The 230,686-nt window shown below is 47.7% G+C and carries 180 protein-coding genes and 2 pseudogenes (1 of these 182 running past the window's edge); 92 read left to right on the top strand and 90 right to left on the bottom strand.

The window, feature by feature from the left end:
- Nucleotides 1-158 carry the 5' portion of a type IV conjugative transfer system protein TraL gene (gene traL, locus ACOJUN_RS16980; protein WP_422133101.1) on the bottom strand. Its footprint begins 124 nt before the window's first position, so only the first 158 of its 282 coding nucleotides appear in the window; it begins with the start codon at nucleotides 156-158; the stop codon falls past the left edge of the window.
- A 61-nt stretch (nucleotides 159-219) separates the two neighbouring features.
- Between traL (ACOJUN_RS16980) and ACOJUN_RS16985 the strand changes: the two genes are divergently transcribed.
- Nucleotides 220-462 (top strand): type II toxin-antitoxin system ParD family antitoxin, encoded by a 243-nt coding sequence (locus ACOJUN_RS16985; protein WP_422133102.1) that lies wholly within the window; start codon nucleotides 220-222, stop codon nucleotides 460-462.
- A gap of 5 nt (nucleotides 463-467) precedes the next feature.
- Nucleotides 468-770: a type II toxin-antitoxin system RelE/ParE family toxin gene (locus tag ACOJUN_RS16990; protein WP_422133103.1), complete on the top strand. Its 303-nt coding sequence runs from the start codon at nucleotides 468-470 to the stop codon at nucleotides 768-770.
- Nucleotides 771-787: 17 nt separating this feature from the next.
- Here the strand turns inward: ACOJUN_RS16990 and traN (ACOJUN_RS16995) are convergent, their stop codons facing one another.
- From traN (ACOJUN_RS16995) to ACOJUN_RS17045, 11 genes and pseudogenes are all read right to left on the bottom strand, one after another.
- Nucleotides 788-1,486, bottom strand: a complete 699-nt coding sequence (traN, locus tag ACOJUN_RS16995) for a conjugal transfer protein TraN (protein ID WP_422133104.1) — start codon at nucleotides 1,484-1,486, stop codon at nucleotides 788-790.
- A gap of 426 nt (nucleotides 1,487-1,912) precedes the next feature.
- A complete protein-coding gene (locus ACOJUN_RS17000) occupies nucleotides 1,913-2,125 on the bottom strand; it encodes a TraU family protein (RefSeq protein ID WP_422133105.1) in 213 nt (70 codons plus the stop codon).
- Nucleotides 2,122-2,523: a type IV conjugative transfer system protein TraL gene (gene traL / locus ACOJUN_RS17005; protein ID WP_422133106.1), complete on the bottom strand. Its 402-nt coding sequence runs from the start codon at nucleotides 2,521-2,523 to the stop codon at nucleotides 2,122-2,124. The genes ACOJUN_RS17000 and traL (ACOJUN_RS17005) overlap by 4 nt, the downstream gene beginning before the upstream one ends.
- A gap of 36 nt (nucleotides 2,524-2,559) precedes the next feature.
- Complete coding sequence (locus ACOJUN_RS17010; RefSeq protein WP_422133107.1) at nucleotides 2,560-3,165, bottom strand: hypothetical protein; 606 nt, start codon at nucleotides 3,163-3,165, stop codon at nucleotides 2,560-2,562.
- A gap of 15 nt (nucleotides 3,166-3,180) precedes the next feature.
- Nucleotides 3,181-3,480 (bottom strand): winged helix-turn-helix domain-containing protein, encoded by a 300-nt coding sequence (locus ACOJUN_RS17015; RefSeq protein ID WP_422133108.1) that lies wholly within the window; start codon nucleotides 3,478-3,480, stop codon nucleotides 3,181-3,183.
- Nucleotides 3,481-3,606: 126 nt separating this feature from the next.
- The gene (locus ACOJUN_RS17020; protein ID WP_422133109.1) at nucleotides 3,607-3,864 is read right to left on the bottom strand and encodes a hypothetical protein; all 258 of its coding nucleotides are present in this window, start codon (nucleotides 3,862-3,864) and stop codon (nucleotides 3,607-3,609) included.
- An 87-nt stretch (nucleotides 3,865-3,951) separates the two neighbouring features.
- Nucleotides 3,952-4,341, bottom strand: coding sequence for a conjugal transfer protein TraN (gene traN, locus ACOJUN_RS17025; RefSeq protein ID WP_422133110.1), 390 nt, complete (start codon nucleotides 4,339-4,341; stop codon nucleotides 3,952-3,954).
- Nucleotides 4,290-4,726 (bottom strand): annotated as a pseudogene (locus tag ACOJUN_RS17030) (IS1634 family transposase); the annotation flags it as partial. The pseudogene ACOJUN_RS17030 and the gene traN (ACOJUN_RS17025), both read right to left, overlap by 52 nt.
- A 99-nt stretch (nucleotides 4,727-4,825) precedes the next feature.
- A complete protein-coding gene (locus tag ACOJUN_RS17035; RefSeq protein ID WP_422133111.1) occupies nucleotides 4,826-4,924 on the bottom strand; it encodes a DUF4277 domain-containing protein in 99 nt (32 codons plus the stop codon).
- Nucleotides 4,925-4,933: 9 nt separating this feature from the next.
- Nucleotides 4,934-4,993, bottom strand: coding sequence for a hypothetical protein (locus ACOJUN_RS17040; protein ID WP_422137085.1), 60 nt, complete (start codon nucleotides 4,991-4,993; stop codon nucleotides 4,934-4,936).
- 103 nt (nucleotides 4,994-5,096) lie between these two features.
- Entirely contained in the window at nucleotides 5,097-5,384 is a 288-nt protein-coding gene (locus tag ACOJUN_RS17045; protein ID WP_422133112.1) for a hypothetical protein, read from the bottom strand.
- A 155-nt stretch (nucleotides 5,385-5,539) separates the two neighbouring features.
- Between ACOJUN_RS17045 and ACOJUN_RS17050 the strand changes: the two genes are divergently transcribed.
- From ACOJUN_RS17050 to ACOJUN_RS17075, 6 genes are all read left to right on the top strand, one after another.
- Complete coding sequence (locus ACOJUN_RS17050; protein ID WP_422133113.1) at nucleotides 5,540-5,719, top strand: hypothetical protein; 180 nt, start codon at nucleotides 5,540-5,542, stop codon at nucleotides 5,717-5,719.
- Between the two features lie 63 nt (nucleotides 5,720-5,782).
- Nucleotides 5,783-8,764, top strand: a complete 2,982-nt coding sequence (locus tag ACOJUN_RS17055) for an RING finger domain-containing protein (RefSeq protein ID WP_422133114.1) — start codon at nucleotides 5,783-5,785, stop codon at nucleotides 8,762-8,764.
- Between the two features lie 64 nt (nucleotides 8,765-8,828).
- Nucleotides 8,829-11,810, top strand: a complete 2,982-nt coding sequence (locus tag ACOJUN_RS17060; RefSeq protein ID WP_422133115.1) for an RING finger domain-containing protein — start codon at nucleotides 8,829-8,831, stop codon at nucleotides 11,808-11,810.
- Nucleotides 11,811-11,874: 64 nt separating this feature from the next.
- Nucleotides 11,875-12,225: a hypothetical protein gene (locus ACOJUN_RS17065; protein WP_422133116.1), complete on the top strand. Its 351-nt coding sequence runs from the start codon at nucleotides 11,875-11,877 to the stop codon at nucleotides 12,223-12,225.
- Between the two features lie 29 nt (nucleotides 12,226-12,254).
- Nucleotides 12,255-14,861, top strand: coding sequence for an RING finger domain-containing protein (locus ACOJUN_RS17070; protein ID WP_422133117.1), 2,607 nt, complete (start codon nucleotides 12,255-12,257; stop codon nucleotides 14,859-14,861).
- Between the two features lie 7 nt (nucleotides 14,862-14,868).
- Nucleotides 14,869-15,171, top strand: coding sequence for a hypothetical protein (locus ACOJUN_RS17075; protein WP_422133118.1), 303 nt, complete (start codon nucleotides 14,869-14,871; stop codon nucleotides 15,169-15,171).
- 206 nt (nucleotides 15,172-15,377) lie between these two features.
- Here the strand turns inward: ACOJUN_RS17075 and ACOJUN_RS17080 are convergent, their stop codons facing one another.
- The 5 genes from ACOJUN_RS17080 to ACOJUN_RS17100 all read right to left on the bottom strand — a co-directional run bounded on the left by ACOJUN_RS17080 (nucleotide 15,378) and on the right by ACOJUN_RS17100 (nucleotide 23,568).
- On the bottom strand, nucleotides 15,378-16,364 hold the full coding sequence (locus ACOJUN_RS17080) for a transposase (protein WP_422133119.1): 987 nt from the start codon (nucleotides 16,362-16,364) through the stop codon (nucleotides 15,378-15,380).
- A 303-nt stretch (nucleotides 16,365-16,667) separates the two neighbouring features.
- Nucleotides 16,668-17,393, bottom strand: coding sequence for a hypothetical protein (locus ACOJUN_RS17085; RefSeq protein WP_422133120.1), 726 nt, complete (start codon nucleotides 17,391-17,393; stop codon nucleotides 16,668-16,670).
- A 364-nt stretch (nucleotides 17,394-17,757) separates the two neighbouring features.
- The gene (locus tag ACOJUN_RS17090; RefSeq protein WP_422133121.1) at nucleotides 17,758-19,011 is read right to left on the bottom strand and encodes a valine--pyruvate transaminase; all 1,254 of its coding nucleotides are present in this window, start codon (nucleotides 19,009-19,011) and stop codon (nucleotides 17,758-17,760) included.
- Between the two features lie 329 nt (nucleotides 19,012-19,340).
- Nucleotides 19,341-21,617: a hypothetical protein gene (locus ACOJUN_RS17095; protein WP_422133122.1), complete on the bottom strand. Its 2,277-nt coding sequence runs from the start codon at nucleotides 21,615-21,617 to the stop codon at nucleotides 19,341-19,343.
- A gap of 298 nt (nucleotides 21,618-21,915) precedes the next feature.
- Entirely contained in the window at nucleotides 21,916-23,568 is a 1,653-nt protein-coding gene (locus ACOJUN_RS17100; protein ID WP_422133123.1) for a hypothetical protein, read from the bottom strand.
- A gap of 269 nt (nucleotides 23,569-23,837) precedes the next feature.
- Between ACOJUN_RS17100 and ACOJUN_RS17105 the strand changes: the two genes are divergently transcribed.
- Nucleotides 23,838-25,211 (top strand): hypothetical protein, encoded by a 1,374-nt coding sequence (locus ACOJUN_RS17105; protein WP_422133124.1) that lies wholly within the window; start codon nucleotides 23,838-23,840, stop codon nucleotides 25,209-25,211.
- Nucleotides 25,212-25,228: 17 nt separating this feature from the next.
- On the opposite strand, the gene ACOJUN_RS17110 is transcribed toward ACOJUN_RS17105, so the two are convergent.
- The 3 genes from ACOJUN_RS17110 to ACOJUN_RS17120 all read right to left on the bottom strand — a co-directional run bounded on the left by ACOJUN_RS17110 (nucleotide 25,229) and on the right by ACOJUN_RS17120 (nucleotide 26,660).
- Complete coding sequence (locus ACOJUN_RS17110; RefSeq protein ID WP_422133125.1) at nucleotides 25,229-25,627, bottom strand: hypothetical protein; 399 nt, start codon at nucleotides 25,625-25,627, stop codon at nucleotides 25,229-25,231.
- 92 nt (nucleotides 25,628-25,719) lie between these two features.
- A complete protein-coding gene (locus tag ACOJUN_RS17115; RefSeq protein ID WP_422133126.1) occupies nucleotides 25,720-26,073 on the bottom strand; it encodes a phage holin family protein in 354 nt (117 codons plus the stop codon).
- A gap of 251 nt (nucleotides 26,074-26,324) precedes the next feature.
- A complete protein-coding gene (locus ACOJUN_RS17120; RefSeq protein WP_422133127.1) occupies nucleotides 26,325-26,660 on the bottom strand; it encodes a hypothetical protein in 336 nt (111 codons plus the stop codon).
- 295 nt (nucleotides 26,661-26,955) lie between these two features.
- Here ACOJUN_RS17120 and ACOJUN_RS17125 point away from each other — a divergent pair, with 295 nt between their 5' ends.
- From ACOJUN_RS17125 to ACOJUN_RS17135, 3 genes are read left to right on the top strand one after another with little or no spacing between them, the layout of a single operon-like run.
- Nucleotides 26,956-27,765, top strand: a complete 810-nt coding sequence (locus ACOJUN_RS17125) for a transporter substrate-binding domain-containing protein (RefSeq protein WP_422133128.1) — start codon at nucleotides 26,956-26,958, stop codon at nucleotides 27,763-27,765.
- A gap of 18 nt (nucleotides 27,766-27,783) precedes the next feature.
- Nucleotides 27,784-28,755, top strand: coding sequence for an amino acid ABC transporter permease (locus tag ACOJUN_RS17130; protein ID WP_422133129.1), 972 nt, complete (start codon nucleotides 27,784-27,786; stop codon nucleotides 28,753-28,755).
- A 4-nt stretch (nucleotides 28,756-28,759) separates the two neighbouring features.
- Nucleotides 28,760-29,482: an amino acid ABC transporter ATP-binding protein gene (locus ACOJUN_RS17135; protein WP_422137086.1), complete on the top strand. Its 723-nt coding sequence runs from the start codon at nucleotides 28,760-28,762 to the stop codon at nucleotides 29,480-29,482.
- A 71-nt stretch (nucleotides 29,483-29,553) separates the two neighbouring features.
- Here the strand turns inward: ACOJUN_RS17135 and ACOJUN_RS17140 are convergent, their stop codons facing one another.
- Nucleotides 29,554-31,320, bottom strand: a complete 1,767-nt coding sequence (locus tag ACOJUN_RS17140) for a hypothetical protein (protein ID WP_422133130.1) — start codon at nucleotides 31,318-31,320, stop codon at nucleotides 29,554-29,556.
- Between the two features lie 303 nt (nucleotides 31,321-31,623).
- Between ACOJUN_RS17140 and ACOJUN_RS17145 the strand changes: the two genes are divergently transcribed.
- Nucleotides 31,624-31,875 (top strand): YkgJ family cysteine cluster protein, encoded by a 252-nt coding sequence (locus ACOJUN_RS17145; RefSeq protein WP_422133131.1) that lies wholly within the window; start codon nucleotides 31,624-31,626, stop codon nucleotides 31,873-31,875.
- Nucleotides 31,876-31,911: 36 nt separating this feature from the next.
- Here the strand turns inward: ACOJUN_RS17145 and ACOJUN_RS17150 are convergent, their stop codons facing one another.
- Together ACOJUN_RS17150 and ACOJUN_RS17155 are read right to left on the bottom strand one after the other, a co-directional pair.
- Nucleotides 31,912-32,394, bottom strand: a complete 483-nt coding sequence (locus tag ACOJUN_RS17150) for a MaoC family dehydratase (RefSeq protein ID WP_422133132.1) — start codon at nucleotides 32,392-32,394, stop codon at nucleotides 31,912-31,914.
- Nucleotides 32,395-32,488: 94 nt separating this feature from the next.
- Nucleotides 32,489-33,460, bottom strand: a complete 972-nt coding sequence (locus ACOJUN_RS17155) for an alpha/beta hydrolase (RefSeq protein WP_422133133.1) — start codon at nucleotides 33,458-33,460, stop codon at nucleotides 32,489-32,491.
- Nucleotides 33,461-33,804: 344 nt separating this feature from the next.
- Between ACOJUN_RS17155 and hrpA the strand changes: the two genes are divergently transcribed.
- Complete coding sequence (gene hrpA, locus ACOJUN_RS17160) at nucleotides 33,805-37,824, top strand: ATP-dependent RNA helicase HrpA (RefSeq protein ID WP_422133134.1); 4,020 nt, start codon at nucleotides 33,805-33,807, stop codon at nucleotides 37,822-37,824.
- A 60-nt stretch (nucleotides 37,825-37,884) separates the two neighbouring features.
- Nucleotides 37,885-38,193 (top strand): hypothetical protein, encoded by a 309-nt coding sequence (locus ACOJUN_RS17165; RefSeq protein WP_422133135.1) that lies wholly within the window; start codon nucleotides 37,885-37,887, stop codon nucleotides 38,191-38,193.
- Nucleotides 38,194-38,230: 37 nt separating this feature from the next.
- On the opposite strand, the gene ACOJUN_RS17170 is transcribed toward ACOJUN_RS17165, so the two are convergent.
- Together ACOJUN_RS17170 and ACOJUN_RS17175 are read right to left on the bottom strand one after the other, a co-directional pair.
- Nucleotides 38,231-39,370 carry a hypothetical protein gene (locus ACOJUN_RS17170; RefSeq protein WP_422133136.1) on the bottom strand — a complete coding sequence of 380 codons (1,140 nt, stop codon included), beginning with the start codon at nucleotides 39,368-39,370 and terminating at the stop codon, nucleotides 38,231-38,233.
- A 158-nt stretch (nucleotides 39,371-39,528) separates the two neighbouring features.
- Complete coding sequence (locus tag ACOJUN_RS17175) at nucleotides 39,529-40,698, bottom strand: hypothetical protein (RefSeq protein WP_422133137.1); 1,170 nt, start codon at nucleotides 40,696-40,698, stop codon at nucleotides 39,529-39,531.
- 614 nt (nucleotides 40,699-41,312) lie between these two features.
- Here ACOJUN_RS17175 and ACOJUN_RS17180 point away from each other — a divergent pair.
- Complete coding sequence (locus tag ACOJUN_RS17180; protein WP_422133138.1) at nucleotides 41,313-42,077, top strand: hypothetical protein; 765 nt, start codon at nucleotides 41,313-41,315, stop codon at nucleotides 42,075-42,077.
- 287 nt (nucleotides 42,078-42,364) lie between these two features.
- The gene (locus tag ACOJUN_RS17185) at nucleotides 42,365-43,567 is read left to right on the top strand and encodes an OprO/OprP family phosphate-selective porin (protein WP_422133139.1); all 1,203 of its coding nucleotides are present in this window, start codon (nucleotides 42,365-42,367) and stop codon (nucleotides 43,565-43,567) included.
- Nucleotides 43,568-43,740: 173 nt separating this feature from the next.
- Here ACOJUN_RS17185 and ACOJUN_RS17190 read toward each other — a convergent pair whose 3' ends face one another.
- Nucleotides 43,741-44,838, bottom strand: a complete 1,098-nt coding sequence (locus ACOJUN_RS17190; protein WP_422133140.1) for a helix-turn-helix domain-containing protein — start codon at nucleotides 44,836-44,838, stop codon at nucleotides 43,741-43,743.
- A 365-nt stretch (nucleotides 44,839-45,203) separates the two neighbouring features.
- Between ACOJUN_RS17190 and ACOJUN_RS17195 the strand changes: the two genes are divergently transcribed.
- Nucleotides 45,204-46,661, top strand: coding sequence for a sigma-54 dependent transcriptional regulator (locus tag ACOJUN_RS17195; RefSeq protein ID WP_422133141.1), 1,458 nt, complete (start codon nucleotides 45,204-45,206; stop codon nucleotides 46,659-46,661).
- Here ACOJUN_RS17195 and ACOJUN_RS17200 read toward each other — a convergent pair whose 3' ends face one another.
- Complete coding sequence (locus tag ACOJUN_RS17200; protein ID WP_422133142.1) at nucleotides 46,662-46,928, bottom strand: hypothetical protein; 267 nt, start codon at nucleotides 46,926-46,928, stop codon at nucleotides 46,662-46,664.
- Between the two features lie 448 nt (nucleotides 46,929-47,376).
- Between ACOJUN_RS17200 and ACOJUN_RS17205 the strand changes: the two genes are divergently transcribed.
- The 3 genes from ACOJUN_RS17205 (at nucleotide 47,377) to ACOJUN_RS17215 (ending at nucleotide 49,721) form a co-directional block, all read left to right on the top strand.
- A complete protein-coding gene (locus ACOJUN_RS17205; protein ID WP_422133143.1) occupies nucleotides 47,377-48,186 on the top strand; it encodes a MinD/ParA family ATP-binding protein in 810 nt (269 codons plus the stop codon).
- A gap of 2 nt (nucleotides 48,187-48,188) precedes the next feature.
- On the top strand, nucleotides 48,189-48,935 hold the full coding sequence (locus tag ACOJUN_RS17210) for an RNA polymerase sigma factor FliA (protein WP_422133144.1): 747 nt from the start codon (nucleotides 48,189-48,191) through the stop codon (nucleotides 48,933-48,935).
- A 273-nt stretch (nucleotides 48,936-49,208) separates the two neighbouring features.
- Nucleotides 49,209-49,721: a rhodanese-like domain-containing protein gene (locus ACOJUN_RS17215; protein WP_422133145.1), complete on the top strand. Its 513-nt coding sequence runs from the start codon at nucleotides 49,209-49,211 to the stop codon at nucleotides 49,719-49,721.
- Between the two features lie 85 nt (nucleotides 49,722-49,806).
- Here the strand turns inward: ACOJUN_RS17215 and ACOJUN_RS17220 are convergent, their stop codons facing one another.
- The 4 genes and pseudogenes from ACOJUN_RS17220 to napA all read right to left on the bottom strand — a co-directional run bounded on the left by ACOJUN_RS17220 (nucleotide 49,807) and on the right by napA (nucleotide 55,779).
- The gene (locus tag ACOJUN_RS17220) at nucleotides 49,807-51,804 is read right to left on the bottom strand and encodes a hypothetical protein (RefSeq protein ID WP_422133146.1); all 1,998 of its coding nucleotides are present in this window, start codon (nucleotides 51,802-51,804) and stop codon (nucleotides 49,807-49,809) included.
- 267 nt (nucleotides 51,805-52,071) lie between these two features.
- Nucleotides 52,072-52,419 (bottom strand): NapC/NirT family cytochrome c, encoded by a 348-nt coding sequence (locus ACOJUN_RS17225; RefSeq protein WP_422137087.1) that lies wholly within the window; start codon nucleotides 52,417-52,419, stop codon nucleotides 52,072-52,074.
- A gap of 21 nt (nucleotides 52,420-52,440) precedes the next feature.
- Nucleotides 52,441-53,331, bottom strand: a complete 891-nt coding sequence (locus ACOJUN_RS17230; RefSeq protein WP_422133147.1) for a hypothetical protein — start codon at nucleotides 53,329-53,331, stop codon at nucleotides 52,441-52,443.
- 303 nt (nucleotides 53,332-53,634) lie between these two features.
- Nucleotides 53,635-55,779, bottom strand: a pseudogene (napA, locus tag ACOJUN_RS17235) (nitrate reductase catalytic subunit NapA).
- A 308-nt stretch (nucleotides 55,780-56,087) separates the two neighbouring features.
- On the opposite strand from napA, the gene ACOJUN_RS17240 reads away from it, so the two are divergent.
- The 14 genes from ACOJUN_RS17240 to ccmI all read left to right on the top strand — a co-directional run bounded on the left by ACOJUN_RS17240 (nucleotide 56,088) and on the right by ccmI (nucleotide 66,994).
- Nucleotides 56,088-56,516: a hypothetical protein gene (locus ACOJUN_RS17240; RefSeq protein ID WP_422133148.1), complete on the top strand. Its 429-nt coding sequence runs from the start codon at nucleotides 56,088-56,090 to the stop codon at nucleotides 56,514-56,516.
- A gap of 209 nt (nucleotides 56,517-56,725) precedes the next feature.
- Nucleotides 56,726-57,121: a hypothetical protein gene (locus tag ACOJUN_RS17245; RefSeq protein ID WP_422133149.1), complete on the top strand. Its 396-nt coding sequence runs from the start codon at nucleotides 56,726-56,728 to the stop codon at nucleotides 57,119-57,121.
- Nucleotides 57,122-57,270: 149 nt separating this feature from the next.
- Nucleotides 57,271-57,681, top strand: coding sequence for a hypothetical protein (locus ACOJUN_RS17250; RefSeq protein WP_422133150.1), 411 nt, complete (start codon nucleotides 57,271-57,273; stop codon nucleotides 57,679-57,681).
- Nucleotides 57,682-57,882: 201 nt separating this feature from the next.
- Nucleotides 57,883-59,310: a histidine kinase gene (locus tag ACOJUN_RS17255; RefSeq protein WP_422133151.1), complete on the top strand. Its 1,428-nt coding sequence runs from the start codon at nucleotides 57,883-57,885 to the stop codon at nucleotides 59,308-59,310.
- Nucleotides 59,217-59,492, top strand: coding sequence for a LuxR C-terminal-related transcriptional regulator (locus ACOJUN_RS17260; protein ID WP_422133152.1), 276 nt, complete (start codon nucleotides 59,217-59,219; stop codon nucleotides 59,490-59,492). The genes ACOJUN_RS17255 and ACOJUN_RS17260 overlap by 94 nt, the downstream gene beginning before the upstream one ends.
- 258 nt (nucleotides 59,493-59,750) lie before the next feature.
- Nucleotides 59,751-60,419, top strand: coding sequence for a cytochrome c biogenesis heme-transporting ATPase CcmA (gene ccmA, locus ACOJUN_RS17265; protein WP_422133153.1), 669 nt, complete (start codon nucleotides 59,751-59,753; stop codon nucleotides 60,417-60,419).
- Nucleotides 60,416-61,123 carry a heme exporter protein CcmB gene (gene ccmB / locus ACOJUN_RS17270; RefSeq protein WP_422133154.1) on the top strand — a complete coding sequence of 236 codons (708 nt, stop codon included), beginning with the start codon at nucleotides 60,416-60,418 and terminating at the stop codon, nucleotides 61,121-61,123. Before ccmA ends, ccmB begins: the two co-directional genes overlap by 4 nt.
- Before the next feature lie 30 nt (nucleotides 61,124-61,153).
- Nucleotides 61,154-61,903: a heme ABC transporter permease gene (locus tag ACOJUN_RS17275; protein ID WP_422133155.1), complete on the top strand. Its 750-nt coding sequence runs from the start codon at nucleotides 61,154-61,156 to the stop codon at nucleotides 61,901-61,903.
- Between the two features lie 5 nt (nucleotides 61,904-61,908).
- On the top strand, nucleotides 61,909-62,214 hold the full coding sequence (ccmD, locus tag ACOJUN_RS17280) for a heme exporter protein CcmD (RefSeq protein ID WP_422133156.1): 306 nt from the start codon (nucleotides 61,909-61,911) through the stop codon (nucleotides 62,212-62,214).
- Nucleotides 62,211-62,744, top strand: a complete 534-nt coding sequence (gene ccmE / locus ACOJUN_RS17285; protein ID WP_422133157.1) for a cytochrome c maturation protein CcmE — start codon at nucleotides 62,211-62,213, stop codon at nucleotides 62,742-62,744. Before ccmD ends, ccmE begins: the two co-directional genes overlap by 4 nt.
- Nucleotides 62,744-64,762: a heme lyase CcmF/NrfE family subunit gene (locus ACOJUN_RS17290; RefSeq protein ID WP_422133158.1), complete on the top strand. Its 2,019-nt coding sequence runs from the start codon at nucleotides 62,744-62,746 to the stop codon at nucleotides 64,760-64,762. Before ccmE ends, ACOJUN_RS17290 begins: the two co-directional genes overlap by 1 nt.
- A complete protein-coding gene (locus ACOJUN_RS17295) occupies nucleotides 64,759-65,301 on the top strand; it encodes a DsbE family thiol:disulfide interchange protein (protein WP_422133159.1) in 543 nt (180 codons plus the stop codon). Before ACOJUN_RS17290 ends, ACOJUN_RS17295 begins: the two co-directional genes overlap by 4 nt.
- Nucleotides 65,298-65,828, top strand: a complete 531-nt coding sequence (locus ACOJUN_RS17300) for a cytochrome c-type biogenesis protein (RefSeq protein ID WP_422133160.1) — start codon at nucleotides 65,298-65,300, stop codon at nucleotides 65,826-65,828. Before ACOJUN_RS17295 ends, ACOJUN_RS17300 begins: the two co-directional genes overlap by 4 nt.
- Nucleotides 65,825-66,994: a c-type cytochrome biogenesis protein CcmI gene (gene ccmI / locus ACOJUN_RS17305; RefSeq protein WP_422133161.1), complete on the top strand. Its 1,170-nt coding sequence runs from the start codon at nucleotides 65,825-65,827 to the stop codon at nucleotides 66,992-66,994. Before ACOJUN_RS17300 ends, ccmI begins: the two co-directional genes overlap by 4 nt.
- Before the next feature lie 118 nt (nucleotides 66,995-67,112).
- Here the strand turns inward: ccmI and ACOJUN_RS17310 are convergent, their stop codons facing one another.
- The gene (locus ACOJUN_RS17310; RefSeq protein WP_422133162.1) at nucleotides 67,113-67,400 is read right to left on the bottom strand and encodes a hypothetical protein; all 288 of its coding nucleotides are present in this window, start codon (nucleotides 67,398-67,400) and stop codon (nucleotides 67,113-67,115) included.
- A gap of 407 nt (nucleotides 67,401-67,807) precedes the next feature.
- Nucleotides 67,808-68,791, bottom strand: coding sequence for a transposase (locus tag ACOJUN_RS17315; protein ID WP_422133163.1), 984 nt, complete (start codon nucleotides 68,789-68,791; stop codon nucleotides 67,808-67,810).
- Nucleotides 68,792-69,179: 388 nt separating this feature from the next.
- Between ACOJUN_RS17315 and ACOJUN_RS17320 the strand changes: the two genes are divergently transcribed.
- The 3 genes from ACOJUN_RS17320 to ACOJUN_RS17330 all read left to right on the top strand — a co-directional run bounded on the left by ACOJUN_RS17320 (nucleotide 69,180) and on the right by ACOJUN_RS17330 (nucleotide 75,157).
- A complete protein-coding gene (locus ACOJUN_RS17320) occupies nucleotides 69,180-71,369 on the top strand; it encodes a hypothetical protein (RefSeq protein ID WP_422133164.1) in 2,190 nt (729 codons plus the stop codon).
- 320 nt (nucleotides 71,370-71,689) lie between these two features.
- The gene (locus ACOJUN_RS17325) at nucleotides 71,690-73,282 is read left to right on the top strand and encodes a hypothetical protein (protein ID WP_422133165.1); all 1,593 of its coding nucleotides are present in this window, start codon (nucleotides 71,690-71,692) and stop codon (nucleotides 73,280-73,282) included.
- 534 nt (nucleotides 73,283-73,816) lie between these two features.
- On the top strand, nucleotides 73,817-75,157 hold the full coding sequence (locus ACOJUN_RS17330) for a hypothetical protein (protein WP_422133166.1): 1,341 nt from the start codon (nucleotides 73,817-73,819) through the stop codon (nucleotides 75,155-75,157).
- A 468-nt stretch (nucleotides 75,158-75,625) separates the two neighbouring features.
- On the opposite strand, the gene ACOJUN_RS17335 is transcribed toward ACOJUN_RS17330, so the two are convergent.
- Nucleotides 75,626-76,609 (bottom strand): transposase, encoded by a 984-nt coding sequence (locus ACOJUN_RS17335; RefSeq protein WP_422133167.1) that lies wholly within the window; start codon nucleotides 76,607-76,609, stop codon nucleotides 75,626-75,628.
- Between the two features lie 68 nt (nucleotides 76,610-76,677).
- Nucleotides 76,678-76,845, bottom strand: coding sequence for a hypothetical protein (locus tag ACOJUN_RS17340; protein ID WP_422133168.1), 168 nt, complete (start codon nucleotides 76,843-76,845; stop codon nucleotides 76,678-76,680).
- A 116-nt stretch (nucleotides 76,846-76,961) separates the two neighbouring features.
- Here ACOJUN_RS17340 and smc point away from each other — a divergent pair, with 116 nt between their 5' ends.
- The 5 genes from smc (at nucleotide 76,962) to ACOJUN_RS17365 (ending at nucleotide 84,872) form a co-directional block, all read left to right on the top strand.
- Nucleotides 76,962-80,471 carry a chromosome segregation protein SMC gene (gene smc, locus ACOJUN_RS17345; RefSeq protein WP_422133169.1) on the top strand — a complete coding sequence of 1,170 codons (3,510 nt, stop codon included), beginning with the start codon at nucleotides 76,962-76,964 and terminating at the stop codon, nucleotides 80,469-80,471.
- A gap of 92 nt (nucleotides 80,472-80,563) precedes the next feature.
- Nucleotides 80,564-80,746 carry a hypothetical protein gene (locus ACOJUN_RS17350; protein ID WP_422133170.1) on the top strand — a complete coding sequence of 61 codons (183 nt, stop codon included), beginning with the start codon at nucleotides 80,564-80,566 and terminating at the stop codon, nucleotides 80,744-80,746.
- Between the two features lie 217 nt (nucleotides 80,747-80,963).
- Nucleotides 80,964-82,046, top strand: a complete 1,083-nt coding sequence (gene zipA / locus ACOJUN_RS17355; protein ID WP_422133171.1) for a cell division protein ZipA — start codon at nucleotides 80,964-80,966, stop codon at nucleotides 82,044-82,046.
- Between the two features lie 195 nt (nucleotides 82,047-82,241).
- The gene (ligA, locus tag ACOJUN_RS17360; RefSeq protein ID WP_422133172.1) at nucleotides 82,242-84,284 is read left to right on the top strand and encodes an NAD-dependent DNA ligase LigA; all 2,043 of its coding nucleotides are present in this window, start codon (nucleotides 82,242-82,244) and stop codon (nucleotides 84,282-84,284) included.
- 3 nt (nucleotides 84,285-84,287) lie between these two features.
- Nucleotides 84,288-84,872 carry a hypothetical protein gene (locus ACOJUN_RS17365; RefSeq protein WP_422133173.1) on the top strand — a complete coding sequence of 195 codons (585 nt, stop codon included), beginning with the start codon at nucleotides 84,288-84,290 and terminating at the stop codon, nucleotides 84,870-84,872.
- Between the two features lie 120 nt (nucleotides 84,873-84,992).
- On the opposite strand, the gene ACOJUN_RS17370 is transcribed toward ACOJUN_RS17365, so the two are convergent.
- Nucleotides 84,993-85,601: a flavin reductase family protein gene (locus ACOJUN_RS17370; RefSeq protein WP_422133174.1), complete on the bottom strand. Its 609-nt coding sequence runs from the start codon at nucleotides 85,599-85,601 to the stop codon at nucleotides 84,993-84,995.
- A gap of 438 nt (nucleotides 85,602-86,039) precedes the next feature.
- Nucleotides 86,040-87,506: a hypothetical protein gene (locus ACOJUN_RS17375; RefSeq protein WP_422133175.1), complete on the bottom strand. Its 1,467-nt coding sequence runs from the start codon at nucleotides 87,504-87,506 to the stop codon at nucleotides 86,040-86,042.
- 477 nt (nucleotides 87,507-87,983) lie between these two features.
- Here ACOJUN_RS17375 and ACOJUN_RS17380 point away from each other — a divergent pair, with 477 nt between their 5' ends.
- From ACOJUN_RS17380 to ACOJUN_RS17410, 7 genes are all read left to right on the top strand, one after another.
- Nucleotides 87,984-88,247 carry a hypothetical protein gene (locus ACOJUN_RS17380; RefSeq protein ID WP_422133176.1) on the top strand — a complete coding sequence of 88 codons (264 nt, stop codon included), beginning with the start codon at nucleotides 87,984-87,986 and terminating at the stop codon, nucleotides 88,245-88,247.
- A 12-nt stretch (nucleotides 88,248-88,259) separates the two neighbouring features.
- Nucleotides 88,260-88,493 (top strand): hypothetical protein, encoded by a 234-nt coding sequence (locus tag ACOJUN_RS17385; protein WP_422133177.1) that lies wholly within the window; start codon nucleotides 88,260-88,262, stop codon nucleotides 88,491-88,493.
- Nucleotides 88,494-88,829: 336 nt separating this feature from the next.
- Nucleotides 88,830-90,542: a hypothetical protein gene (locus tag ACOJUN_RS17390; protein ID WP_422133178.1), complete on the top strand. Its 1,713-nt coding sequence runs from the start codon at nucleotides 88,830-88,832 to the stop codon at nucleotides 90,540-90,542.
- Nucleotides 90,543-91,138: 596 nt separating this feature from the next.
- On the top strand, nucleotides 91,139-92,923 hold the full coding sequence (locus ACOJUN_RS17395; protein WP_422133179.1) for a hypothetical protein: 1,785 nt from the start codon (nucleotides 91,139-91,141) through the stop codon (nucleotides 92,921-92,923).
- A gap of 393 nt (nucleotides 92,924-93,316) precedes the next feature.
- A complete protein-coding gene (locus ACOJUN_RS17400; RefSeq protein WP_422133180.1) occupies nucleotides 93,317-94,870 on the top strand; it encodes a hypothetical protein in 1,554 nt (517 codons plus the stop codon).
- A gap of 356 nt (nucleotides 94,871-95,226) precedes the next feature.
- The gene (locus ACOJUN_RS17405) at nucleotides 95,227-96,912 is read left to right on the top strand and encodes a hypothetical protein (protein WP_422133181.1); all 1,686 of its coding nucleotides are present in this window, start codon (nucleotides 95,227-95,229) and stop codon (nucleotides 96,910-96,912) included.
- 476 nt (nucleotides 96,913-97,388) lie between these two features.
- Nucleotides 97,389-98,699, top strand: a complete 1,311-nt coding sequence (locus tag ACOJUN_RS17410; protein ID WP_422133182.1) for a hypothetical protein — start codon at nucleotides 97,389-97,391, stop codon at nucleotides 98,697-98,699.
- Nucleotides 98,700-98,763: 64 nt separating this feature from the next.
- Here the strand turns inward: ACOJUN_RS17410 and ACOJUN_RS17415 are convergent, their stop codons facing one another.
- The 4 genes from ACOJUN_RS17415 to ACOJUN_RS17430 form a co-directional block, all read right to left on the bottom strand.
- Nucleotides 98,764-99,003 carry a YheU family protein gene (locus ACOJUN_RS17415; protein ID WP_422133183.1) on the bottom strand — a complete coding sequence of 80 codons (240 nt, stop codon included), beginning with the start codon at nucleotides 99,001-99,003 and terminating at the stop codon, nucleotides 98,764-98,766.
- Between the two features lie 28 nt (nucleotides 99,004-99,031).
- Nucleotides 99,032-99,739, bottom strand: a complete 708-nt coding sequence (gene tsaA, locus ACOJUN_RS17420; protein ID WP_422133184.1) for a tRNA (N6-threonylcarbamoyladenosine(37)-N6)-methyltransferase TrmO — start codon at nucleotides 99,737-99,739, stop codon at nucleotides 99,032-99,034.
- Nucleotides 99,740-99,909: 170 nt separating this feature from the next.
- Nucleotides 99,910-102,051, bottom strand: a complete 2,142-nt coding sequence (gene ovoA / locus ACOJUN_RS17425; protein WP_422133185.1) for a 5-histidylcysteine sulfoxide synthase — start codon at nucleotides 102,049-102,051, stop codon at nucleotides 99,910-99,912.
- A gap of 258 nt (nucleotides 102,052-102,309) precedes the next feature.
- Nucleotides 102,310-103,464, bottom strand: coding sequence for a MalY/PatB family protein (locus ACOJUN_RS17430; protein ID WP_422133186.1), 1,155 nt, complete (start codon nucleotides 103,462-103,464; stop codon nucleotides 102,310-102,312).
- 177 nt (nucleotides 103,465-103,641) lie between these two features.
- On the opposite strand from ACOJUN_RS17430, the gene ACOJUN_RS17435 reads away from it, so the two are divergent.
- Nucleotides 103,642-104,625, top strand: a complete 984-nt coding sequence (locus ACOJUN_RS17435; RefSeq protein ID WP_422133187.1) for a hypothetical protein — start codon at nucleotides 103,642-103,644, stop codon at nucleotides 104,623-104,625.
- Here ACOJUN_RS17435 and mnmH read toward each other — a convergent pair.
- The 3 genes from mnmH to ACOJUN_RS17450 form a co-directional block, all read right to left on the bottom strand.
- Nucleotides 104,601-105,710: a tRNA 2-selenouridine(34) synthase MnmH gene (mnmH, locus tag ACOJUN_RS17440; RefSeq protein ID WP_422133188.1), complete on the bottom strand. Its 1,110-nt coding sequence runs from the start codon at nucleotides 105,708-105,710 to the stop codon at nucleotides 104,601-104,603. The genes ACOJUN_RS17435 and mnmH overlap by 25 nt on opposite strands.
- A 291-nt stretch (nucleotides 105,711-106,001) precedes the next feature.
- Nucleotides 106,002-106,922: a hypothetical protein gene (locus ACOJUN_RS17445; RefSeq protein ID WP_422133189.1), complete on the bottom strand. Its 921-nt coding sequence runs from the start codon at nucleotides 106,920-106,922 to the stop codon at nucleotides 106,002-106,004.
- Between the two features lie 469 nt (nucleotides 106,923-107,391).
- Entirely contained in the window at nucleotides 107,392-108,627 is a 1,236-nt protein-coding gene (locus tag ACOJUN_RS17450) for a hypothetical protein (RefSeq protein WP_422133190.1), read from the bottom strand.
- Between the two features lie 570 nt (nucleotides 108,628-109,197).
- On the opposite strand from ACOJUN_RS17450, the gene thrS reads away from it, so the two are divergent.
- The 4 genes from thrS to rplT all read left to right on the top strand — a co-directional run bounded on the left by thrS (nucleotide 109,198) and on the right by rplT (nucleotide 112,531).
- Nucleotides 109,198-111,120 (top strand): threonine--tRNA ligase, encoded by a 1,923-nt coding sequence (gene thrS / locus ACOJUN_RS17455; protein ID WP_422133191.1) that lies wholly within the window; start codon nucleotides 109,198-109,200, stop codon nucleotides 111,118-111,120.
- Nucleotides 111,121-111,203: 83 nt separating this feature from the next.
- The gene (infC, locus tag ACOJUN_RS17460; protein WP_252180580.1) at nucleotides 111,204-111,746 is read left to right on the top strand and encodes a translation initiation factor IF-3; all 543 of its coding nucleotides are present in this window, start codon (nucleotides 111,204-111,206) and stop codon (nucleotides 111,744-111,746) included.
- Between the two features lie 200 nt (nucleotides 111,747-111,946).
- A complete protein-coding gene (gene rpmI / locus ACOJUN_RS17465) occupies nucleotides 111,947-112,138 on the top strand; it encodes a 50S ribosomal protein L35 (RefSeq protein WP_034837404.1) in 192 nt (63 codons plus the stop codon).
- Nucleotides 112,139-112,174: 36 nt separating this feature from the next.
- Entirely contained in the window at nucleotides 112,175-112,531 is a 357-nt protein-coding gene (gene rplT, locus ACOJUN_RS17470; RefSeq protein WP_257254376.1) for a 50S ribosomal protein L20, read from the top strand.
- A 69-nt stretch (nucleotides 112,532-112,600) separates the two neighbouring features.
- Here the strand turns inward: rplT and smrA are convergent, their stop codons facing one another.
- From smrA to thiS, 6 genes are all read right to left on the bottom strand, one after another.
- Nucleotides 112,601-113,179 carry a DNA endonuclease SmrA gene (gene smrA, locus ACOJUN_RS17475; RefSeq protein ID WP_422133192.1) on the bottom strand — a complete coding sequence of 193 codons (579 nt, stop codon included), beginning with the start codon at nucleotides 113,177-113,179 and terminating at the stop codon, nucleotides 112,601-112,603.
- A 149-nt stretch (nucleotides 113,180-113,328) separates the two neighbouring features.
- Nucleotides 113,329-114,291 (bottom strand): hypothetical protein, encoded by a 963-nt coding sequence (locus ACOJUN_RS17480; RefSeq protein WP_422133193.1) that lies wholly within the window; start codon nucleotides 114,289-114,291, stop codon nucleotides 113,329-113,331.
- Nucleotides 114,288-114,746 carry a type III secretion system chaperone gene (locus ACOJUN_RS17485; RefSeq protein WP_422133194.1) on the bottom strand — a complete coding sequence of 153 codons (459 nt, stop codon included), beginning with the start codon at nucleotides 114,744-114,746 and terminating at the stop codon, nucleotides 114,288-114,290. Before ACOJUN_RS17485 ends, ACOJUN_RS17480 begins: the two co-directional genes overlap by 4 nt.
- 148 nt (nucleotides 114,747-114,894) lie before the next feature.
- Nucleotides 114,895-116,010 carry a 2-iminoacetate synthase ThiH gene (gene thiH, locus ACOJUN_RS17490; protein ID WP_422133195.1) on the bottom strand — a complete coding sequence of 372 codons (1,116 nt, stop codon included), beginning with the start codon at nucleotides 116,008-116,010 and terminating at the stop codon, nucleotides 114,895-114,897.
- Nucleotides 116,010-116,777 carry a thiazole synthase gene (locus tag ACOJUN_RS17495; protein WP_422137088.1) on the bottom strand — a complete coding sequence of 256 codons (768 nt, stop codon included), beginning with the start codon at nucleotides 116,775-116,777 and terminating at the stop codon, nucleotides 116,010-116,012. The genes thiH and ACOJUN_RS17495 overlap by 1 nt, the downstream gene beginning before the upstream one ends.
- A 57-nt stretch (nucleotides 116,778-116,834) precedes the next feature.
- On the bottom strand, nucleotides 116,835-117,035 hold the full coding sequence (gene thiS / locus ACOJUN_RS17500) for a sulfur carrier protein ThiS (protein WP_422133196.1): 201 nt from the start codon (nucleotides 117,033-117,035) through the stop codon (nucleotides 116,835-116,837).
- A gap of 240 nt (nucleotides 117,036-117,275) precedes the next feature.
- Between thiS and ACOJUN_RS17505 the strand changes: the two genes are divergently transcribed.
- The 6 genes from ACOJUN_RS17505 (at nucleotide 117,276) to ACOJUN_RS17530 (ending at nucleotide 125,154) form a co-directional block, all read left to right on the top strand.
- Nucleotides 117,276-117,854 carry a hypothetical protein gene (locus ACOJUN_RS17505; RefSeq protein WP_422133197.1) on the top strand — a complete coding sequence of 193 codons (579 nt, stop codon included), beginning with the start codon at nucleotides 117,276-117,278 and terminating at the stop codon, nucleotides 117,852-117,854.
- Between the two features lie 375 nt (nucleotides 117,855-118,229).
- Entirely contained in the window at nucleotides 118,230-120,734 is a 2,505-nt protein-coding gene (locus ACOJUN_RS17510) for an ATP-binding protein (protein ID WP_422133198.1), read from the top strand.
- 227 nt (nucleotides 120,735-120,961) lie between these two features.
- Nucleotides 120,962-121,990 carry a phenylalanine--tRNA ligase subunit alpha gene (pheS, locus tag ACOJUN_RS17515; RefSeq protein WP_422133199.1) on the top strand — a complete coding sequence of 343 codons (1,029 nt, stop codon included), beginning with the start codon at nucleotides 120,962-120,964 and terminating at the stop codon, nucleotides 121,988-121,990.
- 44 nt (nucleotides 121,991-122,034) lie between these two features.
- The gene (pheT, locus tag ACOJUN_RS17520; protein ID WP_422133200.1) at nucleotides 122,035-124,413 is read left to right on the top strand and encodes a phenylalanine--tRNA ligase subunit beta; all 2,379 of its coding nucleotides are present in this window, start codon (nucleotides 122,035-122,037) and stop codon (nucleotides 124,411-124,413) included.
- A gap of 89 nt (nucleotides 124,414-124,502) precedes the next feature.
- On the top strand, nucleotides 124,503-124,814 hold the full coding sequence (gene ihfA / locus ACOJUN_RS17525) for an integration host factor subunit alpha (RefSeq protein WP_317145884.1): 312 nt from the start codon (nucleotides 124,503-124,505) through the stop codon (nucleotides 124,812-124,814).
- Complete coding sequence (locus tag ACOJUN_RS17530) at nucleotides 124,786-125,154, top strand: MerR family transcriptional regulator (protein ID WP_317145885.1); 369 nt, start codon at nucleotides 124,786-124,788, stop codon at nucleotides 125,152-125,154. Before ihfA ends, ACOJUN_RS17530 begins: the two co-directional genes overlap by 29 nt.
- A 41-nt stretch (nucleotides 125,155-125,195) precedes the next feature.
- Here the strand turns inward: ACOJUN_RS17530 and ACOJUN_RS17535 are convergent, their stop codons facing one another.
- Nucleotides 125,196-127,427 (bottom strand): tyrosine-protein phosphatase, encoded by a 2,232-nt coding sequence (locus tag ACOJUN_RS17535; RefSeq protein WP_422133201.1) that lies wholly within the window; start codon nucleotides 127,425-127,427, stop codon nucleotides 125,196-125,198.
- A 177-nt stretch (nucleotides 127,428-127,604) separates the two neighbouring features.
- Between ACOJUN_RS17535 and ACOJUN_RS17540 the strand changes: the two genes are divergently transcribed.
- Entirely contained in the window at nucleotides 127,605-128,966 is a 1,362-nt protein-coding gene (locus ACOJUN_RS17540) for a substrate-binding domain-containing protein (RefSeq protein WP_422133202.1), read from the top strand.
- A gap of 78 nt (nucleotides 128,967-129,044) precedes the next feature.
- Here the strand turns inward: ACOJUN_RS17540 and ACOJUN_RS17545 are convergent, their stop codons facing one another.
- Nucleotides 129,045-129,650, bottom strand: a complete 606-nt coding sequence (locus ACOJUN_RS17545; RefSeq protein WP_422133203.1) for a YecA family protein — start codon at nucleotides 129,648-129,650, stop codon at nucleotides 129,045-129,047.
- 156 nt (nucleotides 129,651-129,806) lie between these two features.
- Here ACOJUN_RS17545 and recQ point away from each other — a divergent pair, with 156 nt between their 5' ends.
- Both recQ and ACOJUN_RS17555 read left to right on the top strand, forming a co-directional pair.
- Nucleotides 129,807-131,636: a DNA helicase RecQ gene (gene recQ / locus ACOJUN_RS17550; RefSeq protein ID WP_422133204.1), complete on the top strand. Its 1,830-nt coding sequence runs from the start codon at nucleotides 129,807-129,809 to the stop codon at nucleotides 131,634-131,636.
- A 127-nt stretch (nucleotides 131,637-131,763) separates the two neighbouring features.
- A complete protein-coding gene (locus ACOJUN_RS17555; RefSeq protein WP_422133205.1) occupies nucleotides 131,764-133,461 on the top strand; it encodes a glycoside hydrolase family 36 protein in 1,698 nt (565 codons plus the stop codon).
- A 139-nt stretch (nucleotides 133,462-133,600) separates the two neighbouring features.
- Here ACOJUN_RS17555 and ACOJUN_RS17560 read toward each other — a convergent pair whose 3' ends face one another.
- The 3 genes from ACOJUN_RS17560 to ACOJUN_RS17570 form a co-directional block, all read right to left on the bottom strand.
- Nucleotides 133,601-135,253, bottom strand: a complete 1,653-nt coding sequence (locus ACOJUN_RS17560) for an AMP-binding protein (RefSeq protein ID WP_422133206.1) — start codon at nucleotides 135,251-135,253, stop codon at nucleotides 133,601-133,603.
- 351 nt (nucleotides 135,254-135,604) lie between these two features.
- Nucleotides 135,605-136,117 (bottom strand): SprT family zinc-dependent metalloprotease, encoded by a 513-nt coding sequence (locus tag ACOJUN_RS17565; RefSeq protein ID WP_422133207.1) that lies wholly within the window; start codon nucleotides 136,115-136,117, stop codon nucleotides 135,605-135,607.
- A 143-nt stretch (nucleotides 136,118-136,260) separates the two neighbouring features.
- Nucleotides 136,261-136,872, bottom strand: a complete 612-nt coding sequence (locus ACOJUN_RS17570) for a Yip1 family protein (RefSeq protein WP_422133208.1) — start codon at nucleotides 136,870-136,872, stop codon at nucleotides 136,261-136,263.
- 433 nt (nucleotides 136,873-137,305) lie between these two features.
- Here ACOJUN_RS17570 and ACOJUN_RS17575 point away from each other — a divergent pair, with 433 nt between their 5' ends.
- Nucleotides 137,306-138,139, top strand: coding sequence for a glucosaminidase domain-containing protein (locus ACOJUN_RS17575; protein ID WP_422133209.1), 834 nt, complete (start codon nucleotides 137,306-137,308; stop codon nucleotides 138,137-138,139).
- Between the two features lie 187 nt (nucleotides 138,140-138,326).
- Here ACOJUN_RS17575 and ttcA read toward each other — a convergent pair whose 3' ends face one another.
- Nucleotides 138,327-139,247: a tRNA 2-thiocytidine(32) synthetase TtcA gene (gene ttcA / locus ACOJUN_RS17580; protein ID WP_422133210.1), complete on the bottom strand. Its 921-nt coding sequence runs from the start codon at nucleotides 139,245-139,247 to the stop codon at nucleotides 138,327-138,329.
- A 356-nt stretch (nucleotides 139,248-139,603) separates the two neighbouring features.
- On the opposite strand from ttcA, the gene ACOJUN_RS17585 reads away from it, so the two are divergent.
- Nucleotides 139,604-139,939, top strand: a complete 336-nt coding sequence (locus ACOJUN_RS17585) for a TraR/DksA family transcriptional regulator (RefSeq protein ID WP_317145896.1) — start codon at nucleotides 139,604-139,606, stop codon at nucleotides 139,937-139,939.
- A gap of 5 nt (nucleotides 139,940-139,944) precedes the next feature.
- On the opposite strand, the gene ACOJUN_RS17590 is transcribed toward ACOJUN_RS17585, so the two are convergent.
- The 3 genes from ACOJUN_RS17590 to fnr all read right to left on the bottom strand — a co-directional run bounded on the left by ACOJUN_RS17590 (nucleotide 139,945) and on the right by fnr (nucleotide 142,008).
- On the bottom strand, nucleotides 139,945-140,466 hold the full coding sequence (locus ACOJUN_RS17590; protein WP_422133211.1) for a hypothetical protein: 522 nt from the start codon (nucleotides 140,464-140,466) through the stop codon (nucleotides 139,945-139,947).
- 209 nt (nucleotides 140,467-140,675) lie between these two features.
- On the bottom strand, nucleotides 140,676-141,215 hold the full coding sequence (locus tag ACOJUN_RS17595) for an adenine phosphoribosyltransferase (RefSeq protein ID WP_422137089.1): 540 nt from the start codon (nucleotides 141,213-141,215) through the stop codon (nucleotides 140,676-140,678).
- A gap of 34 nt (nucleotides 141,216-141,249) precedes the next feature.
- Nucleotides 141,250-142,008 carry a fumarate/nitrate reduction transcriptional regulator Fnr gene (gene fnr, locus ACOJUN_RS17600; protein ID WP_422133212.1) on the bottom strand — a complete coding sequence of 253 codons (759 nt, stop codon included), beginning with the start codon at nucleotides 142,006-142,008 and terminating at the stop codon, nucleotides 141,250-141,252.
- Between the two features lie 318 nt (nucleotides 142,009-142,326).
- On the opposite strand from fnr, the gene ACOJUN_RS17605 reads away from it, so the two are divergent.
- Entirely contained in the window at nucleotides 142,327-146,562 is a 4,236-nt protein-coding gene (locus ACOJUN_RS17605) for a hypothetical protein (RefSeq protein ID WP_422133213.1), read from the top strand.
- A 110-nt stretch (nucleotides 146,563-146,672) separates the two neighbouring features.
- Complete coding sequence (locus ACOJUN_RS17610; protein WP_422133214.1) at nucleotides 146,673-148,247, top strand: autotransporter outer membrane beta-barrel domain-containing protein; 1,575 nt, start codon at nucleotides 146,673-146,675, stop codon at nucleotides 148,245-148,247.
- A gap of 99 nt (nucleotides 148,248-148,346) precedes the next feature.
- Here the strand turns inward: ACOJUN_RS17610 and hemN are convergent, their stop codons facing one another.
- The gene (hemN, locus tag ACOJUN_RS17615; protein ID WP_422133215.1) at nucleotides 148,347-149,738 is read right to left on the bottom strand and encodes an oxygen-independent coproporphyrinogen III oxidase; all 1,392 of its coding nucleotides are present in this window, start codon (nucleotides 149,736-149,738) and stop codon (nucleotides 148,347-148,349) included.
- 405 nt (nucleotides 149,739-150,143) lie between these two features.
- On the opposite strand from hemN, the gene ACOJUN_RS17620 reads away from it, so the two are divergent.
- The 4 genes from ACOJUN_RS17620 (at nucleotide 150,144) to ACOJUN_RS17635 (ending at nucleotide 152,944) form a co-directional block, all read left to right on the top strand.
- Nucleotides 150,144-151,139, top strand: coding sequence for a hypothetical protein (locus ACOJUN_RS17620; RefSeq protein WP_422133216.1), 996 nt, complete (start codon nucleotides 150,144-150,146; stop codon nucleotides 151,137-151,139).
- 209 nt (nucleotides 151,140-151,348) lie between these two features.
- On the top strand, nucleotides 151,349-151,942 hold the full coding sequence (locus tag ACOJUN_RS17625; protein ID WP_422133217.1) for a hypothetical protein: 594 nt from the start codon (nucleotides 151,349-151,351) through the stop codon (nucleotides 151,940-151,942).
- 108 nt (nucleotides 151,943-152,050) lie between these two features.
- Nucleotides 152,051-152,263, top strand: coding sequence for a hypothetical protein (locus ACOJUN_RS17630; protein WP_422133218.1), 213 nt, complete (start codon nucleotides 152,051-152,053; stop codon nucleotides 152,261-152,263).
- A 150-nt stretch (nucleotides 152,264-152,413) separates the two neighbouring features.
- Nucleotides 152,414-152,944, top strand: coding sequence for a DUF3605 domain-containing protein (locus tag ACOJUN_RS17635; protein ID WP_422133219.1), 531 nt, complete (start codon nucleotides 152,414-152,416; stop codon nucleotides 152,942-152,944).
- Between the two features lie 19 nt (nucleotides 152,945-152,963).
- Here the strand turns inward: ACOJUN_RS17635 and ACOJUN_RS17640 are convergent, their stop codons facing one another.
- The 10 genes from ACOJUN_RS17640 to ACOJUN_RS17685 all read right to left on the bottom strand — a co-directional run bounded on the left by ACOJUN_RS17640 (nucleotide 152,964) and on the right by ACOJUN_RS17685 (nucleotide 163,143).
- Complete coding sequence (locus ACOJUN_RS17640) at nucleotides 152,964-153,677, bottom strand: sulfite exporter TauE/SafE family protein (protein ID WP_422133220.1); 714 nt, start codon at nucleotides 153,675-153,677, stop codon at nucleotides 152,964-152,966.
- A gap of 66 nt (nucleotides 153,678-153,743) precedes the next feature.
- Entirely contained in the window at nucleotides 153,744-153,917 is a 174-nt protein-coding gene (gene ccoS / locus ACOJUN_RS17645; RefSeq protein ID WP_422133221.1) for a cbb3-type cytochrome oxidase assembly protein CcoS, read from the bottom strand.
- A 6-nt stretch (nucleotides 153,918-153,923) separates the two neighbouring features.
- Nucleotides 153,924-156,422, bottom strand: a complete 2,499-nt coding sequence (locus ACOJUN_RS17650) for a heavy metal translocating P-type ATPase (protein ID WP_422133222.1) — start codon at nucleotides 156,420-156,422, stop codon at nucleotides 153,924-153,926.
- A 19-nt stretch (nucleotides 156,423-156,441) separates the two neighbouring features.
- Nucleotides 156,442-157,020, bottom strand: coding sequence for a FixH family protein (locus ACOJUN_RS17655; RefSeq protein ID WP_422133223.1), 579 nt, complete (start codon nucleotides 157,018-157,020; stop codon nucleotides 156,442-156,444).
- Between the two features lie 18 nt (nucleotides 157,021-157,038).
- Complete coding sequence (gene ccoG / locus ACOJUN_RS17660; RefSeq protein ID WP_422133224.1) at nucleotides 157,039-158,439, bottom strand: cytochrome c oxidase accessory protein CcoG; 1,401 nt, start codon at nucleotides 158,437-158,439, stop codon at nucleotides 157,039-157,041.
- Nucleotides 158,440-158,802: 363 nt separating this feature from the next.
- Entirely contained in the window at nucleotides 158,803-159,723 is a 921-nt protein-coding gene (ccoP, locus tag ACOJUN_RS17665; protein ID WP_422133225.1) for a cytochrome-c oxidase, cbb3-type subunit III, read from the bottom strand.
- Nucleotides 159,723-159,935, bottom strand: a complete 213-nt coding sequence (locus ACOJUN_RS17670; protein WP_422133226.1) for a cbb3-type cytochrome oxidase subunit 3 — start codon at nucleotides 159,933-159,935, stop codon at nucleotides 159,723-159,725. The genes ccoP and ACOJUN_RS17670 overlap by 1 nt, the downstream gene beginning before the upstream one ends.
- Before the next feature lie 5 nt (nucleotides 159,936-159,940).
- Nucleotides 159,941-160,552: a cytochrome-c oxidase, cbb3-type subunit II gene (gene ccoO / locus ACOJUN_RS17675; protein ID WP_422133227.1), complete on the bottom strand. Its 612-nt coding sequence runs from the start codon at nucleotides 160,550-160,552 to the stop codon at nucleotides 159,941-159,943.
- A gap of 15 nt (nucleotides 160,553-160,567) precedes the next feature.
- The gene (gene ccoN, locus ACOJUN_RS17680; RefSeq protein ID WP_422133228.1) at nucleotides 160,568-162,010 is read right to left on the bottom strand and encodes a cytochrome-c oxidase, cbb3-type subunit I; all 1,443 of its coding nucleotides are present in this window, start codon (nucleotides 162,008-162,010) and stop codon (nucleotides 160,568-160,570) included.
- A 722-nt stretch (nucleotides 162,011-162,732) separates the two neighbouring features.
- Nucleotides 162,733-163,143, bottom strand: a complete 411-nt coding sequence (locus ACOJUN_RS17685) for a hypothetical protein (RefSeq protein WP_422133229.1) — start codon at nucleotides 163,141-163,143, stop codon at nucleotides 162,733-162,735.
- Nucleotides 163,144-163,653: 510 nt separating this feature from the next.
- Between ACOJUN_RS17685 and ACOJUN_RS17690 the strand changes: the two genes are divergently transcribed.
- From ACOJUN_RS17690 to ACOJUN_RS17700, 3 genes are all read left to right on the top strand, one after another.
- The gene (locus tag ACOJUN_RS17690) at nucleotides 163,654-163,878 is read left to right on the top strand and encodes a hypothetical protein (RefSeq protein ID WP_422133230.1); all 225 of its coding nucleotides are present in this window, start codon (nucleotides 163,654-163,656) and stop codon (nucleotides 163,876-163,878) included.
- 79 nt (nucleotides 163,879-163,957) lie between these two features.
- Nucleotides 163,958-164,245 (top strand): helix-turn-helix domain-containing protein, encoded by a 288-nt coding sequence (locus ACOJUN_RS17695; RefSeq protein ID WP_422133231.1) that lies wholly within the window; start codon nucleotides 163,958-163,960, stop codon nucleotides 164,243-164,245.
- Nucleotides 164,246-164,341: 96 nt separating this feature from the next.
- Nucleotides 164,342-165,325 carry a transposase gene (locus tag ACOJUN_RS17700; RefSeq protein WP_422133232.1) on the top strand — a complete coding sequence of 328 codons (984 nt, stop codon included), beginning with the start codon at nucleotides 164,342-164,344 and terminating at the stop codon, nucleotides 165,323-165,325.
- 193 nt (nucleotides 165,326-165,518) lie between these two features.
- On the opposite strand, the gene ACOJUN_RS17705 is transcribed toward ACOJUN_RS17700, so the two are convergent.
- Nucleotides 165,519-165,905: a hypothetical protein gene (locus tag ACOJUN_RS17705; RefSeq protein WP_422133233.1), complete on the bottom strand. Its 387-nt coding sequence runs from the start codon at nucleotides 165,903-165,905 to the stop codon at nucleotides 165,519-165,521.
- Between the two features lie 568 nt (nucleotides 165,906-166,473).
- Here ACOJUN_RS17705 and ACOJUN_RS17710 point away from each other — a divergent pair.
- On the top strand, nucleotides 166,474-168,171 hold the full coding sequence (locus ACOJUN_RS17710; protein ID WP_422133234.1) for a hypothetical protein: 1,698 nt from the start codon (nucleotides 166,474-166,476) through the stop codon (nucleotides 168,169-168,171).
- Nucleotides 168,172-168,475: 304 nt separating this feature from the next.
- Nucleotides 168,476-169,075 (top strand): hypothetical protein, encoded by a 600-nt coding sequence (locus ACOJUN_RS17715; protein ID WP_422133235.1) that lies wholly within the window; start codon nucleotides 168,476-168,478, stop codon nucleotides 169,073-169,075.
- 158 nt (nucleotides 169,076-169,233) lie between these two features.
- Here the strand turns inward: ACOJUN_RS17715 and ACOJUN_RS17720 are convergent, their stop codons facing one another.
- The 5 genes from ACOJUN_RS17720 to ACOJUN_RS17740 all read right to left on the bottom strand — a co-directional run bounded on the left by ACOJUN_RS17720 (nucleotide 169,234) and on the right by ACOJUN_RS17740 (nucleotide 173,164).
- The gene (locus tag ACOJUN_RS17720) at nucleotides 169,234-169,767 is read right to left on the bottom strand and encodes an ABC transporter permease (RefSeq protein ID WP_422133236.1); all 534 of its coding nucleotides are present in this window, start codon (nucleotides 169,765-169,767) and stop codon (nucleotides 169,234-169,236) included.
- A complete protein-coding gene (locus ACOJUN_RS17725; RefSeq protein ID WP_422133237.1) occupies nucleotides 169,730-170,161 on the bottom strand; it encodes a hypothetical protein in 432 nt (143 codons plus the stop codon). Before ACOJUN_RS17725 ends, ACOJUN_RS17720 begins: the two co-directional genes overlap by 38 nt.
- A complete protein-coding gene (locus ACOJUN_RS17730; RefSeq protein ID WP_422137090.1) occupies nucleotides 170,149-170,421 on the bottom strand; it encodes a biotin/lipoyl-binding protein in 273 nt (90 codons plus the stop codon). Before ACOJUN_RS17730 ends, ACOJUN_RS17725 begins: the two co-directional genes overlap by 13 nt.
- Before the next feature lie 236 nt (nucleotides 170,422-170,657).
- Nucleotides 170,658-171,581: a Dyp-type peroxidase gene (locus ACOJUN_RS17735; protein WP_422133238.1), complete on the bottom strand. Its 924-nt coding sequence runs from the start codon at nucleotides 171,579-171,581 to the stop codon at nucleotides 170,658-170,660.
- Nucleotides 171,582-171,682: 101 nt separating this feature from the next.
- Nucleotides 171,683-173,164 (bottom strand): MATE family efflux transporter, encoded by a 1,482-nt coding sequence (locus ACOJUN_RS17740; protein WP_422133239.1) that lies wholly within the window; start codon nucleotides 173,162-173,164, stop codon nucleotides 171,683-171,685.
- Between the two features lie 198 nt (nucleotides 173,165-173,362).
- On the opposite strand from ACOJUN_RS17740, the gene ACOJUN_RS17745 reads away from it, so the two are divergent.
- The 6 genes from ACOJUN_RS17745 to ACOJUN_RS17770 all read left to right on the top strand — a co-directional run bounded on the left by ACOJUN_RS17745 (nucleotide 173,363) and on the right by ACOJUN_RS17770 (nucleotide 181,398).
- Nucleotides 173,363-174,013 (top strand): alpha/beta family hydrolase, encoded by a 651-nt coding sequence (locus ACOJUN_RS17745; RefSeq protein ID WP_422133240.1) that lies wholly within the window; start codon nucleotides 173,363-173,365, stop codon nucleotides 174,011-174,013.
- 46 nt (nucleotides 174,014-174,059) lie between these two features.
- Nucleotides 174,060-175,385 carry an MATE family efflux transporter gene (locus ACOJUN_RS17750; protein WP_422133241.1) on the top strand — a complete coding sequence of 442 codons (1,326 nt, stop codon included), beginning with the start codon at nucleotides 174,060-174,062 and terminating at the stop codon, nucleotides 175,383-175,385.
- A gap of 11 nt (nucleotides 175,386-175,396) precedes the next feature.
- Complete coding sequence (gene tusA, locus ACOJUN_RS17755) at nucleotides 175,397-175,642, top strand: sulfurtransferase TusA (RefSeq protein WP_422133242.1); 246 nt, start codon at nucleotides 175,397-175,399, stop codon at nucleotides 175,640-175,642.
- Nucleotides 175,643-175,931: 289 nt separating this feature from the next.
- Nucleotides 175,932-176,699, top strand: a complete 768-nt coding sequence (locus tag ACOJUN_RS17760; protein WP_422133243.1) for a hypothetical protein — start codon at nucleotides 175,932-175,934, stop codon at nucleotides 176,697-176,699.
- A 603-nt stretch (nucleotides 176,700-177,302) separates the two neighbouring features.
- Entirely contained in the window at nucleotides 177,303-180,350 is a 3,048-nt protein-coding gene (locus ACOJUN_RS17765) for a death domain-containing protein (RefSeq protein WP_422133244.1), read from the top strand.
- A gap of 262 nt (nucleotides 180,351-180,612) precedes the next feature.
- Entirely contained in the window at nucleotides 180,613-181,398 is a 786-nt protein-coding gene (locus ACOJUN_RS17770) for a hypothetical protein (protein ID WP_422133245.1), read from the top strand.
- 274 nt (nucleotides 181,399-181,672) lie between these two features.
- Here the strand turns inward: ACOJUN_RS17770 and ACOJUN_RS17775 are convergent, their stop codons facing one another.
- The 3 genes from ACOJUN_RS17775 to ACOJUN_RS17785 all read right to left on the bottom strand — a co-directional run bounded on the left by ACOJUN_RS17775 (nucleotide 181,673) and on the right by ACOJUN_RS17785 (nucleotide 184,625).
- Entirely contained in the window at nucleotides 181,673-182,155 is a 483-nt protein-coding gene (locus tag ACOJUN_RS17775; protein WP_422133246.1) for a hypothetical protein, read from the bottom strand.
- A 179-nt stretch (nucleotides 182,156-182,334) separates the two neighbouring features.
- Nucleotides 182,335-183,738, bottom strand: a complete 1,404-nt coding sequence (locus ACOJUN_RS17780) for a hypothetical protein (RefSeq protein ID WP_422133247.1) — start codon at nucleotides 183,736-183,738, stop codon at nucleotides 182,335-182,337.
- Entirely contained in the window at nucleotides 183,738-184,625 is an 888-nt protein-coding gene (locus ACOJUN_RS17785) for a protein kinase domain-containing protein (RefSeq protein ID WP_422133248.1), read from the bottom strand. The genes ACOJUN_RS17780 and ACOJUN_RS17785 overlap by 1 nt, the downstream gene beginning before the upstream one ends.
- 602 nt (nucleotides 184,626-185,227) lie before the next feature.
- On the opposite strand from ACOJUN_RS17785, the gene ACOJUN_RS17790 reads away from it, so the two are divergent.
- The 4 genes from ACOJUN_RS17790 to ACOJUN_RS17805 all read left to right on the top strand — a co-directional run bounded on the left by ACOJUN_RS17790 (nucleotide 185,228) and on the right by ACOJUN_RS17805 (nucleotide 187,386).
- On the top strand, nucleotides 185,228-185,632 hold the full coding sequence (locus tag ACOJUN_RS17790; protein WP_422133249.1) for a hypothetical protein: 405 nt from the start codon (nucleotides 185,228-185,230) through the stop codon (nucleotides 185,630-185,632).
- Between the two features lie 238 nt (nucleotides 185,633-185,870).
- On the top strand, nucleotides 185,871-186,218 hold the full coding sequence (locus ACOJUN_RS17795) for a hypothetical protein (RefSeq protein ID WP_422133250.1): 348 nt from the start codon (nucleotides 185,871-185,873) through the stop codon (nucleotides 186,216-186,218).
- A 190-nt stretch (nucleotides 186,219-186,408) separates the two neighbouring features.
- The gene (locus ACOJUN_RS17800; protein WP_422133251.1) at nucleotides 186,409-186,756 is read left to right on the top strand and encodes a hypothetical protein; all 348 of its coding nucleotides are present in this window, start codon (nucleotides 186,409-186,411) and stop codon (nucleotides 186,754-186,756) included.
- Between the two features lie 216 nt (nucleotides 186,757-186,972).
- Nucleotides 186,973-187,386: a hypothetical protein gene (locus ACOJUN_RS17805; RefSeq protein ID WP_422133252.1), complete on the top strand. Its 414-nt coding sequence runs from the start codon at nucleotides 186,973-186,975 to the stop codon at nucleotides 187,384-187,386.
- 105 nt (nucleotides 187,387-187,491) lie between these two features.
- On the opposite strand, the gene ACOJUN_RS17810 is transcribed toward ACOJUN_RS17805, so the two are convergent.
- Nucleotides 187,492-188,181 carry a hypothetical protein gene (locus ACOJUN_RS17810; RefSeq protein ID WP_422133253.1) on the bottom strand — a complete coding sequence of 230 codons (690 nt, stop codon included), beginning with the start codon at nucleotides 188,179-188,181 and terminating at the stop codon, nucleotides 187,492-187,494.
- Between the two features lie 81 nt (nucleotides 188,182-188,262).
- Complete coding sequence (locus ACOJUN_RS17815) at nucleotides 188,263-189,327, bottom strand: DUF3080 family protein (RefSeq protein WP_422133254.1); 1,065 nt, start codon at nucleotides 189,325-189,327, stop codon at nucleotides 188,263-188,265.
- 142 nt (nucleotides 189,328-189,469) lie between these two features.
- Between ACOJUN_RS17815 and pdxB the strand changes: the two genes are divergently transcribed.
- The 5 genes from pdxB (at nucleotide 189,470) to ACOJUN_RS17840 (ending at nucleotide 193,363) form a co-directional block, all read left to right on the top strand.
- Nucleotides 189,470-190,621: a 4-phosphoerythronate dehydrogenase PdxB gene (pdxB, locus tag ACOJUN_RS17820; protein ID WP_422133255.1), complete on the top strand. Its 1,152-nt coding sequence runs from the start codon at nucleotides 189,470-189,472 to the stop codon at nucleotides 190,619-190,621.
- 109 nt (nucleotides 190,622-190,730) lie between these two features.
- Entirely contained in the window at nucleotides 190,731-191,108 is a 378-nt protein-coding gene (locus tag ACOJUN_RS17825) for a disulfide bond formation protein B (RefSeq protein WP_422133256.1), read from the top strand.
- Nucleotides 191,109-191,319: 211 nt separating this feature from the next.
- Nucleotides 191,320-192,177, top strand: a complete 858-nt coding sequence (locus ACOJUN_RS17830) for a hypothetical protein (RefSeq protein WP_422133257.1) — start codon at nucleotides 191,320-191,322, stop codon at nucleotides 192,175-192,177.
- A 161-nt stretch (nucleotides 192,178-192,338) separates the two neighbouring features.
- The gene (locus tag ACOJUN_RS17835; RefSeq protein ID WP_422133258.1) at nucleotides 192,339-192,980 is read left to right on the top strand and encodes a hypothetical protein; all 642 of its coding nucleotides are present in this window, start codon (nucleotides 192,339-192,341) and stop codon (nucleotides 192,978-192,980) included.
- 188 nt (nucleotides 192,981-193,168) lie between these two features.
- Complete coding sequence (locus tag ACOJUN_RS17840) at nucleotides 193,169-193,363, top strand: DUF3955 domain-containing protein (protein WP_422133259.1); 195 nt, start codon at nucleotides 193,169-193,171, stop codon at nucleotides 193,361-193,363.
- Between the two features lie 98 nt (nucleotides 193,364-193,461).
- Here the strand turns inward: ACOJUN_RS17840 and ACOJUN_RS17845 are convergent, their stop codons facing one another.
- From ACOJUN_RS17845 to ACOJUN_RS17885, 9 genes are all read right to left on the bottom strand, one after another.
- Entirely contained in the window at nucleotides 193,462-194,391 is a 930-nt protein-coding gene (locus tag ACOJUN_RS17845) for a hypothetical protein (protein ID WP_422133260.1), read from the bottom strand.
- 489 nt (nucleotides 194,392-194,880) lie between these two features.
- Nucleotides 194,881-195,951, bottom strand: coding sequence for a hypothetical protein (locus tag ACOJUN_RS17850; protein ID WP_422133261.1), 1,071 nt, complete (start codon nucleotides 195,949-195,951; stop codon nucleotides 194,881-194,883).
- Between the two features lie 290 nt (nucleotides 195,952-196,241).
- Nucleotides 196,242-197,963 (bottom strand): protein kinase domain-containing protein, encoded by a 1,722-nt coding sequence (locus ACOJUN_RS17855; RefSeq protein ID WP_422133262.1) that lies wholly within the window; start codon nucleotides 197,961-197,963, stop codon nucleotides 196,242-196,244.
- Between the two features lie 100 nt (nucleotides 197,964-198,063).
- Nucleotides 198,064-199,473: an HlyD family type I secretion periplasmic adaptor subunit gene (locus tag ACOJUN_RS17860; RefSeq protein WP_422133263.1), complete on the bottom strand. Its 1,410-nt coding sequence runs from the start codon at nucleotides 199,471-199,473 to the stop codon at nucleotides 198,064-198,066.
- Entirely contained in the window at nucleotides 199,466-201,595 is a 2,130-nt protein-coding gene (locus tag ACOJUN_RS17865; RefSeq protein WP_422133264.1) for a type I secretion system permease/ATPase, read from the bottom strand. The genes ACOJUN_RS17860 and ACOJUN_RS17865 overlap by 8 nt, the downstream gene beginning before the upstream one ends.
- Nucleotides 201,596-201,962: 367 nt before the next feature.
- Nucleotides 201,963-210,851 (bottom strand): hypothetical protein, encoded by an 8,889-nt coding sequence (locus ACOJUN_RS17870; RefSeq protein ID WP_422133265.1) that lies wholly within the window; start codon nucleotides 210,849-210,851, stop codon nucleotides 201,963-201,965.
- Nucleotides 210,852-211,636: 785 nt separating this feature from the next.
- Nucleotides 211,637-212,248, bottom strand: coding sequence for a hypothetical protein (locus ACOJUN_RS17875; protein WP_422133266.1), 612 nt, complete (start codon nucleotides 212,246-212,248; stop codon nucleotides 211,637-211,639).
- Nucleotides 212,206-221,406: a hypothetical protein gene (locus tag ACOJUN_RS17880; RefSeq protein WP_422133267.1), complete on the bottom strand. Its 9,201-nt coding sequence runs from the start codon at nucleotides 221,404-221,406 to the stop codon at nucleotides 212,206-212,208. Before ACOJUN_RS17880 ends, ACOJUN_RS17875 begins: the two co-directional genes overlap by 43 nt.
- Nucleotides 221,407-221,596: 190 nt before the next feature.
- The gene (locus tag ACOJUN_RS17885; protein WP_422133268.1) at nucleotides 221,597-230,266 is read right to left on the bottom strand and encodes a hypothetical protein; all 8,670 of its coding nucleotides are present in this window, start codon (nucleotides 230,264-230,266) and stop codon (nucleotides 221,597-221,599) included.
- Nucleotides 230,267-230,686 lie beyond the last annotated feature (420 nt).

Here is a 230,686-nt window from a genome sequence, read left to right on the forward strand (position 1 = left end):
CGTCGATAGACACGGATCGCCATCCAGCCCAGAAACATGCCCAGTAGCAGCTGGTCAAACCAGATACCCCAGATCAGGCCCACGGCTATGGGGTAGATTTCATCCAGAGACCAGAACAGGAACTGGATGGGGTCGTTGATGGTGCGGGGGATTTCCATGATGCTTTCGACTCATTTACCGCCTATACTCTGTAAGACATATTCTTACAGGAGGTGCAATATGGCTCGAACATTAACCATCAGCCTTGGAGATGAACTTCAGGGCTATGCTCAACAGCTGGTCGATTCCGGTGCGTACTCATCCGTCAGTGAAGTGGTGCGTGAGGCGTTAAGAAACCTGAGAGAACAGAAAGCTTCCTCAAGCCTGGAGCAATTGAGGGCAATGATTGACGAAGGTGACAACAGTGGTGAACCGGTTGATCTTGAAGTTGAAAAGTTCCTTTCCCAAATGAAAAAACGGTAACCCTTATGCCCCCATACAAGCAGTACTTGTTCAAGCCCCGTGCACGACAGGATTTGGAGGGCATATATGACTATACCGTGAGTGAGTTTGGAGAAGAGCAGGCTGATCTGTATATCCGAAATCTTTTTGATACCTTTCAACGACTGGCTGAAACACCGGGCTTTGCTCGATGCCGGGATGACCTCAGAAAAGGGCTCAAATCATACCCTGTGAAGGCTCATATCGTTTTCTTCAGAGAAACGGTGAATGGCGTATTAATTATCAGAGTGCTTCACCAATCGATGGATTTTCAATCACAAAAGTACTGATCGATCCTGGGAAATGCTCACTGTTGTCGAAGATTTATAGTTTTGGTGTTTTGATAGTGGTTGAGTTCTGATGGGGTAATACTGTCGTATCGGGCTTCCAATCGTTTTCGACTGTCCTCCTGGTGCTGGTCGAAATCCAGCCTTGACCCTTTGCCCGTCAGAGTTTCCAGATTCAACTGTTTCAATGTATCAGCATTCAACTCTGGCAGTTTGTTTTGCAATTTTAACAATGCCAGCCACTCGCTAAGATCAATCTGGTTCCAGTCCACTGAATGCAGAGTTTCAGGCGTTATACCCGAGCAATCGGGATGTTTGGCAGAGCCCCATCCAGTGTTCAGCTGCTTTCTGATCTGTACTTGCATGATGCGGGAAAGGGGTGAACTGAAACAGCAATAGCTGTTGTACTCCATGCTGCTCAATCCCAGGAACTTGCTTTCCCTGTAAATGCCGACTTTATGGCAGGTTTTCATCTCACTTTTAATGGCCAATTCAAATTCTTCGGTTTCACATTTATTGGTGATCTGAATAATCAGTTTGGTCATGGTGTAAGCTGTGTAGATTATGGTGACGACGCTGATCGCTGAGGTGATGGCCGGGTTCATAATCAGGGTTTGTTGGCTCAGCTGACCGTCCTGAGAAGCCGGGTTGTCACCAACCGTTCGGAACAGTAGATTGATGGCATCCTCGCCCAGAATTTTATAGACGACTTCCGTCATTTTTTTGCATCAGTTGTTGCTGCATATTTCCGAGCATCGTGTCCTGAGATAAAGAGCGCGCTTCCTGTGACAGCTCACCGGTGATGGGTCTGGTAGTGGCAGTCTGAGTGTGAACTTCAGCCGGTGTCGACCATAGCTTTTCTGTGAGCTTGTCCCAGCTTTTGCCTAAATCGGAGCATCTGAAGGTTTTTCCATCATCAGATTTGGTAGCTGGTTGGTAACAGATTGAGGGTTTCGTGTTATAGCATCATATTGCTGGTCGATCTGATGGAGCCAGGTTGAGCGGGTATGTTGCTCAAATATGCGAATGGCTTCCTGAGTTGGTTTCTGCCATTGCAGTGTGAAAGCAGAAAGCTAACAATCGACCCAGCAGCTTGTAGCAGGCACGTATTGTCATTGGCTGACGGTCTGGCAACAATCCCGATACTACCAAAGCAGATACATAGCGTCGTCTTTAGCCAATGGGTGACGATGCATTCCCCATGCTGCGGCTGAAGCTCCGATCCAGTGTGCTTTCTGCTTTTCCGGCTCAGGCCAGAACATGCTCATTTTATACTCGCTTTTGAGGAACCAGGGAATGATAAGGCTGTGGCACTGGACCTCTTCTCCTATGGTTTTTCTGCCAAGACCAGTCTTCAACAGCCGGTTTGCGACTCAGGCAGTCGATCAGCAGCAGTGCATTCGTCAGCACCAGTACCAGCAGCATCAGCCTGTCCACACAGAGCTGCTGACGCTATTGCTTCAAACGACGCAGAGAGTCTTGAATGGTCATTTTCGGGAAGGGTAAAGACCCGAACATAAGGGTTGGGCAAGGTTCTGGCTTCTACAAAATAAAAGCCCAGCCAGTAAAGTCGATGGCTCAGGTGACCGTCAGGGTGACGATCCCGAAACCGTCGATAAACACGAATCGCCATCCAGCCCAGAAGCAGCTGGTCAAACCAGATACCCCAAATCAGGCCCATGGCTACGGGGTAGATTTCATCCAGAGACCAGAACAGGAACTGGATGGGGTCGTTGATGGTGGAGGGGATTTCCATCTGGTTCTTCCTGTCAGGATTGGGAAAGGTCTTGTGCTACAGGTGCTTCAGGAATTCCTCTTGCACCAGAGATTCCAGTTCCAGCATGGAGCTTAATTGTTGCTTTTTGGCAGTTTCATGAAGCTGGACAATAACTTCATATTGATCCGGCTCACCTTCTGCGTCACAGAAAACTTTGAGTTCATCCGGAATAATTTCATAGTTAATCATAATGGCCAGTGCCTGTACCAGAGAGGGGCGGTCTTGCCAGTGAAAATAAGCCAGAAGTCGATCTTTAATTACATCGGAGGCATGCAAAATGGGTATGTCGCCTTGTTTTGAATGAGCGACAGTGGTTTCTTCAATAATCTGGTTTCCAATAGCGAGAGGTGCAGAAGGAAACTCAACACAAATCTGCGTTGACTCATTGACAAACACGCGGCCTTGTTTAAAAAATCCTAATTCAGCCATTGCGGTTTTCAGCGATTCTGAGGCGTCGTAGCTGGTGTTAACCATATCAATATCTTTGGTCAGGTATAGGTTTTCACTGTAAATTTCAACGGCTAAACCACCCACCAAAACCACCCGAATGCCATGCTGCTTAAGATGATTGGCGACAATGGCTGCCAGTTCAACAATGGGCGTGCTACTAAAATCTGTCATGATTTAATTCTGAAATTAATGATCCCTTGGTCGGATAGCAATAGTTGGTTTGCCTGCTGCTCTGGGACGGGTTCTGGTCATGGTGAGGTTCTGGATCATGGAGTCCGGATAGGCCGACAGGGCCGACTTAAGCAGTTCTTTCAATGGCGACAGGAAAGGATATCGGGGGTTAAACTGATATTCTCTGAGCTTGCCAATCAGGTAGCTCACCAAAACACCATCTTCTTCGAGCCGGGCAAGCTGCTTTTGCACGGAGTTTGAGGAAATTCCGTAAAATTCGGCAATGGCCTTGCCATAACCGGAGCTGCGAAGCATTAGATATATCAGGATTTTTTCCTGACTTTCCGCTCGTAGAATGCCTTTCAAAATGAACATGATGTAATATATTATGTTACCAATATGTGGTAAATATATACCATTTCATGATATTTATAAATCAATCTATGGTTTTGAGTGGCGGTTAGAGCTGGTTTTTTGTTCTTGATACAAGTTGAGTTGTTCAGGTCGAAACCCATGAAATCGGGTTTCCAATCGTTTTCGACTGTCCTCCCGCTGCTGGTCGAAATCCAGCCTTGACCCTTTGCCCGTCAGAGTTTCCAGATTCAACTGTTTCAATGTATCAGCATTCAACTCTGGCAGTTTGTTTTGCAATTTTAACAATGCCAGCCACTCGCTAAGGTCAATCTGGTTCCAGTTCACAGCTTGCAGAGTTTCAGGCGTTATACCCTGGCAATCGGAGTGTTCGGCAGAGCCACATCCAGTGTTCGGCAGCTTCCTGGTCTGTACTTACAAGATGCGGGAGAGGGGTAAACTGAAACAGCAATAGCTGTTGTACTCCATGCTGCTCAATCCCAAAAACTTGCTTTTCCTGTAACTGCCGACTTGATGGCAGGTTTTCATCTCCCGTTTGGCGGCCAATTCAAATTCTTCGGCTTCACATTTGTTGGTGATCTGGATAATTAGTTTGGTCATGGTGTATGCCGTATAGATCGTGGTGACGACGCTGATCGCTGAGGTGATGGCCAGGTTCATAATCAGGGTTTGTTGGCTCAGCTGACCGCCCTGAGAAGCCAGGTTGTCACCAACTGTTCTGAACAGTAGATTGGTGGCGCCTTTCACCACCGTCAGGAATACATAAACTCGTAAAAAATGCCCAAAATTTGAATGATCGTCCACTGCCTTTCCTTCAAGCTAACCACATGTTTCTCCTGATTATTGACCGTTAATACACTAATCCTCTGGAAACAGAAGAATACCTGTCTCGCTGTTGGATTCTGGCAGGGCTTTTTTTCTGCTCTGGTAATACACGACTCTGCTTTTTCAGTTCCTGCCTTACTCTGTGCTGGATAGCAGTGTAGACCATCAGGCACAGAGTCATCACCATTAACAGGGATTCAAGTTCCGCTTTCTTCAGATAGAGTGAAGTGACCAGAAAGTCCGGGCTCTTCAGGAACCGAAAGCTACCTTCAACCTGTTGTTGTGACTTATAGGTAGACAGCAGCCCAGTGGCATTCAAACTATCTTGATCCAGTTCATTGGTGCTAAGGATAAAACAACCCAATATGAATACAGTTCAAGTCGTCTGGATTGTCATGACTTTCATAGACTCCATCCACATGAAAGCTCGTGCCATCCAGATTTAATGCCTTGCAAGGAAGTTTCAGATAATGACGACCTTGACGGCCAGATTGCGATACAAGTCATTAAAACCAGCGTCGTGCAGACTATCGAGAGTCCGACCAAGTACCTTGTCGTTCAAGTGGTCGGCTTATATAACTTTCCTGATAAGGCGGTCAGTCGGCTTACCATCAAAAAACTCAGGGTACATGTACAGTGTCTGTCCCTTAAAGCCCAAGTCACCATTTCTTTGACAACAGATTTTAGGTAAATATCAACCGGGGTGGTGGAAGGCGGTTAATCATCTTGAGATTTTAGAAAGTTTCTGGGGGGCTGGTTGCGCTACTCTCGGTCGGCTTTCTATACCACCAAGACCACCAGAGTAAGTGGATTTCTAAAAACAGCTCTGGGTGACCTTGCAGGTTGCGGATATCTTTCGCTGTAGTGAATAAAAGTGGGTGTTGGTAGGCTTCAGGAATTTTATAGATTTTCAGGATTTTTTTATGGCTTTGCTGAAGCTCATCTTTTAGTTTCTTTTCACAGTCTAGCGCTTCAGGGGTGCCCACCTCAATTGGCGCTTCTCGTTGAAGTCTTTTTTTCAATGGTTCGCCAAACTGGTTGCGAACAAAGAAAATCCGCTCCGATGGATGATTCCGCCTTAACAGAGCCTGCAATACCTCTGAATCAAGCTCGTTAAACCCATACTCCCCCATAACCAGCAAACCAGCTCTTTTGAGCCTATGGTGTCCCTGTGTTTATGGCTCCTGCCAGTGGTAATGTAAACGACAAAACCTGTTTTCAGGAAATTATCAAAAATCATTTGTCATGTTTTAAGGCCGCTTTGAATAGCCGCTATGTGGTGACCACCGGTTTAGTGTCACTTGATAGAGGTACCGAAAACATTGCAAAAATCATTGAGCTATGGAAGGAAGAGTAACCCCACCAGGTTCAGGAAATTCTGGGCTATTCTCTGATGCACCACCAATAATGAGATTCACCTATGTCGTTCCTTTATTTTTCCAGAACAGACATTCAACACGGATTGTCTTGTTATTTTCTGGCAAACAAGAAGGGCGTGATGGGTATTTTGGTTCTTTCCCTGCTGGCTATGCTAGTTGTGCCGTTATGCTATTCCTCAACCCTTATTGACCGTCATCATCCCGATGGGCGCAAGTTTCGGATTGAAATCAACGATGGGAAAACACGCAATAGCACACTGACAGTGACAGGAGGCCAGCGTGCTGGCAATGCCGATTTTCCCGGTGTCGCCAGCGGAGTTTTTTTTTATTCGCCTCCTCCTCCTCCCTGGGGAGGTGGAGGCGGCAGGCCATCGGGATTATTCGAAATTGACCTGACTATTCTGCAACCCGTCATCAACTGGCTGATGTCCATAGGCAAGGATTCTGGTGCCGCCACGACTTGCCCGGAGGATGGTCAACCCTCTGGCAACAAACTCAACGCGGGATCAAATGACGCAACTAACCAACACCATCAACAGGAAAAAAGAGAAGCACCTGAAAATCGGGAGAACAAATCACCGGGAGAAGGTAATGGTAGCAGCGGCGATGGCAATAACAGAAAAGACGACAATGGAGAGGAGGGTAAAAATAATGCTTCGACTCAGGACCTTGAGCTACTTGCCAACCAGCTTTTAGCCATCATTGAAAGCGACGAACCCAACGCCGCTTTTAAATTCAGGGAAATGTTAGAGAAGCTGGACATGCCTCAGCGTTTGCAGGTTCTGGAAACAAAAGGCACAAACATCAGCGGCAATACCGTTACTCCTCTAGAGGCGATATTGGCACTGCCGCGTTCTTCCCATGAACACTCAACACGCAACCGATTTATCGGGCAGCTGATAGAAGCCGCTGGCAACAAACGCCAGATGATTTTGTCTGATATTGTTTTGGACATAATCCACAAGGTCAATCAATCTCACCAACAACCACAGATAGGGGATTTTGAAAAAGGTTGCTTTACTGAGTACTTTATTCAATTGTTCCTGCTTCATTCAAACCCGGTTGAGCGTATTCGCAATCTATTAGAAGAAATATCAGATTTAGCCATAAGGAATGAGATTATAAATAATGCACAATCATTAACACTCCCCACCTCTTTTCTGGATACCTTGAAACAATTTAACCAGCACTCATCGTTCCATGAATTAATGCGCTTGTCAAATGAACTGCGTATGCAAAATGATTACATAGCGATCACTACTTCGGTCAATAATGGACTGCGTGTAGATAAACATGAATCCAGACAAATTATTGGTGCAGAGTGCGCGATATGTAAGGAGCAGTTTGAACGCTCATCAAATATAGTGAAAACGCCCTGTAATCACCTTTATCACGTCGATTGTTTAAATCAGTGGCTCAAAAAAAGGAAGCAGGATCGTGCAATTCAAGATTGCCCTACATGTCGTACACAATTATATGGCTTAAGAAAAAAACTTAACGACTTTAACAAACTATTGAGAAAATACGACGGTTGTCATTCTTTAGCTACTGCAAAAAGAGCATTTAAGGAATTGAATATAGCAGAAACAAGTTTTGCAACCTTTTATCATTTTCTCCAATATTGCCGACATAGCAGCCAGACATCTGATGATTCAAAGTTTAAAAATATCTTGCGAAGCTTCATTCGTCCCGTGATAAAAGCCGAGATCCACCATGACGGTAAAGTCAACTCAGCCACCTTCAGCGCCAATAACCACCGTGTGGTGACCGCCAGTGACGATGGCACTGCGAAAATCTATGTCTTTCAGTCCGATGGATCCTGGAAGGAAGAATTCACTATTCGTCACGATGGTCTGGTCAAATTGGCCAGCTTCAGCGCCGATAGTAACCGTGTGTTGACCGCCAGTGAAGACGGGACAGCAAAAATCCATGTTCTGAAGGAGGGTGGATCATGGCAAGAAGAACTCACTATCCAACACCCTGGGCCCATTAATTCAGCCAGCTGCAGCGCCGATGGTAGCCGTGTGTTGACCGCCAGTGACGATGGGGCAGCAAAAATTTATGTTCTGAAGGAGAGTGGATCATGGGAAGAAGAAGGAACCACCCACCATGATGGTTCGATCCATTTAGCCAGCTTCAGTCCTGATGGTAGCCATGTGTTAACTGTCGGCAAAGATAACCTGGTAAAAATCACAGGCAAATCAGCTAATGGATCATGGCAAGTAAAATTTATCTTTCTCCATAGGGACCATGTCAACTCAGCCATCTTTAGCCCCAATAACCGCTATGTGGTGACCGCCAGTAACGATGGCACGGCAAAAATCATTGGCCAGAAAGGCGATCAGTCTTGGGAAGAAGAATTCACCATTAGCCACATTGGTACCAATGGTTCGATCCTATCAGCCGCCTTCAGCCCCAATAGCCGACATGTGCTGACTGTTGGCAAGGATAATCTGGTTAAAATCATTGGCAAACAGGCCGATGGATCATGGCTGGAAAAAGCCATCATTTCCCATAGTGATCATATCAACTCAGCCACTTTCAGTCCCAATAGCCACCATGTGATAACCGCCAGTTTCGACAAACAGGCAAAAATCTACAGCAAAAAGACCGATGTATTATGGGAAGAAGAAATCACTAACCACCACAATCATAGGGTCTCCTCAGCTACCTTCAGTCCCAATAGCCTAAGAGCAGTAAGCACCAGTCTGGATGGAACGGCAAAAACCCGTAGCCGTAAGAATGGGGAAGAAGGATTCACTATCCTTCATCATGGTGGTTTCACTTCGGCCACCTTCAGTGCCGATAACTGCCTTTTGATGACCTTTGGTGAAGATCCTACGGCGAAAATCAATATCCTGGGCAATTCACGGAAAAAAGAACTCCTTATCCACAACTCTGGTCCGATATCCTCAGCCACCTTCAGCGCCAATAGCCGCTTTGTGGTGACCACCGGTTTAGTGTCACTTGATAGAGGTACCGAAAACATTGCGAAAATCATTGAACTATGGAAGGAAGAGTAACCCCACCAGCGTTCTGGAAATTCTGGGCTATTCTCTGATGCACCACCAATAATGAGATTCACCTATGTCGTTCCTTTATTTTTCCAGAACAGACATTCAACACGGATTGTCTTGTTATTTTCTGGCAAACAAGAAGGGCGTGATTGATATTTTGGTTCTTTCCCTGCTGGCTATGATGGTTGTGCCGTTATGCTATTCCTCAACGCTTATTGATCGTCATTATCCCGATGGGCGCAAGGTTCGGATTGAGATCAATGATTGGAGAACACGTAATAACACACTGACATTGACAGGAGGCCAGCCCGCTGGCAACGCCGGCTTTCCCGGTGTCGGGAGCGGAGGCTTCTTTTATTTGCCTCCTCCTCCCTGGGGAGGTGGAAGACCATCGGGATTATTCGAAATTGACCTGACTATTCTGCAACCCGTCATCAACTGGCTGATGTCCATAGGTAAGGATTCTGGTGCCGCCACGACTTGCCCGGAGGATGGCCAACCCTCTGGCAACAAACCCAATGTGGGATCAAATGACGCAACTAACCAACACCATCAACAGGAAAAAAGAGAAGCACCTGAAAATCGGGAGAACACATCACCGGGAGAAGCTAATGGTAGCAGCGGCGATGGCAATAACAGAAAAGACGACAATGGAGAGGAGGGTAAAAATAATGCTTCGCCTCAGGACCTTGAGCTACTTGCCAGCCAGCTTTTAGCCATCATTGAAAGCGACGAACCCAATGCCGCTTTTAAATTCAGGGAAATGTTAGAGAAGCTGGACATGCCTCAGCGTTTGCAGGTTCTGGAAACAAAAGGCACAAACATCAGCGGCAATACCGTTACTCCTCTAGAGGCGATATTGGCACTGCCGCGTTCTTCCCATGAACACTCAACACGCAACCGATTTATCGGGCAGCTGATAGAAGCCGCTGGCAACAACCGCCAGATAATTTTGTCTGAGATTGTTCTGGACATAATCCACAAGCTCAACCAATCCGACCAACAACCACAGATAGGGGATTTTGAAAAATGTTGCTTTACTGATTACTTTATTCAATTGTTCCTGCTTCATTCAAACCCGGTTGAGCGTATTCGCAATCTGTTAGAAAAAATATCAGATTTAGCCATAAGGAATGAGATTATAAATAATGCGCAATCATTGACATTCCCCACCTCTTTTCTGGATACCTTGAAACAATTTAACCAGCACTCATCGTTCCATGAATTAATGTGCTTATCAAATGAATTGCGTATGCAAAATGATTACATAGCGATCACTGCTTCGGGCAATAATGTACTGTTTCTGGATAAACATGAATCCAGTCAAATTATTGGTGCAGAGTGCGCGGTATGTAAGGAGCAGTTTGAACGCTCGTCAAATATAGTGAAAACGCCCTGTAATCACCTTTATCACGTTGATTGTTTAAGTCAGTGGCTCCAAAATAGGTATCAGAGTCGTGCAATTCAAGATTGTCCTACATGTCGAACACGAATAATTGGCTTAACAACAAAACTTTACCACTTTAACAAACTATTGAGAAAATACGACGGTTATCATTCTTTAGCTACTGCAAGAAGGGCAGCGAATGAATTAAATACAGAAGAAACAAATTTTGCAACCTTTTACCATTTTATCCAATATTGCCGACATAGCAGCCAGGCATCTGATGATTCAAAGTTTCTAACTATCTTGCGAAGTTTCATTCGTCCCGAGGTAAAAGTCGAGATCCGCCATGACGGTAAAGTCAACTCAGCCACCTTCAGCGCCAATAACCAACGTGTGGTGACTGCCAGTGACGGTGGCACTGCCAAAATCTATGTCTTTCAGTCCGATGGATCCTGGAAGGAAGAATTCACTATTCGTCACGATGGTCCGGTCAAATCAGCCAGCTTCAGCGCCGATAGTCGCCGTGTGTTGACTGCCAGTGACGATGGGACAGCAAAAATCCATGTGTGGAAGGAGGATGGATCATGGCAAGAAGAAATCACTATCCGCCACCGTGGGTCCATTCATTCAGCCAGCTTCAGCGCCGATAATTGCCGTGTTTTGACCGCCAGTGACGGTGCAGCAAAAATTTATGTTCTGAAGGAGAGTGGATCATGGGAAGAAGAAGGGAGCATCAACCATGATGATCCGATCCATTTAGCCAGCTTCAGTCCTGATGGTAGCCATGTGGTGACTGTTGGCAAAGATAACGTGGTGAAAATCAAGGGCAAATCCGCCGATGGATCATGGCAAGTAAAATTTATCGTTCTCCACAGGAACCATGTTAACTCAGCCATCTTTAGCCCCAATAACTGCTATGTGGTGACCGCCAGTAACGATGGCACGGCAAAAATCATTGGCCGGAAAGACGACGAATCATGGGAAGAAGAATTCACCATTAACCACATGAGTACCGGTGGTTCGATCCTATCAGCCACCTTCAGCCCCGATAGCCGACATGTGCTGACTATCGGCAAGGATAACCTGGTTAAAATCATTGGCGAACAGGCCGATGGATCATGGCTGGAAAAAGTCATCATTTCCCATAGTGATCTTATCAGCACAGCCACTTTCAGTCCCAATAGCCGCCATGTGGTGACCGCCAGTTTCGACAAACAGGCAAAAATCTACGGCGAAAAAACCGATGTATTATGGGAAGAAGAAATCACGATCCACCACAATCATAGGGTCTCCTCAGCCATCTTCAGTGCCAATAGCCGACGTGTAGTAACCACCAGTCTGGATGGAACGGCAAAAACCCATAGCCACCAGAATGATGGATCATGGAAAGAAGGAATCACTGTCCTTCATCATGGTGGTGGTTTCACTTTAGCCACCTTAAGTGCCGATAACTTCTATTTGATGACCTTTGGTGAATATCTTACGGCGAAAATCAATATCCTGGACAATGCACGGAAAAAAGAACTCTTTATCTTCAACTCTGGTCCGATATCCTCAGCCACCTTCAGCGCCAATAGCCGCTTTGTGGTGACCACCGGTTTAGTGTCACTTGATAGAGGTACCGAAAACATTGCGAAAATCATTGAACTATGGAAAGAAGAGTAACTCCAGTAGCACCCCGGAAATTCTTGGCTATTCTCTGATGCACTACCAATAATGAGATTCACCCATGGCGTTCCTTTATTTTTCCAAAACAAACATCCAACACGGATTGTTCTGGCATTTTCTGACAAACAAGAAGGGCGAGATGGGTATTTTTGTTTTTTCCCTGCTGGCTATGCTAGTTGTGCCGTTATGCTATTCCTCAACCCTTATTGACCGTCATCATCCCGATGGGCGCAAGTTTCGGATTGAAATCAACGATGGGAAAACACGCAATAGCACACTGACAGTGACAGGAGGCCAGCGCGCTGGCAATGCCGATTTTCCCGGTGTCGCCAGCGGATTTTTTTTTATTCGCCTCCTCCTCCCTGGGGAGGTGGAGGCGGCAGGCCATCGGGATTATTCGAAATTGACCTGACTATTCTGCAACCCGTCATCAACTGGCTGATGTCCATAGGTAAGGATTCTGGTGCCGCCACGACTTGCCCGGAGGATGGTCAACCCTCTGGCAACAAACCCAACGCGGGATCAAATGACGCAACTAACCAACACCATCAACAGGAAAAAAGAGAAGCACCTGAAAATCGGGAGAACAAATCACCGGGAGAAGGTAATGGTAGCAGCGGCGATGGCAATAACAGAAAAGACGACAATGGAGAGCAGAGTAAAAATAATGCTTCGACTCAGGACCTTGAGCTACTTGCCAACCAGCTTTTAGCCATCATTGAAAGCGACGAACCCAACGCCGCTTTTAAATTCAGGGAAATGTTAGAGAAGCTGGACATGCCTCAGCGTTTGCAGGTTCTGGAAACAAAAGGCACAAACATCAGCGGCAATACCGTTACTCCTCTAGAGGCGATATTGGCACTGCCGCGTTCTTCCCATGAACACTCAACACGCAACCGATTTATCGGGCAGCTGATAGAAGCCGCTGGCAACAACCGCCAGATAATTTTGTCTGAGATTGTTCTGGACATAATCCACAAGCTCAACCAATCCGACCAACAACCACAGATAGGGGATTTTGAAAAATGTTGCTTTACTGATTACTTTATTCAATTGTTCCTGCTTCATTCAAACCCGGTTGAGCGTATTCGCAATCTGTTAGAAAAAATATCGGATTTAGCCATAAAGAATGAGATTATAAATAATGCACAATCATTAACACTCCCCACCTCTTTTCTGGATACCTTGAAACAATTTAACCAGCACTCATCGTTCCATGAATTAATGTGCTTATCAAATGAACTGCGTATACAAAATAATTACATCGCTGTCAATTCTTTCGACGATAATGCACTGCGTGTGGATAAAGAAGAACCTGCAGACATTATTGATGCAGAGTGCACGGTATGTCAGGAGCAGTTTGTACGATCATCAAATATGGTTATAGTAAAAACGCCCTGCAATCATCTTTATCACGCAGGTTGTTTAAATCAGTGGCTGAAAAAAAGGAAGCACGATTGTTCAATTAGAAATTGTCCTTCATGTCGGACAGAATTAAATGCCTTAACTAAAAACCTTTCCGAATTTAACGAACTATTAAGAAAATACGACGGCTGTCATTCTTTAGCTATTGCAGAAAGAGCAGTTGAGGAATGGAATAAAGCAAAAACAAGTTATGAAACCCTATACCATTTTGTCCAGTTTTGCCGACATAGCAGCAGGGCATCTGATGATTCACAGTTTGTAAAACTCTTGCGACGCATCCTTCATCCCGTGACAAAAGCCAAGATTTACCATAAAGGTGAGGCCAACTCAGCCACCTTCAGCGCCAATAACCACCGTGTGGTGACCGCCAGTGACGATGGCACTGCGAAAATCTATGTTTATCAGTCCGATGGATCATGGAAGGAAGAACTCACTGTCCGCCACGATGGTCCGGTCAAATTAGCCAGCTTCAGCGCCGATAGTCGCCGTGTGTTGACCGGCAGTGACGATGGGACAGCAAAAATCTATGTTCAGAAGGAGGATGGATCATGGCAAGAAGAAATCACTATCCGCCACGACGGGCCCATTAATTCAGCCAGCTTCAGCACCGATAGCAGCCGCGCGTTGACCGCCAGTGACGATGGGACAGCAAAAATCCATGTTCAAAAGGAGGGAGGATCATGGGAAGAAGAAGTGACCATCAACCATGATGGTCTGATCCACTTAGCCAGCTTCAGTGCTGATGGTAGCCATGTGGTAACTGCCGACAAAGATAACCTGGTAAAAATCACAGGCAAATCCGCCAATGGATCATGGCAAGTAAAACTTATCGTTCACCATGAGGGCTCTGTCAACTCAGCCATCTTTAGCCCCGATAACCGCTATGTGTTGACCGCCAGTAACGATGGCATGGCAAAAATCATTGGCCAGAAAGACGACAAGTTATGGGAAGAAGAATTTACCATGGGTCACATTAGCACCGATGGCCCGATCGCATCAGCCGCCTTCAGCCCCGATAGCCGACATGTGCTGACTGTCGGCAAGGATAACCTTGTTAAAATCGTTGGCAAGTGGGCCGATGGATCATGGCTGGAAAAAGCCATCATTTCCCATAGTGATGGCATCAACACAGCCACCTTCAGTCCCGATAGCCGCCATGTGGTGACCGCCAGTTACGACAAAGAGGCAAAAATCTACGGCGAAAAGACCGATGTATTATGGGAAGAAGAAATCACTATCCACCACAATCATTGGGTCAGCTCAGCCACCTTCAGTCCCGATAGCCAACATGCAGTAACCAGCAGTTATGATGGAACGGCAAAAATCCATAGCCACAAGAATGATGGATCATGGGAAGAAGGGCGCACTATCCGTCATACGGGTTGGGTTGCTTCAGCCATCTTTAGTGCCGATGGCCGCTTTGTGATGACCTTTGGTGTTGATGGTACCGCGAAAATCAATTACCTGAAGGGCGCTATCCAATTCACTATCCGCCACCCCTTTGCAATCCCCTCAGCCAGCTTCAGTGCCGATAGCCGCTTTGTGCTGACCCAAAGTTTGTTGCCAGTATCTGATGGTCCCGCCAGCATTGTGAAGATTACTGAACTATGGAAGAATGATTGAGAAGGGCATGGTTGGTATTTTTGTTCTTTCAATGCTGGCTATGATGGTTGTGCCCTTATGCTATTCCTCAACCCTTATTGATCGTCATCATCCCGATGGTCACAGGGTTCGGATTGAAATCAATGATGGGAGAACACGCAATAGCACCCTGACATTGACGAGAGGCAAGCCCGCTGGCAACGCCGATTTTCCCGATGTCGGCAACGGAGGCTTCTTTTATTCGCCTCCTCATCCCTGGGGAGAAAAAGAAAAGAAAGAAAGAAAAAAGAAAGAAAAAAAAAGAAAAGGACATCCATATAAATCCATATAAATCCATATAAAATATAAACTAATAAATACGGTTCAAAAACCGAGAGCCCAGAAGTCCATTAAGCCCTGACAGCCACTCAAAAGAGGATATTAATCGTTTATCATAACAAACAACAAGCGAATCACTCAAAAGGGGGGGGGGAAGTCAGAAATAGCAGAGCTCCCCAGATGACAGGAGAAGCAAATAACAACGGGAAAATTAGGCAATCAACTTATGCAACGAAATAAACGACTACAGGTAAACAATCCCTTTACCCATTGCTGCCCCATTTCCCGAGCAAAAGTTTTCATGGCTTCCAGCCTGCCCAATGCCCGATAGAAGCGATTATTCCATCTCATGGTTTTGAGCCATTCATTTGAATCAATTTCCAATCGGGTCAGAATGGGCGGGATATCTGAAGGGATTGAACCTTTCTTATCAGATCGGACTGCACGGCCACTCCAGTCAAGCAGCTCAAGATAATCGTGAAGAATATAAGGTAATGCCTTATCCGGATTTTGCCCCCGTGATCGAAAAGGCATGAGGGTGATTGGCTGCTTTCGGGTATCAGAACCTTCCAAATTTTCTATTCGTTCTTGTATCGACGTGTAGTCTGATCCTTCTGGAGTTTCCGCCATTTCAGCACGGAGCGGATTCAGGTCAACATAGGCCATGCAGGTCAACAACGCTGCCTCATCCAACAACGCCTGACTTTTAAACCGCCCTTCCCAGAAGCGACCTTTACAGCCATCTTCCTGGTTAGCCTCACGGGCAAGATATTCGTTCAGGCAACGCATGAACCAGCTGATGTTCGTTAAACGATTTCGATACTCTTCAACAAATTCGTCCACGCGAGCCAGTTCCGAATGACTCAGCTGGTTAGCAGCAAGATACCTCTGAACCAGAAGCGGCCCTGTGAAAAGCCTTGTCCATCGACTCAAAATTTCGTCTCTTGTCCACTCTCTGGCAGGTTTTTGATTAATATGCAAAACCACATGATAGTGATTCGACATGACAGCATAGGCGCAGACTTCTATAGAAAAGATTGAAACCAGTTCTCTGAGTTTATCTACAATCCACTGCCGACGGTGCTCGTAGTTTTTGCCTGTTAAATAATCCTCTCCACACAAATACGCTCTGCGTACGCATCGAGCTATGCAGTGATAATAAGGCGTGGAACCTGGGTCGATCAAAGAACTTCGTGCACGGGTCATAACCTCTCCTGCAGGAACTAAAACTCAGCAACGGAAAAGATAGACGAACTGATTTTTTTGTCAAATATAAGGGTGTCCTATTATTTTTTCTATTATTTCATTTGCTTTTCAGGGTGTCCTATTATTTCACTATTATTTCAATTATTTTTGCTTCCTATTATTTTTGCTGGCTGCATACCGCTGGCAGGGAGAGTCCATCCTGAACAACAGCCACTTTGTTTGGGTTGATCGGGATCAGTAGCAGAAATTATTGTGATTACAATAAGTCAGAAGCCGGTAACACCAGGCTTTCAATAGAGACGATTACAGCGGCGATGGGTAGAGGCGGTCTTCAATGATATCTCCGGTAGAGGCATTTACGACCAATCTTTTCTTATAGCGGCTTTCGTCCAGATAATAAATTTCCCGGACTGGCTGTTTTTTCCAGCGAGCCAGACGGGTTTTCAGGATCACCATGCTCTTGTGAGTATCCCTGGCCTTTGTTATGACCTGATTCAGGGACAGCAGTTTACCCTGAGGTTTCATTGTGTAGTTGTATTCGTCAATGATCATGCCAGTATAGGCATCAAGCGTCGTAGACCAGCGCTTGTGTTTCTTGTCTATAAAGTCAACGATTTGAACCAGCTGGCCATTTTGCATGTCGGTCCTTGTTTTCAGTATGGCTACAACAGAATGTTTACTTTTGACTTTGGCTATGATTTTTTCCAGCGGCATGGGCGACTGTAATTGAGCAACTTCAATGATCCTGCCTGATCGGGCATCAACCACTGCACGCTGGTTTCTGTTCATACTGTCAGTGAAGTCTATGACCCTGACCTTACGTTTGTCTTCTTCAGTCATTCGTACACTCTGAATGATGACCTCACCGTACTTCTTTCGAATCTGAATGATGATCTGTTCCAATGGCCACAGGCGGTTAGCTTCCACAGGTGTTGGCGATTCGGCCTTGCCGTCAGTCACTAATAATAACGACATGATCAGTGACAGGATCAAGGCTCGAGAGAAACAGGACAGGAATTGTCTGTACATAACACAGTACCTGCGTTTTATATTGCAGATGCGAAGCCGCAGAAGAGGTCTTATGCAAACTGGAACATAAAACCGAATTATGAATTTACATCTTTCCGACAGGCTTCCGGCTGAATGGTTTTGTTTTCAGTCAAACTCATTGAAGCCATATACTAGCTGTTAATGTAGATTTGAATGGTTGGAATGCAAGCCTGAGTCTTCTCCAATATTAACTGACCATCGCCCGATAAAGGCTGTCCAAAACTCTAACAACTCGTCCCTTCGCTCCGCGTGAGAGCGCATAAGGGCCGGGAACCGGACTTTGATAACAAAGACAGCTTATGGGAGTCCGTGTTTTGCGACAGCCTTGACAGGGCGAGCAGAGTCAATCTTGATAAGCTTTGCGGACTTCTTCGGCAATAACATGGATACCACGCTCTACCGTTTCATTATCGCGTGAGTAAGTCATCCTCAGACATTCATGCTTGTGTTGCCAGTCATCATCCATGCCCGGGAAGAAATAGTGGCCGGAGACGACCAGAACGTTACGTTTTTTCAGTCGCTCGTAAAGTTCCTGACTGCTGATGGGCAGTCCTTCAAACCAGAGCCACAGGAACATGGCACCTTCCGGTTTGTGTATTTTCCAGTTCACGCCATTGAGATACTTATGTAATAGAGAAACGGCAAATCTGACCTTGTCTTCATAGTAAGGACGAATCACATTTTTACTAAGATCTATGATGCTGTCATCACGGATCATATCCAGCACAATCAGGCTACCAAAGCTGTTGGGAGCCAGATTCATGATGGCGTTAATACCAGACAATGCTTTGATAACCTGTTCGTTGGCAATGACGATGCCGGTTCTGGCAGCGGGCAGCCCAAGCTTGGAAAGGCTAAGACAGAGAATGGTGTTCTCATTCCATTCCGGGTTGGCATTACTGAAGATCAGATTCGGGAACGGGGTGCCGTAGGCGCCGTCAATGATCAGAGGAATGTTATGGGCTCTGGCTATTTCGTCCAGCCGACTGACTTCCGAGTCGGTCAGGACATTGCCGGTTGGGTTGGTCGGGCGGGAAGCGCAGAGTGCACCGGTCCGTTCATCGACTTTCAGGCTGCTGAAATCAACATGGTATTTGAACATGTATTTATCAATGATCCTGATTTCAGGCTTGTTAGCGATGAAGAAATTTTCACTCAGACCTGCATCACCGTAGCCAATATATTCAGGCGCCAGTGGTAACTGAATACAACGATGACTGCCATCATCATAATCACCAGCAAACATATTGAAGAGCATGAAAAATGCCGCCTGACTGCCGTTGCTCAGAGCAATGTTTTCCGGCCCCAGCTGCCAGCCAAACTGACGGTTCAGAAAGCGAGCCGTCTCATGAATAAATTCTTTTTCTCCCTGGGGGGGGTCATAGGTCCCGATCAGACGGGTGAACTCAGATTGACTATCCAGAATTTTCCGAAGTCGCTGACGAAAAGCCTCTTCCACTTCAGGAATATGGGCCGGATTGCCTCCACCCATCATGATCATATCCTGGCCGCCGGCCAGTGCATTTCCCAGGTCATCCATAAGTTGGAGAATGCCCGAATGACTGGTAAATTTCGTGCCAAATGTGGAAAGCTTCATGCTTGTCTCAGGTCAACATAAAATCGAAAGGCTTTTGCTCATTCGCAGTAAAGCCCGGAAAGGGTTATCCTGCTGAAGGCTGTATTGAGTGAAGATTGCCGTCAGGGTGCAAGACTGTCGCAAAAGTGCTTCGCTTTGCCCGCTACTTGTGCGCTAGTCCCGGTGCTTGCGGACACTCGAGTCGTTTGAATCGCAGCGCTCTTATACCAGGAAATAACTGGGCAGTTTAACTGAGATTGTGCTTTTGTGCATAAGATATTTTATGCAGCCCCGCCGCCGCCCTGCTCATCGTTTGCAGCGGGGCGGGGTTCCGGCGAACTCTTTGCAAGCTACTCGGGTATAGGATCTTCTGCAATAGCATTCATTTTGATAAGAGGCTCCCTTTGGAGAGAACGTTTACTTTTGTACCTCATGTAGCTGATTACAATGCCCGCACCAACAAGGGCAACTACGCCAGTGGTTATCAGAACGGTTTGCCAGTCGTGCATACCTGACGAGTCGAGTCTTTTCCTGTCGTCCGAAAACTCAAGACCTGCCGGAGTTGAATTGTTGTTGGTTGGCTGTATTTGTGTCACGAGGCTTTGTGAATGGGTGGGCAGGCTGCTGGCTGGTGATGAATCTGGATGTTCTCTGGTGCTGTTACCCCTGGTATTTATATGTTCGGAAATTTTATCCTTGCTACTGTTGCTGCGTTTATCGGTAGACTTTAGTGGGGTTGGCGAAGCCGGCGGTGATGTGCCATTGAAATTTTTGTGTGAACTTGCCGTTATCGACTCTAAATCAGATTTACTTCTGAGGGATAAGCCAGAGGTCACTGGTTTCTCTGCCCGGGAGCTCAGATCGGGTGTTGTGACAGAATGCGTTGCAGACTCTCTGAAACTGCTCTCATAGCTTGTTTCTGTTGGCTTTTCTGAAAAGCGACGGCTGTCTGAAGAGGGTGTTCCAGGAAAGTGATTCCTGCGCTTGTCGGAGTCTGACAGCTCAGACGGGGGGAGTCCTGTTGTTGGAATGACAAACCCTCCCGGGCAGGAAGTCGTCCCGTCAGAAAATACAAAGCCACCGATGATGGTAGTATGTTCAAGCTGGTGGCAGGGATCATTACCTAAGGTATTAAACTGGTTGTTTCTGTCGCCTGAGAGTGTGACAGGCAGTGTCAGATCGCTCCGACGTTCTATGGACACCCGCTTGCCAAGAAGCTGGTTTGATTTCAACACCAGTTTTTGATAACCGGTCAAAGACAGTGCTGCCTGATAACCCTGGATAAGATTGCCCGTCATATCCACAGTCAACGGGGCTTGCCATTCTACGCTGCTCTGGTTCGGGCCATCAATGCTGATGCCTCTTGTATCCCCGTCATCCACTTCTGTTGTCACAAACTCATTGTTGGCAATGCTGACTTTAACGTGTTCGGGAAGAGCCAGGCTCATAGCCTTTGGCGCATTCCCCAGGATGTAATTATCCTTGAATTCCAGAGCCTGAATAAATTCAGGTTTGGGTGTGGCATCCCGGTAGGTAAGGTCAATATCCACAGCCGTTTCAACGGGATTTCCCTTGTCGTAGCAGGAATAGACCTTATTGTTCGAAAAGCTAATCAGGGTTCTGTTCCTGAAAAGTGCTGAATAGACGTTTTCCGATTCATCGGCAAGAGAAAGGCTGATAGCCGGTTTGAGGATCTGAAAGAACTCATTCCTGAAAATATTGGCCATGTAGCCATTGTCCGGGACTTCCACGGACTTCAGGTTCAACTCTCCTTTCAGCATCTCAGCTTGCGCTTCGTGGCTGGGAGCAGTGACGATCTTCGAACTAGTTCCGCAGAATTTGCCACCATCATCCTTAAAGCCCTCTAGTGCAGGTAACGTGGTCAAACCCGTAATCAGGATGCCGGCACCGTCAAAGTGAATCAGCTCAACTAAAGGACTTATTTTAGGATCTATTTTGCTGCTTTTGTGGGAGCGATAGTAATATCCATCGCATGTATGTTCGAACTTAACTTTTCTCTTCAGGGCAGCAAAATAGTCGTCTGCCAATGAACCATCACGGCTGTCCAGCGGCACCCCGATGAGCATCTGCCCTGCTTTTAAATTGATGGTTTTTCTGACCTGAAAGTGTTCAAGCCAGTTACCGGGCAGGACCGAAGGCAGATCGTCGTGTTTACCGGCAATGACCGGCCGTTTCGAAGCGCAGTCTTCACCAGCGGAAACAGCTTCTGACTTCATGCCGACACCCACCAGAATAAACGCGGTGTTGGTGGTCTCTTCCCATGGTTTGTCACTATTGAACTCATCAATGTCTTCGTCGAGATAGCTGCTTCTGGTCGGGGTATTGATAACACATCGGTCAATGGATTGTCTGGTCCTGGCAGAGACTTGCCTGAGTGCTTTTACAGTTGCCTGTTTCATGGCTTCTGAGGTGAGCAGGTCGAGGTTCACGACTCTCCCTGAGCACAACTCGGAAAGTTCCAGTCTGCCTGTTGCGACAGTGGTTTGAGGTTGGCTGGCACTGTAAGTGGGGCTCGCGGTTGTTGCAGTGGTGGGGAAAGCTGGGGAAGATTCAGCCAATAAGGCCGTTATAAAAATAATAATGCAGAGAGACAGTAAGTATTTCATGGCGTCCTCATTACACAATAAGTGTCGTAAAACAAAAACGGTTAGTACAGGCAATCATTCATGCCGAAAAATGGCTGCTCAATATCAAGCAGGTACTGTTGTTTTTGTTAGATAATGTTTTTATTTGCTAAGGGAGTATAGACGGTGTTATCCATTGGTAGGTTTTTTTGAGAATTGATCGAAATACTGGCGCAAAAACGTTTTCTTCAGGGGTGAGTGATTTACAGCGAAACCTCGCCTGTATCCTGCCTCATGATTTGACTGGAGGCAGGGTATTCCGGTGACCTGTTTGCATTGCTCAGAACTTGGATTTTGGTCCTGATAGTGCCATTTCAGAACCAAATCTCGCCAAGTAATAGTTTCTTATTTTGTACTTAAGGTATCCGCCAATAACACCCAGGGTCGCAATCGAAACTCCGCCAATGACCATTGCTGTGAGTGGCCAGGCGTTGGAGTCTTCCGGGTTGTTACTTTCTGTATAAGCAGAGAACTGAAAATAAGTGCTCTCTGTTGCATCGCTGAATGCTGCCTGTATTTCAGTCACGGCGCTGAGTAAAGCGGGGGTTGATTTACTGCTGGATGATGGATCAGGATACAACCCCCGCTTTTGATGACCTGCCAGAGACAATGCAGCCTGATAACCTTTTATAAGTTTTCCGGTTACATTAAGGGTTAATGAGGCTTGCCAGTTCTTGCTGCTCTGGTCCGGGCCATTGATACTGATACCTTTTGTATCCTTGTCACTGACTTTTGTCGTCACAAAAAGATTGTTGATAATGCTGGCTTTAACCTGTTCCGGAAGCACAAGGTTTATGGCTTGCGCTGCATTTCCCAGGATGTGATTGTCATTAAATTCCAGAGCCTGAATGACCCCGGACTCTGGTGAGGCATTCTGATAGGCAATGTTAATATTCACGGCCGTTTCAACCTGCCCCGGGTAGCAGGAATAGACCTGATTGTTCGAAAAATCAATCAGGGTTCTGTTGTTAAATAACCTTGAATCTACGTCTCGGGATTCATCCGCCAGAGAAATGCTAACGGCGGGCTGAAGGATTTGAAAGAACTCATTCCCGAAAATATTGACTATGTCGCCTTCATCCGGAACTTCCAGCGATTTCAGGTCCAGCTCTCCTTTCAGTATTTCAGTGTGCATTTCGTGGCCTGGAGCGGCTCTAAGTGTATTAAGCCAATCCCGATCGCAAAGAGTTTTTGTTTGGAGGTCAGCCTGATAAGTACCAGTGAATGATGGTAACGTGGTTAAACCAGTAATCAGGATGTTTGTACCACTAAAATGAATCATCTCCCCTTTGTAAAAAAGACTTCTGAGGTTGTATAAGTGTTTGGAGCAGTTATTTGCCGGGTCAATTTTTCTCTTTAGACCTGCAAAATAACCCTTTGCAAATGCACCGTTGCTGCTGTCCAGTGGCACCCCGATCAGCATCTGTCCCGGTTTTAAATAAATGGTTTTTCTGAGCTGAAACTGTTCAAGCCAGTCCCTGGGTAAAACCGAAGGCTGCCCCTTCTGTTTTCCGGCAATGACCGGTTTCGTCGAAGCGCAGTCCTCTGCTGCTCTGACAGGTTCTGATTTTATGCCGACACCTACCAGCAGGAAAGCGGTATTGGCGGTGTCTTCTCTTGATTTGTTGGTATTGAATCCATTGATGCTTTCATCAAGATAGTTTCCCTTGGTCGGGGTCTCGATAACACAACGGTCGATGGGCTGTGTAGACCTGGCCAGGACCTGTTCCAGAGCCTTTACCGTTGCCCTTTTCATGGCCACAGTGCTGAGCAGTTCCTGATTCTCGATATTTCCTGAGCAGAGCTCGTAAAGCCTAAGTTCACTTGTTGCGGCAGTGGTTTGACTTGTTGGTATTGTCGGCAAAGCCGGACAAGATTCAGCAGACAGGACCGCTATAAGAGCGAGAATGCCAAGAGACAGTAAAAGCTTCATCGTTTCCTCGTTAGACAACATTGCTCGTAGAGTAAAAGCGTTTTCTACAGACAATCATTCATGCCCTGTCAGGACTACTGGTTTAATCTCAACCAGGTAATATCGTTTTTACTGGACAGCGCTTTTTATTCAACAGAGGAGTATAGGTAGCAGGCAGAAATAAGGCTGATAAAAATCATTATTTTGCAAAAGGTTTTATTGGCCGACTGAAACTGACTGTCCTATTAAAACCATTCACCTTTTTGATGGCACGAAGAGTCTTGAAGATATTGATATTTCTGCCGCTGGTTTTTCTGGTCTGGTGGGGCCCTGCTCAAGCTTCAGGGGAAGGACAGCCGGGAGTGGCTTTTTGTCATGAAGCCTTGTTGCTGATTTTTCTGACTCCCTTGTTTAGCGCCCATATTCCTGTTTATAACGGCCTGATGCCAAATACGATCCGGGCGATAGGCGGCAGCTCTCAGGATAGGGTTTTTGAGGCGGCCAGTAATCTGAACTCTTTTTATGGTGCCTTGAACGGAATTCTGCAGTTCGGCGCCGATGTGAGCCGGTGCAGTGATAAGAGCTCAACTGATGAGAATAGCGGGGGGGGTAACAGAAAAGGCACAGGTACGAAAGAGGCGTCGTCTGAGCCAGATAGGCTTGTTGCGGCCGGGGGGGAGGATCACAAGGAGGATAATAGCGATGGACGAAGCTCGGGACCTGGAGATAAAAAGATTTCTCATCTGTGCTGGTATTGCCAGAAAAAGGCGATTCGCTGGAAATACTCCTGTTGTGGCAAATGTCTTTGTGAAGACTGCTATCGGTTCTTTGGAGCCTCACCTGCCAGGTGTCCATGCTGTGGCAAGAGCAGAAGGCCCAGGGTTCACTGTAATCTTTGCCCTCCTGAGCATAGAACTATTGTACTTGATCAGGGGGGGGGCAGGGCTCATTTTTTTTCGGAGCATTTGCAACAGTGGTCCAGAGGAAGAGTCCATGCAATGTGTCGGCATTGTAGCGAGAACCTGGAATTAAATCTTCCCCGGCAACAGCTCATGAATGCTTTGCTGCAACACTGTTTTACCGCCTGTATTTTTCCCCGATGTGAGAGTGTTTTAACAGCAGAAACAGACAACACTGCTCATTTTGAGTCCTCACATCAGGGGCAGGCGGAATGTCCGGTATCAGGCTGCACTCTTAATCAGTTCGGGCGCATTCACCAGCCTTCCGCTTTCCACATGAATAGCCATTTGCAATACAGCTGTTGTTTTTGTGCTGTAACTTTCAACAACCAGCAAGTCCTGCAAGCTCATCTGCCCCGTCATATCGAGTCATACCGTTGTGGTTCATGCCAGGGTGATGAGGGGGCTGAGTCCCTGCTTCGAGTGCTTCTGATGGGAGGTCATCTGCAACAGTTCGACAATGCGGATTATACGGTTGATCTGCCACTGATGTCAGAAATGGCAGTGGTTAATCACTGGGCGTTTTTCCATTGTCAGATCAGTTGTCCGATATGCTCTCGGGCACTGCAGGGTTGTGATAGTGTGGTCGTCCAGGAGCATATTGATAATACCTGTTCAAGAGTTGAGCGTCTCTCCGGGTCAGATCAGAATCGGGGAGGCTTAAATACTGATTACGAGTTTGAGGATGGGGATAGTCCAGAGTAATATTCAGTCACTGTTGTCTATTTCACCATTCCAATAAACTGGAGCACAGCTCCATTGGGGTGATGGATATATTGAAGCCCGGTAAATCCCTGTGTCTGAAAAGTATTCTTCAGACGATTCAACATTGGGTAGCGCATCTTGGCCAGTAACTTGCCGGAAAGTTTGTCGAAGAAGAGGATGTCCAGCCCCCGTATACCCTGCTGAACAGACACTTTGAAAGCTGGGAATTCATTGATTTCCATGGGCTGATCTCTGGAAGTAGGACTCAGCATCAGTGGCAGCGTGACAGCGTACCCCCTGGTGCCCGGATCTTTTTGAAAATAAAAGTTCAGGGCCGCTTCCTGGGCGCTGGCCTGGGTCATTGGCGAAATAAGCAGGACGCAGAGGCTGGCCAGTACCAGAGTGATCCTTTTCATCAGTGTTCCTTTCGTCAGAGTCTCTGCAAATATGTCTCGACTGTAAGGTTTAAAACTTGACATCCTCTCCAATTTGAACAGTCGGCATGATGCTAAGGAATCATTACGCCGGGTATCACTAGGAACAGCGCTGAATTGATGATAGAAAGTACAATACTCATGATCAGTGCCCAGCCAAAATTTTTCACATGAAAACTGTCCATAAAGTAATTAACGATCATCAACATCAAGGCATTGAGTATCAGGATAAATAAACCCAGAGTCAGGATGGTGATGGGCAGGGTCAGGAAAAACAGAATCGGTTTGACAAAGGTATTCACCACAGCCAGCAGGATAGATACTAATATCGCACTTCCGTAGTTTTCAATCTCTACGCCTTTAAGGATTCTGGCGGTGATAAAAACAGCCAGACCATTGATCAGGAAGTATAAAATCAGGCTCAGCATGGCAAATGTTCTCCAGATGGCATCAATGGCTTGTGCACTTTACACCATCCTGAAGTCAAAGACAGAAAAACAGGTGGTAAGTACCTAACCAGTTGGTTTCGCATATTCTGGACGGCGGCTTTTTCCATCCTTCTGCGTTCCAACTCTGGTTGCGTAGCTATGGCTACGCGCCCGTCGTTGCGCCTTGAAGGATGAAAAAATCCACTCGCCAGAATATGCGAAACCAACTGGCCAGGTACTTAGTCCTGAATTTATCGTTCCCACGCTGAAGGAGGGTGTCGCAAAACTCCAACAGCTCGTTCCCATGCTCTTAGGTCGTCATTCCCGCGAAGGCGGGAATCCAGCGCCAACGGTGGATCTCTGCCTTCTCGGGGATGACAAGGCCAGGGGGGCGCCGGGCAGTATGGTTCTGGTGGTGAGTCAGTGTGGATTCCCGCCTTCGCGGGAATGACGAGAATGAAGCCGGGAATGACGAGAATGAAGCCGGGAATGACGAGAATGAAGCCGGGAATGACGAGAATGAAGCCGGGAATGACGAGAATGAAGCCGGGAATGACGAGAATGAAGCCGGGAATGACGGGAGTCAAATCGTTCCGACGCTGGAGAGAGTTTTGCGACACCCTCTGAAGATGTGAACCAGAGTTTTGCGACATCCTCTTTAGCGAAATGCTTTGGTTCAGTATTGAATAGTACTAAAGTACTGTTCAAATCGACATGTCTATGTAGAATACCCTGGTCTTGTGCGCATTTGACCTTCTGTTGAAGGCCAAACAAAACGACAAATAAGCGAGATACTGTGCTGTCTCTGACAGCATATTTCACATTATAAAAAACTGGTAGTGACTGAGTTCCGGCCAAACCGGGACCCTGGAGTGAAACATAATGCAAAAAATAATGGTATTTCTGACGTTTATGCTGGCCTTTAGCACCAGCCTTTTTGCTTCTGACACAGAGCTTTGGCAAGAGTCTACCCTGAATGAAATCATTGAGCGCAAAACCCTCCGTGTTGGCATGGAAGCGGGCTACATGCCTTTTGAAATGACCAATAAACGCGGTGATATTGTCGGCTTTGATGTAGACATTGCACGTCAGATGGCCAAAGCCATGGGTGTTGAGCTGGAACTGGTCAACACTGCTTGGGATGGAATCATTCCTGCCCTGCTGACCGGCAAGTTTGATATTATTATGTCCGGCATGACCCTGACTCCTCAGCGTAACCTGCAGATCAACTTTGCCCAGCCTTACATTGTCGTCGGTCAAAGTATCCTGCTGCGCAAGGGGCTGGAAGGTGAAATCAAGAGCTACAAGGATCTGAATAACAAGAAGTACACTGTTGCTACCAAATTGGGTACTACCGGTGAACAGGCGACCAAACGTTACCTGAGTAAAGCCAATATTCGCCTGTTTGAAACAGAAGCCGATGGTGCTCTGGAAGTTGCTAACGGCAAGGCAGATGCTTTCGTTTATGACTTTCCTTTCAATGCGATTTACTCCAGCCAGAACGAAGGAAAGCTGACTCATCTGGACACCGCCTTCACTCATGAGCCTCTGGCCTGGGGTATTCGTAAAGGTGATCCTGATTTTGAAAACTGGCTGAATAACTTTATGAGTCAGATCAAGGCCGATGGCACCTACGATAAGATTTATGCCAAGTGGTTCCAAAGCTCCGAATGGCAGAAGACTCTGAACTAAGTGCTGAGCAGTAAACCCTTGACCGGCCGTCCGCTGCAAATGGAAAAACAACCGAACCAGGTTTTGTGGAACCTGGTTTTCGGTGCGTTATTGCTGCTGATGGGCGTGGGTATCTATAAGTCAAGCCAATCGATTGAGTATATCTGGCGCTGGGAGCGCATTCCTCAGTACGTTTTCTTCAAGGCAGAAAATCCACTCAGGGCTGAATACGACGGCACTGTTAAAACCAACGACAGTGGACAACTTGTTCTGGTGAATGACTTTGATGACTCAGAGCAGACGGTCATTAAAGGCTTTGCCGACGTTCAGGTTTATGACGGTGATCTGGTCTTTGAAGGGGATTTGCTGGCTGTCAATTATGAATGGAAGGCCGGACCCATAGCCAATGGTTTGGTGATGACCATAAAGCTGTCGCTGGTCTCTATTGTCTTTGCCATTCTCCTGGGAGTGATTTCAGGGTTGGCGAGAATTTCTCCCAATCCGGCGTTGAGAAATCTCTCGATACTCTATATCGAGGTGATTCGTGGCACCCCGTTGCTGGTGCAGATTTTCATTGTTTATTTCTTTATTGGTACGGTTCTTCATCTGGATCGCTTTACAGCCGGTGTTGCAGCACTGTCGATCTTCACCGGCGCCTACATTGCAGAGATTATTCGAGCCGGTATTGAGTCGATTCACAAAGGTCAGATGGAGGCTGGGCGCAGTCTTGGAATGAGTCGTGGTGCAACCCTGCGCTATATCATTCTGCCCCAGGCTTTTAAACGTGTTCTGCCACCGCTGGCTGGTCAGTTTATTAACCTGATCAAGGACTCTTCACTGGTTTCGGTGATTTCCCTGACCGATCTGACCAAAGCCGGTCGGGAAACGGTGAGCAGTACCTTCAGTCCCTTTGAAGTCTGGTTCACGGTTGCGGTACTTTACCTGGTACTGACCGGTATCCTGTCGTTTGTCGTCAGAAGAATGGAGATGAAGTATGCTGCAAGAAACTGACGCTATCATTTCCGTGACGAGCATTCACAAGGTCTACCCCAATGGGGTTCATGCCCTGAAAAATGTCAGTCAGACCATCAGGGAAGGAGAGGTGGTGGTTGTGGTTGGGCCCAGTGGCTCGGGCAAATCGACTTTTCTGCGTACCCTGAATCAGCTGGAAACTATCAATGCCGGTGAAATTGTCGTGGACGGAATCTCCCTGACCACGCCCGGTGATGTCAATAAGTTGAGGGAAGAAGTGGGCATGGTGTTCCAGTCCTTCAACCTGTTTCCTCACCTGAGCGTACTGGACAACATCTGTCTTGCACCGATGAAAGTGCGTGGTATCTCCAGAAGCGACGCTGAAGACAGGGCCTTAGCATTGTTGGCCAAAGTCGGTTTGTCTGACAAAGCCAGGAGTTTTCCACCTCAATTATCGGGTGGTCAGCAGCAGCGTGTAGCCATAGCCCGGGCACTGGCCATGCAGCCGAAGATCATGTTGTTTGATGAGCCGACTTCAGCACTGGACCCGGAAATGGTCGGTGAGGTTCTGGAGGTGATGAAACAACTGGCTCGCTCAGGTATGACGATGGTTGTGGTCACTCACGAAATGGGCTTTGCCCGTGAAGTGGCCGACCGGGTTCTGTTTATGGAGTCCGGTGAGCTGTTGGAAGACAGTGTTCCTGATAGCTTTTTTGGGAGTCCTGACAGTGAACGCCTGCAGGCTTTTCTGAGTCAGGTCATCTGAGTCATCACCGGGTTCTGGAAGATATGGCTTTGTGGATCAGGGCCATGCCTTCCAGTGCAGCATGACTCCCTTTAGCGGTAATACAGGGCCAGTAATGGCAAAATGCCCAGTGGCAGCCAGGCAGCAGCGACCCGATTGGATTCGGAGGACAGTCTTAATTCAGGGGGTATGCATTTGCAGGTACTCTGTCCGTCAATCCAGCTGACTTTTGCATCCCGCCATGTGCCACCCTGTGCCTTGCAAACGGGAAGCTTACTGTTCTTGTGTGAATCGCCTCCCGGACAAGCAAGAAAGTAATACCTGGCACACCCTTGAAAATTATCATAATTGTTCGATTCTTCCAGATGCACTTGCCAGACAGTCTTGCCATTTTCATCGGTGTCGGGAGCACATTGCTGACCCCAGGGTGAATCAGATACACAGTCATCGCGGCTCGGACACAGAGGTTCAACAACATTCAGTGTGTGCCAGGTAGCGTCAACAAACCAGAGGCGTCCGGTTTTTTGATCGACCTCAAGACCTGCAATCTGGCCTGCGGGCGTTTGAATGCAGCCTATGTAGGTATGGTTTCCTGTAGTGTCGAGACTTATGGCGTGGATCTTTCCGGTCTCAGAATCGCTGACAAACAGCCTCTTGTTAGAAATAACCAGACCGCTGGGGCTTTTTAGTTCAAGTCCGGCGACACTGAGTTCGGTGAAGCTGGCACCTACTATTCTGGTATAGGCGGCATATTTTTCACGCCATTCATTTTCGGGCTTTACATCCCCCTCTTCGGTTCCGCTTTCAGTATCAAGAACGTTAATTACGCCTTTTGCTGGATTGGCTACAAACAAATACTTCTCGTACCTGGCCATTTGTCCGGGGACAATATTGCTTCCGGGCTTTAAGTTCATGGTTGTATTGGCGTACCGATACAGAAAGGCATGGGTATGTTCATGTCCACCATAGCCATGGGAGCGGGTAATATTGCTGTACACAATACTTCCATATTTAGAGTCGGGGCCTGCGTCCCACGACCAGTAACCCGCTTGCCTGCCTTCCCAGGTGATACCCATTGCGTAGGGTTCCTGATGAAGCATGTCGATATGGGAACCAAAAGGTTTTGTGGCGAGATCATCCGGAAAAAAATCATTGTTTTTAATCGCAAAGGTTTTAAGGTTGTTTTCCCAAAGAGTCGGTCCCATAAAGTCCGAGCAGGTTCGCTGAGTGAAATCGTATCCCATAAAGGCAGATGCCGTGTAATCGTTACAGCTACCACCCGTGGTAGCAAATGTTCCGGTCTGGCTTATATTATGAACCTCCTGCCCTTCGAATTGCGGGACATCACCCAGGGTGGGTGAGCCACCAAAGGCGATATCAGTGGGTCGGTGCATGAAATGACAGGAAGCCAGGTCACGACGATGTTCCGGTTTGTATGAAGAAGCGGACTTTACACCGGGACAGTAAAAAATACTTATGCTGTCATCGCCGCTGTTCAGCACAAAGAACTGACCTCTTGCATTGGGGTTCTCTGCCACTGCTACAGGCTTGTTCAGGCCTCCGATTCTGGAACTACCCCATTGACGAATTGATGGGCCGAAATGGCCATTTTTTAGTCTGGGTCCAAACTCCGGTATACAATCCTTTTCATCATCAGAAGGTTTGCAGCGTTTATCGACAGGACATCGACCATATCCTGCCGATGCTCCGCCGGGTTTAACAATGAGAGAACAATCAGCAGACTGAGACCTGGCCGGTGTTGCATTCATCGACAATGGCAGAATCGCCAGGGTGAGAAAAAACAACTGTCGTCGCGTCACTGAGTCTGGTTTGAAGAAGTTACAATTTTTGAAATTCATAGAGCACACTTCTCTAAAAAGGTTTAGTTTCTGAGGTGCTCATTCAAAGTAGCTTGCTTCGGGGCAGTTTCCAGTAAATCCATAAAACCCCGGGGGATCCAGCCCTGGTACTCATCCGGCGAGTCCACGTTGTCCTTGAAAGGCATTTCCAGAGTTGTAGACAGACAGTCGAAGCGTTCAGCCAGGGCTGCCCGGCATTTCCCTGTTTCTATCAAGCCATCGAAGTATTAGAATCCCGCCGCCTTTCAGTTTTGATCATTGCTTTGGGGTTTTTAATTGTTTTTCAGATTGCAGGGGGAGTAAATGGAATGTCGTCTGGGTTGTGGTGCCTGTTGTATAGCACCTTCGATTTCTTCTGCCATACCAGGTATGCCTGAGGGAAAGCCTGCCGGGGTTCGCTGTATTCAGCTTGATGACAATAATCTTTGCAAAATTTTTGGTCAGTCAGGTCGTCCGGAAGTCTGTTCCGGTTTCAAGGCTGACCGCGCTGTATGCGGGCAGGAAAATTCTGTCGCTTTAAGTAATTTGATCGTGCTGGAGACACTGACCCGTTAAAGAAAAGCCGGATACTGTAGCCCGGCTCCAGGATAATCAGGCTCTGTTGATCAGCTCCACATCGGGTAATGGATATTCATCCACCACCACTTTGTCGACAGCGGGCATGACTTCCGCTTTGCCTTTGACCACCGTTTTGCCGTTCTGGTTCACTACGTTCGTGGAGATAGTGGCGCGTTTGCGACGTTCATTAATCTCAATCACTTCCAATTCAACGGTTACCGTGTCACCGATTTTGACAGGACGCATGAATTTCACTTCCTGTGACAGGTAAATGCCGCCGGGACCGGGCAGTCGGGTGGCGAGGGCACAGGAGATCAGGGATGACGTCCACATTCCATGAGCAATACGACCCTCAAACTGAGTCTTGGCGGCATAATCCTTGTCCAGATGCACAGGATTGGTATCGCCGGAAACCTTGGCGAACAGCAGCAGGTCCTGCTCGGTCAGTGTCCGGGTCAGAGTATCTTTATCCCCGATTTTTAGCTCATCAAACGGGGTGTTTTCCAGTTTACGCATTATCATTGGCCCTTAAAGGCAACACAACAAGAAAGGGCGGCAGTAAACACTACCGGCTGACAAATCCATTAATGCCCCGAAAAGCTTTTTACGATCAGGACTCTGTGAGCTCCGGGGCGGAATTATTCACTGAGCAATATTCCTGACTCATGACTGTTTGATTGATCCATTGTAACAAGCGTTTTATCACTTGCTGAGAATTCGTTTCGTTCAACATTTCGTGACGGCCTTCAGGGTACAGGCTCAGTGTGACATTTCTTAAACCGGCTTTCCGTAATGCTTTGGTAAGTTTCTGTTGCCCCAAAGGAGCGCTGACTGGATCTTTTTCACCGCCCATGACCAGAAAAGGCAGCTTCGATTCGATTTGTTTAAGATGGTGGGTGGCCCCGATATGAAGTAAACCCTGGAAAAGGTCGTGCCACAATTGATTGCTGCAGGAGAAACCACAGAGCTCATCGGAGATATAATCATCCACCGCTTGTGGGTCTCTGCTGAGCCAGTCAAACTCAGTACGGTTTGGCTTGAATCGGCGGTTATAACTGGAGAAGGTTAGTTGTTTGATCAGGGGGCTTATGCCTTTCTTGCCCTGTCTCAGGCATTCCAGTTTGGCGACCAGCAGGCCGACTTCCAGTAACAGCCTGGGGGCATAATTTGAGCCAGAGAGAATAGCTCCAGCCAGCCTGGGAGTGTGATGGATCAGGTAGCTCTGCAAGATATAGCTCCCCATACTGTGACCCATGAGAACCAGCGGGGCGTTGGGAAACTTTTTCTGAATAAACTCAACAACGGTTGCCAGATCATCCACTACTTTATGCCAGCCTCGTTGCCCGGCGAAATAGCCTGCACCCTCTTGCTCAATACAAGCGCCATGCCCTCTATGATCATGGGCGAAGACAAGGTAGCCTGCCTGATTCAGTTCTGAGGCAAAAGAGCGGTAACGCTGTCCATATTCCGCCATGCCATGGCTGATGTGAACAATGCCTTTGCGGTCCACACATTCAGGCAGGTTATTCCAGCAATAGAGAGGAATGCTGTGGTCGTCGCTTTTCAGTGTGTAGATTTTCATGCCGTGGAGCTGCTCTCGTTATTGTTGAATTTTTGCTCTTTAGCCATGACTACAGGTTAGTACCTCTATAAGACAGGCGAGACAGGGCGGCTCAAGACTTATAAAGTCAGAGGACACTTTATGGCAAAAATGAAACAATTAGTAAATGGTTTAACGATTTTTTCTACCGGCTCACTACCGGGAAAACAGAAAAAATGATCATCTTCGACACCCCGTCGCTTCTGGCGAATGACTCTCAGAAGCCGCTTCATTCCCTGCAAGCGTATGAAAGAAAATCGGATATCAGAGCCCGGACCGAGTATAATTGGGCGTTTTGATTGAAATGCATTTTCCGGGAGATATGAGTGTCCGGCCGAAACAGCCCTGAGCCTATCCAGAGCCCTGAGCCCACCCAGCGTCAAGAAAGGTCATCGCCCAGCGAACATTCCCCAGAGCGCGACCCTGCAAAGGGCGGCCAGCTAAACAAGAAAGCATTATACGACGCTCTGGAGCAGTGCATGCTCAGGGATCGTTTTCCTGTTCGCAGGCAGATTCAGAGACTGAAAACCGGCGACCAGACAGCGATGGATAAGCTGCAGGAAAGAATCAATCGATCCACTTGCAGAGTTCAGGAAAGGCGACAGGCTGTGCCTGACATTGAATACGATGAGGCGCTGCCCGTCGTAGCCCGTCGTGATGAGATCCGTAAGGCGATTGAAAAACATCAGGTGGTTGTTATTGCTGGCGAAACAGGTTCCGGTAAAACCACTCAGATTCCGAAAATCTGTCTGGAAGCTGGCCGGGGTATTGTTGGCCAGATAGGTCACACCCAGCCGAGAAGACTGGCCGCGCGATCAGTCGCCAGCCGGATAGCGCAGGAGCTGAAAGTGCCTGTGGGAGAGCAGGTAGGTTATCAGGTTCGATTCAGCGATCACGGTAATGAGAACACCCTGATTAAACTGATGACCGACGGTATTCTGCTGGCAGAGATTCAGAATGATCGTTTTCTGAACCGCTACGATACCCTCATTATTGATGAAGCCCATGAGCGCAGTCTGAATATTGATTTCCTGCTGGGTTATCTGAAAATTCTGTTACCCAAACGACCTGACCTGAAGTTGATTATTACTTCGGCCACCATTGATGTTGAGCGTTTCTCCAAACATTTTGATAATGCGCCTGTTATTGAGGTTTCTGGCCGAACCTATCCCGTGGAAGTCAATTATCGCCCCATGGAAGATCTGGAGCTGGAAGGTCGGGATGCCGACCTGAGAGTTCAACAGGGTATATTATCCTGTCTGCGGGAGATTGAGCATCTGGAACGTTCCGGCAAAGGCGGACGTCTGGGGAATGTGCTGGTCTTTCTCAGCGGTGAACGGGAAATCCGGGAAACCAATAAATTCCTCAAGGATGCGCGGCTGGCTCATACCGAGATTCTTCCCCTTTATGCCCGCCTGTCTGCAGCAGAACAGAACCGCATCTTTCAGCCTCATGGTGGCGGTCGAAGAGTGATCCTGTCTACCAATGTAGCGGAAACCTCCCTGACCGTGCCGGGTATTCGCTACGTTATAGACCCGGGTACGGCAAGAATCAGCCGTTACAGTGTCCGTTCAAAAGTTCAGCGGCTACCTGTTGAACCGATATCCCAGGCTTCTGCCAATCAGCGAAAAGGGCGATGTGGTCGTGTAGCAGAGGGTGTTTGCTACCGACTTTATTCTGAAGAAGACTTTCTGGGGCGTCCTGAATTTACCGATGCCGAAATTGTCAGAACCAATCTGGCGGCGGTTATTTTGCAGATGCTGCGGTTGGGTCTGGGTGATATTGCGGCCTTTCCTTTTGTTGATGCACCTGATGCCAGGGCGATCAACGACGGTTTCAAGCTGTTGCAGGAGCTGGGTGCCGTCAGTGATAAACGACGTATGACTCGAATCGGACAGCAGATCTCCAGATTGCCGGTAGATCCCCGAATGGCTCGAATGCTGGTGGAAGCGGATAAAAACCGTGCTCTTGGCGAATTGCTCGTCATCACCAGTGCCCTGGCCATTCAGGACCCAAGAGAGCGTCCGGCAGAGAAAAAGCAGGCTGCCGATCAGCGACACCGTGAACATTATCACGACGACTCCGACTTTATGAGCCTGGTACAGCTCTGGAATACCTATGAAGAACAGCGTCAGACGCTGTCCCAGAACCAGTTGCGTAAATATTGCAAACAACAGTTCCTGTCGTTTATGAGAATGCGAGAGTGGCGGGACCTGCATCGACAATTAGCGCTGGCCTGCAAAGAAGTCGGTCTGAAAACCAATGAAGACGAGGCCAGTTACGCTGATATTCATAAATCCCTGCTGGCGGGTTTGCTGTCTCACCTGGGTAGCAAAGATGACGACGCAGATTATATGGGAGCACGTAACCGTCGTTTTTATGTGTTCCCGTCTTCAACGCTTTATAAGCGCAAGCCCAAGTGGTTGATGACGGCAGAGCTGGTGGAAACCTCCAGACTCTATGCCCGCACTAATGCCAAAGTGGAGCCCCAGTGGATTGAGCCGCTGGCGGGTCATCTGATCAAAAGAAATTATTTTGAGCCCCACTGGGAGAAGAAAAGAGCCCAGGTGGTGGCTTTTGAGCAGGTGACTTTATACGGCCTGATTATTGTCGGTCGTCGTCGGGTCGGTTATGGCGCCATTGATCCCGTGGTATCCCGTGAGATTTTTATCCGGGAAGCTCTGGTAGAGGGTCATTATCATTCACAGGGCAAGTTTCAGTCTCACAACCTGTCGTTGATTCAGGAAGTGGATGAACTGGAAGCCAAGTCTCGACGCAGAGATATTCTGGTCGACCCGGAAACTCTTTATCAATTCTACGATGAGAAGCTGCCAGCCAATCTCCACAACGGAGCGGGTTTTGAAAAGTGGCGAAAAGAGGCTGAGAAACAGGATGCTCAGCTGTTGTACCTCACCAAAGAGTATCTGATGAGGCATGATGCTGATGAGGTGACCGAGAACAAGTACCCCGACCTTTTCCGCTGGGAAGGGTTGGAATTGCCGCTGTCGTATCATTTTGAGCCAGGTGCTCTGGATGATGGGGTGACGCTGACATTACCGGTACAGGCCCTGAGACTATTGCCTAAACACCGGCTGGAATGGCTGGTGCCGGGTATGCTTTACGACAAGTGTGTGGCCCTGGTACGAGCCTTGCCCAAGGCGGTGCGCAAAAACTTTGTCCCGGTACCGGATTATGTTCGGGGCGCTATGGAGTCTATGTCTATCTGCGATGAGCCACTGACCGATATTCTGGGTCATCATCTGCATCGTATGTCCGGCATGCGCATTCTGGATGAGCACTGGGACACTGATGATCTGCCCGATCATTTGCAGATGAACTTTCGGCTGATGGATGAAAGCGGGAAGGTGCTGGGGCAGGGCCGTGATCTGATCAAGCTCAAAGAAAAGTTTGGTCGCGAGTCTGAAGACAGTATGCGCAGACTCACGGACAGTTCATTACAGCAGGAAGGTTTGAAAGATTGGAGCTGTGGTGAACTGCCGGAAGAGATAACCCGCAAAGTGGGGGGGCTGGTGCTAAAAAGCTATCCGGCTCTGGTGGATCAGAACAGCTCTGTGGCCGTTAAACTGTTTGAAGACAAAGCTATGGCTGAAGCGACTCACCGTATGGGGGTGACTCGTCTGCTTCAGTTCAGGCTGTCCAAACAGCTGAAGTTTGCCTTGTCGAAAATGAACCATCTGAAACAGGTGAAACTGCTGACCACGGGCATCGTGCAGGCCAGAGCACTGGAGGAAGACCTTCAGGCGTTTGTGATTTCGGAGGTGTTTGTTCGAGATCCTGCCCTGTTATCCGGGAATAATGGGCCGAGGGATGAAGCGGCTTTCAATGCTCTGATTGAAGATCGAAAAGGTCACCTGGTGCCTTTTGCCGAAGAGGTCGATGGCCTGTTGTTTGAGATTTTCCAGAAGACTCACAACATCAGCAAGCAGCTGAAGGGCAAAATATCCTTTGATCGGGCATTTTCACTTTCCGATATCAAACAGCATCTGGGGCGGCTGATCTGTCCCGGTTTTCTCTGTGATGCAGGCATTGAGTGGCTCAGGCACTATCCAAGGTTCCTCGAAGGCATTGAGGTAAGACTGGAGAAACTGCCTGCCCAGGTCAATAAAGACCGGGCCTGGTCAGAGGAGCTGGCTACCCTTTTCAAAGCCTGGGAAAAGCGTAGAGCCATTCATGAGAAGCATAAAATTGTTGATGAAAACCTGATGCTTTATCGCTGGATGCTAGAAGAGTACCGCGTCTCGTTATTTGCCCAGAAACTGGGAACCCGTTTCCCGGTATCCGACAAACGCCTCAGGAAACTCTGGCTGGAGGTTCAGGAAGTCTGAAAAAAGTCGTTAACCTTCAGAGAAAGTCGTTAAACACAGTTTGGCAGGGAGGCCACACCCATGAAAAAGCTTTTGAAGGGGGCTATTCTGATCCTGGCTGCTTTGGGGCTTGGTTTTACCGTTGCCAATGAGATGGATCTTTTTGAAGAGCAAAATGATACTGACTCCGGGCAGCACGGCTATGACGCAGAAGATCTGTATCACAATGAAACGACTCAGTATCCGGACCCGTACTTTGACTCAGAAGGTGAGGATGAGGCTGATGAAGAAAGGTTCGATGAAGAAAGGTACGATGAAGACAAGTACGATGATGACGAATACAGTGATGATTCTGATCATGATCAAAGCGTCGCAGAGCAGGACTATTAATACCTTCTGCAGTCAATATTCTGCAAGGGCATAGTTTTCACCATGCGCTTGCAGTCAAAAGATAAACTGAAATCAGAAAAGCGAATGCTGGCTTGCCAGTAGAGGGTATGGCGTCACTTACAAGATACTCAAGGTTACCCTCACTTGCTATATTCACGGTCAGGATCGATTTCAATACCTGCACGCTTCCTTGCTCAGGAAATGCTTCAAAGACATAAACATCACCGTTATTATATTTTGGTTTTAAAATAACTAAATGATGAACTCCACTCTGACATGGCCAGCTATTGACGACTTCACCTTCGTCACCCAATCGGGTAATGACACTGTTGGCTTCGCAAAATGCAACGATTGGAAAATCTGATTCCTTGTAAATATAGAGATTCTGACTCTCGTTATAGCGAACATTCCAAACGAGTTCAAAAGGTTGTTTAATTGAATGGCTATGCGTCGTTGGAACGGTTGTTGGATAAGTTTTTACCACGGGGTAAGTCGTTGCTTCAGAATAGTTCCCTGTCTCAGTGTGGTTTGTTGTTTCAGTGTAATTGCTTGTCTCAGAATAAGTCGTTGGTTCAGGGTAAGTGGTTATTACAGGATGAGTGGTTGTTTCAGTTTTTTCGTTAATGCATTCGGGGCCATAGGTTTTGCAGATATACACAGCAAGGCGCATGTTATGAGATCTGCAATGACCGCCTTCAAGGCTATTGAGTGAAGATTCAGACCCATTTGCTGTGGATATATAATAGTAGATATGACCTGGTAAATAGACAGGTTTACCGGTACCGTATTCCCTGAAAACTTCCCTGTGTGAACTGAAATGAAGGGGTTTTCGACATGTCTTCAAGGGCCAGCTTGTGGGCTTGCTGGCATCCACTTTACATTGCTCATAATCGGCTTTATCAACTAGCCACAGGTTATCATATAGGTCGTTATCTGTTTTAAAACCCGTTGTCCGCTTCAGAAAGAGATGAGTATTGTCACAAATAAAATAGACTATTGATTCAGATCTTACGAATAGGGTTTTATTCTCATTCTTTGAGAAATTACTGGCCATCCAAAATATTGAAGGGTTGAAAGTAGATGCTTGAGCTTTAAACAGAAGTAGCAGCAAGGCGAGTCCAAACAAGTTCACTACAATGCAATTGCTCCATGAAATGTGGAAATACTGACGGATCATAACAGGTACCTGACCTTTTTTGAAAACACCGCACTGTATAGCACTACATTGGCTTGTGCGCCATGACCGTCTTACCCATAATATGCGAATCAGGATTCTTGTTCATCCTGAGCGGAGTCGAAGGATGTGGACTCAGTATCCTGCAAGTGCATGGTGTTTTACCATGCGCTTGCCGTTAAAACATACAATGAAATCAGAAAAGCAAATGCTGGCTTACCGGGAGACGGGGTTGCTTCACTTGCAAGATATTTGACGTTATCTGCACTTCCTATATTCACGGTCAGGGATGATTTCCGTACCTGCAAGCTCCGTTGTTCGGGTAGGGCTTCAAAGATATAAACGTCACCATTATTATATTCTGGTTGTAAAATAACTAAATGCTGGTCCCCATTCTGACATGGCCAGCTCTTGATGTATTCGCCTTCATCGCCCAACCGGTAAATGACACTGTTAGTTTCGCACAGTGCAACGATTGGAAACTCTGATGTGCTGTGAATATACAGATTCTGATTCTCGTTATAGCGAACACTCCAAATGATTTCGAAAGGTTGTTTAATTGAATGACTGTACGTCGTTGGAATGGTTGTTGGGTAAGTTGTTGTCACGGGGTAAGTCGTTGCTTCAGAATAGTTTCCTGTCTGAGTGACATTCGCTGTCTCAGTGTGGTTTGTTGTTTCAGTGTAGTTTGTTGTTTCAGTGTAATTGCTTGTCTCAGAATAAGGGTAAGTGGTTATTACAGGATGAGTCGTTGTTTCAGTTTTTTTATCAGTGCATTTGGGGTCATCATGGGTTTCACAGACATATACGGCAAGGCGCATGTTATGAGATCTGCAGTGACCGCCTTCAAGGTCACCGAGTGAAGATTCAGCCCCATTTGCTGTGGATATATAATAGTAGAATTGACCCGGTAAATAGACTGGGAGATTGCCAGCACCGTATTCTCTAAAAATTACTCTGTATGTATTTAATTCAAAAGGTTTTCGACACAGCTCCAAACGCCTGCTTGTGGGCTTGCTGACATTCACTTTGCATTGCTCATAGTCGGCTTTATCAACTAGCCACAGGTTATCATACAGTTCGTTTTTGCTTTTAGGATGCACTGCTGGCTTCAGAAAGATATGAGTATTGTCACAAATAAAATAGACTATTGCTTCAGGTATTACGAATAGAGTTTTATTCTCATTCTTTGAAAAATCACTGGCCATCCAAAATATTGAAGGGTAGTGATCAGTCGCCTGAGCCTTAAACAGAAGTAGCAGTAAGGCGACTCCAAACAAATTTGCTGCAATGCAATTCCTCCATGAAATGCGGAAATACTGACGGATCATAACAGGCACCTGACCTTTTTTGAAAACACCGGACTCTATAGCACTACATTGGCTTGTACGCCATGATAAATAACCAAACCTCCGTAAGAGCAGGCTCTTCAGGGCATCAAAGACTCGGTGAACTCGTAAACGTTTAGCGAAAAGATAAAAGACATGGGTATGCAAGAATTTCTGCTATTTTTGTCCTTGAGCTGTATTGAGGAAAAAACATGAAGCTTGTTTTATTTGGGTTCGTACTGTTATTTAACCTGTTGCCGGTGTGTTATGCGATAGATGAATACGAAAGCATTTTTTTTTATAAGGATTTATTTTCGCACGAGGTGAATACGACTCTATACGTATCTTTAAACTCAAAGATAAGGTTTATTTGCCCAAACTCTTACATTGCTGTAAGGAAAAGTATTAAAAGTCGACAAAGCTCTAATCTGTTCGAAAATATATGGTTGGTAGAGAACAAAACGAGCTACGATAACTGTCGGGTTGATAAAAAGTATGATCCTAAGGCAGAGCTTTTTTTATGTAATAAACCTCATTCTTTGACTTATTTGACACTGCTTTTTCTTGAAAAATATTTCGATTCTACAGGGGTATTTGAAGGGGGCAAAGATTACTATTTGATATCCACATCCAATGGTCTTGAGTCTTCAATCAATAGCCGTGAAGGTGGAAACTGTCTTAGACATAATATGCGCATCAGGATTCATGTCTGTAAATCATTTGCTGATCCTGATCCCAACTGCGGTGGACCCTATGATCCCAAGTCAAATATTTGTCCTGCAACCAATCCTGTTGCTGATCCTGTTGCTGATCCTGTTGCTGATCCTGGTCGCGTGACGACTCTTGCTCCGTTGACGACTCCTGTTCCTACCACTATTTCCGAGACCTATGATGACACTGTCGCTGATACCACAACAGTGACTCAAGCGACCACTGCCGGGGCTGCTGAGTCCACTTCAGCCGGATATCATCATCCACCGGCACGATCCATTGAGTTAGTGTGGCTGATCGGCTACAACCAGACTCAAACCGAACATATTTCAGATGCAGCAAATCACCCGCTGGTGGCACTTTGTGAAGCGCCCAACAGCAAGGTCCGCCTGCTGAACGATAAAGGAACCATAGTTGATAGCTGGTTATGTCAGTATGCAGGCGAGCGCCTGGTTATTCTCAAGCCCGAATACCAAAATGGTGACGTTTATCAGTTTGAGGCATTAGCCGAGTATGGCAGCGTCAGGCCATGGAAATCGACCCTGACAGTTAATGTAGGCAATGCAGGTAACTTCAGGCAACGCCTTATCAGTGAAGCAAACTCCCTCTATCACCTGCCGGGATTTGCCTTTTTGGTCTCAATGTATCTTATTGCTGCAAGAGCATTCTGACATGCTTAGGAATAGTCCCAGGCTCTTGAATAGTGATGCCTGCTTTTTATGGGAGGTGAACAGTACTGTCATAAAACCTTCTTTTTGCTGTCACCTCCAAGAAATATTTCCAGCCCAATATACTCACCCGCAGTTAACAAAAAAACAGCCATGAGAGTCTTGCAGCCGTGCTCCGGAATCTGGGGAGGCGGTAGGGCTTATCAGGCTGCGAATAACAAAAAATGCCAACACATCGCTCTTTAGAGCCAAGTAATAAATACAAAAGCACGATATAAATGGAGTTTTGAATGAAACTTAAACCTGTTTCTTTGGCAGTAGCCGCTGTTGCTGCAGGTCTGACCCTGTCTTCTGCCCACGCTGGTGTTGTTAAGACGGAAGGCGAAGATATTATCGTCAGCACCAAGAACGGTGGTCTTCAGCTGAAAACAGATGACGGCGCCTTTTCCTTTAAGGTAAGCGGCAAGCTGCAGTGGGACTACGCAAGCCTTGATGATCTCTATGTCGCAGACACTGGTAATGACGCTGAAGCCCGTAAAGGCTATATTCGCCGTGCCGAGATTGGTTTCAGTGGTAAGGCTTACACCGACTGGAAATACAAGCTCAAGCTGAAAACCAAAAGCGACGACTCAATCGAACTGGATGATGCCAAGATCACTTATGTTGGCTTCAAACCTGTAGAAGTGACTCTGGGTCGCTGGGGTCGTGATTATGGACTGGAAAATACCGTGAGTTCTTCCTGGATCATGGCGATCGAGCGTCCAATGATCTACGACTTACTGCAGGGCGATGAAGGTAATGACTACGGTATTCAGGTAGCGACCGGTGGTGATAACTATACCGCAGTGTTTGGCATTCACCATGATGGACAGGCTGAAGAAGATAAGCCGGAAGTAGAACGGACTGCCAGCTATATCGTGCGTGCTACCTATGCTCCCATCATGAATGATGACATGCTGCTTCATCTGGGTCTGAACTATTACAACAAGAATCCGGATGGTGGTTCTAATGTTGATTTAGAGTCCTCCTTAGGCGTTAAAAAAGGTGCAGACCGTGCTGTAACAGTCACAAACGTTGATAAAGATTCTGAATATGTTTTGGAGTTGGCGGGTCAGTTCCAATCATTCCAGCTTCAGGGTGAGTATGCGGTTAGAGACTTGAAGTCTAAAGACGCTAACAGCGACGCAAAAGTCTCAGGCTACTACGGACAGGTTTCTTACCTGCTGGACGGTGGCAAGCGTTCTTATAAAGAAGGTGCTTTTGGTAAGCCAACCGGTGGTCAGTGGGAAGTGTTCGCACGTTATACTCAGGCGACTATCGACCAGGATAGTGCGAGTGATGATCTTGAACTGAAAACCACTACTCTGGGCGTAAACTACTTTGCGACCAGGAATATCCGCGCCAGCCTGAACTATGTTCAAGGCAAAACCAACGAAAACATAGAAAATGATAAGGGAAGCGCTATCGTATCCCGCCTGCAATACGTGTTCTGATCCCCATTCAGTTCCTTAGTGTGTGAGCCTGGCCCTGCTTTTGCGGGGCCTTTTTGGCTAAGCCAAAATGTTCTGCAGCCGGTTCTCCGGGGGGATATCTTATCCGCATATATGGTCATAATTGAGATTCTGGAACCAGCCCGGACAGAGCTGTTCCAATTGATCTTCTGTGATCATTTGTACTCCTTATCGATCACTGACCCAACGGTAATATACGCCTGTTGAGGGTGGTTGAGCCTGGTGGGGTACATCAGCCTGAGTTTGTGCTCTTTGATCAATGGTTGCAGGTATTTTTTGCGCAGAGATTCTCCACTTCGATTCAGCAGTTTTTCCAGTTCTTCCAGTTGTAATGTTCGCAGCGCACACAAGTTAAGGATGGCTTGGCGCACCTCTTCGCTGGGGGCTCGCTTTTTTGTAGCGACAGGCTCTGCCAGAGTCGAAAGCTGGTTCTCTAAAGGTCCGGACCTTTCGGGCCAAGCTCCGGACCTTTCGCCTTCAGACCAGGATCTTTCCATCTCCATACCTTCGAAAATCCGTTCTAGCATCGTATCTTCTGCCATAGCCTGGGCGGTGAAATAAATTGTTCCACGACCACTACCATCTTGATATAGAAGCTTTTTGTCAACAAGAGAGGCAAGCAGGGCCGAGAGGTCTCGAGGGTGAATATCCAGAATAGACATCATTCTGGCATGATCCACTGTCTTTTCAATATGAGCAGTAATCAGGATAAGCTGCTCTTGCTTGCCTAATTTATCAAAAACTACTTCCCCCAGGGTTTCGGCATCCCGGCTCTCCTCAACCTGCTCAGCCATCATCCGGCGAACCATCTCTTCACTCACCTGCATATCACCACTGTTAAAGCGACGATAGGTGCCGATCATGGGGTTACCTTTGATGTAGACTGGCTTTTGCTTACGATTGGCGGGAGGGACATGAATTTGGATGAGAGATTTCCCCTCAATCTCCAGAACCTTGACCCAACGATCTCGAATAATACAAGTGCTGACTTTCTGTGGATTGTTCAGGGTATCCCAAAACTCTTTCAGAACTTTCGGGGTGTCGGTAATACCTTCCAGAACAAATCGGTGACCCGATTTTTCTTCAAGGCCCAGAAAAATATCGCCGCCCTGGGTATTGGCAAAAGCACTGTAGGTTTCCCACATGTCTTTCGGGATAGCACCTTTGCCATCCCGCCCCTGTGCCAGTTTACACTCCACGTCCACACTTTCCCGCATGGCGGCAATATCTCCAAGCGTTTCGATAATCAGCATTCAAATTCCTGATGGCTGCCCATACCCGACAGTGGTTATGTTACCGTTTATGCAGCTTCTTGTAACAGGTAAACCATGATTTCATTATTTTCTTCTGAAAGCTCATTAATACCAACTCGATCAGTGGAGAATGAGACTATCTGTTTTACGGAGAGAACGCTCCGTTTATTCCAGCAAATGATCGATGAACAGGGCTATTTCACGTCATTTTTTATAAAAAAGTCAAAAAATGAATTAAAGTGGCCGAGAAATTTGACGAAATAGAATTTTAGACCTTAAATGAATGAATAAGAGTTTGCTTATTGCAATTCATATTATTCAGAGCTGTTTGTTACATTGCGTTGATGACAAGGAAAGTCGTTACAATGGATGCAGCAGATCAGGTATTGATCATAGAAGACGCTCAACAGCGGCGACATGATCTAAGTACCGTTATCGAATTTATGGGGTATCGTACTAGGGCCGTCAGTTCCGCCTACTGGGAAGATGCTATCAGCGAGTCCAACAAAGAAGGATTCTGTGCGCTTTTTCTTGGCGATTTTCTCCAGGCAGAAAGCTCAATGCAGGGCATGATCGCCCGTATACAGAACTGGAGTGGCGGGGTTCCCGTCATTCGCATAGCCGAACCCCTTCCGGAAAACCTCCAATCTTCACTCCGCAGGCAGGTCATTGCCCGTATCGACTGGCCTTGCAATCGTTCACAGTTGCTCTCTTGCCTGCATTATGGTCAGGTGTATCGCGAACAATGGCGTCAACTTCACCAGACAGGTATGAATCAGCAAGTAGAGCTGTTCCGTGGGCTGGTGGGTAAAAGTGACAAAGTTCGCAAAGTTCGCGCTTCCATGGCACAGGTGGCTGACCGTGACGTCAATGTTATGGTGACCGGTGAGTCAGGAACAGGCAAAGAGCTGGTGGCCAGGAATCTGCACGACCACTCCCATCGTCGGGATATGCCTTTTGTGCCGGTAAACTGTGGTGCTATTCCTAATGAATTGCTGGAAAGTGAGCTGTTTGGCCATGAGAAAGGTTCTTTTACCGGTGCGGTCAGCTCAAGAAAAGGGCGGTTTGAACTGGCACAGGGTGGCACACTGTTTCTTGATGAAATTGGTGATATGCCGCTGCACATGCAGGTTAAGTTGCTCAGGGTTTTGCAGGAGCGCACTATTGAAAGGGTGGGGGGATCCGAGCAGATTCCCGTAGACGTCAGAATTATAGCGGCTACTCATAAAAACCTTTCTGAAATGATTGAGTCCGGTGAGTTCAGGGAAGACTTGTACTACCGGCTGAATGTATTCCCCATTGAAATGCCTGCTCTCAGGGATCGTCCGGAAGATATTCCGCTGATTCTCAACGAGCTGGTCAGTGCAATGGAAAAACAGAGTCGCGGCTCCATTCGTCTGAGTTCTGCTGCGATTATGTCGCTATGCCGTCATGACTGGCCGGGTAATGTCAGGGAAATGTCCAATTTGCTGGAAAGACTGGCGATTATGTATCCCTACGGTGTCGTAGGTGTTCAGGATCTGCCACAGAATTTCCGTCATATGGAAGCTATTACTGATGATGACGGTGTTGCCGAGCTGTTCCCGGATAGTATTCAACCTGCAGGAACCGGAAAAGTCGATGATTTGGCGATTCTTCCTGTGGGCGGCCTGAATCTGAAGGAATTTTTGACACGGCTGGAAAAAAGCCTGATCCAGCAAGCTCTGAGTGACTGCAACAGCGTTGTGGCCAGAGCGGCTGACAAACTTCAGATTCGCCGGACGACACTGGTTGAGAAAATGAGAAAGTATGGCCTTCATCGTTATGAAGAGACCATGCGTTAATCAGATCGGTTCAAAAAAATGGCTATCAGCGTGAGCTGATAGCCATTTTTTTTGTCTTAACTTACCAGGTTCGATTTTATGACGGCCTCGTCTGCTTTTGAAAAAAAGTAGACGAGGCCGTTTTTGTATTTTTAGAATCCCGAAAATTTTTACCTGGTAGCTGTCTTTTTTATCTAAAAGTAAGTCGGTTTTATCAATTATCAAACAAGTAGGAAGATAAAATTTTTGACGTTTTTTATCTCTGGATAAAGTGTTTTTATCCAACATTGGAAATTAACTTTATTTTGTCGTTTTTTAAATCTCTCAGTTTCGGAATTTATTTTGTCAATTAAGTAACACTTTATATCCCTCTGGAAAATATTATGCGACAGTAATTCGTCACTATAAAATGACACTGTCAAATAACTTTCTTTTTATTTTTCAATGAAACGACGTTTGATGTCTTCTTTTTAGATCGATTTTGACTCTGTCAAAAAAGTAACATGACGGAAATTCGACCGGTAAAAATAAATCTCAATAAAAACAGTAGGTTATGATCTTTAGGCTGGAACTGGTCAAAATGATGTCACGTCAGCTATGTGACCATGAGTGAAAAACAGGCGTTTTAAAAAATTGGCACGGCTCTTGTTATTAATAAAGTACAGGCAGTAAAAAAAGAAAAAACGTTTTTGATTCCAGATTTTATGCAGTAATCACTGAAAAGAAGCTGAAAGCCATGAACTCATCAACAAAACAGATTATTGCAGTTGCGGGGTGTAAGGGTGGAGTAGGTAAAACATTAGTTGCAGTCAATCTCGCACTGGCTCTCACAAACAACGGAAGACGTGTGGTTTTAATGGATGGAAACCTGGCTGTCCCCGATGTTGGAATAAGCCTTGGGCTCGAGAAGAAGCTGGATGTGGCCCACTTCGATGCCAACGACTCTTTTTCCAGTTTTATTCAGGATGGGCCCTCGGGTCTGAAGGTGCTGTCGCCAAAAGGGGAACCTATCTGGAGGGAGACCGTAGAAACCGGTCATGCTGTCCGAATGATAGAAAGTCTGGAGTCACTGGCTCCAACTCTTGATACCCTGGTCATTGATACCGCACCTGGATTAGCTCCGGACAATGTAGCTCTTATTCAGGCTGCGGGAGAAATTCTCATCGTCATCAATCAGGAAGTTGTGTCACTGCTCGATGCTGTGAGAATGATCCGTGTGCTTTACCGAATATACGGTGTCCGTCGTTTTGGAGTGATTGTCAACGCCGTTAATAACCGTCGGTATGGATCGAACCAGTTTGAAAGGTTGCAATCCTATCTGAATGATGAAGTAGAAATTATTCTCCGTTATCTGGGGGCGATTCCATTCGACAAGGCTGTCGCAGAATCACTCACCCGTCAGCAGGCACTTCTGCAGGTAAATCCGGATTGCCGGGCTTCGAAAGCCATTTTGCGTATTGCACATCAGATGATGGCGATACCAGTAACACCGCCAAGAGGTCGTATCGAATTCTTCTTGCCAACAAGAATAAAAGAGAGGGTATAAGCATGGATGCTACAGCACAGGGAGTGCAGGCAACTCAAGCCAATCAGGAAAAGAGTCAGAAACTGATTCAGACCGAAATGGTTGAAACTCATAAGGCTCTGGTAAAAAGAATTGCGAATCATCTGGCCGCGAGGATGCCGGCCAGCGTTCAGATCGATGACCTGGTTCAATCAGGTATGATCGGTCTGCTGGAAGCGGCCTCAAAGTACGATGCCAGTAAAGGTGCCAGTTTCGAAACATTTGCGGGCATTCGTATCCGTGGTGCCATGCTGGATGAAATCCGGAAAGGTGACTGGGGGCCAAGATCCGTTTACAGAAACAGTCGCAGAGTGACTGAGGCGATTCAGAAGGTTGAAGCCCGCCTTGGAAGAGATGCCAGAGACTTCGAAGTGGCTAAGGAGCTGGAAGTCAATCTGGATGAGTTCTACACCATTCTCAGTGACCTTCGTGGTTGCCGACTGTTCAGTTTTGAAGAACTGTTCGACAGCGAAGAGTCCAGAATGCAGGCTCGCTCTGGAGATAGAGGTCCATCAGCCGATATTCAGGAAGAGAAGTTCAAGTATGCCCTGGTAGAAGCTTTAGAGAAGTTACCCGAGCGGGAAAAGCTGGTTCTGATGCTTTATTACGATGAGGAGATGAATCTCAAGGAAATTGGTAAGGTTCTGGGCGTCAGTGAGTCCAGGGTCAGCCAGATTCACTCTCAGGCAGCCGTCAGATTAAGAGCCAAGCTCCATAACTGGTTAGGTTAAACCACCAGTGTACCCGGGGGGACTCGTGGGTATAGGGTCCCCAAGCTCTAAAGCAAGCATTTTTTGTTTCTATCCAGGGTCATTGCTTCTCCAAACCCTGTGGCTGGAATGAATGATTTGTAGAGTAAACGGTATTTTTTCACTCTATATGCTCTCTGGCAGTGAGCAGCAAGCTTTTAGCTTCCTATTATTCCAAGTACGCAGGTCCTTACTCCATATACTTTTTTATAAAGTAGTTTTTATTAAGTAGTCTTATAACGGACCTGTATTAATATGAAATGGAATTCTTATCTCGCAGGGTGCTTTCTGGCCCTTACCTCCTGCTTCCTGTCTGCACAAGAAGCGCCAGTGAATATCAAGAACGTTGTTACCATTAACACTCATCAGGCCAAGCGCCTTCATGAATTGGGGGCTTTATTTATAGATGTGAGACCTTATCAACAGTGGGAGTGGGGGCATATTGACCGGTCTCAAAGTCTGGATTTAAGGGCGGGCTTCAGACAGCTGTTCAAGCCTGGCACTTTGGATAAAAAGACGCCTATTGTCATCTACGGAAACAGCACGTATCACATGAGGGGAGCGATAGCGAGTTACCTTGCCGCACTCTGGGGTTACGAGAGAGTGTTCTTTTTCAGGGACGGCTACTTTTCCTGGTTGGCACTTGATTATCCGGTAACACTTTATTCAGAACTGGAAACAGAAGAAGTCATCAGTTGGAAGCCAGGAAAGCAAAAGATAGATGATATGAGTGATTCGCAGACATTCTCGTCCATGTTGATGAAATAAGTTATTTCAAGTTATAAAAAAGGCGTCATGTGGCGTTTTTTTTATAACTTGCAGAAACCCATGGTATACAAGAGCCAGTTGATGCCTATAATTTTTTATTCAATATTGTGTCGAATATAACCAGTGGAGCGACACCCGCATGTCTCCCTTCTTCATTTGCCTGAATCGTTAAGCCGTAAACCCGTTCATTTCCAGCCACTTTAAACTCCCATAATGGCTCGCTCTTATATTTAAAGCATTTGTAGCCTGTAGCGCCTTCTTCATGGGCTGCATACCGGCCTGTTTCGTGAATGCTTTGCATTTTTTTAAGGGCATTATCGGATATTGTGCTTTTGATTGCATCTGATGAAGCGTCAAAATAGGCATAGGCAACAATGTTTTTTTTACCCGTATCTTTACTTGACGGGGTAAAGCCTCTTCTGTAAATAGGTCTGATGTATTGGTTGTCTATCGGTATATCCTCTTTCCACGGCCTCGCAGGCAACTGGTCCTTCGGCATAATGATATCCTTGAGTTTCCTGGCTATTGCCCCAATACTTCGACTTTTTTTAGGGCGTTTTTTTTTCTTGATCTGTGTTAAGTCATGATAGAAGGGTAAATACGGCTGCTTCCAGTCGTCGGGGTAATTGACGTTGGTTTTGGTTGAAAACGCTAAGTCTTGAGCGTTGTCGCACTTATCCATAGATTTTTTGATGTCCACTGGCATCTTCTTTTTCTCGGTTCTGATTATTTTTTCTAACAAACGACTAGTGTCTATTTTCTTTCTGTAGGCGAAGTAACGGGTTATTTTTTTCGGTAAAGGAACCAATGCAAGTGTAGAACCTAACATGCACAGAAGGTAAAATGTATAGGAAGCTACAGACGCTAAATTAAAGAGCTTCATAGTAAAGCTGTTGTTGTTTGCTTCTCTCCTGGCTCTTACTCTTTCAGCAAGCTCCCTGGCTTCAGTCCGCTTGTGTTCGTTGAGGCATGCTTGACGATCCTTTATGCATTGTTGGAACATTTTTTTTATTTCTACAGGGCTAAGAATGGCTGCAGATTTTCTAATCTGGGAATTAATGTATTTTCTGTGCTGCAGGATATTCTCTTTTTTGTGATCACTATTAACTTTTAATGCAGTTGATGTCTGTCTTTCTAAATCATCAAGTTTGCTTTTTAATGATTGTAACAAGCTCACAAATACAGTATTGCGTCCTTTTATTAAGTGGTCCAGTTCTCTAGCATAGGCTTTGTAATCTCCGGATTCTTTCTGATACATGAAAATTTGTTTTAATGCCGTATCGTAGCTATCGAGTTCATCGAGCAGATTTTTCATACAGGGGCTTAGAGGGAAGTACTCATATTTCTTAAGAACAGTGAGTTGCTTCTCATCAAAAACAAGCATTCCGAAATCATTGTTGTGTATATGGATGTAGTTGTTAGTCTGTTCCAGAATCTTTTTTAACTGTAATGTCTTGGACTCCAAACGGACAAGGTCTTTATATTTTTTCATTACAGGAACCGATTCAGGGTTCTGAATACCAAGCACTATGCCGGTCTCATCTGATTTTTTATAAACCCCGGTCATTCTATTCTCAGGACCGATCTGCTCCATCAGGCTTGGTTGGTGACAGGACTGAGACTGAACTTCTCTTTTAGGCGCTGTTCTTTTTTTGTGAATTATTTCTGTGGGGGCTGAGCACTTATCTGCCAGGCACACTGCCTTCGCATCATCTTTTCCGCCTGTTTTCTCTAACTTTGTGACCCAGTCTGTAAGGCCAGTTTTTGGGCAAGTGTTGAGTTCAGCTTTTGCCAGGGAAGCCATGCTACAAACGTTACTTCTTCCATTGCTTAGTGCATGCACTGACTGCAAGCCTGAAAAAAGACCAAGAGCAAAAACGAAGCGCTCTGTTATCGACATATCAGAAAAATGTTTACCACGGACTGCAGCCGTTTGTTTCTTTGTGGTTTCTTTGGGAAGGGTGTTTTTTCTTACTTTCCGGCGACCCCATTGTTTTTTCTTGTCTGATTTTGTGGATTGTTCTGGTGCATAGCCAAATCTTCCGTGGATTAAGGTGCTGTGACCGGAAACAGGGAGTGACATCGTAATTCTCCTTAATATGTGTATGTCGGGTCAGGCCAAACAAGAGAGTTTTGACTAATGAAGATATAGACTGGCTGATTTCAGAAAAGTTCCTTTGTTTGATTCTTTTTTAATGAATGATCCTGAACGTCAGTTCATAAAAAAACAGAGACTGTCAGCCTGCACCGATAATCAAACGATTACCTGCTCATTGTTTTCATGTGGACAGGCTCCGGTATTTCCCTGACGGAACTCCGAAGCCTGTGTGAGGGCAGTACCAGTGGGTAGCTACTCCCAACCTGGCACACCGGTCATGTCAGGTAGCTTATGGGCAATACCCTTGTGACACTGAATGCAGGTTTCACCGTTTTTCTCTGCAGCGGTATGGTTTTTAACCGCCAAAAGTGATTGTTCAGACAGTTCCATAGATTCCTGGGTATGGCAGTTACGGCACTCCTGAGAATCATTGGCTTCCATGCGAGCCCATTCCCGCTCAGCCATTGCCTTTCGATGGGCTTCAAACTTCACCGGGGTGTCTACCTTGCCTGTTTGGATGCCTCTGGCTACCGACGAAAAGAAAACCGGGATGGGCCTTTCTTCCTGGGTCGAATCAAGAAGAAAGACCTGCCCCTGAATGCCTTTCGGCTCATCATCCTGTCAGTCAGGAGCTATTTTAAATATTGCACTTGCGTTTAATGAAATTGAATGGGTGCGATTTACTGGATCCAAAGGTGGCAGAAATGCTGCTGTATATGTTTTTACACATTGATCAATGTCAGGGTTTACTATTTTTTCCTGAATTCTGGTTTTTAAACCAAATATATAATAAGGCCCAGCATTAAATACCGTTCGTTTAACCGGCCATGCACTCACTACATGTTCAGGTGGTATGCGTGTCGTGATTACTTCTTCAGCAGATTTGATAGAAGTAGTGCGTAGCCCAGGTCCCTTCAGATCTGCAGCTGTTTTGCACATGTCGATACCGGTATTGACATAACACTGATAAACATAGGTGCTGTCTTCCTCTCCAGGCTCAGGAATGTAAAGCACAGGCGAGTCAGGCTGATTCTGCGATAAAAACATTGGGAACCAGGTTGCAACTGCGATGTTGCGGCTAGTGCAGATGATCTTGTTTGCTGAGTCATTCACCAATTGGTAGTTACTAAAGATTGGTTGATACGCTAGTTTATGGCCACTTAATTTTGTACTGAGCAGAGCTTCAAGGAAATCATTATCGTTAATAGAGTCCGAATCATCTGATTTTCGATTAAATCCCGTTTTGAAAATGGTTTCCGGAGGCCTCGAATCGCCCCTATATACCACTCCAATATGGGATGGTGTTTTCAGAGTAGGAGTAAACCTGAATTGACCCTTATGTTGCCAGAATGGATTATGACTGAAGGATCCATTTTTAGATTCTGGCAGGTAGGTTTTTCCTGGATATGCAGCAACTTCCCGGGCAAAGGCTTTGACTGTTTCAGTTGTTGCAGTTTGCCAGTCTGCAGGAGAGCTGGGTGGGTTGGTCTTAATTGTGTTACTGATGTGCATGGTTACACCTCCATTGGTCAATGAATATTGGCAGAACTGGATTTCCTGATTGCTCTTTCATCAGATGGAGTGTGAGCTAGCATAGCTTGCAAAATTCCAGAGGTTAATTGCATGTGCCTCCGAGTCTGATAATAGAGTTAAGTTTATTACTTGTTTGATCGTTCAACTATAAATAAGTTCCATTAATTTTCTTTTCAGAGCCGGATAACTCTCCTCCATGAGTATTTTGCTTTCAAACCTGCGGTAAGGCATCAGACTTCTGGCCGAATTTACTGTTCTTGTCGAACATGCTGTCTTTCACTCTCAGCAGCGTTGTTTCAAAACACGACCGGTGGACAACCAAAGGTCGAACTCTTCGTCCGAAGCGTCATGGGGTGGTTCGTAGGGCAGGGCAAAAATCCAGGCTTTGCCATCGGGCTTGCCATAGAAGTCGAAGTCACTGCCCGCTTTGGCATAAGGGTCAGAGCCTTCCTTGAAACGCCAGAGGGTTTCCTGATCATCCACTACAGGCCAGCGCAAGCCTCGCTCCTGGTGATAACGCTCAAAGTCCGCCAGATCGTGAGCTTTGCCACGACCGAAGGTGGCGTATTCTTCAAACAGACCCTTCTGGGCATAAAAACCCAAAGCTCGGGCGTCGTCGTTCAATCGGTCTTCAGGAATCTCATCCAGTTTGAACCGGTCAACCTGTCCGTTGGCATACAGAACATCAAACAGGGTCTTGCCACGATATTGTGGGTGCTTTGCCAACAGGGCGTCTGACCAGACTTCCTCAACCTTGAAACGCCTGGAGAATTCCATCAGCTGCCACAGGTCGGATTTGGCTTCGGCAGGAGCTTTTACCTGCTGATACCAGAACTGGGTACGACGTTCTGCGTTTCCGTAAGCACCTTCTTTCTCGACCCACATGGCGGTTGGCAGAATCAGATCGGCAATTTGTCCGGTCAGGGTTGGGTAAGGGTCAGAAACCACGATGAAATTGTCAGGATTTCTGTAGCCGGGCAGTGTTTCATGGTTCAGGTTCGGAGCTGTCTGGGCGTTGTTGTTGCACATGACCCAATAAGCATTGAGTTTGCCGTCTTTGAGCATCCGGTTTTGCAATACGGCGTGGAAACCCGGTTTGGCAGGAAGGGTGCCTTCAGGCAGTTTCCAGATTTTCTCGGCTTAGTCTCTATGGGCTTTGTTAACTACGACCATGTCCGCAGGCAGACGATGAGCAAAAGTACCGACTTCTCTGGCGGTACCGCAGGCAGATGGCTGGCCGGTCAGAGAGAATGGACTGTTACCCGGCTGGGAAATCTTTCCGGTCAGCAGGTGCAGGTTGTAGATGATGTTGTTCATCCAGACACCACGGGTATGCTGGTTTACGCCCATGGTCCAGAGGGACATCACCCTGGTGTCGGGGTCAGCATAGAGTTTCGCCAGCTCTTCCAGCTGTGTTTCGGAGACGCCAGACAGTTTTGAGACTTTTTCAGCCGTGTATTCGCTGACAAACTCTGCAAAGCCATCAAAGTCGAGAGGTGTTGTGCCGCCATTTCCCGGGTTTTTGGCTTTCTTTTCCAGCTCGTGATCCGGGCGCAGGCCATAGCCAATATCCGTTACACCTTTGCGGAAAACGGTATGCTTCTTAACAAAGTCCTGGTTGACCTTGCCGTTCTGGATGATGTAGTTGGCGATGTAGTTACAAATAGCCAGGTCAGACTGAGGGTTGAAGATGATGGGCTGGTCGGCCAGTTCAAAGGAGCGGTGCTTAAAAGTGGACATTACCGCTACTTTGACATGGGGGTTGGATAGACGACGGTCAACCAGCCTTGACCAGAGTACCGGGTGCATCTCGGCCATGTTGGAGCCCCAGAGTACAAACGCATCGGCATGTTCAAAGTCGTCATAACAACCCATGGGCTCATCAATACCAAAGGTACGCATAAAGCCTACCACCGCAGAAGCCATGCAGTGTCGTGCATTAGGATCGATGTGGTTGGAACGGAAACCGGCTTTCATTAGCTTGGAGGCTGCGTAACCTTCCCAGACAGTCCATTGACCAGAGCCGAACATGCCCACGGGGGGCATCTCATCGGAATTACGGGTTTTGGCTATGGCCGCCTTCCATTTTTCCGCCATGATATCGAACGCCTGATCCCAGGAGATCGGAGTGAAGTCACCATTTTTGTCGAATTTGCCGTTTTTCATTCTCAGCAGCGGTGTTTCAAGACGATCCTTGCCGTACATGATTTTCGACAGGAAGTAACCTTTGATGCAGTTCAGGCCTTTGTTCACAGGTGCCTGAGGGTCCGCCTGAGTGGCTACTACACGACCATGCTGTGTGCCCACCAGTACCGAGCAGCCAGTACCACAGAACCTGCAGGGGGGGCGGGCAGGCGGCTCAATGGGTGCTGAAACCGTTTTTCCAGTCAAGAATCCACGGCGATCAAGATCTAATTTTTGACTCACGATGCTGTGACTCTAGTGTTGTACGACTTTTCTGGCATGGAATCCGGGTTGAAGTTTCAAGCTTTACGGAAGCGTATTTTAATAAGGATGGACGTACAAAAAAGCCCTTTTAGATGTTGTGTAAGCAAGACGTAAATCTGGCATACCCCTTAGGAGGTAGTGGTTCTGCGAAGGCTTGATAAAGCGTTGGCTTAGCAATGCGGTACGGATTTTTGTAACCTCTGTTTTCAGCAGCAAGCGGTTATTTAGGGGTACTCAATGTCAGTGCTACCCGACCACAGGGCAGGAGGATAGGGCCATACTTAGCGATGGCTGAAGCAGACAAAGTGGTGTTAATGATGAGTAAGTGTCAGCTGTTTTTTTTGATTTGTCTCGGTTTTGTTAATGTTGGTTATGCGGGCTCACAATTAAACGAAGGTGATTGCGTAAGTCTATATACTCCTTCGGGTACATTTTGGGACTATACCTCCGGCAGTGATCCAAGCAGTGCTCTCGGGGCTCAATGTACTCTTCTGTATACGTGGGGTGACCAGGGCTGTCCTGCTGGTAAGCATTATCGGTGTTGTCTCACCATAGCTGGAGCGAACAAAACTTCAGATACAGATTATCTCGGTGGTGTGAATACCTATAAAGCAGGCTGGTTAGTTTATAAACAGTATTCAACCAAAGCTGAGCTCTTCCATGACGTTAATAGTGGTGAGCTCAAGAGAGTCTATCAAAAATGTTTAACTGAATAATTTCTCTGGCAGGGTATTCGCATACATTGTCGTATATGAGTCATTATTTGAGTATGAAAAATCACTAAATCGACATACTGAGCAATCCCTTACTCCATAGGAATAAAGGGATTGGAAGGTTTTGTGGCCTTCCGGAATTTGTGACTGAGAGACAGCTGAACGGGTAGGGCTATACTTGGTACCCGGCAGAAAAGGAAATGGTGGAAACGATGAAGAAGTACGAGCTGCTTTTTTTGTTTTGCATTGGCTTTATCAATGTAAGCTACGCTGGTTCACAAATCACCAATGGTGACTGTCAGTCTCTATACACTCCATCAGATACATATTGGAGTTTTACTCCTGAAAATCAATATACTGACTCAGGGGCTCAATGCACTCTTTTACAAGCGTACGATGTGTCTTGTCCTATTGGGAAGCATAATTCTTGTTGCCTGATTATTGCCGGAGACAATAACACGCCAGATACAGCTTATTACGGCGGTGTTAGTATTCTTCTTAGCGGAAGATGGCTAGTGTATAAAGATTACCTGACCAAAGCTGAACTCTTCCAGAGCGTCAGCAAAGGCGAGCTTAGAAAAGCCTACGAAAAATGTATGAGTCAATAATAGACCTGAGAGGCTGTCCGGTATGTATTGTTGTAGCCTCTGTTTTTATTGTTAGCCTGTTTTAAGATTAATCAAGGGTTTACAGCAACCACCTTCTCCAGAGTTCTATACTCTGCTTGAGCTGACGTACATGAAATGGTGGTAACACTATGAGGAAATATCAACTACTGCTGCTTGTTGTCGTTTATCTTGGTTTTATGAGTACCAGTTATGCCGTCGGTCGACAACTGGAAGAACGTGATTGTCACTATCTATACACTCCTCATAAGGATAAATGGTACGCTTGGTATTTTGCACCCGACAGTGATCCAACGGCTGCCACCGGGAATCAATGTAATCTTTTCGATGTCAATGGCTATTGTCCTACTGGCAAGCGTTATCACTGTTGCATGGGTGTTGGTGGACTGAGTAAAGCTCAGGATACAAATTATTTCGCTGGTGTCAGCATACTTAGCAAAGACTGGCTGCTGTATAAAGTTTACTCAACATTAGGCGATGTCTTTCAGGGCGTTGGTGGTGAGATTAGAGAAGCCTTTGAAAAATGCATGAATCTTGAATAATTAATGGCTATGAGAGGGTATCTGATAAGCACTTGTCTCAATTCCCAAATTTTTCCCCGCTCCTGCGGCAGTGGCGTCTGCGGCACTGGTTCTGATAAAGTCGTGACGACTTTGTGTCATGGCTCTCTTCCCGGGTCTAAATCTTTTCTCAGAGCTGTCTGACAGCTCTGAGTGTCGAGTCTTTATTTAAGGTGCATGTTGTTGAAGCCCATTCGGTTCAAGGCGCTGGCCGCTATTATTACCATCTGTTTTTTGGGCTTGCTCAGTGTCAGTGGTTCGTTGTGGTTTGCAGCGACCACAGAGAGTGATGCCGCCGCTATCAACCTTGCCGGATCATTGAGAATGCAGGCATGGCGTCTGGTAGACCGGGTCAACTCTGAGGAGACCAGCGACAACGGATTGAGCCAGTTAATCAAGATCTATGACAGCAGCCTTGACAGTCCTACTTTGAGGCATTTGGCTGACAGAACCGATATTGTTGGCCGTCGTTATCAGGCTCTGGTCAGTGAATGGCACAGTGAGATGCGACCTTTATTGCGAGATAAAGTCGGATGGCGAGAGTTTGCGGATAAGGTTCCCGGTTTTGTTGATCGTCTGAACGATCTGGTGACCTCATTACAGTTGCATACCGAGCGAAAACTGCAGTGGCTGATGATACTGGCGATTTTTTCACTTTGTTCCATTCTGGCCATTGGGGCTTTGACGATACGTTACATCCAATTGAACCTGATCAAGCCGGTTGAACAGCTCAGTTATGCGGCAAAGAAGGTCCGTCTTGGTAAGTTTAACCACCTGCGTCTCAATTATAAGAATGCCAATGAAATGGGGCAGCTCACAGAGACTTTCTCTGCCATGGCCGACAGCCTCTCGCTTCTTTACAGTGATCTCGAGGCCCAGGTATCAGGGAAGACTCGATCACTGGAACATTCAAACACGGCTTTGCAACTATTCTATGAAACGTCCCGGACGTTGGGCATGACCCCCTACGACGAAGATCAACTGGCGTTGTTGCTGGAACGCTGGAAGCGGCTGCTCGGACTTAAAAGTGCCTGCGTCTGTTTGACTGGCAATGCCGGGAGCATGAAATTACAGCGGATTTTTCCGCAAAGCGAGGCTTTTAATGATGTCTGCAACACGGGTCGGTGTGAAGGCTGTATTCGAGAACCCTCATCGGATGTCCAGTTTTCACTGAGCCAGAATGATGAGGGTTATGGTTATCTGCAAATCTCTCTGCAAGAAGGGCAGTCATTGACCGAAGAGAGCAGGCAGTGGTTGAGAACGTTTGGCGATATTGTTTCTGCCTCACTGTATCGCAGTGGCTACCAGACTCAGGAGAAGCAATTGCTTTTGATGGAAGAGCGAGCCGTCATAGCCAGGGAGTTACATGATTCTCTGGCTCAGGCATTGTCTTACCAGAAAATTCAGGTCACTCGATTGAGGAAGGTTCTAAAGCGGATGGGAGCGGAAGAATCCGTCGACTCAATTGTCGAAGAAATTCGTGAAGGCATTAACAGTGCCTATCGCCAGCTGCGGCCATGGGAAAACTGGCAGTGGATGCCCGGCTGGCAGAAGTGCTGGCTTCTGTTCTCAGGCCTGATAGCAGCGAGACCAGCAAGATTGATCTGCTGACACCTAAAGAGAGGGAGGTTCTCCAGTTTATTGCGGAAGGGGATGCCAATAAGGTGATTGCCCGGAAAATGGACATCAGTGAAGGCACTGTCAAGGTTCACGTCAAACGTATGCTTCGAAAACTGAACTTTCGTTCGCGGGTTGAGGCTGCGGTCTGGTGGGTGAACAGCCGTGACCGTTGATGCCCCTTGTGAACGAGAGTGTTGGGCTGAATCGAGTCAGGTCAATGTCAGCGAATTTACCCAATCTAGATAGTTAATTACTTCGGAACGAACGTCTTTTTCGATATAATCCTGCCCGAGTTTATGGCTGTTAGAGTGTTTTTTGAACAGCTACCAGGCGTCAATCGTAAACTGCTATGAAATTTCAGCCGTATAAGGGGGTAGAGGCTTCAGGTCTCTGAATCACTCAATTGACTGACAGACTGTAGGGAAAACGACTTGCTCGAAGTGGCTAAGCTGGGGTGTGAACGAGACGATCGTGTTCTTTTTTCAAACCTCTCCATTCAACTGTTTCCCGGTGAACTGCTACAGATAGAAGGCTGTAACGGAGCGGGTAAAACCACGCTTTTGAGAGTGCTGGCAGGCCTCTGTGGTGATTATCGTGGCCAGGTGATCTGGCAAGGGCAGAAGCTTTCCAGCGTTTATGCAGACTTTCGGCTGTCAACCTTTTATTTTGGTCACAAACCTGCCGTTAAAACCGAACTCACTCCAATAGAAAATATTCTCTGGCGCTCAAACCTTCGTAACGAACGTTACCCGGAGCCTTGGGTTGTTTCTGCGCTGGAGCAAGTGAACCTTGCTGGCTATGAAGAAGTTCCCTGCGGGCAACTTTCTGCAGGGCAGCACAGACGGGTGGCTCTGGCAGACCTTTCACTTTCAACCGTGCCGCTCTGGATTCTCGATGAGCCCTTTACGGCTATTGATGTCGATGGCGTGGCCTGGCTTGAGCAATTGCTGGCCCGGCACATTGAAAAAAATGGCGCTGTGGTGATGACCAGCCACCAGAGCCTGTCAAAGCTGTCTGACCGGGTCAGAAAGCTTCGTCTGGAGGCCTATGCAACTTCCGATGAAGAGACCGGTCATGAAGAGTCGGGGGCCTGGTTATGAGTGACACTTCATTGCAGGGCAGCAGCTCATTACAGGGCGGTCGGGCGTTTCTGGGGTTGGTTAAACGAGATCTGATCCTGGCCTTTCGGACACCGGGACAGACCCTGAATCCTGTGGCATTTTATCTGATGGTCGCCAGTCTTTTTCCTCTGGGTATCGCCCCTGAAAAAGAACTTTTGTCTCAGTTAGCCGGTGGCATCGTCTGGATAGGCGCTCTGCTGGCGGTTCTTCTCTCCCTGGATTCCCTGTTCAGAAGTGACCAGGAAGACGGCTCACTGGATCAGCTATTGTTATCGCCGCACCCATTGCCTTTACTGGTGTTGGCTAAAATCTTTGCGCACTGGCTGACGACCGGCGTAGCACTGATAGTGATGGCCCCCTTACTGGCCTTGATGCTGCATTTACCGTCACAGGCTTTTCCTGCATTAATACTGAGTCTGCTGGTGGGTACACCCCTGATGAGTCTCGCTGGAGGTATTGGTGCAGCGTTGACAGTGCGTGTTCAGAGGGGAGGAATACTACTGACATTGCTGTCTTTACCTTTATATATTCCTGTTCTGATATTCGGGACAGGGGCTGTTCAGACGGCAGTTGAGGGTATGTCCTATTCAGGGCACTTGTTGTGGATGGCAGCATTGCTGATGTTTGGATTGTGTCTGGCGCCACTGGCGATAGCCGCATCACTGAGAATAGTTGCAGACTGAGCAACAGGAACCAGTCACGGTAGAGTAATAATGAACTGGACTTTTTTTCACAAACTGGGATCACCCAAATGGTTTTACGAGATCAGTGGCAAGTGGTTGCCCTGGTTGGCCATTCTGGCAGCCCTGTTGATGGCCACCGGCTTGATCTGGGGTCTGATGTTTGCGCCACCGGACTATCTGCAAGGCAATAGTTACCGGATCATATTTATCCACGTTCCTACCGCCTTTCTGGCTTCTGCTATCTACGTGATGATGGCCTGTGCTGGTGTTGTCACTCTGGTATGGAAAATGAAGCTGGCTGACATGGTACTGAAGTGCTGTGCACCCATCGGAGCTTCATTCTGCCTGATGGCTCTGGTAACCGGTGCTATCTGGGGTAAACCGACCTGGGGTACCTGGTGGGTTTGGGACGCCAGGCTGACCTCTATGTTGATTCTGCTGTTCCTCTACATGGGTGTCATCGCTCTTCGTGGTGCTATGAGGAACACCAATACTGCGGCAAAGGCCTGTGCCATTCTGACTCTGGTTGGGGTGATCAATATCCCGGTCATCAAATTTTCTGTCCAGTGGTGGAATACCCTTCATCAGGGCGCCACGCTCAAGTTGACTGAAAAGCCGTCCATGGCACCTGAGATGCTTTGGCCTCTGCTGATCAGTATTGCGGCTTTTTATCTGTTTTTTACCGTTGTCCTTATTCTCCGTTTGCGAACCGAAATACTGGACCGTGAGCGCCGAACCAAATGGGTTCACAAGACCGTATTGGCCAAACTGGAGAACTGAAAACTATGTATTTTGAAAGTCTGGCCAGTTTGATACGCATGGATGGTCACGGTGTCTTTGTTTGGGCGGCCTACGGCATTGGTCTGGTGATCATTGCCTACAACATAATTTCTCCGTTGCGGGCCAGAAAGCGGATCCTTTCCCAGGTTCTGCGTCAGGTGCGCAGCAGCCGGTCCAGAGACCGGAGCTTAACAGCGAACAGGCGCCAAAGCTTGACAGCTGACAGAAAGCAAAAAATGACAATAACCCGTCAGCGGGAAGACAGAGTCAATATTAAAGATCAGGGTGTCCGGGAGGGAGAAGTGGAATGAATCCAGTTCGCAAACAACGCTTATTATTAGTGCTTTTATTGGTGGCCGGCGTCGGTATTGCTGTGGCCCTTGCTCTGTTTGCCCTGAAGGAAAACATCAACCATTACTTTTCTCCAGCCCAGATGGCCAGAGGCGAAGCGCCCGTCGGTCAGAGGATCCGTGGTGGCGGTATCGTCGTTCCGGGTTCGGTCATACGTGATCCGAACAGCCTGAAAGCCAGATTCCGAATCAGTGATGGCGATGGCGAAGTGGAAGTGGAATATACCGGAATCCTGCCAGACCTTTTCAAAGAAGGTCAGGGCATTGTCGGAACCGGCAAACTGGATGAAAACCGTCGTTTTGTAGCCGAGGAGCTGTTAGCCAAGCATGATGAAAACTATATGCCTCCGGAAGTACAGAAGGCCATCGACAAAGCTCATGGTTCGAAGTCAGGCAATCCGTCAGATAAGCCTGATGGCGCCCCGTCATACCCACAGGAGAGTCAACAGCCCCTTGAGAGCCTTCACTCTCAGGCATCGGAGAGCAAGTAATGAATCCTGAACTGGGGCTGTTTGCCCTGATACTGGCAACCTGTCTGGCTCTGCTGCAAAGTATTATCCCACTGGCAGGTAGCTACAATGGCCGACTGAACTGGATGGCTACCGGTAAAACGCTGGCAACAGGTCAGTTTGTTTTTGTCCTGTTGTCGTTCATGTGTCTGGTAGTTGCTTTTCTTTCGGATGACTTTTCGGTTCAGTACGTAGCCAGCAACTCCAACTCCCTGTTGCCTGTTTACTACAAGGTCACTGCCGTCTGGGGTGGCCATGAAGGTTCTCTGTTGCTCTGGGTTCTGACCCTGACCGGTTGGGGACAGGCGGTTGCTCTGCGCAGTAATAAACTGCCTCCGGAACTGTCTGCAAGAGTGTTATCGGTCATGGGTATGATCAGCGTTGGCTTTATGCTGTTTATCCTGCTGACCTCAAACCCGTTCGCCCGTATTCTGCCATTTCCTCCTGCCGACGGTTCTGATCTGAACCCGCTGCTGCAGGATCTGGGTATGATTGTGCATCCGCCCATGTTGTATATGGGCTATGTTGGTTTTGCGGTCGCTTTTGCCTTTGCTATTGCGGCATTGCTCGGTGGCCAGCTGGACAGCGCCTGGGCACGCTGGGCTCGCCCCTGGACAACTGTGGCATGGTGTTTCCTGACAGCAGGTATTTCCCTCGGTAGCTGGTGGGCCTATTACGAGCTGGGCTGGGGTGGCTGGTGGTTCTGGGACCCTGTGGAAAATGCTTCCCTGATGCCCTGGCTGACGGGTACGGCACTGATTCACTCTTTGGCAGTGACTGAAAAACGCGGGCTGTTCAAGAGCTGGACACTGCTGCTGGCGATCACCACATTTTCCCTGAGTCTGTTCGGTACTTTCCTGGTTCGTTCCGGTGTGCTGACCTCGGTTCACGCCTTTGCCAACGATCCTGAGCGTGGTCTCTTTATTCTGGGCTATCTGCTGGTGGTGGTGGGTGCTTCCCTGACCCTATTTGCATTCAGGGCACCGGAAGTGAGAAGTAAAATCAGTTTCTCCCTGCTTTCCCGTGAAACCCTGCTGTTGCTGAATAACATTATTCTGGTGACCAGCTGCGCCACGGTACTGCTGGGTACTATGTTCCCACTGCTGCTGGATGCCTTGGATCTGGGCATGATTTCTGTAGGCCCTCCCTACTTTAATCTGCTGTTTGTTCCTCTCGCCATGCTGCTGGCTGCCTGTCTGGGTATCGGTATTCTGCTGAACTGGAAAAAAGGCTCCGTCAGCTGGCTGAAACAGCAGGTGCGCTGGATTCTTATTGTCTCTGTGATCGGCGGTGTCGCATTCAGCTTCCTGTACGGAGATCGCTTCCGGGTGAGTGAAGCGCTGGCGATTGGGCTTGTCCTCTGGATGGTACTCACCATTGGCAAGGATATACGTAATAAAACCCGTAATACCGGTCTGCTGAGAGGGCTGACAAAGCTCAAGCCAGCCTACTATGGCATGCAACTGGCACACCTGGGTCTGGCGGTTACCTTTATTGGTGTGGCACTGACGTCTGGTTACAGTGTTCAAAAAGATCTGCGAATGAGCCCGGGTGACTCTGCCCAGGTTGGCGAATACGTCTTTCGGTTTGATGGTGTGAGTCAGCGTCAGGGGCCTAACTATGTAGCGGACTACGGCACTATAAGCGTCTTTGAGGATGAGAGGAAAATAGCCGTCCTCGAACCGGAAAAGCGTGTTTATACCGTGCAGAACATGCCAATGACTGATGCAGATATTGATCCGGGCTTAACCCGTGATCTCTATGTTGCCCTGGGTGAGCCGCTTGGCGGCGATAGTTGGGCAGTCCGTCTCCACGTTAAGCCTTATGTTCGTTTCATCTGGCTGGGTTCCATCTTTATGGCTCTGGGTGGTTTGCTGGCGATTTCTGACAAGCGATATCGTGTCCGTCTCAAGAACAGGAAAGAGGCTTTACTGGGTAACAAAAAGCCCGCCGGGGATTCAGATAAGGATGCAGCCATCACGACAGGAGGTCAGGCGTGAAGCGCTGGAAACTATTTCTCCCATTAGGTTTCTTTCTGACGTTCAGTGTGCTGCTTTATATCGGTTTGTTCATGGAAGATAAAAGTGAACTGCCTTCTATGCTGCTGGATAAACCTGTTCCGGAATTCAGCCTCGAAAAACTGAAGCAGCCTGAAGAGAGCGTTACCGAAGCAGCCTTGAAAGGCAAGGTTCTGCTACTCAATGTCTGGGGTTCGTGGTGTCCGGCCTGTAAGGTTGAGCACCCTTACCTGATAAAGCTTGCCCGGGAAGGCATCAATATTGTAGGCCTCAACTACAAAGATGAGCGTCAGGATGCTCTGGAGTGGCTGGATCGCCTCGAAGATCCTTACCTTTTTAACATTGTTGATAAGGATGGCAGGCTGGGTCTGGACCTGGGTGTTTATGGCGCACCGGAAACCTTTCTGATCGACAAAAAGGGTGTGATTCGTCACAAACACATCGGGATCATTGATGACCGGGTCTGGAAGGAAGATCTCAAGCCTCGTTACGACGCTCTGCAGAAGGAGTTAGTACAATGACTCTCGACTATTTGTTCAGGCACTCATCGCTGCTGAAATCTGCGAGTGTTGTTCTTTCTTTCAGGCTCATACTGGCGCTGTCTGTCGCAGTGGTGGTCAGCACGGGCGCCTATGCCGGGGTTATTGATAACTATCAGTTTGATTCTCTCCGGCAGCAGGAGCAGTTTTTCCGTCTGAACGAAGAACTGCGCTGCCCTCAATGTCAGAATCAGTCTATTGCCGATTCCAATGCGCCTATTGCTCAGGATCTGCGTCGTGAAGTTCACCGTATGATTGTTGAAGAGAAGGCCGATGATGACACCGTTATCCAGTTTATGCTGGATCGGTACGGTGACTTTGTACTCTACAAGCCCCGAATGGATGCCCGCACCATCGCCCTCTGGTTTGGTCCTCTGATTCTGCTGTTGCTGGGCATTTTCATACTGTTCAGAATCCTGAAACAGCATCGTCCCGGGATCGAAGATGAAACGCTGGACGAGCAGGACAAAGCCGTGCTGGAAAAGATACTGGGTGGTAAAGATAAATGACGCAGTTCTGGATAATCGCTTCCATTTTAACTCTCATGGGTATGGCTCTCGTCGTTACGCCACTGTGGTTCCGCAGTCGACCTGGTGCGGATCAGGGTGTTTCCGACAAGGCTTCCAATATTGCTTATTTCAAAGAGCAGGAAGCCGAACTGAAAAAGCAGCTGGATCAGGGTTTGCTGACACCGGAAGATGCTGAACAGATTCGCACTGAGCTGGAAAAGAAGCTGCTGGAGGATGTGGCTGATAAGAAAGAGAAGCTCAGTTACACCGGCAGTAGTAACAAAAGCCTGGCTCTGTTTCTGGCCTTCCTGATTCCAGCCATGGCTGTGCCCGTTTACCTTTACCTCGGTTCACAGACAGAACTGTCTGTCGTTGAGATGATGAACCGGGATGTGTCCCATGAAGAGATGATCTCTACCCTGGAAGCCTGGAGTGACAAACGACCTGATAATGCTCAGGCCTGGTATATGCTGGCAGGTCGTTACATGGCCAGGGGTGAGGTTAATAAGGCGATTGACGCTTATAAGAAGCTGTACACCGTCACCGAAGGCAGTCCTCAGGCGTCGGCCCAACTGGCTCAGGTGCTGTTCCTGGCGAACCGCAACCAGATCAATGGCGAGGTGCGTGGCCTCTATCAGGATGCACTCAGCAAGGATGAAAGCAACACCACGGCATTAGGGCTCAAGGGTATTGATGCTTTTGAGCAGGAAGACTACCAGCAGGCAGTTCAGGCCTGGACCAAAGCCCTCTCTTTTGAAGATGATATGGCTGCCCGACAGTCCTTGTCTGCCGGTATTACCAAAGCACGCAAACTAATGGGTGAAACGGTTGCAGAATTGCGGATCAATGTCGAATTGGCTCCTGAGCTTAGTAATCTTCCGGGTAAAGCCAGAGTCATTGTTTTTGCCCGTGAGAGCGGTGCCAAAAAGCCCCCTATTGCTGCTATTCCTCTGCAGGTCAGTGACCTTCCCAAAGAGGTAATACTGGATGATAATGCCGCCATGATGATGGGCTCAGTCAGCCTGTCGGATACAGAAAGTCTGGATGTGGTGGCTCGTGTTACACTTTCAGGCGATGTGGCTCAGGCTGATTATCAGGCTGAGGTCCGTGATGTAAAAATCAAGGATAACGGCGTTATTCAGCTGCGAATCGCACCTGCCAGCTGATCTTGCTGCCCTTCTAAATTCTTTAAATTTGCTGCCTCGTTGACTGACCGGGCAGCGTTATTTTTTCTTCCTGTACACCTCGTTCCATTTCCGCCTCTTCATGCCTGTTTACTGTGATTCAGTCTACGATGACCGGCTCAATGTTGGGAAAGGTCATTTTCCAGGAGGGCATGGTCTGCGGTCCGGGAGAGGGCTGATACTCCATCCGTCGGTCATGTTTCATCCTGTATTGGTTGTGATTAATTCGGTTCTGGCGGCTGATGCCAGATTCTTCCTCAGTCAATACCGGAGCGGGGCGCTGGTCGTTATGGAAGCTATCATCCTGAACCATTGGCTCGGTGACGCAGCCTGATAAAAGGCTGCACAGTATGATTGTTGTTGTCGGTAAGAGCAGTAGTTTTGTCATAGTGAGTGTTTTCCTGTCTTGTATTTATTAAGAGTGATAAGGAATTATAGACGTTGTTATCAAAGGGGCAGGTTCAGTGTTAAATCAGGGGTTGATCTCAAAAAAAATAAGACACCCATAAAAAAAGAAAAATAAGACACCCATAAAAAATAAAACACCCATTGAATAAAAAGAAAAAAATAAGACACCCATAAAAAATAAAACACCCATTGAATAAAACATTTAAAAACTGTATCCCCAAAAAAGGATCTGAAAACCTATCTTCGAATAGCTTATCACCGAGCCACACAACAGGATTCGACGAACAGAGGCTGCTCAAGCCATGATTCAGACAACACAAAACTATTCCGACTTAAAGTCGAGGAAAGATAAAGAGAAAGTGTTTAATTCCTTAACTGACTTCTACGCTAACCTGTCAGGTACAAACGACTGCAGGCGTTTAACCCTCGAAGCCACTTCTGTCCAACTTCAAGTGCAAAGGCCTTCATCGCTTCCAGACGGCCAACTGCCCGATAAAAACGATTATTCCATTGCATGGTTTTCAGCCACTCATCCGGATCAATGTCCAATCTTTCAAGAATAGGAGGGGTACACGACGGGATGGAACCTTTCTTATCTGTCCTGACAACGCGGCTACTCCAGTCAACCAGTTCCAGATAGTCGTGAAGAAGGTAGGGAAGGGCAACGTCCGTATCCTGTCCTTGTAAACAGAAAGGTTTCAGGGTCAGCGGCTGCCTTTTGGTTTCAGAATGTTCAATCTGCTCCACACGTTCCTGAATCGACGTGTAGTCTGATTCTTCCGGTGTTTCTACCTTTCCAGCCCGAATCGGATTCAAGTCAACGTAGGTCATGCAGGTCAGTAACGCTGCTTCGTCCAGCAATGCCTGGCTTTTAAAGCGTCCTTCCCAGAAGCGTCCTTTACACTGGTCTTCTTTATTGGCCTCACGAGCAAGATGTTCATTCAGGCAGCGCATAAACCAGCTGATATCCATTAAACGACGTCGGTATTCCTCAGCATATTCATCGATACGGGCCAACTCAGCGCTGCCCAGTTTGTCAGCGGCCAGATGCCTTTGCACCAGAAGCGGGCCTGCGAACAAGGTCGTCCAACGGTGAAGCACTTCATTCCGTGACCAGCCTCTGGCAGATGACTGATTGATGTGCAAAACCACATGATAATGATTCGACATGACAGCGTAAGCGCAGACTTCGATAGCAAAGACAGAAACCAGTTCCCGGAGTTTATCCACCACCCACTGGCGGCGATGCTCGTAATTCTTGCCAGTCAGGTGGTTCTCTCCACAGAGGTAAGCCTGACGAACACATCTTGCCATGCAGTGGTAATAAGGCGTTGAGCCGGGGTCAATCAGGGTATTGCGAGCTTGGGCCATGAACTCACCTGTCTGGGAAAAAAATCAATCGTAGGTGAAAAGTAGACCAGGTGGATGGTAAAGCAAATTTATGGGTGTCTTTTTTTTTTGTTTTTTTTTTTTTTGTTTTTTTTGGGGTGTCTTTTTTTTTGGGGGGGGGCTTTTTTTTCTTTTTTCAGTGGGTGTTTTCCTGTTCCTGTTTCCCTTGGCTGGCATCAATCCCGTATTAGCTTTAATGCGTTGGTTACGGAACCAAATTAATTAACTGCTGTCAAAATGTATGATCAAATTCTGTGGTGCTAAGGTCTGCCCAGAGAATTCACTATCAAGCTGGCATTTAATGGTTTGCAGATCCCGCAGATGACTTGTCCGCACTTTAACTGAAAAAACTTTCATGTAGGAATTAATCATGATAAATCCAAACTCCACTAAGCCAGTTGATCATTCTCAAAATAGCCAACCTGCTGAAGCAGGTAATAGCTGCCCTATATGCAAAATAGTGTTTGGCAGAGATGTGACCGTCACCGCTTGTTGTTCGAAAAAAATTGATACAGCCTATTTGCTACAGGCGCTTCAAGCTACTCCACTGGAGGTAAGGCTAAGATGCCCATTGTGCAACGCCGGGCAGCTTGATTCAGCGCAATCAGAACCTTTCTCAGTCAGCGTCGGGACGCAACGGAACATACCAGGTTCGCTTAACGAGCCTCTGGGTGCCTGTTCCTCACAATCGGCCTCTGGTAATTTTTCCGCTACCCAAAAAGCAGAGACAACAACAAGTCATGAAAGACAGATGGATACCCTGCCTCCTCGGGAACTTCAACAAGACAGTGTTCAGGGCACCAGGGCAAGCCTGACGGAAGACGATTATTGGGCACTGATTAGCAATCTGACAGAGGCTCTGAATAATGGGTTATGGGATAAGGCATATAACATTCAACGCGCTATTAAGGACACTGGGATAAAGCTGAAGCCCAATTACATCTGGGTGGAGCATGACGCTAAACTGGCACTGGGTAACATGCTCATAGAGGCCGTGGATACTGGGTTTTGGGAGAAGGCAGATCTTTTACAGCAGATTTTTAAGAGCACCGGGGCAACGCCGAGTTATGACGTCCAGGAGGCACTGGGTAACAGGCTGATAGAGGCTGTGAATAATGGGTTGTGGGATGAAGCAGATAGTTTGCGATGCATTATCCAGGGCACCGGGGCAAGGCCGAGCATCGACTTCCAGGAGGCACTGGGTAACAGGCTGATAGAGGCTGTGAATAATGGGTCGTGGGATGAAGCAGATAGTTTGCGATGCATTATCCAGGACACCGTGGTAAGGATGCCGAACAATTTCCAGGATGCACTGTGTAACAAGCTCATAGAGGCCGTGGATGATAAGTCCTGGGATAAAGCAGATATTTTACGGCAGATTATTAAGGGCACCAGGGCAATACCGCAGTTCGAACACGAGCGGGCTCTGGGTAATAAGCTGATGGACGCTGTGAATAATGGGTTGTGGGGTGAAGTATATAGCCTGCAACGCATTATCCAGGACACCGGGGCACGGCCGACGGGCAAAATTCTATGGTTAAGGCCGACGCAGGAAGCCGAGCGGGCACTGAGTAACATGCTGATAGAGGCTTTGAATAACGGGTCGTGGGATAACGCAGATCTTTTACAGCAGGTTATTAACGGCATCGGGGCAAGTCTGACGGACGCCGACGAACGGATACTGAGTAACAAGCTGACAGAGGCTGTGAATAATGGCTTGTGGGATGACACAGATAAAATTCAACGCATTTTCCAGGGTACCAGGGCAAGGCTGTCGGATGACGACCAGCAGGCACTGGCGAACAAACTGATGGAGGCTTTGAATAATGAGTCTTGGGATATCGCAGATCGTTTACAGCAGATTTTTAAAGGCACCTGGACAATACTGCCGAACGACGAAATGAAGGTATTGAGTCACAAACTGATAGAGGCTGTGAATAATGGATCGTGGGAAAACGCATATAATTTGCAAAGCATTATCCAGGGCACCATGACAAAGCTGACGGACGACGACCAGCGGGTACTGATTAACATGTTGATAGAGGCTGTGAATAATGGGTTATGGGAAAGAGCATTTAGTTTGCAAAGCATTATCCAGGGCACCGGGGCAAGGTTGATGGACGATGGCACCATGGTAAGGCTGACGGACGACGCCCAGCGGGCACTGAGTAACAAGATGATAGAGGCTGTGCAAAATGGGGCGTGGGATGACGCAAATAGTTTTCAAGGCATTATGCAGAGCACCGGGGCAAGGCTGATGGACGATGGCACCGTGGCAAGGCTGACGGACCACGATCAGCGGGTACTCAGTGACAAGCTGTTTGAGGCTGTGCTAAAGAGGTTGTGGGATAAGGCAAACAGTTTTCAAGGCATTATCCAGATCACCGGGGTAAGGCTGGCAGACGACGACCAGCGGGCACTGAGTGACATGCGGGTACAGGCTATGTATAACGATTCCTGGGATAGCGCAGATAGAATTCGATGCATTCTGGAGAGCATCGGAGCAAGGCCGATGGACGATGGCAAGGCTGATGCTCGGAGCTCAGCAGGCACTGAGTGACAAGCTGATAGAGGCCTTGGATAATGAGTCTTGGGATAAAGCAGATATTTTCCAGAAGATTATCAAGAGCAGCGGAGCAAGGACGGCGTACAAAGTTCGTGATCTACTGGAATTTAAGCTGTTACGAAGCTTGACGATTATTCAGCTAAGAGAAAAGTTTGGCAGAAATGTGACTGTCATTCGCTGTTGACGGTATAAAACTTAAACGGTTAGCTGCTGGTCGGGACAACGAAAAGCTTGAGGGATTATTAAGTTTCATAGTACTTATTTGGTGCTTAAGCCCTAAAAAGGAGTGAGTATTTTTTAAAGGAGTTTTAATTATGTTTCCTGCACAGTCAAGGATCTTTATTCCGGTTCGACCTTTACCATCAGTATCCCAAAATTCTATCAAAAAATTGGATGTCAAGAATGATAAGGGTGACACTGAGTTCAGTATTGATCTGGATGAAATGCATGCTCGGGCCAGCCAAGAGAGTTATCTGGTTTGGGCAGGAATTGTCAGCGATAAAGCTGATCAAATAAATCATTTTGAAATAACGGTGGCCAGGGGTGAGTCAGTTTTTCTGAAGTTTCAGCCAGTGTCAGGGTTTGATTGCAAGTTTCGTATGACTGCCATCAGGCACCGGGATGTGAAAATATTTCTGGTCAACGACTACACCGATAAGCGAGTGATAAAGGCTTCCAGGATAGTTGGCCAACATGGGCAAGATAAAATATTTGTTCTGGCTGATGAGGTGCCAGATTACGCTGAAAGATTACGAAGTTTTCACCCCTTGTTACCTTACATCCAAGGCGCTGACGTAAAGGAATTAATAAGCCTTCTGGCACTAAAGGGGTTTTATCTTAAAGATGGTTTTGTCCGCTGTAATGGCTGTGAATACCGTAAAACCTTGAAGGAGTTTACCGATTATATGGACTCCTCAGGGAGTTATCTGGCATCAATGAAATCAATGCTGGCTGTTCTTCAGACCATATTGGGCAAAAGCGATGTTGAACACGATGATGACAATTGTTATCTGGCCAAAACGGATAAGAAAACATTTCTCCGTGTCAGTTACCCGCTAGATCCCAAAGTCGATGGTGGGTACAGTGAACAGGGGCACTACCTTGTCTGCCAGGCTGGTCGCAAAAATTGCATCGAGTGCCCAAGCTATACCGAACGGTGGCCATACAAGAAACTGAAAGAAATTTATGCAGAGCATCCGCAAAAGAAGTACCGTGATCGTTTCCTCAATCACGATAGTCAATCTTTTCTGTTTACAACAACGGTTCCAAAATCGGCAATGTTGTCTCAGGATGATTTAATTTATGAGGCTTCGCAGATTAAAACCGATCTCGATGGGTTGCGACAGAAGTATAATGATTTTCAGCGCTTGGTGGATCAGTTATCGGATCATAATCCAGGGTTAGCCAAAGCATTAAATTTGCCTGCGATACAAAGCCTTTTATCCCCTGAAATTGGCATGCTTTTTTCCAGAATCATCTTCAAAATCGGTGAGAAATCGGCCAAAAACCTGTCGTGTCATGATAAACAGGGCTTGCGCCATTTGCTTGATCAATTGCTGACATTTATCGAACATCAAGGTGGTGATGTTGGCGATAAAGGCTTTAAGTGTCTCGGTATATACGCCGACGAAAACGATGCTAAAAAAGCTGCCTGCAGGGAATTTTCAGCACTGTCAGGGCAAAGCGAAATATCACCAATGCAGCAGCAGTGGCAGAAGCTAAAAACAGGGTTTGCCCAGGCTATTACCCCCACAATACTGAGCCCTTTGCTTAAGATACTCACTACCGACGGGATGGGTGATCACGTCATGAGTAAAATCTTTGGCATCAGTGTGGACCCTGTTTCACCGCCTTTGGTGCCAGCCCTTGCATCCCGGATGTCCGTGCGAAGACGCAAGGCATCGTGAGGGACCGCTCATGCATATTCGGGGTCAATTCCGCGAGGAGCCAAGGTCAGCAAGCGGGTCACTGAAAGGTGTCGCTCAGAAAATCAAAAAGGTTTTATTCTCTTTTCACTCGCCAGAGCAAATAGTAAAGAAGAACAAGATTTGGCGGTCCAGCAGTCATTGTTGATATGCAGTCCCGAACCATCGCTCAGTGACACAGCCTGCTAACAGGCTGCAAGCATTATTGTTGTGGATACGAGCGGTAGTTTCCTCATCGTGGTTGTTCTCCAGATCTTAAATGAGAGGGAGTTTGATGCTCTTCCACGGGCAGACCGAAATGGAACTTTCCTGAAGACTGGTGGTCAAAATACCAGGTTTAAACAATTTTGCAGGGAAGTATTAATAATGGATAACTTAAAGCCAGGTAACTCAGTTAATCATTCTCAAAACAGACAGCCTGCTGAAGCGAACGGCAGGTGCTGTATATGTCAGCGCGTGTTTGGCAGAGGCGTGACACTCATTCCATGTTGTAACAATAAAATTCACAGAGATTGTATGCAGAAGTTGTTTCAACATACTCCACTTGAGGCAAGGTCAACCTGCCCGCTATGTAGAAAAAACTTGCCTGAGTTAACAGAAATATTGGGTCCTGAACCCGGTGATCAGGGCACTGGGGCAAGAGGGATGCAAGAAGCCCCCGAAGAACTGAGTTATGAGCTGACAGAGGCTCTGATTAATGGGGATTGGGATGAAGTAGATCGTCTAGTAAGCATTATTCGGGATGCCAAGGTAAGTCTCACGAACGAACCCCGGCAGGTACTGGGTAACATGCTGATAGGGGCCCGGAAACGTTGGGATTGGGGTAGTGTAAGTTGTTTACTGGGCATTATTCAGGACACTGAGACAAGTCTGTTGGACGACGACCAGCAGGTACTGAGCAACATGCTGTTAGAGAGCCTGAAAACCAGGCGTTGGACTGATGCGAATGGTTTGCTACGCATTATCCGTGATGCCAGGGCAAGTGTGACGGACTACGACAGGCAGGAAATGAGTAACATGCTTATAAAGAGCCAGAATTATGGTGATTGTCATGGAGCATCTCGTTTAAAAAGTATTCTGGGCATTATTGAGTGTTCCGAGACAAGTCCGAAGGACGACGCCCGGCGGGAACTCGAAGAAGCACAGGTGGACTTACCCGATTCCTGTAACGAGCCGACGGATACTCATTCCTCACAAACGGCTTCTGCCAGTGTCTCCGACGCGACTACTCAAAGAGCAGAGACAACAACAAATCAGGAAAGGCCGGTTGATACCCTGCTGCCTCAGGGAACACAACAACTCAGTGATCAGGGCACTGGGGCAACGGGGATGCAAGAAGCCCCCGAAGAACTGAGTTATGAGCTGACAGAGGCCCTGATTAATAGGGACTGGGATGAAGTAGATCGTTTAGTAGGCATTATTCGGGATGCCAGGGTAAGTCTCACGAACGGCCTCCAGCAGGTATTGGGTAACATGCTGATAGAGGCCCGGAAGCGTTGGGATTGGGATAGTGTAGGTCGTTTTCTGGGCGTTATTCAGGACACTGAGACAAGTCTGCTGGACGACGACCAGCAGGTACTGAGCAACATGCTGTTAGAGAGCCTGAAAACCAGGCGTTGGACTGATGCGAATGGTTTGCTACGCATTATCCTGGATGCAAGGGCAAGTGTGACGGACTACGTCAGGCAGGAAATGAATAATATGCTGATAAATAGCCAGAATTATGGTGATTGTCATGGCGCATCTTGTTTAGGAAGTATTCTGGGCATTATTGAGTGTTCCGAGACAAGTCCGACGGACGACGCCCAAAAGGCAAAGGCACATGACACCCATAAACAAAAGGCACAAAAAAAATAAGACACCCATTAAATCCCATTAAATAATTAATAAGGCACATGAGGAGGCACATGACACCCATAAAATAAAAATAAATAAGACACCCATTAAATAATTAATAAGGTACATGACACCCAAAAGGAGGCACATGACACCCATAAAATAAAAATAAATAAGACACCCATTAAATAATTAATAAGGTACATGACACCCAAAAGGAGGCACATGACACCCATAAAATAAAAAATATTTGAAACCGGCCAGTTTGATCGATTTAAAGACACCCATTAAATAATTAAGACATCTAAAAACTGTATTCCTAAAAAAGGATCTAAAAACCTATCTTCGAATAGTCTATCAGCGAGCCATACATAAGCATCCCACGAACAGAGGCTGCTCAGGCCATGATTCAGACAACACAAACTTATTCCAACTTAAAGTCGAGGAGGGATAAAGAGAAAGTGTTTAATTTCTTAACTGACTTCTACGCTAACCTGTCAGGTACAAACGGCTATAGACGTTTAAGCCTTGAAGCCACTTCTGTCCGGCTTCAAGTGCGTAAGCCTTCATCGCCTCCAGACGGCCAACTGCCCGATAAAAACGATTATTCCATCGCATGGTTTTCAGCCACTCATCCGGATCAATGTCCAACCTTTGAAGAATAGGAGGGGTACACGACGGGATGGAACCTTTCTTATCTGTCCTGACAATGCGGCCACTCCAGTCAACCAGTTCCAGATAGTCGTGAAGAAGGTAGGGAAGGGCAACGTCCGTATTCTGACCCTGCAAACAAAAAGGTTTCAGGGTCAGCGGCTGATTTTTAGTCTCAGAATGTGTAACCTGCTCCACCCGTTCCTGAATCGACGTGTACTCTGACTCTTCCGGTGTTTCTAGCTTTCCAGCCCGAATCGGATTCAAGTCAACGTAGGTCATGCAGGTCAGTAACGCTGCTTCGTCCAGCAATGCCTGGCTTTTAAAGCGTCCTTCCCAGAAGCGTCCTTTACACTGGTCTTCTTTATTGGCCTCACGAGCAAGATGTTCATTCAGGCAGCGCATAAACCAGCTGATATCCGTTAAACGACGCCGGTATTCTTCAACATATTCATCGACACGGGTCAGCTCAGCGCTGCCCAGTTTGTCAGCAGCCAAATGCCTTTGTACAAGTAGTGGACCTGCAAACAAGGTCGTCCAACGATGAAGCACTTCATTCCGTGACCAGCCTCTGGCAGATGACTGATTGATGTGCAAAACCACGTGATAATGATTTGACATGACAGCGTAAGCGCAGACTTCGATAGCAAAGACTGAAACCAGTTCCCGAAGTTTATCCACCACCCATTGGCGGCGATGCTCGTAATTCTTGCCAGTCAGATGGTTCTCTCCACAGAGGTAAGCCTGACGAACACATCTTGCCATGCAGTGGTAGTAAGGAGTTGAGCTGGGATCAATCAGGGTATTGCGAGCTTGGGCCATGAACTCACCTGTCTGGGCAAAAAATCAGTTGTAGGTCAAAAGTAGACTATGTGTATGGTAAAGCAAATTTATGGGTGTCTTTTTTTTCTTTTTTTCTTTTTCTTTTTTTCTTGTTGTGGGTGTGTTTGGGTGTCTTTTTTTCTTTGTTCATGGGTGTCTTCTTTTTTTCTTTTTTTTTTGGGTGTCTTTTTTTTTTCTTTATTTCTTGCTGAACTTGCCTGAAGGCTGATGATCAAAGCTTTCGGTTACAACGACTTTTCCTGATGGGCATAATCTGTGTACACTCGTAGAGAATTGTTACCTACTGATAACCAGGCAGCTGTGGTCCTGATAGCTACGAACTAAGGAAAAGATGCGTCTTAAATCGATCAAACTGGCCGGTTTCAAATCCTTCGTGGATCCCACAACGGTTCATTTTCCCTCCAATATGTGCGGTGTCGTTGGTCCCAACGGCTGCGGCAAGTCCAATATTATTGACGCCGTGCGCTGGGTTATGGGGGAATCTTCTGCCAAGCACCTTCGTGGTGAATCCATGACCGACGTTATCTTCAAGGGCTCCAATAGTCGCAAGCCTTCAGCAAAGGCGACGGTAGAGTTGATCTTTGATAACAACGAAGGTCGGGTCACTGGCGAATTTGCTGCCTACAGCGAGATTTCAGTTCGCAGGATGCTCACCTCGGAAGCCAAGAACTTTTACTTCCTCAATGGCAACAAGTGTCGCCGGAAAGATGTTATGGATATCTTTCTGGGAACCGGCCTGGGTCCGCGCAGTTACTCCATCATCAGTCAGGGTATCGTTTCCACGCTGATTGAGTCCAAGCCGGAAGAGCTCAGAGTCTTTATTGAGGAAGCTGCCGGTATCTCCAAGTACAAGGAGCGCCGCCGTGAGACAGAAAACCGCATTCGCCGAACCAATGAAAACCTTGAAAGACTGACTGACCTGCGTGAGGAGCTGGGGCGTCGTCTCGGGCATTTGCAGAGACAGGCCGAAGCGGCAGAAAAGTACAAAGAATACAAGGCCGATGAACGACTGAAAAAAGCCCAGCTTCAGGCCCTGCGCTGGCACGGCATCGATGAAAAGGTCAGGAATCAGGAACATGTGATTTCCGAGCTGGAAGTCCAGCTGGAAGCTGCCGTCAGTGAACAGCGCTCTTCCGACGCCGGGATGGAAAAAGACCGCGCCCAGCAAATGGAGCTGAGTGATCATTTCCATGAAACCCAGGCCAGGTATTATGGCACGGGCAATGAAATCACCCGGATTGAGCAGACGCTTCGCCACAAAGAAGAGCGCGCCAAAGAACTGAGCCACGACCTGCAACAGCTTGAACAAAGCTGGCAGGAAGCCCGTGAACAGATGGCTGAAGATCAGTCTCAGCTGGAAATTCTGGAAGCAGAAAAATTGCAGATTGAGCCTGAGCTGGAGATGCTTCAGGAGCAGGAGTACCAGTCCGGTGACTCCCTTGCCCAGGTGGAAGCGGAAGTGCATCGTGTGCAACAGGAATGGGATCAGTTTAATCAACGCTCCCATGAGCCTCAGAAGGCGGCTGAAGTAGAACAGTCCAGGATTCAACATGCTGAAACCGTACTGGAGCGTTTGCAGGAGCGTGAACAGCGTCTGCGTGAAGAGAGCAGCAGTCTTGGCGGTGGTGAAGACATTGAAGAGATGGAATTGCTCTCCGAAAAGCTGACCGAGTTGGAGCTGACTCGCGAAAATCACGAACTGAAACTGGAAGAGGTTACCTCAGACATAGAGGAAAACCGCCTTCAATTTGATCAGTTACAGGAAGATCGTGACAGCCATCGCAATGAGCTGAGTATGATCAGAGGGCGTCATGCTTCTCTGGAAGCTCTGCAGCAGGCGGCTATGGGGCAGGACACCGGGGTCATGGTCTGGTTGCAGCAGCATGGACTGGCATCGGCACCCAGGCTGGCCGAAAAACTGCAGGTGGAGTCAGGCTGGGAACTGGCCGTTGAAACCGTTCTTGGAGAAAGCCTGCAGGCACTCTGTGTGGATGATCTGGACCCTGTTGCAGGGTTTTTGAATTCTCTGGAACAGGGCACAGCGGTTTTGTTGGATGCTTCTGCCCATCAGGTCACTGAGAGTGGCAAAGGGGGACTGGATAGCCTGGCCAGCAAAGTACAGTCAGGCAGTGAGGCCAAAGGGTTATTGGCAGGCATTTATGTCACTGATTCACTGGAAGCGGCTCTATCTGCTCGAGCTTCCCTGCAGGCTCACGAATCCATCGTCACGAGAGAGGGTATCTGGCTGTCCAGAAACTGGCTTAGAGTTTGTCGTGAAACAGACAATCACTCCGGTGTTCTGGCCCGTCAGCAGGAGCTTGAAGAGCTTGGCAGCCGGATGGGATCTTTGGAAGCGCTTAGCCTGCAGGTAGAAGAACGTCTGGCTGATGCCAGAACTCTGGCCGAGCAGCTGGAAACCCGCCGACAGCAGACTCAACACCAGATCACTGAGCTTAACCGAACCCAGGGTGAGGTCAGAGCGGATCTCGGTGCCCGAAAAGTCAGGCTCGAGCAGTTTTCAGAAAGACGTACCCGACTTCAGCACGAGATTGCTGAATGTCAGGAGCTCAGTCAGGCTGAACAGGAAAGTATCGGAGAGTCTCGTTTGCGACTTCAGGACGCTCTGGATCGAATGGAAATGGACAGTGGTCTGAAAGAGGATTTGCTGGAAAAAAGAGAGAAGGGCCGGGAGAAGCTGGAACAGTTGCGGCAGACTTCCCGTCAGGATAAGGATCGTCTGCATCAGCTGGCCTTGAGGCAGCAAACCATCAACAGTCAGGCGGAATCCCTGCGGGCAGCTATCGAGCGACTCAGCCAGCAATCCACAAAGCTGCGGGAGCGCCGGGAGTTGCTTCAGGCGTCACTGTCAGAGTCCCATTCTCCTGAAGGAGAGTTGCAGGAACAGCTGGAGATTCTTCTGGCCAGAAGGCTGGAAGAAGAGGAAGCCATGCAGAAGGCTCGCAGCGAACTGGAAGACGTTGAACAACGACTGCAACAAATGGAAAGGAGCCGACAGTCAGCTGAGCAAAAAGCCCAGACGGCCCGTTCAAGACTTGAGAAATTAAGAATGGACTGGCAAGGCATGCAGGTCCGGCGTACGACCTTGTCGGATCAATTGCGGGAAGACCAGTTTGATCTGGATACCGTTCTGGCCAACATGCCGGAAGAAGCCACCGAGAAAACCTGGGAGCAGGAGCTGGAAAGACTGCAGGCGCGGATTGAAAGGCTGGGAGCGATCAACCTGGCAGCGATCGAAGAATACGAAACCCAGTCGGAACGCAAAACCTATCTGGATGCACAGAACCAGGATCTGGAGTCCGCACTGGAAACATTGGAAAATGCTATCCGCAAAATCGACCGGGAGACCCGCCAGCGTTTTAAAGTGACCTTTGATAAGGTCAATTCCGGTTTGCAGGAGCTGTTCCCCAGAGTCTTTGGCGGTGGCCGGGCATATCTGCAGTTGACCGGTGAAGATTTGCTGGATACCGGGGTGGCGATTATGGCGCAACCACCGGGTAAGAAGAACAGTACCATTCATTTGCTGTCTGGTGGTGAAAAAGCGCTGACGGCGATTGCCCTGGTTTTTGCCATCTTCCAGTTGAACCCCTCACCCTTCTGTATGCTTGATGAGGTGGATGCGCCATTGGATGATGCCAATGTGGGCCGTTACGCCAAAATGGTTTCGGAAATGAGTGACAAGGTTCAGTTCATCTATATCACTCACAACAAGATCGCCATGCAGGCAGCGAATCAACTCGTGGGTGTAACGATGCAGGAACCCGGTGTCTCCAGGCCCGTATCTGTGGATGTGGAAGAGGCCGCAGCCATGGCAGAACTCTGAGTCTCGGGAACAGTCTTTACAGGCTGTTTTCTAATATATTGGTTTGTTATTCGTTGTTAAGATTCGGAAATTTGTTGCTGTGCAACCCTCTTGTGAATGGTGAACTGTTTACAGAGTTGCACTGGCGGCTGGAAAAAGTTATCACTATTCAGGTGCCTGCCCATTTGGCCAGGTGCCTGAAGAAGATTGTTAATGATATCCGTGGTCTGCGCTTGAAGGGACAACAAATACTCGCCAGAATAGGGCTTCAGGTCAGAGCGATTCGTTTGTCCTGATTCTGGCACTTTCCGAACAGCGATGTGAAAGTAACGATCAAGGACGTGTTTCAGCAGCAGTCTTGGACAATAGTCATAGACAACGGTCTGATTACAAGATTTTTTGCTGTAATATAGTAGCACATTTTACTGATTTACAATTTTCAGATTTTTTTGCGTTTTCGGGTTGTTGATTTTCAGGCAGCAACAATCCATTGGGTAAGCAGGCGGCATGGACATGAGTTTACGAGATTGGTTGGTAGTAATCGGAATCGTCGTCATTATTGGCGTTCTGGCTGATGGATACCGCCGTATGCGTCTGGCTAGAAAAAGAGCGTCAGAACTGTCTTTCGGTCTTGAAGATGTAAAAGGTAACGAAGACGAATTTGGTAGTGAATTGCCCAATGGTGGAGCCAGAAAGTCTGAGGGAAGCCCCCAGAAGCTGCAAACAGTCAAGGGCTGGGTACGTTCGGAAGAATCATCCCATTTGCCTGTAAGGGAGCGAATCGAGCCGGAAATATCCAGTCTTGAATCAGAAATAGTAGCGCCTGCCAGGCCAGTGACATCGGTGCAGGCGCAGCCTGTCGAAGCGCCAGAGGTTCAGAAAGCGTCGGAACCCTTACCCGTCCTGACCCAGGTGGATGATGTCTCGGAAGTGCTTTCTGCAGGGCCCGGAGCTGGAGTTGAAGAGCCCACTCCAGAGATTGAAAAACCAGCCCCCGGAGTTGAAGAGCGCACACCTGTGCAGGAAAGCTTTACTTTGACGCCCGGGTTTGTTGAAGAACTCCAGGTGGCTGTCCCACCTGTTACAACGACCAAACCTGCAAGAGCGGAAAAAAGTCACCGTCCTGTCAATCAGGAAAAACTGGCGGATCGTCCTGCTGCCAGTGAAGTTCTGGTCATCAATCTGCTGGCTAAAGGAGGCGAAAAGTTTAACGGAGCAAGGTTGCTCCAAAGCCTGCTGGCTTCGGGCATGCGCTATGGTGATATGTCGATCTTTCATCGTTATGCCAACAAAGATGGAACCGGGCAGATTCTGTTCAGCATGGCAAACGGGGTAGAGCCGGGCACTTTTGACATCGGCAAACTGGAATCGACTGATACACCGGCAGTCAGTATCTTTATGGGATTGCCGGGGCCCCGTGAGCCACTCAAATCGTTTATGCTGATGGAAGAAACGGTTCGTCAGTTAGCACTGGATCTGGGTGGAGAGCTAAAAGACGAGCACTTCAGTGTACTGACTCAACAGACGCTGGAGCACTATCGTCAACGCATTCGTGATTTCGAAAGAAAACAGTTAACCCAGAAGATGGTTGACTGATTTCTTTCTAGCCTTCATCAATCCAAATCCTCTCCCGGACTGAGGGTCGCAAAACTCCAACATCTCGTTTCCTCGCGATCAGGCTCCTTCGACGTCGGCGAGGGAACCAGAGACGGCTTCGTACCTCCCGGGAATTGTCAGTTTAATAGCTCAAGGCTGTTTACAATCACTTCAGGCCGCTTAAGTAACAGAATCATGACCCAGACTAAGCTCTCTCTCAAGGAAGCCGAACAACAAGCTCAGAAGCTGCGAGAACAGATTGATGATCATAACTATCGTTATTATGTAATCGACGATCCCGTCATTGCCGACGCCAGTTATGATCGCCTGATGCAACAGCTGAAGTCCATCGAAGCGGACTTTCCGGAGCTGGTCACACCTGAATCACCCACCCAGCGTGTGGGCGCCGCACCTCTGTCGGCGTTTGGACAGATTCGTCATGAACTGCCCATGTTGTCACTGGATAACGCTTTTAACCAGGATGATCTCGATGACTTTGACCGCAGGGTACGGGAGCGTCTGGGCACTGGTTCAGTGGTGGAATATGCCTGCGAACCCAAGCTGGACGGCATTGCGGTCAGCCTTCTGTACGAGAGGGGTTCACTGGTGCGAGGTGCTACCCGGGGGGATGGCAGGACCGGTGAAGATATCACTCTGAATGTGCGCACCATCGTTTCTATTCCTCTGAAGTTGCTGGGCGATGGTTGGCCTGATCGTCTGGAAGTCCGTGGTGAAATCTTTATGCCCAGGGAAGGTTTTGAAAGACTCAATCAGAGAGCTAAAGCCAGGGATGAAAAAGTGTTTGTCAATCCACGTAATGCAGCAGCGGGCAGTCTGAGGCAGCTTGACTCAAAAATAACGGCGAAAAGACCCCTGGAGATTTATTGTTATGGTGCCGGCATTGTTGAAGGGGGTGAGTTACCAGACAGACATGCCGATATTCTTGAGTGTTTTAGAACCTGGGGCCTGCGGGTAAACCCTGAACTGCGCGTAGTGAAAGGGGCTGCTGCCTGCGCTGAATATTTCTCCAGAATGGAAGACAAGCGCGAAGCCTTGCCCTACGAAATTGATGGTATCGTTTACAAGGTCAACAGTCTGGCCCAGCAGGAACAACTGGGGTTTGTCGCCCGTGCTCCCCGCTGGGCCATTGCTCGCAAGTTTCCCGCCCAGGAAGAAATGACCATTCTGAAAGAGGTCGAGTTCCAGGTGGGAAGAACCGGTGCCATTACCCCGGTTGCCAGACTCGAGCCGGTGTTTGTGGGTGGGGTCACCGTCAGCAATGCAACCCTTCATAATATGGCCGAGGTAGCACGTCTGGGGCTGAAAATCGGTGATACCGTTGTGATTCACCGTGCCGGGGATGTGATTCCGAAGGTGGTTCGGGTCATTCCCGACCGAAGACCGGATGATGCCAGAGATATTGAGTTGCCTGAACACTGCCCGGTTTGTCATTCAGACGTTGAAAGAGATGAAGACGAAGCAGCAGCCCGATGCACCGGCGGTCTTTATTGTTCCGCCCAGCGTAAGGAAGCTATCAAGCACTTTGCTTCCAGAAAAGCCATGGATATCGATGGCCTGGGTGATAAGCTGGTGGAGCAGTTTGTCGACAAAGGTCTTGTGAATACTGTCGCTGATCTCCACAAGCTCGGAGTAGAGCCTGTTGCATCCCTGGAGCGCATGGGTAAGAAATCAGCCACTAACCTGATCAATGCTCTGAAGGTTAGTCAGAAAACGACACTGGCCAGATTTATCTACAGCCTCGGCATTCGTGAGGTAGGTGAAGCGACTGCCCAGAGTCTGGTGGCTCATTATCGTGATCTTGAGGCGATCAGGTCAGCGACCCTTGAGCAGTTACAGGAAGTGGATGACGTTGGCCCGGTCGTTGCCGCTCATATTGAAAAGTTTTTTAAGCAGGAACATAATCTTGAAGTGATTGATGAACTGCTGAAGGTTGGGGTGCACTGGGAAGAAGAAGCCGAACCGGAAGCCGACGTGGTTCAACCACTGGCAGGTGAGGTTTGGGTGCTGACAGGTTCCCTGCTCACTATGACCCGTGATGAAGGCAAGGCTGTATTACAGAAGCTGGGAGCCAAAGTCACCGGCTCTGTTTCAGCAAAAACCACGGCGTTACTGGCCGGAGAAAAGGCAGGATCCAAGCTGACTAAAGCTCAAAATCTCGGCGTTCGTGTCGTCACAGAAGATGAGTTTGCTCATTTGCTGAAGGAATGGGGAGTTTGATAAGTGAAACGAAGGTTGGCACTGATCGTAACCATAGCCGGATTTCTTTTGCTGACCGGCTGTGCCACCAGTACAACACCACCTGCCAACCCTCATAACCTCTGTAGTATTTTTAAAGAAAAGCGTAGCTGGTATCGCCATGCTAAAAAAGCCAATGAAAAATGGGGGACTCCCATCCAGGTCATGATGGCTATTATGTATCAGGAGTCCGCTTATCGTCATGATGTAAGGCCCCCCAGACCCCGTTTCCTGTTCATACCACTGCCCAGAAGTTCATCGGCCTACGGCTATGCCCAGGCCCTGGACGGCACCTGGGAGATGTATCTGAAAGAGAATGGTGGCTGGTTCAAGGCGCGGGATGACTTTGAGGATGCCATTGATTTTATTGGCTGGTATACCCATAAAACGCGTACTATCAATGGTGTCTCTCTGTGGCATACCGATCTGCTGTACCTGAATTACCATGAGGGTTGGGGCGGCTACAAACGGGGTAGTCACAAGAAAAAAACCTGGCTGTTGAATACCTCTAAAAAAGTGCACAGCCGAGCCTCAAACTACGGTGCCCAGCTTCGACGTTGCCGTCTTTGAGCAAGAAGCCTCCAAGGATTCAGCGACTGATCGCAGTTCGGGACGTTATCGTCATTTTCGCTTTCTTCAAGAGATCATCAAAGGCCTCTGAATGACTTTCATCCCGAAAAATAGCGCCAGTTAAACGGGTCGCTGAATGGTAATGATCTTACCCAGCGCAGCGTAATCATTACCACCCAGTCGAGAAATGGGATCTACCTGAGTTGCATCAATGACCAGCCGTTCGCCTTTAGATGCGACTTTCTCCGACAGATACGCTTGTTTGATTTCGCCGAATACAAGTCCCTGTTTGTTCTTGCCGATTTCCTGATACTCATAGAGTTGGCAGTACAAAGCGATATCACATTCAGATAAGCGAGGCAGTGATTGTTGCCAATCATTGTTGGTTGTCAGATGAATACGCTCTAATTCAGATTGGCCATAGTCCAGCGTTCGAGCTGTCTCAGTCATTTCTTCTGCTAATGAGGAAGGTGCAATATGAACAACAAACGATCTGCTACGCAAAATATTGCGACGTGTGTCTTTTATTTCGCCAGAGGGCTTACTTCCGACAGAAAACATAATCAGCGGTGGGTTACTGCTGATTGCGGTAAAAAATGAAAACGGTGCCAGATTAAAATCGCCCTCTTCATTGGCAGTGAGCACCCAGGCCACAGGCCGGGGAATCACAGTTTGGGTCAATAAGTGATAGGCTTGTGTATCAGACATTTCTTCTACGTTAAGGTGCATAACACGCTTCCCTGGAAAAATCAGCTCTCTGTTTTTGCAAGCTGTTTCTTATACTTTTCAATCGAATTCGGGCTTTGGTGGCCCCGGGGGCTTTTGAGGTTTTGTTCGCAGGCTTGAGAAAGGTTCACAGACCCGTATCATTGCAGTTCCCACAAGCCCTGATACGAATCTTTTATGCCCCGCCTCATGCTCTGTGACAAGCACTGGTTGAAGCTTCAGCCAATTCTCAAACAAGCCCGTATAAATAACAAGCCTGATCGTATGCTTTATCTCATTCGTATAGGTATTCCATGGCGTGACCTCCTGTGAGTTTGGAAAGCGGAATACCGTTTTCCAGAAGTTTAACGACCGTCTGCCAGGGGAAAATGGTTGAAGGTGTTTAAGTGGACACCGTGCGGGCCTCGTCGGCCTCAGAGCTCGTGTTGTAGGAAACAACAGTCACCGAGGGGCAGACTCATAAATCAAAAATAACTGACCATCAAGACTGAATAGCTGACCATCAAGGCTGTCCAGTCCACTCAAAGGATTGATCATGGAACCATTGATAGACCTCCAGGTATTGAAAACCTGGCAGACTTTCGCTGAAGTGGGCGTTACTATGGCACCGGTTGAATCCGCAGTGCCTTTACACTCTCCTGCCAATGGTAGTGGATCAACGGCTTTCAAGCCGTATTGTTGTGGTCGCCACCACCATGAAGGTGGATATTGTCGCCACGGATTGACCGCCTTGAGATGGTTACAGGCCAGTGCCAGTTTAATGTGTCCTTCGATACCTATAGCTGTATTTTTTGAGCGTATCCGATTGCCTGCCAGATTAAAAAGAGGAGGTACCAAGTTGACTTTAGTATCATAACTACCTCTGAGAAGGAAACCATCTCTAAAACGAGCTAATCCTGTTGGAAGAGGTTTCTTGCCCAGAGTATTGTTGTTGATATCAACAATGTTTCTGAAAATATCCATACTGCTCCCTGCCGGTAGGTAAAAGTCACCCGCGTGTGCCATCTCGCCCTTGAATGTATTTCCAATAACAGCGATCTTCTGTAACTGCTGCGTACCGGCATAATAAATATCTATCCCTTTGGGAACAATATCCCTCCCGTCGTAGAGTATGGATTTACCTATCATGATGTTAGTGGCAAACCGCAGGCCCGAACTCTGGTTCACCGATGCATCAAGGGGTCCTGCGCAAGAGAAGTAAAGTCCGGCCCGTCTGACAGACACATGGAACAGGTTATTTTCTACAATCAGTTTCCGGTTATAACAACCAGCATAAATAATAGAAAAAGCCCCCACATTGTTATCAGGTCCAACGGGCTGGAAAGTAACATGCCTTATGTGACTGTCTCTGGTTTTATCGAAATCGTGCATGTCATCAATAAAGACCATAGATAGATCTCTAAAACCTGCATCAACTCTGATAACTATTTCAAAACCATCGTCTGCTGCACCAATGATGTCCTGACCGTTCTTCAAAACTATTGCTTTATCAATAAGATACTCAACCTGGGTTTTATCCACCGGAGGGAGAGAGGATGTAGAAGTAGATGGCGCAGTAGACAGAGTCTCGGAAGAGAGCAGTATAACAGTGTCTTCAGGAATCCGTTTGATCGTCTCACTCAGATCCTCTGTCTCCCCCGTCGGATCAGCAGTGAGAACAATACACTGTCGTCCACTAAAAAGTTTGCTGTACTGGTTCAGCCGCTGAATAACCCCCGTCGTTAGTCCCGTAAGAGAGTCACACAATACTGTCGGCAGAGGAGAATAGGGTGCTGTAGAAGAAGAGGTTGTGGCTGGAGAAGAGTTGACGTTTGGAGATTGAGTCGTCCGGGCTTCTGCAAACAAAGCCATCAACAGGAGTAAAGGGACGACTAATCGGGCTAATAAATAGTGTTTCAGCGTGATCATGCTCAGGACCCCTTGAAGCAATCGACAAGAAGTCTAGACTCTGTATTTATACTTATCCATCAAAAAAAATGTTCCATTCAGTGCTGTAAAAACTTTTCAGAATTTAATAAAAAAACCCTCTCCATTGGCAATGTTTACACATTGATTTTAATCACAGATCTCAGGGTAAATATTAAGCCCCACCCATAGTACAAAAACCTAATCTTGTTCGTCCTGAACAACCATCTTGTGCAGGGTGTTCACGTTTGGCATTATTCTGCCCGGAAGTCGAGCAGCTTCCTCGTATGTGAGAGCAGAGCCTTGCCTGCATTCTTTGGGATGCTCCGATAATGAAGATGGGAGAGGAGCAAACGAGCTTTTCGTCTATCGGTTTACGCACTCTGAATTTGATCTCCTGCAAGGTATACAGGGCCAGCACATGGTCGAAATGGCGCATTGAGTGTTCATTGTTACTCCGAAGGGCAGGTGCAGTTGACCATGAAAAACACTAAAACTGTCGTATCCTTACCCACTGAGACTCACATTCCAGCGCCTGAATCACCAAAGAGCAGTGGTGTATTGTTCGATCTGACCTTACTGCCCAGAGAAAACGTTCTGCACCTGGTCGGTTGTACCTGTAATAGCATTGTTGATCAGTTCGGCAATGATCTATCGATCGACTCAGCCAATCCGTCGCATCCTGCTCCCTACGTGGGAGGTATCTGGTATGCCGGGTACTGTTGTGATGATAAAGTAATCTGAGGAGCATTTGGATTGAAAGGCAGAGACGAGGCATGGGGTTTGATAGATGTTGATCCAGCCGCTTCCCATAGATGTTCGAATGTGTTTGCTAAGCGTTATCAACTGGGATTTGCTTCAGTGAGTACATGGTCTTCGGCAGGCTCTGATGTTGCCTGTCATTCTGATTTGCCTACTTCCAAAGCCATTCAGGATAAAACTCCGGTATCCTGCGATATTTCTGATGTCAGACGCTATGGCTATGAATAATATTGGCACAGCAGGATTAACCTCAGGTCAGAAGCCAAGTACCCAGCAGTCAGCAGTCCAGCCGCTACCCAAAATGTGGCAGTGGATTGAGTGGAAAGAGATTCTATACTCTGTTGACACATTAAGCTCGATCGTGGTTTGGCACAAAGCTCTTTGCAAGTCGGTAATATGAATTTTTAAAGCAGTGTCACCGGCTTCCTGATATAAACATTCCAAAAGCATGAGGCTCATTTCCTACTGTTGAAGACATTGCCTTTATTTATGAAGACATTAAATGGGATTATCGTGGTAAGGATTCATCTGTTGTGACTTTAAAATATCAGACAGAGTACAGTTATGAATATTTCCAGATACAGTTTGGTCATCACTTTATTGTCAATAATTTATGCCTTACCCTGTCATGTCTACGCCACAGATGCGCCAGCAGGCAGTTCCACAGATGCGCCAACAGGCAGTCCCACAGAAACGAAAGTTTCAAGTTGCTCTGATTTAGCCAGCGATGTGGATAAGAAGGTGTGTGACTATCATTTGTCGGCTTTTGAGGCTCTGATCAGGGAAAAAAAAGATCAGATATCTCCAACAACATCATACTCAACGGCTTCACCTGGTGCTTCTCCAATTCCCGAAACGGTCAATATAAAAAAAATATCGGCTACAACAAGGCTGGATAAAGAGGTTTTCGAAACCAGCTCTCCAACATTGTTTATCTTTGATGCGCAATCACCCGGACAGGAACACCCCGCCGTTTATGAATTGCCATTGACTGTGCCCGATAGTGGCGACGATATCAGGGGAGTAAAGAGTTTTCAGTTGCCTGATAACTCCGCTTTTGTGGGGAACAGTAAAGATATTCGACCAGAGTTCGTAATCGAGGGAGGTATACAGAATCATTATGTGATGTCGGCACCCAATAATGATGCTGTCTACTATCTGGCGAATATCGAAATTGATTCCAGAAATCCTCTGGACAGGGGCAGTTCTTCAGTGACGGCTGCCTTAGATTCCAACGGTAAAGAGATTCATAAACCTTTTGGCGTTCTTGAACTGAAAGGTGCGGGTATTTTTGTTGCAGACAACATCAAGGTGGTACTGGATCCGGCAGATTATCGTAAGACTCTCCAACCAGTAAAGCTGGGATGTACAAATTTTGCTGACGGGAGAGGAACAGAAGAGACTTTCGTCTATCGATTTACGGACTCTGAATTTGATCTACTGCAAGGCTTAAAAAAAACAAAATATGGTTTACACGCTGCAATAAGTGTTTCCTGTTATCAACAAACAGGGCAAGTGCGGTTGACCATGAGAAACACTACAACCGTTATATTTGTACCCCCTGGAGATCCAATATCCTCTTATGCACCAGGCAGTGGTAAGTTGTTCTCTATTTACTTATGGCCAAGAGACAACATTATGCGCTTTGTCGGTTCTTCCTGTAACAGTGTCGTTGATCAGTTTGACAATGATCTATCCATTAGCCCAGCTGATCCATCGTATCCCGATCTGTATATGGGTGACATCTATACCAGTTTCTGTACAGAGATTAATATGATTCAGGGAGCCTTTGGATTAAAAGACAGAGAACTGGCATGGGGTTGGATATTAACTGATTACAACAGTAATTATGGCTGTAATCCTGCAGTGAAAAAAACTTATCGACCAAGGTATGCTTCATTGAGCGAATGGTCTAAAGCAGGTGTTGAAGTTACAGCTAATTGCACAATGCCAACATCTACTTCTGTAACCCGGGTGCCCTACGCTATTGTTGGTGCCGATGCTCTGGAAAAGAATGATGCCAGTGCGGCAGGATTAACCCCGGGGCAAATAGCAGGCATAGGACTTGCCGCTGTTTTTGTGGACCAAGTCATTACTCAGGGCTGGTTCTACCTTTCACACCAGATCAGGCAAGACTGGATTAGACATACCAGTCAGGCGTTAGCCGCTACATTGGGGGTGGGGCTGCCGGTAATCCAGTTGATGCCAAAATGCATCAGTCGGTTGAGAGGTAGGAGTGCAGTGCACACTCTATTGACAGAAGAAAAGCAGCCATAGTTTGTTGCTAGCCCCCTGTAAGTCGGTAATCTGGATTAGCGTAAATCGCCGTAAACCATCGCCCTTTCAGGGCGGTGATATAAGGCGTGAAGGCCGAGCCGCGCAGGCCGAGCCGCACAGGTGCAGAGCCTTCTGCTTGCGTGTTTGTGCAACCGAGGGGTACCCGGTTACTGCTGATGGAGACTTCTGCGTGGGAATGCATACCTCCACTGAAAAGCAGACTCTACACCGTGAGATAGGTATGGGTTCCCACGCTGGGACCCACAGGGCCTGAAAGCATGGGAACCAGAGTTTTGCGACATCCTCGACAAAGCGGGAGTGTCACCCTTTATTTATGAAATATCCGGTCTAGCAGCCTGTCGGACTTAAGACTGTCCTACTGCGGTTGCAATAAATTGGTCTAAAAATCTCTGTTTCTTCGTCAAATAGCTCGCTATTCTCCTTAGAAACAGAGATTTTTATCCTCAATTTCTTGCAATCCTCGCTACGGACGCTTAAGTCCGACAGGCTGCTAGGATTTATGACGAACTTAAAGAGAATTATCACAGTAAACATGCTGCAGTTTTGGCTTTTAAAAAATCAGACAGAGTACAGTTATGAATATTTCCAGACCCGTCCTGGTGGTTGCTCTACTCTCGACAACGTATGCTTTTCCCTGTCATGCTTTCGCCATTGATGGGCCAACGGACAGTACCCTGTTCAAAGATTTTTCAAGCTGTTCTCAGTTAACCGGTGTTGATAGAGGCGTGTGCAGTGCTCATTTATCTGCTTTTAAGAAACTCATCAGAGAAAAAAACAGTCAGGTATCTCCAACAACGTCTTTCCCGGTTGCTTACTCAAGTATTTCTCCAAATAGCTCCCTGAGCACTGCTCCAAGTACCTACTTAATAGATGAAACGTTCAATATTAGAAAAATATCCGCTACGACAAAAAGACTGGGTCATGAGATTTTTAGAACTGGTGATCCAACCTTGTTTATCTTTGATGCAGAGCAAGTCCCCGGAAAGGGGCAACCGGCCATCTATGAATTACCGTTGAAAGGTGGCGTCAGTGGCAGTTCCGGAAGTGTCAACAGTTTTCAGTTACCGAATAACTCGGCTTTTGTTGGGAACGGCGCGACTGTTCGGCCTCAATTTGTTATTGAGGGCGGTATACAGAGTCATTACGTGATGTCGGCACCCAATAATGATTCTGTCTATTATTTGGCGAATATTGAAATTGATTCCAGGAATCCTCGGAAAAAGGCTGTTAGATCAACGACAGCTCCTACAGGATACCCGGCGGTTACAACTCCCACTTCAAAGGCTCACATACCCGCAGGCGTTCTGAACCTGAAGGGCGCAGGTATCTTTTTTGCGGATAACATCAAGGTAGTACTTGATCCGGCGGATAATCAGGATGATATTGATCTGGTAAAACTGGGGTGTACAAATTCTGCTGACAGGAAAGGAACAGAAGAGCGTTTTATCTATCGATTTACGGAGACCAAATTTGATCTCCAGAAAAGCCTGAAAGATGTAACACATTTTCAAAATGCTGCATTGAGTGTCGATTGCGATGAGAAAACAGGGTATGTGGAGTTGACCATGAAAGACACTACAACAGTCATATTTGTACCCACTAAAACTTTGTTACCCCGTCCGACACATAGCAATGGTGTCGTGTTCTCTATGAATTTAGCGCCTAGAGAAGATGTACTACGCCTGGATAAATCTACCTGTAACAGCGTCGTTGATCAGCATGGCAATGATTTATCGGTCGACTTAACAAACAAATTTCATCCAGATCATTACATGGGTGGTGTCCGGGGCGTCAATTACTGTTCTGATATCAAAATAATGCAAGGAGCTTTTGGAATAAAAGACAGAGAGGAAGCATGGGGCTTGATAGTTGTTGATCACACCGATATGCACAGCTGTTCGACTGCATTGGATAAGCGTTATCAATTGGGATTTGCTCCTGTGAGTGCATGGTCGAAGGCAGGCTTTGATGTTGCCTGCAATTGCACCATGCCAACATCAATTTCATTCAGTTCATTCCCAACCTATCCTTACACAACGCAGGTAGCATACACTTCACCCACACAGATTCCGGGTAAAGGTGCTCTGGCTATTGACAGTAACGGCACTAGAGGATTGACCGAATTGGAGAAAGCAGGCATTGGTATTGCCGCAGTTACTTTGGATCAGGCCATTACTCATTGCTGGTTCTATCTTTCAAGCCGTATCAAGCAGGCCTGGATAAGGCATACCAGTCAGGTACTAGCTGCTACTTTAGGTTTGGGTATTCCGGCCATCCAGTTGCTACCGAAATGTAAAAGTGGATTGAAAAAAACAGATATAGAGATCGGCCTATTGAAAGATCCCGCTCAACAGATGTAGTTTGTCGAAAAAATACCAGAGGGCGATACCTTTATTTATAAAATATCCGGTCTAGGATATATAACGTTCTTAATAAGGATTGTAACAGTATGGATGCTTCTGTTTCAGCTATTAAAAATTAGACAGAGTGCAGTTATGAATATTTCCAGATCCGGGCAAGGGGCTGTTCTATTGTTAGCAATCCATACCTTCTCCTGTCATGCTTCTCCCACAGCTTGCTCAACGGAAAGTTCCATATGTACAAAATTTTCAAGTTGTTCTAAATTAGCCAGTGATACCGATAGGAGCTTTTGCATACACCATTTAGATGCTTTTAAGGATCTCATCAGGCAAAAGAACAATCAGGTACCTCCGACAACATTTACGCCGGGCACTTCTCCAGGTACCCCCTCAGTGTCTGCGCCCATTGCTGAAACGGTCGAGATAAGAAAAATATCCGCTACAGCAGAACCATTGGGTCAAGAGGTTTTTAAAACGAACAACGTTCCAACCCTGTTTATCTTTGATGCAGAGCAATCGTCAGGAGAGGGGCAACCAGCCGTTTATGAGTTGCCACTTGAGCCCATCAGTCGCGGTTTCAGAACAATCGATAGTTTTCAATTACCGGATAACTCGGCTTTCGTGGGAAACAATGCAGATATTCTGCCGGAATTTGTGATTGGGAGAGGCAAATATCATCATTTCATGATGTCGGCAACCCATAACAATTCTGTCTACTATCTGGCGAATATCGAAATTGATTCCAGAAATCCTTTAGATACGGGGAGGGGCTCAGCAAAAGGGCAGCCGTTTACAACCGCGACCACACAGAATCATACTCCGCTAGGTATTATGGATCTCAGGGGTGCGGGTATTTTTTTTGCTGACAACATTAAAGTGGTAATAGATCCAGCGGATAGTGATATGAGAATCGGGCCGGTAGACCTGGGCTGTACCAATTATGCTGACGGGGTTGGAACCGAAGAAAATTTCATTTATCAATTTATACACTCTGAGTTTGATCTGTCAAAAGCTGACCAAGGATCAAGACGTGGTCAAAACGCTGCATTGAGTGTTAGATGTCTTCAGAAAAAAGGGCAAGTGAAGTTGACCTTGAAAAACACTGAAACAGTCTTATCTGTACCCACTGGCAGGACAGCAACCGTTTCACCAAAAAGCAGTAGTGTGTTGTTCTATATATCCTTATGGGACAGAGAAAACGTTCTGAGCTTCGTCGATTCTACCTGTAATAGCGTCATTGATCAGCTTGGCAATGATTTATCCATTGACCCGGATAATCCATCGGATCCTGATCACTACATGGGTCACGTCTTTAGTAGTAATCACTGTTCTGGCATTAAAATGATAAATGGTGCGTTTGGATTAAAAGACAGAGAGCAGGCATGGGGTTGGGTGTCGGCGCCTGAGCTGGTCGGTAAGCGCAGCTGCTGGGCTGCGAATAAGAAAGCTTATAAGGCTGGATTTGCTTCAGTGAGCGAGTGGTCTTCGGCAGGTTCTAATGTTGCCTGTCATTGCAGTATGCCAACATCTACTTCATCCATTTCAAACACTTCAGTCAGTTCATTCACAACTTCTTCCTATACGACTCAGGTTTCACCCGCACTGACTTCTGATGTTGTTGATACAGGCGCTCTGGTTATGAATAGGACTGATGCCGCAGGATTAAAGGCATTAGAAAAATTAACCACGGGGGAGAAAGTATGCGTTGGAGCTGGCGTGTTTCTTGCCGACCAGATCGTTACTCAGTCCTGGTTCCATCTTTCAAAACGGATCAGGCAAGCCTGGATAAGGCATACCAGTCAGGCATTAGCTATTACGTTTGGTTTGGGTTTTCCGGCATTTCAGTGGCTACCGGGATGTATCAGTGGATTGAGAGGAAGGTCAGGGCACGCCGTATTGGGGGATAAGGAGCCATTGGGATATCAAGATATATTTGAACCACGATAGCAGCCTGTCGGACTTAAGACTGTCCTACTGCGGTTGCAATAAATTGGTCTAAAAATCCCTGTTTCTTCGTCAAATAGCTCGCTATTCTCCTCAGAAACAGAGATTTTTATCCTCAATTTCTTGCAATCCTCGCTACGGACGCTTAAGTCCGACAGGCTGCTAGGAGCCCATATGATCCGCCTCCGGAAGGTTTTTCTGAACCCTCCACAATTCGGTGGTCCGGGTTATTTACTATGGGACAGGACTTTTCCTGTATTTATGAAATATCCGGTCTAGGATAAATAACGCCCTTAAAAAGTATGGTTAAGGAAAGGATACTTCTGTTTTAACGTTTAAAAATCAGACAGAGTGCGGTTATGAATATTTCCGGAATCGGGTTAGCTGTTGCGCTATTGTCAGCAATTTATGGCTTCTCTTGTCATGCTATCACTACTGTTGGGCCAACGGTCGGTTCCGAATATACAAAGTTTTTAAGTTGTTCAAAATTAACCAGTAGTTTCGACAGAAAGGTGTGCAGTCAACATTTACCCGCTCTCAAGGCTCTTATCAGGAAAAAGAATAATCAGGTATCTTCGGCAACACCTTCCTCAACCGCAGCTCCAATTTCTGAGACGGTCTGGATAAGAAAAATATCCGCTACAACAGAAAGATTGAGTCATGAGGTTTTTAGGGTCACCCATCCAACCTTGTTCATCTTTGATGCAGAGCGATCATCAGGAAAGGGTGAACACGCCGTCTATGAATTACCACTCACAGAGCCTGACAGTGGCAATCCCAGGATGACCAGGAGTTTTCAATTGCCTGTTAATTCGGCTTTTGTGGGGAACAGAGAGGATATTCTGCCTGAATTTGTGATTGCGGGAGGCATGCAGAATCATCACGTGATGTCGGCAACCTATAATGATTCCGTCTATTATCTGGCGAATATCAAAATCAATTCCAGAAATCCTCAAGAGCAGGGTGGTTCATTAGCAACAGCTGCCACAGTATCCCCCGGTTCAACCCCGACCACGCAGTATCATGCGCCTCCGGGTATTCTGGATTTGAGGGGGGCAGGTATTTTTGTTGCAGACAATATCAAGGTGGTACTTGATCATGCGGATAATGGGATGAGGGTTAATACAGTAGACCTGGGGTGTACTGATTATGCTGATGGGAGAGGAGCAGAAGAGTATTTCATTTATCAATTTACAGACTCTGACATTGAACTTCAGCCAGGGTTAAATAATGTTCATAACGCTGCATTGAATCTTGAATGTTATAAGGAAACAGGGCAACTGCGGTTGACTATGAAAAACACTACAACGGTCTTGTCTGTATCCACTGAAACTGATGCTGCAGGACGCGGGATGCCCCAGGGCAGTAGTGTGTTGTTCTCCATTAGCTTGTTGCCTAAGGAAAATATTCTGAGCTTTTTTAATTCTACCTGTAACAGTGTCGTTGATCAGTTTCGTAACGATCTATCCATTGACCCTGCTAATCCATCGGATCCCGATCACTATATGGGCGGCGTCTTTGGCAGTGACTGTTCTGATATCAAAATGGTTCAGGGAGCGTTCGGATTAAAAGACAGTGATCAGGCATGGGGTTGGATACCGGTTGAACATGCCGAAAAAGAGAGCTGTTGGGCTCAATATGAGAAGAGTTATCGAGCGGGTTTTGCTCCAGTGGGTGTATGGTCTAAGGCAGGTTTTAATGTTGCATGCACTGCTTCTCCCTTTGCAACTCAGATACCTTACACAACGGCTGATGAAGATGCTCTGGTCGGGAATAAAATCAGCAGATCAAAATTAACCGGATTAGAGATCATAGGTATATGTTGCCTGTTCGGCGGGAGCCAGTTCATTGCTCAAATCTGGTTCCGGCTTTCAGACCGTATCAGGCAAGCCTGGATAAGGCACACCAGTCAGGTGTTGGCGGCTACATTGGGTTTGGGTCTCCCAGCACTCCAGTTGGTTCCGAAATGTGTCAGTGGATTGAGAGGGTACAGTGTATCGCCGATAAGGCACTCTCTGTTACATGATGATTTTGATTCACTCTAAGTACCCCATCGTACGAAATCACATTTTCTGACCTGTTTTTCAGGCGTTCGTGGCAACTGCTCCTGCGTTGCTGTAATTCCTCATTCGGTTAAAAAAATACGACAATGGATATTCTTTTTGCTAGAGAAGACTTTGCCTTTATTTATTAAATATCTGGTCTAGGATGAATAACGGCCCTAGGAAGGATTGTTACGTTAAGGACGCTTCTATCTTGACTTTTAAAAAATCGACAGATTACTGTTATGATAATTTTCAGGTTAGATATAGTAGTTGCTTTACTGTTATCAATTTATGCCTTCCCCAGTTGTGCTTTTCCTGCCGTTAGTTCAACGGTCAGCTCCACATATACAGAGGTTTCGAGTTGTTCTGAGTTGACCAGTCGTGTCGACAGAAACGTGTGCAGTCATCATTTAGCCGCTTTCAAGGCACTTATCAGGGAAAAGAACAATCGTCTTTCTCTAATTCCTGAAACGGTCATGATACGAAAAATATCTGCTACATCAGAAAGATTGAGTCATGAGGTTTTTGAAACGCTCCATCCAACCCTCTTTATCTTTGATGCAGAGCAATTACATGAAAAGAAACAGCCAGTCGTCTATGAATTGCCATTGACAGAGGATGCCAGAATCAGCCACGAAGGGGGATCAACTTTTCACTTGCCGGATAACTCGGCTTTTGTGGGAAATAGAGCGGATATTCTGCCTGTGTTTGTTACTCAGGGAGTCTTACAGGATCACTTCGTGATATCGGCGACTCACAGTGATTCTGTCTATTATCTGGCTAATATTGAAATTGATTCCAGGAATCCCCAAGTCTTGAATAATTCATCAACAGTGGCTCTGGCTGGGTCTTCCGAATTAACTCCAACCAAACAGAATCATCTACTGGCAGGCGTTCTGAATCTGATGGGTGCAGGTATCTTTGTTGCGAACAACGTCAAAGTGGTGCTGGATCCGGCAGATAATCAGATGCGGATTAAACCGGTGAAACTCGGGTGTAGAAGCTTTGCTGGTGGGAGAGCATCAGAAGTAAACTTCGTCTATCGATTTATGAATTCTGAATTTGATCTTCTGAGAGGCGTAAAAGGACGGAAAGATTTTCAAAACGCTGTACTGAATGTTGAGTGTTTTGAGAAAACAGGGAAAGTGCAGTTGACCATGAAAAACACTAAAACCGTTATATTCGTACCTACTGACGGTAGAAGTTACTGTTCAGGTATCAAAATAATTCAGGGAGCGTTTGGATTAAAAGACAGAGAACAGGCATGGGGTCTGATAGCAACGGATCATAACGATAAGCATAGCTGCGTGGCTGAATTGGGAAACGGTTATCATACAGGCTTTGCTCCAGTGAGCGAATGGTCTGAGACAGGCTTTGATGTTGCTTGTAATTGTACTACGCTAGAGCCTGCTTCATCCGCGTCATCCATTTCACCCAATTTATTAACAGCCTCGCCTTATACAAATCTGGTAGTCAACATTTCATTTATAGCCGGTTCCGATCCGGATACAGGTGCTCAGGTTATCAATAATGAGATGCAAGCATTAACCTATCAGAGAGCCGCAATTGCAGTCCTGATTCTTCTGGATCAGGCCATCACTCATACCTGGTTCTTTCTTTCATACCATATCAAGCAGGCCTGGATCAGACACACCAGCAGGGCGTTAGCATCTATAATGGGCTTTGGTCTTCCTGCATTGCAATTGACATACTGCAGAACTGGAGTGGTAGGAGAGACAAAGCTCTCCTTATTGTTCTGGCTATTAAAGGATCAGAATCAACTTTAGTTTGTGGTTTCATGCCCCGCCACCCTGACGGGGTAATTGATGTGTTGAAAAAAAGCCTGAGCTTTCAGGTGTGGTTGACCATAAACTCATAATTTTGAGCTTCTTTGGCAGGTATGATATTGACGCTCTCGGTTTGGGGATCAAAAACAATAGAGACTTCACCTGATTTCAATAACCCAAGTACCTGCTGAATACGACTCTCCTGATCCTGCTCAAAACCGTTGTCGGTCCCTTCCCGGCTGACAAATTCAGCAATCAGGTTGTGCAGTGTTTCTGTGTTTAGTTCCTGATAAGGAATAATCATTCTTCAGCTCCTGAAGATGGCCCTATGGTTATAATTCCAGATCGGTGACCAGAAAGTGGTCTCCCCTGGACTCCCAGACCACATTAACGTCCCAGAGTGCGAAGCCATGCCTTCGCCCGGTGGTATCTCTGAGGTAGGCCGGGCGTGGATCCTGCCCCAATACCTGTTGAATCAGTTCCACCAGAGAGCGTCCGGTCCGGCGTTCATAAGCCAGGCATTTAATCATGGCCTCTTCGCTGAATTCCACTGCTGCCATGATGGCGGGTAAAGGTGCAAAGCCACCTTTAGCTTCTGGCAGAGCATCGGCGTAGGGCAGGTAGGGTTTGATATCAATAACCGGTGTGCCATCCAGCAGATCAGCTTCTGCCAGTCTCAGTATCAACTTGCCGTTCCCCGATTGGATGCTTTTCAGTTTTACCACAGACAGGCCAATAGGGTTAGGACGATGGGTCGAACGAGTGGCAAAAACGCCCATGCGCTGTTTGCCGCCAAGTCGGGGAGGGCGAATGGTAGGGCGCCAGCCTTGATTCATGGTTTCGTGAAAAACAAAATGAACCCAGAGGTGAGAGAAACCTTCCAGACCACGTACCAGGTTCTCCTGGTTGAAGGGTGGTAACAGTTCCAGCTCTGACTCTGCCGCTGTGACAATGCCCGGTTGGCGGGGGATTCCAAATTTTTGCCGGTAGCAGGAGTGAATCACTCCAATTTGTTGAAACTGGAAACTGCTTTTGCTCACATTTAACCCGTAATCGCTGTTTTGACCGGGCAATATAATGGAAAAATGAGGCTCTTAACAGGTCTTAGCCTCATGACGGGTCATTGTTTCAAAGCAACTGTGCTGGGCCTGATCAGGATTTCTTTAGAAAGATCAGGAGCCTGACAGAGACTATCAGACTCCTGTTGTTTTCAGGAAGTCTTTTTTCTCCAGAAGGTTGCCTGGGCAAGGGTATGCTGGTGTTTTCTGGCGGTTTCCCGGATGACAAAAGGAATATCTCTGGGTGGTTTAATCTCCTCAAAATGTTGGCCCAGAACTCTTTTCAGCCCGTCATAGGTTGTCAGGGCCTCACCATTCTCACGTATTCCTCCCAGCCATTTATCCTTTGACGTGTATTCTTCCAGCCAGGTATAGGGCGAAGTCAGCACCAGCAGTCCCTCCGGACGGATTCGCTCATGAACAGAAGAAAGGAATTTATGGGGATCGTTGAGTCGATCAATCAGATTCCCGGCAAAGACAAGGTCATAGTTATTGTATTTGGTTTTGAGATTACAGGCGTCTCCCTGGGTAAACAGAACACGACTGACATCAATGTTATCGGCAAAGTCAGTCAGTTTGGCTTCACGGTATTCACCCAGTTCTCCCTCAAAGGGCACAAAGTATCGAATTTTTCCATTCTGCTGAAGCCTGGAGGCCGCAGAGATAAAACGAGCTGAGAAGTCGATTCCATCAACATGTTTGAACCAGCGGGCCAGCTCAAAACTGCTTCTCCCTACCGAGCAGCCCAGATCCAGTGCCCGGGTGCAGTTGAGGTCTGTCAACAGCTCATGGCAGACTTCGGCACAGGCCCGGGGGAAATTTTCAACACCAAAGTAGCTTTCACCATAATGAAATTCCAGATACTGAGCCACCAGCACATCGGTTTCGTAGGGGTTCAGGTTGGCATTAAGCTCAGCAGTGGATTCAACATAGCGAAAACCGGCATGCTGGAAAAAATGTCGCCTGAAAGCATATCGGGAATCCCGGATCGCATAGTTTCCTGTCGAGATCCAGCAGCCACCTTTGATCAGGTTATGCCGGCCGTCAAATGTGGGGGTTGAAAAGTCATCGTAGTAGGGATGAACCTTGAAGCCTTCAAAGGCATCAATGGGAGTCATTGTCCATTGCCAGACATTGCCAATGACATCATAAAAGTCCCCCGTCCTGAACTGGTTAACCGGACAGGAAGAGGCCCAGTATTCGAGGTTGATGTTGCCAGGAGCCTGTTTCCAATAAGGTTGGTCTGTATCAATGCTGTCTCGCAAACAATACCATTCAGCTTCGGACGGCAGTTGTATCTGCAGCCCTGTCATTTCTGACTTCCATCGGCAGAAAGCCTGAGCCTCATGGCAGTTGACATCCACGGGCCAGTTCCAGGGCATGTCTATCTCTTCCAGCATGGTCCGGTATCGGTAATTTTCATCACCGGGAACCCAAAACTCAGGGTGAATGGCTTCGGCAAAGGTAGCCCACGCCCAGCCCTCGTCGGTCCAATATTTTTCGGCGTTGTAGCCCCCATCCCGGACAAACTCAAGAAACTCCTGGTTGCTGACCAGGTACTGGCTGGCCTTGAAGGCAGGGATAGTTTCTTCATAGTGACCGTATTCGTTGTCCCAGCCATAAAGAGCATGATCATATGGCTTGCCGAGAATCTGGTGGCCACCGGCATGTTCAATCAACTGATTTTCCGGCGCTGCCCCGGAAGTTTTGCAGGGTTGCCAGTCCGGGTGAGGCGTGACGTAAGCCAGGGGTAGCTGACGAATGAGAACCGATGAGGTCTCCAGGTGGATGCGCTCATGCTCAATGCCCATCATGATCAGCCAGGCTGGACTTTCCCAGGTGATGGGTATTTCCAAAGGCATGGTTTCTATAAATTCAACGATGAGTGCCCTGACTTTTTGACGGTATTCCTTCATGGCTGGAACCGTTGGCCAGTCGTAGTTGTTTTCGTCCAGATCATCCCAGGACATTTCATCAACGCCGATGGCTACCATTGCCTCAATATCGGTATCTACTCGTTCATTAATCAGGCGGGCAGCAATCAGTTTGTTGATAAAAAATGCTGCGGTATGGCCGTAGTAGAAAATCAGGGGGTGTCTCTGGGAAATAGCCTTACGATAATAGGCCTCATCACTGGTGAGTGTTTCAAAAAGACGATCGTAGATATCGTAGGTTTCGCAGAAATACTGAATCAGTTCCTGGCGTTTTGCTTCCGGAGTGCCTGAATCGAGTATCAGCGTTCTTGTGGGGATCTGGAGTGGCGAGGTGTTTTCAGTAGACGTCACATTTGGCACGAGCTAACCTCCAAAGCAATTTAACAATGCGTTACGGTTTGACCAGAGACTATTAAAATATCCTATATGGTCTAGAGCTTAAAGGCAGTAGTATCAAGGTTGACCGATATGTCAATTTCAGCCAGTTGACTAATGCCTTTCGCGCTGCCACAGATCATACGTTTTCAAAGTGTTGTTGGATGACAGGTTATCAATGGATTGCTCTGGAAAGAGTTGAAAGGTCTGTCAGTTATTCAATGACAGACCTATATAATCCATTCAGGGTTTGAACTCAGCTATTGCGGCCCTGATCCTGCGAATGCCTTCCTCCAGAGTAGATCGACTGCAGCCAAAGTTCAGTCTCAGGTAGTCACGGTCTCCAAACTGGGCACCGGGGGAGAATCCCACACCGGCATCTTCAAAGAAGCGGTGTGGATCATCCAGGCCCAGTTCGCTGACATTAATCCAGGCCAGGTAGGTAGACTGCAGTGGCAGCATACTTAAGCCCTTAATGTCATTGATTTCGGACATCAGTAAATCGTGGTTACCCCGAAGATAGTCGAGCAGACTCTGGCGCCAGGGTTCGCCATGTTCGTAGGCGGCTCTGGCAGCCGTGAAGCCTATCAGCATGTTATCCGGATCAGGGACGATACCCTTGCGCACTCTTTGAAATTCCATGCGCAATGTGCCATCTGGTATTACGGCAAAGGCACAGCCAAAGCCGGCCAGATTAAATGTCTTGGAAGGCGACATCAGGGTGATAGATGTGTCCCGGGTGAATTCACTCAGACTGGCATAGGGGATGTGTTCGGCATTACGATCAAGAATCAGGTCGCAATGCACTTCGTCAGAACAGACGACAATGCTGTACTTTTTGCAGAGCGCCTCGATAGTCTCCAGTTCTTCCCGGGTAAGTACCCGGCCATTGGGGTTCTGAGGATTACATAGCATCAACAGCCGGGTGTCGTCGGTGATCCTGTGTTCAAAGGCTTCCAAATCCAGCTGCCACTGATTGTCCCTGATCACCCAGTCCAGTCCGATCATCTGGCGTCCTCCCAACCTGGGTGCCATCAGAAAGGGGTAGTAAACCGGCAGAGGCACTGCAACGGTCTCTCCGGGACCAGCGACGCTTCTCACCGCAATATTGAGTGCGGTCACCAGTCCCGGCAGCCAGACAATCCAGTCTTTTTCAATCTGCCAGCCGTAGAGGTTTTGCATTCGCTCGACAATTCGATCTTCCAGACCCTCATCGGCCAGGGTATAGCCAAAAACACCGTGGTCAACACGTTGTTGCACAGCTTCAATGATTTCAGGGGCGGATTTGAAGTCCATATCCGCCACCCAGAAAGGCAAGATATCTCTATCTTTGTAGCGATCCCACTTAAGGCTTGAGGTATGACTTCGGTCGATAAAAGTATCGAAATCTGTGGACACGGATACTTCCCCCGGGGTTGGATTGAATGTGTTTCACTGATACTACCTGCAGTCAGTCTTTTTTGAAATCTGATTTATCAGGATGGCTTTGCCGATTTTATCCGTTTTGCTGTCTCGCTGGTCAGCTCAGGGTGGTAAATCCTGCCAGGAGGCTGGAAAATCACGGTTTTGTAGACAATGCTCAGAGAACCTGAAGTTTCTCTGTGGAGAAGTCCCGAGTTGATTGCCAGAGGCGTTGTCTATTCGCTGTTGTCAGGAGCCTTGTTGGGGAGTCTGATCATTCTTCCTGGATTGATGTCGGAATATTCTGCTATTGAGCTGGTAGCAGGACGCTTTGCAGTATTTGGTCTATGGGTATCTATCATTGTCCTTTTTCGTCGCGAGATTATTAAAAGAGTCCGGCAAGATGGTATCGTGCCATGGATTTGGGTGGCCCTGCTGACGAATCTTCTTTATTACCTGTTTCTTGTCATCAGTATCCGGAGCCTCGGCGGCGTTTTTGCCTGTATTCTGATAGCCGCCTTACCCATGATTTTTCAGAAATGCTTTTTGGAAAGAAAGGCTGCCAGCCAGCTCACTATGCCTCTACTGCTGTTGATTGGAGCCTTTTTTCTGTTGATTTCCCAGAAGTTTGATCAGGTTAATCCGGACTCACATGAGCAGAGTATGGTCTATGGATTGTTCTGTATACTGCTGGCGAGTATCTGCTGGCTCACAGGTACCCGCATACAGTTATTAATGGCTACTGAGCGCCCCGATATTGATCCTTCCGATCGTTATCTGTTAACCGGACTGGGCTCTGTATTGGCATTGCCCATGATTTATCCACTGACCTGGCTGGACCACCCTGAATTCACCCTGTTTTCGGGAGGTGTTGTCAATATTGACTGGGCTTACTTCGGAGGAGGGGGGTTGGTAGCAGGGATATTAGCCACCGGTTTGGCCCGGATATGCAGACGCAAAGCAGTGTCGCACAACAGTGATTCAGGATTTTATCCCTGCACAACCCTTGAGGTTTTATTTGGAGTGCTTTTTGTCTTCATGCTGGAAGGGCGCATACCCAATAATCAGGAGTGGGCAGTCATTGCCATCCTGGTTTCGAGTATGGCTCTTTTTTACCGGAACCGAACTGTTTCTCAATTTAATACCAGCTCAGGATAGTTGTTTCTGATCTCGTCCCGGTTACCTCTGAAGAGAATTCTTTCCTGTTTCTGCTCCAGCTGATACTCGTACATGGGGTCATAGTAGCCAACCAATAATTGCTCAATCAGTGGCCGATAACCATCAATGACACCATGAACTTCATGTTGCTGAAGGGCTGAAGAGAGAAGCTCTCCCAGCTCCTGATAACGGGCTCCACCCAATCTTCTGCGAATCCGGCAAAGGCTGTCAGTCAGCCCCTCGCTGAAGCGGGCAAAGCCCTCTTCTTTGCCGTAAACGTTCTGGTATTCGGCCAGGTTATTGCTGACATACTCCTGAAGACCTATCTCTACACGCTCTTCTATAGAAGCTTCCAGCAGAATAATGGAGGACTTTTGCATCTTGTTGCTGAACACCTGGGACAGGCTACAGCGCCCGATCAGCTTGCTTTCGTCTTCCAGAAGCAGAGCGCGCCCTGGTTTAAAGTGGCGGTGCTTGAGCATGGCGATAGAAAGACGATTTTCAAAGTCAATCTGAGTGGGCTGGCCACCATAACGACGACCGAAGCTCGACCCCCGATGGTTGGCCAAATCCTCCAGATCAATGCTGTCTTCAATGTCATAAATCAGACGAGTTTTGCCGGTACCGGTTTTGCCACTGAGAATCATAAAGGGAATGTCTTCAACAGACTTTTCCAGTTCATCGATCAGGAACCTTCTCAGTGCCTTGTAGCCCCCTTTGATCAGAGGGTAAGGGGATCCGGACTCGGCCAGCCAGGATTGGGTAATATGAGAGCGCTGACCGCCACGAAAACAGAATAGGTAGCCTTCTGGATGCTTTTGTACAAATTGCTGCCAGTGGGTCACTCTTTCATCACGCACATCGTCAGTGGCTAGCTGATAACCCAGGGCGACGGCAGCATCTTGCCCCCGCTGCCTGTACTCAGTACCAATCACTTCACGCTGGTAATCATCCAGGATTGGCAGGCTGGTCGCCAGTGGGAATGAACCTTTGTTGAATTCAACAGGAGCCCGAACATCCATCAGTGGCACATCATTCAGGAACAGGGCGAGGTAGTCGTGAGTATCCGGGCGTTGCTGGGTCATAAGGTTCCGTAACAGCTCAACGGGAGCGGGCTGGGTTCTTGTCCAAAAGCCCTATAGTTTCGCTGGAACCTGTCTGTTTAAGCAAGTGTGGATTGTTTCTATCGGATATAGAAGGGCAGAGTACAGCCAAACTTACCGGAACAAAACCAGGCAGCACAATACAGGCTGTGTATAGGAATCAGAGTTTGGCTGCTGTGTATATCTGAGTACAACATTCTGCACAAGGTTTACATCGCCATAGCGATTGCCCAAATGGCTTTCTGACAACAGGTTTTTAACATTTGATGAGCATTAAAACTGCATGATTTCTATTTCAAGCTGTCTGTTGCCTCTGGGTTTGGCTTTGTGGAGAAGGTGGTAGAGGCTTGCTAAAGATACGAACGTAAAAAAGCCCAGACCGGTGGTTACTGTAATAATTGTAGGGTCAGGTCTGTATCCAAAGGCAGCAACAATTGACATAGGCAGTTTTTCACGACTGAGTATTTCATAACTATTGCCAACGATTAAATTTTTTCCCAAGTCCCAGAGAGTGCTCGATTGACCCGCAATTTTTTCAAATTCATGCCAGGCATTCGAGAACAGTCCAGCTCCCAGACTGGCGATTACAATCCATGAAAATGCTCTCAAACAGGCGCTATCGGTTTCCGGGTTGAATGGTATTAGTTTTGTAGCAATGACTCCCATAGGAATAAAAGACAAGGAAATGGCTTCGTATTTTTTATCAAGGATCAGCGGTAAGGTGGCCAGAGCGCCTTCTCCGGCTTCGCGAAAAGTATATGAGACAACATTGATCAGCAACCCTGACAAGAGAAGTTCTTTTTTACCTGTGACACCTCCAGCGAGCCCGAGAGCCCAGCCACCAGCGCAGATGCTGGCTTTTAATGATGTTAAGCCAGCAATAAGTTCAACCCATTTCTCGGGGATTTCCATCCCTGACTGCGAGAGTAAGACACCCGAAGTGAATACACCGCCCATGGTAATGAGACTGGTGCCAAGCGCTGTCCCCAAAATCTTATATTTGGCTTCTGGTTTAACTCTGATAGAGCCCTCAAGGAGTACGAACATCTCCACGCCTTCCATAATCCAGATAGCAACGCTGGTAAGAAGCGGCTCGGTACCTTGTTTGCTTTTTTTGGCGACAGTTGCAGTAGAGCTTTCACATCCCAGTTTATCTTTAATGGCGTTAAAGTCAGAGCTGTTATTATAAAACACAGTTGAGTTATTCGGGTTGTTGATTTCTGAGCAGACAAAGGCTTTCAGCTTTCCTCTGTTCTCCCCGCAGCTGATATCGTCTGATGCTGTCTGCGGCAGTCTGGTGCTCATGGAAACCCTATCCGGTAGTATGATATTGAATTTTGAAGCAGGTGTGCTTCCGTTAACTGCTGAAGCCACTGTGGAGTAGTCAGATTTAACTAATTCTGAAGTATTCAGAGCAGGACTAGCCAGAGCTGAATGAACAGAAACATAAGCAATCATCGTCGATATTAAGAGCACAAGACAGGTTTTTGACCGTTGCATTGGATGTGTCTCCATGAGCTGACCGGCTGATTGATATCGATTGAATTCAGATAAGCTGTTATGAACACATTCGTATTGGCTCGAGTAGGTATAGTAAATCTGGGGTGAAACGCAACTCGTTTGCAGGATCGCCGAACAGCCCAAAGGAAAGCTTGTATAAGCATTACAACCCCAATGTCTCGGCGCTATCAGGCAGTAACTGATCAATACTTGTGGGTTGCACTCTGTGGATAACAAGATAGAGGCCTGCAAGAGTTACCAATGTAAAATAGCCCAGGCCGGACGTTAAGGTGATAACCGTAGGATCGGGTCTGTATCCAAAGGGAGCAATAATCGACATTGGCAGTTTTTTATCGCTGAGTATCTCATAGCCATCGCTCACCGTTGTTTGTTTGCCCAAATCCCAGACAGTAGCGGATTCACCGGCAATTTTTTCAAAATTATGCCAGGCTCCCGAGAACAGTCCGGCCCCGAGACTGGCCATTACAAACCATGAGAACCTCTGCAAAAAGACAGTGTTGGTTTTCGGGTTGAATTTTATGAGTTTTGAAGCAATGATCCCCAAAGGGATTAAACCCAATAGGCCGGCTTCGTATTTTTTATCAAGGATCAGCGGTACAGTAGTGAGAACGGCATTGCCGGTTTCGCGAAACGTGTTCGAGATAACATTTATCAGTAACCCTGATAAGGCGAGCTCTTTTTTATCTGCAATTCCTCCAGCCATCCCAAGAGCCCAGCCACCAATGCAGAGACTGGCTTTTAATTTTGTTAACCCGTCAATAAGTTGAATCCATTTCTCGGGGATTTCCTTACCGGATGCCGCGAGTGCGACGCCAGTACTGTAAAGGCTACTCATAGTGATGGCACTGGTCAGATACGCTGCGTACAAAATCTGCTTTCTGGCTCCAGGGTTAACTTTTATAGAGGCACTAAGCAGTATGAACATCTCCACGCCCTCGCGAACCCAGATGGAAACACTGCTCACCCAGCGGTCGTAATCGGGTTTATTTTTTATGGTCTCTTCTGGAGGGGGGGCGTCACATCCCAGATGATTTTTAATATTGTTCAAGTGAGAGCTGTTGCCATAAACGAAAGTTGAGTTACTAGGCAGGTTCATCAGTGAGCAGATAAAGCCCGTCAGTCCACCTTGGTTTTCCCTGAAAAGGATATCGTCTGATGATGTCAGGGGCAGCCTGATACCCAGGGAAACCGTACTCGATGAGCTGACATTAAATTCTGAAACGATTGCAGGCTCACTGAAATTTGAAGAAAAGGTGGAACTTTCAGGATTGACTGACGCCGTCGTATTTATGTCAGTTTTAGCCAAAGCCGAATGACTCAGGATATAAACAATCAGCGTCGATATTAAAAGCAGACGATCAGGTTTTAATAACTGCATTGGATGGTTCTCCATCAACAGGCTGATTGATATAAACTGAATTCGGCTCGACCGGCTTGTCGTGGCTCGGATAGGTATAGACAATGTAAGATGAAATGCAACTTGTTCGGATTTACTGGAAGCTTCCGGAGTTTTTACTTTCTGGCTGGGCGTGCTGAGCTATCCCTCCCGGGAGGCTGTCGCAAAAGTACTGAGCTTCTCGCTCTTTCCGGTTAAAGAGCTCCCACGTTGGGAGGATACTTCTCCATTCTTGCCTTTAAAAACTCAAGAGCCCTGTTGAGGTTATCTTTTTCCTGACTTGACACAGGCTGTGAAAAACTCAAAATAATAATCTTTCGGCTTTTCTTTGCTAAATACTAATGACTGTCCGAAGATTTTCTCCTTTCGATCGGTGAGAAAATCCAAGCATCCCCTGGTATGGGTTGCCACTGGTACAAAAGTTCTCAGCCTCTGGTATGGGCTGGCAAGAACGCTGAGCAAGCAGCCTCCGGTACAGGTTGCCACTGAAGATGAACATAATGCCAATGGCGGCAAAAGCCCTGGCGGCAAAAAATTAAGGAATATCTCCTCATGCCTGTAATTACGCTTCCCGACGGCAGCAAGCGCGAATTTGCTGACGCCGTTTCTGTCATGGAAGTGGCCCAGGATATTGGTCCGGGCCTGGCCAAGGCGACTCTGGCGGGTCGTATTAATGGTGAGCTGGTAGATGCCAGTGCCAAAATCACCGATGACTCTGAGCTGGCTATTATCACTTCCCGTGACGAAGAAGGTGTTGAGGTGATCCGTCACTCAACGGCTCACCTGCTGGCAATGGCCACTCAGGATCTGTACCCCGGTGCCCAGGTCACTATTGGTCCCGTGATTGATAATGGCTTCTATTATGACTTCTCCTATGAGCGGGCATTTAACCTCGAAGACCTGGAGAAGATTGAAAAGCGCATGGCTGAGCTGGCAAAGCAGGATCTGGGGATTGAGCGAGTGGTGATGACTCGTGACGAAGCCATCAGTGCTTTCAAAGCCATGGGTGAAGAGTACAAGGTCGAGATCATTAATGACCTGCCGAAAAATGAAGTGATTTCTGTTTACCGTCAGGGTGAGTGGATGGATCTTTGCCGTGGCCCACATGTTCCCTCAACAGGTAAGCTGAAAGCCTTCAAACTGATGCGTGTGGCCGGTGCTTACTGGCGTGGTGATTCCAGCAACGAAATGCTGACCCGTATCTATGGAACGGCCTGGGAAGACAAGAAAGCCCTGAAAGCTTACCTGCAGCGTCTGGAAGAAGCGGAGAAGCGTGATCACCGTAAATTGGGTAAGAAGCTGGACCTGTTCCATATGCAGGAAGAAGCACCGGGCATGGTGTTTTGGCACCCCAATGGCTGGGCCATCTATCAGGAACTGGAACAGTACATGCGTAAAAAGCAGATTATGCATGGCTACAAAGAGATCAGAACGCCTCAGCTGGTGGATCGCTCCCTCTGGGAAAAATCCGGTCACTGGGACAAGTTTCAGGACGACATGTTCACCACCAATTCGGAAGAGCGTGATATTGCTGTTAAGCCCATGAACTGCCCGTGTCACGTCCAGGTCTTCAATCAGGGGCTGAAAAGCTACCGTGATCTGCCGCTGCGACTGGCGGAATTTGGTTCCTGTCATCGTAACGAGCCATCTGGTGCGCTTCATGGAATCATGCGTGTCCGTGGCTTTGTTCAGGACGATGCCCATATTTTCGCAACAGAAGATCAGATTCAGTCGGAAGTGGCTGCTTTTATTGATTTCCTCCATGAGGTGTATGAGGATTTTGGCTTCAGTCGTGAAAACATGCTTTACAAACTGTCTACGCGTCCTGAAAAGCGCGTGGGTTCTGATGAAATCTGGGATAAAGCCGAAAAAGCCCTGGCCGATGCTCTGGATGCACAGGCGCTGCCATGGGAAGAACTACCGGGTGAAGGTGCTTTCTACGGACCAAAAATCGAATTTTCCCTGAAAGACTGCATTGGCCGGGTGTGGCAGTGTGGTACGATTCAGGTGGATTTCTCGATGCCGGGCCGTCTGGGTGCTGAATATGTCGATGAAAGCGGTGAACGCAAAACACCGGTCATGCTCCACAGAGCGATTCTGGGGTCGTTTGAGCGGTTCATCGGCATACTCATTGAACACTATGAAGGGGCCATGCCGCCATGGTTGGCTCCCAAGCAGGTTGCCATCCTCAACATTACTGACAGACAGGCTTCTTATGCGGTAGAACTGGAAAAAATGTTGATGGAAAAGGGAGTTAGGGTAAAAGCGGACTTGAGAAACGAGAAGATCGGCTTTAAAATCCGCGAGCATACCTTAAATAAGGTGCCTTATTTGCTGGTTATTGGCGATAAGGAAATGGAAAACAGAACCGTTGCTGTGCGTACCCGCACAGGTGAAGACCTGGGTACCATGCCTGTAGAGGCATTCAAGGAGCGCCTTGCAGCGGATATCAGCAAGCGTGGCCGTACTGCGTAATTAATCTGTAACGGGCTTGTCGATCTTGATGTTAAACGTCGACGAGCCCTTTCGCACAGGCTGCCTTTACAGGAGATACACCCATCAGACGTAACAGCTTCCGCGATCGTCGCCCGCAGAAGGCGCCGATTAATGAGAATATCCGTGCCAAAGAAGTCCGTCTAATAGGAGCCGATGGCTCTCAGGTAGGGGTGGTCGATACCCGTGACGCTTTGTCCATGGCCCAGGAAGCAGGGCTGGATCTGGTTGAAATTAATGCAACCAGCGAACCGCCAGTCTGTAAGATCCTTGACTACGGCAAGCATCAGTACGAGCAAAAGAAGCAGAAAGCCGCAGCCAAGAAGAAACAGGTTCAGACCCAGGTGAAAGAAGTCAAGTTTCGCCCGGGCACAGAGGAAGGGGATTACCAGGTAAAACTGCGCAACCTGGTACGTTTCCTGACAGAGGGCAACAAGGCGAAGGTTTCTCTTCGTTATCGTGGTCGTGAGATGGCTCACCAGCAGCTGGGCATGGAACTGATGAACCGGGTTGAAAAAGATCTGGAAGAGATTGGTACCGTTGAACAGCGTCCAAAGATGGAAGGTCGTCAACTGATCATGGTTATTGCCCCGAAAAAGAAGAAGTGATTTGAGTATGAAAAACCGGTCACTGCCTCAGTGGCCGGTTTTTCATGTCCTGGATGAGGCTTTTCTACACAGAAAATTTTCTCCCGGATTAAACGACAGTCGCTTTTATTTTTAATATCCCGACACCTCCTGGCCCTGAAACGGGCGCCGCTTTCCAAGATGAGAAGGGGTAGGTGGTCGCGAATGCGGAGTGCTTTTTCATGCCAAAAATGAAAACCAACAGTGGTGCCGCCAAGCGTTTCAAAAAAACAGCCAGCGGTTACAAGCGTAAGGGTGCCTTCAAGAGTCACATCCTGACCAAAATGACCACCAAGCGTAAGCGTCAGCTGCGTGGTACCTCCATGGTAACACCTGCTGACCAGGGCCTCGTTAAGCGTATGCTGCGCGACTAATCGCTTTATAGATCATTTTTTTCGGAGATATAGCTCATGGCACGTGTAAAACGTGGTGTAATCGCGCGCAAGCGTCACAAGAAAGTTCTCAAGGCCGCCAAAGGTTACTACGGAGCACGTTCACGTGTATTTCGCGTAGCCAAACAGGCTGTAACCAAAGCTGGTCAGTATGCTTACCGCGATCGTCGTCAGCGTAAACGTCAGTTCCGTGCTTTGTGGATTGCCCGTATCAACGCCGGTGCGCGCACCAACGGTCTGTCTTACAGTCGTTTCATCGCGGGTCTGAAAAAGTCTGCGATCGAAATCGACCGTAAGGTTCTGGCTGATCTGGCTGTGCACGACAAGGCTGTTTTCGGTCAGCTGGTTGAAAAGGCTAAAGCTTCTCTGGCTTGAGTCTGATTCATATCAGCCTTTAACGGGGTTATGGTTTTCCATAACCCCGTTTTATGTGTTGGGTCAGAATCAGGCGGTGCGTTTGGAGTGACGCTCCCGGTTTTCCAGTTTTTTTCTTTCACTCTTTCTTAGCACCACATACAGCGCCGCAGAACCGCCATGAAACTTTAATGCGGTATGAAAGCAGAGTACCTGGTCCATTTCCCGCAGCCAGGTGTTGACGTAGCTTTTAATGATGGCCGGGGGATTAGTGTTCAGGCCCCGGCCATGATTGATAATGAGTGAGCGAAGCTCGTGTTGCTGACAGTCGTTGATGAAGTCAAAAACTGCTTTTCGAGCCTCAGCCGCTGTGTGATTATGCAGGTCGAGTCTGGCTTCAATGTCGTATTTGCCCAGTCTCATTTTCTTGAAAACACCTTCCTGAACACCGGAGCGTTTATATTCCAGGTGATCGTAAGGCTGGACTCTTTTCGGGTTATCCAGAGATAAAAAATTAGGGTCATTCAGCTCAGCCTGGGCTGCCTTCCTTCTCAGGGCCTGACCGGGAGTCGCTGTCTGATGTTTCTTGAGGTTCGCTTTGGTGCTGCTTTTCAGGGGAGCTACTCCCTCCATTTCCTGGAGGAACAGATCCTGGTCGTCGTAACTCATGGCTTTGTACTTGTCGTAGAACGGTCAGAGGTGCTCGACGGTCTGGAAGTTTGACGTTTGGATACACCTCAATGAATTTTGATAGTACCTGTTTTTGTGTATCCGGAGAACTATAGCTGCTTTAAGCGACTTTTTCCCTAAACCTGAATTCAGAGGAAATTCGTTTTTTCATAATTCAAGGCATACATAGCAACAGGTTTTCCTATGACTTTATTTTGGAAAAACCTGTCATGCTTTTCCAGATTCAATACGTACTCGTTTTCCACAGGTTGGTAGTGGATGACATCGGCGGCCTGCCGTTTTTCCTTGTCCAGAGAGTTGATAATATGGCTGCTCATGTATTCACTGGAAAAGCATCTGGCAGGTAAAACCTTATCTTGTGAAACCGCTGCGTAAGCCGCCTGAGCCCCGCCTTTTTCGTAGCCCGATAATTTCAGAGTCCAGCCTTTAAAGGCACTGTTTTTCTTCATCAGGTTCTGAACCTGCTTAGTGAGCTTGCTGGCTTGCTGGTAACTTTCAGGCACAGTTTTTCGCCTTGCGTTTCTCAGATTTCGTACCCAGCGGATGAGAGTGAATGCTTTTTTGAACCTTCCAGTATGAGAAAGCTCATCCGGTTTTTTCAGGGCGTCCCAGCTGCCAAAAACAATGCGAACTTCGGGAGGACTGGTTTTGGGGTTACGAAGAATATAGGCAGTGAGCCCGGTTTTCTTGTCGAACACACAGCCTTCGGATCCTTTGGTGGATAATCCGGCTGCTTTGCCAGCATACAGGGCGAGACGGCGGTCAGTATCCCAGGACTTAAGTTCATTCAGGATCTTTTTGTCTTTTAATCCCCAGCCGTCTATGGACTTTTCGTAAGGGTAAGCGGCAATCCTTGCCTCAACAGCCATAGCTTCACCCATTCGCCAGTTATTTCTGGGAGTACCTTTATCCGGAGTCAGAGTTCCTACGTGATGCTGCCAGGGGTTGGCCAATGATGCAAAATTTCCAATATAACCCGGAGGTGAGTTTGTCATTGGTTTGAGCTTGGGCTTTTGAGTATCTTCACTTCTACTGTTTGCTTCTGCGTATCTACTTGCAGATAAACCTGCTCCAAAGAAGACTCCTCTCATTGTGCTATCCCTCCAGAAGGTGATGAGTCGTAAGTAAGCTCCTGCTCTTCTTCTGTCAGTTCCCGGGTTAATGTGTTGGCGAGCTCTATGAAGCCAAGCACCAGGTTATTGAAAGTCTCATGGGTCAGACTGCCGACAGGGTGACTGGTCATAAGGTGCAAACCTATTCCATCCTGGTCCGTATAAAACCAGGCGCCTTTGAGCTTGTCTGGGGCTCCGTTGAGAGACAACAGCTGCATTGCTCTGGCGGCCTGTAGCTCAGGATCTGTTGGCATGGTTGTCAGCATACGGTGCAGCAGTAACAGATCACTGTTCTCAGGTAACTCTATGATCACTGCGATCTCATTGTGCTCGTCTACCAGGGCGCAGGTGTTGTCTTCTGTGGTCAGGTCATGACCAATATGTTCACCAAAGTCCTTTAAAAACTCTTTAAATTGTTCGTAAGGCTCAATCATAGCCGGGCTCTCCATAGCAAATCATTAGTGTTTGGTTCGGCTTGGATAAATGAAATTGAAGGGTTTGGCGGAAGAGCTATGTATCATCAGGCTGTCAGAGCCTGTCTTAATGACCAGGCCCGACAATCAGATCATGAGATGACTTGGGTTAGTGGCTATAACTGCGGTCCCAATCCTTCCAGACCGGTTCCAGACCTTTTGATTTAATCGCAGCTGCAACCACTTCAGGACGACGGTTGTCGTCGATGGCGAACTGTTCCAGAGATTCCACGGCACCATTGGCATAACCGCCAGGTTGAGTGCTTGAGAAAGCGCTCATGGCGGTAATACCCAGAGGCAATACATTGTCTCTGAACGATTCCGACTCTCGAGTGGACAGTGACAGTTCCGCTTCCGGTTTAAACAGGCGGTAAGCACAGATCAGCTGTACCAGTTGTCTGTCTGAAATGACGGAAACGGGCTGGAATTCACCTTCGCAGGGGCGCAGTCTGGGAAAAGAGATGGAGTAACGGGTTTTCCAGTAGGTCTTTTCCAGGTAGTCGAGGTGTGCGGCGACCATGGCAGAGTCTGTACGCCAGTCTTCCAGACCAATCAGGGCGCCCACACCAATTTTGTCGATGCCTGCTCTGCCGAGTCTGTCAGCGGTTTCCAGACGATAGTCGAAATCCATCTTGCTGCCTCGCAGGTGGTATTTCCCGTAGGCCGGGCGATTGTAAGTCTCCTGGTAAACCAGCACGGCGTCCAGCCCCAGCGCCATCAACTCTTCGTATTCGCTCTGTTCCAGAGGTTGTACTTCCAGCGTAATGTGGGAAAAGTGCAATCTGACTTTGTCCAGTACGGTTTTGAAATATTCGGTGCCCACCGTGCCCTGGGCTTCGCCAGTCACCAGCAGGATATGATCAAACCCCATGGCTTTGATGGCTTTCAGTTCCCGGTCCAGCTCTTCCGTGCTCAGGGTTTTGCGTCGAATTTTGTTGTCAAGGCTGAAACCACAGTAGGTACAGATGTTGGTGCACTTGTTGGACAGGTATAAGGGAATGTACATCTGAACTGTATTGCCAAAACGCTGGCGGGTGAGTGCCATGCTTTTCTGTGCCATCTGTTCCAGGTAAGGTTCAGCCGCTGGGGAGATGAGCGACAGAAACTGATCATGGGCCAGTCTGCCGGTGGACAGGGCATGTTCGACATCCGCAGCGGTTTTGCTGAGGATGCTCATCCTGATTTCATCCCAGTTTAACTGGTTAAACGTGTCTACAAATGACATTAAAAGTCTTCCAGAAATGCAGTCAGTGGGCTGCTTGCCTGAGCCTGGTGCGAACGTATTCCGAGGCCAGCCTCGTAGGCTCGTCTGCCAGCTGTCACGGCTTCCCTGAAAGCAATACCCATGGCTACCGGGTCATTTGAAACAGCAATGGCTGTATTCACCAGCACGGCGTCAGCTCCGATTTCCATCGCTTTAGCGGCGTCGGAAGGGCTGCCAATACCGGCATCTACAACCACAGGGACCTGGCTCTGCTCGATAATGATGTTCAGAAACGCCTCGGTTTTCAGGCCCAGGTTGCTGCCAATGGGTGCCCCGAGAGGCATAACCGCAGCGGCACCCGCTTCTTCCAGTCTCTTGCACAAGACCGGGTCAGCGTGAACATAAGGTAGAACAACAAATCCCAGTTCGACAAGTTCTTCGCAGGCTTTTAGTGTTTCGATGGGGTCAGGCAGCAAATATTTGGGGTCCGGGTGAATTTCCAGTTTTAGCCAGTTGGTCTGCAGGGCTTCTCTGGCCAGCTGGGCTGCATACACGGCTTCTTTGGCGTTGCGGGCACCGGAAGTATTGGGCAGCAGGTTAACACCTGCTTCAATCAGGGGTGAGAGAATATCATCCTGATCATTATTCAGGTCCACTCGCTTAAGTGCCATGGTCACCAGTTCGCTCTGTGAAGCCCTGATGGCTTCAGCCATGGTCTGGCTGTTATTGAATTTCCCGGTACCGGTAAACAGGCGAGAATGGAAGGTTTTATCAGCAATGGTCAGCATACCAGCCCTGTAATTCGATAAATTGTCGGTCATTCCAAGTGCGATTTCTGCGCGCTATCAGCCACCTGCGGTAGCCTTGATCAGGGTGATGCGGTCACCTTCTTCTACTTTTCTGCGGGGCCATTGGGAGCGACTGACGATCTCTTGATTGACCGCAAGTGCCACGCCCTTTTCAGCCTGATTGATCTGTTCCAGCAGCTGCTCTAGCGTCAGAGGGGACTCAAAGCTCAGGGGCTGGTCATTAACAAAAAATTGCATAGATCATTCTGGGAGGTTTTGAAAACAGGGGGGGAAGTTTAAAGCAAATTCTTCTCCGGATAAATGGTGGGCAGTCAGGAGCCGTTCTTGTGATCTCGGTCAGCCTTTTTGAGCGGCGTAGCGAGACTTGTCATGGCAGGGCTTATGGGCTAGTGGATAGGGTCAGAGACGAGAATATTGAACTTAAAACTGAAAAACAGGTTAAACAGTTTACATATATGCAATGACTTGAGGTTGTATATGGTTTTCAGAAAAATAGTAACCGCTTTAGCTTTTCTGGCTGCATCGGTATGTTATGCGGATTCATCGGTATGTTACCCTGATTCACTAATAACTGTTAAGACAAACAGCTTGCCGTTATCGGATTCATTTAAGGCTTACATTGAGCATAACCTGCCACAGGCTTTGAATAAAAGATGTTCTACTCCAGAACGTGTTTCTGCGTTAATTCGAAATGAATTGTTTTCAAATGGTTATGTTGCAACACCGGAGGATGCTGTTTTTTCGGTGCAGTATATCTTCGATAAAAAATTTTCTGGGAATCAACTGATTACTTCGGACGCCTGGTCATCAACAATAAAAGTTTTTAGCACTTATCATGAGCAGATAGACTGTGGAGCAGGCTTGGGAGTCGAGGAAAAAGACTATTTATCTATAAGCCAGCGTAAGCTTTCTCGCTTTGTTAGTGCATTAAACAGAGAATTGAATGGCTATGAGCTAGGAATTGGGTTGTTTTTTATATTGGTTCAGCCAAGCTCGCAGTTCCCGGGAAAAAAGAATATATTTCATTGCGATGTCCTTTATTCAAAACACAGGTAGATGGAAGGTTTTAAATCACAGCAACGTCACTGCCCTGGCTGAAGTTGAGTCAGCTGCCAATGCCGCTGACCTGGACCAGGTCGGGCAAGGCTCCTTGGCAAAAAAGGCGAACTTGATCAAAAGGTTAGGTCTGACCTGATGCGATATTTAGTAGATCATGTTTCAAGTTCCTGAAACGGGCACCTCCATTTGGCAATGAACTAAATTATTTCCTGGTTGTCAAAACTATTAAGACGATAGTTTCAGTATCATATAATTCGCACGTTCTCTTGAGATGACCTGAAATACTGTCAGGCAGGATTGAACAGGCTGACTAAATGAGCTGACTTCAAGAAGGTATTAACAGCAAGCATAAGTGAATGGAGGATAAGAAATATGGATATTAAACCTGAAGGCTCTCACCCCGGCACATATTTTCAGCCCAGAGCAGAGGATGTTAAATTTACTAAAACGGATTGTAACGAAAGTTCCACGAGAAAGTTTTCGTTTAACCCCTCAAGGTGTGTATCACCTGTGCGATTTGATTCTTCAGATTCGCAAGCTTTAACCGCAATCGATATTGAGTGCGAAGAGAAACCGATACATAAACCTGTTTTGTCCAGGCGCGTATCATCTTTGCTATCAGGTGATGAGAAGAAATCAGTTTCAAATAATGTCTCGGACGACGATACTGCTACTTTGAACGATCATCTCAACTCTATACGTCAGATAACCCCCACTTACAAACCCTTTCCGAAAAGTCGCAGCACTAAGTCCGTGGCTGAGCAGTTCGCCGAGAATACAATTGACTGGCTCCAGCTCAGTAACACATCCTACGCTGATCGGGACTCAGTTGAGACAAGCTTTCAGCGTCGAGTGGAAGGTTCTGAAGCAGGAGAAGAGCTATTTCAGGATGGTTTTTGTATCAAGAAATATCGGACCCAAGTAGAAAAAAAACGTCTGGGTGTTTTTTATCCTGAGGATTATCGGACTCTCGAACTTCCCGGTCTGTCAAAAAGTTCATACCTCGGGAAGCACTCACTGCCGGAATATTTTGACATAACGAACAAGTATAACTTTGTAGCAATGGATAATGGCTATAAACCAAGTGAGTGTCTGAATGCTTTTTTTCATGGCCCCACCATTGCAGACTGTGCAACGACCCTTTCGGCCTGTCAGTATCGGGCCATTGAAACCATCATTGGCACCGACGAATTCGACCGCATCTTTGGCGCACCGATCTCAAAGTTCAGAATTCCAGTCACCCTTTTCGGTCACATGTCCCAGGTTATTGGATGCTTCACAAAGGGTGAATATGTCAATCGGATCAAGTACAGCAACCCTCTCCATTGTCTGTTTGAGTATCTCGAGTTTTACAAAGGTTCAGGGAGCAATGGGCAGTCAGAGCTGAAAATAAAAAAGGGTGATATCCTCTATATTCAGGGCGTAGAAGGCTACGATTTGAAGCACGCAACTGGTGATGCTGTCGGTTTTAATCTGGTATGCACCGGGCAAAACAGCAGCGGACAGAATCTCTATCTGGGGTTTGGTCCGGGTGAATTTGTTGAACCGAAAACCTACGAGCAGGTCAAAAAAATACTGATTGATGGCTACAATAGACCACAGAGTCCAGAGACAATCCTTGCCATTAAAGAAGGGAAATCAAGCTATAAAGATTGGACCGACGATATCCTGCCCTATGATCACCCTATTGGTGGCATCACTATCGTGGCTCGATTTAATACTGTGACCTGGGAAAATTTTTTGTCCGAGTGCGATCAAGTCTGGCACCGTCAACCGCTTTTGTCTGTCACTCGGGCTATGAAACCAAAGCCGGTGCACCAGGTGTCACGTTTCCATACTGAAAATCTTGATGCTGATATAGATCAATTCGAACCCCGCTCAACACAGCAGGAACTGATGCATGAGACGGCCCTGAAGTTCACGCGTGCTGTGATTAATAATCAGGGTGGAGCCTCGTATAAAAAGCCCATGGGACTATTCCTGACCGGATCACCGGGACTAGGAAAAACACATCTTTGTGTAGCAGTTACCAAAAAAGCAGCCGACTATGGTGTCAACACCCTGTATCTAGACGCAGATAAGGCAGGCGAACTGTATCAGTGCTTCCAGGGTAATGAATGGGATAGCAAGATCGAGGAAATGCTTGCCGGTAAAGATTTGGTGGTAATCGATGATGCTAACGGCGGTCACTTTAGCAAACAACTTCTGGCAAAAACAATGAAACATGTGATGACTGCCAAGAAAGCTATCATGGTCAGTTCAAATCATCATATTCCTGTCAAAGCTGAATTCCTTGGCGATATCGAGCCCTTAACCAGGTGTGCCCATAATTTTCTTTACCTTAGTGGTTTGCAGGGAGACAGTTGTCGTTCCCAATGGTGGCAAAGCCCTGACGTACAGGCTGCTGATGCACTAGCGCAACTGGGTCAGTATCAAGGCCGCAATGCTGCAGGAGTGATCACTGAGCACGCCGTATCAATAGAGGAAATGGCCAGAGTACTCAGTATTCCAGCTGATCGGGTCCGCCAGGTGGGCCCTCCCAAATTACCTGGAACAGAATTTGTAAGCCAGGATTTCCATTTCAGCCATTTATCCAAAACGGAGCATCAGGCTGTTTTTATGGAGTGTAATTTTACTGTTAGTAGTACTTGGATAGAGCAGTTCTTAAATGTTGTTCAGAAAGTACACGACGAAGGCTTGAAGCTGGTAGTGAAAACCAATGACCGCACATTATTCTTGGAAGCTGTAATGGATTATTTAAAATTTCTTCAACTTCTAAATGGGGAGGTTCGTATCAGAGAGCGGCTAGAGCATATGTTCCCGGACTTTGCGGAATCCGGACTGCAGGAGCAGCCTGACAGACTTAAGCGTCCTTAGCGAAGATTGCGATAAATTGAGGATAAAAATTTCTGATTCCGGGGAGAATAGCGAGCTATTTGACGAGGGAGCAGGAATTTTCAGACCGATTTATCGCAGTACCGTTATGAATGTCAGGGCTTTCCTGTACCGGTGAAATCTGTCCTGCAAGTAAATCTATTCAAACCCTTCCTCAACCGCTAGAATTGGCAGTTTATTTTCTCTACGCATCGGTTATCAGGAATCCCATGGAGAATCTGGAAACACTTGTTTCACCTATAGTCGTCTCTGCCCTGGCTGAAGTTGAGTCAGCTGCCAATGCCACTGATCTGGACCAGGTTCGGGTGCGGTTTCTTGGCAAAAAAGGCGAGCTGACCCAGCTGTTGAAAGGTCTGGGCAAACTGTCTCCGGAAGAACGTCCGAAGGCGGGCGGCTTTATTAACGAAGCCAAGCAGCAGGTTCAGGCCGCCCTGGATGTGAAACGTGAAGGTCTGGAAAAAGTGGCTCTGGAAGCTCGCCTGGCCAGTGAAACCATTGATGCCACCCTGTCCGGCCGTAGCCAGAACCTGGGGACGGTGCACCCTGTTACCCGCACCATGGAGCGTATCACCGATTACTTCGGCAACATCGGCTTTGAAGTGGCCCAGGGGCCGGAAATCGAAGACGATTACCACAACTTCGAAGCGTTGAATATTCCCGGTCATCACCCGGCCCGTGCCATGCACGATACTTTTTACTTCAATGACAACACCGTTCTGAGAACCCACACCTCTCCGGTTCAGGTTCGTGTCATGGAGGCCCTGAGCAAGGCCGGTGAGAAACCTCCTATTGCCATTGTTTGCCCGGGCAAGGTTTACCGTTGCGATTCCGACCAGACTCACAGCCCGATGTTTCATCAGGTCGAAGGTCTTTATGTGGCAGAGAAAGTCAGTTTTGCTGACCTGAAGAGTGTTCTCAGTGACTTTCTGAGGGTGTTCTTTGAGCGTGACGACTTGAAAGTCCGCTTCCGTCCGTCCTACTTCCCGTTCACTGAGCCTTCAGCAGAAGTGGACATTGAATGGGGACGCAATGAAGACGGTTCCATCAAGTGGCTGGAGGTTCTGGGCTGCGGTATGGTCCACCCGAAAGTGTTTGAATACTCCGGTATTGATACCAGCAAGTACACAGGCTTTGCCTTCGGTCTGGGGGTTGAGCGTTTTGCCATGCTCCGTTACGGCGTAAACGATTTACGTCAGTTTTTCGATAATGACCTGCGCTTCCTGAGCCAGTTCAATTAACGGTTTGCGGCGATCAGATCGAATAACGGAGTTGAGAAAAGTCTATGAAATTCAGTGAACAATGGTTACGTCAGTGGGTTGCCCTGGAAGCGGACACTCAGGAGCTGGTAGATAAGATCACCATGGCTGGCCTGGAAGTGGACGACGTTGACCCGGTAGCAGGCGAGTTTTCCGGTGTGGTTGTGGGTGAAATTGTTGCCTGTGAACAACACCCGGATGCTGACAAATTGCGTGTCACTCGTGTCAGTACTGGTTCAGAAGAGTTCCAGGTGGTTTGTGGTGCGCCTAATGCCCGTGTGGGTATTCGTGTACCTTTTGCAACAGTCGGTTCCGTTCTGCCGGGCAATTTCAAAATCAAGAAAGCTAAACTGCGTGGCGTGGAATCTTTCGGCATGCTTTGTGCGGAAGAAGAGTTGGGCATGGCTGAATCTTCAGACGGCCTGATGGAGCTGCCAGCGGATGCTACTGTGGGTCAGGATATCCGAGAGTACCTGAGCCTGGATGACAGGATTATTGATGTTGACCTGACGCCAAACCGGGGTGACTGTTTGAGCATTGCGGGTCTGGCCCGGGAAGTCAGTGCGAACTTCCTGGCTGATGTCAGCGAAGTTCAGGTTGAGCCGGTAGCCCCAACGATTGATGATACTTTTAAGGTGGCTGTTGAATCCAAAGAAGGGGCGCCACGATTTCTGACCCGTATCCTGAAAGATGTTGATATTACTCAACCTACCCCTCTGTGGATGATTGAGCGCCTGCGTCGTTCCGGTATTCGTTCCATTGATCCCGTTGTTGATGTGACCGCTTATGTCATGCTGGAACTGGGTCAGCCTATGCACGGTTATGATCTGGATACCCTGAAGGGTTCCCTGATTGTTCGCATGGCCCATGAGCAGGAGAAGCTGGTTCTGCTGGACGGACAGGAAGTCATTATGAATACCGGGACTCTGGTCATTGCCGATGAGCAGCAGGCTCTGGGTATTGCCGGTGTGATGGGCGGAGAAGGCTCTGGTGTCTCACAAACCACCCGTAACGTGCTGCTGGAAGCGGCTTTCTTTGATCCCATTACCATTGCCGGTAAAGCCCGTTCCTTCGGACTGCACACCGATGCTTCCCATCGCTTTGAGCGTGGTGTGGACTTCCAGCTGCAGCGTAAGGCCATTGAGAGAGCAACCGCCCTGATTCTGGAAATCTGCGGTGGTCAGCCAGGTCCTGTTGCCGAGGCAGTGAGCGAAGACAAGCTGCCTGAACTGAGCACAGTCAAGCTGAGAGCTGAAAAAGTGGCTTCTCTGCTGGGCATTACCATCGAGAATGACCTGATTGAAGCTCTGCTGACACGACTGGGTCTGGAGATGAGTTCTATTGCCGAAGGTGAGTGGTCCGTTTCTGTGCCAAGCTGGCGCTTTGATATCTCTATAGAAGAAGACCTGGTGGAAGAACTGGGTCGTATCTACGGTTATGAACGACTGCCAGAAACCATCCCAACGGCTCTGTTAAAGCTTAAGCAAGTGGATGAAAACAGAGTTAAAGAAGGGGATATTCGTCGTATTCTGGTTGCTCGTGGCTATCAGGAAGCGGTCTCCTTCAGCTTTATTGACCCGAAGTTGCATCAGCTGTTTGATCCCGGGCGTGAGCCTGTGGTTCTGGCGAACCCCATCGCCAGCGATCTTTCTGTCATGCGAACATCTCTGCTACCGGGCCTGGTTAAAACAGTCAGCTACAACCTGAATCGTCAGCAGAGCCGTGTTCGTCTGTTTGAAACCGGTCAGACGTTCGTTCGTGAAGGCGACTCTCTGAGGCAGGAAAATCAGATTGCTGCCGTGATTACAGGCAGTCGCTACCCTGAAAGCTGGGCGATTAAAGCGGAGCCCGCAGACTTCTACGACCTGAAAGGGGATGTGGAAGCTCTGCTGGAACTGGGTGGTGCTGCAGGGGAGTTCCGTTTTGAAAACAGCAGCCACGATGCCATGCACCCAGGTCAGTGTGCAGCGCTGGTTCGTGATGGCAAGGTGGTCGGTCATATAGGCGCTCTGCACCCAAGTCTGACGAAAAAGTTGGAGGTGAATGATGCGCTGATCATGTTTGAGGCAAGTCTGGAAGCGATGAGCCTGGGCAAAGTAACAGAGTTCACACCGCTGTCAAAGTTCCCTGAAGTTCGTCGTGACCTGGCCTTGCTTGTCAAGCAGGAAGTGGCGGCTGACAGTCTGAACCAGGTCATTCGGGAAGAAGCCTCTGAGCTGTTGAAAGATGTTCGTATTTTCGACGTTTATGCCGGAAAAGGCATTGCGGAAGGTCATAAGAGTCTTGCTTTGGGCTTGACCTTGCAGCACGCTTCCCGCACTCTAAAAGACGAAGAAGTTAATCAAGTGATTGACAGCATCGTAAGTCGGCTGGGATCGGAATTTGGTGCCAGTCTCCGAAGCTAATCAGCCAATGCGAGCGCTCTGTATTGAGCCTGTTTTCTGAGCAGGCTCGACAGTTCGCTGCCCTGGTTATAAGAGAGCGGAAGTTATCCATGGGAGCTCTGACGAAAGCTGACATAGCCGAGCGTCTGCACGAAGAACTCGGTTTGAACAAGCGCGAAGCCAAGGATATGGTCGAGCAGTTTTTCGAACAGATCCGTCAGGCATTAGAGAATAATGAACAGGTCAAGTTATCCGGCTTCGGTAATTTTGAACTGCGAGACAAAAGTCAGCGGCCCGGCCGAAACCCCAAAACCGGCGAAGAGGTTCCTATCTCTCCTCGCAGGGTGGTGACTTTCAAGCCTGGTCAGAAACTCAGGTCACGAGTCGAGGCTTATGCAGGAAACAGAGCTCAGGAAGAGTGATCTCCCTGTTATTCCCGGCAAGCGTTACTTCACCATCGGTGAGGTCAGCGACTTGTGTCAGGTCAAATCCCATGTCCTGCGATACTGGGAACAGGAGTTTTCGCAGTTAAAACCGGTCAGGCGCGGGAACCGTCGTTATTACCGGCGACAGGATGTGCTGCTTATCCGGCAAATTCGCAGTTTGCTCTACGACAAGCGTTTTACCATTGACGGCGCCCGTAATCATCTCAAAGGCGAAGTGCAGAAGCTGGACGCTTCCCAGTACAAACAACTGATCCGGCAAACCATTGCTGAACTGGAAGATGTTGTCGATGCCTTGGATGGGATTCCTTCCAAGTGAGAATATGCAGATAAAAAAATACCGGCGGATGCCGGTATAATTTACCTTCGGGAAGGAGTGGGCGGGGGGCCGTTTTGCGTGTGGTTATTGACGATTTTATCAATAAGCTGGCCTATCTCACTCCAGTTTTTATCTGCTTTCAAGGTCTTGGTGTATTTAGAAATCTCAACGAACTGTTCCTGATCCTGAATCTTATTTGCCTGACGCAAGACACGGGTAAGTTCAGTGGTCAGCGTCTGTCTATCGAATGTTTGTATTGTCATTCCATACCCGCCGCCAGTAATTTTATCCAGCAATTCATCGGCATCTTTAGGGCCATTGTTTCTTGTTCTCTTCGCTGCTACCGGCGGTAAGTCTGGAGCCTTTTCAACAGAAGTTTTTGTTTTATCTGCAAAGTTGACATTGACGTAAGTGTCATCCCTATTGGCTCTTCTGAGTCTGTCAGCATCTCGCGCTTGCTTATTGACGACGGCATAATCTTCTGAGCCGTACCCCAGTCCGTTATCTTTGGGCTCCGGGGCTTTTTGAGGGGTAGCAGGTGTCGCAACGGTCAGACCTGCTTCTTTCAATAAGGGATTAAACAAGGGTGTGAACTGTCCGTGAACCGCTGTCAGGGTATTGAACTGTCCTGCTGTTTGCACGAATTTGTTCCTGGCCTGGCGCGCGGTAGTAATGGTTTGAGTGAAATCCCGGGGAACCTCACCCGTTTTTTGATACTGCCGCAGGCTGTTATCAATCGTGATGAAGGTTCCGGTTCTGCCGACTCCCGCATTGCAGTTGACGACGGTGGGGTTGTTTGACCTGGCTGCAACAGAGGGGTGCTGACGTAACTTTTCAACCAGTACCGACAGTTTTGCCAGTCTTTCCGGGGTGCCGGCGCTATGGTCTGCCCAGCCTTTATCGTAAACCCTGAATTGTGTCTCCCCATTAATGGAGAGTTGTTTGACGGTAACTTTACCCTCATCAAAAGAGTATTGTCCATCCAGTCTAACCTTAACGCCGCCACAGTCTTTTTCTTCGCCGACTTCCTTAGGGCCAACTTCGATAGAACGCTTCTTATCTGGTTTATGGGAAATTTCCGGATCTTCGAGTTCTTTGGAGTTAACAAGAGAAACGGATACGGCAGGACGATGATGAGCAAGCATTTTTATGAAGTTGTTTTCTGTGTTTTCAAGTGGCCCCTGACTCGCGATAAAGCTGCCACCAGGCAGGTCGACTTTTGCGGCATGATAGGGTGCTCCCGGTGCAAATCCTTTGTCTCTATTGCCAAGATGGATGTCAGAAAATTTTGGATGTGCCTTTTCGAAGAAAGGTTGGTTATCGATCCTTCCTTGTATCTGTGGGCTTTTAATCTTTTTGTATTGCGTATTAATTTCAGAGTCGTCAGGCTTATAGGGGAACTCCTGACTCAAGTTAAGCGAAGCTCCCTGGTAAGTGCCAAATTCAAGTTGAGATCCATGGTCTGACCCATAGACACACTGCAAGGACGGAGTCAGTTCCTTAAGTTCAAGGGATCGGGAGTCGGGGGGTTCCTGAAGACCAACTTGACGATCAATCTCTGCAAACACCGCAGCTGCAAGTTTGGGGGAATTGGCATAGCGTCCGGCGCATCTGTCTTTGAGACCCTGCACATTATCACCAAATTCTTTCAGCCCCTCGGTGACTTTTCTTTCAGCATAAATCTCTCGTACTTCTTGCATGATCGTATCATAACCAGGGTCGTCCTTTTGGCTAAGTTGAAAGATCAATTCCTTGATATCCGGAGTAGAGAGCTGTTGGACGGCTTCCGAGAACTTGTTGAGTGAGAAGCCGGATTTATCCTCAAATTTGCCATGCTCCAGGTTTTTAATGATTTCCGGTGCTTTCAGGGCTTTAGCCGGTTGGGTTTCAGGACTGCTGTTTCTGACTGCAAGTGGTGTATTAGCAGGTTTAGAATGGGTCCTGGGTTGCTCGTTCATCTGGTTGGGAAGCTTGGGCAGTGGGCGGGTGCTTCTTTCTGAGAGCGGTGTTGAAGGCGCTTTTGATGGGGTCGCTGTATTATCAGCGAGATGTTCATGCAACTTGCCATGGAAGTGGTCATAGACGGGTTTAACCAGACCGTGAACACCGAGAACTTCCCGTGCAACTCTCAAACCCCAGACTTTCGAAGCACTGCAATTGTAGAGCTTACCGTTGACCTTGACTGTCTTGGTTATTGAATTCTGTGGATCAGCGCCCGCTGTTTGAGAATGGCCTATTGAAGAAGTCCCGCCGTTATTAATTGTATTGCCCACAACCTCTCTCCTGAGAATCTTCCCTGATTCTTGCAGTATAAAAGGCTATGTAACATTTTCCACAGAGTCAGGGTCAAGCGGCGCTGACAGGCGTTTATCGTTAATGGGTGTCATATTTCTGTCATAATTCGCCGATAGACTCACCGAAAAATTAGAAGTGTGCTCTGAAATTTACTCATGACAATAACAACATTCCGATCTCTGCTGTTTTATTCATTCTTATCTCTTGTTTCTTTTGGCGCTCAGGCTCAAGAAGAATTATTGTTCTCGATTCATGGCTCAAATACTGTGGGTGCCAGATTAGGGCCATCATTAGCTGAGTCCTATCTCAAGTATCTGGGGGCAGAAGGCGTAGGTGTTTTCCCGACCGGTCTGGATAATGAGGTCAAAGTGACTGGCTTTTTACCCGCTAAGGGTCAATTGGTCAGCATCTTTATTGCTGCACATGGTTCATCCAGTGGTTTTAAAGCACTGGCCAGCGGGAAAGGACAGATTGCCGCCGCTTCACGACCGATAAAGACTAAAGAGCAGGCCATGTTGTCTGGCATGGGCGATTTCAGCAGTCTGGAAGCAGAGTATGTTGTTGGCATTGACGGTCTGGCGATTATTGTGAATCCGGGTAACAGTATTAACAAGCTGGATATCAAAGATATTGCCCGTCTTTTTTCTGGTGAAGTGAAGAACTGGAAAGAATTGGGAGGGGCCGATCTGCCGGTTTCGCTGTTTGCCCGCGATGATCGTTCGGGAACCTGGGATACTTTCAAAAACCTCGTGTTGGCCAAAAAATACCAGCTCGACCCAACTGCCATGCGTTTTGAGTCCAATGCCGATGTCTCTGACAAGGTGGCATCGACCCCGGGGGGCATTGGTTTTGTCAGCCTGAATACCATTGGTCGAGCCAGACCATTGATGGTTTCTGAAGGCACTGACAGAGCATTGAAGCCTGAGCTGCTGCATGTTTCGACGGAAGATTATGTTCTGAGTCGCCGTCTTTATATGTATCTGCCAGAAAAGGACGCTGATCCTGATGCTCTCGACTTTCTCCGTTTTGCAACCAGCGATCAGGCACAACCTGTCGTAGCTTCTGTTGGTTATGTTCATCAGGCGGTTGAGCTGATGAGCCCTGATGTGCAGTCTGCACCAGAGGATTATCAGCGGATTGTTGACCAGTTTGACCGTGCGTCTGTTAATTTCCGCTTTGCTCAGGGGCGTGCCCAGCTTGATAACAAGGCTATCAATGATATTGAAAGGCTGGCGCGTTTCATTGATCGACAGCCAGGCGAGGTTCTGTTAATTGGTTTCGCAGATCAGAGGGCGCAATCGAGAAATTCAGATCTTTTGGCTAAGCTCAGGGCTGATGTGGTCAGAAGAGCTCTGGTCAAGGCTGGAGTTCCACGGAAGAAAATCCAGTACCGGGGTTACGGTCAGTATATGGCATTGTCTTCAGCAGAGAGTCTGGCCAGTAAAATAAGAAACCGCCGGGTGGAAGTCTGGGTCAAAGCAGACAGTGAATCCAATCAAGTGGCGGCCTCCTTTTGAATTCACCGATAAATTTCATAAAGGCGGTACAATAGCATGAAGCACTGTTCACTTCCTTCTTGAGCAGTGCAGACTATGTTACCGGTGCCTGCGCGGTGGGGCCTTGCGGGCTGATTTTAACTTATTGGCTGGCGGCTTGCCGCTGGCCTCCTCTGGAGAGTTAAACATCAGATAAAGCTCCATCAACACCTCAGGTATCTGGCTGCACATATCTTCAGTCAGCTTTTCGTCTTCCAGAATAGCTTCGAACTCAGGCTCGTCGTCAAACAGACCAGAGCCGAGCATGACCGGGAGCAACAGTTCACTGACTTCCTGTTCATTCTCTCGGAACCACTCTTCTTCCGTCATCATATGAGCCTGAAGAAAACCGCAGCACCAGTCCAGCAGGTCTTCATCATTCGGGTCGGCAAATTCTTCACAGGAAAGCTCAAAGCCTTCTTCTTCATTGAACTGTCGATCTATCGCTCGTGACAACTGATCAAGAGCCTGTTCCAGAAGGGCTGAATCTTCCCCGGAGAGTGTTACCCGAGTGCCAAACAGAATCTCATTACGCACATCGGTCTTCAATTCGAACGGGACGATAGCCATGGCGCTATAGAAGCCATGGATGGCGTGGAAAGTAAAACCTTCCTCATCCGCATACCTGTTCAGCAGCGGCTCCAGAGTAGAACAGATGTCCTGCATTTAAAGAGAATCCGGTATGAATGAAAACCGGGGAGTCTACAGTAGTTTTCTGAAAGATTCCTGTCTATTCTCGGTCAGGTCCTCAGTTTGATGGTATACTGGTTTGTCTTTTCTTATCTAATTAATCACCGTCGTTTAAATGTGCATTGGACTGTAATGACTGATCCTGCTCTGAATGTTCTGCAAAATACTTTCGGGTTCGAATCTTTCCGTGGCTTCCAGGGAGAGGTCATCAGAGAGGTCACAGAAGGGCGTGACGCGCTGGTCCTTATGCCTACTGGCGGTGGTAAGTCACTTTGCTACCAGGTACCGGCTCTGGTTATGGCGGGTACAGCTATTGTTGTGTCCCCTCTGATTGCCCTGATGGAAGATCAGATCCGTAATCTCAAGCAGATAGGTATTCGGGCCGAAAGCCTGAATTCGGGCATTTCCATGGAAGAGCAGTACCGAATAGAGCAGGAGCTGTTCACCGGGCATATTGACCTGCTCTATGTTGCTCCCGAACGTCTGATGACTGAAATGATGCTAAGGAAGCTGGATCGGATACAGATTTCTCTGTTTGCTATTGACGAGGCTCACTGTGTGTCGCAATGGGGGCACGATTTCAGGCCTGAATATCTGCAGCTCTCGGTACTGAAAACACGTTTTCCAACGGTTCCCAGAATTGCCCTGACCGCCACAGCAGACAAACGAACCCGACAGGAAATTATCGAACGTCTGGGTCTGGCGCAGGCCAGGGTGTTTGTTGACAGCTTTAACCGGGCCAATATTTTTTACCGCATCAGTCAGAAGAAGCAGGGTAAGCAGCAATTGTTGAGATTTCTGGAAAAAGAGCACCCTGATGATTCGGGCATAGTCTACTGTCTTTCCAGAAAACGGGTGGAGGATACTGCTGCCTGGCTGAATGCCCAGGGCCGAAAAGCACTGCCTTATCATGGCGGTATGACAGCTCACGATCGCAAGAATAATCAGCATCGTTTTCTCAACGAAGACGGCATGATTATTGTTGCTACCCTGGCATTCGGAATGGGGATTGATAAGCCTGACGTTCGTTTTGTTGCTCATCTGGACCTGCCAAGAAGTATCGAAGCTTATTATCAGGAAACCGGTCGGGCCGGTCGTGATGGACTCCCGGCTACTGCCTGGATGGTTTATGGTCTTCAGGACGTCATGTTGCTGAGACAGATTCAGTCGAATTCTACCGCAGCGCCTGAAATTCAGCGAATTGAGCAGCAAAAGCTGGAGGCCATGTTGTTTCTCTGTGAAGTAACGGGTTGTCGCCGTCAGGTGTTGCTGGAGTATTTTGATGAACCCTTGAAAGATAAGTGTGGCAACTGTGACCTTTGTCTGGAGCCGGTGACGACCTGGGATGGTACGGAAGCCGCCAGAAAAGCCCTTTCCTGTGTTTACCGGACCGGGCAAATGTTTGGAGTCTCTCATCTGGTCGACGTTCTGCTTGGCAAAGAAACGGCCAAAGTCAGTCAATTTGGTCACCGACGGATAAGCACTTTTGGTATAGGTAGTGAATTCAAACAGAGTGAGTGGCGCTCAATTTTCCGGCAGTTGGTGTCCAGAGGGTATATAAATGTTGATGTAGAAGGGCATGGGGCTCTCAAATTGAATGAAAAATGCCGTCCTCTGCTCAAAGGTAGTGAGCGATTATTGCTCCGTCAGGATCGCTTTGAATACGCCTCTGAGAGTGCAGCACGCAAAACCCGGAGAGTGGATCAGGGCAGAGTTATTATTGACGACCATGATCGTCCATTATGGGAAGCCATGAGAGCGCGTCGTAAAGAGCTGGCGGAAGAGCAGGGTGTTCCTGCTTATGTCATTTTTAATGACAAAACACTCTATGAAATGTTAGCGGTTAAACCCGCCAGTTTGGAAGCTCTGTCTCATATTTCAGGGGTGGGTGAGTATAAGCTGGAAAAATATGGGCAGACCTTTGTAGAGTTAATATCCGGGTTTGTTGTTTCGACTGTTTGATCCGGGTATTTTTTTCTATGCTGGAGTATGGGTGCTTTTCGAATCACGCTATCGGTTTTCTTTTTATCGGCTTTAGCAGGTTCTTATGTCTCATAGCATTCATCTACCGTGTCACAGAGAAATCACATTGGCAAATCCAGACCTACTGGATGAAGCTCGTGAAAACCAGGTGACCTTTCACTATATCGGTTTACATAACGATCCAATACCGGACAACTATCAGCTATTCACCAGTGAGTTTGATTTTGGTCATAGTGCGACTTTGCTGGGTGATGGATTTCAGATGTTGGCGCAAACCACCGGGACGTACGACAAACCGGTTGATATTGGTCGATGTCCGGATAACAGCAGTAGTTACCGGATTTATGGAGAGCAGCAGGGAAAGCGTTACTACAACTACTTGGTTGTAGACGATTCAGTGGAGTACACCCTGTTTGGTTTTACCTGTTGTCATCGCTATGCGGGCTACTTCGAAATAGTCAGTGGTGAGAGAGGTGTTTTGGTCTCAGCCTCTATCGATGGGGAAGGAACTTCTCCTCAGGACTGGGGCAGCAGAGAGTTGGAATCTGTCGTCGTGCTAACTGGAGGCTCTTTACCCCAACTTTATCAGGAATACGCAGGGTTGATTGCTCAGCATCACCCCGTAAGGGCAGGCGTTGTGCAACCAGCCCCCATTGGCTGGTGTTCCTGGTATGTCTATTATACTGATGTCACCGAGGACAATATCCGCCAGAATCTGAATGTAATGACGGGAGATCTCAGCGATCTGGAGTGGGTACTGTTGGATGATGGTTATCAGGCATTTATGGGCGACTGGTTGACTCCGTCGGATAAATTTTCTGGAGGAGTGAAAGAATTAATAGCGGATATCAAGCGCAAAGGAAAAAAGTCGGCGATTTGGCTTGCTCCTTTTATTGCTCAGCCTGAGTCAGAAGTGTTTAAACAGAATCCATCGTGGTTTGTTCGCCATCATAACGGTGATCTCCTCAAGGCCGAAGATGTGACCTACGGAGGTTGGCGTTGTACCCCCTGGTACGTATTGGATACATCGAACCCCGAGGTACAGGCTCATCTAACTCACATAGTCAAAACCATGCGAGAAGAGTGGGGTGTTGAGCTGTTTAAACTTGATGCCAATTACTGGGGAACGCTCAAAGGAAAACGTTATCAGAGAGGCGTCACCGGAGTGCAGGCGTACCGAATGGGTATGGAGGCAATAGCGAAGGGCGCTCAGGATGCTCTTTTACTTGGGTGTAACGCACCCATGTGGCCGTCTTTAGGACTTGTTGATGCCATGAGAGTCTCGGACGATGTGGAGCGGAGCGCTCAGCGGTTTGAGCAAATTGCGAAAGAAACCTTCCATCGTAGTTGGCAGCATCGTAAATTGTGGCAGATTGATCCTGATTGCGGCACCTTTGTTTCGCTTGCTAATCAATCAACGGATCCCTGTAATTATGACTTTCATCGCAATGTATTACTCGCCAGTGGCGGGCTTCTGCTTTCGGGCGATCCGCTGCCTGATCTTACTCCGTTTGCTAAAACGACGTTAAGCAAATTGATACTGCGCCATCGTTATAGTCAAGACGCCGCTCAATTTACTTCACTGTCTTTACATCACGCTTCTCTGGCATTAACAGAGGGTAAAAAACTCCACTGTTTATTTAACTACAACGAGAATGCCAGGGAGGTGACATTGACCTCCGATCACCCTCTTTATTGGTACGATTACTGGAGCGGCGAGAAGCTCACTGAGGGGCCTGTTCAAAAGGTCAGGGTTTTATTGGCAGCCGGGCTAACGGGTCGCGCGATCATTGCTTCGATGTAAGAGAGGCTCACTCCCAAAAAACAGAGGTTTTACCTCTCTTTAATTGCCCTGGAAGCAATGGTCTTCAAACGCAGATTATCTCAACGAACTTTAAAGGCTGTCGAAACTGGGTACATAAATAGACTGTACCTTTCACTTTTTAACTGCCTATTTCCTCTTCAAAAATAACTTCTGAGTCATGTTTCAGAGTTAAAAAATGACCATATTCCTTTTCAAGCTCATCCCGCTTTAGCTTCAGTGTTGGAGTGAGCATTTCATTCTCAATACTCCAGGTCGTTTTGGCGACTATGATATGATCCAGCTTTTCATGAGCCTCCAGCTCATTATTAACCGATGTCATCGTGCTGACCAATTGTTCTTTTTGCTGGTCACGATCTTTTGAAGCGCCTTCTCCCAGCACAATCATTGCTATAGGTTGTTTGCGCCCAATCCCCATAACACAGACCTGCTCGATATCCGGGTTACGACCGAGGCTCGACTCGATAGGTACCGGAGAAACATATTTGCCTTTGCTGGTTTTAAATTGTTCTTTAACCCGACCAATGATTTTCCATGAACCCTCAGAGGTTATTTCAGCTTTATCACCTGTTTTAAACCAGCCGTTCTCAAAGGCAGCGTCTGTTGCTTCAGGATTGTTGTAGTAAGACTTAAATACCGCTTCTCCTCGAATCAACACTTCTCCTTGCTCGGAAAGTGACATTTCGACACAAGATTGAGGGCTGCCTATTGTGCCAATATCATCGGGTTTGAAAGGGATGTTGCTGCATGATAAGCCTGAGGTTTCGGTCATACCCCAGCCTTCGCTAATACGAATACCCAACTTTTGGAACCACTTCAAAACCTCTGGAGAGATAGGTGCGCTACCAGAGCCGAAAATTTTAGCTTCCTGCAGGCCCAGAGCAGTGCGAATTTTCTTTGCTACTAATTTACCGATAATGGGGATTTTCAAAAGAGTTTGTAGCTTTTTGTTGGGCATTTTGGCCAGAATTTGTGACTGAAACTTAGTCCATAATCTGGGCACTGATAAAAAAGCAGTGGGGCGTGCATAGCGAACATCATCGACAAAAGTATCTAAGGACTCGACAAAGAAAATCTCGGCAGAGTAATAAATTGATGGGAGTTCAACAACGCATCGCTCAGTAATGTGGGCAAGGGGTAAATATGACATTACCCGTCTTTCTTGACCTGTTAAAAACTTCTCACCTCCAGCCATGGCCGAAGAAGCTACATTTCTCTGGCTGATCATGACGCCTTTGGCAAGGCCTGTACTGCCTGAGGTATAGATAATAGAAAATAGATCGTCGATATCCGGATTATGGAGTGTTTTTAGTGGCTCATAATTATTCAACCAGTCAAGCCACTGCTCTTTGCAATCAAGTGTAGGGTATGGAAATGAGATGCTGAGAAAGTCATCTGGCATTGCTTCTGAAAGGGCTTCAGTGCTGTCCAGTTTGCCAACAAAAATAGCCTTTGCATTACTGTGCTCAAGCACATATTTTATGTTGTCTGCCCCAGCTGTTGGGTATATCGGCACACTGATCAGGCCTGCCATCATGATGGCTAAATCAGCAATATACCATTCGGCTGAATTTTTGGCGATGATGGCGACTTTATCGCCCTTTGATATTCCATTGGATAAAAGACCTTGAGCGATCTTGCGGGCTTGCTCGTCAGCTTCCCCCCAAGTGTAAGAAGTCCATTGCCTGTTGTCAGGCTGATTAAGCCAGACCTTATCGGGATGCCTTGCAACGTTTAGCTGCATTTGTGCCAGGGGGGTTCTACGATTTTTCATATTATTATTTTTTCGTACATTCTTTGGTTGCTAACATTAGCTAACGGATGAACTCTAACTTGTACAATGGATAGATACAACAATTAAGTACTCAACCATACGAAATCATATTTTCTGACTTATTGTTCAGGCACTCGCGGCAACTGCTCCTGCGTTGCTCTAGCTCCTGCATCCATGCAGTCGTGATGCGTTGCAACTCTGGTCACATAGCTTGCTATGTTCCCGTTGTTGCGCCTTGCAGAGCACCTGTCCAATAAGCCAGAAATATTCGATTCCGTATGGCTGAGTACTTATTGTATTTTAAAAAATTTAACGATAATTGATCCGCAATTCCCCCTGAAGCACTGATCATCAAACGTTGATTTTCTCAACGAATTTCAAAGGTTCTCGACACTGGGCGCACAAATAGACTGCACCTCTTACGGCCCTGTTGTGGCGAATGGAACTGAGCGGGATGGTCTTTCCTGCACAGCTGCAACTGTATAGGAATGGTCTTTTGCTGGCATTGCTGGTGTTGTAGCTGTGGGTTCTCCGGGCCGGGAGTCTGAACACCTCTTGCATAATCAATTGCCACTCTCTGCCATGGGGGCGGATCTTTCCGCCAAACAGTTGGTGGGCAATGAGGTGTGCGACTTCATGACCCACGGTATGCTTCAGAAAATGTTCCTGGTTTTCTTTGAGCAGTTGTTTGTTCAGACGAAGCAGGTTTTTTTCGGTCCAGGCTTGTCCGGCCGTTTCGCCTCTTAAACTCAGACTGATCCGGGGGCGTGGAAATCGTTTAAGAAAATGCCGCTCGGCCAGGCAGTAAAGCTCACTGACCCGTAACTCAACGGTAGGCAAATAGGGGCATTGTATATTCGACATAAACAGGCTGACTTGGAAAACTCATGGGAGGATAGCAGAGGGATTGTATCTGTACAGTGGGTTTATTGGAATAATCAGGCAGGTTTCATCAAGGCATCGCTTCCAGATGATACAGCTTAATTCATCTGGCTTGGCGCTGAACTTCAGTAAACTTGAATGTATTCGGGGCTTACACCCATACCCCAGAAGATCACGGTAGTGATCATAATCGAGACCAGAACAACCAGCCCGATGCAAAGCACAGAACTGGCATAGACAAACCCCTGCTCCTTAGGTATCTGCATAAAGGTTGGCAAACCGGAATACAGAATCAGGGCTGAGCAGGTCATGGCGATAGTGCCAGCAACAATAGTCAGCCAGATAGAGGGATAAAGCCCGCACAGGCCCGCCAGAAAGAGTGGTAAAGCGGTATAACAGCTAAACGCAACACTCTGTGTCATGTTGGGTTTGCTGCCAAAGGTTTCTGCCATCCATTGGATGAATGCACCCATAACGGCAACGCCCGCCAGTATGGCCAGCCAGGCAAAAAATGCCATGAAAGCAGCACTGGTTTCCGTTAACTTGACGACCTGATCACTGCCCGGGACTGTCCAGCCGGTTCGAGTCGTCCCCAGATAAGTACAGACCGCTGGCAGGGCAGCCAGCCATATGACCTGACCCAGGTAAAGGCGAATAATGCCGGGAGGGTGCTCCCGAATATCGGTCCACTCTTCTTTCGGACGAAAGAGAAGCCCCCAAAAGTGACTTAATATCATGGTGCAACCTCCGTTATGGCTGTACCAGTAGCTGGTAATCCTTACGTTTTGCTAAGTTATCAGCTACAAAACAGCGGCTAATATGTTGTTATTATTCACTGTGACAGGCATCGGCTCTTCCTGTTCAACAGGATCGTTCGATAGCCTTGACTTCAGTGTTTACATATTTCTTATACGAAGTAAAGTAATATCGTCCCAATACAGGTTCTTTTATTGAATAATAGGGCAATTATTTCCTCGTTTATCAGTCTCATAAAGGCTTCGGCATGACTGTCTGGTTCAGTTCGCTGGTTTGGTGGATTGTGAGACTAAACGGTTAGTATCATAGAACTCCGGAATGATTACATGACTTCAGGCGAAGCCGTTTTTGTTAAAAAGTAGTGTCTAAATAGTTTCGTTTTTGCCGGACGGGCTCAGGAGAATGACATAGACCATGATGACTAGAATTGATCGTTTGTTTCTTTTACTGCTGGCAGGGCTCGTTGCTCTGGGAAGCGGGTACAACAGAGATTTTCAGCCTGTTAAAGAGCCCGCAATAGAACAGGTGCAAAAGGTCACCAGGGAGGAAGTCAAGGTTGAAAAAAAGGCTCAAAAGAATATTCCCGACTTTGCTGCCATTGAGGACGTCAATAAGAAGAAAAGTCAGTTCTTTGCCCACGTGAAGCAAATGGTTGATGAAGAGAATGAGCGTCTGGCGGGTATTCGTCAGGAAGTTAAGATGCTCAGGGAAAAATCGGCTCTGCATGAAAGCGAAGAAAAGTGGCTGTTGGACATGGCCCGAAAGTTCAGAGTGGATGAAGAGCTTAAAGTCAGTGATGCGCTTTATGACGACCTGCTGCACAGGGCGGACGAGATCCCGGTATCGCTTGCTCTGGTGCAGGCGGCTAACGAGTCGGCCTGGGGGACTTCAAGGTTTGCCGTTGAAGCCAACAACTACTTTGGCCAGTGGTGTTTTACTCCGGGCTGTGGTGTTGTTCCTGGTGAGCGTCCGGAAGGTGCGACCTACGAAGTCAGGAAGTTTTCTTCATTGGAGGCATCGGTACGGTCGTATATGCATAACCTCAATACCAGCCATCATTATGAGGGTTTGAGGGAGCTGCGTTCAAAAAGAAAATCCATGGGACACCCGGTTACCGGGCCGGTACTGGCACAGGGACTTTATGCCTATTCCTCCAGAGGTATTGATTATATAGAAGAGTTGGTATCCATGATTGAGAGTAATGATTTGTTGAAGTACGATCTGGAAAAGCCTCTAACGGGCCACTAGTCTGCCCAGAGCAATAGTGTAGCCATTGATTGCACTTATATTGCTGATGCCTCAGCAGCAGGCAGCACCCTCCGGTGAATACCGGAGGGGTTGGATAAAAGTAACGAGCCAGGGAAGGCGTGTTGCATCAGCAAGGTTCCTGGAGTGATTCAAGAACCTGGCCAAAGCAAAGCCAAGAGTGTGCGTGTCAGAGGTTAACAATATTCACAATGGAAGCTTGTTCAGGCTTTTCCTCTTCATCGTTTTCATCCCTGAAGGACAGAGGTACATCCACCGGGTCAAACGCAGTGTCTCCATCTTTAACAGGCTGACCATCCGCCGTCAGATTGTTGAAATCAAACAGTGAGCTGTCTGCCAGATGGGAGGGCGCTACGTTCCTCAGAGCTCTGAACATGCTCTCCATTCTGCCGGGGAAGCGTTTGTCCCACTCGGTGAACATAGCCTTGATTGCCTCCCTCTGAAGGTTTTCCTGAGAGCCGCAGAGATTGCAGGGAATAATCGGGAATGCCTTAAACTCGGAAAAACGGACAATATCCTTTTCACGGCAGAAGGCAAGAGGACGGATTACCGTGTGCTGACCGTCGTCACTGACCAGTTTGGGCGGCATGGCTTTCATCTTGCCGCCATAGAACATGTTCAGGAACAGGGTTTCCAGAATATCATCCCGATGATGGCCCAGGGCAATCTTGGTGACTTTCAGTTCGCTGGCCGTGCGGTAGAGGATGCCTCGGCGCAGCCGAGAGCAGAGTGCGCATGTGGTTTTGCCTTCAGGCACCTTCTCTTTGACGATGGAGTAGGTATCTTCCTCAACAACGCGGTACTCAATACCCAGGGTTTCCAGATAATCAGGCAGTACATGTTCAGGAAAGCCAGGCTGTTTCTGATCAAGGTTGACTGCGATAAGGTCAAAATTGACCGGCGCATAAGTCTTCAGGTTCAGCAGAATATCCAGCAGGGTATAGCTGTCCTTACCCCCGGACAGACAGACCATGATGCGGTCGCCGTCCTCAACCATGTTGTATTCGGCGATGGCCCGACCTACCTCTCGTCTCAGGCGTTTCTGTAGTTTGTTGAAGTGGGTTTTTGCGCTTTTTGTTTGGCTCTGCATTTTGGTTCTGTCTTGTCTCTGAAAGTACCCAACTTCATTTAAGGCCCTTAGAGGGGGCGGTTAAACCGGGTGACTTACTGCTCTGGATAATGGTGAAACGGGCAAGATCCCGAAAATTCACAACATTATAATCAAAGGTTTCACGATAGGCATCAGGGATAATGACAGCAGCAGCTATAAGTACCTAACCAATTAGTTACCTCCCGAACTCACAGGGCTGACGGCTGCTATTGTGAATGAGCTGTCGAAATATGGTTAAGTGAAGCTATGCTTATCTAATGGACAAAATGCGCAGGGACACAGGTTCCAGTCGTTTATACACAGAATAATCGTGGACATTTATTCAGGGGACTTCCATGGCTGATTACGAGAAACTGAGAGTCTGGTTATTATCTCGCAGAGACGAGTTGAATATCCGGCTCGGAAACATCAATAAAGATATGACTCGCAGAGCCAATGCCGATTGGTCGGAGCAGGCGCAGGAGAGGGAAAATGATGAGGTTATTGATCAGCTGGGTAATGATGCCCGGGCTGAACTTAATCTGATAAACAAAGCATTGGATCGTATGAATCATGATGATTACGGCTTCTGTACCGGCTGCGGTGACAAGATAGTTGAAGCCCGTCTGGCAGCTATGCCTTACGCCGATCTTTGCATCAAATGTGCAGAAAAGCGGGATCGTGCCAGCTGACAGCGTTAGGGAGTCTTCAGACTCTCTGACACTGACTCTTCCATAGAATTCGTTATTAAAGCCTTGTAACTGTCCACAAAGCTCTCAATGGGGCCGGGGTGGTGACGGTGGTAGTAATTATGCCAAAGCTTACCCAAGGCATAGACGTCATCGTGGGGCACCTTGTGGATTGGCTTATCGATTCGATAATAAATCATCCAGGCAATGGCGGTAGCGTAAGAGAGATTGGTCGCTAATTCCAGATGCGGATGAGCCAGAAATTCTCTCTGGCTGGCCAGTCCCCGGATCAAACTGGAAAGGTCGGATTTCTTCGCCAGATAATGGTCCCAGATATTGCGATGCATTCTGGGCGAGATTTGAAAAATTCCCAGAGCCTGATGGTGTTCCTGTTTAAGATGAAAACCCAGTCCGGATTCTCTGGCAGCTGTTCCCAGCAGCAGATTTTCTGCCGTAGGACTCCACATTTTTAAATGCTTCAGGGTCGGGCGAACAACGTAGTGGCGCAGCTCCTTTGCACAAATACCCATCGGGATTTCCTTTGTCTTAGAGCATTATTTTCATTATTCAGATTATCGTAGCACTCAGAAAATTCTTAAGTACAGCATAATTTAACCAGGGCATACTTCGGGTGTGAAAACCACAGCAGCCCCTGATAGTCATTTTCCGATAAAACTGAATACCTGAAAGTTGCGAAGGCGTTGAAAGGCGTGGGGTGCCGGGAAAGAAAAGAAGGAGACTACTCCCCTTCAAATTCACACAGTGAGAAGACAGGAATTCCTGCTTCATTTAGTATCTTTGAACCACCAAGGTCTGGAAGATCCATAATGGCAGCTGCTTCCAGAATTTGTCCGCCCAGTTGTCTGACCAGTTGACCGGCCGCAAGCAAAGTGCCACCTGTAGCAATCAGGTCGTCAACCAGAATGACTTTATCGCCTTTCTTAATAGTGTCTGCATGAACTTCAAGCGTTGCCTTCCCGTACTCAAGTTCATAATCCTGAGCGACAGTATTGTAGGGCAGCTTTCCCTTTTTTCTAAACAGGATCAGTGGTTTGTTCAGGGCATATGACAATGCAGAGCCTATCAGGAAGCCCCGCGCATCAAGAGCGCCGATCCGGTCAAACTCAACATCCATATAGCGATGAATGAGGCTGTCCATGACCGACCGCCAGGCTTTGGGGTTCTCGAAAAGAGTGGTCACATCCCGAAACTGAATGCCGGGCTTTGGCCAGTCAGAAACGGTTCTAATCTGTGCTTTCAGATAAGCTTCGTCAACGATCATATCTTTCCCTTAATGTCCGTTCCTGGTGCGCTTATGCGGAGGAGATAATCTGTTCCAAACCGACAGACTTTCCACCCGCCAGGGAGCATAATTGAATCGGGTCACGGATTTCAATTTCTTTGCCCACTGCGAAGATCAGATCGTTTTTCTGGAACCGGGTAAATACCCGGCTAACGGTTTCTACAGCCAGTCCCAGGTAATTGCCCATTTCATTGCGGGACATGGACAGGCGGAATGACTGGGATGAGAAGCCTCTGCGACGAAAACGACTGGCCAGGTTGATCAGGAAGGTCGCAATTCTTTCATCAGCGTTTTTCTTGGACAATAGCATCATCATCTGCTGATCTTCACGAATCTTCTTACTCATCAGGCGCATCATATGACGACGCAACTCCGGGAATCGGTCGGATAGCGTTTCCAGCTGGTCAAAGGGGATTTCACAGATCATGGTGGTTTCCATGGCCTGAGCAGAGACCGGGTAGACGTCAGTATCGAGACCACTCAGGCCCAATATCTCACTGGGAAGATAGAAAGACGTAATCTGTTCCTCACCTTCATTGGTGGCGGTATAAGTTTTTAAGGCCCCGGAACGGACAGCGAAGACGCTGGTAAACCGGTCTCCTTCCAGGAACAGGTGTTCCCCCTTCTTGAGAGGGCGGCTTCGCTTGATGATGCGATCAAGCTGGTCAATGTCTTGTAGATTCAATGCCAGAGGTAGGCAGAGGGAGCTAAGACTGCAGTCTCTGCAGGCCACATGGCCAGGTTGTCGTACATTGGGCTTTGACGTCATTGAGTGGCCTCAAAGTCGTATTGGCGAAATCGCTGACGATTCTATTGAAAATGCTACCAAAGTGTAAGTCTGTGCTTTCCGAGACTAAAGCGTAATTCCTTCATACTTAAGGCTTTTTCGGAAAATCCTTACTGGGTTGCGATAAGTCCGCACTAAAAAAATGTTGTACTTGATCAGTTGCCTGGCAGTTAAGTCATTGAGCTTGATGAGAAGGCTGTGAACGCTATCAATACCTATGATGCAAGAAAGATGTTCTTCAGCGCCAATGTGTCGATAACTGTACTGAATACAATTTCGTAAATCAGGGAGATTTACGCCATGAGTCTGCTCAGCTCAGTGACAGGGATTCTGTTTACTCCAACCGTGCAAGTGGCTGAACCTCGAACCTTTGAGGAACTCGTTGCCGCTGAGGATTTGACGTTCAATGATCTTTCACCACAGGAAAAGCAAATCCTGATGGCCAGAAAGGGTGAGCTGACAATTGAGGAACTCAGGGCATTAAAGCTCGAAGAGGCCGAGTGTGCTGAGCTTGAAGAGGCGCATCGTATCCGGCTTCAAAAAAGTGCGATCTGGGATGGCCGCAGAATTGCTGTCACGATAGCCAAGGGAACCGGGGTTCTGGTCGTCGGTGCTTTTGCCGCCGGGGCCGCTTCTGTATCGGTGCCTGTTGCTGCCGGACTGGCTGTATGTTCAGGGGTGGGCTACCTGTTTTATCTGCGGACCCATTCAGGCGAGCTGGAAACACGTTCAAAGCAACTGACTGATTTTGTCATTACCCATGCACAACCCCAGAGAATCATTCGGGAACAGCTGGAGCTAAGAGAGTCTGAGCGTGCAGAGGCTCTGGATAGAAGGCTCCGTGAGGCAGAAGACGCGCTGAAGTTGGAGAAACAGCGAAAAGCAGAGTTGGCCGACCAGCTGCTCCCGGGAAAAGCGGATCTGGCATCAGGGCAAGAACACTTTAAACAAATGCAACATAGAATCGAAAAACTCAGGGCTGCGGAGAAACAGCAAAAAGAGTTGGCTGGTGAGTTGAAAACACTGACTGAGCAGCACAGGAAAGTTGATCGTGAGATGGTGGAAGTGCTTGATGAAGTTGAACAACTGAGTGAGGCGCTCAGGAACAGGCAAGGCAGTGACAAGGGAAGAGATCGCCAGCAGTTAAAACAACAGGATTTGAGGTTACAAGAGACACTTCAGCTTTTTCAGGAAAAGGTCGAGGCGCTTGAAGATGAAGCACGGATTCTGACTGAAACCATTAAAGAAAAAGATATTGAGTTTGAAAGGCTGAATCGGCAGAAAAACCATCAGACTACTGACATTCAGGCACTGATTTTGCAAAAGAAAGCCGTTGAGCGAGACACCATTAAACCATTGCAAAGAAGACTCAGGGCAGCCGAGCGGATGCTGATGGAGGCAGGAGCCGATCAGCAGGCTATTCAAAACCAGCTGTTTCAAACCCAGCAGACAGTTCGATCTCTGGAAACGGAGGTAAAGACGGTTTCTGATGAGGCGGTTACCCAAAAGCTTGATTTGGAGAGGGCTACTGAGAAGGCACTGTTCCTGGAGTCTCAGCTGAGTTCTGCCATTCAGCATAAAGACAAAACCTATAAGGACTACCTGATTGTCATTGATGAACTTAATGCTGTTCGTATGCAGCTTGAAAGCAGTCAGATGTTACAGCATGAGCTGGAGAATCAGCTGGAGAAGGATAAGGCGGCTCAACGCATTCAGGAAAGGCAACTGAGGTCAGATCTGGAACAATTGCAAAAAGAGAAGGCCGGGTTGATCAATAACTCAGCAAAGGTCGCTTCCGAGAATCAGTTTTATCGGGAGCAGATTGATCTGCTCACCCGGGAAGAGCAGATGGTCAGAGCCCGTTGGGTAGAAGCCCATAAGTCGACTCAGCGTCTCAAGGATGTTGAAAAAGAACTGCAGGCTCAGGGGGAACTGCTCCAGGAAACCAGAGTTCAGTTGCAACATGAGGCTTGTTCCAGAAAAGTGCTGACAGCAGAGCTCAATGGTTTTAAGCAACGGGAAGCAGCCGCTGCTAAAGAAAAAGGTTTGCTGGAGGTGCAGATCCAGCATCTCAGGGAACAGGAAAAGACCGATCGGGATGCGCTCGTCTTGACAGAGCGTCAGCTTGAAGAGAAAAAGAATGAGCTTAAATTGTTGCAGGAAAGTTATACCGGCCTTAAGGAGAATATCAGTCAGGGTGAGCTTTCGAATCAACAGCTCAGAGCCGAACTGGACCGGGTGAGACTAGAGGTGCTGGTTAGAGATAGAGAGATCAGGGAAGTTCGCGACCTTTTACAGAAAACAGAAAGTGTTCTGGAAAGCTCTGAGCAGAAGGCATTTGACCTGAATGCAGAGTATGAGTCTCTGCGCAGCCAGGCCATAGAGGGGACTGTGGTCAGCGCTATGGATCACGTGGATCAACTGACCAGTGATTCGCTGAATAGCAAAAACCACTCAAGAAAGGTTGAGGAGCAAAAGCATAACCTGGAGCTCCAGTTTCAGGCGCTGAGCAGTATGAATAAGCAGCTGCTCGAAGAAGTCACTCAGTTTAATAATAAACGAGGTCAGAAAAAAAGAAGAGTCTGGCAACAGCAAATCAGGCAGGCCAAATCTGAAGCTGAGCAGAGTCAGCTTCTTGCCAGAAAATTACAGCAGGACCTGATCAGCAAAAACGACTCAGTTCATGAAATGAGTGAGAGACTTAAGCAAGTTGAAGAGGCGTTCGCTCAGGTCTCGGAGCAGTTAAATGCCACAAAGCAGGAAGCGAGTGCTGTATCCGTTCAGCTGCAGTCAACCAAGATAGAGTCCGAAGAGCGAAGGCTAAAGCTCAAAGAATTGGAAGACTCCGGGGCTAAACTGCAATTCAGACTGGATTCCCTGACCAACGAGCTTGAGCTGCTCAGGTCAAAACCCGAAGGCATTGATAAAGAAGCTCATCAACGAGTCGTGGACGAGCTGGAAAAAGCACAAGGCAATGTCAAAAAATTACAGGGAGAGCTGAGTGCCAGTGACAATCTTGTAAGCGAATCTCTGGCTGATGTTCAGACGTTGCCAGAGCTCAAAGGTAAGCTCAGGGACATTGAGGAACAGCTGTCGCTCCTCGGGGGGTATTTGCAAACGCCTCATGAGTCGTTTCAAAGTAATGCTGATGAGTTTACCAGGACCTTGTCCCGGCTGAAGTCTGAATGTCAGGAGATCGTTGTTCTGACGGGACAGGAAATGACCGCTCTCAAACGTCAGGTCGAACAGCTCCATGATATGAACTATCTGTTGAAAGTTCAGGAAATAGAGGGTCAGACCAAGACTCTGGAAACTCAGGTTAAGCTGGTTGAAGCTCTGAGAACGCTCAATGGGTTGCAAAAGGGCAGCGACCCTGAACAGGCAGACAAGTTTGCTGAAGAATTGGTTGCTGCTGAAGCCTCGCTGCAGGCATCAAGACAGGAAGCGAAAGAGCTGTCACGGACTCTCATGACAGTGAAGAATCATCCTGTTATTCAGGCTGAAGCAGATCCCGAAGCCCTGGCGCTGGAACGGGTGCGCGATGATCTCTTGCTGGAGCAAAAAAAGTCAGCAGATTATCTCAGTCAGATCAATACGCTGAAGATGCAGTTTGTTCGACAGCATTCTGAAATGCCACTGTCGGAGATTCCTGATGAAGACTACCCCAGGGTAATTCTGGAAGTGGTTAAAAAGTACATTGCCGTTGATGAACATGAAACCCGTCTCGGGGCAGGTCTGGAAGCCATGCTGACCGAACCTCTGGATTATATTCACCGCATTGACGATTATGACGATGACGCCAGAGACTGGGAGATTGAGCTGGCTGGCGAAGAAGCTCTTGAGAGCTGGCAGCAGGCCCTGAATGAGGAACAGCTTCGCTCAAGGGCATACTTCAAAGAATTGATGGCCCTTCGGACATACCTGATCGCTGAACTGGAATATCGTGGATTAACAACAAAAGCGCTGGAATGGGGCATGGGCGAGCTACAAGACATTATTGTTGATCAACTGCGAAGGGATGGAAGGCTTAAAGACTCCTCCCAGACGATTTCACCCACAGCGATAACCGTGCTTTCGTCATTGCAGTCGACGGCAAATGACCCGGGCAGTCTGCAGCTCGATGACCCTGTGGGATTGAAATGGGATTATAGTGATTTTTTAGATCACTATTCAGGGGGCTTTAACGATTTAACTTCTTGTGCCTCTGACGATGAAGACAATCCGCCATCAGAATACGATTCGACCCAGTCTGAAGTCGACAGCCTTGAGGATTCTGTTGAGAATGAGACGCTCTGGCAGCAGCTGCCTGAAGATTTGGACTATCAGGAAGAGTTTTACCTTTACCAGCAAGTGAGCTCTGCAGTGGATGAGCTGGAGAAAATTGACCGGGAGCTTGAAGAGCTGGATTGGTCTGAATCTTCCGATGAAGAAACCGGGCCAGAGAGTCCGCGAGTCAGGCTGGAACAGAGGAAGCAAAAGCTTATCGACTGGCTCCGGCAGGAAGATGCTGTCAATATAATGCAAAAGTTTCGTTAGCAAGCGGGCAATACACAACCGTTAATATAACAACCTTGTTAGTCAAATCCTGAAAATAATCGGTCATAGTCCCCCGAAGGAATTAAATCAGTACTCCGGGGGAGGGAATTATGGCCAGAAAATCGCTCAAATTATCTATGGTCTTGGTCATGCTGTTGGCAACCGCTGTGTTGCCATTGCCAGTGCTGGCCATTGATCCGGCCATAATTGTGACCGGGGGAACGGCCCTGCTGGGGACTGGGCTTGGCGGACTCTCCTACAAATTTGGTCAATGGCTATACGGCCCGGACAACGGCAGTGATGATAAACCTGCTCCGGTATTGGTTGAACCGGTCTCTTTTTTTAATCCCGGTGAAGACAAGCCTTATGAAATTACTCTCAGGCTCCTTGAAAATGGCGGTGACGGAGGCGGTGGTGAAGGCGGAGAAGCGCACGTTAATCATAAACCTGACTCGGATTCGAGTCTCATCCCGACAGATCCTGCAAGTCCGAAAAAGCCTGGAAAACCTGTCGATGGGGTAAAAGGTGCTCAGGAAAAATGGGTGGTTGTCAGAGTTGAGAAAGGGGCTGCCAGTCGTGAGTTGCAGTCACTGATTGATCAGTCTCTGCCTGAAGCCGGAGAAGTGCTCTTTCATCCGTCTCCCAGTGCTCAGGCGACGTTAAATGGCTCACGCCACTTGGAAATGGCTACTACCCGGGCGCTGTTCAGTCAGTTGAGTGATCTGCGTCAGATTCTGGATTTCTACCGCAATGGTCAGGCTTTTCTTCTTGATAATGCCAGTCTGGATCAACGTACTGTGAAAGGCGGTAACCAAACATCTACCGGGAAGTTGCAGAGCGGTGAGAGCAGTCAGTGGCACAGCTTTGTACAAACTTATGGTTCGAAATCCCATTACTCATCACTGCCTGGTTTAGAGGGAATGAATGCCGACAGTCACGGGCTGAATGTCGGAGTATTCACTCAGGCCACTGAAAATACCCTTGTCGGCCTGATGCTGGGTAGCCGGAAAACATCAGCCAGTTTTCAGCAGAAATTGGGTTCGGGCTCCATAGAGTCTGTTCACTTTGGTCCGTTCCTGTCCTGGCAGAGGGATCAATGGCAGTTTGATGGAGCCCTGACTCTTGGTACCAAACAATACAGCAGCAAACGCACGGGTAGCGATGGTCATCGACTTCGAGCCTATCGCTCAGGCACCGACTGGAATGCCTTCGGTGCCCTGGGTTATGACATCGATATGGATAACTGGCTCGATGGTCTTACCGTCACACCTATGGTTGAGTTCCTTTATCATCATTCAGAGTCGGATGGCTTTAGAGAGAAAGGCTTGTCTGACGGAGCGCTGGCTGTGCGCGGGCAGTCTTTTGAGCAATCGATTTTACGATTGGGCAGTGACTTTGTCTTACTGAATGAAACCGGGGGTACCCCCTCGGCCCTGAAGTTTTCTGCGGGCTACCAGCAGCAGACGGTGTTGAGTGGAAAGTCCAGATACACAGTTAATAATACCGGCCAGCATGCATCGTCAGAATATCGGGCTCAGAAGATTAACGACAATGGGTTGTATCTGAGTATGGGCTACAACACCACAATGTCCGGGCAATCCAGTCTGAGCATGAATTATACGGCGATTCGATCCAGTCGCAGTACCAGTGATGGCCTTCAGCTGAGCTACACACGATCTTTCTGATTGTTACCACAAAAACCGGGCTGTCTGGCTATTCTGGCTTTTAAAAGGATAACCAAACAATAGAAATCGTGCATTGCCCGCATTTCTACACGAAAAGTGTCAAATAACCTTTGAATAGAGGTTCTGCTGCTGTTGTATCTGCTGCTTAAAATAACCATCAAACTGCATGCAGATGTTTCTGATCAGCATTTTGCCCCTGGGTTCCACCTTAATTCCCTGCTCAGTCAAAGAAAGCAAACCATCGTCAGCCATAGGTTTCAGTGCTGCCAGTGCATCAGAAAAATAGTCACTGAACTTGAGGCCATAATGCTCTTCCACCTCAGCAAAGTTCAGTTTGAAATGGCAGATCAGTTCGTTGATGACACTCTGGCGAATCTCATCGTCACGATTCATGGTCAAACCACGGTAGATTGGCAGGTGGGCTTCATTGATCGAGTTTTCATACGCTTCCATGCTGACATGGTTTTGCGCATAAACACCGCCCACCTTGCTGATAGAAGAGACGCCCATGGCAATCAGATCGCAGTGACTGTGTGTAGTGTAACCCTGGAAATTTCTGTGCAGGGTGCCTGTTTCCTGGGCAATGGCCAGCTCGTCATCCGGCAGGGCAAAGTGATCCATGCCGATGAAGACATAGCCGCGCTCCACCAGCCTCTCGGTAGCCTTATGCAGAATGTCGAGCTTTTCCTCAGGAGAAGGCAGATCTGCCTCGTTGATCCTTCTCTGCGGTTTGAAACGGTGTGGCAGGTGAGCGTAGTTAAATAATGACAGTCGGTCTGGTGCCATCTCGATCACCCGGTTCACGGTATTCATAAAACCTTCGACGGTCTGATGAGGCAGGCCATAAATCAGGTCCATATGCACTGACTTGAAAGCCATGGTTCTGGCGGCATCCAGAACAGACTGAACCTGTTCTTCGGGTTGCACCCGGTTGATGGCTTTCTGAATCTTCTCGTCCAGATCCTGTACACCGATACTGATACGGTTAAAGCCCTCGTCACGCAGGCGAGACATCATGACCCAATCCACCTCGCGAGGGTCCAGCTCGATGGAAAAGTCCGAATGACTTTGACAGTTGAAGTTGAAGACGGATCTCAGCTTGTCCATCACCGCAGAAATCTGGTCCGGGCTCAGAAACGTCGGAGTGCCGCCACCAAAATGAAGCTGTTCGACTCTCTGCTCCCGGCCAAACAGACTGGCTTGCATGTCAATCTCGCGAAACAGGTAGTCAAGGTAGTCTTTTGCCTTGGAACGGTGTTTGGTGACTATCTTGTTGCAGCCACAGTAGTAGCAGACGTGGCTGCAGAAAGGTATGTGTACATAAAGCGACAGGGGTTTATTAGTCGCACTGCTTTCCCGGGCGCTGGATTCATAGTGCTCGGGTTTAAACCCCTCCTGAAACTGAACGGCAGTGGGGTAGGATGTGTATCTTGGGCCACTGAGGTCATACTTCTTGATCAGACCTGTATCCCATACGGGGGCTGTACTCATATTAACTCTCGAATTGGTTACAGCTCATCTGGCTGGGCTCTGTTGATGAATATACAGGTAAACAGCCGATTGACCGGTTCTTTTATTAACAGTTTAAAGACTAAAAAGCCAAATGTATTTGACGTGTGTCAATAAGTAGGTGACGCAATTCATACCGGTTCCCATGCTTTCGCGCCTGTGGGGCAGACATGGAAAAAGTTTTCTTTAGGGCTGTGGATTCAGGAGAAAGGCCGTTAGAAATGCTAACCGGAATGTCATTAAGAGGTCTTTGCGTGAAGGCTAAAATCAATTGATAGCAAAGTAAGGAATTTGCTTCATTGCAAACCTGAGAGTTCATACAGGCAATCGGGAACTTTTAATGTCCGTTGCCTGTCTAACACTATAAATTATCACGGAGGATAGATCATGGCTTATGGATTAACACCAACAACAGACAGCTCCGCAACCGGGGCTAAATTTCAACCGCCGCAGAACAGTTCAGCGGGGTCTGATACTTGTCCGGCGACAACATCGAACGGTCGACGTCTGGTTGAGCCTGCATCTAGTACAAGTAGTACAAGCGCAACAGGATACGATCTGCGCCAACGTGGTTCATTGGATCAACGTACCTGTCAGTGGTTGGAAGAACTCCAAAGTTTTACAGGCCAGAATGTAACCGATGTAAATCGGGCTGCAAGCAGCGTCGCAACCACAGCGGAATCAGAACCATCGCAGTATTGTGAATCGGAGGGCACTGGCAAAGTTTTTGAAAAAATCGGAAAAATCCCTGCTGAGTTTATTCAAGAAATGACCAACTTAGTGTTAGAGGAAGAAAGATTTAAGCCTGAAGATTTATCCCAATTAAAAGAAGATAAAGATGCACTGCCATTTTTATTGACACCCTATGATGTAGTAGACGAGAACGGCAATCGTTACAGTGAATACATAATGTCAAAGGGTTCAGAGGATTCAGAGGATTCAGAGGATTTTGAGGTCAGGGGCCTCCGGGTAGGTCTTAGGGAGTACACACTGGAGCCAGACACTGAGTTAAAGGTAAAAGCATTTTACTCATTTATGATGGGGGTGCAGGACAGTATAGATAAACTCCTTGGATTTGGAATTCTGGAAAGTGGTCATCCATTCATATACGAAGAAGATTCGAATTCCAGTACCCAGGATCATTACACTCCATGTATTACTATTGCACCTGACTGGAGCAGTCTGATTGATAATATAGATAATGATTATCTGGAAAAATTTGTAAAAAATATGGATGAAAGCAATTGTCAATTGCTCGACGATTGGCTAGAAATCACCCCATCAGGCAACCTCGATGATATACGTGATAAGTTGAAAATTGTTTTAAGTCCCGACTTATTGGATATGTTCTGTCAGAAGGTGTTCAAGATGATCAATCATTGAGCCACCTGCTCAAAACGGGCTGTTGCGTCCCCTATTGATTAGAACGGCTAACCGTTATGTCATCAAAAAGCTTTTGCGAGAAGGGTATAGTCCATTTACGGCCAAGCAGGGAGTTTGCTGCGTTGAATAGCCAGGAGGGCTCCAGTTAACCGGGAACTTTTAATGTCCGTTGCCTGCCCAAAACCATACATTATCACGGAGGATAGATTATGACTTACGGAACAACAACAAGCAGCGCTTTAACCAGAGCTGAATTTCAACCGCCGCAATACACTTCAGCGGGATCCAATAGCTGTTCGACAACAACGTCAAATGGTCGAAGTCTGGTTGGGGTTGAGCCTTCATCTCATGTAAGCCCAACAAGACAAGATCCGCTCCAATCTGTTTCATGTGCTCAACGTACCTGTGAGCGTCTGGAAGTAATCCCAAATTTTACAGGCCGAAATGCAGCCGATGTAAGTCAGGGTTCAGGCAGCGCCGCAACCAGAGCGAAATCTCAACCACCGCAGAATTGTGAATCGGGGGCCAATGGCTATTCTGCACCAACTTATAGTTATCTAAGTGAATCTTCGAGTTCACCTAATAGTTTTTCAGGAGGAAACATGATGGGCCTAACTCTTGGAATTGGAGGAGAGCCCACAATCTTTCCTACAATTAATGGAATGTTTATTGAAACGAACCGGGGCTTTTATGATGGAATGTTTATTGAAACGGAGCAGGACTTTTATAAACGTCGGCTGAACGATGATAGTAAAAATCTGACCGATTATAGAGAACCGGGACCGGCCCAGCCACATCAGTAAAAAACGTTGCTGTAGAAAGGTAAGTGCACAAAAAGCGACAGGGGTTTATTGATCGCACTGCTTCCTCGAGCGATTCATTACTCTTTACTCGTTCCCACGCTCCAGAGGGTGTCGCAAAACTCTTTCCAGCATGGGAACGAGTTTACTCCCGTCATTCCCGCGAAGGCGGGAATCCACACTGACTCACCACCAGAACCATACTGCCCGGTGCCCTCCTGGCCTTGTCATCACCGAGAAGGCAGAGATCCACTGTTGGCGCTGGATTCCCGCCTTCGCGGGAATGACGACTTAGCTACCCACACTGGGACACAGAGCGCCTGAAAGCATGGGGTTAATCTCACCAAGGATCACAAAGGCAAAGCATCCACTTCTGCGCCGACAGCACCCAATCAGTCTATGCTGGACAACAAATAACATTGGACTCAACCGGGAGAGAATATTTTGGGAGTTATTGGCCTTTGCAGTCTTGCATTGTTCAAGGTTCTTTTCGGTATTGTCACCTTCTCCGGAGTGATTACCTGGCAAGAGATTCAGTCAGGCCATATTGATACCCGAAGAAGTCCTGGCCAGCTGGCGGCTTACCTTGGCTATCTGACGCAATTGAAGCTGACTGGGAAATCGCCTGAAACTGCTGTTCTGGAGAATATTTTCAAGCTATCAAAGCAAAGGGCGCTGGAATGCAGTGATGGTCATTGTATGTTGGAAAGCCGACTGGCGTTGAATAGTTTTCCTTATTGGCTGGAAGACGACGTAGTACATCTGTTGCTGTTTATATCCGGCAAGGACTGGCAGGAAGAGTTTTTGCAGGAAGAGTCAAACCGGCTGTTAAAGAAAAATCTTGGCGAGTTACTGTCAAAGTACTCTCTGGAATGGTATGTCCATGTGAATCCGCCCCATAAACGAACGGTGGCGGGTCTGGCTCATGCTCATATCTTCCTCAGGAGTGTGAACTCAAAGGAGATTGCTGATCAGGTCGAGCAGATCTTGCAGTCTGGTCAATAAGGGCGGGATCCCTGGTCGTTCAGTAATGCCCGCCGTGTCCAACAGAGAGTACGGACATGACCCAACCCTGTTGCGGGCCCGGAATACTGTAGAGACCAAAGAGAATCATCATAATGCCGGCAATATTGCGGGTCAGGCTGGCTTGTATGACAGACGCCAGTTGTCTTGCAAATAGTCCGGTCAGAAATACAGAGGGCAGGGTGCCCAGCCCAAAAGCGGCCATCAATAAGGCAGACTGAGTCGGGTTATTCTGACTGGCAGACCAGATCAGTGTGCTGTAAACCAATCCACAGGGAAGCCAACCCCAAAGGGCACCCAGGGCCAGAGCATTAGGTGTGCTGCGAATAGGCAGTAGTTTGCTGGCGAGCGGTTGAATGTGTTTCCAGAGGTGCTGCCCCAGCTTTTCCATTTTCATCAGACCTTTCCACCAACCGGTGATATAAAGACCCATGGCGATCAGCATAGCGCTGGCAATGATTCGAAGTGAAGATTGCAGGGTTTCGCTGGCATCCCCCAGGAACCAGCCCACTAATCCAAGTAGAAGGCCCGCCAGAGCATAACTGCTGATTCGGCCTGCATGATATGTCAGCATTAACCAGCTGGTTTCAGCTTTTGAGCGCCCTCTGAGGGAAAGGCTAAGGGCCGAGGTGATACCCCCACACATGCCAATGCAGTGAGTACTTCCCAGCAAGCCAAGGGTGCTTGCGGCTAGTAGAGTGGGTACTTCGGTCATGGCTATCTATCTGCTCAGGGTTGTTTATAGGCTCAGGGCTTTTTATAGGCTCAGGGCTGTTTCTGATCACTCTTTTTTGGACGGACGACTGGCTTTTGGCGGGCCATCGTCAAAAAGAATACTATGGGCGGGCCCTTCCAGATCATCAAACTGGTCATTATCGACTGCCCACAGGAATATCCTGACAGCAACGGCAATCAACACTACGGCTATAGGGATAAGAATGATCAGGCTTTCCATAGGGCTCTATACCTTCACAGCAACTTGCAGATTATTCGCATTTTCACGATCACTATCCCGGCTGGCAAGTTGTTCTCCCCGGGGAGCAGGCTTTTTGTCTTTGCTCAAACGCAGTGCGTTGCCTACTACCAAAAGAGAACTCAGTGCCATGCCAATCGCAGCCATCCAGGGAGCCACCATAGCGGCCGCTGCCAGGGGCAGGGCCGTCATGTTGTAGCCAAGTGCCCAGGCCAGATTCTGGCGAATGATCTTGCGGGTTCGCCTGACCAGGTCAAAGGCGTCAATCAGACGACTCAGGTCATCGGATAGAAGAACGGCATCGGCACTGGTCTTGGCCAGATCTGAAGCATTGCCCATGGCCAGAGAGATGTCTGCGCCGGCCAGAACCGGTACGTCATTAATACCATCGCCCACCATCAGAACATGTTCGCCATCAGCTTGTCGCTGACGAATAAATTGCAGTTTGTCATCCGGACTGGCCTGAGAGTGCCATTGTTCTATGGCTAATTGTCGGGAGACAGCTGCTACTACCGGCTCCTGATCACCACTGAGCAGTGTAACCCTGAAACCGGATTCTTTTAACTGAGCAATGACACGGGCCGCTTCGGGTCTGAGACTGTCTGCCACTTTAAACCAGCACAGTGGCAAGTCATTCTCGGACATCAGTAACCATTGTCCTTGCTGCTCCGGTGGTGCCGGTCTATTTGTTTGACAACAAAAATCGGGACGACCAATTTTGTAGTAATTTGCAGCCACTCTCGCTTCAATGCCCCGTCCGGTATGACTGACGACCTCTTCAGCCCTGAGGTCAGTGGCGACGGCAAAAGCTCTGGCAATCGGGTGTTCCGAATGCGCTTCAATGGCTGAAGCAATGGCGAGCAAATTATCTTCAGAATACTGGCAGCCGGCAACGGGATAAATGCCTTCCATTCTTAAACGGCCCTGGGTCAAGGTGCCGGTTTTATCAAAAACAATGTGGGTGATTTTGCCCAGACCTTCGAGTACATGACCCCGGGTAACCAGGAATCCTAATTTATGCAAATAGCCTGTTGCTGCCGTCAGAGCCGTTGGCGTTGCCAGAGAGAGTGCACAGGGGCAAGTGACGACCAGTACCGACAGGGTGATCCAGAACGCTTCTTCCGCTGCAACACCGGACCAGTAAAAGTAAACGACCGTTGCGGTCACCAGTACCGAAGCTACAAAGTAACCGGCAACACGATCTGCCAGTCGGGCAATGGCAGGTTTGTCCTGCTGGGCATGTTTTAGCAGTCGGAGAATCGCAGACATCCGGGTTTCTTCGCCCACATGAGTGATTTCAATTTCAAGGGCGTTGTCGATATTAAGGCTGCCTCCCATTACTGATTCACCTTTGCTGCGGGCTATTGGCAGATATTCGCCGGTCAGCATGGACTCATCGACACTGCTGCTTCCCTGCACTATAACGGCATCAGCCGGGATGGAATCACCGGGCAATACCCGAACATAGTCTTTGGGTTTCAGATCTTGAAGAGGGACTCGAACATACTTATCACCGTCTTTTTTCAGGCAGCTGGAGGGCAGCAGGTTGCTGAGGGCCCGGGCTGCCCGTGAGGTTGAGTGTCTTGCACGGAGTTCCAGATAGCGACCGGTCAGCAGGAAGAAAGTAAACATTGAAACCGAGTCGAAATACACTTCGCCACTGCCGTTTACCGTTGCCCAGAGGCTGGCAACATAGGCGCCACCGATGGCAATGGAGACCGGTACATCCATGCTGAGATGACGGGTACGGACATCTCGCAGAGCTGCTTTAAAGAAAGGTGCAGCAGAGTAGAGTATCACCGGAGTGGCCACCAGGGCACTGATGTATCGGATCAGATCCCGATAGGGGGCCGTCATGTCATTACTGATCGCTCCGGAGTATAGCGCGATGGCATACATCATGACCTGCATGGTGCCAATACCGGCAATGGCGAGGCGTCGTATAAATACGCGGTTCTCTTTCTTGAGCATGGCTTCCTGACGATCCGCTCGCCAGGGGTAGGCCTTGTAACCAATCTGGTGAATGGCGATCAGAATATCGCTGAGTGGAACCTGTTCATTATTCCAGCTGATCTGGGCTTCATGAGTACTCAGGTTAACAGTGACGTTTTCCACACCCTCGATCAGGCCAATATGACTCTCCAGCAGCCAGATACAGGCAGCACAGGTGATGCCTTCTATCAATAGGCTGGCCTGTCTTTCAGAATCGCCATTGCGGATCACAAAGTCCTGCTGAATGTCATCCCGGTCGTAGAGCCGGAGTTCTTCTTCCAGTCGCTGACTGAGTGCATTGGCTTGCAGACCGGGATCGGTGCGGTGCTGGTAATAGCTGTCCAGACCGCCGGCAATGATGGCTTCAGTCACCATCTTGCAGCCAGGGCAGCACATAGGCTGTTCTACATCTTCAACCATCGCCGTGTAAGGCGGAGTCCCTTCGATAGGCAGGTGACAATGGAAACAGTGGCAACTTTCAGAATGTTTACTCATCCACTCAATCCAAAATGCTTCAGGGTTCAGAGCTGGCTTTTGAGCTACCACGTGGCAGCAGCGCGCTGACAACACCGGCTTTCAGCATCAGAGGCTGATTCAGGCGCCAGCCTGTTTCGTAACCGACTTCAGGAATCAGTTCATCCAGTGTTTCCAGCTGGACATAGGTTTTCCCCTCAACCGCTTCATCAACCTGGCCCACATAGATCTGGGTGGACTGATCACCAGAGATGGAACGGTTGACCATGATGACCTTGTCCTGATCGGCGAATACCGGAGAAAGCAGGCTCAGTTTTAATTGTTTGGGCCACTCACTGATGTCGCCCTTCAGGGTGATTCGGACCTCTCCTGTCAGGTCATCAATCAGCAGGTTGGCACGAATGCCATAGTCCCTGGCGTTGTGATCACGGGTGAGGTCTTCATTGATCTGTTTACCTGTTTTGTAGTAGTCATCGACCACCACACTGTCCTGAATCTTGAACGCATAGTAGGTCCGGTAGCTGCCCCAGACAAAGGTGACGGCCAGTACTCCCAGAATTCCCCATACCCAGGGTTCCTGGTACCAGCGGGTGACGGGTTCATTCTTCACAAGGCTCATAATCGTTATTACCTGTCTTCAGATTTGCGGAGCAAGGAATCGGCTTTCGGCACTCACAGGCTCAATATCCGGCTGATCGCTGCTGATTATAAATTCAATATCGCGGCTGCCGGAATCGATAGAACCCGCAGGCAACACCAGTCGAACTACGTGTTGCGCAACTTCGCCAGCATTGACCGTAAAGCTCATATCGCCTTTGGTACTCAGATCCCCTATGTCCCTGACACTGACGGTCATGGTCAGCGGGCGCTGATCCTTGTTAGCCAGTTTGAGGATATAGGTATTTTCAATGCTGCCATCAGAAGTGGTGCGATAAAGCTGATTGCGGTCTCTGAGAATGTCCAGTTCCAGTGCCGAGCGATTGTTCAGGCTTCCTATGAACAATCCGATCATTGCTAGCAGGGCAGTGGTGTAAGCGATCAGCCTGGGACGTACGAAACGGGTTTTCTTACCTGAAAGCTCATTATCTGTGGTGTAGCGGATCAGGCCTTTTTCGTAGCCCATCTTGTCCATAATGCTGTCGCAGGCATCGATGCAGGCCGCACAGCCTATGCAGCCGATCTGCAGCCCGTTCCTGATATCAATACCGGTCGGACAGACCTGTACACAGACGCTGCAGTCAATACAGTCACCCAGTCCCTGGCTTTTGGGGTCCACACCTTTTTTGCGAGAGCCCCGGTTTTCACCACGGTTATGATCGTAGGCGACCACCAGAGTGTCCCGGTCAAACATAACACTCTGGAACCGTGCATAGGGGCACATGTGCAGGCAGACCATCTCCCTCAGATAACCAGCATTGCCGTAAGTTGCCAGAGTGAAGAAGCCCAGCCAGAAAAGCGCCCAGGGGCTTACCTTCAGGGACAAAATATTCGGAACCAGTTCCCGAATCGGAGTAAAGTACCCGACAAATGTGATAGCCGTGGCAACAGAAACACTCAGCCAGATACCATGCTTTGCCAGTTTGCGCAGAACTTTTTCTGCCGACACTGGACCTTTATCCCTGCGTATTCGCTGGTTGCGTTCACCTTCTGTGATCTTCTCCGCCCACATAAATACCCAGGTGAACACACTTTGGGGGCAGGTGTAGCCACACCAGATCCGACCGGCAAACACCGTTATGGCAAACAGGCCAAAGGCGCAGATAATCAAGAGCCATGACAGCAGAATAAAGTCCTGCGGCCAGAAAGTAGCGGAAAAAATATGAAATTTACGCTCTGGCAAGTCGAACAGCACAGCCTGTCGGCCATCCAGATTTAGCCAGGCCGTGCCGAAATACAGAAGGAATAACAGCGCTCCCCCGACGAGCCTGAGATTGCGAAAGTACCCCTGGAAACTGCGAGTGTAGATTTTGTCCGGTTTTTGATACAGGTCAATCAATTCCGGTCCATTGGATTGGATTTTTTGGTCTGACTCTGGCATTTCACTTCACTGCCCTGATGGTCGATACAGGCTGTCCAGCGAACCGAATTCTCCCCTATGAATTTGAGAAGCGGTCCTTCGAACGGCATTTGTTTTTCATTGCTTATAAAAGATGCTATCGGAAACTCGGCATTATTTTACATGATAAAAAAAACCGCAGCCAGATGACTGCGGTTTTCATGACAAGGTGCCAGAAGGTAATTATACCAATCGAACTTTCTAACTCCCTATTGCGCTGAAGATTTGAGCCTTAATCCTGCGTTGCCGATCGTCGCCATAGCTAAGGCTATGACTCCTCACGCCGCCTTGTCTTAAGGCTCAAATCTCCATGCTCATCACGGGAGTTAGAAAGCACGATTGGTATTAGTCCTGCGCTTCTTCGTTGTCTTTGTTGTCTGCGTCCAGACTGAATACGTAGGTAGCGACCAGATGGACTTTTTCACTGCCCAGAATGTCTTTCCAGGCTGGCATTACACCGTTACGACCTTTGCGAATGGTGTATTCCACCTGAGCCTGGCTTGAGCCATACAGCCAGATCTCATCGGTCAGGTCGGGTGCCCCCAGCGTCTGGTTACCTTTGCCGTCGGCACCATGACACACTGCACAAGTCGTGTCATAAATCTTCTTGCCTGCAGTCATTGTGGCCGTGTCTACCTTGTCGATCAGACCTGCATTAGCACGGATGAAAGTGGCAACGTCACGAACACCTTTCTCTCCAATCACCGCACCCCAGGCAGGCATCTGCCCGTTGCGGCCTTCCATGATCGTGGTGGTGATGGCGTCAGCCGTGCCACCATAGAGCCAGGCATTGTCGGTCAGGTTCGGGAAGCCAAAAGCACCGGCGGCATCACTTCCGTGACACAAGGCACAGTTGTTCAGGAAGATACGCTCACCCATCTTGACGGCTTTAGGGTTCTTAACCAGCTCTTCAATCGGAGTATCAGCGTACTGGGCAAACAGTGGCTGATAACGGCGATCATGTTTTAGCTGGTGACGTTCCAGTTCACCCGTAGAAGTCCAGCCCAGAAAGCCCTTCCAGTTTCCCAGACCCGGGTAGAGAGCCAGGTAAACAGCAGAAAAGATGAAGGTGGCGACAAACAAAGCCAGCCACCATTTAGGCATGGGGTTATCCAGCTCTTCGATACCGTCGTAGGCGTGCCCGGTGGTTTCAGTCGTTGTCTCTTCGCGCTGCTGCTTCCAGGTAGTAAACAGCACATAGATTACAAATGCCAGGCAGGCCAGAGTAAGGATGACGACCCATCCACTCCAGAAACTACTCATCATTATATGGCCCCTTTGTCCTTGTCTGCGTGCTCAGTATTTGCTATGCCACTGGCGTGTTGCGTATTTATATGAGCTTCGTCATCTGCAAACGGCAATGATGCCGCTTCATTAAAGTCGCGCTTTTTATGGCCACTGTACGCCCAGAAACAAACCCCCACAAAGGCGAGCATGGCTAACACAGTGGACAGTCCTCTCAGATCATTAATATCCATGAGTGTCACCGTTTGTTCTGGAGAGCGGTGCCCAGTGACTGCAGATAAGCCACTACGGCGTCCATTTCAGAGTGACCCTTGACAGCGGCAGCTGCACCTTCAATGTCATCATCGGTGTAGGGTACGCCCAGGCTTCTCAGAACTTCCATTTTCTTGCCGGTCAGTTTGCCGTCCAGAACGTTTTCATTCAGCCATGGATAAGATGGCATGATGGACTCGGGCACAACATCTCTGGGGTTGTTCAGGTGGGCACGGTGCCACTCGTCAGAGTAACGACCACCAACTCGGGCCAGGTCCGGGCCTGTTCGTTTAGAGCCCCACAGGAAGGGATGGTCGTAGACAGATTCGCCGGCTACAGAGTAGTGACCGTAACGCTCTACTTCAGCGCGCAAGGGGCGAACCATTTGTGAGTGACAGCCTACACAGCCTTCGCGAATGTAGATGTCACGACCTTCCAGTTGAAGGGCGTTGTAAGGCTTCAGGCCTGCCACCGGCTCAGTGGTGGTTTTCTGGAAGAACAGTGGCACAATCTCAACGAGGCCGCCAAAGCTGATGGCTACTACGATCAGTGCCACCATTAAACCAAGATTTTTTTCAACTAAATCATGTTTTTTCATGGTGAACTCCCCCGGTCAGGCCGTCTGTACAGGTGACGCCTGAACTTCACCTTCCTGCTGGTTTTCACTGCCCTGTCTGACAGTGCGGTATAAGTTGTAAGCCATGATCAGAACACCTGCTACGAAGAAGGCGCCACCGATTGCACGGACAACGTAGCCAAAGTGGCTGGCGGTTACAGACTCGAGGAAGCTGTAGGTCAGGGTGCCGTCGTTGTTTACAGCTCTCCACATCAGGCCCTGGGTAATGCCGTTGACCCACATAGCCACAACGTATAGAACGGTTCCGATAGTAGCCAGCCAGAAGTGAGCGTTGATCAGGCCAACACTGTACATCTGTTCACGACCACACACCTTGGGAATCAGGTGGTACAGGGAGCCGAAGGAGACCATGGCTACCCAGCCCAGTGCGCCGGAGTGGACATGACCGATCGTCCAGTCGGTGTAGTGAGACAGAGCGTTGACTGTCTTGATGGCCATCATAGGGCCTTCAAAGGTCGACATACCGTAGAAGGACAGGGATACCACCAGGAAACGCAGAATTGGATCGGTGCGCAGTTTGTGCCAGGCGCCGGACAGGGTCATGATGCCGTTGATCATGCCTCCCCAGGATGGAGCCAGCAGAATCAGGGACATTACCATACCCAGGCTCTGGGCCCAGTCGGGCAGTGCGGTGTAATGCAGGTGGTGTGGGCCCGCCCAGATGTAGATGGCGATCAGAGCCCAGAAGTGCACGATAGACAGGCGGTAAGAGTATACCGGACGCTCAGCTTGTTTGGGTACGAAGTAGTACATCATTCCCAGGAAGCCAGCGGTCAGGAAGAAGCCTACTGCATTGTGTCCGTACCACCACTGAATCATGGCATCCATAGCGCCAGCGTAAGCAGAGTAAGACTTGGTCAGGGTGACGGGTACAGAGGCGCTGTTGACAATATGCAGGATCGCAACAGTAATGATAAAGGCACCGAAGAACCAGTTGGCAACATAGATGTGCCTGGCTTTACGTTTCATGATTGTGGCAAAGAAGACAATCGCGTAGCTTACCCAGACAATGGCAATCAGGATATCGATGGGCCATTCCAGTTCGGCATATTCCTTTGAAGAAGTCATGCCCATAGGCAAGGTAATAGCGGCCAGGACAATCACCAGCTGCCAACCCCAGAAAGTAAAAGATGCCAGTCCGGGCATGGCCAGTGGAGCCTGACAGGTTCTCTGAACGACATAGTAAGAGGTGGCGAAAAGGACGCAGCCTCCAAATGCAAAAATAACGGCGTTTGTGTGTAAGGGTCTCAGTCTGCCAAAACTGGTCCAGGGTAGATCAAGATTCAGTTCAGGGAATACCATCTGGGTAGCGATGAACAGTCCCATCCCCATCCCGACGACGGCCCAAACCACCGCCATGATGGCAAACTGCCTGACAACCTTATAGTTATAGGTTGGCTGTATCGTTGCAGTGCTCATGCTCCGTGTTACCTTCGGGTTCTGCTAACAATTATTACGACTTGGAGATAACCTGAGGCTTTGCAACTTTGACCGAAAATCCAGTAACACATTCCAATTTTGGTATTCACTTTGACACTGGGCGCAGTGTTTTCAGAGTCAGGCCAAGGCTATCTGGTCGCCAAAGTCTTCTGAAAAGTAAAGGTGAAACTGTTTTACTGGATTTCAGGCCAGATATTCTTTGCTACTGGCCAGCTCCCCCGGGTTTACGTAAGGCCGTGCTTCCTGCAAATTTTTTGTTAGTAAAAATGCAGTTAACGAGTTGAGTCGGAACGTTGCGCTCATGAGGGCGGCCAAAAAGCTGCGCTCGCGAGTGTTTGATATAAGACAGTTGTCAAATTCATTACCTGACAGAGATCCTCAGGCTCTGGCTGAATGACTTGGGACTGACCTATTACCTTCAGACTCCGAGTGTTTTGATCCTGATCCGATAGTCCTGATCTTGCACACTTCTGGTTATTATCCGGTCCTTATCGGTTGGCAGAGTTTTGTGATACCGCCAAACCCGTCGCAATCATACAGAAATATTACTTGGCCTGCTAATGCTTTTTGGGTATGACTGGCTGCTATGTATTGAAATCTTTTGTGATGGCCTGTTTTGTATAGAGTCTGTCAGGATCGCCATGGGGTCAGGGCTGTATCAGACGAGTAAGATGGGTCATTGCTGTCAATTTCTGCCATTGTCAGAGGATGTTTAGTTTTGTGTCAGTGTTAGCAGAAGCCAGAAGCACAAAAGTCTGCTCTGCATGAGATCTGTCTATTGCTGGAAGAAACGCCAGTAGCCGCATAACAACCCAGATGGCTATTGAACTGAACTGTTCGTATTCATCAGAGTGAGTAGGTGATTGCTGTTCCAGAATGTTTATAGATAATTTGCACAGCCCTTTTATAAAGGCCTGTAAGGGAAAGCCAAACATATGTGCAAGTCCAAAATTATGATTTCTATCATCGTCCGCTTTATGAGAAAGTGAATCATTATGGGTTTCCTTTGAAGTTTTCATTATCTCTGGATCAGGTCTTTTATTCTGCTTGATATGTGAGAAATAGTTCTGGTACTTATGATCATGTCTTGAAATAAAAAAATCCTCCGTCATTTCATACGGCTGCATAGCGGACCAATAGACTATTTCTAATGAGGTTCTATGTGGTGCCTGTCAGAAAACCCAGAAAATTCACAGCGAATTCTGACTGACATCCATTCAAGCGAATTCTGACTGACATCCATTCATAGCGACTGAACTTTACTGCTACGGCAAGCAAAGGCTATTTCTTATACTCATTTGTGTGGAATATAAACAAAAACACCCTTTCCAAATCGTGCAAAACCCTCATGCATAGCACGATAAAACAAAAACTGACCGGTAACAGGCTGGAAAGCTATTGACGATCTCTACTCAGAAGAATTTTACCTAATCGCTTTAGATTGCTGGCAACAACAGCAGCGCAACGTACCGCTTAAAGCCTACAATGCCTTTATCCGGGCATTTGTCCAGGCCATTGGCTTCCTAAAAAAAATGACACCCATAAATTTGTTTTCTTCAGGAATAGAGCCATTAAAATAGGTGAATTTGACAAAATACGGCAATGCCGTATACTTCTAATCTATGATTTTCATCGAAACAAGTAAATTTACCAAGATACTCTCTTATTATTTGTCAGATGATGAATACAGAATGTTGCAATGGCACCTTCAGGAGAAACCTGATTCTGGTGACATTGTTCGTGGTAGCGGAGGTGTCCGTAAAGTACGTTGGGCACCAGAAGGCAAAGGTAAAAGTGTTGGCGTTAGAGTAATTTATTACTGGAAAAAGAGTGACCATGAAATATGAATGCTCACAATGTACAGTAAGTCTGAACAAGCCTCTATACCCGGCCACATACTTAGAAAGATTGCGGAGGCTATCGTAAATGAATGATCGTGATATCGGCCAAGAAATTCTTGATGGTATAGAAGAAATTAAGGCTTTTAAATCAGGTAAGGGAAAGTTGAAAACTTCTACTCTTTCAGAGCCATCTCCAGCCAAAGAAATTCGACAAAAATTACAACTTTCACAATCAGCATTTGCTGGTTTCATGGGAGTGAGTATCAGAACCATTCAAGACTGGGAGCAAGGACGTAGAACGCCACAAGGTCCGGCAAAAGCCTTGCTCAGAATAGCAGAGCAGTGTCCTGAAGTATTTCAAGAGTTACGCTAACCCATAAAGTAAAATAGACATCCATAAATTTGCTTTATCATCCACCTGGTCTACTTTTTCATCCATCACTGATTTTTTACCAGGACAGGTGAGTCCATGGCTCAGGCCCGCAATACTCTGATTGACCCCAGTTCAACGCCTTATTACCACTGCATGGCAAGATGTGTTCGTCAGGCTTACCTCTGTGGAGAGAACCACCTGACTGGCAAGAACTACGAGCATCGCCGCCAGTGGGTGGTGGATAAACTCCGGGAACTGGTTTCAGTCTTTGCTATCGAAGTCTGCGCTTACGCTGTCATGTCGAATCATTATCATGTGGTTTTGCACATCAATCAGTCATCTGCCAGAGGCTGGTCACGGGACGAAGTGCTTCATCGTTGGACGACCTTGTTTACGGGTCCACTTCTGGTGCAAAGGTATTTGGCTGCTGACAAACTGGGCAGCGCTGAATTGGCCCGTATTGATGAATATGCTGAGGAATACCGGCGTCGTTTAACGGATATCAGCTGGTTTATGCGCTGCCTGAATGAATGTCTTGCTCGTAAGGCCAACAAAGAAGACGAGTGTAAAGGACGCTTCTGGGAAGGTCGCTTTAAAAGCCAGGCATTGCTGGACGAAGCAGCGTTACTGACCTGCATGACCTATGTTGACTTGAATCCGATTCGGGCTGGAAAGGTAGAAACACCCGAAGAGTCCGACTACACGTCGATTCAGGAACGCGTGGAGCAGGTTACACATTCTGAGACTAAAAAACAGCCGCTGACCCTGAAACCTTTTTGTTCGCAGGGCCAGAATACGGACGTTGCCCTTCCCTACCTTCTTCACGACTATCTGGAACTGGTTGACTGGAGCGGTCGCATTGTTAGAACAGATAAGAAAGGTTTCATCCCGTCGTGCACCCCTCCGATTCTTCAAAGGTTGGACATTGATCCGGATGAGTGGCTGAAAACCATGCAATGGAATAATCGTTTTTATCGGGCAGTTGGCCGTCTGGAAGCGATGAAGGCCTTTGCACTTGAAGCCGGACAGAAGTGGCTTCGAGGTTTAAACGCCTGCAGTCGTTTGTACCTGACAGGTTAGCGTAGAAGTCAGTTAAGAAGTCAAAGACGCTCTCTTTATCTCTTCGACGTATGTCAGAATGGATTTACATTGTCTGAATTATGGCTTGGACAGCCTCTGTTCGTTGGATGGCGCTGTGTGTCTCATTGATACGCTACTTGAAGATAGATTTTCTGATCCTTTTTGGGGTTACAGTTTTTGAATGTCTTATTTTTTATGGGTGTCTTATTCTCTTTTTTATGGGTGTCTTATTCTCTTTTAAGTGCGAATGATGAACTACATCTTCAATTTTGTATCTCAATATTTGTAATTTGGTCATTTTTATTAAAAAACACTCTTTTTTTGTTCTACTGGATTCTTTTTGAAATGCTTCCTGTTTTTTTCTGTTGATAATCCTCTTACCCATTTTTATTATCAGATAGAGCCAGTCATCGTCACTGAAGTGCTGAGTGTTTCCGTGCAGGTAATCTTCCATTAATGATATTTTGTATTTTTCGCCAACGGTGAAATAGCCTGCTGGTTTTTCCAGGGTTGTTATTTTTCTTGTTTTTATGGGATGAAGGCTCTGTTGCTCATCTGAAAGAGTGTCATCTACAGGCAACCGCTTGGTAATTTTCGGGCACGGGCCCGCCTGGCAAGTCGTATCTGCCGAGATGTGCTTTGGCTGTGAGGAGATTGGTGGTAAATGCATGGATATAGTCCTTTATAATTCCAACTCATTACTCTATCTGATGATCTTTTGCCGAAAAAGTTCAAAAGGTTTTAAAAAAATTGAAAAGCTTGCCAAAGCCGATTGAGTACTTATGAGTCTTCGGGAGTGGCCGGTGATTGCAGCAGTTCAGACACCATTGCAGAAGCACGCCTGCTGGTACTGAAAGATCACAGCCTTTGGTAGCAAATTAATCTGAGTAAAAAATGTACGAAAGTACTATAAACGACGAGAGATCAGCCCAGTAAGTGAGTGGGTGCAAGTCGGCAATGCCACGACGCTTTTGCCAGTCTGACGAAAACGCGCTTTGTGTATGATCTTTCATTCCAGGGTCATCTGCTACAGATTTACAGGCAGTAGGGGCGCAAGTATGGAAAACTTGATTGAAATGGCATCCTGTAGTCTACCATGTAGGCTTCGCCCTAATTTCTGACGGCTATAACAATACAGGAGTCTTGGAATGTATAGACACTTCTTTTTTTGGCTATTAGTAATTTATCTACAAGATGTAAGAGCAGTTGAAGATTTAAGAGTTTTTTTCGTTGTCGAACCATCTAATTTGAAATTCTTGATGGATGGGTGTTATCAGTTTAATACAGAGTTCAGTTACTCTATAGAAGATGTTAAAGATGAAAATAAAGGGAGTCGTAAAGCAGTAGTCGTCTTTATGAAACATTTAAAAAACCCATTCTCTTGTTTTTTGGTTCCTTCTCGTGAGTTTGGGGTTTTTGCTGAGGGTTCTGATGATTATAAATTTTATTTGCATTATTTTGATTTTGGAGATGATGAGCCAGGTTTTACTCAATATTTTATTACCAAGTCTTTTTGGTATCATCTTTTTTATACGTCATTTATCGAGCAAAAAAATAGAGAGTCAAAGTTTGCTGAATCATTTGTTAGTAAAATCTCTGATTTGGAAGTAGTGCTTTTATTTAAGTGTTTTGGTGATGAAGAGTCGAGAAATGACTGTAAAGACTATTTATTAGAGAGCCTTGAGTGGTTTGGGTGGAATATTGAAACTAAAGACAGAAGAAAAGATGGTTTTATATACATTAGAATTATTATTCCTCTTGGAAATGAACACCATAATAATTCCCAGACTTTTCAGCTAGATTCCAATGTTCGTTTGGATATTGAAAAGTCCGGTGTAAGAAGGAAAGGAGAGAGAAATAAAGGTTCTATGATTTTTTTTCCATCATTAGTATGTCAGAAGAAATCCTGCGAAACGCTGGCCCTCAGCAGCGTACAGAATCAGGAAGACTATTGCGCTTTCGGAATGATTGGTTCAAACAATGCTTGTGTATGGACATTTCCCAGAAGCTACAACCAACTGGAAACCTTTGTTGAAGAAAGCCCCGGCACTGGTACTAATGTTACTGCTAAAGCTAAAAATATCTATGAAGCCTGCAGAGAGTACACTAAAACCTCGGCAGATGTCTTTAGCATTACTAAAGCCTTATTCGTTGCTCTGACGGGAATTGTCAATAGTTTCAAAAGAGTAAAGTCAGACGGTTCTAACAGTCTGGAAAATACGAGTAAATATTTAAATGAGCTCGGCTTTGAGGTTCATAATATGCCAACTGATGGCTACTGTGGCTGGCATGCTATCCTCAGTTGGATCAGAAACAACAGATATGAGCTTTTATCTGAAATGACTGAAAATCCAGATGAATTAACGGCAAGTGGTGTATTTGAATATTTTTCTGCCAGAGCGCAAGAACGGGTTGATGAAGGTGATGAACCTGACTTTGTCGTATCAATGGCCAATGAAATGAATGGGTCTCATTCGGATAGAATGTGGCTTGAAGATAATCATATTCGTTACCTGATTGCCCCGTTTATCAACCAAAATATTTTAATGTTTGATATAGCTTCTAATGCTCCCACTTCAGGATGTCCTTTTCAGATTAGCTTGATAACACCAGATGGTGTTGATATTAACTTTCAGAATCAAAACGAAATTGTCGAAGCGTTACATGAAAATCGTCATTGTATGATGTTGCTTCATGCTTCTAATCATTGGTTGTTGGTAATGCCTGCTGATCAAGTGGCCAGAACTCAAGCTAATCAAGGAAATACAACTTCACAGGATTTACCCGGAGGGTGGCTTGAAATTGACTGGAGTAAAGTCGTTGTTCCACAGTCTCTTTCTGAATAAGTAGTTCAGCGCATTGTAAGGCCTGTTCTTGCTCTTGAGGCAGTCATTGTCACTGAAATATCGGGTATTGTCATACAACTTCACTATTGGTCCATATTTTTCCTGAATGTTCAAAAAAATTTGATAAACAATAAGGTCGATGGCTGTCTGAGGGGATTCTCCGGATCAGAGGCCATCTACCACAGAGTGCAGCTATTGGAATTGTGTGTGAGCATAACCGATGAAGGGTTTTGATTAGTTTCATTTGTCAAGAGTCATAGTACTACTAGAGTTCACAAACAGTAATCCAAGAGGAAGTGACGCAGTGAAAGCATTTTTTTTCATTCTTATCTTTTTTTTTACGCAATTTTCTGTGGCAGGGAGATTTTCTGATGCTATTTTAGGTAACAATTTTACAGCAATAGAAGAGTTCATCAAGAAAGGTTATATGCTCGAAAGAGAGAATGACGCCGTGTCCGACGCACTTAATTCCGGATCATTGGAAATGCTGCTTTTTGTGCTTAAGCATGGTGCTGACCCGAATTCATTTACCTATACACATACCTATAATAGTTTGAGGGTCGCACATATTTTAAATGATGCCTCAACGATATCTGAAATTGTTGCATTGCTCAGTTTTGGTGCAGACCCTTTTGGTGACTCTCTATGGGAGTGGAACCATGCATTGGTTGATAAAAGGTGGTTGCATTTAATTATTTATTATTATTGGTGGAAAACGTTAAAGTACGGTAATTTTACAGCCCCCAATAGCCTTTCTGAACTCAATGTCATTATAGGGTCTTTACCTTTCCTGATAATTAACTCTTTTGTTGTTTTTATGGAAAATAATCTTGATTTGGAAGAGATATTACCTGTGTTGCCAGAAGATCTGAAATGGTTATTTGATTTTGTAAGCAGACAATAACCAGACGACAAGGGAACCATAGTGAGGTCTGATTAATTCGAAAAGTGTTATATTTACAACATATCAGGCTACTTTGACTGGCTCTTCCTTGCAGACTTTTTTTGTTTCTGGCTACCTTGGCATCTTCAAGGTTGATCAGCGCGTGTTGATAAGTGCATCTAATCCAGACTCTTCTTAAATCGTTTTGCCGCAACCACTAATCCAACGATCGTAAAAACGCCCAGGTAAGCAACATCTTTTGCCATGCCCTGTAATTCTGCACCTCTTAAAATAATACCCTTCATCAACCGCATATAGTGGGTTGCAGGCAAGAGTTCGGAAAACCATTGAGCAGCGATTGGCATGCCTTTAAAAGGAAACATAAACCCTGACAACAGAATGGAAGGCAGCAGAATGAAAATGGTCATTTGTGAAGCCTGCAATTGCGTTTCCGCGCAGGTGGAGATAATCAGCCCCATTGTCAGACTGGCAGAAATAAACAGCAGGGTGGCCAGTAACATTTGGAAAATACTGCCGACAAAGGGTACCTTAAAAATCAGGTTACCCAGCAACATAATAATGCCGGTCTGAATAAAACCTGAAAAAATATAGGGGATGATTTTGCCAATCATCAGCTCTATCGGGTGAACGGGTGTCGCTATCAACAGTTCCAGGTTACCCCTTTCCCGTACCAATGCGGCAGAAGTGAACATAATCATCGTCATGGTCAGAATAACGCCCACCAAACCAGGAACCGTGTTGACGACGGATCGTTGTCTTCACCGCGTCGACAAGAGCCCGGCTGAAGTAAGTTTGGCTCTGATCCACAATACTGACCGGTATCTCTCTGACATCGATATTGATGGCGTAGCCAAACAGCAGTAATTCAGCCAGAGGAATAATGACGATCATGGCAAAGGTGGCATGATCACGTGACAATTGTCGAAATTCCTTCATCAGGATTGAGAAGATTCTTTGCAGGCTGTTGGTCATGCCTGACAGGGTGGAAGATTTTTCCACTTCGTTTCTCTGAAACCTTTTGTCGGCATCTACCAGCCGGGCCTCAATTTGCCCGACACTGGCCCTCGCTGCTGCTATGTCTTCCATTCTCGCGCCGTTGACACCATTTCATTGAGATAGGCTCGTGCCCGCTCTGTTTCGGCCAGGGTGGCAGCAACAGCGGCCTGTTGTTTGCGATCATCCAGCTTCAGGATCAATTGACCGGTTTTAACAGGGTTTCCCTCAGGGATAAGAATGTCTGTAATCAGCTCCGAAGCGGTGGCTGTCAGAGTGACTCTGTCTCGTTCAAGTGTCCCCAGCGCCTGATGGTGATCGGAAGAGAAGCAGCCGGAAAGCAGGAGTGTCAGAGCGGCAGCTTAAGTTAACGCAAGATGATTCTTTATCCATCGGTTCATAGAGTGAAGGCGTTTTTCATGACGATTAACATCCAACAAATGTAGACACAAAACGAAGAGACGTCTTATAACTGTCTCGCCAATGTCTGATACGTGATGAACCCGAAGTCTGTGAGAAGGAAAGCAGTGAGTACCGAATCACTCAGGAAGCGGGGAAGATCGGTACTCAAATAGACGTTTAAGGTCGATCACTCAGCTGATGTCAGGAACTCAACTGAGGGTGCAAAGAATGCACATCCGGTGACGGCCTGTGAATAATCCATCAAGTGATCGTAGTGACCATGGTTATCGGCCTTGATCATGGACTCCATCATCTTGTCAAAATGGACTGGAGTGCGACAGTAGGAGACAAAGTAGAGTCCTCCCTCACTGGCATTACCATAGGGCATACTGTGACGGAGTATTTCCATACTTTTGCCTTCGCTGTTCTTGACGTTGGAACGTTTTACGTGAGCGGTTGGTGCTTTTTCTTCGCCACTGAATTCAATGTTGTCTTCCTTGGTGCGCCCGATCACTTTTTCCTGCTCGGGTACTGCCAGTTTGTTCCACTTTTTCAACGAATGAACCCACTTCTGGGTGTGGATATAGCAGCCACCGGCAAACGACTGATCTTCATCACCCACCAGAGTGACGCTGGCCCTGTCATCGCCCTGGGGATTTTCGGTGCCGTCAACAAATCCACTCAGGTCACGGCTGTCCAGGTAACGAAAACCTGTCTCGTCTTCCTGAATTTCAACCGCCTGTCCAAAATCATCCATGGCTCTGTGCAACAGGATAAAGTTGATATCCCGGCGGTTGGAACGGATATGAAGCAGCAGGTCACCCTGAGTGGCAGGTGCAGTCCGGTCACCTTCTGTCAGTGCTTTGAAAGGAGCAAGAAGGGCCGGCTTACCGTCTTTGTACAGAACATCCCAGGCCTCGCTGCCAATACTGATCGTGGAGGACAGCCTTGCATCGGGATACTGTTGGCTGAGCTCCTCAGTCAGTCGGGGAATCAGTGCACAGGTCTTTCTAATCTGTTCAAGGCTGTCTGCATCTTGTCTGATAGTTAAAACCAGAAAGCAGGCATCGGTATTGGCTTCTGGAGTAATTCCTGATTGTGGTGTGCTCATTTCCAACTCTAACGTCAGTTTTCGTAACAATGGGAACCTGTCTGTTTTCTGTCAGGTTACCTTGCATAGCATGAAGGGGTTTATAGTTTGGATCAATACGCTTATCTGGCTTTATCGGATAGATTGCGGGCCTCTTCGCACTCACCCTCTTCAGCCATTTGTGCCAGTTGCGAACATTCCGATGACATCGGCTGGAAAGGACAGGCTGTGGTCTCTTCCTGACGGGTCATGAGGCTGGCAATAGTGTCTTGCCTGATAATCTTGCTCTCAATGGAGTCAATGGTTCGAAAGCTCAGCCAGACTGCTATGAATGAAAACAGGACGCCTCCGGCTGCCTGACCCACCAGTACCCCATAAGCCCCCATATATTCAGAGGCGACCCAGATGAAAGGGACTGTACCCAGTGTCGCCCGGCCCCAGTTTAACAGGGTTGAGTATCCGGGCTTGCCCAGATTGTTAAAGGCCGCATTGGCAACGAACATAGTTCCTGTAAACAAAAAGCTGATGGCAATCCAGTTGCAGAAAAACGACACCAGACTGGCAGCTTCACCCCGGGCTCTGAACACCTGAATGAGAATGTCCTGCAGTAAAAACAGTATGACTGAAATCACAAGGACATAATACACGGTAAAGAGGATAGCATTTCGAAGCGACTCCCTGACCCGGCTCATGCGTCTTGCCCCAAAATTCTGGCCTATTATGGGTCCAACCGCGCCAGACAGGGCAAAAATGACACCAAATGCAACTGGTATCAGCCGGTTAATGATGGAATAGCCTGCTACGTAACTGTTGCCGTAATGTGACATATAGCGAACCATCCAGGCACCACTGAAAGGCATGGCCAGATTGGTGGCAATGGCAGGGAGGGTGATGGCAAGAATGTTTTTGAGATCCTTGCAAAAAAGCGACCAATCAAAGGGGGAGTAGAGTTTATGTTTATAAAAAATACCGTAAAAGGAAATACCAAACATCGTGACACGGGCCATCACTGAGGCAATGGCTGCCCCCTCTATACTGAGTTCCAGAAGAAAGATCAGAATGGGGTCCAGGATGGCATTCACAGCTCCGGCTGAGAGTGACGATGTCATGGAGAGCCTGGCATCTCCAACAGCTCTGAGTCCGGCTCCAAGGGTCATGGACAAGCTGACCAGAGGCATCGAGGGAATCACAATATGCAGGTAACTGTCGGCCAGTTCATGAACTCGTCCGGTGGCTCCCAACAGAGCAACCATTTGCGGAATAAGAAGCCAGAAGAGGATGGCCAGCGTGACACTGACTAATAGCACCAGGAAACAGATGTTTACCTGATATTGGCAGGCTTTTTTCCGGTTGTGGCTGCCAATGGATCTGGAGACCAGAGCCCCTGCGGCAATGGATAAACCAATACCCAAAGCGGAAGTGATAAACAGGATAGTGCCCGCATAACCAATAGCTGCAGCCAGATATTTTTCACCGAGCAAACTGAGAAAGAACAGGTCGAGCAGGTCGACAAAAAAGAGCGTAGTGATGCCCGCTGCATTGCTGAGACTCATAACAATGACGTGCTTCATTGTTGAGCCCTGGGTAAAGCGGGCATGGGTCATCGTAGGCTAACCTTTCGACACTGTTTAGGTGAGTTGGGCATAAAACGACAAAAGTCGTTAGAATTCTGGATAGTAAAGAGCCGTATTTTGCTCAGTGAACAGGATATTGTGTTTCGACCAGCTTAGTTCAGATCCCGGCGACGGGTCGGTTAAATGGCGTTACAATAAAACGCTTTAGCAATTGCGGACTGTTTTTCTATGGATCTTATCTGGAACCGGGCTGAAACCGGGTCCCCATTACTGATACTGGCCCATGGTGCCGGTGCGGCCATGGACAGTGATTTCATGAATCAAATGGCTGACTTATTGGTGACAGAAGGTATCAGTGTCGTGCGCTTTGAATTCCCTTATATGCGAGAGCGAAGAGAAACCGGTAAAAAAAGACCACCGGACAGGCAGCCAAAATTATTGCAATGCTGGCAGGATGTGATCGGGCAAATCAAAAATGAATACAGCGACTCTCTGTATGTTGGCGGTAAGTCAATGGGTGGACGAATGGCCAGCCTGCTGGTGTCTGAGATGACTGATCTTTCGTTGAGTGGCGTCGTATGTCTGGGCTACCCGTTCCATGCACCGGGTAAACAGGACAGGCCCAGAACAGAGCATCTTGCCGATTTCCCATTACCCATGCTGGTGGTGCAGGGCAGTCGGGATGCCATGGGTGATTATGCAACCGTTCAGGGTTATGAACTGTCAGAGAATATTGAGCTTCACTGGCTGGCGGACGGTAATCATGATCTGAAACCCCGGATAAAATCGGGTTTTACTCATCAGCAGCATTTGGTTGAAGCCGCACAAAAGATCTCTGACTTCATAAAGACAAAGTTTTCGTATACTGGTCTGAACTAAAGTCTCATAGAATAGTCTCAATTCTGTCGGGCAATAGTGAGGATTGGTGTTGACCTCAACAGCAGCGTTGTATCGGCGGGTCTGGAAGTTTGCCTGGCCTGCTATTCTTTCCAATATTTCGGTTCCCCTGCTGGGTCTGGTTGATTCTGGGGTCCTGGGGCATCTCTCCAGTGATATTTACCTGGCAGGTGTCGCCATTGGCAGTACATTATTTACACTGCTGTTCTGGGCTTTTGGCTTCCTTAGAATGGGTACTACCGGACTGGTGGCTCAGGCCCTGGGTCAGGATGATCATCAGGAAACCCGGCAGTGGCTGGCCCAGTCGATCCTGCTGGCTGTTGTAATCGGTGTTTTCCTGATCCTTTTATACCGTCCGCTTCTGGATATTGCCCTGCCTTTATTTAACGCGGCTCCTCAGGTGGCCGAGCAGGCCAGAATCTATTTCACCACCCGAATACTTTCAGCTCCTGCGGTCTTGATTAACTACGCGATCGTCGGCTGGTTGATCGGAATGCATCGTCCCAAGGGGCCCATGTTTATTCTGGTACTGGCCAATGTGGTCAATATTATTCTGGATCTGCTGTTTGTTCTGGGTCTCGGAATGGCTACCCGAGGCGCAGCATTGGCAACAGTGATCGCTGATTATACCAGCCTTGTGCTGGGGGTATGGATGGTCAGTCAAACCCTGAGAGGTATGTCCGGAAGCTTTGTTCGCGCAAGGATTCTGAACCCGGGCTCTATGCGCCGCCTGTTGTTATTAAATCGACATCTGTTTGTTCGCACGCTTTGTCTGCTTGCAACTCAGGCTTTCTTTACGGCACAGGGGGCCCAGAGCGGCAGTCATATACTGGCTGCCAACGCTCTGTTACTGAATATGTTGCTGCTGATTTCCAATGGATTGGATGGCTTTGCCCACGCTGCCGAGGCACTGAGCGGCGAAGCTCTGGGGCAGCGAAAAGAAGATCGCTTTAAGCAGATTGTCAGGGTAACGGGCTATTGCTCGCTCATGTGTGCTGTTCTGTTTTTCCTCACCTTCTCGCTGGTGGGGCAGGGCATCATTGGCTTGTTGACGGATATTCCTGCTGTCGCAGAAACTGCCAACATCTATCTGCCCTGGCTGGCCGCCATGCCATTATTTGCTGTCTGGTGCTATTGGCTGGATGGTGTGTTTATTGGTGCCGTGCGAACGGATACGATGCAAAACACCATGCTGGTGGCAACGTTAATTGTGTTCCTGCCGGTCTGGTATGTCACCCGGGATATGGGAAATCACGGCTTGTGGTTAGCCTACAGTGCCTTTATGCTGGCCCGCAGTGCAGGACTGGCTATTGTTTATCGATCCCTGAGTCGGTCCGGGTCCTGGGTCAGATAACAGGAGTGAATGTGTCGGAGACTATAGAAATCAATCATGAACTGGATACTTCAGGTCTGCTCTGCCCGGAGCCGGTCATGATGTTGCATAACAAAGTGAGGGACATGAAGACGGGAGAAACGGTCAGGGTTATAGCGACTGATCCTTCGACCGAGCGTGATATTCCCAAGTTCTGTAACTTTCTGAATCATGAGCTGCTGTCTCGTGAGCAGCTGGAAAAACAGTATATCTACCTGATTCGCAAGGCCGGTGCCTAGGACTTAATCTGGCAATCATTTCACATAACTGTTCCGGGGTCCCAGCATGGTGCACTATGCACCATGCTGGGTCGTTGCGAAACGCATTGCGGTAGAGAAATTGAAGAAAATTGACTAAATAGTTAGTTTTTATATAAAGTTGACGAGTTGGTCAGGTATTTGCATTGTCTATACCAGACGCTGATACAGCGGCTATTGGATATAGCTATAAAAGCACGGGTTACGCTGAAATAATTGCGTGCATTTATTCAGAACAGAATTATTACAATAAATCCTGAAGGGAATAATCATGAAGTTAATGAAACAAGCCGCTATTGCTGCAACTATTGCTGCTGCCTCTGCAGGCGCTCAAGCGGATATCCTGTGGAGTAATGTCTCGGCAACTTATTTGACCGGTGACGGCTATTTGAATGCTTTTTCCGGTGAAGAGGGTAAATCCCAGGTGGTAACTCTCGAGCATGCTGCAGCATACACCTGGGGTAAGAGCTTTTCTTTTGTTGATCGTTCTTTTGTAGAAGATGACGTTGATAATGATGACACCTACGGTGAGGTACATATTGATTTTTCGCTTACTGGAGGTGAAGGCTTTAAAGACTCTGTGATCAAGGACGTTTATTTTGCGACACAGTGGGAACATGCTGCGACGGTAAATCTGGATAATATTTTATTGGGTGGTGCAATCGGTTGGAATGTACCTGGCTTTATCTTCCTGGATACTGCCGTTTATTATCGTGCTAATGGCAAAGACTCTTTTGACGTTGAGTTGGATGACAATTTTCAATTTACTACAGCCTGGGCCGTGCCTTTTTCTCTAGGTTCAACTAAATGGTTATTTGACGGCTTTGTGGATATTACTAATGCTACGGAAAATAACTCGGGTAAAGATGTCGAAATGCAAATTATTGCACAGCCTCAGTTAAAACTGGATGTGGGTGATTTCTTCGGTAAAGAAGGCAAATATTACGCCGGCATTGAATACAACTACTGGAAAAACAAGCTTGGTCGTGATGGGCAGGATCAAAACCTGCCACAGTTCATAGTGCAGGCAAATTTCTAAAAGCTTTCATATCTGTCAGTTGGAACAGTGTTGTGATGGAAAAGCCAGCGCTTTGCGTTGGTTTTTCATCATATGGATTTCAGGGCATCCATAAATTTGATCCCCCAATTCTTAAAAGCAGGTTTTAATTCTTTTAAATCTAAGCTCGGCAGGTCATAGCAGTCTGTCCCGCCTGAACGCTTACCAAGTAAAATCATTTTGATAATGATACTTGAGTAACATTCCAACGAGACTATGTGCCTCTCTGTAATGATGAGCTATCAGATCCCGAACCTGCTCCGTCAACGCAAGCCATCACACACGCGGCCGCACATCCCCTATCAGAAGCAAGCAGATTACAGCCTGTGACTTTGGAGTCTGCCATAGCAGAAGAGCATCAAGTCTTGTCAAATCACAGAAGGCAACACTGGACACTATTGTTTGATGATGCAAATTCAAGTGATTGATTTCTGTTTATCACAGGGTCAGGAGGGAAAGGCACTGCAACCGTTTTCGAATACCCGAAATAAATAAAGCACTTTCAAATATAATGTCTATTGTTATTTTTTGTCGATAAAACCTTAAAAAATAAATTCAGACATGAAAGCAACGAGGTTCCTGACTATGGATCACCTGTTTTTTTTATTTATTTTGTCTGTTACTTTGCCGCTCGCTGGTCACTGCAATGCTTATACCAGCCTGTTGAGCTGGGCAGGTTGGGGGAGTTCCTCCAAAGTTACTGAGACATGGGGTGAGACAACGGGAGAAATTAGTAAACTGTCGTTTAGAGGGAACAATCCGCCTCTTCTTCTAACTTATGATCGCAAAGCGGTTGGTGAGAACGGTAAAACAGTTTCTGAATTGGAGAACAATCAGTTTTATGTCATTCTCGATAGTCAACCGGGCGATCAATTTAATTTTTGTTTCCGGACGTCTCCTGCATCGTCGACAGGGGATTTTCCCTCTCTGCCGGTATTTAAAAAGCCTGTAACGGGTCAGGGTATGCCGGATATGCAAAGTGGGAGAATAAGACGGGTTGCTTCAACACCCGACAGGGGTCGATGGCAACACGAGTACTCGGCCAGATGGCGTTTACCGGCAGGTCATCAATCGTTGGTTTTAGCCATTGAAGATAATGATGATGGCTGGATTATAGAACCGGAATGCAGCGGTATTGTTTCAGAAAACGGGTCTTTACCGTTGTTACCTGGCAGTAATGCGTCTGCTAACAAAAAAATATCATTTGTCGATATTTTTTACCGCGATAAACCGACTGAAAAGGATGGGTCTGGACATTCTGACGACAGCAGTCGTGTCAGTGGGCCTTTTGCGATACCCGGAGCCTCGGGTACTGCGGATAACAGCGAACCATTCACAAGCTCTGGCGGAGGCGGTTTTGGCAGTGGCGATGATTTAGGCGATTTATTCAAGAAGAGGCCGAGTGGTGGGATGGGCGGCCCCCTTTACTCCTTTGAATGGATGAGTGAGCAGGTCAGCAGGGTTATTCTGGTGCCTGGCACTGACGGCCAGGCCGTAAAAAAACAGATTTGGGATGCCCGGATTGTGCTCAAAATCAAGCAGGGTTGGAATGAGCAGGCCATTATTATTTCGCAGGAACTTTGGGATAAAATAAAAGCTGCAAATCTTGAAAGGAGTTCAGGGCTTTTTCTGGCATTGTCCAGAAATCCTGATAATCCGGAAGCTGTGTTTGAATATTACCTGAGCAGTAACCCGCCACAACCGCTACAAACAGAACACTACCGTCGTTATGGACAGCAAGCGTCCATTTTAAGTCCCAAACAATTACGCAGCGTGTCCGTTTTTCCTGGCCAGATCCCCACCGGGATCAGCCATCCTGGAGGAACCGGAACCGGTCAGGCTGGTAGTCAAAAGGGCGATCTCAACAGGGCCCAGCCAACTCAGTTTCAAGGTGGCTATGGTCGTCAAAATCAGGACAGCGGTGGTGGAAGAGAGAGTGGCGGAGATGATGGGGCAGGTGGTTCATCAAACGGTAGATTATGCCAGAATTGTAATAATAAGCCTGTACTCGCCTTTAATAAATGCAAAGAATGTCTGGATCGTGAATCTGGTGTACTTGAGCAGGAATCGACTGAAGCGCAGCCTTCTGCAATGGCACAAGACAGGGAAGAAGAACCTGTGTCAGGTACACAAGACGCTGATACTTCAGTAACCGATGTATTTCAATGGTTCAAAGCTTTGGATTTAAATGAAAGGGAGAGAGAAGATTGTTTTCGCATTAATCATTACTATAATTTACCGGCACTTTATAACCTTTTAACGCAAAGTTTGATGTCAGATAAAAATGCGTTAAGTGAATTTTATCCGAAATGGTTTGAATTTTTAAAAGGCAGTCTGTCTCTTTATCACCTTATTTTACAAGTCGGTGAGTTGGCAAAAACCCAGGGAGTTGAAGATTACGCTGAGGTGACAAGGATTGTTAAAACACTTGCTATTCACAGGGATGAGTTTGAGAGCGAAACCAGTTTGAATCGATTCGGAAACGAATTGCTGAACCAGCTAACCGGTAATGATTTTTTAGCTTCTGATGATGTGGGTCAAGTTTTTTATTCAGGATTAGATAGCCAACAGAAAATAGTGTTAATCAATTATATTTATAAAATATTTGAAGAAATGAGTCGGTCGCTAAAAGCTGAAATATTTCCATCAAGTTTTTTAATAGTAATAATGTTCAATAAATTTGGTAGAGATGTTTATGATAGGTACGGTTTTGGTATACCGGATCCGTACAATAATCGTGGGGAGTTAACAAGAATTCTTAAGTTTGGGTTTGGTGGTGAATACTCTTTTATTACTCCAAGTAACAGAAATTATTTAACTGGAACCAATAGTCAATCATTTCATGATTTGGCATTAAATATTAGTACCAATCAGTTTATAGATTTTTATGAAATTGAAACTCTATTGACTGCTTTTGTTCTCATAAGATCAATGCACGGAAAGCGTTTAAAAGATCTATTCTATGAAAATGTTCGTTTTGCGGAAGATGTATCAAGTAAGCAACTTGAGCTTCTAAGAACCTTTACCTTAAAAGCCGGTGAACAGCTTGTTACGCTTCTGGAACAGAAGGGAGCAGAAGAAAAAGACAAGTTTATACATAGTATGTTTTTGATCTTTGGTATGGCCCCTGGGGCACTATTTGGTAAGCCATCGGATCAATCGTTTGATGAACTATCGGGTCCTGAACCCGTTCCGTCAACACAAGCCGTTGCACATGTGTCCGCAGATCCACAGTATCAGCAATCAGAAATAAGCAGGCGACAGCCTGCAACTTTGAGCCCTCATTTAGAAAAAATGATGGGTGTTTGTTCTAAACTAGGCATCGATCCTAACCAAATTGTCGAAAGAAAAAGCACTGTAAAGTTGAGCTCTACCGTAGCACAAGAGGAACTCCTGATTATTGCTTCTAAACTGGGAATCGATTGGCAAAGATTTGCCAAACAGACCGGTGTTTTTAATGAAGAACATCTAAGAGAGATTAATAAGGGTGACGATCATGATAAGGCAAGGGTAATGATAGAAAAATGGCAAAAAATGAAAGGTCGGATTATCTTCGATGACTTACTGGAAGTTTTTGCAAAGATCGGACGATACGACCTTATACAATATTTAGTAAGGCGTTACCATTTTTGAAATGAGTATCTTTGGCCTGCACAGGGCAAGCCTTTACGGCGGAGCAGGCATTGAACGACACTCTTCTTGCAAACTTTGGGCTTGTTACTCAGAAAGACTTATGGATCCGGTTTAACTATCCCCAGTGAATCGCCGACTGCGGACCGGCTTGCCATGGTGTGGGGGCTAGAGACCTCCGGCTAACGGATTTATGTGCAACCCCTGACTTCTTTGCTACTTTTATCCACTATGTCTTGTGAACTTTTGGATAACCGGATCAACCATGAAAATTTTATGTTCAAATATACAAGCCATTGCATTATGTATTTGTAATTTAATTTCATCTGCTTGTCATTCTTCTCCGTTTATTGCAGAACACAGAAGTGGATTTACGATTACCGGAGATATTAGCAGATACGAAAATAGTGTGTTATTTAACAATGTAAGAATGATTCGCTATGCAAGTAATGAAAGCTTGGAAGAATATTCTCATGATTATGTCTATTTTAAGGGGCTTTTGGAAGGACGTAATGATAATAGAGATATCCCCAATGAAGAATTTTTTCTTTTTATGGATAAGTTTAAAGATGTAAGTGTTATACGAAAATTATTACCACTAACATTTTTTGTTAGCGAAGTTACTGATAAGCCTGTCTATATCACAGATATTCAATCTCAGAATGATATTACAATTGCCCATGGTATTGTAACAACACTAAGCAATGAGAATATAACACTTGTATTTTCGGAAAAAAGTATCCACTCCACTGAGTTAGATAACAAATGGACACTTAGGAAAATATACTTATATAAATCTCTTTTAAACTTTGACGGGCTGAATAATGCAAGAGAGGAGCTTTCTTTCACTGAAGTGTATACTGGTAGTCGATGTGAGTTTCTTATTGGTAATAGTAGAGAAATAACTTATCCATCAGATATTGCAGTGAAACTACTATTTAGTGCAAGTGCTTCAGTATTTTCAGTGGCAATCATTATAGTAACCCCAATAGTAGCTGTTTGTATTCCATTTTTACTTCACTCCTTGAAGCAAAGACTTGAATTCCGTTAGTAGTATGATTCACTTACAGCATATAACGAGCCTGTAGAAAAAAACCAAAAACAAAGCCGTAAAACTTGCGGCTCCTGTTATTAGCGAATGCTGATCTAAAACCTTTTCCCAAAGTGGTGTGGTTTTTTTGTTCGGAAAGCCTCCGCTGGACTCGCCATCAGTAATATGAGCGTAAATATTTCTGAGTTAGAAAAATACAGAATTTACCAGCAACCGACTCCTGCCTGAAATATCAGTCCATTGTACTTAGAATTTTTACCCTACCTAGGTCTTATCATGCCCATGATAATGCTTCTTCTAATATTCTCTGAATATAATTTATTCCTGGTTGAGCTTCAGGATTGTTCTTGCCATTAAATATGGTTGTGCCGTGCAGTGCGACCCATGTGTGAAATACCGGGCATGGAGGACATACCTTCAAATCCATAGCTGTGGCTTTCTCTAATGAATTTATGCCCGAAAACTTTAAACTATCAGCCATGTTTTTCCAGGACTCGTCATCAATGGAATCAAAATAAACTGGATCCAGAGTGGCGACTATATTCTTTGCCAGTTGGAAGTGGTGGTTGTCGTTACCTTTTTCGGGTGTTACCGGAGCAACGTATCTTGATGATAAGTCCTTATAACTAAGAGAATCTCCATCGTTTTTTGCTTCAGAGAGATATTTCATAGCTTCAGATGGGCTCTCATACTCGGTTTTAAAGTATGGTGACGAATATTCTCCTGGAAATATGTTCTCTCCTACAACTTTATCCACGTCATTGCTCCTTTTGATACCCAGTAATTTTTAGAGTCTTTTAACTTTGTTTAGTTCTAATTAATTGCTAACAAGAGTGTGAGTATCTCTGACAAAGTGAGATTGAAAGCCGAAGTCGAGATTTAAAAACATTGATGATGGATATTATTTACATGGTGTCAGGGCCACTCTGTTTGAGTTTACCAGGTAGCAATGTGCCAAGTGTTATCATTTCCATGAGAATAATATTTGAGTAGTTGCATCCCAACGAGACTGTGTGCCTCTCTGTAATATTGATCTGGATTATAAGAGTCATTATCAAGTCGACTATCTGGCATTTGATGAAGGTCTATGATGAAAGGCCTTTTCAAAGCGCCTTTTAAAAAAACATCTTTAGACTGCTCTGAAAAAAAACAACAACTATTTTCGCCCTCCCAGGAAGCAGCTCTATCAGGAATCAATAGATAATTGTGGTGTGGTGAAATATGTGCAATCTGTTTTGATAAATGTTCATAATTACTTTCTGCGTCACCACTTAAAATATAATCAAATAACTTTTTCGCTTTTTCTACAGACCATTTTGTTGATTTTCTTTTTTTGAAGTAAGGCATTTCTGAGAAAAATGATTTATGCCACCCTAAGAGCTCTCTATTGATTTCAGATAACTTTTCTACAACGCCTTCTCGTATGTGAGTTAGTGATAATATTTTTGAAATCATTGGCTGAGTAAAAGTCCCATGACTCGCTAATATATAAGGTGGTCTGGTTAACCATTGATTATCAATGTCTGAATAAAATAAATGATTAACCCCGAGCTTTTCTAAACGATTAGCCAGTTCTGTTTTGTTTTCAGACTTTGCCTTATCTATACAAAAGCTTATAGTCTTAGTAATGTTTTGCGATACAATAATTCTAATAGAATCCATAAAATGAAAGTTCATGGATGAGGCGTATCGCTCTAATTGGGCGAGAAATTTTAGTTGCAGATCTGTTTCAAAAGAGATGCATAAAATATTGTCATGATCTTTAAATTCAGCTTTCATCTCATTAATTTGAGATATTGTTAGATTTTTATCTGAATACACTATTAGTAGTGGTATATCACTTTTACTGAGGTTGGTTCCTTCTTCTAAAATTCTTTGAACATAATTAAGTCCCGCTAATTTTTCAGGATTATTCAAGCCATTAAATATGCTGGTACCATGCAGTGCGACCCATGTATGGAAAACCGGACATGGTGGACATACCCTCAAATCCATAGCAATAGCTTTTTCTAATGAATCAATGCCTGAAAATTTTAAACTGTCAGCCATGTTTTTCCAGGACTCTTCATCAATTAACTCAAAATAAGTTCGATCCTGGGTAAAGACTATATTTTTTGAAAGCTTGAGGTGGTGATTATCATCATTTTTTTCGGTTTGAGCCAAAGAAATGCATCTTGATGAAAGGTCTTTATTTAGCAATTGATTTTCTGTGTATTCATCAAGGTTTGGAAGATACTTTTCAGCATCAGCTCTATATCTGGATGGAGTGTCTGCCACCACTTCGGGGTATGGCAGGATGCACCCCCATGATGATATGTCTGGTTTTATCGCTTGATCCATTATTCCATATCCCTTTGGTCTATATGTGCTTTAATATTTTCTCCTGAGATTAAATTCTCGGGCACAGGTAAAAGCTCTAATTTCTCACTTAGATTGTTCAATAAGGTTGTGATATCTGGAATACTAAATACACCTTTTGATAAGTTAATAATTAATTCTATGTGTTTTTTATCTAAATCCTTTTTCCAATCTAAATATGAAAAATCAGGCTCGAAGAAAATTCTTTTAAAACATTTTACATTACAAAAAGCAGCTTTTTCCTCATAAGGCAGAGCATCACAATTATGGCTTAATCGGGTTAAAACATAATAGACAAGATTCCCGATTTTGGATTGTGTTGTACTACCATCCCAGTTAATTCCAAAATCTGTTAGTTTTAATCTGTTTTCACTTTTAAAATAGAGGACATTGCCTTCAGATAAATCAGTGTTGTTTAATAATCCCTTACTCTCAATATACTTATAGGCCTCTAATAACTCAGTAAGTAAAAAATCAAGTTGTCCAATTGATAATTTTATTTTTTCTTTACCCCATAAACCAACAAGTTTATCCAGAGAACAGTCTCCAAGTTCTAAGGCTAAGCATACTTTGTGATCAGAAATAGAAAAATCTAACAGATTTACAATGTTTCTATGAGGGTTTAGCTTACTTAATACGTTGATTTCAATCTCTCCATATCTTTGTGCTATTTTAAGAGCAACAAAATTATCTTTGTTCGTAGATTCTGTTTCATTTTTAGCTAAATAAACTTTTCCATAAGATCCGCAACCAATCAATTGTATTTTTACATAATGGCCTTTAGCTAAAACAACTGTTGTCTCATTAGTTGAGTTTGGGGGTGGTATTTGTGCTCCCTTTACATGGGTCGCTGAAGAAGTCGGCTGCATTTTGGTAAACCTGTAATGTATTGTGAATTTATACATTAGTGTGCTTTACATTTAAAATGTTTCTTTATTTGTTAGCATTACTTACCAATAAGTTAGGAGGATAATAAGCAAAACCGTAAATTTGACCAATCTACCGGTGAACAATTTTCATCCTGTTAAGTACCTGGCCAGTTGGTTTCGCATATTCTGGCGAGTGGATTTTTTCATCCTTCAAGGGGCAACGACGGGCGCGTAGCCATAGCTACGCAACCAGAGTTGGAACGCAGAAGGATGGAAAAAGCCGCCGTCCAGAATATGCGAAACCAACTGGTTAGGTACTTATCTATTCTTGTCGTTTTAGTTGGTTATTCCAGGGCTCGAGCTCGCAGCAGCCTGGTCGTTTCTATTTTTTTTGTTTTCCGAAATATCCAGTGCTATTTTTCAAGGTAAATAGACCATGAGAACAGTTTATTATGAGGTTCAAAAAGACGATCTCATTGTTGCTGATATTTTTGCTTTCATTTCATTCGTACGCAACAGTTCTTTCAATCAGTTCTCGTTTTCTTTCGATTAACGACAGGGGATTAATAATATCATATAAAAAAAGTGCTGAGTGTCATCAAATGTTTTTGAATGCTTGTGAAATATCTGGGCTTGCAGAAATAATTGATATGATTCGAATTATATCTTCAGTAGTCTTAATAGGAACTCAATATAATCCAAAAAAACCAAAAGAAATATATTTGAGGCAATTAAAAAGGTTGGCAGAAGATGGTTTAGGTCGTACTGGTTTTAATCAGCTGATAAAGTCTTCTTCTGTATCCGCGTCAGGTGGTTTTGTTGATTTTACTTTTCTGGGTTTGCAAAAAAACAAAGACTTAAATGATCAGTTAATGGAGCTCTTACTAGGAGTTTTGAATGTTTTGAATGAAGGTGGAGAGTATATCAACATATGTAGTGACTTAGGCTTGAGCGAAGAGCTTCAAGAGTTAAAAAGTGAAATTATGGGGTTAAAGCAAAGTAAATAAAAGCATTATTCGTATCAGCTTTCGTTTTTTCAAGTCTGACTATTCTGGTCTTGGCAGAGTCAATAGAAATATTTTGCAAGATGCATTAGCTTAGTTTGTGAAAATTCCTGCATCTGCCAATTCTATCCGGGACTTGGTTCAACTGCTCACTGCAGTCGGTGGTTCAGCTGGAGCTGGTGTTATGTTCCCGGGCTGGCTATGCTATGACTCAGTTCTTTACAGTTGAGGAGCTCAAAGCATGACCGATCCATTGAAGATAGCAAAGTATTACTTCCAACTCTCAAATGACAGTAATTTTGATGAGATCACAAAGCTATTTTGTGAAAGTACTACTTACAGATCAGGAAAGGGTGAGCTTTTTCTGGGTGTGAATGACATTATGACTATGCAGAGACTTTATCATGGTATGTTTGCAAGACTTGAATGGCAAGTAAGCAGTGTCACAGAAACCAAACCCGGAATTGTTCATTTTACTTTTAACTTTGTCGGTGAAACACACACTGGTGAAGTTGTAGAGTATTCTGGTTCGGAAGATGTGGTCGTGTATGATGGGAAAATTCAGCACATTCAGGTTCAACGACGGTGAAATCTTGAAACTCTTTTAATAAAACTCATCAAGACGATTAAAAGCATACTTTAAAATCGGACCATAAAAAACACAGGCTCTACGGCGCACCTGAATACGATTTCGAGCGTATAGGTTAGTGATTTAATATAAAGTATAAGGGGGAAAGAGTAGAACAAAGAGCATCAGAGTTAGAGGTAGTGGAGGAAAGATGATTAAAAAATATTCCCATGTCTTTCTGTTAGTGGTTCTAACTGGTTGTTTTTATATCAGTCAGGGCGATATTCATAAATACGTTTATAGAGGGAGTATTTCAGGTTATGCATACGACGAGTATAAATTGTATTTATATAAAAATGATAAACTTTTATCCAATCTACGAGCAAAAAACCTTGAAGTTATAATTTATTCTCCAGTCAACCTTACTTTAGAAAATGATAAGCCTGTTGAAATACTTAAAGATGGTAACTATGTCATCAGGGTTTTAATGAAAAGAGCCTTTTCAAGAAGAAATGCTACCTATAATTATGAGCTATCTCTTTGGGTGTATGATCATTAAATTAATAAATTAGAATCAATTTAAAACTGTGAGAAGGTATTTTATAGAATCTTTTAAGTGGTTCTTGTGATGAAAATATCAAACTAATAAAAATGCACTTGGTAGGGTTTTTCACGAGATTCCTGCTGTGCGCTCCTCAAGCGACAGGCGTTATAAGCCTCTCAGTATAAGCTATAATACCCAATCTGATTTTGTTCTATTTAAGTTGGTGTTGTAATGAAGGTTTCTGTTCTACTCTTTGTTGTTAAATTTATTTCAATAAACACTTGGGGCATGATGGAAGAAGATAACTCAGGTTCTGATAAGAATATCAGCCAGGACACAACTGTAAAAAAAACTGTAAAAAAAGAAGAGTGCAGTGTGAAATCACTAACTTATTTATTAAATCCTCCTTTGCAAGTAATCGTAATAACAACTGATGGTGATATTTATCAAGCAATTACTGGCGTGATGATGGGGCAATTTTATTTGACTGTGGCACATGTTTTACCTTTGTACGATCTGGATTCAATTAGCCAAATATTTGTTGGTCATCCCCAAGGCTCATTTTATAAAGAAGTGATTGTAGATTCCATAAGCTTTAACCCTGGGCAAGGAAGGGATCAGTGCGTATTAAAACCAAAATATTAAGAAATAGAGTTCATAACAAAGATTAGCAAGGGACTTTCCCTGTAGCGCAGCCTCTCCAAATGGGGGGGGTAATAATTAGAAAAAATCTTCCCTGACATCAGGTGCTTAATCTTCGATCATTTCGGTGAAGGCTGCAATGGCATCAGGGTCACCATGTTTAATTTTGTTGGCAATGATGTGGTGAAAGAAATACTTGAAATCTTCATGCTCCTGCGCTGGAAAAAGGCATTCATCTTTGGGCAGAATGGGTGTGGTTTGTACTTTTTTCTCATCGGCCAGCATGGCATGAATACGACCGTCATTGTATAGGCGCCAGCTCGTGACATGAATCAACATCAGGGTGTGAAAGTTGTCTTCTGTCAGGATCGCATGAGTGCCAATATTGTCGCCAATTTCCTGCAAAACGAAGTCGGGGTCTTCTTCTTTCGTTTGAAAATATAGGGCGGCGGTTTCCAGCTCTGTTATTTTGTATTCGGGAGGCTCAAAAAAGGCGTGATCATGAAAGCTGTCGTAGTAGCCTTCCCAGCGTCCATTCAGTGGGTCATTGAGCTCTCGTGCAGGCACCAGCTTATTGAGCCATGGCACCAGAGCATCCACTGTGCCATCTTTTTTCAGGGCCCAGCAGAGAATTTTCATACTGAACAGTTTTCCGGGATTAGCGTCGTTGCTGTAAAGCATTTCCAGGCCATCCTGCTCCGGCGCCAGCCTGATAATTTTTTCACTTTCGGTTTCGTTGACGGGTTTGCGGGTAAAAAGGTCAATCACATTCCCTTCGTCATCCGGCTTTTTATCCATTGAATCTCCCGTGCTGCAGGGCGCATAAGTGTGAGTCAGGAATCGCCCTTAAGGCTGTCTATCGGCACTGGAGTCTGGAAGTTAATTCGGAGGGATTTGTCCGGGTTGCATCTGGCATTCAGACAGCACTTTTTGCCAACTTCGGGTATGGCGCAGAATGGCCTTGTCCAATTGCTGCCAAACTGAAAAGGCGTAATCAGAACCGGTAATGGCCAATAGGTAGTCTTTCATGGCCTTGTCTGGAGCAGGTGGCAGTTCAAGCAGTAAAGGCAACATGACAGATCGCCACTCTCTCCCTTCTGAAACGACTTTGGCCATGTAGGGTTGGATACTGTCGACGTAGAAAAGTCTGAAGACATTGTTGAGTCGTTCTATTTTTACAGAGCGCCGACCTTGAGGGCAGATATTGTCGCTCTTTTCCAGCATCACTGAAACACGGTTGAGAGTGTTGGTAATAGCTGACGCGGCAGCCAGTAGTTGACCACTGTAGTGAGAAGCGGTTAATTGTTGCAGTTGCATTTCCAGAGACTGTTGATCGTAGGGAGGAGCAAAACGGTCATCTTTCAGATAAAGCCTCAGATAGTTTAAAGCTTCCAGTGTTCCCTGACGGCCATTATCTCCATGGAGAGGAAGCAGGGTCTGAAAGCCGCTCAACTGGCTTGGCAGTTCAGTTCCAGACAGCAGCATGTTCCATTTGGCGGCAGGCAATGCGGCTTCTTTCCGCTGAAGGATAGCTTTCAATCTGGCTCTTAGTTCTGCCTTTTTATTCTGCTGCTGTAAATAGTTTGTGCAGTCTTCCAGCTGGACGATCAGTTTTTTTTCGTAGTGCAGCAACTGGGAAGGCTGCATCTGCTTACCTAAACTGTTGTTGCGGTGTGCAATAAGCTGCGTAAGTCTTGGGCATTCGAGAAGATTCAGGGCTTCCAGTGCTTTTAAACGAATATCCGGTAATGGATATTGACGCTGTCTTAACGGAGGCATTTCAGGAAAACTGACCGTAGCAGACGGCATTGGCTGTCCGGTAACGTTACTGATTCTTTCTTCATACTCTTCCAGCTGGTATTCAGCTGTGGAACGATAACCACAGCCTGCCAGTGTGATCAGCAAAAGCAAGGCAAGGGAGCGAACAGTTACTTTCAAAGTCATGAGCAGTGATTGACAGGATTGAGTGCAGTATAGGTTTTATTTCTCAAACAGGAGTGACCGATCCACATAAGCCCTGAGTTGTTAATTTTAAGAATGGACTATAGTATCACGCCATCACTGGATTTAACGAATACGGCCATCGATGAAAATTGTTGCTGACGAGAACATTCCATTACTTCATGAATGCTTCGGGGCACTGGGTGAAGTAGTGGCTTTACACGGGCGAGATATTACTGCAAGCGATATTGCGGACGCAGACGCGCTGCTGGTGCGTTCAGTAACAGTGGTGAATGAAGCACTACTGCGGCAGGCTTCATCTCTCAGGTTTGTTGGTTCTTGTACTGCGGGCGTTGACCATATCGATCAGCAAACTCTGGCTGGCCGGGGCATTACTTTTGCCAATGCGCCTGGCTGTAATGCCCGTTCTGTTGTTGAGTATGTGCTTTGCGCCCTGGATATTCTTGCCGATCGGGATGGCTTCAGTCTGGTGAACAGAAAGGTAGGTATTGTGGGTCATGGTCAGGTGGGCAGCCAACTGTATAAAACCCTTGAAGGGCTGGGTGTTGAGGTCATGGCCTGTGATCCACTTTGTGAACGAACGGCGGGTGTTCGGTTCGAATCCCTGGAAACTTTGTTACGTCAGTGTGATGTCATTGCTCTGCATACTCCCCTGACCCAGGACGTGGATTATCCTACCTATCATATGTTGGATTATGACAGGCTGAGCAAGATAAAACCGGGCTCTATTCTGATCAATGCCGGGAGAGGCCCGGTCATTGATAATCAGGCGCTATTGGAATTACTCGAAGAAGGTCTGGATCTCAGTGTGGTGCTGGATGTCTGGGAATATGAGCCCGATGTCAATCTGGATTTGCTGGCTCGCGTGGATATCGGCACCCCCCATATTGCGGGCTATAGTCTTGACGGCAAGATCTCGGGTACCGAGAAGGTCTATAAGGCCCTTTGCCAGACCTTTGGCTTGCCGTGCAGGGTTAGACTGGCCGCTATCACTCCCATGCCTGCACTGAAGAGAATGGGTTTTAATGACTCAGCTACCGCTGCCCAGGCCGCAGGTATTGCGATGAAATCCGTCTACGATCTGCGCCGTGACGATGCGCTTATGCGACGTCTCATCACCATGAAGAAAGAGGCGTGCGCTATCGAATTTGACCGGATGAGAAAGCACTACCGGGAGCGGCGGGAATTCAGCACCCTGGTGCTTCAGGCCAAAAAGTGTGAGCCTAAGGTTCAAGAACATCTGAAGGCCCTGGGCTTTAATCTTCAGGAGGTCTGAGACAGTTTTGTTAGTTTCTCATATGCAGATCGATACGATCACTTCGTTATAAAGAGTCTCAGGAATCTTACGATAAACCTGTACAGATGAGTTCACTGGGACAGGTTACATGATCAAAACACTGGTGATGAGCCGCTACATTAGACCTTTGGGCTGGATAGCTATTGCGATTTGCGCAGTGACCTGGTGGATGGATCTGACAGAGATCGTGAAAACCTGTCCATTCTGCCGCACGGAAAGAACTGCCATTGGTCTGCTCGGTGTTCTGATGGTTTTGCCTCATTACCGCTATATCAGTATTTTCTTAACCTGTCTGTTTTCCGTGGTCGGTCTGGTCACGGCTTCCCAGCACCTGTTCCTGATGATAAAAAGCTGGCACTTCTCGTTGAATACCCCGCTGGTTATCATTGCTCTGTGTTTGCTCTGTGGCGAGTTGCTGCTCTTGATCGAACGGGCTTTACTAAGCCGTAAAAGTCTGAAGCAATAGTCTGAAACAAAAGTCCGAAGATAAGTTCCGGCTATTTGTTATGCTGGCTTACTTTATGGTTAGTATTAATATCCATAAAAGGAAATTATTATTCGTTTTATCTGTCAAATGAATAATAAGATTTTTAATCTGGAAGAATAAAAAAACTGCCATCCAGATTTGATAAACTATCTGGACAGGTGCTTAATGAAATACTAATGGATGTATAACAATGAACTCAGTGACAGAAATGCAATTACAATTCAACCTGGCTTCAATTCAATCAGAAACTACTGAAGCTAAAGGTTTAGGAGCTAAAGAGTTAGGAGTTAATCAAGTTAGCTCTTATCAAAGTTACCAAGCTCAGGTTGGAACAAAATTATTATCAGAAAGAAAGGTTGACTCTGCTAATGATTTTCGTTTTCTTAATGAAGAACTCTACGTAATAAAATGGTACCTTGAAGAACATTACGCTGAAAAGCTCGACGTTGAAAAAAAATCCGGAGTTAAAAAAAATCATGTTTTTCCGTTTAGTTTAAATGGTGTAAAGCATTATAGATTAAGTCCGGATTACCCTGTTTCAGGAAAAGATTTTTCAGTGTCTTTGCCTTTGAGCGAGGAAGTAAATCTTGATTTATGCTATCGGGAGAAAGTAAAAAAAAGGTTGTCAGATATCTTTACGCACGGCTTTGAGAATGTTTGCAAAACTTTATATTTTTTTGAAGATCAGGAAAGTGTTGTGAGTGGTGTTTGTCATCAATTTGTTAATTACCTGGCATTTGGAATGGATAAACAAATAAGTCAAAATTTCAATGGCTGGTATGAAAAGCTTTCATTTGTATCTATTCAAAAATTCGATCAGGAAAAAGTACGCTGGGGAGACATCGTTCAATTATTATCAGGTGAAAGTTTAGTTCATAGTCTTTTTTACATAGGAGATGGAAGGTATATAAGCAAACATGGAGTGTGTGATATATTTTTTCAGTCATTGTCAGCTGCTCAGGAGTCATACCCTTCAGACTCAGTGAGGATCGTTAGATTAGCGCCTGAATATTATTCAAAACAAATAACCTTTGAAGGAAATGACTGAGCCTTCTGGTTATCTGCGGCACGCCTGGTACTCCAAAAAAGTTTTGGTGCACTCAATGCAAAAACTGCTTCGGTAATGACTGCTGGTGTCAAGTTAAAAGGCAAAGTGAAAAAAATGAGCTATTTTTAGTTTCTGATGTTAAAAACACATGGTGGTACATCATGAAAAGTATAAAGATTTTCTTGTCAATTTTTATAGCTTTTTCTATGTTTCCTAACTCAGGATTTGCAGATGGTAAAGAGAAATTAGAAGCCAGTATAAATGAATTCAAAATAGCTTTTACAGATAGATTGCATGGTTCACTTTCCTGGGGGATGCAGCATGATGCGGTTTCAATGCTGCATATTACTGATGAGATTGTTTCAGAACATGGCATTCGAAGTGAATTGATACCCTTTGTTTCAACCCTAAGTGAAGAATACGCCGCTAAAGGGGATGTTCTTTCACTACTCATATTGGCAACATTGTGTTTGCATTATGTTCCAAATGAGAGCCGTGAGTTGATTTTAAGATATGTTATGATACTCCAGTCTGCAGTTTTTTATGAAATGAAAGGAACAGTTAAAAAAGAACTTATTTTTGAAATGATACAAGAATTTTTCGGAACTATGAAACCCGAAAAACAAAGTATGTTTGTTGAAGAATCGCGAACCGTATTTAGTTCAATTTCTCAGGGTCATTATGCTGGGAAGTTGTTCTCGAATCAGTCAGGGGCACATTTATTAACTTTTTTACCCACCCCTTTGTTGTTAGCAGAGGCACTGATTTCTACCTGGACAATCAAGCGAGGAGTAAGTAGATAGTAAAGCGAAAAAATTGGATGGCCAGAGGTTTCTGGTATTTATCTAAAGCGTCCGATAATAGCTTCTTTACACCGGCGGTTCACAATGGTTGGTGATAGAATCATAATTAATAGCTACTTTAAGATAATCGAGAATCGTTTTTTTGAGCAGAAGCTTAAACATCGAAAGGTTAGAGCGTTGAGGTTTTTATGTTCCGTAAATATAAGATAAGTCTGATCTTGAGCTTATGTGGCATAGGCTGCTTAGTCGTCTACTACTCTGTCGGTGCATACGTAAATCACAACGGAATACTAACCGAGTCATTCGGTTTTCTCCCATTGTTCTGGATTTTTCAACTGTTGGCTTTGGTGGCGTTTGCTATCAGCTTTTTTAAGCCAGAATGAGCTAAAAATAAATAATTGTCATAAGTACCTAACCTTGCGAAAAAAAAATGCCTCTCATTACTTTAGGTACTTGTCATTTCTTCTCAAAGTAATATTTTTCAATAATGGAAATGGTTATGTTGCTCGGCATAAGTATCGAGAAAACCATCAATAGCTAACGATTTTGTCAATAAGACTTTTTTCCATCGATTGTCATCAGGTAGGTAATATTGAGTATATAAATAACTCTTTATTGAGTATGCTTCAAGCCCTAACATTAAGCCTATAAGAAGAGAGCTGCCAAAATAATCACCGAATGTTTGATATCGCTTCCAGAAACCGTAACCTTCTCGCATGCGAGCAAGTCCGGAAATGGTCCAGAGGACAGGAAAAGATGTCATTCCTATTATTGCAGTTCCTTCACCGCGAGGGAAGCTATAATACTCGATTGTTCTGTAATTCGAAAAATTATTCTGTAGATTGTTTTTGAAAATTTCTCCAGCGGAAATAACTCCATGCCGAGCCAGCTTATCTGAAAAAGCATACAGTGCTGTAGATATATCTGTATTAATTTCACTGGGTGATGCAAATATATGTGACACCCATCGTTTAATAACGGGAGATTTATACTTTTCAGTTTTAATATCGATTACTGTATTTTTCCGTAAAACTAACTCAATATTATCAGCCGCTAAAGTTGTGGTAGGATAAAATGAGAGGCCATAGGGTTTAAGATAATCGATTACTTTAGTGGAAGTGATTGGGCCAAAGATATTAATTCCTTTTATCTCGGATAAACTCACTTTTCTCTTTTCGGTATTATGGTTGATTCGTTTTTTTAGCTCATTTATATCAACAGTGTCAGTGCAAAAATGAAATGCGGAATACCCGTTTAACTCCAGGCTATCCATATAATGTTGAATCGCACTATTATAGTTTTTACAATAATTTTCATGAAAAACCATTACGTAAGTTGGTCGTAGCGCAGAGGCATCTGCACTAAGTAAAAAAGAAAATAAGTATAATAAAACTATTATTCTGAGCAACATAGCTTTCATCTCCATACTGTGTATATAGTATTAGACATTAAAAAGATGAAATGGTTTCAAACTACCAGAGATCGTGAAACGGCAGCATTGGAGTCAGGCGCTCATGCGACGAAAAGGGGAAATAGGAAGGAGGAAGTAAGGGGAAATAGGACATCCATTAAATGCTTCTAAATCAGGAAGTAAGGGGAAATAGGACATCCATTAAATGCTTCTAAATCAGCAAGGACTTCACATGAAAATCATTATTCTCATTGCCTACGAAGGAAAGATCTTCTTGCTATGCACAAATGTACGTATGCCACTTTTATCTTTACGAACTGCTTTAGCTGTTTCTGCCGGTTTAGGGTGTTGTAGCTCTGGCGCCGGAATGCCAGCGCGGTGTCCTTCTATAGTGTCTATTTTTTCACAAGGGCTTATGAACACCACTCAGAAAAAAACTCTCAACAAAATTACTGATATTAAGGCACTTCCTGTACCAGAGAATTACTTTCATACTGGGTCGTACAGCACTTCGTCAGGTCTGACATGGACATGCACATCAAACCACTTATACGCCTCTTTGTCGGTAATCGATTCATCAATCCTCTCCACCAGCTTGTGATGATAACTAACGGTGATACGTTCAATAATCAGTCCAAGATCCCGTGCAACATTAACCGTACTCTTTCCGTTTACCGTTGTTTCCAGAAAGGCTGTCTTGAAAGCGTCCGAGCCGTAATCTTTTTTGTGCTCTAACAGGATCTCTATGGTTTTCTGATTCGTAATCATTTCCCGGTCAATGATCTCCGGCAGTTCCAGAAGCCATCCGAAACTGTCGAAACTCAACTTAAACTGACGGGCAATCACATTGCTCATATAGAAGTCTCTGGGTTTGATAGCCCCGGATTTGCGGTTATCTGAAAATGCCCAGCGGCTTTGGGTAAACTCGTTTTTAAACATGTATTGCGCAAAAGGTTCGCCCGGTTGATTGCTGCCTTTAGTGATCGCCTCATCGAGGACGGTTATTTTGGTTGTGGTCAGCTTATCGAGTTTTTCAAATTCAGAAGCATATTGCTTCTCCAGCTCCATCAGCCGATTTCGGATCTGCCGGTCCCGCTGGATTCGGTTTCGGAAATTTAAAAGGGTCTTAAATTCAGTGCTTAAAGTGTTCTTAACCTCCGGCTTCCAGAACGACTTGCCTTTAGCCGTGGGTAGCAGGGCCGCAAACTGTTGTTCAAGCACTCGGCGCAGTTTCGGCTGATGGCATTCATCCTGCTCTGCCAAACGGACAATCCGCCCTTCCGCTGTCATGCCAAGCTTGTTCAGTGGCTCTTTGCCGGAGCTGTCCTTCAGGTAGCGCTCTATTGCTCGAGTCGTTTCTTCAACCGATGTTACATGAGTTACAGTTGATTTCCCTGTATCGGGTAATAGAGGCGATTCAGGCAGTGAAGGTTCACTAGTGTTACGTACAGTGACGTCCCTGCCCATAATAGCACCGGTGGATGCTTCCTCTGATTTAGCTCGCTTAGGTTCTGGTGGAAATGGATTGAATGACTCATTTCTTTTATTGATACCGTCCATGAATTATTACTCCAAAGCCAATATTTACCTTTATCCAGTCAGGATTAAAGGTAGTAAGTTAGAATCAGATTTATAAAAGAAGTTCATAACAAGTTGTTAAGTGTAACTAACAAAGTTTTTGCCTCTCAGTACATGCATAATGGTGCCACTCAATGCTACGGATCTGAAAGACATTGCCTGAAAAGTGGCCTGACTTACCGTAGGTATAAAGCTCTCGAGTGGATCAGACCTCATTCTCACGCTGTGAAGACAATCACGGACGTTGTGTTATATGTAAAACCCGCTCTGGTTTAACTGCTTAAATACTGGATCAGATTGACAATAAAAAGTAACAGCGCAATCAACTGCCAGGTCAACACCGGATTTCGTTCTATCAGGGGCTGAAAGTCCCGGTTCCTGAATGAACGGTTCGGTTGTTTGAGATCTTGCAAAAACTCAGACAGGGCAGGGTATCGTTTAGCCGGGTCAGCAGCCACGGCTTTTGCCAGTGCCGAATCAATCCATGAAGGAATGGATGAGTCAGACAGGTTGGCGTGGCGGTATTGCATATGCTGATAATGTCTGACCCTGATACTGCTGCCTGAATGTTCCGGGTAGGGCAGTTTACCGGTCAGCAATTCATAGGCCATCACGCCAATGGCAAACTGATCCGCTCTTTCGTCGATAACCCCGTCCAGAAAGTATTCCGGCGCCGTATAGTTTTTGCTGCCCTGGGGTAAATCGCTGTGATGAGCCTGCTGATTTTCCAAATCCCCCGCGACTCTTGCTGATCCAAAATCAATCAGTTTCAGACGGCCTTTCTGGTCAAACATCAGATTTTCCGGCTTCAGATCCTGGTGCAGAATCTGAAGTCTGTGCAGCCCCCGAACAGCGGTGATCATCTGGGCGACAATATCCCTGACCTGAGTCAGAGTCGGTTTGGGGTTCTCCTGCATCCAGCTGCGCAGGGTCTGACCTTTTATGTATTCACAGGTATGGTAAAGAAATTTCCGACCTGGCCTGGGGGCCATGATTGCCATAATAGAAGGATGTTTTACTCTGCGACCAATCCATTCTTCACGCATAAAACCTTCGAGGTAATCGGGGTCATCTTCATAGTTGATAGAAGGGGTTTTGATGACCACATGATGGGCAGCGACTTCCTCAGGCCCAATATCTTCTGCGAGATAAAGCTGGCTGCGTTTGCTGGCGTGAAGTTCTTCAAGAATACGATAGCCGTCGAGTATCTGACCAGGGTAGAGATCTGGTGGCAATCTCAGTTGGGAAAGCCTTTCCAGGTTTTCACCAGCATCTCCGGCAGGGACTTCATCAATGCGACCGATGACGCAGGTCAGGTTGTCATGGCTGCCGTTCTTTAATGCCAGGTCCACCAGATGTTGTGCCACTTCATCCAGTGATCTTTGATCGGAAAAGCACTTTTTGAGGGCATCCTGTGAGAGAAAATCATGAATGCCATCGGTGGTCAGTAGCAGTATGTCTCCGACATCCAAAGCTTCTGATCTGTAATCCACTTCGACATCAGGCGCCATGCCCAGTGCCCGACCTAAATACTGTCGTCCACCCAGAGTGGCAGTATGATCCCGGGTCAGACATTCCAGCTCATTATTTCTTATCCGCCAGGCTCTGGAGTCACCGGTATGCACCAGATGCAATGTCGCTGACTTCAGAATCATGGCGGTAAAAGTGGTACACCAGCTGCCCTTATCCATGGGGTCCGTATGACCCTGCTGATAAAGCCAGCGGTTCAATGCGCTGAGAATCCTGGCGGCCGAATAACGGGCCGTCCAGGAATCCGGGGTACTGTAATAATCAGAGGTAAAGCTGGAGATAGAGGTATGGCTGGCCCGACGGGCTTCACTACAGGCGCTGACGCCGTCGGCCAGAGCCAGAACAGCACCTTTGTTATGCATTACATGGGTGTTTGCTGGCACCTCCGCCACCCAGGCGTCCTGATTTTCTTCCTTGACGCCGGCACTGCTGGCACCGGCTGTGGTCATTTTTAACGGCTTCATATTCTTCTTTTCTGTTTCCCGGCGCCTAGAAAACCATTGCTGGCAGGTGCTGTCAAATGCAATAACAATAGAAGTGCTGTGGTCTTGCATTAACATTGACCTACATGGTTTCTCGGAAGGTTTCTTTCTGATAACGCAGCAGGGGTGACAGGAAGTATTCCAGTAAACGACGCTGGCTAACAATAACGTCAGCGGTGACTATCATCCCAGGCTGTAATCTGATCCTGAGATTTTCCACCTGAAACCAGTCTTTTTCCAGATCAATATAGATTTGGAAAACCCAGCCCTTTTGTTCATCGTTAATTGCGTCGCTGGATACTCTTCGGACATGACCGTCCAGATAGCCATAGCGGGTGTAGGGAAAGGTTTCGACTTTTACCTGTACTTTTTGCTCGGGCCTGACCCAGCGAATGTCTTTATTAAGAATGATGGCTTCAACGATCAGCAGCATATTGGTGGGCACAATCACCATAACAGGCTGGCCCGGCTGAACCACATCCCCGGAGGAGTGGGTCTGAATTTGCTGGACAATGCCATCGATGGGTGCGATTAATATCTGGTTTTTTTCTCGCTGGTTCGCCTTTTGCCCCGTCTTGTCTGCACGATCCAGTTGTTCGATCGCTCCCAGATACTCCTTAACATGGTTCGAGATAAAAGATTCACGCTTTTGTTGTCGTTCGGCCAATAAAGCCTGATATCGCGCTTCGTGTTCCTTATGGCGCAGCACCATGACTTTCAGTTGCTGAGTGGTGTCAATCTGTTTTTCCCGTCGTGTCAGCCAGTCCACTTCGGACATCATTTTTTTCTGATAGAGGCCTTGGGTAATGGTGGCCAGCTTGTCATGAATAGGGTGTAGAAGCCGAAGACGTTCAATTTCTTCGGTATCAACCAGCAGGGTCGTAGACAACTCATCAATGGTTTTTGCTATAGCTTTATCCGCCGAAAGAAAAGCATCCAGCTCACTGGTCAGGTTGCTGTTTTCTGTCGACCATCGCTGTTCGTCAGGGGGGACCTCAAAAACCAGCTGTGCAAGGGCTGCTTCCTGTTCCAGATTAACGGAAACCGGCTGGTTAAGGTCCGGGGTGTTGACCATCCTGAGCAGGGTTTTTTCTCTAAGGGCAGACAACTGGGCACTGGTAATTTCACGGGCGGTTTGCAGGGTATTATTTTCTGAGTCAGTGGGGTTGGGGATCAGTTCAATAAGTTTGTCACCCTTTTTGACCCGACTACCCTCATCGACAAAAATGGTGCTGACTCTGGCCACCTGTATGGGACTGATTTTTTTTGAGTACCCGTCGGGGATAACACGCCCTTCCGCTTCTACGACGACATCAAGATTACCAAACCATGCCCAGACCAGAGCAATCACCAGTAACAGGCAGATACCGAGGGTTAAGACGTGCTTAAGGGGGGAAGCGGGGGTCTCCAGGATTTCTACCGCAGCGGGCAGGAACTCGTTTTCTTCTTTGGGACGAAAAGCAGAGAAGAGACGCTTGAGCTGTTTAATCATCTTGGTTACCTGACTGGATGTTCCACAATCTTGTGTAGTAACCGTTCATATCGATCAGGCTATGGTGGGTGCCGTCTTCGGTAATCCTGCCATCTTTCATGACAATAATCCGGTCACAATGTCGGATGGTTGAAAGTCGGTGGGCAATGGTGATCACCGTTCGGTCTTCGGAAATGGCGTCCATATTTTGTTGCAGCACATGTTCGGACTCGTAGTCCAGTGCTGAGGTTGCCTCATCGAAAATAAGAATTTTTGGATTGCTGGTCAGTGCCCTGGCAATGGCAATTCGTTGTCTCTGTCCACCGGACAGTCCTGTACCACGCTCACCCAGCTCGGTGTCGTAGCCCCGGGCCATACGGGTGATGAATTCATGGGCACCTGCCAGTTTGGCAGCACCAATCACAGCTTCCATAGGTAGCAGGGGGTCTGAATGGGCAATGTTCTCCCGGATGGTACCGTTGAACAGTGTGTTCTCCTGAAGCACAACGCTGATTTGCCGCCGCAACCAGGAGGGGTCAAGAAGCGCAATGTCGTTGTCGTCTATTAATACTTTCCCGGTGTTTGGCACATACAGACGCAGCAGCAGTTTTGCCAGGGTCGACTTACCGGAGCCGGACTCGCCAACAATGCCGATAGTTTGTCCGGCAGGAATTATCAGGGAGATGTCGCTCAGGGTATTCTGCAGTTCGCAGCTGTAGCTGAAATTGACCCGCTCCATCTGGATATGACCCTGCAATGCCTCTATGGGTGGTTTATCCAGACTCTGCTGTGGCTCCTGGGGGGTGTTCAGAACATCACCCAAGCGGGCAATGGATATCCGGAACTGCTGGAACTCCTGCCAGAGTTGGGAAAGCCTCAGGATCGGCTGGGCGACTTGACCTGAAAGCATATTGAAAGCAATCAGCTCACCAATGGTCAGTTGACCGCTAATGACCTCTTTGGCGCCAATCCACAACAGGGCTACGGTGACAATTTTGTTAATCAGCTCCACCAGGTTGCTGCCAACTGTGCCCAGTACGCTGCTGTTGAAGCTGGCTTTGGCATAACTCGACAGGTAACGCTCCCAGCGGGACTGCATTCTTGGTTCAACAGCAGTTGACTTCAGGGTTTCCATGCCGGTAACTGCTTCAGTCAGGAAGGCCTGATTGATGGCACTGCGCTCAAACAGTTCCTTGGCGCGATTGTGCAGGCTAGGGCTGATCAGTACGGAAAGCAGAACGTAAAAAGGGATGGAAGCCAATACGACCCAGGTGAGTGTGGATGAGTAGAAGTACATGGCGATAAACAAAACAATGGTGAAAAACAGATCCAGTATCAGAGTCATGGCATTGTTGGTAAGAAATGCCCGAATGTTCTCCAGCTCCCGAACCCGGGCCACCACCTGACCCACAGGCCGGGCACTGAAATAGGCAATGGGGATTTTCAACAGGTGCTCGAACAGTCGGCTGCCCAGCTCTACATCCACCCGGCAGCTGGTGTGGGAGAACAGATACATCCGCAAGGTGCTCAGCGCCACTTCAAACAGTGACATGGCCAGCAGGGCAATGGCAATAACATTCAGGGTGGATATGGCCTGGTGCACCAGCACTGTATCCATAACAACTTGAAAACAGATCGGGGTAATCAGGGCGAACAGTTGCAGGAAAAATGAGGCAAGAACCACTTCGCCCAATACCCGGCGGTATTTGATCACCACCGGAATAAACCAGCTGATGCCAAAGCGTTTCATGGTGTGGGCCAAATCAAACCGTCGGGTCATCCAAAGGGCGCTGCCATCCCAGCTTTTCCAGAGTTCTGCCAGTTTCAGAATACATGGCTGCTGACCAAAAAATTGCACCATCGCGGTCTGCTTATCTGTATCGATATTGGCAATGATAAAAAACTGGTGATCTTTTCCCTGGGCGATAAAGGGAAGAGGGGCTTTATGTAGGTTGTTTTTAATTCTGACCTTCCGGGCCTTCATGCCAAGGCGCCGGGATAACCTGACAAGTTCCCGTATGTCGATACTGACGTCTTTGCCGGATAACTCATGAATCAGCGAGTTGATGTCGACGTTTTTTTCATGGAATTTCAGCAGCAGAGCGAGTGCACTTGCTGCCGAGTGCGTGTTGGGTTGATCCATTGTGTACTGCCTGCAATGTTTTTTTGTGCAAACGAACTATGTGCAAACCAGCTTTGTGTAAACAAACAAAGCCTGAAAAAAAATTATTTTTAAGGTCATTTCTGTAGGTTAGTTCCCATCAAAAAACACAATCTATTGAAAACCTTGATTATTGAAACCTTGGAAATTGATCTTGCAAAATAAATAAAGCCCTTCTGCTTTTTTCAGCCATCACCCAATATCAATAAACATCAGGGAATGCTGAAACAGAGGGCTTCAAATGCGTAAAAAACGCAACACGCAGTGTAGTATGGAACTCCGCCATGTTCCTCACAGAATTTGCACACAAACTTCCGGACTATCGTAATGACTTGATCAGCCTGTTTACTCAACCCCGATTTATCAACGTCAAATTTAGCGGAGTCGTCAGGTTTTGTGTCATTCCCTGGCTTGCCGATGTAATAAACGACGGGCTCTCGCTACTGTGATTGCCTGATAGGGCACTGAGGTCCTGAACAAGTCGCTGGTAGTGCTGGTACAGTTCCGTATCATTCAGGCTTGTCCCTAATGGCCGCTCGCTCTCTGATTCAATGTCGCCTTTCTCACCTCCGGCCAGGCTGCACAGGTAATTCACCAGCCGTTGCCCTCTGCGAATGATTTTGTTCAGAAAGGTCACGGCTTCATTCTCTCCCCCGTCACTGTCGTCCATGGCTGACGTACTGTCATTTCTGTTGATCATAGCCATAGGGTTCAGGCTGACTTGTCCACCTTTAAAGTGCAGGCTGGCCAGCACGTCCGGTTTCACCAGTGCCAGTGTCTGGTTGTTGCGGGTATTGATGATCCTGAAGGTTTGGCTATCCAATGGCAGGGAGTGGTTGCTGTGGGTGAGGTTGCTCTGCGCCTGCGGGTTACACTGGCTGAACGCCACCTGTTCCGGGGTCAGGTCGGTAAAGAACAGTGCGGTGCTGTTATCACCCGACAAACGTCGTAAATCCGCCTTAGACCCCGACGACAGTAGAACATAATGCTTGCCACGGCTGTCGATTGTGCGGGCTGGCCTGCACGCCCGCAGGTCATAGACGTCATTGCCAACACCGCCGACCAGCGGGCGGGTCCAGTCGAGAATGGCCTGCCAAAGGCTGCTGTTGCCGGGCGTATCCAGCCTCCGGTTGTCACACTGGTCGCCCCGGTTTGCCAGCACTTCTGGTCGTGGGGCGGTGTTTCCTGAGGTTCCCAGCAGCAGCAGGTCATGACCGCCCCATCCACGGAGTGACCACTGTCGGGCGTCGGCGCCAAGGTACAGAATATTACTGCGGCTATTGCCCCAGAGTCTCGCTGTCCTGTTACCGATGGCGGACGAGCTGATCACGGAGGGTAGAAACGGCCATGACTGGTAACCGCTGTCGGGTTTCGGCCCGCTCACCTGAACACTGCCCGGCTCCCAGCCCCACTGTCCTGTGCCAGTAATAAACACCTGACGTCTGACGTATGTGGCGTTCAGGGGTTCCACTGTCAGTTTAATCCCGTCCATCGCCTGGTAGGTGACGATTTTTACGGGTTGGTCCTGCTGGATGTACAGGGGGTTGCTGGCTGTGGCGTTGATGAATCGGAGGCGTTCCTTCCTGACGAGGCTGCTCACCGTGAGTGGCAGGACGACCCCCTGACCTGAGTCCGTCACCCGTGCTGCAAGGTCGGATAATGACAGCTCAAGGTCATTGAACACCAGCGTTGTGGGTTGCAGGAACTGGTCGTGCTGTCTGGCCCAGACCTGCTGAATCTCGATCTCGGCATCGCCGGTGGTAAACCGGTTGGACAGCACCAGGTTCTGACCCCGGCGCCAGGCAAGGAAGAGGAAGGCCGATACATTCAGTTCAATGCGGGTTTGTGCCCTGTCGTGCTTGGTGATGCTTTCTTCAGCCAGGCCGGGATGGATGAGGATTCGGGCAAAAAATGACAAGTCTGTCTCATCCAGTTTAATCACGTCGGACCCACCCTGGCCCTCCACCATGATCCCGAACCGCTGTCGGGTACCGTTCCGGACAAAGGCCACCTGATGCTCTTGCTCTTGGTAGTAAGTGTCCAGCCGCAACGTTTCCAGTTTGATCTTGTCGGCTCCGGGGGTTCCTGACAGCAGCAGACCCTCGGCCATCACAGCTACCCCATTAAAAGTACCCAGGGACTGGTAACCTCTGAGGTTAACCCGGTACAGCGTTTGCTGATCCTTACTATAAACGACCGTAGCTGCTGAATGACGGAACCAGTACCAGTGATGGTCTTTCATGATGGCCGAAGTTTGCCCAATCAGTTGCTGAACACTGTGCCCCTTGTCAGGCAGGCCGAACAACAGTCTCTGTTGTGCGGGAAATCGGCCCCGGTAATCTATCCAGGCTGTCTGGGTTGGGAGATAGCCAGGGCGCAGCCTGAGGTCGATCAGTCCGGTGTCGATCCGCTCTCGAATGTCTCGTGGCAGGGATCTCATGCCATGGTTGAAATCCTGCCGGGTCCTGAACATTCGGCTGTTGGAAGCTTTCCTGGGCCCCATCCGGCTGAGGTCGAGGGCCACCAGGGCCAGACGCTCCCGGTTGGCCAGGTATTGGGCCTGCTGCGTTTGGACCCGCCATGCCTGAGCACTGGCTTGCCACTGGTAACTGCCTCGCAATTGGGTGTCATAGGGCAGATAGGGCAGGGTGTAACTGCAGGGACCGGAGATCAGGGTGTTGAACTCGTTGGGCACCCCGGTCAGCGGAACGGCGGCAGCCTTGCCACAAAAGGGATGGCCTTTGGCGCCCTGGTCAGGCTGGGGGAAAAACTCGAAAGCCTCCTGTTTGCGGGTGTCTGAAAGGGCGAGCAGCTGGCCATCGTCGTTCACCATGACCTTAAACCGGTCTCGGGTGTTGGCCGCCAGCAGGGTATCATGGCCTGGGAAGTACCAGCAGTCCAACTGTCTGATCGCGCTTAGCAGGGGGTGGTCGGTCATCGGGGTGATCGGTCTCAGCGGCACCAGTCCCACCGTTGCCGAAAACTGCTTCCGGGCCTCTGCCACCAAGGTGCGCAACTGTTCCTTAAGCCCACCGATGAATGCCCGGGCACTGGCGGTGGTCCAGGCTGTGCCGGGGTGTCTCAGGGTTACTTTGGTGAAGACCTGGTTGACTATCTGGCCCAGGTTCAGGCTGTCCATCACCACGCCGGATTGGGGGGTGAACTGGCGCACACTCAGGGTCTCGTTCGACTTGGCGACAGTCTGCCCGGTGGCCTTGACTTCCCAGTGCTCAAAGGGTCCTGACTCCACTGACAGGTTTTCGCTGACCACCCGGGTGTTGTCCCAGGCTTGGTCTGGTATCCACAGCCGATAGCCACTGAGGGTATCAGCCAAAAGGCCGCCGGAGCGCGCCTGCACACGGGCAAAGATCCGGTTGTCGGCCATCTGTGCCGGGGACCGGCGCTCGCCCGCCGGGCGGATCACCTGGAAACCGGAGCTCAGGCGCTGGACGCTCTTGGTATTTTTGACGACAGTGGTTATGTAATACAGATTGCCGGAATGCTGGCTGAACAAAAGGTAGTAAACAGTCCGGCCCTGCACCACCTTGCGCACCGGCAGGTGCTCCTCGCGCAGTGTCTTCTGGACTGGCTCATTGATCTGCCGGAAGCGGCTGCCGTCGTCCTTATTGATCAGCAGGCCGCCATCCAACAGGCTGCTCAGGAAAGCAATATAGGTTCGGGTGGCACCGTCATAAAAGCCGGTCCCAAGTATACTTGGACTGTCGTATTTATTGACCATCCGCAAGGGAATCAGCTCCTCGTCAGATGTCGTTGTGTCGGGTGTCGCTGCAGGTGGGGTAGGAGGTACGCTGAGCTGCCCATCCAGTGTTTCTGCCGCAATAACCTGGTGAGCCAGCTGACCGGCCGGGCTGGCCGTCAACAGGTAATAATAGGGGGCATCAAACACCAGCAATTGTGACTCATCTTTGTTCGGCACTGTCTTTGATACGTGGTTACCAAACAAGGCGCCATGTTTGCTGACCTCAAGCTCATGGAAGTGGCTGATGTCCCGGTTCAGGACTCCGGTGGTCTGTAGTAACACCTGGCCGTTGGCGGAGTCAAAAAAATAGTAGCCAGTGTCCGGGCCTCCCTGGAGTGGTTCTACCTGGTCATCGGAGGGAGCAACGAGCGGGATTACCGTGCTGTGGTGGGTATCGTACCAGAGCCGGATCCGGTCTAACTGATCCCAGTCCGCTTCTGCCAGTCCCAGCTTGTCAGGGAAGCAGCGGTAAGGTTTTTTAAGATACTCATTGACCTGTCGGTCACAGTCCTGCTTATGTTGCAGCCAGGCCGGGTTCTGCTCGACTCGCGGGGGCGGATCAGCTTTCATGGGTAACGGGTCAATGGCACCGGCCATCGCCCACAGCTTCGGTTTTTTGGGCACAAACCCGGATGTGAGCCACTGTTCCGGCGCTACGGCCATACAGCGTGCGCGGATCCGGGGTGAGGCGTCGCAGTCTTTCAGCTCCAGCGGCAGGAAACGGCTGGCCCCGGTGTAGTTGATCATTATTCCTTCCAGCTTGATGGCCCTTAACGAACTGTGATTCAGTTCGCCAGTGTCGTACAAGCGATGAATCACTTTGCGGTCCGGCAGCCACTCAAACTGGGTGTTGGGATCCTGAGCTATCACTCTATAGGGGGCGTCTGGCGTCGGGTTAGGAAACTGGAAGCGGGTCTCACCCAGTGTGAGGGTCCAGGTTTGGTTGTCAGTCGGCCCGGATGAACAGCGTTCCACCCCTCCACCCCATCCGTTAATGCAGGCATAGGGGAGCCGCCCGTCGTAGTTCAACACCCAGGTAGAGGTCTGCCCCCGGGGGTGAACGCGGATGAGGTGGTTACCGTTGGACATCAGGACGTAGGTCTTGCCGGCCCCTTCAGCAGGACTATACAGGTCATAACCCAGCAGTCTGGAAAATTCGTCTGAGACCTGACGAAAAACGACGAGGTGATTGTGGCTATCGAGATACAGACTGCTGGTTGACGGACGGAACTTCAAACCGTCGGTACTGGTGAGCATCTGGCCAAGGTATTTATGGTCGTAGCTGAAATGGTCGGACCTGACATAAGTGGAGCCACGCCGCTCAAGCTCGGTATACCGGATGTCTTTCACTATTTTGTGGTAAAGCCATTTCAGCTTGCTGTCGCTGACGGCATCCAGAAGCTTCAAACCGGGGGAGCTGCTGTCCAGCGCACTCCTTGAAAGGATATTTTCTAAGGGGGTGTAGCGGAGCTTGACCTTCCACGGGGGTACGGAAGGCATTAAGATGATCATTTTACCGGTCATCTGCCGCAGGTTGTGGAATACCCCGTCTGAGCATTGATACCCGGTTAAACGCGACTCCGTCCTGCATAATGTCGTCAGGGCATCGTTGATCAGGTTAAAGGTGTCAGGAGAGTATTCGATCCGGTTAATGTCGCTGGCGCAGTATGGTTTGAAATAGTTAAGTATAACGGATTCGTCCTTACATGGTTTCCAGTCGTCTTTTTTTCCGGCGATTAAGGTTGTCTGGAATGAATAGCCGCCACCGTAGGTCAGGGTCTGTTTCGCCAGGTTGATGGACTGGATGTTCAAGGTCAGGAGATTTTTGCCATCCCCGCTCATCAACGCATTGAGGGTCTGGTTGTTGGCCAGGAAGCTTTCGGGGTCTAGTTGGGCGTGAATCAGGTCAAAGATCTGTGTAGTCTTGGTCGGAGCGTCCCGCAATCCTTTAGAGGCCAGCTCCTCTAACTGTTCCTTATAATAGCCATTAAAAACTTCCCTGACATGGTGCATGAAACTGTCAATGAAGACCCCGTACCGCCCGGTAAACTCAGAAGTGGTGGAATTTGCCGTATCCACCGACTCGAAGATCACCCTGGATTTCATGAGTTTGTTGACTTCCGGGTCCTGTTCCTTCTCGTACTCATTGACGGTCAGGTTGAGACTGGCTAAGGGCACTCCGCTACCCAGCAAGGGCATAAAACGACCAGCTTTTTTCAGACCTCCAGCGGAGGTTTTTTTCCCTTTGACTCGGAACCCTTGATGATCTGGCCCCTGGAGAAAGCTGCGGAAGCGTTCAAAGGCTCCGGACGTAAACCGGATGTTTTTTCGGGCCTGTGTATCGGGTTCCAAAAAGTCCATGCGCCAGCCCCGGCCACGCCTGTGGAGGGTATCCAGTCGGGGGACCATGCTGTCGGGGAGTGAGTGCCCGGCTTTAACGTCCCTCAGGGCGGTGTCGAACTCCAGCAGACGCTGCCTGAATTCGCCCCGCTCACTGGCCACACCTGAGAGACTGTCTTCAGTCCGGGGTTGCACCGGAACCGAAGGGTGGCCGGGCGGCAAATAGTGGGGGGAGATTTTTGCATCCGATGGCCGGGGCGACATCAGCACAGTCGTTTCGCCAGGGAGCAGCCGGTACTCCGGTTGCCGGGTGGCCGGGGAGCGTAGCACAAGGGTTTCAATCGCCGGGCGGTCCTTTGGCATCAGGCGCTCGATATCCTTCACCAGTCGTTTGAAGACATGGGCACTACGACTTCTGGGCTCGATAATCAGTTCGCCCACCAGGGGTTTGCCGTCGGTGGGCGAACGGGTCATAAAGGTTTTCAGGGCGTTCAGGGCCTTGATTCCGCGAGGCTGGCTGCTGCTGGCAAGATCACCGACGGTCAGGGTGGCGATGCGGCAGTCTGGGGTAAATTCGACCAGTGTCGTCAAAGCATGAGCGATGAGTCGAGCTGGTCGACCGAGGACAGTAACTTGGTTGCCCTCTCCTCCGGCGATGGCCGACTGAACCCGGCCAGCGGGTGTGAGCAGTACATAACTGGCAGAGGGGGTGGCTTTCAGCAACAGGGGCTGGCCACTCAGCGTCCCTTTCTTGATTTGCCTTTGGGCGAAATCAAACGAGGCGTCGTCCAGGGCAATGACAGAGTGAATGCCCCGTGTGTGAGCTAATGCGTCCTTGCCTTCCAGGCGACGAAACCGGGTGAAAAAATCCTGCAGCCAGCGCTCACCTTCGTTGGAGGTTTTCAGCAGGGCGATATCCGTTTTGTCGTTGTCGTCGCCAAGATAGAGTTGGGTATCGGAGCCGGAAAGTAAACGGAGGGCATTTGCCAGTTCTTTACGCCGGGTGACACAGCTGTTGGTATCGGCTGATCTTCGAGGCCTGTTACAAGGCCCCGGTAGCTCGACTGTGAGAAAATCGATGTTGTCGAAATCATTTTTGTATCTCCCGTTAAGTCTGGCGGCACCTTCTACTGTTAAAGGATCGACAGTGTGAATATCGTATGATTTTGCCTGTATCCGTCTTTTAAGGGTTTCGAAGGCCTTGACCTTCGCTTCTTCACTCTTGAATTTGTCCATTTCCCGCTCAAGCAGGTCGACTTCGTGAGCCTCGGGAAAACGTCTTTTGTAGCGTGCAAGCCATTCACTGTACGAGGAAGAATGCTCAGCCAGGTAGAGTGAGTCTGATAAACGATCAGTTTTTCTGTGATCCGGATTGACGAAAGCAACTTTTTTATTGCCATTATTTTCCCATAATCCATGAGAGATTGCGGCTTGGAAATTAAATTGTAATTTATAATCTCGAGCATCTTTTCTGGGATCGTTAAAGTCATCTCCCATCTCGTTATAGTGCTCACCTTCGAGTCTTTGAGAGGAAGAATGACCTTCGGGGTTGGCACCGATAAATGGAATTTTGTCTAAGGCTTTGATCGAATCTTCTTCTAAATTAACAAAAGACTCATCCTGGCTTAAGACATCAACAATCTTGCCTGTGGCTATGGTACCGGTGCACTCGCCTTCGGGTCTGGCATAAGTCAACTGACTTTCGGGGTCAATGGAGGCCAACCCGAACCTGGCTTTATATTTAATGGTATCGTCGTCGTTCAGGGTAAAAACAATACGGTTGAGTTCAGGATAGGGCGTATCTCTCGAGGTTGACGGCTTATCAGGATCACGACCAGTGGTTTGCTGAGGAGCACCTGCTGACATCGGCTCTCGAACCGCAACAGCTGAATGTGCACGGATACTCTCTTTGGCCAACTCCCTCAAAACTTCAGGGACAACATAATCTTTCTGTCTAATATCCAGTAAACCTTCAGAGCCCGGAATGTCTTGCGCAGAGTTGTCAAACAAGAACGTTATGTTTTGTACGGTGGTATGCCTGGGGATCACCATTCGCAGGACTGTTGATAGCTTTTCCACCAAGTACCTGGTGTAGAGAGGAGAAATTGCATTCAACTTGGTATCAAAGAAGTGAAGGTTTCCAGTAATGATGACTTTAGTGTCTTCGCCAATATTTGTGATCCGAGCACCTTTTATTGTTTCAAGTTTTTTTCTTTCCGTTGAATCGACATTAACAGCGTTGAACAAAACGCTGCTGTCTTCAGTGCGGTAGTTATCATAAACTTTACGACACTTTTTTAAAGAATCGATCATGTCGATCTGATTATCAGAAACATGAATCATTATTAGTTTTTCGTACGGCTTCTGCCGTACTATTACTGACTGGACAATATCCGGGGTATAGGGTTTTCTGTTATAGAAGGGATTGTTTGCTGAGAAGTCATCAGTTAGCTTGATTGTCGGTTTTATTTTTATTTGGTAATTTTTTAATCTTTCAAAGGCCTGATAACCTAATTGGGCGATAAGCTGATAGTCATCCTTCCCGGGATCATATAAAAGATTAGTTGCCATGATTGCAACTTTATTGATGTCATCGCTGGAGACACTGATTGTTTTTTCTCTATAGAATTGATTCAAATACTCCTTTATCTTTGCTGTGAGTTCTTTTGTGTTTATTTTTGATTTTTTTAAACCTTCTACAGTGTTATGAATAAAACAGAGTTCATCGAGTTGTAGTATGATTACCGGGTTTTTTGTGCGAGATGTCACCATTATTGGTTTGAGTGAGTCATAAAGAGATCCATGGATAATGTTGTCTTCAAAATTTGCTTCTTTGCTAAAAAATAATTTATTACTGGTGTGGTCCGTTAGTTCGTATTCCTCAAGTTTATTGAATACATCCCCAATATTGCTTTGTTTTATGATGCTTTTGATTAGAGCGAATGCCTTTTTTGGCAGGTCTTTGTCGTATGTTTCAAAATAAGGGTCAGGGTCTGAAATAGTTCCATCTGCAAACATTTTTTCTAAAAGAGCACGTATCACAGCCCTTTCGATCTGCTTTTCCCTCCCATCACCTGCTGCCATCCCCGATATAGGGTTGAGCAAATTGCTACTTTTTTGAAAGAGTTCAGGATCCATTTTTGGTAGTAGTCCTTTATCAATATATGTTCCCCCAAGCTTGAAGTGATGATGCAGTCCTATAAATCTTTCGGTTATTAAAGTGTTGTCAAAGCCTAAAGTGTACCTGATAAATTTATCGGTCGGTCCGTCAAAATTATCCAGGCTTCTATGGATGAGAGCCTTACTGATAGATCTTTCAATTTGATCTAATATATGGTTGGTTTTATTCCATTGGGTGAGAAATTCCTTCTTTACACCATCTGAAAAAACAGAATGCATTATATCCAAATTATTTATGTCACGGTTTTCACCGAAAAAGCTATCAATTTTATCCCAGATGCTGCGTTTCAACTGAGCAATACCTCTGGGGTAATCTTTTTCAATAGCTTCTGCTTTTATCTCAGATAACAGCAACGAATATAGGATTTTTTGGTATATCAAACGTTGAGGGGCCCATACATGGAGGGTATGGTGCGGGTTCACCCTTGCCCATATTGTTAGAATACTAAACTCCCAACCTTTAACAGGACCGACAATACTGAAATGAATATTCTTGGATATTAGCATGATGACACCTGATAGATTAACCCGTACGGTTCCCCGAACGGGTGTGATGCCTGACTTTTCAACGGTGTGATCAGAGAGCTCTAAATGCGCAAAAACCGCATCCTGCAGTGTAGTACGGAACTCCACCATGCTCCTTACGGAAACTACGCATCTTTCCGGTCTATCGCAGTGGCTTGATTTACATCCTTAGTTCAATGACTGGATTTATAAAAAAATAAATGCGTCGTAAATGTTGTTCAGCTCTGGCCTATCGTAGCTAAAGGTTGAGGAGTCGTCAGGCTTTGTATTGTTCCCCGATTTGCTGACGGAATAAACGACGGGCTCTCGACACTGTAATTGCCTGACAGGGCACTGAGGTCCTGAACCAGTCGCTGGTAGTGCTGGTAAAGTTCCGTATTATTCAGGCTTGTTCCTACTGGCCGCTCACTCTCCGACCCAATGTTGTTTTTCTCACCTCCGGCCAGGCTGCACAGGTAATTCACCAGCCGTTGCCCTCTGCGAATGATTTTGTTCAGAAAGGTCACGGCTTCATTCTCTCCCCCGTCACTGTCGTTCATGGCTAACTTGCTGTCATTCCTGTTGATCATAGCCATGGGGTTCAGGCTGACTTGTCCACCTTTAAAGTGCAGACTGGCCAGCACCTCCGGTTTCACCAGTGCCAGTGTCTGGTTAGTGCCGGTATTGATGATCCTGAAGGTTTGGCTCTCCAATGGCAGGGAAGCGCTGCTGCGGGTAAAGTTGCTGCTGCGGGTGAGATTGCTCTGCACCTGCGGGTTACACTGGCTGAACGCCACCTGTCCCGGGGTCAGGTCGGTAAAGAACAGTGCGGTGCTGTTATCACCCGACAAACGTCGTAAATCCGCCTTAGACCCGGACGACAGTAGAACATAATGCTTGCCATGGCTGTCGATTGTGGGGCTGGCCTGCACGCCCGCAGGTCATAGACGTCATTGCCAACACCGCCGACCAGCGGGCGCGTCCAGTCGAGAATGGCCTGCCACAGGCTGCTGTTGCCGGGCGTATCCAGCCTCCGGTTGTCACACTGGTCGCCCCGGTTTGCCAGCACTTCTGGCCGTGCTGCGATGTTGCCTGAGGTTCCCAGCAGCAGCAGGTCATGACCGCCCCATCCACGGAGTGACCACTGTCGGGCGTCGGCGCCAAGGTACAGAATATTACTGCGGCTATTGCCCCAGAGTCTCGCTGTCCTGTTACCGACGGCGGACGAGCTGATTACGGAGGGTAGAAACGGCCATGACTGGTAACCGCTGTCGGGTTTCGGCCCGTTCACCTGAACACTGCCCGGCTCCCAGCCCCACTGTCCTGTGCCAGTAATAAACACCTGACGTCTGACGTATGTGGCGTTCAGGGGTTCCAGTGTCAGTTTAATCCCGTCCATCGCCTGGTAGGTGACGATTTTTACCGGTTGGTCCTGCTGGATGTACAGGGGGTTGCTGGCTGTGGCGTTGATGAATCGGAGGCGTTCCTTCCTGACGAGGCTGCTCACCGTGAGTGGCAGGACGACCCCCTGACCTGAGTCCGTCACCCGTGCTGCCAGGTCGGATAATGACAGCTCAAGGTCATTGAACACCAGCGTTGTGGGTTGCAGGAACTGGTCGTGCTGTCTGGCCCAGACCTGCTGAATCTCGATCTCGGCATCGCCGGTGGTAAACCGGTTGGACAGCACCAGGTTCTGACCCCGGCGCCAGGCAAGGAAGAGGAAGGCCGATACATTCAGTTCAATGCGGGTTTGTGCCCTGTCGTGCTTGGTGATGCTTTCTTCAGCCAGGCCGGGATGGATGAGGATTCGGGCAAAAAATGACAAGTCTGTCTCATCCAGTTTAATCACGTCGGACCCACCCTGGCTCTCCACCATGATCCCGAACCGCTGTCGGGTACCGTTCCGGACAAAGGCCACCCGATGCTCTTGGTAGTAAGTGTCCAGCCGCAACGTTTCCAGTTTGATCTTGTCGGCTCCGGGGGTTCCTGACAGCAGCAGACCCTCGGCCATCACGGCGACCCTGCCAAAGGTGCCCAGTGATTGGTAACCCTTTTGGGTGACCCGGTACAGCGTCTGGTTGTTCCGGTTATAAACGACCGTGCTCGTTGACGGAGGGAGCGAGAACTTCCGGACGCTGCCAATCACTTGCTGAACGCCGTGCTCCTTGCCAGGCAAACCGAACAACAGTCTCTGTTTACGGGGACTCTGGCCCTGGTAATCCATCCAGGCTACCTGGGTTGGGGAATAGCCAGAGCGCAGCGTGAGGGCGATCAGTTCGGTGTCAGCCTTCTGGCGTATGCCCGCTGGCAGAGATCCCATGGCCTGGTTAAAATCTTGCCGGGTCCAGTAGACCAGCCTGCCGGTGGTGTTTCTGGGTCCCATCAGGCTGAGGTCCAGTGCCACCAGGGCCAGATGCTCCCGGTTAGCCAGGTATTGGGCCGTCGGTGTCTGGATGCGCCACGCCCGGGCACCGTGTTCCCAGTGGTGGCTACCCCTCAAGTCGATACGCTTAGCCATGTAACGGCAGGGAACGGAGATTTGGTCATCGAACTCACTGGGCATCCCGGTCAGCGAAGCGGCGGCGGCCTCACCACAAAAGGGATGGCCTTTGGCGCCCTGATCAGGCTGTCGGAAAAACTCGAAAGCCTCCTCTTTGCGAGTGTCCGACAGCGCGAGCAGTTGGCCGTCGTCGTTCACCATGACTTCAAACTGGTCACCGGTGTTGGCTGCCAGCAGGGTGTCGCTGTCCGGGTAGTACCAGACGTCCAGTTGCCTGATCGCGCTGAACAGGGGGTGGTCGATGATTGCGGTGATGGGTCTCAGCGGCACCAGCCCCACCTTGGCCGAGAACCCCTCCCGGGCCCCTTTCAGCCGGTCTCGCAGCAGACTCTTGAGCTCACGGATGAAAAAACGGGCACTGGTGGTGGTCCAGGCTGTACCGGGGTGTTCTATGGTCAGTTTGGCGAAGATCAGGTTGACTACCTTGCCCAGGTTCAGGCTGTCCACCATCAGGCCAGACTGGGGGGTGAACTGGTGCACACTCAGGGTATCGTTCGACTTGGCGACGATCTGCCCGGTGGCTTCCACCTGCCAGTTCTTAAAAGGTCCTGACTCCACCGACAGGTTTTCGCTGACCACCCGGGTGTTATCCCAGGCCTTGTCCGGTATCCACAGCCGGTAGCCACCGTTGGTATCGGCCAGGAGGCTGCCGGAGTGCGCCTGCACATGCCTGAAGACGCCGACTCTGGCTATCTTTGCCTTTACTTCTGCCTTTTCCAGCGCTCGCTTCTCGCCTGCAGGGCGGATCAAATGGAAACCGGAGTTCAGCCGCTGGATACCACCGGGGCGATTCACGTCGGTGCTGAAGTAATACAGTTTGCCGGAGTGCCGACTGAACAAAATGTAGTAAACAGTCTGGCCCCGAACCACCACCTTGTGGACCGGCAGGTGCTCTTCACGCAGTGCCCTGCGGACACGCTCATTGATCGTCCGTAAACGGCTTCCGTCGTTTCTATTGTTTGGCATGTCGCCATCCAGCAGGCTGCTCAGGAAGGTAATATAGCTTCGGGTGGCGTCGTCATAAAAACCGGTTCTAAGAAGACGGCGGCTGCCGTAGCTATCGACATCCTGCAAGGGAATCAGCCCATGGTCGGATGTCGTTGTGTCAGATGCCACTGCAGGTGGGGTAGGGGGTACACTGAGCTGGCCATCCAGGGTTTCTGCCGCAATCACCTGGTGAGCCAGCTGACCGGACGGGCTGGCCGTCAACAGGTAATAATAGGGGGCATCAAATACCAGCAATTGTGACTCATCTTTGTTCGGCACTATCTTTGAGACATGGCGGCCAAACGAGCGGGCACTCAACTCATCGAAGTGCCTGATTTCCCGGGTCAGTGCCTCTTTATTCTGAAATAACACCTGGCCGTTGGCGGAGTCAAAAAAATAGTAGCCGGTAGCCGGGTTTCCCTGGACCGGTTGCAGCTGGACCGGTTGCACCTGGGCGCTGGCAGCAATGAGCCGGATTTCCTGATGCTTAAGGGTATCGTACCAAAGCAGGACCCGGCCCAACTGATCCCAGTCTGCTTCGGCCAGTCCCAGCTTGCCAGGGAAGCAGCGGTAGGGTTTCTTGAGATACTCATTAACCTGTCGGTCACAGTCCCGCTGGTGCTGTAACCAGGCTGGGTTCTGCCGATTATTGCTCTTGGGTAGTGGGTCAAGGGCACCGTTCATCTCCCACCGGTTCGGTATTTTGGGTGACCACCCGGATGTGGTTGTGGTCCACCGGTTCGGCGCTCCGGCCATACAGCGTGCACGGATCTGAGGTGAGAAGTCGCAGTCTTTCAGCTCCAGCGGCAGGAACCGGCTGGCCGCAGTGTAACGGCTCATGATTCTGTTCAGTTTCGACGCCCTTGATGGCCCGTCATTCATTCCTCCATTGTCGTACAAGCGCTGAATCACTTTGTGATCCAGCAGCCGCCACTCAAACTGTGCGTTGGGATCCCGGGCCACTACTTTATACGAGGGAGCCTGTTCATACCAGGAGTGTGGTCTTGGTTCAGGAAATCGGAAAAGGGTCTCACCCAGCTTGAAGTCCCGGTTATCTTCATAGGACAGGCTCACCCAGGACCGACAGTTTTGTACCTGGTCATCCCGCTCAGTAATGCAGGCATAGGGGAGCTTGCCGTCGTAGTTCAACACCCAGGTAGAGGCCGTCTGCCCCTGGGGGTGAAGGTGGATAGTGTGTTCACCGTTGGATATCAGGGCGTAGGTTTTGTTGGCCCCTTCAGGACTATACACGTCATACTTCAGAAGTCGGGAGAATGTCGATGAGACCTCGCGAAAGACGACGACGTGATCCTTGTTATCGAGATACAGTCTGCTGGTTGACCGACGGTATTTCAAACTGTCGGTATGGGTGAACATCTGGCCAAGGTATTTATAGTCGTAGCTGATGTCATCACATGAGCCATGCCCGTCGCACTCGGTATACCGGGTGTCTTTCACTTTTTTCTGGTATAACCGTTTCAGCTTGCTGTCGCTGACAGCATCCAGAAGTTTCGCACCGGGGGAACTGCTGTCTGGCGCACTCCCCAGAGAGGTCTGGTCCAAGGGACTGTAGAGGAGCTTGACCTCCCACGGGGGTACAGAAGGCATTAAAATGACCTTTTTATCGCTCATCTGCCCCAGGTTGCGGAATACCCCGTCTGAGCATTGATACCCGGTTAAACGCGACTCCGTCCGGCACAATGTCGCCAGGGCATCGTCGATCAGGTTAAAGGTGTCAGGGGAGTATTCGATCCGGTTGATGTCGCTGGCGCAGTGCCGTAAAGGAGCCTTAGGTACATAGGGTATCTTCTCACAGTTTTTCTGTTTCCAGTCGTCTTTTTTCCCGGCGATTAAGGTTGGCTTGAATGAATAGACGCCACCGTAGGTCAGGGTCTGGTTCGCCAGGTTGATAGACCGGATGTTCAGGGGCAGGAGACTTTTGCCATCCTCGCTCATCAAGGCATTGAGGGTCTGCTTGTTGGCCAGGAAGCTTTTGGGGTCCAGCTGGGCGTGGATCAGGTCAAAGATTTTGGCAGCCTCACCCGAGGCATCCTGCAACTTTTTGTAGGCCAGCTTTTTTAACTTCCTTTTATAGTTCTCCTGAAAAATACCCCTGACGTAGTGCATGATCCCGTCAATAAATGCCCCGACTGGCCCGAGGAACTCTGAAATGACGGAGACATAGGTATCCACCCACTCAAAGGTCACCATGGATTCCATGAGTTTCTTGACTTCCGGGTCCTCTTCGTTCTCGTACTCAATGAGGGTCAGGGTGAGACTGGCTCCCGGCACGGCGAGACCCAGTATGGGCACAAAACGACCGACTTTTTTACCCAGCCTGCCGACTTTTTTCAGACCGCCGGGCAACTTGCCCGACCCGGAAATATCGGGTAGCTTTGGTGGTTTCTGACCGGGGGGCAATGACGACCGGATGGCCGGGATGATTGTCTTGATCCCCTGTCGCCCGAGATTGATGATCTCAATCCCTTGCAATGCCACAGCCGTATAAAAAAGCGTCTGGCGCCCGGTATAAATCTGCTGTTGGGTGTCCGTCATATTCTGAGACGGGGGGTTTTTGTAATGGTGTCCCACAGGGGAAAGCCCTGCTATCAGGTCGTAAAGGCCTATAAAAGACCTGAGCTTTTCCAGTCCGTTGGTGGAAGATTTTTTTCCTTTGACCCGGAATCCCTGACGACCCGTCCCCTGGAGAAAGCCCCGGAAGCGATCAAAGGCACCGGAGGTAAACCGGATGTTCTTACGGGTCAGGGTATCGGGTTCCATAAAGTCCATGCGCCAGCCACGGCCATCCCGACGAAGGGTATCCAGTTGGGGAGCCATGCTGTCGGCGAGTGAGTGCCGGGCTTTAATGTCCCCCAGGGCGGTATCAAACTCCAGCAGCCGCTGCCTGAATTCGGCTCGTTCAGAGGCCACACTTGAGAGGCTGTCTTCAGTCCGGGGCGGCACCGGAACCGAAAGGTGGCTGGGCGGCAAATAGCGGAGCGGGGGATTTGAATCCGATGGCCGGGGCGACCTCAGCACAGTCTTTTCGCCGGGAAGCAACCGGTACTCCGGTTGTCCGGTGCCCGGGGAGCGCAGCACAAGGCTTTCAATCGCCGGGCGGTCCTTCGGCATCAGATGCTGGATATCTTTCACCAGTCGTTTGAAAACCTGGGGGCTGCCACTTCTGGGTTCGACAATCAGCTTGCCGACCAGGGGTTTGCCATGGGTGGGCGAGCGGGTCATAAAGGTTTTCAGGGCGTTCAGGGCTGTGATTCCGCGGGACTGGTTGCTGCTGGCAAGATCGCTGACGGTCAGGGTGGCGATGTAGCGGTCCGGGGTAAAGTCGACCAGTGTCGTCAAAGCATGGGCAATCAGTCTGGCTGGCCGACCGAGAACGGTGACGCGGTTGCCGTCTCCCCCGGCGATGGCCGACTGAACCCGGCCATCGGGTGTGAGCAGCACATAACCGGCAGCGGGGGTAGCTTTCAGCAACAGGGGCTGACCACTCAGGGTGCCGTCTTTTATCTGCTGTTGAGCGCGGGTAAACGAATCTTCGTCCAGGGCAATGACCGAGTGCATGCCCCGGGCGTGAGCCAATGCGTCCTTGCCTTCCAGGCGACGAAACCGGGTGAAAAAATTTTGCAGCCAGCGCTCAAATTCGTTGGCGGGTTTGATCAGGGCGATATCCGTTTTGTCTCTGCCGGCTTTAAGATGGAGCTGGGTTTTGAAGCCGGAAAGTAACCGGAGGGCATACTCCAGATTTTTGCGTTGAGCATTGCAGCTGTCGGCACCGGCTGATCTTCGAGGCCTGCGACAAGCCCCTTGTGGCGGGACCGGGAGAACATGTACGTTGTCGAAATCATTTTTGAATTCTGCGTTAATTTCGGCGGCACCTTCCGGCGTTCCAATATCGACATTGTGAATATAGTATAAGCCTTTCTGTACTCGGTTTTTGATGTTTTCGAAGGCCTTGGCCTTTGCTTCATTACTTTTGAAGTGTTCTATCTCTCGCTCAAGCTGATTCATGTGATCATTGGTAAAACGTCTTTCATAGCGCGCAAGCCACTCAGTGTAAGAGGAAGATTGCATCGCCATTTGGAGTGTTTCTCTCAAACGCCTGGTTTCTGTTTCATGCGGATGAATGAAAGCAGCATTTTCAGTCGGCGGTTGCTGCACTAATCCAAAATAGATCGCTGCCTGGAAATCTGTGTAGTATGAGTATTTGCTGGCATCTTTTCTATTGTCGATAAACTCTCGGCGGCCTGTGGAAGTGGGCACTCTGTTTTCGGATCCGGCAGAGTCAGAACCATCCTGGTGTCTGTCACCGGCATACAACATTTCGACAAGGGCTGCAGCTGAATCCGTCACGAGTCTGGGATCGGTCGAACGCTGGGAATTCTCAGCGACTACGGATTCGAACAACTGATCTGCGAATATGGATTCGGGAGTTTTAATGTCGGGTCTGGGATGAAACTCTTTATCAGGGTCAAGGGAGTCCAACCCGAACTTGGCTATGTAAGTAACGGTGTCGTCTTCATTCAGGGTAAAAACAATACGGTTGAGTTCAGGATCGGGCGCATCTCTTGAGGTTGACGGCCTGTTAGGATCACCACCGGTGGTTTGCCGTGGAACGCCTGCGGATAAGTATCCCCGAACTGCAACAGCAGAATTTGCACGGATACCTTTTTTGGCCAATTCTCTCAGAACTTCAGGTACAATATAACCTTTCTGGCCAGCATCCAATACACCCTCAGAATCTGGAATGCCTTGTGCAGAGTTATCAAAAGAGAATGCTATGTTTTGTACGGTGGTATTCTCGGGGATCACTGTGCTTAAGATTATTGATAGCCTTCGCACTAAGTTTAGGGAGTGAATAGAATAAATGTTATCCGATTCGATATCAGGGAAATCAAGACTTCCAGTAATGAAGACTTTAGTGTCTTCGCCGATATTTTTGAATGGTGTTCCTAAAATTGTTTTAATTACTAGTCTTTGCCTTTTAACAGAATAAAAAAAGTCATACAAGACGTTCTTGTCTGCTGGAGTGCGAAACCTATAATATTTTCCATAACTCTGCCTTGCAGACTTTCCATCGTCCTTAGTCGGGGGCATATTAATCATTATGAACTTGTCGTATGGTCGCCTGTGCGCCGGATCTGGCAGGTCAGAATCAGAGTTCATGCTATAGAAGGGGTTTTGCTCTGAGAAGCTCTTAACTCGGGAGATTAAAGGTTCTTCTCCGTAATCGGTGCTTTCTATTCTTTCAAAAGCGTCATAACCTAGTTTAGCGAGAATCCGGTGGTCAAGATCCCCGTTATTATATGAAAGCTCCGCTAACATGATTGCAATTCCATTGATTTTTTTGTTGTCGGCAGGATCTTCATATTTAAAGAATTCATTCAAAGTCTTGTTTATCTCCGTTACGCGTCTTTCTTTGCTTATTTCATTATTATTTTTAAATTTTTCTAAAACACTATGGAAAAATGTGGCTTCCTGGATTACTTTGTTGATCAGTGGGTTATTTGGGAAAGCTTCCACCATCATTGGTTTGACTGAATCATCGAGGTGTCCAGCTCTAATCTCGTCTTTAGGAGGTATAGTTCTACCGAAAAATATTTTAGAATTACTAGCCCACTTCATATTTTGACGATTACTCAGTCTATGAAATAGATCGCTAATATTGGTTATTTCTACGGCAGCTCTAATTCGATTTAATTGTTCTTGTGGCAGGTTTATATCGTCTGTGTTGAAAAAACGGTCAGGATCAGGAATGATTCCACGTTTGAACATATGTTGCACAATAGCATGTATCTTAGCTCTTTCTAGCTGCTCTCTCTCACTACTGTCCAATCCCCCTTCCGACACAGGCGCGTGCGAAATGCCCTGTTTTTCAAAGGGCGCAAGCCTCAGTGCTGGTAGCAGTCCTTTATCAAAATAGACCCCTCCATCAGAGAATAAATGAGAAAACCCTATAGTTCTTGCGGTTATCACAGTTTTTTTAAGGCTTAAGGTGTACTTAATATATTCACTGTGTTGTCGTTCAAAAGCAGAAGTATCTCCTCTAACATAAGCCCTGCTAATGGAATTTTGAATTTGATTTAACACATTGATGGTTTTATTCCATTGGGTGGTAAACGACCTCTTTACACTGTCTGAAAAATCGGCTTTCATTATATCCAATCTTTCTACATCAACGTTTTCACCCATAAAAGTATCGATTTTTTGCCAGATACTACGCCTCAACCGCGCAATATCAGCGGGGTAATCTGTTTCAATCGTTTGTTGCATTCTCTCAGAATACAGCAACGAATATAAAATTCTTTTGTATATCAAGGCTTTGGGAGCCCATACATAGATGTCATGGTTCGGGTTCGCCCAGGCCCATATTGCCAGCCAAATACGCTCCCAACCTTCAATAGCATCGACAATAGCAACATGTACCTTATTGGTTATAGATGGCATGATAACTCCTGGTAGATTGAACTGCATGGTTTTCAGAGGGGGGTGATACTTGTCTTTTCACTGGCGTGCTCAGAGGACTTTAAATGCTCAAAGATTGCACCGTGCAGTGTAGTTCGTAATTGAGAAGGTGACCTTCTTTTCAGTTATATAAAATAAAAGTGTCGTATTAAATTTTAATGATAGGGAATTTTTAATGTTGTTCAGCCTTGACCATCGTCGTCAAATTTAGCGGAGTCGTCAGGTTCTGCATTATTCCCTTGATTTCCGATGGCATAGACGACGGGCTCTCGCTGCTGCGATTGCCTGACAGGGCACTGAGGTCCTGAACCAGTCGCTGGTAGTGCTGGTAAAGTTCCGTATTATTCAGGCTTGTTCCTACTGGCCGCTCACTCTCCGACCCAATGTTGTTTTTCTCACCTCCGGCCAGGCTGCACAGGTAATTCACCAGCCGTTGCCCTCTGCGAATGATTTTGTTCAGAAAGGTCACGGCTTCATTCTCTCCCCCGTCACTGTCGTTCATGGCTAACTTGCTGTCATTCCTGTTGATCATAGCCATGGGGTTCAGGCTGACTTGTCCACCTTTAAAGTGCAGACTGGCCAGCACCTCCGGTTTCACCAGTGCCAGTGTCTGGTTAGTGCCGGTATTGATGATCCTGAAGGTTTGGCTCTCCAATGGCAGGGAAGCGCTGCTGCGGGTAAAGTTGCTGCTGCGGGTGAGATTGCTCTGCACCTGCGGGTTACACTGGCTGAACGCCACCTGTTCCGGGGTCAGGTCGGTAAAGAACAGTGCGGTGCTGTTATCACCCGACAAACGTCGTAAATCCGCCTTAGACCCGGACGACAGTAGAACATAATGCTTGCCATGGCTGTCGATTGTGCGGGCTGGCCTGCACGCCCGCAGGTCATAGACGTCATTGCCAACACCGCCGACCAGCGGGCGGGTCCAGTCGAGAATGGCCTGCCAAAGGCTGCTGTTGCCGGGCGTATCCAGCCTCCGGTTGTCACACTGGTCGCCCCGGTTTGCCAGCACTTCTGGCCGTGCTGCGATGTTGCCTGAGGTTCCCAGCAGCAGCAGGTCATGACCGCCCCATCCACGGAGTGACCACTGTCGGGCGTCGGCGCCAAGGTACAGAATATTACTGCGGCTATTGCCCCAGAGTCTCGCTGTCCTGTTACCGACGGCGGACGAGCTGATCACGGAGGGCAGAAACGGCCATGACTGGTAACCGCTGTCGGGTTTCGGCCCGCTCACCTGAACACTGCCCGGCTCCCAGCCCCACTGTCCTGTGACGGTAATAAACACCTGACGTCTGACGTATGTGGCGTTCAGGGGTTCCAGTGTCAGTTTAATCCCGTCCATCGCCTGGTAGGTGACGATTTTTACGGGTTGGTCCTGCTGGATGTACAGGGGGTTGCTGGCTGTGGCGTTGATGAATCGGAGGCGTTCCTTCCTGACGAGGCTGCTCACCGTGAGTGGCAGGACGACCCCCTGACCTGAGTCCGTCACCCGTGCTGCAAGGTCGGATAATGACAGCTCAAGGTCATTGAACACCAGCGTTGTGGGTTGCAGGAACTGGTCGTGCTGTCTGGCCCAGACCTGCTGAATCTCGATCTCGGCATCGCCGGTGGTAAACCGGTTGGACAGCACCAGGTTCTGACCCCGGCGCCAGGCAAGGAAGAGGAAGGCCGATACATTCAGTTCAATGCGGGTTTGTGCCCTGTCGTGCTTGGTGATGCTTTCTTCAGCCAGGCCGGGATGGATGAGGATTCGGGCAAAAAATGACAAGTCTGTCTCATCCAGTTTAATCACGTCGGACCCACCCTGGCTCTCCACCATGATCCCGAACCGCTGTCGGGTACCGTTCCGGACAAAGGCCACCCGATGCTCTTGGTAGTAAGTGTCCAGCCGCAACGTTTCCAGTTTGATCTTGTCGGCTCCGGGGGTTCCTGACAGCAGCAGACCCTCGGCCATCACGGCGACCCTGCCAAAGGTGCCCAGTGATTGGTAACCCTTTTGGGTGACCCGGTACAGCGTCTGGTTGTTCCGGTTATAAACGACCGTGCTCGTTGACGGAGGGAGCGAGAACTTCCGGACGCTGCCAATCACTTGCTGAACGCCGTGCTCCTTGCCAGGCAAACCGAACAACAGTCTCTGTTTACGGGGACTCTGGCCCTGGTAATCCATCCAGGCTACCTGGGTTGGGGAATAGCCAGAGCGCAGCGTGAGGGCGATCAGTTCGGTGTCAGCCTTCTGGCGTATGCCCGCTGGCAGAGATCCCATGGCCTGGTTAAAATCTTGCCGGGTCCAGTAGACCAGCCTGCCGGTGGTGTTTCTGGGTCCCATCAGGCTGAGGTCCAGCGCCACCAGGGCCAGATGCTCCCGGTTAGCCAGGTATTGGGCCGTCGGTGTCTGGATGCGCCACGCCCGGGCACCGTGTTCCCAGTGGTGGCTACCCCTCAAGTCGATACGCTTAGCCATGTAACGGCAGGGAACGGAGATTTGGTCATCGAACTCACTGGGCATCCCGGTCAGCGAAGCGGCGGCGGCCTCACCACAAAAGGGATGGCCTTTGGCGCCCTGATCAGGCTGTCGGAAAAACTCGAAAGCCTCCTCTTTGCGAGTGTCCGACAGCGCGAGCAGTTGGCCGTCGTCGTTCACCATGACTTCAAACTGGTCACGGGTGTTGGCTGCCAGCAGGGTGTCGCTGTCCGGGTAGTACCAGACGTCCAGTTGCCTGATCGCGCTGAACAGGGGGTGGTCGATGATTGCGGTGATGGGTCTCAGCGGCACCAGCCCCACCTTGGCCGAGAACCCCTCCCGGGCCCCTTTCAGCCGGTCTCGCAGCAGACTCTTGAGCTCACGGATGAAAAAACGGGCACTGGTGGTGGTCCAGGCTGTACCGGGGTGTTCTATGGTCAGTTTGGCGAAGATCAGGTTGACTACCTTGCCCAGGTTCAGGCTGTCCACCATCAGGCCAGACTGGGGGGTGAACTGGTGCACACTCAGGGTATCGTTCGACTTGGCGACGATCTGCCCGGTGGCTTCCACCTGCCAGTTCTTAAAAGGTCCTGACTCCACCGACAGGTTTTCGCTGACCACCCGGGTGTTATCCCAGGCCTTGTCCGGTATCCACAGCCGGTAGCCACCGTTGGTATCGGCCAGGAGGCTGCCGGAGTGCGCCTGCACATGCCTGAAGACGCCGACTCTGGCTATCTTTGCCTTTACTTCTGCCTTTTCCAGCGCTCGCTTCTCGCCTGCAGGGCGGATCAAATGGAAACCGGAGTTCAGCCGCTGGATACCACCGGGGCGATTCACGTCGGTGCTGAAGTAATACAGTTTGCCGGAGTGCCGACTGAACAAAATGTAGTAAACAGTCTGGCCCCGAACCACCACCTTGTGGACCGGCAGGTGCTCTTCACGCAGTGCCCTGCGGACACGCTCATTGATCGTCCGTAAACGGCTTCCGTCGTTTCTATTGTTTGGCATGTCGCCATCCAGCAGGCTGCTCAGGAAGGTAATATAGCTTCGGGTGGCGTCGTCATAAAAACCGGTTCTAAGAAGACGGCGGCTGCCGTAGCTATCGACATCCTGCAAGGGAATCAGCCCATGGTCGGATGTCGTTGTGTCAGATGCCACTGCAGGTGGGGTAGGGGGTACACTGAGCTGGCCATCCAGGGTTTCTGCCGCAATCACCTGGTGAGCCAGCTGACCGGACGGGCTGGCCGTCAACAGGTAATAATAGGGGGCATCAAATACCAGCAATTGTGACTCATCTTTGTTCGGCACTATCTTTGAGACATGGCGGCCAAACGAGCGGGCACTCAACTCATCGAAGTGCCTGATTTCCCGGGTCAGTGCCTCTTTATTCTGAAATAACACCTGGCCGTTGGCGGAGTCAAAAAAATAGTAGCCGGTAGCCGGGTTTCCCTGGACCGGTTGCAGCTGGACCGGTTGCACCTGGGCGCTGGCAGCAATGAGCCGGATTTCCTGATGCTTAAGGGTATCGTACCAAAGCAGGACCCGGCCCAACTGATCCCAGTCTGCTTCGGCCAGTCCCAGCTTGCCAGGGAAGCAGCGGTAGGGTTTCTTGAGATACTCATTAACCTGTCGGTCACAGTCCCGCTGGTGCTGTAACCAGGCTGGGTTCTGCCGATTATTGCTCTTGGGTAGTGGGTCAAGGGCACCGTTCATCTCCCACCGGTTCGGTATTTTGGGTGACCACCCGGATGTGGTTGTGGTCCACCGGTTCGGCGCTCCGGCCATACAGCGTGCACGGATCTGAGGTGAGAAGTCGCAGTCTTTCAGCTCCAGCGGCAGGAACCGGCTGGCCGCAGTGTAACGGCTCATGATTCTGTTCAGTTTCGACGCCCTTGATGGCCCGTCATTCATTCCTCCATTGTCGTACAAGCGCTGAATCACTTTGTGATCCAGCAGCCGCCACTCAAACTGTGCGTTGGGATCCCGGGCCACTACTTTATACGAGGGAGCCTGTTCATACCAGGAGTGTGGTCTTGGTTCAGGAAATCGGAAAAGGGTCTCACCCAGCTTGAAGTCCCGGTTATCTTCATAGGACAGGCTCACCCAGGACCGACAGTTTTGTACCTGGTCATCCCGCTCAGTAATGCAGGCATAGGGGAGCTTGCCGTCGTAGTTCAACACCCAGGTAGAGGCCGTCTGCCCCTGGGGGTGAAGGTGGATAGTGTGTTCACCGTTGGATATCAGGGCGTAGGTTTTGTTGGCCCCTTCAGGACTATACACGTCATACTTCAGAAGTCGGGAGAATGTCGATGAGACCTCGCGAAAGACGACGACGTGATCCTTGTTATCGAGATACAGTCTGCTGGTTGACCGACGGTATTTCAAACTGTCGGTATGGGTGAACATCTGGCCAAGGTATTTATAGTCGTAGCTGATGTCATCACATGAGCCATGCCCGTCGCACTCGGTATACCGGGTGTCTTTCACTTTTTTCTGGTATAACCGTTTCAGCTTGCTGTCGCTGACAGCATCCAGAAGTTTCGCACCGGGGGAACTGCTGTCTGGCGCACTCCCCAGAGAGGTCTGGTCCAAGGGACTGTAGAGGAGCTTGACCTCCCACGGGGGTACAGAAGGCATTAAAATGACCTTTTTATCGCTCATCTGCCCCAGGTTGCGGAATACCCCGTCTGAGCATTGATACCCGGTTAAACGCGACTCCGTCCGGCACAATGTCGCCAGGGCATCGTCGATCAGGTTAAAGGTGTCAGGGGAGTATTCGATCCGGTTGATGTCGCTGGCGCAGTGCCGTAAAGGAGCCTTAGGTACATAGGGTATCTTCTCACAGTTTTTCTGTTTCCAGTCGTCTTTTTTCCCGGCGATTAAGGTTGGCTTGAATGAATAGACGCCACCGTAGGTCAGGGTCTGGTTCGCCAGGTTGATAGACCGGATGTTCAGGGGCAGGAGACTTTTGCCATCCTCGCTCATCAAGGCATTGAGGGTCTGCTTGTTGGCCAGGAAGCTTTTGGGGTCCAGCTGGGCGTGGATCAGGTCAAAGATTTTGGCAGCCTCACCCGAGGCATCCTGCAACTTTTTGTAGGCCAGCTTTTTTAACTTCCTTTTATAGTTCTCCTGAAAAATACCCCTGACGTAGTGCATGATCCCGTCAATAAATGCCCCGACTGGCCCGAGGAACTCTGAAATGACGGAGACATAGGTATCCACCCACTCAAAGGTCACCATGGATTCCATGAGTTTCTTGACTTCCGGGTCCTCTTCGTTCTCGTACTCAATGAGGGTCAGGGTGAGACTGGCTCCCGGCACGGCGAGACCCAGTATGGGCACAAAACGACCGACTTTTTTACCCAGCCTGCCGACTTTTTTCAGACCGCCGGGCAACTTGCCCGACCCGGAAATATCGGGTAGCTTTGGTGGTTTCTGACCGGGGGGCAATGACGACCGGATGGCCGGGATGATTGTCTTGATCCCCTGTCGCCCGAGATTGATGATCTCAATCCCTTGCAATGCCACAGCCGTATAAAAAAGCGTCTGGCGCCCGGTATAAATCTGCTGTTGGGTGTCCGTCATATTCTGAGACGGGGGGTTTTTGTAATGGTGTCCCACAGGGGAAAGCCCTGCTATCAGGTCGTAAAGGCCTATAAAAGACCTGAGCTTTTCCAGTCCGTTGGTGGAAGATTTTTTTCCTTTGACCCGGAATCCCTGACGACCCGTCCCCTGGAGAAAGCCCCGGAAGCGATCAAAGGCACCGGAGGTAAACCGGATGTTCTTACGGGTCAGGGTATCGGGTTCCATAAAGTCCATGCGCCAGCCACGGCCATCCCGACGAAGGGTATCCAGTTGGGGAGCCATGCTGTCGGCGAGTGAGTGCCGGGCTTTAATGTCCCCCAGGGCGGTATCAAACTCCAGCAGCCGCTGCCTGAATTCGGCTCGTTCAGAGGCCACACTTGAGAGGCTGTCTTCAGTCCGGGGCGGCACCGGAACCGAAAGGTGGCTGGGCGGCAAATAGCGGAGCGGGGGATTTGAATCCGATGGCCGGGGCGACCTCAGCACAGTCTTTTCGCCGGGAAGCAACCGGTACTCCGGTTGTCCGGTGCCCGGGGAGCGCAGCACAAGGCTTTCAATCGCCGGGCGGTCCTTCGGCATCAGATGCTGGATATCTTTCACCAGTCGTTTGAAAACCTGGGGGCTGCCACTTCTGGGTTCGACAATCAGCTTGCCGACCAGGGGTTTGCCATGGGTGGGCGAGCGGGTCATAAAGGTTTTCAGGGCGTTCAGGGCTGTGATTCCGCGGGACTGGTTGCTGCTGGCAAGATCGCTGACGGTCAGGGTGGCGATGTAGCGGTCCGGGGTAAAGTCGACCAGTGTCGTCAAAGCATGGGCAATCAGTCTGGCTGGCCGACCGAGAACGGTGACGCGGTTGCCGTCTCCCCCGGCGATGGCCGACTGAACCCGGCCATCGGGTGTGAGCAGCACATAACCGGCAGCGGGGGTAGCTTTCAGCAACAGGGGCTGACCACTCAGGGTGCCGTCTTTTATCTGCTGTTGAGCGCGGGTAAACGAATCTTCGTCCAGGGCAATGACCGAGTGCATGCCCCGGGCGTGAGCCAATGCGTCCTTGCCTTCCAGGCGACGAAACCGGGTGAAAAAATTCTGCAGCCAGCGCTCATCTTCGTTGGCGGGTTTGATCAGGGCGATATCCGTTTTTTTCCTGTCGTTGCCAAGACGGAGCTGGGTTTTGAAGCCGGAAAGTAACCGGAGGGCATACTCCAGGTTTTTGCGTCGAGCATCGCAGCTGCCGGCACCGGCTGATCTTCGAGGCCTGCGACAAGCCCCTTGTGGCGGGACCGGGAGAACATGTACGTTGTCGAAATCATTTTTGAATTCTGCGTTAATTTCGGCGGCACCTTTCGGCGTTTCAATATCGACATTGTGAATATAGTATGAGCCTTTCTGTACTTGGTTTTTGATGTTTTCGAAGGCCTTGGCCTTTGCTTCATTACTTTTGAAGTGTTCTATCTCCCGCTCAAGCTGATTCATGTGATCATTGGTAAAACGTCTTTCATAGCGCGCAAGCCACTCAGTGTAAGAGGAAGATTGCATCGCCATTTGGAGTGTTTCTCTCAAACGCCTGGTTTCTGTTTCATGCGGATGAATGAAAGCAGCATTTTCAGTCGGCGGTTGCTGCACTAATCCAAAATAGATCGCTGCCTGGAAATCTGTGTAGTATGAGTATTTGCTGGCATCTTTTCTATTGTCGATAAACTCACGGCGGCCTGTGGAAGTGGGCACTCTGTTTTCGGATCCGGCAGAGGCAGAACCATCCCGGTGTCTGTCACCGGCATACATCATTTCGACAAGAGCTGCAGCTGAATCCGGCGCGAGTCTGGGATCGGTCGAACGCTGGGAATTCTCAGCGACTACGGATTCGAACAACTGATCTGCGAACATGGATTCGGAAATGTCAATGTTGGGTCTGCGAGTAAATTCATTATCAGGGTCAAGGGAGTCCAACCCGAACTTGGCTACGTAAGTAACGGTGTCGTCTTCATTCCGGGTAAAAACAATACGGTTGAGTTCAGGATCGGGCGCATCTCTTGAGGTTGACGGCCTGTTAGGATCACCACCGGTGGTTTGCCGTGGAACGCCTGCGGATAAGTATCCCCGAACTGCAACAGCTGAATTTGCATGGATACCTTTTTTAGCCAGCTCCCTCAGAACTTCAGGTATAACATAATCTCTCTGACCAGCAGCCAATACACCTTCAACATCTGGAATGTCTTGTGCGGAGTTATCAAAAGAGAATGCTATGTTTTGTACGGTGGTATTCTCAGGGATCACTTTACTTAAAACTGATAATAGCTTTTTCACTAAGAATCGGGAGTTGATGTGATTAACGGCACTCGACTCGGTACCAGAGAAATCAAGACTTCCAGTAATGAATACTTTAGTGTCTTCGCCAATATTTTTGAATGGTTTTCCTGCAATTATACTAAGTTCTTGCCTTTGCATTGCATCAGATTCAACAAAGTCGTACAGAACAGAGCTGCTATCTTGAATGCGGTAATTATTATAAAGTCTATAACACTTTCTCAAAGATTCTTCTATATTTTCCGGAATGTCATGAAGATTAATCATTATGAACTTGTCGTATGCTCGTTTGTACTTTGGTTCTGGCAGGTCAGAATCATTGCCATAAGAAATCGTGCTATAGAAGGGATTGTTCGCTAAGAAACCATTCTTCTCGGTAATTGAGCTAATTGCTCTGGCATGGGTCTTTTTTAATCTTTCAAAAGCGTCATAACCTAGACTGGAGAGAATCCGGTAGTCAAAATCCCCGTTATGATATGAAAGCTCTGTTAACATTATTGATACTTTAACGATTTCATCGCTGGAGACAGCAGCTTTATTTTTATAGAATTCCTTCAAAGTCTCCTGTAATTGTGGTATGCGTACTTGTTTGATTATTTCATTTTTTTTAAGTTTTTCTAAAAGCGTGTGGAAAAGTATGGTTTCTTTAATTACTTTTTGGAGCAGTAGGTTATTTGGGAGAGCCTCCAACATTATTGGCTCGATTGAATCATTAAGGTATGAAGCTTCAGCCCTATTTTCAGAAAATAAAGCTCTACTGAAAAGTATTTTATGATGGGTGTATCCGTTTAGTCCAATAGAACTCAGTTTGTTAAATAGATCGCCAATACTGATTTCTTCTACGACTCTTTTAACTAGATTGAATGCTTCTTTTGGCAGTTTTATATCGTCTACCTTAAAATAATCTCCAGGATT

The organism is Endozoicomonas sp. ALD040 (assembly GCF_049275945.1).
Classification (GTDB): domain Bacteria; phylum Pseudomonadota; class Gammaproteobacteria; order Pseudomonadales; family Endozoicomonadaceae; genus Endozoicomonas_A.

Bases quoted from the DNA above. Each gene is read 5' to 3' on its own strand.
- ACOJUN_RS17780 (WP_422133247.1), bottom strand. From the start codon at position 183,738: ATGGATCAAGCGATAAAACCAGACATATCATCATGGGGGTGCATCCTG.
- ccmI (WP_422133161.1), top strand. From the start codon at position 65,825: ATGACGCAGTTCTGGATAATCGCTTCCATTTTAACTCTCATGGGTATG.
- ACOJUN_RS17590 (WP_422133211.1), bottom strand. From the start codon at position 140,466: ATGGGTATTTGTGCAAAGGAGCTGCGCCACTACGTTGTTCGCCCGACC.
- ACOJUN_RS17760 (WP_422133243.1), top strand. From the start codon at position 175,932: ATGAAGTTAATGAAACAAGCCGCTATTGCTGCAACTATTGCTGCTGCC.
- ACOJUN_RS17585 (WP_317145896.1), top strand. From the start codon at position 139,604: ATGGCTGATTACGAGAAACTGAGAGTCTGGTTATTATCTCGCAGAGAC.
- ACOJUN_RS17245 (WP_422133149.1), top strand. From the start codon at position 56,726: ATGAAGAAGTACGAGCTGCTTTTTTTGTTTTGCATTGGCTTTATCAAT.
- ACOJUN_RS17215 (WP_422133145.1), top strand. From the start codon at position 49,209: ATGAAATGGAATTCTTATCTCGCAGGGTGCTTTCTGGCCCTTACCTCC.
- ACOJUN_RS17095 (WP_422133122.1), bottom strand. From the start codon at position 21,617: ATGAAATACTTACTGTCTCTCTGCATTATTATTTTTATAACGGCCTTA.
- ACOJUN_RS17725 (WP_422133237.1), bottom strand. From the start codon at position 170,161: ATGGAAGACATAGCAGCAGCGAGGGCCAGTGTCGGGCAAATTGAGGCC.
- smrA (WP_422133192.1), bottom strand. From the start codon at position 113,179: ATGAGTTACGACGACCAGGATCTGTTCCTCCAGGAAATGGAGGGAGTA.
- ACOJUN_RS17205 (WP_422133143.1), top strand. From the start codon at position 47,377: ATGAACTCATCAACAAAACAGATTATTGCAGTTGCGGGGTGTAAGGGT.
- ACOJUN_RS17220 (WP_422133146.1), bottom strand. From the start codon at position 51,804: ATGTCACTCCCTGTTTCCGGTCACAGCACCTTAATCCACGGAAGATTT.
- ACOJUN_RS17080 (WP_422133119.1), bottom strand. From the start codon at position 16,364: ATGACCCGTGCACGAAGTTCTTTGATCGACCCAGGTTCCACGCCTTAT.
- ACOJUN_RS17145 (WP_422133131.1), top strand. From the start codon at position 31,624: ATGGAATGTCGTCTGGGTTGTGGTGCCTGTTGTATAGCACCTTCGATT.
- ACOJUN_RS17835 (WP_422133258.1), top strand. From the start codon at position 192,339: ATGAAAAGTATAAAGATTTTCTTGTCAATTTTTATAGCTTTTTCTATG.
- rpmI (WP_034837404.1), top strand. From the start codon at position 111,947: ATGCCAAAAATGAAAACCAACAGTGGTGCCGCCAAGCGTTTCAAAAAA.
- traN (WP_422133104.1), bottom strand. From the start codon at position 1,486: ATGACGGAAGTCGTCTATAAAATTCTGGGCGAGGATGCCATCAATCTA.
- ACOJUN_RS17380 (WP_422133176.1), top strand. From the start codon at position 87,984: ATGAAAAACACTAAAACTGTCGTATCCTTACCCACTGAGACTCACATT.
- ACOJUN_RS17825 (WP_422133256.1), top strand. From the start codon at position 190,731: ATGATCAAAACACTGGTGATGAGCCGCTACATTAGACCTTTGGGCTGG.
- ACOJUN_RS17090 (WP_422133121.1), bottom strand. From the start codon at position 19,011: ATGAAGCTTTCCACATTTGGCACGAAATTTACCAGTCATTCGGGCATT.
- ACOJUN_RS17720 (WP_422133236.1), bottom strand. From the start codon at position 169,767: ATGTTCACTTCTGCCGCATTGGTACGGGAAAGGGGTAACCTGGAACTG.
- ccoS (WP_422133221.1), bottom strand. From the start codon at position 153,917: ATGGAAAGCCTGATCATTCTTATCCCTATAGCCGTAGTGTTGATTGCC.
- ACOJUN_RS17735 (WP_422133238.1), bottom strand. From the start codon at position 171,581: ATGAGCACACCACAATCAGGAATTACTCCAGAAGCCAATACCGATGCC.
- ACOJUN_RS17870 (WP_422133265.1), bottom strand. From the start codon at position 210,851: ATGGATCCTGAACTCTTTCAAAAAAGTAGCAATTTGCTCAACCCTATA.
- ACOJUN_RS17570 (WP_422133208.1), bottom strand. From the start codon at position 136,872: ATGATATTAAGTCACTTTTGGGGGCTTCTCTTTCGTCCGAAAGAAGAG.
- ccoN (WP_422133228.1), bottom strand. From the start codon at position 162,010: ATGAGCACTGCAACGATACAGCCAACCTATAACTATAAGGTTGTCAGG.
- ACOJUN_RS17690 (WP_422133230.1), top strand. From the start codon at position 163,654: ATGATTTTCATCGAAACAAGTAAATTTACCAAGATACTCTCTTATTAT.
- ACOJUN_RS17085 (WP_422133120.1), bottom strand. From the start codon at position 17,393: ATGTACAGACAATTCCTGTCCTGTTTCTCTCGAGCCTTGATCCTGTCA.
- ACOJUN_RS17855 (WP_422133262.1), bottom strand. From the start codon at position 197,963: ATGAAGCCGTTAAAAATGACCACAGCCGGTGCCAGCAGTGCCGGCGTC.
- ttcA (WP_422133210.1), bottom strand. From the start codon at position 139,247: ATGCAGAGCCAAACAAAAAGCGCAAAAACCCACTTCAACAAACTACAG.
- ACOJUN_RS17795 (WP_422133250.1), top strand. From the start codon at position 185,871: ATGACCGATCCATTGAAGATAGCAAAGTATTACTTCCAACTCTCAAAT.
- thiH (WP_422133195.1), bottom strand. From the start codon at position 116,010: ATGTCATTTGTAGACACGTTTAACCAGTTAAACTGGGATGAAATCAGG.
- ACOJUN_RS17815 (WP_422133254.1), bottom strand. From the start codon at position 189,327: ATGACTTTGAAAGTAACTGTTCGCTCCCTTGCCTTGCTTTTGCTGATC.
- ACOJUN_RS17510 (WP_422133198.1), top strand. From the start codon at position 118,230: ATGGATATTAAACCTGAAGGCTCTCACCCCGGCACATATTTTCAGCCC.
- ACOJUN_RS17695 (WP_422133231.1), top strand. From the start codon at position 163,958: ATGAATGATCGTGATATCGGCCAAGAAATTCTTGATGGTATAGAAGAA.
- ACOJUN_RS17185 (WP_422133139.1), top strand. From the start codon at position 42,365: ATGAAACTTAAACCTGTTTCTTTGGCAGTAGCCGCTGTTGCTGCAGGT.
- ACOJUN_RS17150 (WP_422133132.1), bottom strand. From the start codon at position 32,394: ATGCGTAAACTGGAAAACACCCCGTTTGATGAGCTAAAAATCGGGGAT.
- ACOJUN_RS17060 (WP_422133115.1), top strand. From the start codon at position 8,829: ATGTCGTTCCTTTATTTTTCCAGAACAGACATTCAACACGGATTGTCT.
- ACOJUN_RS17010 (WP_422133107.1), bottom strand. From the start codon at position 3,165: ATGACAGATTTTAGTAGCACGCCCATTGTTGAACTGGCAGCCATTGTC.
- ACOJUN_RS17210 (WP_422133144.1), top strand. From the start codon at position 48,189: ATGGATGCTACAGCACAGGGAGTGCAGGCAACTCAAGCCAATCAGGAA.
- ACOJUN_RS17125 (WP_422133128.1), top strand. From the start codon at position 26,956: ATGCAAAAAATAATGGTATTTCTGACGTTTATGCTGGCCTTTAGCACC.
- ACOJUN_RS16985 (WP_422133102.1), top strand. From the start codon at position 220: ATGGCTCGAACATTAACCATCAGCCTTGGAGATGAACTTCAGGGCTAT.
- ligA (WP_422133172.1), top strand. From the start codon at position 82,242: ATGACCCAGACTAAGCTCTCTCTCAAGGAAGCCGAACAACAAGCTCAG.
- ACOJUN_RS17325 (WP_422133165.1), top strand. From the start codon at position 71,690: ATGTTTCCTGCACAGTCAAGGATCTTTATTCCGGTTCGACCTTTACCA.
- pheS (WP_422133199.1), top strand. From the start codon at position 120,962: ATGGAGAATCTGGAAACACTTGTTTCACCTATAGTCGTCTCTGCCCTG.
- ACOJUN_RS17310 (WP_422133162.1), bottom strand. From the start codon at position 67,400: ATGACAAAACTACTGCTCTTACCGACAACAACAATCATACTGTGCAGC.
- fnr (WP_422133212.1), bottom strand. From the start codon at position 142,008: ATGACGTCAAAGCCCAATGTACGACAACCTGGCCATGTGGCCTGCAGA.
- ACOJUN_RS17565 (WP_422133207.1), bottom strand. From the start codon at position 136,117: ATGTCGAATATACAATGCCCCTATTTGCCTACCGTTGAGTTACGGGTC.
- thiS (WP_422133196.1), bottom strand. From the start codon at position 117,035: ATGCAATTTTTTGTTAATGACCAGCCCCTGAGCTTTGAGTCCCCTCTG.
- ACOJUN_RS17230 (WP_422133147.1), bottom strand. From the start codon at position 53,331: ATGCACATCAGTAACACAATTAAGACCAACCCACCCAGCTCTCCTGCA.
- ccoG (WP_422133224.1), bottom strand. From the start codon at position 158,439: ATGCCAGAGTCAGACCAAAAAATCCAATCCAATGGACCGGAATTGATT.
- ACOJUN_RS17015 (WP_422133108.1), bottom strand. From the start codon at position 3,480: ATGCTTCGCAGCTCCGGTTATGGCAAGGCCATTGCCGAATTTTACGGA.
- smc (WP_422133169.1), top strand. From the start codon at position 76,962: ATGCGTCTTAAATCGATCAAACTGGCCGGTTTCAAATCCTTCGTGGAT.
- ACOJUN_RS17450 (WP_422133190.1), bottom strand. From the start codon at position 108,627: ATGCAGTTATTAAAACCTGATCGTCTGCTTTTAATATCGACGCTGATT.
- ACOJUN_RS17200 (WP_422133142.1), bottom strand. From the start codon at position 46,928: ATGTTGGATAAAAACACTTTATCCAGAGATAAAAAACGTCAAAAATTT.
- ACOJUN_RS17790 (WP_422133249.1), top strand. From the start codon at position 185,228: ATGTTTTTGAATGCTTGTGAAATATCTGGGCTTGCAGAAATAATTGAT.
- ACOJUN_RS17100 (WP_422133123.1), bottom strand. From the start codon at position 23,568: ATGAAGCTTTTACTGTCTCTTGGCATTCTCGCTCTTATAGCGGTCCTG.
- ACOJUN_RS17070 (WP_422133117.1), top strand. From the start codon at position 12,255: ATGTCCATAGGTAAGGATTCTGGTGCCGCCACGACTTGCCCGGAGGAT.
- ACOJUN_RS17610 (WP_422133214.1), top strand. From the start codon at position 146,673: ATGGCCAGAAAATCGCTCAAATTATCTATGGTCTTGGTCATGCTGTTG.
- ACOJUN_RS17880 (WP_422133267.1), bottom strand. From the start codon at position 221,406: ATGCCATCTATAACCAATAAGGTACATGTTGCTATTGTCGATGCTATT.
- ACOJUN_RS17375 (WP_422133175.1), bottom strand. From the start codon at position 87,506: ATGATCACGCTGAAACACTATTTATTAGCCCGATTAGTCGTCCCTTTA.
- ACOJUN_RS17805 (WP_422133252.1), top strand. From the start codon at position 186,973: ATGAAGGTTTCTGTTCTACTCTTTGTTGTTAAATTTATTTCAATAAAC.
- ACOJUN_RS17810 (WP_422133253.1), bottom strand. From the start codon at position 188,181: ATGGATAAAAAGCCGGATGACGAAGGGAATGTGATTGACCTTTTTACC.
- ccoP (WP_422133225.1), bottom strand. From the start codon at position 159,723: ATGATGAGTAGTTTCTGGAGTGGATGGGTCGTCATCCTTACTCTGGCC.
- ACOJUN_RS17885 (WP_422133268.1), bottom strand. From the start codon at position 230,266: ATGTTAACAGAGCTTTCATATCATAACGGGGATTTTGACTACCGGATT.
- ACOJUN_RS17190 (WP_422133140.1), bottom strand. From the start codon at position 44,838: ATGCTGATTATCGAAACGCTTGGAGATATTGCCGCCATGCGGGAAAGT.
- recQ (WP_422133204.1), top strand. From the start codon at position 129,807: ATGACTGATCCTGCTCTGAATGTTCTGCAAAATACTTTCGGGTTCGAA.
- ACOJUN_RS17410 (WP_422133182.1), top strand. From the start codon at position 97,389: ATGATACGAAAAATATCTGCTACATCAGAAAGATTGAGTCATGAGGTT.
- pdxB (WP_422133255.1), top strand. From the start codon at position 189,470: ATGAAAATTGTTGCTGACGAGAACATTCCATTACTTCATGAATGCTTC.
- ihfA (WP_317145884.1), top strand. From the start codon at position 124,503: ATGGGAGCTCTGACGAAAGCTGACATAGCCGAGCGTCTGCACGAAGAA.
- ACOJUN_RS17845 (WP_422133260.1), bottom strand. From the start codon at position 194,391: ATGTTGCTCAGAATAATAGTTTTATTATACTTATTTTCTTTTTTACTT.
- ACOJUN_RS17075 (WP_422133118.1), top strand. From the start codon at position 14,869: ATGGTTGGTATTTTTGTTCTTTCAATGCTGGCTATGATGGTTGTGCCC.
- ACOJUN_RS17250 (WP_422133150.1), top strand. From the start codon at position 57,271: ATGAGGAAATATCAACTACTGCTGCTTGTTGTCGTTTATCTTGGTTTT.
- ACOJUN_RS17065 (WP_422133116.1), top strand. From the start codon at position 11,875: ATGGCGTTCCTTTATTTTTCCAAAACAAACATCCAACACGGATTGTTC.
- ACOJUN_RS17110 (WP_422133125.1), bottom strand. From the start codon at position 25,627: ATGAAAAGGATCACTCTGGTACTGGCCAGCCTCTGCGTCCTGCTTATT.
- ACOJUN_RS17670 (WP_422133226.1), bottom strand. From the start codon at position 159,935: ATGGATATTAATGATCTGAGAGGACTGTCCACTGTGTTAGCCATGCTC.
- ACOJUN_RS17850 (WP_422133261.1), bottom strand. From the start codon at position 195,951: ATGGACGGTATCAATAAAAGAAATGAGTCATTCAATCCATTTCCACCA.
- ACOJUN_RS17740 (WP_422133239.1), bottom strand. From the start codon at position 173,164: ATGACCCATGCCCGCTTTACCCAGGGCTCAACAATGAAGCACGTCATT.
- ACOJUN_RS17315 (WP_422133163.1), bottom strand. From the start codon at position 68,791: ATGGCCCAAGCTCGCAATACCCTGATTGACCCCGGCTCAACGCCTTAT.
- ACOJUN_RS17195 (WP_422133141.1), top strand. From the start codon at position 45,204: ATGGATGCAGCAGATCAGGTATTGATCATAGAAGACGCTCAACAGCGG.
- zipA (WP_422133171.1), top strand. From the start codon at position 80,964: ATGAGTTTACGAGATTGGTTGGTAGTAATCGGAATCGTCGTCATTATT.
- ACOJUN_RS17770 (WP_422133245.1), top strand. From the start codon at position 180,613: ATGAAAATTTTATGTTCAAATATACAAGCCATTGCATTATGTATTTGT.
- ACOJUN_RS17650 (WP_422133222.1), bottom strand. From the start codon at position 156,422: ATGAGTAAACATTCTGAAAGTTGCCACTGTTTCCATTGTCACCTGCCT.
- ACOJUN_RS17175 (WP_422133137.1), bottom strand. From the start codon at position 40,698: ATGATCCGTCAGTATTTCCGCATTTCATGGAGGAATTGCATTGCAGCA.
- ACOJUN_RS17435 (WP_422133187.1), top strand. From the start codon at position 103,642: ATGCTCAGAGAACCTGAAGTTTCTCTGTGGAGAAGTCCCGAGTTGATT.
- ACOJUN_RS17275 (WP_422133155.1), top strand. From the start codon at position 61,154: ATGAACTGGACTTTTTTTCACAAACTGGGATCACCCAAATGGTTTTAC.
- ACOJUN_RS17170 (WP_422133136.1), bottom strand. From the start codon at position 39,370: ATGATCCGTCAGTATTTCCACATTTCATGGAGCAATTGCATTGTAGTG.
- ACOJUN_RS17620 (WP_422133216.1), top strand. From the start codon at position 150,144: ATGGCTTATGGATTAACACCAACAACAGACAGCTCCGCAACCGGGGCT.
- ACOJUN_RS17415 (WP_422133183.1), bottom strand. From the start codon at position 99,003: ATGATTATTCCTTATCAGGAACTAAACACAGAAACACTGCACAACCTG.
- ACOJUN_RS17545 (WP_422133203.1), bottom strand. From the start codon at position 129,650: ATGCAGGACATCTGTTCTACTCTGGAGCCGCTGCTGAACAGGTATGCG.
- ACOJUN_RS17405 (WP_422133181.1), top strand. From the start codon at position 95,227: ATGAATATTTCCGGAATCGGGTTAGCTGTTGCGCTATTGTCAGCAATT.
- ACOJUN_RS16990 (WP_422133103.1), top strand. From the start codon at position 468: ATGCCCCCATACAAGCAGTACTTGTTCAAGCCCCGTGCACGACAGGAT.
- ACOJUN_RS17800 (WP_422133251.1), top strand. From the start codon at position 186,409: ATGATTAAAAAATATTCCCATGTCTTTCTGTTAGTGGTTCTAACTGGT.
- ACOJUN_RS17055 (WP_422133114.1), top strand. From the start codon at position 5,783: ATGTCGTTCCTTTATTTTTCCAGAACAGACATTCAACACGGATTGTCT.
- thrS (WP_422133191.1), top strand. From the start codon at position 109,198: ATGCCTGTAATTACGCTTCCCGACGGCAGCAAGCGCGAATTTGCTGAC.
- ACOJUN_RS17300 (WP_422133160.1), top strand. From the start codon at position 65,298: ATGACTCTCGACTATTTGTTCAGGCACTCATCGCTGCTGAAATCTGCG.
- ACOJUN_RS17335 (WP_422133167.1), bottom strand. From the start codon at position 76,609: ATGGCCCAAGCTCGCAATACCCTGATTGATCCCAGCTCAACTCCTTAC.
- ACOJUN_RS17115 (WP_422133126.1), bottom strand. From the start codon at position 26,073: ATGCTGAGCCTGATTTTATACTTCCTGATCAATGGTCTGGCTGTTTTT.
- ACOJUN_RS17530 (WP_317145885.1), top strand. From the start codon at position 124,786: ATGCAGGAAACAGAGCTCAGGAAGAGTGATCTCCCTGTTATTCCCGGC.
- ACOJUN_RS17860 (WP_422133263.1), bottom strand. From the start codon at position 199,473: ATGATTAAACAGCTCAAGCGTCTCTTCTCTGCTTTTCGTCCCAAAGAA.
- ACOJUN_RS17605 (WP_422133213.1), top strand. From the start codon at position 142,327: ATGAGTCTGCTCAGCTCAGTGACAGGGATTCTGTTTACTCCAACCGTG.
- ACOJUN_RS17700 (WP_422133232.1), top strand. From the start codon at position 164,342: ATGGCTCAGGCCCGCAATACTCTGATTGACCCCAGTTCAACGCCTTAT.
- mnmH (WP_422133188.1), bottom strand. From the start codon at position 105,710: ATGACCCAGCAACGCCCGGATACTCACGACTACCTCGCCCTGTTCCTG.
- ACOJUN_RS17155 (WP_422133133.1), bottom strand. From the start codon at position 33,460: ATGAAAATCTACACACTGAAAAGCGACGACCACAGCATTCCTCTCTAT.
- ACOJUN_RS17765 (WP_422133244.1), top strand. From the start codon at position 177,303: ATGGATCACCTGTTTTTTTTATTTATTTTGTCTGTTACTTTGCCGCTC.
- ACOJUN_RS17785 (WP_422133248.1), bottom strand. From the start codon at position 184,625: ATGCAGCCGACTTCTTCAGCGACCCATGTAAAGGGAGCACAAATACCA.
- ACOJUN_RS17865 (WP_422133264.1), bottom strand. From the start codon at position 201,595: ATGGATCAACCCAACACGCACTCGGCAGCAAGTGCACTCGCTCTGCTG.
- ACOJUN_RS17560 (WP_422133206.1), bottom strand. From the start codon at position 135,253: ATGAAAAATCGTAGAACCCCCCTGGCACAAATGCAGCTAAACGTTGCA.
- ACOJUN_RS17330 (WP_422133166.1), top strand. From the start codon at position 73,817: ATGCAGAAGTTGTTTCAACATACTCCACTTGAGGCAAGGTCAACCTGC.
- ACOJUN_RS17290 (WP_422133158.1), top strand. From the start codon at position 62,744: ATGAATCCTGAACTGGGGCTGTTTGCCCTGATACTGGCAACCTGTCTG.
- ACOJUN_RS17830 (WP_422133257.1), top strand. From the start codon at position 191,320: ATGAACTCAGTGACAGAAATGCAATTACAATTCAACCTGGCTTCAATT.
- ACOJUN_RS17480 (WP_422133193.1), bottom strand. From the start codon at position 114,291: ATGAGAGGAGTCTTCTTTGGAGCAGGTTTATCTGCAAGTAGATACGCA.
- ccmB (WP_422133154.1), top strand. From the start codon at position 60,416: ATGAGTGACACTTCATTGCAGGGCAGCAGCTCATTACAGGGCGGTCGG.
- ACOJUN_RS17655 (WP_422133223.1), bottom strand. From the start codon at position 157,020: ATGAGCCTTGTGAAGAATGAACCCGTCACCCGCTGGTACCAGGAACCC.
- rplT (WP_257254376.1), top strand. From the start codon at position 112,175: ATGGCACGTGTAAAACGTGGTGTAATCGCGCGCAAGCGTCACAAGAAA.
- ACOJUN_RS17625 (WP_422133217.1), top strand. From the start codon at position 151,349: ATGACTTACGGAACAACAACAAGCAGCGCTTTAACCAGAGCTGAATTT.
- ACOJUN_RS17260 (WP_422133152.1), top strand. From the start codon at position 59,217: ATGGGAAAACTGGCAGTGGATGCCCGGCTGGCAGAAGTGCTGGCTTCT.
- traL (WP_422133106.1), bottom strand. From the start codon at position 2,523: ATGGAAATCCCCTCCACCATCAACGACCCCATCCAGTTCCTGTTCTGG.
- ACOJUN_RS17840 (WP_422133259.1), top strand. From the start codon at position 193,169: ATGTTCCGTAAATATAAGATAAGTCTGATCTTGAGCTTATGTGGCATA.
- ACOJUN_RS17495 (WP_422137088.1), bottom strand. From the start codon at position 116,777: ATGCTGACCATTGCTGATAAAACCTTCCATTCTCGCCTGTTTACCGGT.
- hemN (WP_422133215.1), bottom strand. From the start codon at position 149,738: ATGAGTACAGCCCCCGTATGGGATACAGGTCTGATCAAGAAGTATGAC.
- ACOJUN_RS17165 (WP_422133135.1), top strand. From the start codon at position 37,885: ATGAAAAAGCTTTTGAAGGGGGCTATTCTGATCCTGGCTGCTTTGGGG.
- ACOJUN_RS17140 (WP_422133130.1), bottom strand. From the start codon at position 31,320: ATGAATTTCAAAAATTGTAACTTCTTCAAACCAGACTCAGTGACGCGA.
- ACOJUN_RS17320 (WP_422133164.1), top strand. From the start codon at position 69,180: ATGATAAATCCAAACTCCACTAAGCCAGTTGATCATTCTCAAAATAGC.
- ACOJUN_RS17240 (WP_422133148.1), top strand. From the start codon at position 56,088: ATGGCTGAAGCAGACAAAGTGGTGTTAATGATGAGTAAGTGTCAGCTG.
- ACOJUN_RS17390 (WP_422133178.1), top strand. From the start codon at position 88,830: ATGAATATTTCCAGATACAGTTTGGTCATCACTTTATTGTCAATAATT.
- ACOJUN_RS17505 (WP_422133197.1), top strand. From the start codon at position 117,276: ATGGTTTTCAGAAAAATAGTAACCGCTTTAGCTTTTCTGGCTGCATCG.
- ACOJUN_RS17710 (WP_422133234.1), top strand. From the start codon at position 166,474: ATGTATAGACACTTCTTTTTTTGGCTATTAGTAATTTATCTACAAGAT.
- ACOJUN_RS17575 (WP_422133209.1), top strand. From the start codon at position 137,306: ATGATGACTAGAATTGATCGTTTGTTTCTTTTACTGCTGGCAGGGCTC.
- ACOJUN_RS17370 (WP_422133174.1), bottom strand. From the start codon at position 85,601: ATGCACCTTAACGTAGAAGAAATGTCTGATACACAAGCCTATCACTTA.
- ACOJUN_RS17685 (WP_422133229.1), bottom strand. From the start codon at position 163,143: ATGACGGAGGATTTTTTTATTTCAAGACATGATCATAAGTACCAGAAC.
- ccmE (WP_422133157.1), top strand. From the start codon at position 62,211: ATGAATCCAGTTCGCAAACAACGCTTATTATTAGTGCTTTTATTGGTG.
- ccoO (WP_422133227.1), bottom strand. From the start codon at position 160,552: ATGAAAAAACATGATTTAGTTGAAAAAAATCTTGGTTTAATGGTGGCA.
- ACOJUN_RS17745 (WP_422133240.1), top strand. From the start codon at position 173,363: ATGGATCTTATCTGGAACCGGGCTGAAACCGGGTCCCCATTACTGATA.
- ACOJUN_RS17640 (WP_422133220.1), bottom strand. From the start codon at position 153,677: ATGACCGAAGTACCCACTCTACTAGCCGCAAGCACCCTTGGCTTGCTG.
- pheT (WP_422133200.1), top strand. From the start codon at position 122,035: ATGAAATTCAGTGAACAATGGTTACGTCAGTGGGTTGCCCTGGAAGCG.
- ACOJUN_RS17485 (WP_422133194.1), bottom strand. From the start codon at position 114,746: ATGATTGAGCCTTACGAACAATTTAAAGAGTTTTTAAAGGACTTTGGT.
- ACOJUN_RS17395 (WP_422133179.1), top strand. From the start codon at position 91,139: ATGAATATTTCCAGACCCGTCCTGGTGGTTGCTCTACTCTCGACAACG.
- ACOJUN_RS17050 (WP_422133113.1), top strand. From the start codon at position 5,540: ATGGCTCCTGCCAGTGGTAATGTAAACGACAAAACCTGTTTTCAGGAA.
- ACOJUN_RS17540 (WP_422133202.1), top strand. From the start codon at position 127,605: ATGACAATAACAACATTCCGATCTCTGCTGTTTTATTCATTCTTATCT.
- ccmD (WP_422133156.1), top strand. From the start codon at position 61,909: ATGTATTTTGAAAGTCTGGCCAGTTTGATACGCATGGATGGTCACGGT.